Raw genomic sequence first — 224,104 nt, forward strand, 5'->3', positions numbered from 1 at the left:
CTGCTCGACCCGCCCAAATACGGGCGCGGGCCGGATGGCGAGGTGTGGCGGCTGGAAGAACATCTGCCGGGGCTCATCGCCGATTGCCGGCGCTTGCTCGATGCCGAGTCGCGCTATCTGTTCCTGACCGTCTATGCGGTGCGGATGTCGGCGCTGGCGATCGGCGAGATGCTGCGACAGGCGTTCGCGGACCTGCCGGGAACGGTCGAGGCGGGCGAACTCGCGGTACGCGAGGAAGCGCGCGGGCTGGCGCTGCCGACCGCGATCTGGGCGCGCTGGTCGCGGTAGAATTGTTCACGCGGAGACGCGGAGGTGTTTCGTTCGGCGGGACGTCACGCCCGCCAACTTCTTGGTTCGCGCAGAGCACGCCGAGGACGCGGAGAGACGGTGCCCGCGGTGACGGTCCGCGGCAGCAACAACCATCCCTATTGAGGGAAGCGAGAGCCTGCCTGCGGCGCTACCCCTCTGCGCCCTCTGCGTGCTCTGCGCGAACCAATTATTCCAGAGCCCGACCGAAACCTCCGCGCCTCCGCGCGAACCTACTCCACCCCTGCCCGCATCGCCGCGCCCGCGACGACCGGCGCGCCCGCCACCAGCACCAGACTGACCGCCGCCAGCAGCTTCAACCCGCTCGCCCCGCCCTCGATCGCGCCCGCGCCGAAGATCAGCAGCGGCACCGCCAGCGGCAGCATCACCAGCCCCGCGACCGCCCCTGCCCCGCGCAGCCCCGCGACCAGCGCGCCGGTCGCGACCGCCAACGCGGCCAGCCCCGGCGTGCCAAGCAGCAGCCCCGCCTCCACCAGCAACAACCGCTCCCCCGACAAATCGAGCAGGCCCGCCGCGATCACCGCCGCCAGCATCAGCGGCGGCGCGAACGCGCACCAATGCGCCGCGATCTTCACCGCCGCGACCATCGTCGGCGACACGCCGCGCACCATCAACTGGTCGAGCACCCCCGCCTCCAGATCGGGCTGCACCAGCCGCTCGACCGGCAACAGCGCGGCCAGCAACGCCGCCGCCCAGATCACCCCGCCGCCGACCCGCGCCAGCAACGCCGCATCGGGCCCGATCGCGAACGGAAACAACACCGCCACCAACAGGAAGAACGCGATCACCAACGTCGCGCCGCCACCGGCATAGCCACGCCGCACGTCGCGCCAGAACAGGCCCATCATAGCGCCACCGCCACGGCATCGGGCAAGGCCAACGGCTGATGCGTGGTGACCACCACCGCGCCGCCGCCGCCGCGATGCCCCTCGATCAACCCCTCCAGCCGCATCACCGCCGCCACGTCCAGCCCGCTAGCGGGTTCGTCGAGCAACCACAGATCCGCGCCGCTCGCCACCACCCGCGCCAGCGCAGCGCGACGGCGCTGACCGGTCGACAGCATCCGCACCGGCACGTCGGCTAGGTCGCCGAGGTCCACGGCCGCCAGCGCCGCGGCGACGCGCACCCCGGCCGAGGCGCGCCCATCGAGCGCCGCCCAGAACCCGAGCGCGTCGACCAGCCGCCGCTCGGTATCGAGCGCGGCGGCCTCCCCCATCCAGGCGACGCTCCCGTCGCGCGTGACGATGCCCGCGGCGGGGGCGAGCAATCCGGCAAATACCCGAAGCAGGCTCGACTTGCCCGCGCCGTTCGCGCCGGTCACCAGCAACGCCCCGCCGCGTGCGACGTCGATGTCCAGTTCGTCCACCAACACGCGTCCGCCGCGCGCGACGGTCAGCGCGCGCGCGACCAGCAGGCTCAATCCGCCACCGCCGCTTCCAGCGCGTGCATGTCGTCATCGGACAGGCCGAAATGGTGCCCGATTTCGTGGATCGTGACATGCGCGACCAGATCGTCGAGCCGCACCCCCGTCTCGCACCATTCGGCGAGGATCGCCTGTCGGTACAGATGGATGCGATCGGGCAACGCCCCGCTGTCGAACGCGCTTTTCTGACCGATCGGCTGCCCATGGTACAGGCCGGTGAGGTCGAGCGGATGCTCCAGCCCCAAGGCGGCGAGCGTTTCCGCGTCCGCCTCTTCCTCGACCAGCAGCACCACGTCGCCCAGATGCGCTCGGAATTCGGCCGGCAGCCGCGCGATCGCGCGCCGCGCCTGTGTCTCGATCGCCGCCGCGGACGGCGCTTCGCCCATTGCCTCTTGCCGGTCCATGTCCCCCGCCATACCGCTCGCCCGACCATTGCGGAAGGGAGACGGACATGGCGGAAACGATCGAGCCGCTGAGCGAGGCCGAACGGGTCGATGCGCTCGATGCGCTGCCCGATTGGGATTACGACGAGGGGCGCGATGCGATCACGCGTTCGATCGTGTTCACCGACTTCGCCGAAGCATTCGGGTTCATGACGCAAGTCGCGCTGCTCGCCGAGCGCGCCGATCATCATCCCGAATGGAGCAACGTCTGGAACCGGGTGGAAATCCTGCTGACCACGCATGATGCCGGCGGACTTTCCGGGCGCGACATCGAACTGGCGACCGCGATCGACGCGATCCTCGGTGGATGAAGCCGATCCGACACTGATCGTCATCAATATGATTCATCGGAACGCAAGGCGGCGTTTGTCCGTCTACGTTGCCCTATGCCGGCACCCGACACACCGATGTTCCGCTGGACGCATCATGCGCAGGCGGAACTGGAATCCCTCCTGCACGACCATATCGCCGACCGCGCCTTCCCGTGCGTCGGCGCCAAGGCGGCGATGGCGCGCGGCACGCTGAACGTGCTGGCGTGCACCAGTATCGACAGCGCGTGGGACGATCTGCGCATCCACGACGGGCTGGTGAAGTTCGCCGCCGCCTATCGCGAGGATCCGACGCTGTTCCGCAGCTTCGCGGTGGTGTTCGACGGCCCGGACGATCTGGACGAACCCGCGTTCGAGAAAGCGCTGTGGCAGCGCATCCAGTCGCTGTCCGACAAGGACGTCTGGCGCGGTCAGCAATACGATACGCGCGTCAGCCACGATCCGGCCGATTCGCATTTCTCGCTGAGCTTCGGCGGCGAGGCGTTCTTCGTCGTCGGGCTCCACCCACACGCATCGCGCCCCGCGCGCCGCTTCGCGCGCCCGACGCTGGTCTTCAACCTCCACGACCAGTTCGAGACGCTGCGCGCCGATGGCCGCTACGAAACGATGCGCGAGGCGATCATGGTCCGCGACGAGGCGATCGCCGGCTCGCGCAACCCGATGCTCGCGCGTCATGGGGAGGCGAGCGAGGCGCGGCAATATAGCGGGCGCGTCGTCGACGAGGCGTGGCGCTGCCCGTTTCATTATGCCGGCAAGGATGCGGGCGAGACGCACCCATGACCGGCGTCGTCCATGAGATCGCGCCCCGCAGCGGTGCGGGGTTCACGCTGGCGGCCGGGCAGACGTTGACCGTCATCGATCCGCGCGGCGTGCAGGTTGCCGATCTGCTCGCCTACAATGCCGCCGATGTGCGCGAGGTGCTGTCGTCGGGACGGACGCTCGATTATGCCGAGACGATCCGGCTGACGACCGGGCACAGGCTCTACTCGAATCGCTCGAACGTGCTGCTGGAGATCGTCGAGGACACGGTCGGCCGGCACGACTTCCTGCTGACGCCGTGCTCCTACGCGACCTTCGACCATTTCTATCCCGATCTGCCCCGACACCGCGGCTGCTTCGGCAATCTCGCCGAAGCGCTGGCGCCATGGGGCATCACCGAGGACATGATTCCGGTCGCGTTCAACTGCTTCATGAACGTGCCGGTCGACGGCTCGACCGGTCGGCTGGAGGTGTTGCCGCCGGTCAGCAAGGCCGGCGACCGGATCGTGCTGCGCGCGGCGATGGATCTGGTGATCGGCCTGACCGCCTGCTCCGCCCCCGCATCGAACGGGGGCAGCTTCAAGCCGATCCATTATTGCGTCGAATAGCGCAGCTCGCGTTGCTCGGCCTCGGCCGCGCGCTCGGCATAACGCGCGGCGAGATCGAGGTGGAGGCGGCGGATCGCCTCCTCGCACGCGGCGCGTGCACGCTGCCGTTCTTCGACGACGCGTCGATGGAAATAGGCGATATCGCTGGTGGCAGACATGACCGATGCTCCTGACCCGAGGGATGACGGTACGCGCTCAACTGCGCCGATTGTGCGCCCGGGCAGGCGGCATGGCCTTCATCTCGATCAAGTCGGCGCTGGCGGAATCGTACAAAGCCGATGATGTGGGTGAATGACGATCACGCATCCCTTTGACCGCGTCACGCCCGACTCGCAGCGCACGCCCCATGCGCGCGCGGTGATCGCGGAGTCGCCGATCGCGATCGAGGTGAACGGCATCGGCTATGCCGTGATGATGGCGACTCCGCAGGACGTCGCCGACTTCGCGACCGGCTTCGCGCTCGCCGAGCGGATCGTCACGACAGCCGGCGAGATCGAGTCGCTGGACTGCCATCATACGCCGCAAGGCACGATCGTCCGGCTGACGGTGCCTTCCGCGCGCGCCGTCGCGGTGCTGGAGCGGGTGCGGCGACGGACCAGCGATAGTTCGTGCGGGCTGTGCGGCATGGACAATCTCGACGCGGTCCACCGCGCGCTGCCGGTCGTGCCCGCCGCCGATGTCGAGCCGGCGGCGATCTTCGCCGCGCTCACCGCGATGCGCGCGCACCAGCCGCTCAACCGCGCCACCGGTGCCGCGCACGCCGCCATGCTGTGTGCGCCGGACGGCACGATCCGCATCGCACGCGAGGACGTCGGCCGGCACAATGCGTTCGACAAGCTGATCGGCGCGATGGCGCGGCAGCAAATCGGCTGGGACGGCGGCTTTGCCCTGCTGTCGTCGCGCTGCTCCTACGAGCTGGTCGAGAAAGCCGCGCTGGCGGCGTGCCCGATGCTGGTGACGGTATCGGCGGCGACCAGCCTCGCGCTCGACCGCGCCGCCGCCGCCGGGCTGACGCTCGTGTCGCTGGCGCGCGACGATGCGGTGCTTTTCTCCGATCCCGTGCGTTGAGGCGCACATGACCGAGCAGCACGACGATCGCCCCGATTTCACTCCTTATGATGGTCCCTCGGGCGGCTGGGGGTCGGTCCGCTCGCTGGCCGACATCATCCCGCGTGAGAAGAACATCGCGCAGACCTCCGCCGAGCTGCTGCGCCAGAACAAGCACGACGGCTTCGCCTGCGTCAGCTGCGCCTGGTCGAAGCCCTATCCCCCGCACCCCGCCGAATTCTGCGAGAACGGCGCGAAGGCGACCGCGTGGGAGATCACCAGCCAGCGCGTCACCCCGGACTTCTTCCGCCAGCACACGCTGACCGAGTTGCGCGGCTGGAGCGACTATCGGCTGGAAGAGGCCGGGCGGCTGACCCATCCGATGAAATATGATCCGGCCAGCGACAAATATGTCGTCGCGCCATGGGAGGAAGCGTTCAAGGCAATCGGTGCGCGGCTCAAGGTGCTGCCGCCCAAGTCGGTGGTCTTCTACGCCTCCGGCCGCGCCAGCCTCGAAACCTCGTTCATGTGGCAGTTGATGGCGCGGCTCTACGGCAGCCAGAACCTGCCCGACAGTTCGAACATGTGCCACGAATCGACCTCGGTCGGGCTCAAGACCTCGATCGGCGTGCCGGTCGGCACGACCAAGCTGGAGGATTTCGACACCACCGACTGCATCCTGCACTTCGGCCAGAACGTCGCGACCAACAGCCCGCGGATGCTCCACCAACTGCGCGACGTCCACAAGCGCGACGCGGACATCATCGTCTTCAACCCGCTCAAGGAACGCGGGCTGGAGCGCTTCACCGATCCGCAGAACCCGATCGAGATGGCGACCGGCAGGGAGACGCCGATCGCCACCCAATATCATCAGGTGAAGGCCGGCGGCGACATCGCGGTGATGATGGGCATCGCCAAATGGCTGCTCGCCCACGACGCGATCGACCATGACTTCATCGCCGAACACACCCACGATTTCGCGCCCTTCGCCGCCAAGGTGCAGGCAACCGCGTGGGACGAGATCGAGCGCGAGTCGGGCCTGACCCGCGCTGCGATCGAGCGCGCCGCCGCCGCTTACGGCCGCGCCAAGTCCGCGATGGCGATCTACGGCATGGGGCTGACGCAGCATGTGAAGGGCGTCGACAACGTCCGGATGCTCGTCAACCTGATGCTGATGCGCGGCAACATCGGCAAGCCGGGCGCGGGCCTGTGCCCGGTGCGCGGCCACAGCAACGTCCAGGGGCAGCGCACCGTCGGCATCACCGAGAAGACCGAACTCGCGCCCGTCGAGAAGCTGAAGGAACGCTACGGCTTCTCGCCCCCGACCGAAAAGGGGCTCGATACGGTCGAGGCGTGCCGCGGGATCATCGACGGCACGGTCAAGGCGTTCCTCTCGCTCGGCGGCAATTTCGCGCGCGCGGTGCCCGAAACCGAACTGGTCGAGGACGGCTGGGCGCGGATGGACCTGTCGGTGCAGATCGCGACCAAGCTCAACCGCAGCCACCTGATCCCCGCCGCAGGCGACACCTGGCTGCTGCCGTGCCTCGGCCGGATCGAGCGCGACCTGCAGGCGACCGGCCCGCAGCGCGTGACCGTCGAGGATTCGACCAGCGTCATCCACCCGTCGCTCGGCAAGGTCGAGCCGGCCAGCCCGCATCTGCTGTCCGAACCCGCGATCGTCGCCGGGATCGCGCAATCGTTCCTGCCCCCCAATCCCGCGATCGACTGGGACAAATGGGTCGGCGACTACAGCCTGATCCGCGACGAGATCGCCGCGGTCTTCCCGCACTTCTTCGCGCGCTTCAACGAGCGGTTGCAGGAGAAGGGCGGCTTCTGGAAGGGCAACAAGGCCGCCGGGCGCGAATGGGATACCGAGAGCGGCAAGGCCGAGTTCCTCGTCCCCGACGTGCTCAACGCCACCGGCTTCACCGAGGCGGACGGCCGCTTCCGCCTGCTGACGCTGCGTTCGAACGACCAGTTCAACACCACGATCTACGGCTATTCGGACCGCTTCCGCGGCATCAACGGCACGCGGCAGGTGGTGCTGATGAACCGCGCCGACATCGCGCGCGCCGGCCTCACCGCCGGGCAGAAGGTGACGCTGGCGACGGATGCGGAGGACAACCACGATCGCCGCGTGGGTGACCTGATCGTCGTCGAATATGACGTGCCGGACGGCTGCATCGCGGCGTACTATCCGGAGTGCAACCCGCTGATCCCGCTGTCACACCACGCCGAGGAAAGCCACGTTCCGGCGGCGAAGTCGGTGCCGGTGCGGATCGTCATATAGCCCTCTCCCCCTTGGGGAGAGGGTTGGGTGAGGGGCAGGTGCCTCGCAGAGAGGCCAGTCTCGGTGAGACCCCAACCCCTCACCCCAGCCCTCTCCCCGGAGGGGAGAGGGAGCACCGCCAATCACCCGGCATAATTATGCGACAAATCACCGATAGCGCCACGAATGCCGCCGAACGTCACGCGCGGCTGGGGTAACACATGCGTCTCTCGTTCCTTCTGCTGGCCTCCACCGCGTCGCTCCCGGCCTACGCCCAACAGGCCGCCGCGCCGCCGCCGCCCGCGCAGGCCGGTGTGCAGGCCCCGACGACGCCCCCCGCCGACACCGAAAACGAAGAGGAAGGCAGCGAGGACATCGTCGTCACCGGTTCCCGCGCGCAACGCGGCGCGGTGATCGGCGACGTCACGCCCGAGGAGCAATTGTCCCCCGCCGACATCCGCAGCTACGGCGTCAGCTCGGTCACCGAATTGCTCAACGAACTGTCGCCGCAGACCCGCTCCGGGCGCGGCGCGGGCGGCGCGCCGGTGGTGCTGCTCAACGGGCGGCGCATCTCGGGCTTTCAGGAAATCCGCGACTTGCCGACCGAGGCAATCCAGCGCGTCGACATCCTGCCCGAGGAGGTCGCGCTCAAATACGGCTATCGCGCCGATCAGCGCGTCGTGAACTTCGTGCTGCGCCGCCGCTTCAAGGCGGTCACCGCCGAGGTCGAGGACCGGTTCGCGACCGAGGGCGGACGCAACACGCCGGGCGGCGAACTCGATCTGCTCCGCATCCGCAACGACAAGCGCGTCAACCTGCACCTCGAATACAGCCGGCCCGGCGCGCTGACCGAGTCCGAGCGCGACATCATCCAGGCGCCCAACGCCGCGGCGGTCGGCGGCAACGTCTCGTCGCTCAACCGCGGCGCGATCGACCCGCTGTTCGGCAACGCCACGACGCTCGGCATCCCCGCGCGCGCCGCGACACAGGCGCCGCTGCTCGGCGATTTTACCACCACCCGCAACGTCACCGATCAGGCCGCCTATCGCACGCTCCTGCCGCAGCAGCGCACGTTCAGCGCCAACGGCACCTATGCGACGACGATCTTCGGCAACGTCTCGGCGTCGCTGAACGCGACCGTCGACCATAATGTCACGCGCGCGCTGCGCGGGCTGGCCGAGGTCGACCTCGACCTGCCAGTCGGCAGCCCGTACTCGCCGTTCGCGGTGCCGGTGCGCGTGACCCGCGCGTTCGACGACGTCCCCGCGCTGACGCAGCGCGCCGAGACCACCAACCTGCACCTCGGCGGCACGCTCAACGGTGATCGCGGGCAATGGCGCTGGTCGCTGACCGGCAACGTCGACCGAGACGAGAGCAACACGGTGACGACCACCGGACTCGATGCCAGTGCCTTGCAGGCCAGCATCGACGCCTTCGATCCGCTCGCCAACCCCTATGCGCCGCTATCGCTGGGCGCGCTTCCGGCCGATCGCGGCCGCTCGGTCGCGACCAGCGCCGGGCTCGACGCATTGGTCGCCGGGCCGTTGTTCCTGCTCCCCGCCGGTTACGCCAACACCAGCATCCGCGTCGGTGCCTCGACGAGCGACTTCACCAGCGACTCGTTCCGGCGCGGCGTGGCGAGCGCCGCCGACATCGGACGCGACGTCGCCAATGCGCAGATCAACCTCGACTTGCCGATCGCCAACAAGGCGCAGGGCGTGCTCAGCGCGCTCGGGCGGCTGTCGATCAACGGCAATCTCGCGGTCGACCAGCTTTCCGACTTCGGGACCTTGTGGACGCTCGGCTATGGCGCGAACTGGATGCCGATCGACGGCATCCGGCTGCTCGTCTCGGTCACGGATCAGGACGAGGCGCCCTCCGCGCAACAGCTCGGCAACCCGACCGTGACGACGCCGGGCGTGCGCGTCTTCGACTATGTGCGCGGCACCACCGCCACCGTCACCACCGTCACCGGCGGCAACCCGAACCTGATCGCCGACAATCGCCACGCGCTGAAGGCCGGGCTCGACATCAAGCCGTGGAGCAATCAGCAGATCAACTTCCGCGCCGACTACACGCGGCAGACCACCGACGATCCGATCGCCGCCTTCCCCAGCGCGACCGCCGCGATCGAGGCAGCCTTTCCCGACCGCTTCACCCGCGACGCCGGCGGCAACCTGCTGCGGATCGACTCGCGCCCGATCAATTTCGCGCGCAGCGAGACGTCGCAGCTGCGCTACGGCGTCAACCTGTCATTCCGCATCAAGTCCGAGCTGCAGAAGAAGATCGAGGCGTTCCGCGCCGGCACCGGCCCCAATCCCTTCGAAGGGCTGCGCCCGCCCGGCGGTGAACGCCGCCCCGACCGCCCGCCGCAGGATCGCACCCGGCCGGACGGCAGCGCGATGAACGGCGGCCGCCCCGACGCGGGCGGCGGCGCCCCGGGCGGCCCGCCCGGCGGTGGTGGCGGCGGCTTCCGCGGCCGAAGCGGCGGTGGCGGTGGTCAGGCCGGCGGTCGCGTCCAATTCGCGCTCTATCACACCTGGCACCTCACCGAGCGGGTGACGATCGCCGACGGCGGACGCGTGCTCGACCTGCTCAACGGCGATGCGATCGGCGCGGCGGGCGGACAGGCGCGGCATGAGCTGGAGGGGCAGGCCGGCTATACCAACAACGGGCTCGGCGCGCGGCTGTCGGTCAATTACCAGAGCGGCACGCGCGTCAACGGCGGCACCGCCGCCACGCCGGAGACGCTCGAATTCGGTGGGCTCGCCACCGCCAACCTGCGGCTGTTCGCCGATCTCGGCGGCAACATCGACTGGGTGCGCGCGCACCCGTGGATGCGCGGCGCGCGCGTCAGCGTCCAGTTCGACAATCTCTTCAACACCCGCCGCGACGTCCGCGACCAGAACGGCACGGTGCCGATCGGCTTCCAGCCCGATTACCTCGACCCAGTCGGCCGCACGATCCGCGTCTCGTTCCGCAAGCTGTTCTTCTAGGACCGTCGCCCCTGCGCAGGCAGGGGCCCATGTCTGTAGAGTATTACGGTCGGCCGCCCCCAAATCCGACGCCGCGGTGTCCCTCACAACCCGATCCGCCCCGCCAGCCACCGCGCCGCCGCCTCCGGCGTCTGCTTGTCACGATCCCGGTCGACCCGGTAATTCGCCTCGCGCATCGCCGCGACCGGGATGCGCCCGATCAACGGCCGCAGCGCATTGAGGAACCGCGCATCCTCCCTATGCCCGGGCGCGACCAGCACGATCGCGTCATAGCCGGGGATCGCATGGCGCGGATCGCCAAGCACCGTCAGCCGATCCGCCGCGATGCGCCCGTCCGACGAGAAGGCGCTGATGACGTCGGCGCGCCCGCTCTCCAACGCCCGGTACATGAAGGTCGGCGCATAAGGCGTCGCGCTGGCGAAGCGCAGCGGATACGCCCGCCGGATCGCCGCCCATTCCGGCCGGTCGAGGAACTCCAGATCGGCCCCGAACCGCAGCCGCGGCGCGACCCGTACCAGATCGTCGAGCGTCGCGACCCCGCGCCGCTGCGCATCGTCCCCGCGCATCGCGAACGCATAGGCATTCTCGAACCCGAGCGACCCCAGCAGAGTCACGCCGCGCGACTTCTGCGTCCATTCCGCGATCCCGCGCAGCTGTTTCGCGCGCGCAGGCGTGTCCGTACGGTGCATTTCGGCGGTCCACAGCGTCCCCGCATAGTCGACATAGACATCGATCTCGCCCCCCGCGACCGCCGCGAACGCCACCGCCGAGCCCAAGCCGTCACGATAGCTGACCTGATAGCCCGCCTTCGTGAGCCGATCGCCGATCAACCGCGCCAGAATGTACTGCTCGGAGAAATTCTTCGCCCCCACGACGACCCGCCGCTCGCCACCGGAGCGCCACAACGGCGTCGCAGCCGCCACCGTGGCCACCACGAGCAGCACCAAAGCCGCCCCGGCACGTCGCCAACGCCGCGCGCCGGCCGCCCGCTCCGCGACCCCGAGCAGCAGGTCGACCCCTAGCGCCAGCCCCGCCGCACCGACGCACCCCGCGATCACCAGCGTCCACGCCTGCGTCTGCAGCCCCGCAAAGATCAGGTCGCCGAGACTCGGTTGCCCGACGGTGGTCGACAACGTCGCCGCCCCGATCGTCCACACCGCCGCGGTCCGCACCCCCGCCATCGCGATCGGCAGCACCAGCGGCAGCTCGACCAGCCGCAGCTTCTGCGCGCGCGTCATCCCGATCCCGTCCGCCGCCTCCAGCACCGCCGGATCAAGGCCTTGTAATCCGGTGACGATGTTCCGCACGATCGGCAGCAGCGCATACAGCGTTAACGCGAGCAGCGCGGGCAGGAACCCAAGCGCCGGCACGCCATGTCCGATCCACAGCAACGCCGGATAGAAAAGCGCGAGCAACGCAAGGCTCGGGATCGTCTGCACCAGACTCGCGAACCCCAGCACCACCCCCGCCAGCCGCGGCGCCCGCGCGGCGCGGATCGCGACCGGCACGCCGATCAGGAGCGCCAGCGCGAGCGCCGCCATCGCGAGCAGCAGATGCTGCGCGGCGAGCGCCGGCACGCGGGCGAAGGCGTCGCTCATGTCGACAGCGCCGCCAGCCGCGCCGCCTGTTCGCGCGGCACCGCCACCAGCGCCTGCGCCGCCGCGCCGCCCGCCCCGGCGAGCAAGGCGGCGGGCGGCTCGTCCGCGACCACCTGCCCGCGCGCCATGACGATCACGCGCGTCGCGAGCAGCAGCGCCTCGGCCATGTCGTGCGTCACCATGATCGTGGTCAGCGCCAGTTCGTCGTGAAGCCGCCGCACCGCGCCCGCCAGCGACTCGCGCGTCACCGGATCGAGCGCGCCGAACGGCTCGTCCATCAGCAGCAGCCCCGGCCGCGTCACCAGCGCGCGCGCCACCCCGACACGTTGGCGCTGCCCCCCGGACAACTCGGCCGGCATCCGCGTGGCGACGTCGCGCGGCAGCTCGACGAGGTCGAGCATCGCCATGGCGCGCGTGACATCGGGCGTGCCCGCCAGCCGCAGCGGCAGCGCGATATTCTCCGCGACGCTCAGATGCGGGAACAGCCCGACATCCTGAAACACATAGCCGATCCGCCGCCGCAGCGCCGGCGCCGGCGCGTCGGCGACGTCGCGATCGTCGAGCAACACGCGGCCGTTGTCCGGCGTCACCAGCCGGTTGACGGTCTTGAGCAAGGTCGATTTCCCCGACCCCGACGCCCCGACCAGCGCAACGAACGTCCCCGCCGCGATCGTCAGCGACACGCCGTCGATCGCCGCGGCATCGCCGTAGCGCTTGCCGACCTGCTCGAAGGCGACCGCCGGTCCGGACGAAAGTGCTGGCATCGTCGTCGGTGATGCGGGAAGCGTGCGCAGGTAACAAGCATTAAGGCGGGAGAGCGGAATGAAGGCGATGCTGGTCACCGGCGGCGGCTCGGGCATCGGGCGCGCGGTGGCGCAATTGTTCAGCGCGCGCGGCTGGCGCATCGGGCTCGCGGACATCGACGCGCAAGGCCTGCGCGACACCGCCGCGCTGCTCCCCGCCGATCGCACCAGCACGCATGTCATGGACGTGCGCGACCCGTCGGAATGGGAGGAAGTGCTCGCCGATTTCGCGCGGGTCAGCGACGGGCGGCTCGACGTGCTGTTCAACAACGCCGGGATCGCGGCGGGCGGGCCGTTCGCCGAAATCGGCCTCGACGCGATCGACCGCGTGATCGACGTCAACTTCCGCGGCATGACCTATGGCGCGCGTATGGCCTATCCGTATCTGAAGGCGACGCCGGGCGCGTGCCTGCTCAACACCGCCTCGGCCTCGGCGATCTACGGCTCGGCGGGCCTCGCGATCTATTCGGCGACCAAGTTCGCGGTGCGCGGACTGACCGAGGCGCTCGACGGCGAATGGGCGCCGGAGGGCATCCGGGTGCGGTCGCTGATGCCGAGCTTCATCGACACCAACCTGCTGTCCGCCCCGATCCCCGGCACCAAATACACCGCCCGCGATCTGGTCGTGCGCCGCAAGATGGAGTTCACGCCGGTCGAGACCGTCGCCGAAAAGGCATGGGCCGCGGTGCATGGCGACCGCGTGCATACGGTGGTCGGCAAGACCGCAGAGCGGATGGCGTTCGCGGCACGCTGGATGCCCGGCCGGCTGCGCGCGATGATGCGCGGTCGGTAAGCCACTGCCGCCATTCCCTTCCTCCGTCGCCCCGGGCTTGATCCGGGGCCCCGCTTCTTTCCCACGACCGAGTGAGAAGAAGCGGGCTCCCGGGTCAAGCCCGGGATGACGGGTGCAAAAATCAGACGCGCATCGGCATCAGCACGTACAGCGCCGGGCTCTTGTCATTCTCGCGGATCAGCGTCGGCGCGGCGGCGTCGGCGAGGTGGACCTCGACCAGATCGGTCCCGATCTGCCCGAGAATGTCCATCAAATACCGGCTGTTGAAGCCGATCTCGAACGGTGCCGCCGCATATTCGCCCGGCACTTCCTCGGCCGCGGTGCCGTTTTCGGGGCTGGTGACCGACAGTGTGATCTTGTCGCGATCCAGCGCCATCTTCACCGCACGGGTCTTTTCGGTTGCGATCGTCGAGACGCGATCGACGCCCTGCATGAAGCTCTTCGGATCGAGCTTCAGGATCTTGTCGTTGCCGGTCGGGATCACGCGGCTGTAATCGGGGAAGGTGCCGTCGATCAGCTTCGAGGTCAGGATCGCCTGCCCCAGATCGAAGCGGATCTTGGTGCCCGACAGCGACACGCCAACCGAGCCATCGACCTCGTCGAGCAGCTTGCGCAGCTCGGCGATGCACTTCCGCGGCACGATCACGTCCGGCATCCCGGCCGCGCCTTCGGGCTGGTCGACCGTGACGCGCGCGAGGCGGTGGCCATCGGTCGCCGCGGCCTTCAGCACACCCTCCGCGACATGCAGGAAGATGCCGTTGAGATAGTAACGCGTCTCTTCGGTCGAGATCGCGAAGCGCGTCTTGTCGATGATCTGCTTGAGCGTCTCGGCGGGCAGCTCGAACTGGGTCGGCAGCTCACCCTCGGCAATCACCGGGAAGTCATCGCGCGGCAGCGTACCGAGCGAGAAGCGCGCGCGCCCCGCCACGATCGTCATCCGCCCCTCGGCGGCGGTCAGCGACACCTGTGCGCCCTCAGGCAGCTTGCGCGCGATGTCGAACAACGTATGCGCGGAGACGGTGGTCGCGCCGGGCTGGTCGACCGCAGCCGCGACGCTCTCGTTGATCTGCAAATCGAGGTCGGTCGCCATCAACCGCAACTGCCCCTCGGCGGTCGCCTCCAGCAGCACGTTCGACAGGATCGGGATGGTGTTGCGCCGCTCCACCACCGACTGGACGTGGCTCAGCCCCTTCAGCAGCGTCGCGCGTTCGATCGTCGCCTTCATCGTCACTTCCCCCGGCCCGCAGGTCACTCACCAGGGGCAATTGGCCGAGTCTCCCTAGCCAAAAAGAAAGGGCGGGAGCAAGCGCCCCCGCCCCTTCCGGCTCCCTCAGGTGAGAGAAATCAGAAGCGGATGCCGACACCCGCCATCAACTGATGCCGATCGAGATCGATGTCATAGCCATCGATGTCGCCGTAATGCGAATAACGATATTCGGCGGTGACGAACGAAGTCGGGGTCAGCTTGTACTCAAGCCCCGCGCCCAGCCGGAAACCGTCGAGATTGGTCTTGTCGACCAGTTCGTTCTCCGACGTGGTGGTCGCCTGATAGCGGCTTTCGATGCGCGCGTTGGTGTAGCCGGCCTTGCCGTAGATCATCGCCTGCGGCGAAATCACATAGCCCAGCCGTCCGCCGACATACAGGTCGCGCCCCGCCTCGACCGAAAAACGATCGCCCGCGGTCAGCGCATTGTAGCTGCGCGCCTTGGTCGTCGAATCGGTGATCTCGCCGTCGATGCCGTACAGCAGGTTGCCGCGCTGGAAATCATAGCCGATGCGACCGCCGTAGGCGAAACCCTGGCGTCCTTCCGAATCGCCGTCGCCGCCGTCCTGCACATTGTCATAGCCGGCCAGCACCTCGACACGGCCGCCCTCGAACGAGCCGTTCGCCGGGCCATCCTGCGCCATCGCCGGGGTCGCCGCGGCCACCGCCAGAACTGCCATCGCTAGCTTACGCATGTCTCACTCCATCTCACTCACCCCGGAACGTTGGGGCGTGAGGGGACAAATACGCGCATCGCCCTGCGTTGCATGAACCTGACATAAACGACGAAACGCGTTGCCATTTCGCCACAGTGGCGCGACACGGCGAAAGCATGACCTCGCTTCTCGCCCTGTTGGCCGCCGCCGCGCTGCGCGAACCGCTGGGCGTGTGGCAACGCTGGGCGGCGGTGCGTGAGACGCCCGGCCCGCATTGCCTGGCGATCGCGCAGCCGCTGCGCCGCGACGGCAGCACCGACCGTCGCGGCGGGTTCGCGCTGGTCGCCGCGCGGCAAGGCCCGGCGCGCGCGCCCTCGGTGCTGTTCCATTTGACACGGCCACGCGGGGAGGGCGCACCGTTGACGCTCGTGATCGGCGATCGGCGGTTTGCTTTAACTGGTGACCGGCAATCTGCGCGCGCCGCCGATCCGGCAACCGATCGCGCGATCGTCGGCGCGATGCGCGGGGCAAACGCGATGACGCTCAGCACGCTCGATGCCGGCGGACGGACGCTGAGCGACACCTATCCGCTGGCAGGGGCGGCAACCGCGATCGACGCCGCGCAACTGGGATGCGCCGCCCGGTAACGCTGGAAAAATGCGCGGACTTGGCCTATGTGCGCGCGATGCTCACAGCCTCGGCCGCTCCCATGCCCATTCCCGGGCACATCGACCCCGTGACCGTGCCGCGCGCCAGCGCGCCGCGCACCGACGGCCGCATCGACCTGATCGGGCTGCCGCGCGACGAATTGCGCCGCGTGCTGGAGGAGGCGGGGCTGGAGCCGCGACAGGCCAAGCTGCGCGCCAAGCAGATCTGGCACTGGATCTACAATCGCGGCGCGACCGACTTCGCGGTGATGACGGACATCGCCAAGGCGCAGCATCCGTGGCTGAGCGAGCGATTCGTGATCGGCCGCCCGCAGGTGGTCGAGGCGCAGGTGTCGACCGACGGCACGCGCAAATGGCTGCTCCGCTCCGAGGACGGGCAGGATTACGAGGCGGTTTTCATCCCCGATGCCGACCGCGGGACGCTGTGCGTGTCGAGCCAGGTCGGCTGCACGCTCAACTGCCGTTTCTGCCACACCGGCACGATGCGGCTGGTCCGCAACCTGACTGCGGGCGAGATCGTCGGGCAGGTGATGCTCGCGCGCGACGCGCTCGGCGAATGGCCGAGCCAGCCCGAGGGGCGGATGCTCACCAACATCGTGATGATGGGCATGGGCGAGCCGCTCTACAATTTCGACGCGGTGCGCGACGCGCTCAAGCTGGTGATGGACGGCGACGGCCTCGCGCTCAGCAAGCGCCGCATTACGCTGTCGACCAGCGGGGTGGTGCCGATGATGGCGCGCGCGGGCGAGGAGATCGGCGTCAATCTCGCGGTGTCGCTCCACGCGGTGACCAAGGACGTCCGCGACGAGATCGTCCCGCTCAACCGCAAATACGGCATCGAGGAATTGCTGCAGGCGTGCGCCGACTATCCCGGCGCCAACAACGCCCGACGCATCACGTTCGAATATGTGATGCTCAAGGACAAGAACGACTCGGATGCCGAGGCGCACGAGCTGGTCCGACTTCTCAAGCAGTACAAGCTGCCCGCCAAGGTCAATCTGATCCCGTTCAACCCGTGGCCGGGCGCGCCCTACGAAACCTCGACGCCCGAGCGGGTGCGCCGGTTCAGCGAGATCGTCTTCGAGGGCGGCATCTCCGCCCCGGTCCGCACCCCGCGCGGGCGCGACATCGACGCGGCGTGCGGCCAGTTGAAGACCGCGGCGGAAAAGAAAAGCCGCGCCGAACTCGACCGGCTGGCGGCGGAGAAGCAGGCCGCGCTTGGTTGATGCCGCCGGCGTGGCGCTCGCCGGCGGGGCGGGCGTCGTCGGGGGCATGATGAACGCACTGGCGGGCGGCGGCACCTTCGCGACGATGCCGGCGCTGCTCGGGCTCGGCACCCCCGCCAATATCGCCAACGCCACCTCCAATCTCGGGCTGATGCCCGGCGGCGCGACCAGCGCGTGGAGCTTCCGCCACGAATTGCAGCCCGTCGGCGGCGTCCCGGTGCGCGTGCTGGCGGCGATCACCTTCGTCGGCGGGCTGCTCGGCAGCGTCCTGCTGGTGGTGACGCCGGGCGCGGCGTTCGATCTGATCGTGCCGTGGCTGCTGCTCGTCGCGTTCGTCGCGATCGTGTTCGGCGCGCGCGCGGCGGACTGGCTGGCGGCGCGGGTGACGATCAGGCCGCGCACGCTGATGGCGGTGCAGGCGGTGCTCGGCACCTATGGCGGCTATTTCGGCGGCGGGGTCGGGATCATGACCACCGCCACCTACGGCCTGCTCGCGGGCACGACGCCGCGCGCGATGTTCGCGCCGCGCACGCTGATGCTGACCGTCGCCAACTTCGCCGCCGCGATCGTGTTCGTCGCGTGCGGGATGATCCGCTGGGACGCGTGCCTGCCGATGCTGGCGGGCGGCGTGCTCGGCGGCTGGCTGGGCGCGATCGTCGGCAAGCGGCTGCCCGCGCTCGTGGTGCGCTGGTGGACGATCCTCGTCACCGGCGCGACGACCGCCGTGTTCTTCGCGCACGCCTATGGGTGACGGCTCACCCGGGCCGGGTCATCTCGAACTTCTCGCCCAGCTCGAAGTAATCGGCCGGCCCACCGCCGCGCAGGATCGGTCGCGCCCGGGCGGTCTGGTAGACGCCATCCTCCAGCAGTGCGGTGTCGATATGGATCGCCACGGCCTCCCCCAACACCAGCCAGCCCGGCACGGCGCCACCGTGCCGGTCCTGAAGCTGGACGATCTGCGTCACCTTGCACTCGAACTGCACCGGGCTGGCGGCGACGCGCGGTGCGGCGACCCGCGCCGACGGCAACGTATCCAGCCCGGCGCGCACGAACTCGTCCTCGTCGGTCATCGCCGATGTCTCGTTCATCGGCACCGCCAGCTCGCGCGTCGCCAGATTCCAGACGAACTCGCCGGTGGCGCGCACATTCGCCAGCGAGTCCTTCGCCCCGTTCGAGCAGAAACCGATGATCGGCGGCCGATAGGAGAAGAGGTTGAAGAAGCTGTACGGCGCCAGATTTCGCCGCCCGTCTGCCGAAACGGTCGCGATCCATCCGATCGGCCGCGGCCCGATGATCGCGTTCAGGGGATCGTGCGACAGGCCATGCCCCTGCGCGGGCTCGTAGAAATGCCATTCGGTCATGGCGCGGCTTCTGCTAGGAAGCGCTGATGGCTGCAACCGTGATCCGACGCCACTGGCTGGCCACCCGCCTCTGGCACTGGATCAATGCGGTCGCGATCTTCATTCTGATCGGGTCGGGGCTGGGCATCTCCAACGCGCATCCGCGGCTTTACTGGGGCCGCTACGGTGCCAATTTCGACCACGCCTGGGCGCAAGTGCCGCGCTTCCCGGCATGGCTGACGATCCCGGCGAACTACAATCTCGCGATCTCACGGCGCTGGCACCTGTTTTTCGCACTGGTGCTCGGCTTCTCGCTGCTCGCCTTCATGATCGTCAGCCTCGTCAATCGCCATTTCCAGCGCGATCTGCGCGTGCGGCGACGTGACGTGAGCGCCGCGCATCTGCTCGCCGACGTACGCGCGCACCTCGTCTTCCGCTTCCACGATCCAGAGGCGCCGGGCGAATACAATGCCTTGCAGAAGCTGAGCTATGTCGCCGTCATCTTTCTCGCGCTGCCGTTGGTGATCTTCACCGGGCTGGCCTTGTCGCCCGGTATGGATGCGGCCTGGCCGTGGCTGCTCGACCTGTTCGGCGGGCGACAATCGGCGCGCTCGCTGCACTTCATCGCGATGGTCGTGATCGCGACCTTCACGGTCGTGCATCTCGTGCTGGTGATCCTTGCCGGCTGGCGCAACGAGGTTCGCTCGATGCTGACCGGCCGCTGGCGGATACCCGAATGATCCGGCGGCGTACCCTGCTCGGCGGTGGTGCCGGGCTGATGCTCGCCGGGTGCGACCGCGTCATCCAGCAGCCGACCGTTCGCTCGATCGTCTTCAAGGGCGAGGACATGCACCGCGCGCTGCAACGCGCGCTGTCGAACCGCGACGCGCTCGCGCCCGAGTTCACGCCCGAGCAGATGTCGCCGCGCTTCCGCACCAACGGCACCCGCGATCCCGGCACGCCCGCTTACGCCGCGCTGCGCGCCGGCCGCTTTGCCGACTGGCGGCTGAGCGTCGACGGACTGGTCGCGCGCCCCTTGTCACTGTCGCTCGCCGATCTCGGGCGCTTCCCACAGCGCGCGCAGATCACCCGTCACGATTGCGTCGAGGGATGGAGCGCGATCGGCAAATGGCAGGGCCCGCGGCTCGGCGACGTGCTCAAGGCGGCGGGGCTGCGCGACGCGGCGCGCTACATCGTCTTCCGCTGCGCCGATCTGTATGGCGGCGCGCCTTATTACGAATCCCTCGACCTGATCGACGCCTTCCACCCGCAGACGATCCTCGCCTGGGCGATGAACGACCGCTTCCTCGACGTCGGCCACGGCGCCCCGCTACGGCTGCGCGTCGAGCGCCACCTGGGGTACAAGCACGCCAAATATCTGATGCAGGTCACCGCGGTCGCCAGCCTCGCCGGGATCGGCAAAGGACGCGGCGGCTATTGGGAAGACAATGTCGATTACGACTGGTGGGCGGGGATCTGAATCCGACGCGGCGCAGCCGCCCTATTCCATCACTGCTTTCCCCTATTCACCGCAAGAGCCCCGCACGAACCCTCTCTGCGCCTCCGCGTCTCTGCGCGAACCATTCTTCTGATCCGCCAGCGCGGGAGCAGTCGCTCCCCATCAAGCCGATAGGCGAGCGGGAATCCGCGATGATGTTCACGCGGAGGCGCAGAGGCGCAGAGATGCTTCGCGAGCCACCGTCGTCATGACGTCCCCAGAAGGGCCTCATTGTCTTCCGCCACACAGGCCCAGGAAGCAACACCTCCGCGTCTCCGCGTGAACATCACACCTTTGAGCCGTCGCCACCCGCACCGGCCTTTCCGCGCCGCCGCAGCGCAATGACGTAGATCACCCCTGCCACGCCAGCGAACAGGAACCACTGCACTGCATAGGCAAGATGATTGTTCGGGATCGACTCGATCGACGGCGGTGCATTGGCCGACAGCCCCGCAACAGGCGCCGAAGCGACCAGCATCAGCTCGCGTGGCGCGTGCGGTTGCGTCACCTCCGCGATCAGCGGCCGCCCATCGGGCGCGTGCGCGATCCAGCCGCTCACCTTGCCTCCGCGCCACGCGACCTTGCCGACCGGATCGCGCGTCGTGCCGATCTGCACGCGCAACCCCGGTCCCTCCGCGCCGGTCCGGCACAACGCGATCACGCGATACCCCCGCCGCGCCCGCCCCGGCGCGGGTGATCGACACCGGCTCCAGACAGAAGGCGCTGCTACGCCGAAACAGCAACGTCTCGTCCGCAATGCGCGGGAAGGCGACCGGCGGACGCGTCGGATTCGCCGCAAGCTGCGCGAGAAACGCCTCCTTCTGCGGCCGACGATCCAGCAATTGCCACAGCCCGAGCGCGACCATGGCCGCGATCGCCACGCCCACGACGATCGTCGGGATGACCGGAACACGCTTCATGGCACCAGCCGCCCCTCCCGCGCGGCGTGGCGATATTCCGCCGCCAGCAGCCAGCCCTTGGCGACGCGCAGCGACCCGACGATCGCCGCGGTGCTCAATGGCACCCACAGCAGCACATGAAGCCACCACGGCGGCGAAAGGGAGAGTTCGACCACGATCGCCAGCGTGACGACGATCGCGCCCCACGCCAGCACCAGCAGCGCCGCCGGCCCGTCGCCGACGTTGAATCCGGCGATCGACAGCCCGCACGCCGGGCAACGCTCGGCGAAACGAAGGACGCCCGCAAACAAGCTGCGGGCGCCACATTGGGGGCATAACCCCTTCATACCACAGTCGATCGGTCGAGGCGGCGCCCCGACCGTCGACCGACCGGCGTCGCTCATCCGCCGTGAACCGGCGCGCCCCAGCCGCCCCAGACATAGACGGTGACGAACAGGAACAGCCACACGACGTCGACGAAATGCCAGTACCAGGCCGCCGCCTCGAACCCGAAATGCTGCTTCGGCGTGAAGTCGCCCTTATAGGCGCGGATCAGGCAGACGATCAGGAAGATCGTCCCGACGATCACGTGGAAACCGTGGAAGCCGGTCGCCATGAAGAACGCCGCGCCATAGTTGATCCCCTTGAACGGGAACGGCGCGTGCATGTACTCATAGGCCTGGATGCTGCTGAACAGCAGCCCCAGCACCACGGTCAGCCACAGCCCCTTGAGCACGCCGTCGCGGTCGCCCACGCCCAGCAGACCCCAGAAGCCGCGCTTCACGCCGCCACGCTGGTTGTGGATCAGCGCATGGTGCGCCCAGGTGACGGTGGTGCCCGAGCAGAGCAGGATCAGCGTGTTGAGCAGCGGCAGTTCGAAGGCGTTGATGACCTCCAGCCCCTTGGGCGGCCATTGCGCGGCGATCGCGGCGGCTCCCTCGGCGGCGCGCTCGACCTGCCCGTCGACGACCTGCATCGCGGTCGGGAACAGCGAGAAGTCGAAGAACGCCCAGAACCAGCCGACGAAGAACATCACCTCGGAGGCGATGAACAGGATCATCCCATAGCGGAAATGGAGCTGCACCACCGGCGTGTGGTCGCCGGCATGCGCCTCGCGGATCACCTGATGCCACCAGCCGTACATGCAGAACAGCACCGAAGCGAGGCCGATCAGGAACACCCAGCCGCCGCCGGTGCCCTGATGCATGTACATGATGCCGCCGGCCGCCATGATCAGCGCCGCGAAGCTGCTGAGCAGCGGCCACGGGCTGGGGGGCAGGATGTGGTATTCGTGGTTCTTGGCACCCGCCATGCGCGGCTCTCCCCAATTCGCTTATTGCGGTGGTCTTAGCTGTTCGTTTTGGCGGAATCCACCGGGTAAAAGGTGTAGCTGAGCGTGATCGTCTGCACGTCGCGCGTGTCGGGGTCGCTCAGGATCTTGGGATCGACGTAGAAGATCACCGGCATCCGCTGCGTCTCGCCGGGCTTCAATGTCTGCTGCGTGAAGCAGAAGCACTGGATCTTGGTGAAATATTTGCCGGCGATCGCGGGGGTGACGTTATAGGTGGCGGTGCCGGTCACCGCCTGCGCGCCGCGGTTGGTGGCGGTGAAGAACGCCATGTCGCGGGCGCCGATCTCGACCGTCTCCTGCTCCTGTTCGGGCACGAAGCGCCACGGCAGCTTGGGGCTGGTATTGGCGTCGAAGGCGATCTCGATCTGGCGGTGGACACCGCCCGGCGCCGCGACCCCGCGCCCGGTGGTGCCGTTCAGCCCGGTCGCCTGGCAGAACATCCGATAGAGCGGCACGCTGGCGAAGGCGAGCCCGGTCATAAAACAGATCCCCGCCACCGCGAGCAGCGCGGTGCGCAGCGTCCGCGGGCGCGCCTCCGTCCGGCGTGGCGGCGTGCTCAATGCGCCATGCCCTGCTTGATGCGCGCGATGGTGATGAAGAACACCAGCACCACGAACGCGCCGAGCAACAGCGCGACGACGATCGCCCGCGACTTTTGCCGGCGGCGGATCAGATTTTGTTCGTCTTCGGTCATGCCATCCACCGATCGACGACCAGCGCGCCGAACATCACGAAAAGATACAGGATCGAGAAAGCGAACAGCCGCTTCTCGTAGAACATCGGCGTCGCGGCACGCTTGGCCCCTACCGCGACCAGCGCCGCCAGCACCGCGAACGCCGCGGTCATCGCCACCGCCACCACGCCATAGATGCTGCCGGTCAGCCCGAGCGGCCACGGCGCGATCGCCACCGCCGCCATCGGGATCGTGTACAGCCCGATCTGCCGCCGGGTCGCCGCCTCGCCTGCGACCACCGGGAGCATCGGCACCCCGGCGTTGGCGTAATCGGTCTTTACGAACAGCGCGAGCGCCCAGAAATGCGGCGGCGTCCACAGGAAGACCAGCGCGAACAACAGGAACGGCAGCAGCGCGATCTGCCCCGTCGCCGCGGCCCAGCCGATCAGCGGCGGGAACGCCCCCGCCGCGCCGCCGATGACGATGTTCTGCGGCGTCCGACGCTTCAGCCACACCGTATAGATCAGCACGTAGAACAGGATCGATACCGTCAGGATCGCCGCCGCGGCGAGATTGACCGCCAGCCCCATCAGGATCACCGAAAACGCGCCCAGCCCGACACCGAAGTGCAACGCAGACTGCCGTTCCATGCGCCCGGCCGGCAACGGACGCTGCGCGGTGCGCTTCATCACCGCATCCAGATCGGCCTCATACCATTGATTCAGCGCACCGGCCGCTCCCGCACCGAGCGCGATGCACAGAATCGCGGTGAAACCGAGCACCGGATCGATCAGATGGCCGTTCACCGGCGGCGCGGCCAGCATCCCGCACAGCCCGGTGAACACGACCAGCGTCATGACGCGCGGCTTGGTCAGCGCAAGGAAGTCGCGCCAGTCGGCGGGCGGCAGGAGGGGCGTGGCAGGAGTCATGGATGCGGCGACCCTACAAGCGGAGCGGCGACGAGGGAAGCCGCGCCAGCCAGTCGAGCAGCAAGCGATTGACGTCGGCGGGCCGCTCCTCCTGCGTCCAATGTCCGCACCCGTCGAGCATATGTCCTTCGACCAGCGGCACATGCGGGCGCATGACGGTCAGCGGGTCGCTGTACGCCCCGAACCCGAACGCGGCGGGATCGCGCGTGCCGGCGATGAACAGCGCCGGCTGCTCGATCCGCTGGCCCTGCCACGCCTGCGCCCAGGCGAAATCGCGCTCGTGGTTGCGATAGCGGTTGAGCGGCCCGCGAAAGCCGCCGCGCTCGAACTCGGCGACCATATGATCGAGATCGGCGTCGGTCAGCCATGCCGGAAACGGATCGGGGTCGACCAGTCCGTCGAGCAGCGTCGCCCCCGCCGGCTTCTCCGGCCAGCTACCCGGCGGCGCGTCGCCGCTGATCGCGTAATAGAGGCGCCGCAGATAGCCGCGCACATCGCGCTCCGCCTCCTCCTCGGCGGGACCGGGGACAAGAAACCATTCCTGATAGAAGAAGCGACCCCGATCGGTGAAGGCGCGCCGAAAGATCTCGCTGAGCGGACGGGCAGGCACGCCGGTGAACGGTACCGACAACCCTGCGACCGCCGCGACGCGCGCCGGTCGGGTCAGCGCGCTGTACCAGACGATCGGCGCGCCCCAGTCATGCCCGACCAGAATGACCGGCGCGTCGGGCTGCAGCGCGTCGGCGACGCCGATCACGTCCGCCACCATCGCCGCCATGTCATAGGCCGCGATCGCGTCGGGCTGGTCGGATTCGCCATAACCGCGCACGTCGATCGCCGCCGCGGTGAAGCCGGCGGCGACCAGCGGCGCGAACTGATGCCGCCAGCTGTACCAGCCCTCCGGATAGCCGTGGACCATCAGGACCAACGGGCCGCTCCCCTCCACCATCACGCGCAGCCGCGCTGCGCCGGTGTCGATCATGCGGGGATCGGGCACGGCGGGCTCCTGCGATAACGATAGCCGTAAGCGTCGGTGACGAAGCCGGCGCTTTCGTACAGCGCGCGAGCCGCGGCGTTCGTTGCCTCTACCTGAAGCGCGACATACTCCGCTCCCGCGCCCGCCGCCCACTCGATCAGCGCCGCGACGATCGCGCGGGCGTGCCCCTGCCGCCGCGCGGCGGGGTCGGTGCCGATCGCCTCGATCACCGCGATGCCGTCGTGGAGCGCGGCATAGCCGGTCGCACTGTCGCCGCAGCGGGCGTAGCGGGTCGGAAGCCCGATCCGCGCAGCGACGGCGGCGGGGTCCTCGACCGCTGGCGCGAGGCGGCGGCGCGTTGCCAGCCAATACGTATCCGGCGCGTCGCGCATTAGGATTCCGGCATGTCCGCCGGCCTCCGCCGCGGATGGCGGTTGCCCGACGCGGGCGGGACGAACCAACGTGCGCGTCGTCCCCTCCGCGGGCGCGAAACCGGCTGCGTCGAGCAGATCGTCCGATCCGTCCGTGAGATCGGTGAGTCGCAAGATCATCGGCTGGCCCGCCGCCGCGAAGGCGTCGCCCAGCGCGCGCAACGTCGCGCCATCGAGCGTCGCACCCGGCCGCACCGCGCTCGCCGAGTTGCTGCGCCGGCTGCCGCCCCCCGACAGGCCCACCAGCCAGTCGCCGACCGGCTCGCACCGCGCGGGCGGAAAAGCGGCGGCGCAGGCGCGTTCGATACGCCAGCCGAGCGAGTCGCCGATCATCGCCCCTCCCTGAAACGCCAGCGGCGGGGAAGCTGTCGCTCCCCCGCCGCCGGTTGTCCGCTCACGATCGTCAGTCGATCTTGGGCAGCGTCTCGAACTGGTGGAACGGCGGCGGGCTGGACAGCGTCCATTCCAGCGTCGTCGCACCCTCGCCCCACGGATTGTCGGGTGCCTTCTTGCCCGCGACCAGCGACCAGATCAGGTTGACGAAGAAGATCGCCATGCCCGCGGCCATGATCATATAGCCGATCGTCGCGACGTTGTTCCAGTGCGCGAAGCCGTCCGGGTAATCCGGGTAGCGGCGCGGCATCCCCTGCAGCCCGAGGAAGTGCATCGGGAAGAACAGCAGGTTCACGCCGACGAAGAACACCCAGAAGTGCAGCTGGCCGAGCAGCTCCGAATACATCCGCCCCGACATCTTCGGGAACCAGTAATAGAAGCCCGCGAACAGCGAGAACACCGCGCCAAGGCTGAGCACGTAGTGGAAGTGCGCGACGACGTAATAGGTGTCCTGCATGTAATCGTCGACGCCGCCGTTGGCGAGCACGACGCCGGTAACGCCGCCGACCGTGAACATGAAGATGAAGCCGATCGCCCAGACCATCGGCGTCGGGAAGCGCAGCGAGCCGCCCCACATCGTCGTGATCCACGAGAAGATCTTGATGCCGGTCGGAACCGCGATCACCATCGTCGCGGCGGTGAAGTACATCTTCACGTTCACGCTCATGCCGGTCGTGAACATGTGGTGCGCCCAGACGACGAACCCGACCACGCCGATCGCGACCATGGCATAGGCCATGCCGAGATAGCCGAACACCGGCTTGCGGCTGAACGTCGCGACGATGTGGCTGATGATGCCGAAGCCCGGCAGGATCATGATGTACACTTCGGGGTGGCCGAAGAACCAGAACAGATGCTGGTACAGCACCGGATCGCCACCGCCAGCGGGATCGTAGAAGGTGGTGCCGAAGTTACGATCGGTCAGCAGCATCGTGATCGCCGCCGCGAGCACCGGCAGCGCGAGCAGCAGCAGGAAGGCGGTGACCAGCACCGACCAGGCGAACAGCGGCATCTTGTGCAGCGTCATGCCCGGCGCGCGCATGTTGAAGATCGTGGTGATGAAGTTGATCGCCCCCAGGATTGAGCTGGCGCCCGCGAGGTGGAGCGACAGGATCGCCATGTCGACCGACGGCCCCGGCTCGCCATAGGTGGAGAGCGGTGCATAGACCGTCCAGCCGGTTCCGGCACCGCCGAAGAACGGCGAGGCGAGCAGCAGCAGGAACGCCGGCACCAGCAACCAGAAGCTGATGTTGTTCATGCGCGGGAACGCCATGTCCGGCGCGCCGATCATCAGCGGCACGAACCAGTTGCCGAACCCGCCGACCATCGCCGGCATGACCATGAAGAACACCATGATCAGGCCGTGGGCGGTGACGAGCACGTTCCACAGGTGCAGTGCCTGATCGAACGACTGTTCCTCGCCGCCGTGCAGCATCGACGCCCAGTGCGGCAGATACTGGATGCCCGGATGCATCAGCTCGGCGCGCATCAGCCCCGAGATCGCGCCGCCGATGATCCCCGCGACGATCGCGAAGATCAGGTAGAGCGTGCCGATGTCCTTGTGGTTGGTCGACATGAACCAGCGCGCGAAGAACGCCGGCTTGTGGTCGGCATCCGCATGATGGTGATGGTCGTCGTGCGTGACGAATGCGGACGGGTGGAGCACGGTGTCGGTCATGATCTTAGCGTCCGGCTTCGCCGACGCCGCCCGGATTGCCGGTGGCGCCTTGCGGTGAAGTGGGGGGAGTGTCGGTCCCGTTCTCGAGCGGGCCGGTCATCGCATTGGCGACCGCCGCCTCGTCCGCCACGGCGGCGGAATTGTCCGCGCCCGGCTGCGGGATCACCGCGTCGGATGCCTTGCCCGGTGCCGGCATCGTGCCGCCCTTGGCGCGCACCCAGGCCGCGAACTGCGCCGGGGTGACCGCCTCGACCGCGATCGGCATGAACGCATGGCGCGCGCCGCACAATTCGCTGCACTGCCCGAAATAGAGGCCGGGCTTGTCGATCGTGAAGCTGGTCTCGTTCAGCCGGCCCGGGATCGCGTCGAGCTTGATCCAGAACGCCGGCACCGCCCAGCTGTGGATGACGTCGTTGGCGGTGGTGATCAGGCGGATCGGCACGCCGACCGGCAGCACGACGCGATTGTCGGTCGCCAGCAGACGCGGGCCGTCGGCGGCGGTGCGCGCGCGCTCGCCGGGGGCGACCTGATTGCCTTCCTTCAGCATGTTGGCGGTGATCTCGATCCCACCGTGATCCGGGTATTGGTAGCTCCAGAACCACTGGTTGCCGATCGCCTTCAGCGTCACCGCGCCGGCCGGGGCGGGCTTGAACTGCGCCTGCAGCAGCCCGATCGACGGCACCGCGATCGCGACGAGGATCAGCACCGGAACCAGGGTCCACACCACCTCGATGAAGGTGTTGTGGCTGGTCCGCGACGGCACCGGATTGGCGCTGGCGCGGAACTTCACGACCACGACCACCAGCAGCACCAGCACCAGGATCGAGATGATCGTGATCAGCGGGAAGAGGATGCGATCGTGAAACCAGTGCGCGCGCAGGCCATTCTTGGTGACCTGCGGCTGGATGTGGATTACGCCGTCCAGCGGCTGGCCGACGCCGGGCGCCGAGGTGGTGGCGTTGAAGGCCGGCGCGCCGTCCATCGCCAGCGCGGGCGATTGCGGTGCGGCATCGGCCTTTTGCACGGTGCCGCCAGCCTGGCCCTGATTCGAGTCGGCGGGGCGCAGCCCGCTCGGCGCGGCGGTGGCCGCGGTGGCGGGCGAGGTCGCGGCCGGCGCCTGTGCGCCTGCGCTACCCACCCCCGTCAGGGCGGTCAGCGCGAAGCCCGCTGCCAATACCCAACCCTTGATCCCGGTTCTCAGCATCTCTTTATCGTCACCCCTGTCGTGGTGCGCATTCGCGTACCGGGCGTATCGAAGCGCCCCTCCTGCACCTGCCTATAGCATGGCATCCCCTCGCCTCAAGGGGGCGTGCGTCCGCGCTTTTCTCGCCCGAGGCGCGTTGCGCGCGCGCGGGCGGGCTTCTATGGCGCGCGCAGGAGACCAAGCACACGATGACCGACGACGACGTGCTCGCCGAATTCCGCGCCGCCGACGCGCTGCTGGAAGGGCATTTCATCCTTTCCTCCGGGTTGCGCAGCCCGCGCTACCTGCAATGCGCACGCGTGCTGATGAACCCGCGCCGCGCCGCGCGGCTGGCCGAGGCACTCGTGACACGGATCCCCGCCGAGCTGCGCGCGCGGATCACCGCAGTCGTCGCGCCCGCGATGGGCGGGGTGATCGCCGGGCAGGAGATGGCGCGCGCGCTCGACGTCGACGCGATGTTCGTCGAGCGCCCGACCGGCACCTTCGAGTTGCGCCGCGGCTTCCGACTGGCGCCTGGGCAGGAAGTGCTGATGATGGAGGACGTCGTCACCACCGGCCTGTCGAGCCGCGAGGCGATTAAGGCGATCGAGGCCGCCGGTGGCCGCGTGATCGCGGGCGCGGCGCTGGTCGATCGCTCCAACGGCACCGCCGACATCGGCGTGCCGTTCTTCCCGCTGATCCGGCTGGAGGTGCCGACCTACCAGCCCGACGATCTGCCCCCCGACTTGCAGGCGATCCCGGCGATCAAGCCGGGCAGCCGGGCAGCGGCGTGACGATGAGCGGCCCGTTGCGCCTCGGGGTCAATATCGACCATGTCGCGACGGTGCGCAACGCGCGCGGCGGCGGGTTGCCCGATCCGGTACGCGCCGCGCTGCTCGCCGCGCGGGCTGGCGCCGACGGGATCACCGCGCATCTGCGGGAGGATCGCCGCCACATCACCGATGCGGACATCGCGCGGCTCTCCGCCGAACTGGCGATCCCGCTCAATCTGGAGATGGCGGCGACCGACGAGATGCTCGCGATCGCGCTGCGCCATCGGCCGCACGCCGCCTGCATCGTCCCCGAAAAGCGCGAGGAGCGTACCACCGAGGGCGGGATCGACGCCGCCGGGCAGCACAACCGCCTCGTGCCGATGGTCCGCGAACTCGGCGCGGCAAACGTCCGCGTCTCCTTGTTCATCGAGCCCGACCCGCAGCAGATCGCCGCGGCGGTCGCGCTCGGTGCGCCAGTCGTCGAGCTGCACACCGGCCGCTATGCCGAACTGGACGGCGAGGCGCGCACCGCCGAGCTGCGCCGGCTCGCCGATGCCGCGGCGCTGGCGGCGAAGAACGGGATCGAGGTCCACGCCGGGCACGGCCTCACCTTCGACAACGTCACCCCCGTCGCGGCGATCCCGCAGGTCCGCGAACTCAACATCGGCCATTTCCTGATCGGCGAGGCGATCTTCACCGGGCTGGAGGACAGCGTGCGGCGGATGAAGGCGTTGATGGACGAAGCCCGATGAGACCAATCGCGTGATCGTCGGGCTCGGCTCCGACCTGTGCAATATCGAGCGGATCGCGCATTCGCTCGAACGCTTCGGTGAACGCTTCGAGGCGCGCGTCTTCACCGATGTCGAGCGCGCGAAGGCCGATCGCCGCCCGTTCACCAAGGCCGGCACGCTCGCCAAGCGCTTCGCCGCCAAGGAGGCGTTCTCCAAGGCGGTCGGCACCGGGTTCAGCGCCGGGGTGTTCATGAAGGACATCGGCGTCGTCAATGCCCCGTCCGGCGCGCCGACGCTGGCGCTGACCGGCGGCGCGAAGGCGCGGCTCGACGCGATGATCCCCGCCGGGCACAGCGCGCACATCCATCTGACATTGACCGACGACCATCCCTGGGCGCAGGCATTCGTCATCATTGAGGCCATCGCCGACCGACATGCAGGAGCCGAGTGACCGCGTGGCAGAGGATATCGCATTGACCGGCGACGACACGCCCCCGCCCGCCACGGCCGAAACGCCCACGCCGCGTACCGGCTTCGACTGGTGGGGCGAGATCAAGGGGCTGTTCTGGCTGTTGCTGGCGGTGCTCGGCTTCCACAGCTTCATCGCCAAGCCCTTCTATATCCCGAGCGAATCGATGCTGCCCGGATTGCTGGTCGGCGACCGGCTGGTGGTGTCGAAATTCGCTTATGGCTGGTCGTTCGTCTCGCCGACGATCCCCGATCCGGTCGCGATCGTCCGCGGGACCTTGCTCCACCAGCCGGTCGACAGCTGGTCGGTGCAGGTGCCGTTCATCCATGGCCGCATCTGGGGCAGCCTGCCCGAGCGCGGCGACGTGGTGATCGTCACCCCGCCGGGTCAGTCGAGCGATTATATCAAGCGCGTCATCGGCCTGCCGGGCGACACGCTCGCGGTGCGCGGCGGCGTCGTGATCCTCAACGGCAACCCGGTCGCGCGCGGCCCGCTCCATTATCGCGACCTGCCGGTCGACGCGAACGCAACCTGCGATCCGGCGCAATATCCCGGCGCACGGCAGGAGCGCGCCGACGGCAGTGCGGTCTGCCACCTGCCGATCGTCACCGAGACGCTGCCCAACGGCCGCCGCTACGACACCGTGGATCTGGAACCGGACAGTGCCGGCGACAATTACGGCCCGGTGACGATCCCGGCCAACCATGTCTTCCTGATGGGCGACAATCGCGACCGCTCCGCCGACAGCCGCTTCGCGCTCGGCGGGTTCGAGCGCGGGCTGGGCGGCCCGGTGCCCTATGAGAATATCGGCGGCCGCGCCGAGTTCATCACCTTCTCGGTCGACGGCAGCGCCGGCTGGAACCCGCTGAGCTGGCCGCGCGCGCTGCGCGGCGGTCGCGCAGGCACCTCGCTCCACCCGAAGCGCGTCCCATGAGCGACACGCCCGAGGTGCGGATCGACGCCGGGGGCGAGCGGGTCCGCGTCCGCGCCGGCGCGAGCCCCACCGAGGTGCGCGACGAAGCGACCCGCAACGAAATTCGCCGCGCGGCAGTCTGGCTGGGCATGGCGGGCGCGATCGCGCTCGTCGTGCTGCTGATCCAGCCGTTGCTCATCATCTTCGCCGCACTCGTGTTCGCGGCACTGCTTGACGGCGGGGTGCGACTGCTCGGCCGCGTGCTGCCGATCGGGCGGAGCTGGCGGCTGCTGATTGTCTGCCTGCTGACGATCGCCTTCCTGCTCGGCACCTTCTATCTCGCGGGCGTGCAGATCGCCGCACAGGCGCAGCAACTCCGCTCGACCGTCGAGGTGCAGGTGCTGCGTGTCAGCGGCTGGCTGAGCGCACAGGGGCTGATGCCGGGCGCCAGCGATCTGAGCGGGGTCGCCAAACAGGCGATGTCGTCGCTGGGGCGCGTCACGAGCTGGCTCGGCACCGCCGCCGGGGCGCTGACCAGCGGATTCATGATCGTCGTGCTCGGACTGTTCATCGCGATCGACCCGCACGGCTATGAGCGCGGGCTGCAATGGATGGTGCCCGAGCGCAACCGGGTCGAGTTCGCGGTGACGCTCAAGCGCATGGCGCAGACGCTGCGCCGGCTGCTCGCCGGGCGCTTGCTCGGCATGGCGTTCGAGGGCGTACTGACCGCGATCGCCCTGTGGATTGTCGGGGTGCCGATGGCGATGATCCTCGGCATCCTCACCGGCCTGCTCGCCTTCATCCCCAATATCGGCGCGTTCATCTCCGGCGCGCTGATGGTCGCGGTGGGCTTCTCGGCCGGCGCGCATACCGGGGTGCTGGCGATCGTCGTCTATATCGTCGTGCAGACCTTCGATGGCTATGTCGTGATCCCGATGGTCGCCAAGCGCACCGTCGATCTGCCCCCGGCGCTGACGCTCGGTGCGCAGATCCTCGCCAGCGCCTTGTTCGGGATCATGGGGCTGGCGCTCGCCGATCCGATGACCGCGATCCTGAAGACCGCGATGGAGCGCCGGTCCGAGAACGTCGAGGACGGCCAGGCGCGGGACTGAGGCTGCATGCGGCACGTCTGGCGCGCCCCGCCGGACGCTGCTACAGCGCGCCACCCGTCTGCAACGGGCGCAGGAACAACCGATTGCGCGTCGACGAGCACTCCTCAACCCCCTCGACCAGGCCCGCCACCGATGCCGCATCGTTGGTCGCGCTGAAGCCGGTTCAGACGCTCCGGCGCCGTTGGCCCGCGCTGCTGGCGACCATCCTGACCGTCGCGACGCTGATCGGGGTCGGGCATGAGCTGTTCGATCACGGATTGGCCGGTATCAAGCGGGCGGTGCCGGAATCCTGGGGCTTCTACCTGTTCTTCCTCGCCTCCTATTTCGCGCTGCCGATCTGCGACTTCGTGATCTTCCGCCGGTTGTGGAACGTGCCCCCCGCCGCCTTCCCGGCGCTCAACCGCAAGCGGATCGCGAACGACATTCTGATCGGTTACTCGGGCGACGCCTATTTCTATGCCTGGGCGCGCGCGCGGCTCGACATGGTGACCGCGCCGTTCGGGGCGGTGAAGGACGTCAGCATCGTCTCGGGCATCACCGGCAACGTCACCGCGCTGCTGCTCGGCGCGATCGCGCTGCCGCTCGGCTATCAGCTGATCGCGCCCGAGGTGATCGAGGGCATGATCTGGTCGCTGGTGTTCGCCACCGCGCTCTCGCTCGGGCTGATCCTGTTTTCCAAGCGCGTCTTCTCGCTGCCGCGGCGCGATCTGTGGTTCATCTTCTGGATCGACCTGCTGCGCATTGGCGCCACCTGCGTCACGATCGCGCTGGCCTGGGCATGGGCGATGCCCAGCGTGTCGGTCGGCATGTGGCTGTTTCTGGTCGCCGGGCGGCAATTGGTGTCGCGTTTGCCGTTCCTGCCCAACAAAGACCTGCTTTTCGCCAATTTCGCGATCCTGGTGATCGGGCATGACCGGACGTTGTCGGACCTGATGGCGTTCACCGCAGCGTCAACCGTGCTGATGCACGGGCTGCTGCTGCTGCTGTTCGGTGCGGTATATGTGACGGAAAGGACGCGCGCATGGCGCAAGGAACGCTGACGATCGCATGGGCTGGCGCGGGGGCCGCGTTGCTGGCGCTCGCCGCGCCCGCCGCCGGCGCGCAGGTGCTGGGCAGCGATGCGGCGGCCTGCACGACCGCGCAGGGTCCGGCGATCCTCGCCACCGTCACCGGGTTGAAGGATCGCACCGGCACGCTGAAGCTGGAGCTGTATCCGCCCAACGAAAAGGACTTCCTGGCCGGCGACGACGATCTGGCGCGCGAGGGCAAGTTCTTCCGCCGGGTCACGGTCACGCCGCCGCCCAGCGGCGATGCGGCGATCTGCATCCGCGTGCCGCGCCCGGGCCGTTACGCGATGTTCCTGGGCCACGACCGCGACGGCAAGCGCAAGTTCAATTTCTGGAGCGATGGCGCCGGCTTCCCCAGCAACCACAAGATCGGCCGCGCGCGTCCGAAACTGGTCGATGCGCTGATCGACGCCGGCCCCGGCATCACCCGCACCACGATCCGCGCGCAATATCTGCGCGGGCTCGGCGGCTTCGGCTTCATGCGCTGATCGGAAGGCGGGACCATGCGGATCGTCGACGTCAACGAATTCTACTCGCCGACCGGCGGCGGGGTACGCTCGTACCTCGATCGCAAGATGGCACTGCTGTCCGAAATGGGGCACCAGCAGATCGTGATCGCCCCGGGGCGCGAAGATCGCGTCGAGGAGCGGCCCGGTGGCGCGCGCATCCATTACGTGAAGTCGCCCGGCATCCCGTTCGACTCCAATTACGGGCTGTTCTGGGAGGCGGGGCCGATCCACGAATTGCTCGATCACTATCAACCGGATGTGGTCGAGAATTGCGCGCCATGGCGCTCGGCGGCGATCGTCGCCGACTGGCAGGGGGACGCGGTGCGTTCGTGGTTCATGCACAACGACAATGTGGAGACCTATCCCAAGCGGTGGTTCTCGCGGGTCGCGTCGGAGGCGACGATCGAGCGCGCGTTCGGCTGGTACGACCGCTACATGAACCGCTGGCTCGACCGGTTCGATACCGTGGTCACCAACGGTCCGGTGCTGACCGAGCGGCTGCGCGCGCGCGGCGTGCGGATTGACGCCACCATGACGCTCGGCATCGAACGCGAACACTTCTCGCCGGCGCTGCGCAGCCCGTCGCTGCGCGCCGCGATGCTCGATCAATGCGGGTTGCCCGAGGATGCGTTCCTGCTGATCGGGGTCGGGCGGCATCACCCGGAAAAGCGCTGGCCGATGGTGATCGACGCGGTGCGGCGCGCGGGGGCCCGGCTGCCGGTCGGGCTGGTGCTGCTGGGGCTCGGCCCCGATACGCGCACGCTGGAGCGGCATATCGCCGAAAGCCCGCACGTGCGGATGTTCCAGCCGATCTACCATCGCGGGCAGCTCGCCTCGATCATGGCCAGCGCGGATGCCTTCATCCACGGCTGCGATACCGAGACGTTCGGGCTCGTCGCGTCGGAGGCGCTCGCCTCGGGCCTGCCGCTGATCGTGCCCGATCGCGGCGGCGCCTCGGCGGTGGCCCAGCCCGAATTCGGCGAATGGTATGCCAGCGGGAACGCCTACGACTGCGCACGCGCGATCGTGGCACTCGCCTCGCGTGACCAGCCGCTCCTGCGCCGCGCCGCCGCGATCGCCGCGCCGAAGGTGTGGAGCGACCGCGAACATGCGCAGGCGCTGATCGCGCATTATCAGTCGCTGATCGACACGCGCGGGCTGGTCAGCAGGTCGGCATAAGCGGCGGGGCGACGCCCGCCGGTGGTGAAGGCGGCGAACGTACGGTCGATGCTGCGCAACAAGGCCGGCCGGGTCACGTCGCCCGGATGGACCGCGACGCGGACGGTCGGTAGCGGCTGCAGCGCATGTCGCAACACCGACGCGGCCGCCAGCGAGCTGAGCGCCCGCGCGTCGCTGCGGCTCGCCCAGGTCACGACCGGCCCGCGCGCGACCACCGCCCCGCCCGGCACCCAGACGCGGGCGTGATCCTCGGCCAGCGCGAAGCCGGCGTCGGAGAGCGCGGCACGCGCCGCGTCGGAATATAGCCACGCCGGCGCGATGAACCCCGTCGTCGCGCGGCCGATGGTCTGTTCGATCAGCGTCTTGCCGCGCCGCATCCGCGCCAGCGCCTCATCATGGTCGAGCCCCAGGAACTCGCCCTCGCCCGCGGTCATCCGCCGCGCCTTGACCGCCGCGATGCCGCGATGCACGCCGTCGTCGCGGTGGAACCAGCCATGGACGAACATCTCGATCCCGGCATCCGCCCACTGCCGCAGCCGCGCACCGAAAGCCGGTGTCAGCGGGGCGCTCCCCCAATGATCGGGGACGACCAGCATCGCCAGCCGCTGCCCGACGAAGGGCGCGAGTCGATCGAGCAACTGGTCGACCTCGCGCTCGAACCGCGGCGAGACATCGTGGATGGAGGCGAGCAGACGCTTCATCGCGTCAGCAATGGGCACCCGGCCGTGCCGGCGCAAGTCTCAGTCGTTCGCCAGGGCGGTGGCGAGCAGGTCGCGGATCGCGACCAGCGACGGGGTCGCAGCGACCACCGGTGCCGGCTCGAGCGTGCCGGTGGGCTCCCGTGCCAGCAATTGCTGCACGCCCTTGATCGTATAGCCTTCGCGATTGAGCAGCCGGTCGATGCGTTCGACCAGCGCGACATCCTCCGGCCGGTAATAGCGGCGGTTGCCCGCGCGCGTTACCGGCCGGAGCTGCGGGAAACGACTTTCCCAATAACGAAGGATGTGCGGGGCGAGGCCGGTCGCCTGAGCGACCTCGCCGATAGTGCGAAACGCGGCGGCGGATTTGCTGTCCGACGCCAACGCGCTCAGCCCGCGACGATGCGGTCGCGCATCATCTGGCTGGCGCGGAACGTCAGCACGCGGCGCGGTGCGATCGGCACCTCGACGCCGGTCTTCGGATTGCGGCCGATTCGCTCACCCTTGTCGCGCAGCACGAACGTGCCGAAGCCCGAGATCTTGACGTTCTCGCCCTTCTGCAACGCACCGCACATGCGATCCAGGATCTGCTCGACCAGGCGCGAGGAGTCCGCGCGGGAAAGACCCACCTGCTTGTGGAGCGATTCCGCCAGATCAGCGCGCGTCAACGTACCAGCTTCAGTCATCGACTTTACCTCTACCCCCCGGAAAGGTTTTACAATTCGGTCCGCTTATAACGCCGTGGGCGACTTGTCGATGCAGCCGCTTCGCGCGAATCACATGCGAATGATGGCCGCACCCCAGGTGAAGCCCCCGCCCATCGCCTCCAGCACGACGATGTGCCCGGGATGGATTCGGCCATCGCGCACCGCCTGGTCGAGCGCCAGCGGAACGGACGCCGCGGAGGTGTTGGCATGTTGGTCGACGGTGACCACAACCTTCTCTGATGGAAGGGAAAGTTTGCGCGCCGTCGCATCAAGAATGCGTGCGTTGGCCTGGTGCGGGACGACCCAGTCGACCGCATCGGTGGGCAGTCCGGCGGCCTGCAACGCCTCCTCCATGACGGCCGCCAGATTGACGACCGCATGGCGGAAAACCTCGCGCCCCTTCATTCGGAGCTTGCCGACTGTCCCGGTTGAGGACGGTCCGCCGTCGACATAGAGCAACCCATTATGGCGACCGTCGGCATGAAGCCGGGTCGCGAGCACGCCGCGTGCCCCGGGGTCGGTCACGTCGTCGATCGTGTCGCGGGCTTCCAGCACGATCGCCCCCGCCCCGTCGCCGAACAGCACGCAAGTGGCCCGGTCTTCCCAGTCGAGGATGCGGCTGAACGTCTCGGCGCCGATCACCAGCGCGCGGCGGTGCGCGCCGGCGCGGATCATGCTGTCGGCGACCTGCACCGCATAGAGGAAGCCCGAGCAGACCGCAGCCACGTCGAAGGCGACGCAATCGTCGATCCCCAGCATCGCCTGCACCTTGGTGGCGGTGGCGGGAAAGGTGTTGTCGGGGGTGGCGGTGGCCAGCACGATCAGGTCGATGTCGCCCGTGGTCAGCCCCGCCGCCGCGATCGCCGCGGTGGCCGCATCGCGCGCCAGCGTCGCGGTCGTCTCCCCCTCGCCCGCGATATGGCGGAAGCGGATGCCGGTGCGCTCGACGATCCATTCGTCGGACGTGTCGACGCGCTCCGCCAGTTCGGCATTGGAGACGCGACGGGCAGGCAGCGCGCTGCCCGTTCCCGTCAGCACGGCACGGATCATGCAGCCGCCTTCGCTTCGAAATGGCGCAGATCCTCGACGATCCGCCGCGTCAGGTCGGCGCGGACCATCTTGGCGGCGTTGCCGATCGCGGTCGCCACCCCGCGCTCGTTGGCGCTGCCATGGCTTTTGACCACCAGCCCGTTGAGCCCGAGGAAGACCGCGCCATTGTGATTGTTGGGGTCGAGGTGGTCGCGCAACAGCTCGGTGGCCGGACGCGAAATCAGGAAGCCGACCTTCGAGCGTACCGAGCTGCGGAACGCGCGCTTGAGCAGGTCGGCGACGAAGCGCGCGGTGCCCTCGGCGGTCTTGAGCGCGATATTGCCCGAGAAACCGTCGCAGACGATCACGTCATGCTCGCCGCGCGACAGCCGGTCGCCCTCGACGAAGCCGGTGAACTTCATCGGCAAGTGCGGCGCGGCGCGCAGCATCTGCGCGGCGTCGCGGATCTCGCCGGTGCCCTTCTGGTCTTCGCTGCCGATGTTGAGCAGCGCGACCCGCGGCGCTTCCAGCTCCAGCGTGGTGCGCGCATAGGCCGCGCCCATCACCGCGAATTGCACGAGGTTGCGCGCATCGCACTCGGTATTGGCGCCGAGGTCGAGCATCACGCAGTCATTGTCGCCGAGCGTCGGCAGCAACGCCGCCAGCGCCGGGCGGTCGATGCCGCGCATCGTCCGCAGCGACAGCTTGGCCATCGCCATCAGCGCGCCGGTGTTGCCGGCGGACACCGCCGCGGCGGCGCGCCCCTGCTTCACGCAGTCGATCGCGATCCCCATCGAGGTCGTCTTGGCGCGACGGATCGCCTGGCTCGGCTTCTCGTCGCCCGCGATCACATCGGGGGCGTGGACGATCTCGGAATGCTGGGCAAGATTCGGATGCTGCGACAGCCCGTCGCGAATCGCCGCCTCGTCGCCGACCAACAGATAGTTGACGTCGTCGTAGCGGCGGCACGCGCGCGCCACCCCGGCCAGCATCACCGCCAGCCCCTCGTCACCGCCCATCGCATCGACGGCGATCCGGGACCTGTCGGAACTCACTGGACCTCGCTCCCGAAGCTGAGCCGGCACCCGGTCAGGCTCAGGCGTCGACCGCGATGACCTCGCGACCATTGTAGTGACCGCACGCAGTGCACAGGTTGTGCGGACGCTTCAGCTCGCCGCAGTTCGGGCATTCCTGAAACGCCTCGACCGACAGAGCGTCGTGCGCGCGGCGCATGCCACGGCGGGAGGGAGAAGTCTTTCGCTTGGGGACGGCCATCGCGGCACCTTGATTTGTCTAGTAGTTCATATGAGCGACGAGCCGGTGCACGGTGCCGCGCGGACGATGCAAGCACCGGCCGCGGCAGACAGCCGGGCATCGGCTCGCATCGCGAAGCCCCGCGCCTATAGCGAATTCCCCGGCGGTTGCAAGTAAAGCCCGTCACACGACCTCCAGCCCGCCAACGCCCGGGACGCCCCGACGTGTCCGTCTCAGGCGGAAAGCGCGCGGTCGCTGACGAACATATTGTGCGCGCGCTCGTGCGCGAAGGTGCTGGGCTTGCCGTGGCCGGGGATGAACGCCGTGTCGTCGCCCAGCGGCCACAGCTTGGTCACGATCGATTCGATCAGCTGCTTGTGATTGCCCTGCGGCAGATCGGTGCGGCCGATCGAACCCTGGAACAGCACGTCACCCACCTGCGCGAATCGCGACGGGGCGTGGTGGAAGATCACATGGCCCGCGGTGTGGCCGGGGGTATGATAGACGTCGAGCGTCAGGTTGCCGATCGTCACCGTGTCGCCGTCCGCCAGCCAGCGGTCGGGCTCGAACACCACGCCGCGGATGCCCCAATTGCCGCCATCCTCGTCGAGCCGCGCCAGCCAGAAGCGGTCGTCCTCATGCGGCCCCTCGATCGGGACGTTCAATTGCGCGGCCAGCGGCCCGGCCTCCCCGGCATGATCGATATGGCCATGGGTCAGCAGGATTTTCTCGACCGTCACCCCGGCCTGTTCGACCGCCGACAGGATGCGCGGCATGTCGCCGCCGGGATCGACCACCGCCGCCTTCATCGTCTCGGTGCACCAGATCAGCGTGCAATTCTGCTCCAGCGGGGTGACGGGAACGATCGCGGCGCGCAACGGGGTGTCGGTCATCGGAAAACTCCTGGCGGGATGCGGGATCGCCGGTGCCGCGGTGCTAGCTTCGACCTTTGTCGGACGCAACGCGGCTTGCGGGCGTAACGACCTGCGGGCATCAAGGCCGGCGATGCGTCTCGCCGCTCCCTTCGTGCTGCTTCATGATGCCCGGTCGGGGCTGAACCGCGCAAGGCTGTACCACGCGCCGCAACGGGTGCTCACCGCGCACACCCCGGCGCAGGTGCACGAACTGCTCGCGGCGATTCGGGCCTGGCCCGGTGCGGCGGCGGGCTTCCTCTCCTATGGCGCGGGCGCGGCGTTCGAGCCTGCCGCCGGCGGTGAACCCGGCTGCGGGACTCCGCTGGCGTGGTTCGGGCTGTTCGACGGGCATGACGAGGTCGAGGATGTGGCGGCGCTGCTTCCCGATCCGGCCGGTGCCTGGACCGGAGCCCCCGAACCGGAGGCGTCGCGCGCCGACTACCGCGCGATGTTCGACGCGGCGCAGGCGCTGATCCGCGCGGGTGACCTCTACCAGCTCAATCTCACCTTCCGCGCGCGCGTGCCGTTCATTGGCGATCCGCTCGCGCTTTATGCCGGGTTGCGACAGGCGTCGGGCGCGGGGTGGAGCGCCCTGGTCGCGACCGGCACGCAGACGATCCTGTCGCTCTCTCCCGAGCTGTTCTTCACCCGCGACGGCGATGCGCTGGTCAGCCGCCCGATGAAGGGGACCGCGCGTCGCCACGCCGATCCAGCGATCGACCTCGCGGTCGCGCGCTCGCTCGCCGCCGACGCCAAGCAGCGCGCCGAGAATTTGATGATCGTCGATCTGATGCGCAACGACCTGTCCCGCGTCGCGGTCGCGGGCAGCGTCGCGGTGCCGGAACTGTTCGCGGTCGAACGATACCCGACCGTGCACCAGCTGACCTCTAAGGTCACCGCGACGCTGGCCCCCGGGCACGATGCGGTCGACGTGCTCGCCGCGCTATTCCCGTGCGGCTCGATCACCGGCGCGCCGAAGGTCCGCGCGATGCAGGCGATCGCCGCCGTCGAACGCGGCAGCCCGCGTGGCGCCTATACCGGCGCGATCGGCCGGATCGATGCCGATGGCAGCGCCGCGTTCAACGTCGCGATCCGCACGCTGACGATCGACGAGGGCGCGGATCACGCGGTGGTCGGCATCGGCGGCGGGATCGTCGCCGATTCGCGCGTCGAGGACGAATGGGACGAGGCGATGGCCAAGGCGGCGTTCCTGGCCGGCGCGCGCCGCCGCGTCGACCTGCTGGAGACGATGGCCTTCGACCCCGACGAAGGCGTGCTGCGGATCGAACGGCATCTCGAACGGCTGCGCAGCAGCGCGACGGCGCTGGGGTTCACCTTCGACCGTCACGATGCCCGGAACGAGCTGCAGGCCGCGACCTTCCGGCTGCGCGCGGCCGCGCGCGTCCGCTTGATGGTGTCGCAGAGCGGCGCGACCGCGATCGAGGTCGCCGCTGCCCCGCCGCCGCCCGACCGCCCGTTGCGCGTCGCGCTCGCCCCGCTGCCGGTCGGTGAGCGCGACTGGCGGTTGCGCCACAAGACCAGCGACCGGCGCTTCTACGACGCCGCGCGCATGGCGAGCGGGGCCGACGAGGTCCTGTTCTTCACCCCCGACGGGCGGCTGACCGAGGGCAGCTTCACCAATCTGTTCGTGCCGCGCGACGACATGCTGGTCACCCCCCGCGCCGGTCCGTTGCTGGCGGGCGTGCTGCGCGGCGAGCTGCTCGATACCGGCAAGGCGGTCGAGGGGGATCTGACCGCCGACGACCTGCGCGACGGGCTGTTCGTGGGGAATGCGTTGCGCGGACTAATGCGTGCCACGCTCGCGGTTGCACAATGAGGCCGACCGTCGCATAGGCGCAGCGCTTCCTAGTCAAAGGCGCCTATCATGCAGACCTCCGCCGCGCTCGACCGCATCAATCCCTCCCCGACGCTGGCGATCACCAGCCGCGTGCTGGAGCTGAAGCGGGCCGGGGTCGACGTGATCGGGCTGGGCGCGGGCGAGCCCGATTTCGATACGCCGGACTTCGTGAAGGAGGCCGCGATCGAGGCGATCCGCGCCGGCAAGACCAAATATACCAACGTCGACGGCACCGCCGAGCTGAAGGATGCGATCGTCGCCAAGTTCAAGCGCGACAACCGTCTCGACTATACCCCGGCGCAGATCAGCGTGAACGTCGGCGGCAAGCACACGCTCTTCAACGCTTTGGTCGCGACGCTGGATGCGGGCGACGAGGTAATCGTGCCCGCCCCTTACTGGGTCAGCTACCCGGATGTCGTGCAATTCGCGGGCGCGACCCCGGTGATCGTCGCGGCGGGCGCGGATGTCGGCTACAAGCTGACCCCGGCGATGCTGGAGGCGGCGATCACGCCGAAGACCAAGTGGCTGATCCTCAACTCGCCGTCGAACCCGACCGGCGCGGCCTATACCGTCGACGAGCTGAAGGCGCTGGGCGCGGTGTTGGAGCGGCATCCGCACGTCTGGATCTTCGCCGACGATATGTACGAGCATATCGTCTATGACGACTTCCGCTTCGCGACGATCGCCGAGGTCTGCCCGTCGCTCTACGAGCGGACGCTGACCGTCAACGGCTGTTCCAAGGCCTATGCGATGACCGGCTGGCGGATCGGCTTCGCGGCCGGCGCGCCGTGGCTCATCAAGGCGATGGCCAAGCTCCAGTCGCAGTCGACCAGCAACCCCTGCTCGATCGCGCAGGCCGCGGCGACCGCGGCGCTGACCGGCGACCAGTCGTTCCTCAAGGAGCGCGCGCAGGCCTTCCAGGTCCGCCGCGATCTGGTCGTCGACATGCTCAACGCCGCCGAGGGCATTACCTGCCCGAAGCCCGAGGGCGCCTTCTATGTCTATCCCGACGTGTCGGGCGTGATCGGCAAGTCGACACCCGCCGGCAAGCGGATCGAGACCGACAGCGATTTCGTCGGCTATCTGCTCGACGATGCCAAGGTCGCGGCGGTGCAGGGCGTGGCGTTCGGCGTCTCGCCGGCGATGCGGATCAGCTACGCCACCTCGGAAGCGCTGCTGACCGAGGCATGCCAGCGCATCCAGGCGGCGTGTGCCGCGCTGAAATAAGCGCACTTTTCCGAAACGATCGCTTTCGCACTCTGCGATGGAGGGGCAGCGTCGCTGTCCCTATATCGACGCCAGATGAACGGCCGGCCAAGCCGCCGTTCAGGCGTCGAACGTATTGTTGCGGTGGTCGTCACCCACCCCGTGTTGCGTGACGACGATCGAGCGACATGCCGCACCTGCGGCCAAAGAAAAGAGAGCAAACTGATGATCCGCTTCATCAAGTCCAGCTTCGCATGGCAGTTCGCGGGTGGTTTCCTGATCGGCGCCGCCGGGATGCTGGCGATCCATGCCACGCAGCCCGAGCTGCCGACCAACCCCTATGCGGCGACCCACGCCACGCGCTGAGCCGCGGCGGGTCGCTCTGGCGGAGCGACCCTTTCCAACCCATATCAGGCGCATGACGCGCTTTCTCGCCTTCACCGCGGCCTTGCCGCTCCTGCTCGCCGGCTGCGGCACCGCGCAGGCCGAGCGCGCCGTCCCGATCCCCGCCGCGTCACGCGATGTGCCCGCAGCCGCCGGCTTGCAGACCGCGGTGCTGGCGGGCGGCTGCTTCTGGGGCATGGAAGCGGTGTTCCAGCAGGTGAAGGGCGTCCGCGACGTCGTGGCCGGCTATGCCGGCGGCACCCCGCAGACCGCCAATTATCAGGCGGTCAGCAGCGAGACGACCCGCCACGCCGAGGCGATCCGCATCACCTACGACCCGCGCGTCGTCAGCTATGCGACGTTGCTGCGCGTCTATTTCTCGATCGCGCACGACCCGACGCAGCTGAACCGGCAGGGCCCGGACAGCGGCACCAGCTATCGCTCGGCGATCTTCCCGCAGACCCCGGAACAGCGTGCCGTCGCCGCCGCCTATATCGCGCAGATCGGACAGGCCCATGTCTTCGCGCAGCCGATCGTGACCCGGCTTGAGGCAGGACGCTTCTACCCGGCCGAATCCTATCATCAGGATTTCTTTCGCCGGAACCCGACGCATCCCTATATCGTCCGCTGGGACAAGCCGAAGGTCGCCGGCTTCCGAGCCGCCTTCCCGCAATTGGCGATGCGGTAACAGGACTCACCGTCGACCCGACCCTCTTGCCATCACCGCGGCGAAGGCCGGGGTCCAGTTGGGAAGGCCGCTGTAACGAAGCGCCGTCCGTCGTCACCGATGTTCCATAACTGGACCCCGCCCTCCGCCGGGGTGACGCCGTTACGCAGATGATATGCCTTCCAGCCGCCGCGCTTCCTCGACCAGCAGCACCGGCACCCCGTCGCGCACCGGATAGGCCACCCCCGCCGCCTCCGACACCAGCTCGCCCCGCTCGGCATCATACCGCAGCGGCGTGCGCGTCGCCGGGCACACCAGCCGTTCGAGCAACCACGGGTCGATCGTCATTGCAGCGTCACCCGGTCCTCGCCGTCGTGGCGGCCGAAGAATTGCATCAGCTGCACCAGCATCTCGGCGCGCGTCGCCAGATCGGGCGCCTCCAGCAACGCCTGCTTGGCGGCGACGTCGAACGGGGCGATCTGCGCCACGCCATTCACGAGGCTGACATCGTCGAGCCGCCCGACCGAATCCCAGTCGACGCTATAGCCATGCGCCTCCGCGAATCGGCGCGACTCCATCTCCAGCCCGGCGCGCGCGCCCAGCGACAGCGTCTCATCCGCCGCCACCGGCAACAGCTCGGCCTCGACTTGCCGGAACGGCGTCGTCACCACCAGTTCGCGCCGCACCCGGAACAGCGACAATCCCTGCAGGATCAGATTATAGCGCCCGTCGTCCAGCGCCTCGACCTCGGCGATGCGCCCGACGCAGCCGATCTCGAACAGGTCGGGCGTGTCCGCATCCTCGCTGTCGGGACGCGGCTGGATCATCGCGATCCGCCGATCGCGCGCCATCGCATCGGACACCATCGCGCGGTAACGCGGCTCGAAGATATGCAGCGGCAGATGCAGCTGCGGGAACAGCAGCGCTCCCGGCAGCGGAAAGATCGAGAGCCGCGTCGTCTCGGTCATCCGAACAGGATCGCCGACAGCTTGCGGCGCTGCGCCGATACCCATGGGTCTTCCAGCCCCACGACCTCGAACAGCTTGAGCAATTGCTGGCGCGCCGCATCGTCATTCCACGCCCGGTCGGCGGCGACGATCGACAGGAAGCCGCTCGCCGCCGCGTCACGGTCCCCCGCCGCCATTCGCGCATTGGCGAGATCGAAACGCGCCTGCAGATCGTCGGGGTTCGCCGCCACCGCCGCCTCCAGCGGGGCGAGATCGTCGACCGGCGGGGCCGATTTGGCGAGCGCCAGCGCCGCCACCGCGCGCTGCACGTCGGGCAGCTTCGCGACATCCTCGGGCAGCGCGGCGATCGCCGCCTCGGCTTCCTCGACCTGCCCGGCCGCGATCAGCGCGCGGATCCGCCCCGACAGCACCGCATGATGCTCGGGCGCCATCTCTGCCAGCTGGTCGAAGATCGACAACGCGCGCGCCGCATCGCCGTCGGCCAGCACCTGCTCGCCCATCGCGATCAGCGGCTCCAGTTCGGCTTCCTGCGACTGCGCCTCGTTGCTGATCGGCAATTGCCGCAGCAACTGGTCGAGCATCGCCTTGAGCTGCGACTCGGTGCGCGCGCTGGTCAGATCGGCGACCAGCTGCCCCTGGAACATCGCATAGACGGTCGGGATCGAGCGGATCTGGAATTGCGCGGCGATGAACTGGTCCTTGTCGGTATCGACCTTGGCCAGCACCACGCCCTTGTCGGCATAGTCGGCCGCGACCTTTTCCAGCACCGGCGCCAGCGCCTTGCACGGCCCGCACCATTCCGCCCAGAAATCGACGATCACGAGCTGCGTCATCGACGGTTCGACGACGTCGGCGCGGAACCGCTGGACGGCTTCCTTCTCGGCGGGTGACATGCCTAACGTGGCCAAGGGGGCACTCCTGAAATTGCTTGCCCCCTTATGTGGGATGGCGGCGGGGGATACAAACCCCCCGCCCCACCCGCTTTGGTCGGAACGCGATCGGCCGGGTTGCCAGCTGCCGCCCGTCATCCCGGACTTGATCCGGGATCCCGCTTCTCTGCGACGCCGGAAGCCGGGCATCAGAAGAAGGGGTGGTTCACGCGGAGGCGCAGAGGACGCGGAGGTGGACCGCGGGCGGCGCTGTCACCCTGCCCTTTCGAATCGTGAGGGGAGGAGCGTCCGGTATGACGCGCGCAACACCTCTGCGTCCTCCGCGCCTCCGCGCGAACATTCCTTCCCCTATGCCCTCCGATGAGCCTGAGTGTCGCCATTCCTAGGGCCGATCCACATTCGCCGCGCTCCGCCCTCCTTCGTCATCCCGGACTTGATCCGGGATCCCGCTTTTGCTGCGGCTGCCGAAGAAGCGGGGCCCCGGATCAAGTCCGGGGCGACGAATGGAGGGAGGCTGACGATCCATCAGTTGGCCGGTCAGCCATGAGAATACCGGATGTCGATCGGCCCTCAGAACGCCGCCGTCAGCGCAAACACCACCTTGGCGCCCGCGATCGAGCCGGTGCCGTCCTGCCCGCGGCTGAAGCTCGGCTGGAGATACGCCGCCTCGCGGTCGGAGATGTTGGTGTCGACATAGGCAACCCCAACCGTCAGCGGCGTGCTCGGGATCGTATAGTCGACCCCCAGCAGCCAGTCGGCATAGGCACCGGTCGGCGCGACGCTGGTCGCGAACGGCCCGAGGCCCTTGTTGCCGCTCGACGCGCCGACGTGCGCCTTGGCGGTTAGCCCGGTGCCCGGGATGCCCGCTGCGGCATCGCCCCAGACGTAGAGGTTGTCGCCCTTCGCGCCCGGCCGGTCATAGACGCCGTTCGCCGCCGAGGTGCCATTGGCATACCACGCACCCAGCGCCTCCTGCTTGGGCGCATAGGCGACGCCCGCGGTCAGGCTGACCGGCCCGGCGGTGCCCGACAGCTTGACATAGGGTTCGATAAAGTCGGTGTTATCGAAGCCGCCCGGATACATGTACCAGGTCGCGCCCACGTCCAGCGTGCCGCCGTCGCCGATCGGGGTCTTGAACCCGGCGATCAGGTCCAGCTCCATATTGGCGCCGCCGAAGGTGCCCCAGCCCGCGAGGTTCGACCCCCAGGTGCCGATATAGACGCCGCTCTCATGCGCGATCGTGAAGCCGCCCTGCACGGCGAGGTTCTCGTCGGACTGCGACACGCCGCGAAAGCGATAGTCGCTGACCAGACCGACCGAACCCGACACGGTGACCGGCTTGGGCGGGGCTTCTTCCTGCGCGGCGGCAGGGACGGCGGCCAGCGCCAGCATGGCGGTGGGGAGAAGGAATGCGTACTTCATGGAACCTCCTGATGGTAGAGGCTCCTCCTGCTTGCGATCCGCTTCGCTCTCTCCCGTCCGGCGGACCGGAGGGCAATGCTGGCTCACTCCCCGAACCTATGTACGCCGCATTGCAGCAATGTGTCCGTTTCGCATCAAACCATTGCTGAGCACAGCAGTCAGTGGCGATCCTCGTTCAGTGTGGCGATCCGGCCACGCGCGCCGGTGACTTCAACCGCCTGCCCGGAGGCGCGCCGCCGCTGGAACCAGTCACGCAGCATTTCGGCGCTGGTATGATCGACCGCGTTCAGCCGGGTGGCGTCGATCCGCACCGGCGTGCCGGCGGGAACGCGATCCAGCGTCTCGGAGAGCTTGGGCAGCGTCACGAACGTCGCGGTGCCATCCAGCGTGATCGCATGGGTATCGGCCTCCTGCCCCTCATAGACGCGCAGCCGCAGCCGGTGGAGGTTCGGGATCAGCTCCAGCATCGTCAATCCGATCCCGACCAGCACGCCGGTCAGCAGGTCGGTCGACACCACCGTCACCAGCGTCGCCGCCCAGATCAGCACCGGCAACGCGCCATAATCGCGGAACAGGTGCGTGGCGTGCTTGACGCTGACCAGCCGGAAGCCGGTGACGACCAGGATCGCGCCCAGCGCCGCCATCGGGATCAGCTTGAGCACGAACGGCAGCGCCGCGACGAAGCCGAGGATCCAGACGCCGTGCAGCATCGCCGACAGCCGCGTCGCCGCGCCGGCCTGCACGTTGGCGGAGCTGCGCACGATCACCCCGGTCATCGGCAGCGCCCCGGCGAAACCGCACAGCAAATTGCCGACGCCCTGCGCGCGCAATTCCTTGTTGTAATCGGTGCGGACGCCATTGTGCATCTTGTCGACCGCCGCCGCCGACAGCAGCGTCTCGGCCGAGGCGATGAACGCGATCGCGACGGCCGCCGCGATCACTGCGGGGTCGAGCAGCCGCGCGAAGCCGTCGCCGCTCGGCGGGGCGATCGCGGCGACGATCGAATCGGGCACCTGCACCCGCGCGACTTCCAGCCCGAACAGCAGCGATACGATCGTCCCGAACAGCACGCCGACCAGCGCACCCGGCAGCAGCCGTAGCGCGGCGGGGCGGAATTTTTCCCAGCCGATCATCGCGGCGATCGTCGCCAGCCCGATCGCGAAGGCGAATTCGGTCGCCTGCAGGTTGCTCGGCGACAGGCCGAACAGCCGGCAGGGCATCGCGGCGAGATTCTGAAGCCCGCTCGGCAAGGGGCGATGATCGAACAGCACGTGGAACTGCCCGACCACGATCAGCACCCCGATCCCGGCGAGCATTCCGTGGACCACCGCCGGCGAGATCGCCTTGAACCACCCGCCCAGCCGGAACACCCCGGCGGCGACCTGCACGGCGCCGGCCACCACCAGGATCGGTCCCAGCGCCGCCAGTCCCTGGTCGCGCACCAGTTCATAGACGATCACCGCCAGACCCGCGGCCGGCCCGCTGACCTGCAACGGCGAACCGGCGAGCGCGCCGACGATGATCCCCCCGATGATGCCAGTGATGAGCCCCTTCTCGGCGGGGACGCCTGAGGCGATCGCGATTCCCATGCACAACGGCATGGCGACGAGGAAGACGACGATCGACGCGGTCACGTCGCGCCCCAGCAGCGCGATCGACGGCACCGAGACGCCCGGGCGGGTCATCGCTGCATCCGGTGAGGGAATGGCGCTGGCCATCACGCGTCCGCCTGCGACGATCGCACTGCGATCACATGGGTGCGTTCGCCTGCGATAGCCACGTCGACTCTCCTGATGGTAACCGATCAGGTCTTACGGACCGTGCCTTGCTGCCGTGCGGCGGGTGCGTGTCATTTCATTTCCTGCGGCGGCAGCACGATCTCCGCGCACAGCCCGCCGCCCGCGCGGTTCGCCAGCGTCAGCCGCCCGCCTTCCTCCGCGACCGCGAGCTGGACGATCGACAGCCCCAGCCCGAACCCGACCGTGTCGCGCGACCTTGCCGGGTCCAGCCGCACGAACGGCTCCAGCACATGCTCCAGCTCGTCGTCGGGGATCCCCGGTCCGTCATCTTCGATGCGAATCACGGCACCGGGGCTGTCGGTAATGAGCCGGATCGTGACCGTATCGCCATAATGCAGGGCATTTTCGACCAGATTGACCAACGCACGCTTGAATCCGACGCGCCGAAGCCGCCACTCACAATGATCCGGGCCGTCATAAGTGGCCACCCGACCGCGATCCTCGGCATCGTCGGCCAGCGTCGCGCACAGCACCGCCAGGTCGACGACACTGACCGGCTCCGGCTCCGCCGACCCGCCGAGAAAGGCGAGCAGCGACGTGATCATCGCTTCCATTTCAGTGACATCGCGGACGATCGCGTCGCGCGTGTCGATATCCGGCAACGCCTCGGTCCGCAGGTGCAGCCGCGCCAGCGGGGTGCGCAGGTCGTGCCCGACCGCCGCCAGCGCCTGCGTCCGCCCCGCGATCAGCGCCTGGATACGATCCTGCATCCGGTTGAACGCGGTAATGACCCGCCGCACCTCGCCCGGCCCATCCTCTTCAACATGCTCGACAATTCCGTGCCCGACGCGATCCGCCGCGGTCGCCAGCCGCCGCAGCGGCAACAACACGCGCCGCAGCAGCAGCGCGCCGAGCAGCATCAACGCGATCGCCGGCACCATCGCCAACGCGATCCGCTCGAACGACAGGTTGAGGTTCGCGATCGGCTGGCGCGTGCGGAAAAACAGCCAGCTTCCGTCGTCTAGCTGCAATCCTCCGGTCACCACCGAACGCCGCCCCGGCGATTGCAGCCGTAGCCACAGATCGGTCGTCGCCAGCGACGGCTCCCATTCGAGGACCTGCCGGTGCATTTCGTCCAGCGCCGGCGCGATCGGCGGCACCGCCGGCAGCGCCGCACTCCATTGCAGCGCGTAGCGATCGGTGGTCAGCTCCGCCGCCATCGCCGGGCGCTCCGGCTGCGGTCGTTCCGAAATCAGTCGACGGCTGATGACGAGATGTTCGGCAAGCCGGTTCGCCTCGTCATCACGCACCGCGAACCCGCTCGCGCGTTCGTAAAGCAGGGTGCTGGCGCCGAATTCGATCACCAGCGTCAAAAGCAGGATACCCAGCACCTGCCCCAGCAGGCCGACTGCCGGGCGGCGCAGGAAGGTCATTCGCTTAGCTGCGCTCGACGGGGGCGTTGAGCATATAGCCGACCCCGCGCACCGTCACGATCGGCGCCGGCGCGCCCGCGCTGCCCAGCTTGCGGCGCAAGCGGCTGACCAGCACGTCGATCGACCGATCCGAACTGTCGCCCAGCCGCGTCCGGCTCAGCTCGATCAGCCGCTCGCGCGCGATCACGCGCTGCGCATGATCGGCGAGCACCACCAGCAGATCGAATTCCGCCCCGGTCAGGTCGACGATCGCGCCGCTCGGCGAGGCGAGTTCGCGACGCGGCAGGTTCACCGTCCAGCCGTCGAAGGTCAGCATTCCCTGATCGCCCGCGCCCGCGCGGCGGTCGAGCGCCGGCCGCCGCAGCACCGCGCGCACCCGCGCCACCAGCTCGCGCGTCCCGAACGGCTTGGCGATATAATCGTCCGCGCCCAGCTCCAGCCCGACCACGCGATCGGTCTCGCTCGCCCGCGCCGACATGAAGATGATCGGTACGTCGCTCTTCTGCCGCAGCGAGCGGCACAGATCGATCCCGCTTGTCCCGGGCAACATGATGTCGAGCAGCACGAGATCGACCGGCCCCGAATCGAGCGCCAGCCACATTTCCGGCGCCGCAGAGGCGGGACGCACGGCAAAACCGTTCTCCTGGAGCGCGCGGGCGGTGAGCATTCGGAGCGACGGATCGTCCTCGACAAGCAGGATCGTAGGGGCTGTCATGCCCGCAGGACGTAAGGGCCGCACCGGAACCGGTCAATTCGAAGCACGAAAAACGCAATGCTTCGTAAAAAAGCGGTTGCGGGGTCCCGGCACCGCTGCTAGTGGCGCCACCTCACCCGACGGGAGCAGCCAAATGCTTCCGATCACGGCGCCAGAGCGGGCGTAGCTCAGGGGTAGAGCACAACCTTGCCAAGGTTGGGGTCGAGGGTTCGAATCCCTTCGCCCGCTCCAGTTTTTCAGACATTGTCATGCGGTTACGGCGGTCCTTCGGGGCCGTTTTTCTGCTTCCCCGGCTTGGCCCCGATGGCGGGGAAGCATGGGGGGAGCAGCAGATGGTAGATTCCAGCGATGTTTTGGTGGCTTTCGGCGGCCAAGGCAGCACGCAAGCACTTATCGGCTCATACCACGGAGCAGTCTTCAGCGTAACGTCGGTTTGGCCGACCCGATCGGGTTCTCGCAGCAGCGCCGCGAGTCAGTTCGATCCGGTATCTGGCAATCAAAGCAATGAAGGGTTGATGCGGTCGGCGGCGAGGGCGCTTCCTGTGTCTGAGCCATCGACGCAGAGCCGCCAATCGCGACTTCGGCGGCGGATTGGCCGTGATATTAACGTGCCATAGGCGCGCACAGCCAAGCGCTTACAAGATGCAGCACCACCAACCTTTTCCCACACTTACCGGATCGTTTTGGTGACGAGCCACGAGACAAAGAGCCAACCCAACCTGACTTTCAAATCGCATACGGGTGCAGTTCTCTACTACCTACTGGACAAGAAGAAGGTACTGCCGTCCAGATCATTGAAATAGACGTGCGGAAACGGCTTGGTCAACGGCGGCCCCAGGAAGGTTACCCCTCGCGCCGACAGTCGATTATATTCGTATAGCACGTTGTCGCAGCCGAACGATCCGTTGAAGAAGGTGGCCGATCCTCTCCTCATGCCCCTCAGGCGTGAAGAGAAGGATGCCGGTCTGGGCACCGGGAATGGTCAATTCGATCCAGCGCCTTTCCCCGACCGGGCGATCGGTCGCAATGACGAAGCCCATGATTTCCGTCCAGAAGGCAAGCGCGCGGTCCTGATCGCGCGTCGGGATGCCGACGTAATTCAGCTTTCTGATCACGGCTGACCTTCCCGACCGCCGGACAGTTGCGGCGCACCGGCGCGATGCTAATTGCTATAGCAATGAGCGACAAGCAGTACGCGTTGGACGCTTACGTCCTCGACACGCTCATGCGCGATCTGGTGGGTCACGACCGCCGGACCTCGGCTTTTCTGGTCTACCTCTCGCTATTTGCCGCGGCAGAGGGAGGCTTCGCGCGCCTCAGCCACGCCAAGCTCGCCGAACGCACCGGACTTTCCAAGCGTAGCGCACAGGACGCCGTGCTGCACCTGATCGACCGGGGGCTGTTGCGGGCTGCGAAGAGCGGTGCGACCGAGGTGACGCGCTATGAGCTTCTTTCACCGTGGCGCAGGCCGTCCGGCTGACCGACACGCCGGCCATACCTATTTTGGTTGCCACAGCTCGATCTTGGTGCCGTCCGGGTCCTGTATCCAGGCAAACCGGCCGAACGGACCGGCATCGTCCCGCTTGAGGATCGGAACGCCCTTCGTCGTCAGTCGCGCAATCATCGCGTCCATATCGTCTACGGCGAAGTTGATCATGAACTCCCGCACGGACGGTGCCATATGGTCCGTGCCGTCCGGGAACGCCATCCACGACACCTTCGGCGGATGCCCGGGCGCGTCGACGGGCAGCGCTGCCCCGCCCCACGATTCGACGTCGAGCCCCAGCACCTCCTTGTACCAGCGCGCCAGCGCCACGGGATCCTTGCTCTTGACGAAAACGCCACCGATGCCGGTGACATGGCCGGGCTGCTCAGCCATGCCGGGCACCTGCCATGCGAATGTCGCAACAATCGCGACGATCCCGAATTGCCGTCCATGCCGATCTCGCTCCCCATCTCGACGCCGCTTTCATGGGCTGCACGCTAAGCGAGACATGGCATTGCCGCCTATTGGTGCAACGAATGCTATAGCAAGCCGAACGCCCTTGCCTTGCGGGCGGCGATCTACTGGGCGCGCGCTATTGCGAGCGTCTTTTCACGCTACAAGAGGCGCAAGAAATGTGTTCTGTATGAGGAAAACAGGACTGATGCGTCGTGCCGGGCAGAGGGCCAATGACCGTTCCTGATCTTAACCTGCTGGTCACGCTCACTGTTTTGATCGAGGAGGCGAGCGTCACGCGTGCCGCGGAACGGCTCGACATGAGTGCCCCGTCGCTCAGCCGGGCGCTGTCTCGCATCCGGACCACAGTGGGTGATCCGATCCTGGTACGCGCTGGCCGTAATCTGGTGCCGACGCCGCGCGCGCTGGAGCTGCGCGACCGCGTCCGCCAGCTGGTCGAGGAAGCCGGTGCGCTGCTGCGACCGGAGGGCGCGCTGACGATCGGGTCGCTCGACCGGCAATTTACGATCCGGGCGAACGAGTATTTTTCGGGGGCTTTCGGTGCCGACCTGCTCGCGCGCCTGCGTGAGGAAGCGCCGCTGGTGACGCTGCGCTTCGCGCCGGAGGGGGAGGCGGATGACGACGCGCTTCGCGAGGGCCGGATCGATCTCGACATCGGCGCGCTGCGTGCAATGGGGCCTGAGGTCCGGGTGCAGACGATCCTGCGCGATCAGTATCGCGGGGTCGCCTGCCCCGATCACCCCATCTTTTCCGAGACGATCACGGCGGAGCGCTTCGCGCAGTTCGAGCAGATCAGCGCCTCGCGGCGGGGCCGCGCGCGTGGCCCGATCGACGATGCGCTGGCCGCCATGGGGCTGGAACGGCGGGTGCCGCTGATCGTCGCGTCCTTCCACACCATGCTGCTGGCGCTGCCCGGATCGTCCCTGATCGGCCTTGCGCCGGGTCAGGTGCTGCGCGGGATCGAGCGGCTCGGGATGTCACTGCGCACCTTCGATCTGCCCTTGCGGCCGCTGGACACGGTGGTGATCGCGCAGGCGTGGCACCCGCGGCTGGACAACGATACCGCGCACCGCTTTCTGCGCACCGCCGTGCGGGACGTGTGCAGCCGGCGCTGACCGGTTCAGGGCTCGCCTCGTACAACCTCCGTCGAAAGCCTTTCACTAGGAACAAGGACATGTTGCGTCCGGCAGCATTCTAGCCGGGTAGGAGGAAGCCTAGAGCGCGCTCGTTCCTGAGCGAGGCTTCTTGTCATGTTTGGATACCACGGGGCATTTCGGATCGACGCCCTCTCCTTCTCGCCTGCTGCTCCGGCGTTCCACTCGCGGCGCGTTCAGGTTCGGGAGCGAGCAGCGGCGCCGCCTGCGCCGTGCTTCAGCCGGGCGGAGCGCAGCGTGATCGCGTGCTTCTCCGGCGATCCGATCAGCTCCATCGAAGTCCGCTGGTGGCATCGGATCGCGGAGACGGTCTTCGGCTGGCGGCGCTGCAACGCGCTTGCCGATCCCCGCCTCGAAGCATCGCGGAGAGCCGCCGTGCTCGCGCGCCATGGGCGGTTCCTGTCAAGCGCCGAACATGCGGCGTTTATGGCCGCGGGCTTCAGTGAGATGCAGGCACGCACCCTCGATCAGCTTGCGCGTTCCGGAATCGTGGGCTGAGACCATGCGCGCTACCAGTTCCGCCTTCATTGCCGCACCCGGATGCGCATCGGCGAGCTGAAGCTGGTCGATGACGCCGCGATCGGCACCGCTGTCAGCCTGACGATCCTGTTGTCCTTGATCGCCTCTTCGAGTGGTCGCTCGCGCCGCTGTTGTGCGCGTCGGCTTGAACGATCGGGCAGCGGAGCAGCTGTCCAGATAGCCGGCGACGGTCCTGCGGATACGCTGCTCCAGCTGCTCGCTGGTCCCGTCCGGCGACGCAGCCATGCCCCGGACGATCGCAAGGATGTCACCCGCGACTTCGGCCGACCGACAGGCGAGCAGCCGATCGTCTGATATGACGGTCTGGACGAACGACAACGCCGGATCCCGATCTGCCGGTCGCGAATGCCGCAGCCGCCATTCTTCGAAGTCCAGGATTTTAACGAGGCGCGGCCATTGACGGCGATGAGCGATATGCGCGCGGATCAGTCGGGCCAGCCGTCGCTGCGGGTCGGCCTCGGCCTGCACCTCGCACAGGACACCCAGCAGCGTTACGGCTTCGCGGTCGATCAGAGCCTCGGTGATCGCGTCGCGGCAGGCGAAATGACGATAGACCGTCGCTGCGCCGAGATCGGCCGACGCGATGCACGGTGTAGCCGTCCAGCCCTTGCTCTTCGAGAAGCTGCGCCGCCGCATCAAGGATGCGGTCGATCCGCTGCCTTGATCGTGTGACCGGTAGAGCCTTGTCGGAGCAGGACTGGTGGTATTTCGAGACGTTGATCTGTCTGCCTCGCCACGCCGGACGCCGCGTCATGATCGGCCGTCCGGATCAGCCGCGGGCATCCGCGACGCCGACCTTCCAATAGGCCTTGGCGTCGATCGCCCGCTCGGGGATCCCGCGGTCGACGGCGAGGTGGGTGCGCACCGATCGCACCATGAAGGATTCGCCCGCGAGCCAGACCTGACAGTCCTGTGTGGCAAGATCGGCCGCCTGAATTTCGAGTTCCAGGCGGCCGGTGGTCCCCGGCACCTCACAACCCGCATGGAGCCAGACGGTATCGAGCGCCGCCTTCGTGGCGAACGGCTGATGCTCCGCTTCGTCGACGACTTCGACAAAGGCTTGCGCGCGCATCCCGGCGGGCAAATGCTCGAGGATCGAGGCAATCGCCGGCAATGCGGTCGCATCGCCGATCAGGATGTAGTTGCGCGCGTCCGTGTTGATACAGTGACCGCGTCGGGGACCTGCCACTTCGACGATCTCGCCGGGTCGCGCACCCGCTGCCCAGCGCGATGCGGGGCCGTGATCGCCGTGCAGCGCGAACTCGATGTCCATCACCGCGTGCGCCGGGTCCCAGCGCCGGACGGTATAGGCGCGCCCCGCCTTCGCGACGCCCGGCGCGGTGGGGAAGAAGAGCTTCACCCATTGGGCGGGCGAATCGATGGTGAGCTGGCGCAGTGCACCCCCCGCAATCGAGACACGCTGCATGTGCGGCGTGGTCGCTCCGACGTCGATCACCTCGGCCTGACACCGGAAGGTTGGGGTTTTGGGCAGCATGAAAGGCATCCTTTCCCGATCAGGGCCGGGGCGCATGGGGATTGCGCGCGAACCACAGGATCCCGAGCGCGGCAGCGAAGGCGAAAGTGGAGAAGTAGAAGAAGTCGTTGAGCGCGAGCATGTGCGCCTGGATCTCGGTCTGGCGATCGATCAGCCCCCAGGCCTGTTCGCTGCTGAACCCCGCGCTGCGCAGCGTGGCGAGCGGGGTCTGCACGCGGTCGGCGGCGGGGCTGAGCGCATCGACCAGATGGTGCTGGTGGAACCGCGCGCGCTGGTCCCAGAAGGTGCCTGCGAGCGAGGCGATGATCGAGCCGGCCATCATGCGGATCGCGGTCTGAAGGCCAGATGCGGACGCGACCTTCTCCATTGGCAGCCCGGCGAGCGACAGGCTCACGAGCGGAGTCAGGAAGAAGGCGATGCCGACGCCCTGCGCCAGATGGATCAGCGCGATCTCGCCGGCGGTCACCCCCGTAGTCATGCCCGAGCGCCAGAAGGCCACGACCGCCCAGGCCGCGAAGGCGATGCTGGCGAAGATGCGCGCATCGCGCCGCGCCACCCACTTGCCGAGGAACGGTGCCAGCCCGACACCGAACACCCCGACCAGACCCGCCCAGGTCGAGCTGTAGCCCATATTGGTCTGGAGCCAGAGCGGGATCAGGACCAGTGCCGCGAAGTAGAGGCCGAAGCCGATCGCCACGGCAAGCGTGCCGATCGCGAAATTGCGATGCTCGAACAGGCGCAGGTCGATGATCGGGTGCTTCTCGCCCAGCTCCCAGATCACCAGCAGCGCAAAGCCGACGACTGACAGCACAGCCAGCGTGACGATGAAGGGCGAGGAGAACCAGTCGAGCGTGCGGCCACGGTCGCACAGCACCTGAAGGCTCCCGATCGATATCGCCAACAGCGCGAGGCCCTCGAGGTCGACCGGCACCTTCATCGACGGCGCGTCATTCCCGCGCAGCACGAAGAGGATGGTGACGACCACGAAGACGCCGACCGGCGCGTTGACGAGGAAGATCCACGGCCAGCTGTAATTATCGGTGATCCAGCCGCCGAGCACCGGCCCGGCGACCGGGCCCATCATATTGGTCATCGCCCACATCGCGACCGCGAAGGTCCGCTTTTGCGGCGGGAAGATCGCGACCAGCAGCGCCTGGCTGAGCGGCACGATCGGCCCCGCCACCGCGCCTTGCAGCACGCGGAACGCCAGCAGCGAGCCGAAGCTCGGCGCGAGGCCGCACAGGATCGAGGCGAGGGTGAACAGCGTCACCGAACCGAGGAACAGCCGCACCTGCCCCAGCCGGCGTCCGAGGAAGCCGGTGAGCGGGATGCAGATGGCGTTGGTGACCGCGAAGAAGGTGATGGTCCACTCACCCTCCTCCGAACTGACGCCGAGATTGCCGGAGATCGTCGGCACCGAGACGTTGGCGATGGTGATGTCCACCACCGCCATGAACGAGGCGAGCCCGAGCGCGACGCCGGCCGGAGATCGAGGTGGTCGACGTGGCGTTAGCCGGCGATGCGCTGCGCCGGGCGCTTGTCGCTACCCGAGCATCGCGCGTGGTGGTCGCATCAGGCGCCAATCTCGATCGGATCGTCGGCGTCGTCGCCCGCGCCGACATCTTCTCGCGGCTTGCGCGGGATGAGACGGTCGACCTCGCGATACTCGCCGTGACGCCAGCCTATGTCGCGGAGAATACGAGCGTCCTCAGCCTGCTTCAGACGCTGAAGACGGTGCGCCTGCACATGGCGATGGTGGTGGACGAGTTCGGCGCCATTACCGGGCTGGTGACGCTCGCCGACATCATGAGCGCCGTGGCGGGCGACTTCGTCAGCAGCGGCGGCGCGCGCGGCAAGGCCCAGCTCGACACGCTGACCGCAGAGCCGGACGGCAGCTATCTGGTCGCGGCGCGCGAACCGATCCACGATTATGAGAATCTGCTTCCGCTCAGCGAACCCGCGGGACGCCAATACCAGACGCTCGCCGGGCTGGTGCTCGATCGCCTCCGCCGCATCCCGGCGCCCGGCGACGCGGTCGAACTGCCGGGTTTGCGGATCCAAGTCGTCAGCGTCGACCAAGGGGTGATCGGACAGCTGCGGCTGACGCGACTTTGATGAACAATCCCGGCGTATCGGGTTTGCCCGCCTGACGAGAAGCATGTTACGCTGACCGCCTTGATATGTTCGGCAGTCGGATCAGCGATACGGAGGAGGGGGACCTTCACCGCCGGTTGAACATCGATGCAGTGTATTGGTGCGAAACAGCAGCATGTCCGCGCCGCATGGTTCAAGGGGCCGAGCCGCTCTCGCCCCCCTCGTTGATGATGCGATCGTATTCGGCAGAACTTTCCGGTTGTGACATTTGCCCACGAACGACGCAGGCCGTCATGCCGGCCGTAGCGGTCCGAACTTGAACGATGCAGTCGCACCACCATCCACGAGGAAGTCGCTGCCGGTTATAAAAGCGCCTTCTGCCCCCATGATGAACGCCGCCAGTGCGCCGATCTCATCGGGGGTGCCGGCGCGGCCCGCGGGGCTCAGCTCCAGCATGCGCCGATACCCTTCGCCCCGCGGCCCGGTCAGCTCGTCACGCGCGAGCGGGGTGATGACGATGCCGGGGCTGAGGCAGTTGATCCGTGCGCCCCGTTCTCCCCAACGCACCGCCTCGGCCGCGACGCGCAGCGCGTTCGCACGCTTGGAAAGCTGGTAGGCGTGAAGCGTGTCCCGCACGCGATCCACTGCGAGAAAGGGCAGGGAAAGAAGATCGTCCGCGGGAGTCGTGGCGAGCGCCCGGTCTTCTTCCTCGGTCAGCGCCGGCAAGCGATGCCCCGATTGCGATGCGATGACGACGCCTGAGCCGCCGCGAGCGATGACATCGCCAAACAGCTCCAGAATAACGGCAGTGCCATGAAGGTCGACCTTCAACACCGCTTCGACCGGTGCCTGTGACGGCGACACGCCCGCCGCATGGATCAGCCGCTCGACCGGTCCGATCCGGGTCGCGTGTGCGACAAGCCCGGCGATCGAGGCGCGTTCCGCTATGTCTACTTCAGCGATGCTGACAGTGAAGCCTGCATCCGCCAGCGTCTCGGCTGCACGCTTGGCGTTCTCTTCCCGCAGATCGGCCAGCAACACATGCCGATCCGCGCTGACACGGCGGGCGATGGCCTGGCCTAACGAACCGGCACCGATGACGACTGTGACTCCCGTCATTGCACACCTCCCTGAGCGGTATCGCCCTTATATTGGGCGTCGGTGACCTTCTCCAGCCAGGTCACCGCCGCGCCGTCCAGCTTCTCCGCAATGGCGGGATGCGTCATTCCCGTGTTGGGCGCGGCGGCGTGCCGATGCCTTTCGTCCGATTCATAGAAGACGGTATCGCCGGAACGGACTTCCTCGACGACGCCGCCTTCCCGCTGAACCCGACCGGCCCAAGAGTGATCATGATCGCCTGCCCGAGCGGGTGGGGGTGCCAGGCGGTCCGCGCCCCCGGCTCGAAGGTGACGTTGGCACTGGGTAGCGCACCGCAGCCGGCGAATGGTGCGTCGATCCGCACCCGCGCTGTGAAATAGACGCTTGGACCGGCGGCTGACGGCTGCGAGCGGCGACGAGTGATCTTCAAAAGCGCGTTTTCCCTTGGCGGACCTCGCGCGTTGCCGTGCGTGCAGTTCCTCGCTCCGACGGTGACGACGCGGCGGCACTGCGCTACGGGCGCGCGCATGACGCCGTTCTTCTCGCTCCTGCTCGCCGGCGCGCATTGGCCGGCCCGGTTGCTGGCCTGTCTCGGCGCGGCGCTGTCCCTCGCGTTGACGTTCCTCGTCTGCGCGCGGATGCCGCTGAGCCACGCCGATCTGCCGATCATCGTCGCGCCGCTCGGCGCCTCGGCGGTGCTGGTGTTCGCGGTGCCCGCCAGCCCGCTGGCACAGCCGTGGTCGGTGATCGGCGGCAACGTCCTTTCTGCGCTGGTCGGGGTCGCGGCCTATCACCTGATCCCGCAGACCGCGCTGGCAGCGGGCGTCGCGGTGGGCGGCGCGATCCTCGCCATGTCGCTGTTGCGCTGCCTCCATCCGCCGGGCGGCGCGGCGGCGCTGACCGCGGTGATCGGCAGCCCCGGCATCCATGCCGCGGGCTGGACCTTCGCCTTCGCGCCGGTCGGGATCAACTCGGTCGCACTGGTCGCGCTCGGCATCCTCTATCATCGCATGACCCGCCACAGCTATCCGCACCGCGCCGCCGCACCGGTCGCCGCGCCCACCCCGGGGCTGCACGCCGCCGACATCGACGCGGCGCTCGCCGATCTGCACGAGACGTTCGACATCGCGCCCGAAGATCTCGACGCTTTGCTGACCCGCGCCGAAGTCCATGCCGCCGCGCGCCGCGCCGGCTCGACAAAAGTGCGGCAACCCGGCACGCCGGTGCGATGACGGCTTCTTCGATTCGCGTCGGCATCGGCGGCTGGACCTACGAGCCATGGCGCGGGAGCTTCTATCCCGACAAATGGCCGCAGAAGCGCGAGCTGGAATATGCCAGCCGCCACGTCACCGCGATCGAGGTCAACGGCACCTTCTATTCGTCGTTCAAGCCCGCGACCTTCGCCGGCTGGCGCGAGACCGCGCCCGAGGGGTTCGTCTTCGCGCTCAAGGCGTCGCGCTATTGCGTGACGCGCAAGGTGCTGGCCGAGGCCGGCGAGTCGATCGCGCGCTTCGTCGGTCAGGGCATCGTCGAGCTGGGCGACATGCTCGGCCCAATCCTGTGGCAATTGCCCGCGACGCGGAAGTTCGATGCCGAGGACATCGCCGCCTTCCTCAAGCTGCTCCCCGCCAGCGAGGCGGGCGTGCCGCTGCGCCATGCGATCCAGGTGCGGCACGAGAGTTTCGCCACCCCCGAGTTCGTCGCTCTGTGCCGCGCCGCCGGGGTGGCGATCGTCCATGGCGATTCGGCGGACTATCCGGCGCTGGCGGACGTGTCGGGCGACTTCGTCTATGCGCGGCTCGAGGATGCGCGCGAGGAGGAGTCGACCGGCTATGCTCCGGCGGCGCTCGACCGCTGGCGCGACGTCGCACGGACATGGGCGGCGGGCGGGAGCCCCGACGGCCTGCCCTATGTCGCCGAACCGGCGCCGGTGCGCCCTCGCGACACGTTCATCTTCATGATCAACGGCGCGAAAGTGCGCGCGCCCCATGCCGCGATGGCGTTGATCGAGCGGCTCGGCTGACGCCGCGAATGTTGCGAATGTTGAGACGCTGGCGGCTTTTCTCAACATTGGCGCAGGAGCGATCATACACCTGCCATGCCGCGCATTGGCGCGTGTAGGACAGCCTCAATCCGCGCCGTCGAGCGCCGCCACGATCGCGGCGATCGCCGGGTCGGTATAGGTCGCGACCGGATCGTCGGAGCCATCGGCACGCGCGTGATAGGCACCGGCCTCGAACGCGTCATGGACCTGCTGGAACATCGTCGGCCAGCGATGCGCGACGCCGTCGAGCCACAGGCCCTGCAAGAGCCCCCACAGGTCGCCCGCGATGCTGTCGCACACCGCATAGGACAGCTCGCCGCGATGATAGGCACGCGCGAGCCGGGCCGCGAAGCGGTCGAGGAAGGCGGCGATGTCCTCGCCCTCCCCGATCGCGCCGTCGCGAAACAGTCGCTCCGCCGCGGCCAGCGCGGTCGTGGCCGGCGGCCCGTCATCCATTTGCGCATCCTCGCGACAGGCTGCCACGGAAGCGGGCAGACGCGTCAGGTGGATGGTTCTAGGCTATTTCCCGCGGCGAGGCGACCGCAGGAGGGCGAGATGAGAGACATGATGCGCGCGGCAGGCGCCGCGACGCTGGCGCTGGCCGGCGCCGGGGCGGCACAGGCCACGCCGGGCGACACCGGCATGATGGTGCGGATCGCCGAAGTGTCGGTCGATCCGGCGCAACTCGACGCCTACAAGACGATCCTCGCGACCGAGCAGGAAGCGTCGGTCCGCAGCGAGGCGGGTGTGCTGATGCTCCACTCGGTCCAGATCGCGGACGATCCGACGCAGATCAGGCTGCTCGAGGTCTACGCCAGCCGCTCCGCCTATGAAGCGCATATCCGCGCGCCGCATTTCCTGACCTACAAGACCGCGACCGCGACGATGGTGCGCGCGCTGCGGCTGGTCGACACGCAGCCGATCCTGCTGTGCGCCAAGTCGAAGGGCAAGGCCGGCGGGCCGGTGACGTGCATGTGAGCACGCCCGTCTCACCATATTCGGTCGGCGCGGGACTGCCGCCGCGCTCGCGCAACCCTTAAAGCCGCGCCCATCGTCATGCCACGCCGCGAGCAACGATGACCGACCACGAAGCACGCTATCTCCGCGAGGTGCAGTATCGCTTTCCCGACCGGCTGGCGGCACGCGCGATCCTTCATCGCCGATACGGACGCGGCGACTGGTTCACGTGGCTGGCCGAAGCGATCGCCTTCACGCCGGGCAGCGTGGTGGCGGATGTGGGATGTGGCGCCGGGGCGTTCTGGCAACAGGCACCGGCCAGCGTCCCGGACGATCTGGCGTTGCGGCTGATCGACAATTCGGCGGGGATGGTGGCGGCGGCGGAAGCGGCGGTGCACGCCGCCGGGCGGTGGCGCGATGTCGCGGCGATCGTCGGCGATGCGGCGGTGTTGCCGTTGGCGGACCGCAGCGTCGACACCACGCTGGCGATCCACATGCTGTACCACCTTCGCGATCCTGTCGCCGGACTGGCCGAGCTGGCGCGCGTGACGCGGCCGGGCGGGACGGTGGCGGTGGTGCTCAACCGGTCGGGCACGATGGCGGAGCTGAGCGGACTGGTGGAAGCGGCCCTCGGCCGCAGAGCGGCACGACCGGCCCCCTTGTCGTCGGAGGAGGGCCTTGCGCTGATGCAGGCGCGGTTCGGAACGGTCGAGGTGCGACGCTATGACGACACGCTGCGCGTCACCGATCCGGTCGATCTGCTCGGCTACCTGACCAGCCTGCCAGAGGCCGATGCGCCGGGCGCGGCGGCGAAGCTGGCGGCGACGGTCGACGCGGCGTTCCGGACGACCGACGTGTTCACGGTTACGAAGACGTCGGAGCTGTTGCTCGGCCGCGACTGATGTTCGTCACTCGGGCTCGATCCGGGGTCCCGCTATTGCCGGCTGCTGCTGAAGAAGCGGGATCCCGGGTCAGGCCCGGGATGACGGAGTCAGCCGAGCCGTTCTTTGAGGTCGAGCATCGCCAGCGCCGCCTTGGCGGCAGCGCCGCCCTTGTCGAGCTGCGCCGGGTCGGCGCGGGCGATCGCCTGCGCCTCGTTCTCGGTGGTCAGGATGCCGTTGCCGATCGGTACGCCGTCCATGGTCAGCGCCATGATCCCGCGCGCGCTTTCGTTGGCAACGATCTCGAAATGATAGGTCTCGCCGCGGATCACCACGCCGAGCGCGACGAAGGCGTCATAGCGCCCGCTCTCCGCCGCCAGCGCGATCGCGCCGGGCACCTCGAGCGCGCCGGGTACGGTCAGCACCTCGGCGCGATGCCCGGCCGCCTTGACCGCCGCGGTGGCGCCGGCGACCAGCATGTCGTTGAGATGATCGTAGAAGCGCGCTTCGACGATGAGGACGTTGGCCATCAATCCACCTTCCGTTCGCCGACGATCGACAGCCCATAGCCGTCGAGCCCGACCAATGTGTGATGCGTGTTGGTGAGCAGCACCATGTCGTGCACGCCCAGTTCGGCGAGGATCATCGCGCCGACGCCGTAATCGCGCAGCTCCTCCATATCGACCGTCGCCTGCTCGCCGGCCTTCAGCCGCACCGCGGTGGTGAAGGAATCGGCGCGCTGGCGGTTGATGACGACGATCACGCCCGCGCCTTCCGCGGCAATCAGCTCCATCGAGCGCGACAGCATCCGACTGCGCTCGCCCTCCTCGCCGAACAGGTCGGCGAACGGCGAGAGCGCGTGCATCCGCACCAAAGTCGGGCGGGTCGGGTCGACGCGGCCCTTCACTAGCGCGATCTGCTCGGTGCCGGTCGCCTTGTTGCGATAGGCGCGCACCGTCCAGTCGCCGCCCCAGCGGCTGGTGAACGGCGCCTCGCTGACCAGCTCAACCAGATGATCGTGGCGGCGGCGATAGGCGATCAGGTCGCGGATCGTGCCGATCTTGAGATTGTGGAGCTGCGCGAAGGACACGAGATCGTCGAGGCGCGCCATCGTGCCGTCCTCGTTCATGATCTCGCAGATCACGCCCGACGGGTTGAGGCCGGCGAGCCGCGAGACGTCGACCGCCGCCTCGGTATGTCCCGCGCGCACCAGCACGCCGCCGTCGCGCGCGACCAGCGGGAAGACGTGCCCCGGCGTGACGATGTCGGTGCGGTCCTTGGTCGAATCGATCGCCACCGCGATCGTGCAGGCACGGTCGGCGGCGGAGATGCCGGTCGTCACGCCCTCGCGCGCCTCGATCGAGACGGTGAAGGCGGTTTCGTGGCGCGTGCCGTTGTTGCGGCTCATCAGGTCGAGCCCGAGGTCCTCGACGCGGGACTTGGTCATCGCCAGGCAGATCAGCCCACGGCCGTGGCGGGCCATGAAGTTGATCTTCTCGGGCGTCGCCATCTGCGCGGGGATGACGAGATCGCCCTCGTTCTCGCGATCCTCGTCGTCGACCAGGATGAACATCCGGCCGTTGCGCGCCTCGTCGATGATCTCTTCGGGGGTCGACAGATAGCCGTGGCGCAGACGCGCGAGTTCGGCGGACTTAGCGGCCACGATAATGCTCCATGCGTTGCAGATAGCGGGCGAGGACGTCGATCTCGACGTTGACGGCCTGACCCGCCGCCAGCGCGCCGAGCGTGGTGACCGCCTGCGTGTGCGGGATCAGGTTGATCGCGAAGTGGGTGCCGTCGGCTTCGTCACGCACCTCGTTGACGGTCAGCGATACGCCGTCGATCGTCACCGACCCCTTGGTGGCGAGGAACGGCGCGAGCGCGGCGTCGACGCGAAAGCCGATGCGCTTCGAATCGCCGTCCGCGCATATGCCGATCACCTCGGCGATGCCGTCCACATGCCCGGTGACGATATGGCCGCCGAGTTCGTCGCCGAGCTTCATCGCGCGTTCGAGGTTGAGGCGACGTCCAGCCTGCCATTGATCGCGGGCGGTGCGCGCGACCGTCTCGCCGGACACGTCGACGACGAACTGGCCCGGGCGGGTGTCTACGACCGTCAGGCACACGCCCGAACAGGCGATCGACGCGCCGAGGTCGATCGTGGCGGTGTCATAGCCGGTGGCGATCGTGACGCGCCGGTCGCCGCGCTCCTCCACGCTGTCGATGGTGCCGATGTCGGTGACGATGCCGGTGAACATGGGATAGGCCTTTCAGGCGCGCTCGTAGACTTCGAGCCGGTCGCTGCCAAGCTGGCGCTGATCGACGATCGTCCAGCGGCCGTGTGTGTTGGCGAGATCGGCGAGCCCGATGTCGGGAAGCGTCCGCCCGCCGCCGATCAGGATCGGGGCGCGGTAGAGGAGCAGGCGGTCGACGAGATCGGCGCGGAGGAAGGCGGCGGCGGTCTGCGCGCCGCCCTCGACGAAGAGGTGGTCGGCGGGGAGGGTGGCAATCGCTTCGAGCGCGGTGATCCGAACCGGTGCCGTCATCGCGAGCGAAGCGACGCGATCCAGCGCGTCCGGGGTGTGGCCTTGAAGTGCTTCGCTACGCTCGCAATGACGCGCCTTTGTGGAAAGCACCACGCGGAGTGGGGAGCGATCCTCCAGCCCCGGCAGCCGCACGTCGAGGCGAGGGCAATCCGCTTCCCACGTCCCGCGGCCGACGAGGATCGCGTCGTGGCGGCTGCGTTCGAGATGCGTGTGGGCGCGCGCCGCCGCGCCGGTGATCCACTGGCTTCGCCCGTCCGCCATCGCCGCTGCGCCGTCAAGCGACAGCGCGAGTTTGAGCGTCACATGCGGACGGCCCAGCGCGCGACGGGTGAGGAACCCCGCCATCGACCGCCGCGCAGATTGGGCCAGCACGCCCGTATCGACTGCGATGCCCGCCGCCCGCAGCCGCGCGAAGCCCCCGCCGTCGGTGCGCGGGTCGGGGTCGCCGATCGCCGCCACCACGCGCGCGATCCCGGCGGCAACGAGCAGGTCCGCGCAGGCGGGACCACGGGTGCTGACATGCGCGCAAGGTTCGAGCGTGACATAGGCGGTCGCGCCGCGCGCCGCCTCGCCCGCCTCGCCGAGCGCCATCGCCTCGGCATGCGGTCGCCCGCCCGGCTGCGTCCAGCCGCGCCCGACGACGCGATCGTCGCGGACGATCACGCAGCCGACATTGGGATTGGGCGTCGTCCGCCCGCGCGTCCGCCCCGCCAGCGCGAGCGCGGCGGCCATCCAGCGCGCGTCGTCACGCAACGGATCAGATGCCCATGTCGTTCAGCTTGTCGTCGAGCCGCTTGAACCCGGCACGCAGCTTTTCCTCGCGCGCCTTCTGCGCAGCGATCTCGGCATCGCGAATCGGCTTGTCGATCTTCTGCTGTGCGACGATCTCGGCGTCGGTGCGGTCGAGCTTCCATTGCTGGAAGTAGACGATGTTGGGGCGATATTCCTTCTCGGCATAGGAATCGTAGAAGAACGCCCAGATCACCACGCCCGTGACGGCGATCGACAGCGCGAAGAAGCTCCACTCGTAACGCTCACGCGTGTGGAGGAAATACCGCAGATCGCGCGTGGCGCGCACCGGCGAGATACGGGCGAGGAACTGTCGCATGACCCGGATATAGGACGTCAGCCGCGGCTGTTCGAGTCCAGTCGCGCGATCGCCCGCTCCCGCCCGATCAGCGGGAGCAGCGCGGCCATGTCCGGCCCGTGGTCGCGTCCCGTGAGCGCGCGACGCAGCGGCAGGAACAGCGGCTTGCCCTTGCGCCCGGTCGCCTCCTTCAGCGCCGCGGTCAACGCGTGCCACGGATCGCCGGCCCAATCGATCGTGCGCGCAATCTCGGCGGCCTGCGCGACATAGCCGGCGTCCTCGCCCGCCGCGGGGGCATCGACCGGCCCCTCGATCACCTGCCACCAGTCGGCGGCACCCGCGACCGTCTCCAGATTGGGGCGGATCGCCTCCCATACCGCCGCGTCGATTCCGGCCGGGAGGCGATCGGCCACCGCTGCGAACGGCAGTTGGTGGACGATCCGCGCGTTGACCTGCGCCAGTTCACGCTCGTCGAACTTCGCGGGCGCGCGGCCGAAATGCGCGAAGTCGAACGCCTCCAGCAGCGGCGCGGGGTCGAGATGCGGTTCGACCGGCTGGCTGGTGCCGAGCCGCGCCAGCAGCGAGACGATCGCGGCAGGCTCGATCCCCTCGTCCCGCAGCGCGTCGACCCCGAGGCTGCCGAGCCGCTTCGACAATTTGCCCTCTGCGCCGGTCAGCAACGCCTCGTGCGCGAAGGCGGGCGGGGTTGCGCCCATCGCGGCGAACATCTGCAATTGCAGCGCGGTGTTGGTGACATGATCCTCGCCGCGCACGACATGCGTCACGCCCATGTCGCGGTCGTCGATCGCGGAGGGCAGCATATAGAGCCACGAACCATCGGCGCGGCGGATCACCGGATCGCTCATCGTCGCCGCGTCGAAATGCTGCGGCCCGCGGATCAGGTCGGTCCACTCGATCGGCGTCGCGTGGTCGAGCCGGAAGCGCCAGTGCGGGCGCACGCCATCCGCCTCCAGCGCCGCGCGCTCGGCATCGGTGAGCGCGAGCGCGGCGCGGTCGTAGACCGGCGGCAGCCCGCGCCCGCGCAGGATCTTGCGCTTGAGGTCCAGCTCCTGCGCCGTCTCATAGGCCGGGTAGATGTGGCCGACGGCGCGCAGTTCCTCGAACACTTCCTCGTAGCGCGCGGTGCGCGCCGACTGCCGCTCCTCGGCATCGGGGTGGAGCCCCAGCCACGCGAGGTCGGCGCGGATCGCGTCGACGAACCGTTCCTCGCTGCGCTCGGCATCGGTATCGTCGATGCGCAGCAGGAAGCGACCGCCATGCGCGCGCGCCCACATCCAGTTGTGGAGCGCAGTTCGGATGTTGCCGACGTGCAGCGTGCCGGTCGGCGAGGGAGCGAAGCGGGTGATGACGGTCATGGGTCAGTCGCTTACGCGCGCCCCCTTCCCCTCGCCAGCCCCCGCGCCTAAACGGGCCCGCACGAAAGGGTGTTCGTCCATGAAATTGATGACCGGCAATTCCAACCTGCCGCTGGCGCGTGCAATCTCCGACTATCTGGAGGTGCCGCTGACCGAGGCGCTGGTGCGCCGCTTCGCCGATGAGGAAATCTTCGTCGAGATCATGGAGAACGTCCGCGGCGAGGACGTGTTCGTCGTCCAGTCGACCAGCTATCCGGTCAACGACAATCTCATGGAATTGCTGATCATGGTCGACGCGCTGAAGCGCGCCTCGGCCAAGCGCATCACCGCCGTGCTGCCCTATTTCGGCTATGCGCGGCAGGACCGGAAGCCGGGTCCGCGCACGCCGATCTCCGCCAAGCTGGTCGCCAATCTGGTGACGACCGCGGGTGCCGACCGCGTGCTGTCGGTCGATCTGCACGCCGGGCAGATCCAGGGCTTCTTCGACATTCCAACCGACAATCTGTTCGCCGCGCCGGTGATGAGCGCCGACATCCGCTCGCGCTTCGGCGAGAAGAATCTGATGGTCGTCTCGCCCGACGTCGGCGGCGTGGTGCGTGCGCGGGCGCTGTCGAAGCGGCTCGACAACGCCCCGCTCGCGATCGTCGACAAGCGTCGCGAGCGCGCGGGCGAGTCGGAGGTGATGAACATCATCGGCGACGTCGAGGGCCGGTTCTGCATCCTGATCGACGATATCGTCGATTCGGCGGGGACGTTGTGCAATGCCGCCGCCGCGCTCAAGGAAGCGGGGGCGGAGGATGTCGTCGCGTACGTGACGCACGGCGTGCTGTCGGGCGGCGCGGTGGCGCGGGTCGAGGGCTCGGCGCTGCACGAGCTGGTCATTACCGATTCGATCGGCAACCACGACACGATCAAGAATGCCGGCAAGATCCGCCACCTGACGATCGCGCCGCTGCTCGCCGAGGCGATGCGGCGGATTTCGGACGAGGCGAGCGTGTCGTCGCTGTTTGATTGAGGCGGGGCGCAGGCGCGGCCACGCCCGCGCCGCTGCGCCAGCAGCGCCCCGCCCGGCCGGCGGGCCACGCCCGACCGACGACGCGGCTCTGCCGCGGCGGGCCTCGCTTCCGTCATCCCGGACTTGATCCGGGAGCCCGCTTCTTCTTCTGCGACGCGGGCTAAAAGCGGGATCCCGGATCAAGTCCGGGATGACGGTGTGGGTAAGATCGCGGTCGCGCGTGATCTGCCGTCATTGCGACCCCGGCGAAGGCCGGGGGAAGCAATCCAGGGCAGCGCGCGGAACACTGGATTGCTTCGCTGCGCTCGCAATGACGTTTACACCTCTTCCTTCAACGGCCGTGACAGCAGGTCGTCGATCACTCCCCGCACCGCCTCGCCCGAAAGCAACCGGCACACGGCGGCGGTGATCGGCATCTCGACCCCGGCCGCCTGCGCGGCCTCCAGCAGCACCGGCGCGGTATAGGCGCCCTCGGCGACGGTGCGCCGGTTCGTCAGCAGGTCCGCCGCCGCCTCGCCGCGCCCGATCCCGACCCCCAGCGAGAAATTGCGCGACGCGGTCGACGAACAGGTCAGCACCAGATCGCCGAGCCCCGACAGCCCCGCGAGCGTCTCCGCCCGCGCGCCTTTCGCCGCACCGAAGCGCGTCATCTCCGCAAAGCCGCGCGCGATCAGCGCCGCGCGCGCATTCTGCCCCAGCCCCGCGCCGTCGACCACGCCGCAGGCGATCGCGAGCACGTTCTTGACCGCGCCGCCGATCTCCGCGCCGATCACGTCGCTCGACGCATAGGGCCGGAAATGCGGCGCGGCGATCGCGGTGGCGAGCAAGGCACGCGTCGCCGGGTCGTGCCCGGCGAGCGTCACCGCGGTCGGCAGCCCGCGCGCCACCTCATGCGCGAAGGTCGGCCCCGACAGCACCAGCACCGGCGAGGCGGGATGCTGCTCCTGCGCGACCTCGCTCATCAGCAGGTGCGTCCCGGCCTCGATCCCTTTCGAGCAGACGACCAAAGCCTGCGCATTGGCGGGAAGCTGCGCCAGTACGGTGCGCATCGCCTGCGCGGGTGTGACGATCAGATTGGCCGCGGCCTCCGCCACCCACGCCAGATCACCCGTCGCCCGGATCAGCGGCGACAGTGGGATGCCGGGCAGATAGGCGGCATTCTCGTGATCCGCGTTGATCGCGTCGACCAGCGCCGGGTCGCGCGCCCATAGCCGCACCTCATGCCCGTTGGTGGCGGCGACCTGCGCGAGCGCGGTGCCCCACGCGCCCGCGCCGATGACGCCGATCGGGCCGCTCACGCCTTCACCCCCGCGCCGCGCACCTTCTCCGCATCGGGGTCGAGCGGCCAGCGCGCGCGCGCCGCGGTGTCGAGCGGGTCGGTCAGCCCGGCGGCGAAGCGCTCCGCCCCCGCCCAGGCGATCATCGCGGCATTGTCGGTGCACAGCCAGCCCGGCGGCGCGACGAAGCGCAGGCCATGCTCGGCGGCCAGCGCCTGCAATGCGGCGCGCACCGCGCCGTTCGCCGCCACCCCGCCCGCGACGACCAAGGCAGTCGCGCCATCCGCCTTGTCGAGCGCACGCCGCGTGCGATCGATGAGGCAGTCGACCACCGCCTGCTGGAAGCTCGCCGCGACATCGGCGGCGGCATGGCCGGGCGCCATCCGCGCCACCGCCGCCTTGAGCCCAGCGAACGAGAAGTGCGGCTCGGGCGAGCCCTTGAGCGGGCGCGGCAGCGGCACCGCGCGTGCGTCGCCCTCCGCGGCGGCGCGCTCGACCGCCGGGCCGCCGGGGAAGCCGAGCCCGAGGATCTTGGCGGTCTTGTCGAACGCCTCGCCCGCGGCGTCGTCGATCGTCGTCGCGAGCCGGCGATAGCGCGCGACGCCCTCGACCAGCAGCAGCTGGCAATGCCCGCCCGAGACGAGCAGCAGCAGATAGGGAAAGGCGAGATCGGGATCGGCGAGCCGCGGGCTGAGCGCATGGCCTTCGAGATGGTTGACCGCGATCAGCGGCTTGCCCGCCGCGTGCGCCAGCGCCTTGCCGGTCACCAGCCCGACCAGTACCCCGCCGATCAGCCCCGGCCCGGCCGTGGCAGCGATCGCATCGACATCGGCGAGCGTCTTGCCGGCATCGGCCAGCGCCGCCTCGACGAGCGGTTGCAACACCTCGACATGCGCGCGCGCGGCGATCTCCGGGACGACGCCGCCATAGGGGCGATGCGCCGCCTCCTGCCCGGCGAGGCGGTGCGCCAGCACCTGCCGGTCGCCGGTGACGAGAGCGGCGGCGGTTTCGTCGCAGGAGGATTCGAGCCCGAGGATCAGCATCGCGGCTATCTAGGCCGGGCTGACCGTCATTGCGAGCGTGCCGACACGTCGGCGCGTGAATGCGGCCTCCATACCGTCATCCGGCGAAGGTTCGGCCGCTGGTCCGCCACTCTCCCGTCGCCCCTGCGCAGGCAGGGGCCCATGTCTGTACCGTCTCGCGACCAACCTGACACACGCCCGGTGGTGTCTGTGTCAAACGAAGCACCAGAACGACACAGACATAGGCCCCTGCCTGCGCAGGGGCGACGGAGCTTGTGGCGTCGAGCCACTTCATTGCCCCAGCCCATTCATTCACGCCGTCCGCGCGCGCCTATCGCGGCATGGGCGACGACCAAGGCGCTGCAACGCTTGCAGGCTGCGAACCGAGCCGCCAAGAGAAGCGCCATGTTCCGGCTCGGTACCCGTGGTTCGCCGCTCGCGCTCACCCAGGCAGGCATGGTGCGCGATGCGCTGATGGCCGCGCATGGCTGGGGGGATGTCGAGATCGTCACGATCCGCACCACCGGCGACCGCGTGCAGGATCGCGCGCTCGCCGAGATCGGCGGCAAGGCGCTCTGGACCAAGGAATTGGATCGCGCGCTGCTCGCCGGCGAGGTCGATGCCTGCGTCCATTCGATGAAGGATGTCGAGACGCTGCGCCCCGATGCAATCGCAATCGCCGCGACCTTGCCGCGCGCCGACGTGCGCGACCGGCTGATCGGCGCGGCCTCGATCGCGGCGCTGCCCGACAAGGCGGTGATCGGCACCAGCAGCCCGCGCCGCGCCGCGCAGTTGCGCCGGCTGCGCCCCGACGTGTCGGCGGTGCTGTTCCGTGGCAATGTCGACACGCGACTGGGCAAGCTGGCGACGGGCGAGGTCGATGCGACCCTGCTCGCGGCGGCGGGGCTGGAGCGGCTCGGGCGGCATGACACCGGGGTCGCCATCCCGCTCGACGTGATGCTCCCCGCCCCGGCGCAGGGCGCGGTGGGTATCGAGACGCTGACGGAGGGCCCGGCGCGCGAACTGGTCGCGGTGATCGATCACGCGCCGACCCACCGGGCGGTGATGGCCGAGCGCGCCTTGCTCGCGGGGCTGCGCGCCGACTGCCACTCGCCGGTCGCGGCGCTGGCGGTGGTCGGCGGCGAGACGCTGGTGCTGCGCGCACAATTGCTGACCCCCGATGGCAGCGAGGCGGTCGAGGGTACGGCCGAGGGGACCGATCCGGTGTCGCTGGGCGCGCGGCTCGCCGAGGAGTTGCTGGAGCGCGCGCCGCCCGCGATCCGTGCGCTGTTCGGATGACCCGCGCGCTGGTGCTGCGGCCCGAGCCGGGCAATGCACGCACCTGCGCGGCGCTGGCGGCGGCGGGGATCGAGCCGGTCGCGCTGCCGCTGTTCGCGGCGGTGCCGGTCGCCTGGTCGCCACCCGATCCCGCCGACTACGACGCCATGCTGCTGACGAGCGCGCAGGCGGTGCGGCTGGCGGGCGACGGGCTGGCGAGGCTCGCGGGGCTGCCCGTGGTCGCGGTCGGCGGCGCCACCGCCGCGACGGCGCGCGCGGCGGGACTGGATGTCGCCGTCGTCGGCGAAGGCGATGCCGCTGCGGCGGTCGCACGTGCCGGAGCCTTCCCGCGCCTGCTCCATCTCGCCGGACGCGAGCATGTCGCACAGGCCGGCGTCGCCACCCTCACCGTCTATGCCAGCGGAGCAATGCCGGTCGCGCCGCGCGCGCTGACGGCGGCGTTGGATGCGGTGGTGCTGCTGCACTCCGCCCGCGCCGCGCAGCGATTCGCGCTGCTCGCCGAACACCTGGCGCGGCATCGCATTCGGCTCGCGGCGCTCAGCCCCGCGATCGCCGTGGCGGCGGGGGCCGGGTGGGCAGGCGTCATCGTCGCCGACCGGCCCGACGATCGCGCGCTGATCGAGGCGCTTGTCGCACCTGATTGACCGGCGCGCCGGGCGCGAGGATAAGTGGCGGATGAGCGATCCTCTTGGCACGACGCGAACCCCTGCGCGATCGCGGATCGGCCCGGCACTGGCGATCGCGATCCTCGCCTTTCTGATCGGGCTGGGGCTGATGGCCTATGCGGTGCGGAACACGCCCGGCTTCTTCGCGCGCGGCGGATCGGCCAGCCCGGCCGCGCGCCCGACCGCCGCACCCGCGCCGGCCGCGCCCGCCGCTGATGCCGCGACCCTGGCGCTGCGCGAGGCGACGCTGGCGGCGCAACTCGCCAATCTCGAGGCACGCGCCGCGCGCACCGATGCCGATACCGCCGAGGCGGCGGTGAATGCGGGTAAGGCCGAGGCGATCTTCGTGACCTTCGCCGCGCGGCGCGCGCTCGATCGCGGCGCAGGGCTCGGCTATCTGGAGAACGAACTGCGGCGACGGTTCGGCGCGACGTTGCCGGCGCAAGTCGGAACGGTGATCCGCGCCGCGCGCCAGCCGGTGACGCTGGAGGATCTGCGCGAAAGCCTGACCATCGCCACGCCGATGCTGCTCGCGCGGCCGAGCGACTGGTGGAGCGGGATCGGCAGCGAGTTGCGCAATCTGATCGTCATCCACCGCGCCGACACGCCGTCACCGCTGCCGTCCGACCGGCTGGCGCGCGCCCGGCGGCAGCTCGACAACGGCAACGTCGAAACCGCGCTGGCGGAGGTCGAGCGGCTACCGGGGGCGGCGGATGCGGCGAACTGGACCGCGGCGGCGCGGCGCTGGATCGACGCACGCGCGGCGCTCGATACGCTAGAGACTGCGGCGATTACCGGTGCCTTCGCACCGCCTCCGGCGCGCCCGGCCGAGCCGCAACCGGCACCGTCGCCGTCCGCATCGGCGGACGGCAGCTTGTTTTAGGCCGACTTTGGTTCGTCATTGCGAGCGTAGCGAAGCCATCCAGGGCGCCCTGGTCCGGCTCTGGATTGCTTCGCTACGCTCGCAATGACGAGCGGCGGAAGCGAGGCCCCGGATCAAGTCCGGGGCGACGGCCACATCGGAGAGGGGATTACTTCTTCCCCAGCGCTTCGGCGATCAGCGTCCGGGTGTTCTGGACGCCGTAGAGGCGGATGAAGCTGCCCATTCGCGGCCCCTGACTCGACCCGAGCAGCGTCTCGTAGAGCGCCTTGAACCAGTCGCGCAGCTCGGCGAAGCCGCCGGTCTTGCCGATCTCATACACGATGTTCTGGATGTCCTCGGCGCTGGCGTCCTCGGGTAGCCCCGCCAGTTCGGCGTCAAGCCGTTCCAGCGCCGCGACCTCGACACCTTCAGGCGCACGGCGCTGCAGCGTCGGGGCGACATGGTCGCGGTGATAGGCCAGCGCGTGGCCGATCAACCGGTCCAGTTCCGGGTAAGCCGCCGGCGTCGCATCGGCGACGTAATTGGCGAGATACGCCCAGACCTGCTCGCGCGTCGCCCCCTCGCCCATCACCCCAACGAGGTTGAGCAGCAACCCGAACGTCACCGGCAATGTGCCGTCGGGCAGCTTGCCGTCATGAACGTGGTGGACGGGGTTGCCGAGCCGCTCCTTGATCGCCTGCCCGGCGTAATTGCCGCGGAACTGCCAGTAATCGTCCACCGCGCGCGGGATCACGCCCATGTGGAGCTGCTTGGCCTTCTTGGGCTCGCGATAGATGTAGAAGGCGAGGCTCTCTTCGGGGCCGTAGGTCAGCCATTGCTCGATCGACAGGCCGTTGCCCTTCGACTTGGAGATTTTCTCGCCCTTGTCGTCGAGGAACATCTCGTAGTTGAAGCCCTCGGGCGGGCGACCGCCGAGCACGCGCGCGATCTTCGAGGATTGCACGACCGAGTCGATCAGGTCCTTGCCCGCCATCTCGTAATCGACGCCGAGTGCGACCCAGCGCATCGCCCAGTCGACCTTCCATTGCAGCTTCGACAGCCCGCCCAGTGCGGATTGCTCGATCCGCTCGCCCTCGTCCTCGAACGCGATCAGCCCGCGCTCGGCGTCGATCACCTCGACCGGCACCTGCAGGACGATGCCGCTCTTCGGGCTGACTGGCAGCACCGGCGAATAGGTCGCGCGGCGCTCGGCGCGCAGCGTCGGCAGCATCACGTCCATGACGCCTTGCCAGTGGCGCAGCACGCCCTTGATCGCCTCGTCGAAGCGGCCCGAGGTATAATATTTGGTCGAGGACGCGAATTCGTAGTCGAAGCCGTAGCGATCGAGGAAGTCGCGCAGCATCGCATTATTGTGCGCGGCGAAGCTGTCGAACTTGCCGAAGGGATCGGGGATGCGCGTCAATGGCTTGCCGAGATGCTCGCGCAGCATGTCGCCGTTGGGGACGTTGTCGGGCACCTTGCGCAGCCCGTCCATGTCGTCGCTGAACGCGATCAGCCGCGTCGGCAGGTCGCTGAGCGCGTGGAAGGCGTTGCGGACCATCGTGGTGCGCAGCACTTCGTTGAAGGTGCCGATGTGCGGCAGCCCCGACGGACCGTAGCCGGTCTCGAACAGCACCGGCTGACCGTCGGGTTTCCCGTCCGGATAGCGCTTGAGGAGCTTGCGCGCCTCCTCATACGGCCAGGCCTTGGAGTCGAGGGCGGCGGTTCGGAGGCTTTCCGGGCGCAGATCGTCGGTCATGATGCGCGCCGACGTAGCGAGCCGCGCGCGCGATGGCTATATGCACGCGCGATGTCGTTCTGGCCCGCCCTGCTGCTGTTCCTCGCCACCGTCGCGCTGATGGAGGGGTTCGCCTATGTCATGCACCGTTGGGTGATGCATGGGCCGGGCTGGTTCCTCCACGAGAGCCACCATCGCGCGCGTCATGGCAATTGGGAGCTGAACGACCTGTACGCCGCGATCTTCGCGATGCCGTCGTTCGTGATGATCCTCGGCGGGGTGCAGCTCGGCTGGTGGCCGGGGTTCACGTGGATCGGCGCGGGGATCGCGGCCTATGGCGCGATCTACTTCGGTTTCCACGACGTGATCGTCCACAAAAGGCTGCCGACGCGGTATCTGCCGAAGTCCGCTTATATGAAGCGGATCATCCAGGCACACCGGCTGCACCATGTCGTCGAGACGAAGGAAGGCAACGTCAGCTTCGGCTTCCTGATCGCGCCCAAGCCTGAGGATTTGAAGGCGGAGCTGAAACGTCGTGGGCGCGCCGGGGTGCGGGCGGCGGTCGGAACGGAACGCGAGCGGGCCTGATTATTCCGTCATCCCGGACTTGATCCGGGATCCCGCTTCTTCTTGCACGGTTGGTAGACAGCGGGGCCCCGGATCAAGTCCGGGGCGACGAGTTAAGGGTTCGCCGACTTCCGAGAGGGCGCGCGTCTTCTCAACCGTTCGCCCTGAGCTTGTCGAAGGGCGTGTCCCGGGGCACGTGCTTCGACAAGCTCAGCACGAACGGGTGGGGTAACGGTCCGCTTAAAAATCGACCGCGACGCCCTTCAACTCCCAATCCCCGAATCGCACCGGATCGCGCCCCAGCGGGTCCTCCTGCGGACGCTCCAGCGGCCCCGGCGCGGGAACCGGCGTGTTGGGGCTGAGATAGGCGGGCGGCTTCACATGGTCGGGGCGCTTGCCCATCGCGACGGTCCTTCCGATTGATCCGGCGTGCGCCCCGGCACATATGCAGCGCCATGATCGCCTTCAAGCCGAGCCCGATGCAGCAGATTGCGCGTGGCTGACGCCCGCCCGCCCCGCCGCCCCGCACGACCGCGCCCCAGCCGCGCCGATCGAACCCCGGGCGGTCCCGAACCGCTGGGCACCGCGCCGCGCCGGGCGGCACTGCGGCTGCTCGATGCGGTATTGCGGCGAGGCGAGCCGCTCGAATCGGCACTCGCCCATGCGACACGCGCGCTGGCGGGAGGGCCGGATCGGGGGCTGGCGCACGCCATTGCCGCCGAAACGCTGCGCTGGCTGCCCGACCTCGACGCCCTGATCGACTCGGCGACCCGTCAGCGCCTGCCGGACGATGCCAAGGCACGCAGCGCGCTCAGGATCGCGCTGGCGCAGGCGCTCGGCCTCGGCACCCCCGCCGCACGCCGCGATCGCCACCGTGCTGCCGCTGGTCGACGGTGGTCCGCGCAAGCTGGTGCATGGTGTGTTCGGCACGCTGATGCGCGGCGAGGCGAAACTGCCCGACGTGCCGACGCTGCCCGCGGCGGTCGCGGAACGCTGGCGCACCAATTGGGGCGACGCCGCCGCCGCGGCCGCCGCGCGCGCGATCGCCGCGCCGCCGCCGATCGATCTCAGCTATGCCGACGCCGCCAAGGTGCTGCCAGACGCCACCTCACTCGCCCCGGCGCACGCGCGCGTGCCGGCTGGCAGCGACGTCACCGCGCTGCCCGGCTACGATGCGGGCGAATGGTGGGTACAGGACCTCGCCGCCTCGATCCCGGCGCGGCTGATCGGGCGCGGCACCGGCATTGCGCTCGACCTGTGCGCCGCACCGGGCGGCAAGACGCTCCAGCTCGCCGCCGCCGGGTGGCAGGTGACCGCGGTCGAACTGTCCGAAAGTCGCGCGGCGCGACTTCGCGAGAACCGCGAGCGGACCGGGCTCGCGTTCGAGATCGCGATCGCCGACGTGCTGAAATGGTCGCCCGACGCCCCGGCGCAGGCGGTGCTGGTCGATGCGCCGTGCAGCGCGACCGGCATCTTCCGCCGCCACCCCGACGTGCTCCACCGCGCGCACGGCGGGATCGTCGCGGAGATGGCCGATCTGCAGGCACGCATCCTGAAGCGCGCCGCAACGTGGGTCGCGCCCGGCGGGACGCTGGTCTACGCCACCTGCTCGCTCGAGCCCGAGGAGGGCGAGGCGCAGATTGAGCGCTTCCTGCACGAGCACCCGGATTTCACGATTCGCGCGCCCGGCACCGGCGAGCTGCCGGACGGTGTCGCGCCGGAACCCGAAGGCTGGGTCCGCACGCTGCCCGGGACGCTCGAAGCGGCCGGCGGATGCGATGGGTTCTTTATCGCACGGGTTGAGCGCGCTTCCGCCTAGGCGTTGCGTCCGCTAACGGGGGCGGCATCATGACCAAGCCCGTTCGCATTGCGCCTTCGATCCTGTCCGCCGACTTCGCCAGACTTGGGGAGGAGGTGCGCGCGATCGATGCCGCGGGTGCCGACTGGATTCATATCGACGTGATGGACGGGCATTTCGTCCCCAACATCACGATCGGCCCGGCGGTGGTGAAGGCGCTGCGCCCGCATACGACCAAGCCGTTCGACGTGCATCTGATGATCTCGCCGGTCGACGTGTATCTCGACGCCTTCGCCGAGGCGGGCGCGGACACAATCACCGTCCATCCCGAGGCCGGGCCGCACATTCACCGCACGATCCAGCACATCAAGGGGCTGGGCAAGCGCGCCGGCGTGGTGCTCAACCCCGCCACTCCGGCCAAGATGCTGGATTACCTGATCGACATGGTCGACCTCGTGCTGGTGATGAGCGTCAACCCCGGCTTCGGCGGGCAGCATTTCATCGATAGCCAGCTCAGGAAGATCAGCGCGATCCGCAAGATGATCGAGCAATCCGGTCGCGACATCGATCTGGAGGTCGATGGCGGGATCGATGCCGACACCGCGCGTCGCGCGATCGAGGCCGGTGCCGACGCGCTGGTCGCGGGCACCGCCACCTTCCGCGGCGGGCCGGAGCGTTATGCCGAGAACATCAAGGGTCTGCGCGGCGGATGACCGACGACCGCACCGGCATCGATACCGAAAAGCACGTCATTTCCGCCGGGACCGGCGAATCGCTTGGTGACCGCATGGCGGCGTGGGTCGAACGGCTGACGTGGCGCACCCCGCTCCACGATCGGCGGCTCGACGGGCAGCATCCGGCCAAACTGGTCGCCGTGCCCGTCGACCCGATCCCTGGCGAAAGCGACCTCGGTGAGGCGATGCTCGAAGGCTGGATGTTCGCCGGCGGCGAGCATCATGCGATCGAGACGATCGACATCGCCGCACCCGCGGCGGGGCCGGCGTTCGTCGATTATCTGCATTCCTTCGCCTGGCTGCGCGACGTCGCCGCGCTCGACGACCGCACGCGCGCCGTGCCGTTGGCCGAGGCGCTGGCGGGTGGCTGGCTGGCGGCGCATGGCGATCGCGTGACGGATCCGGCATGGCGTCCGGCGACCACCGCGCGGCGGCTCGCGATGTGGGCTTTCCATTCGCCGCTGCTGCTCGCCTCGTCCGATCTGGTCTTCCGCTCGCGCGTGCTCAACGGCATTGCGCGCGCCGCGCGGCATCTTGATCGCACCGCCGACAAGGCCCCGCCCGGTGCCGAGCGCATCGCCGCCTGGGCGGGCGTGGTGATCGCCGGGCTGCTGCTCCCCGCGGGCGAGACGCGGCTGGCGATCGGCGAGGCCGGGCTCGCACGCGCGCTCGGCACCGGGTTGAGCGCGGATGGCGGTGTCGTCAGCCGCTCGCCCGCCGCGTTGCTGGACGTGCTCACGACGATCGGGCTGCTGCGTGCTGCCTACGAGGCGCGCGGGCTGTCGCTGCCCGAGCCGGTCGGGCAAGCGCTGTCGCTCGCCACCCCGGCGTTGCTCGGCACGACGATGGGCGATGGCGGTCTGTCGAGCTGGCAAGGCGGGCTGCCGGTCGATGCCGAGGCGGTCAATGACGTGCTGTTCGCCAGTGGCGCGCACGGCCGTCCGCTGCGTCAATCGCGCGACTGGGGCTATCAGCGGCTCGCCAACGGTGCGGCGGTGCTGATCGTCGACGCCGCCCCGCCGCCGATGGCACGCGTCGCGGAGGGCGGCTGCGCCTCGACGCTCGCATTCGAGTTCAGCGACGGCGCGGAGCGGCTGATCGTCAACTGTGGCGGCGCGGGCGTCACCGGCGCGCGGATGTCGCCGGCGATGATGACCGGGCTGCGCAGCACCGCGGCGCATTCGACGCTGACGATCGGCGACACCAACTCGACCGCGATCCTGCCCGACGGCACGCTCGGCAAGGGCGTGCGCGAGGTCGAGCTGACGCGGCAGGAGTCCGAGCTGGGCAGCCGGATGGAGGCGCGCCACGATGGCTATGTCCGCCGCCACGGCTTCCACCACCAGCGCACCTTGCTGCTGCTCAGCGACGGGCGCGAGCTGCGCGGCGAGGATGCGTTGCTCGCCGCACCGGGCGCGCGACCGCGTCGCGCCGATGCGATGACGCCGTTCCTGCTGCGCTTCCACCTCGCCGCCGGGGTCGAGGCGGTCGCCACCGCGGACAATCAGGCGGCGATGCTGCGTACCGCGGCGGGCAATTTCTGGCATTTCCGCAGCCGGGGCGAGCGGCTGACGATCGAGGACAGCGTGTGGGTCGACGGCTGGGGGCGGCTGTTCACGACGCAGCAGATCGTGATCCACGGCCTCGCCCCGCCGACGGGAGTGAGCGTCAACTGGGTGCTGAAGCGCGCGCGGTGACCGCAACCAGTTCAAGGCCGAATTACTAAAACCGTTCGTGCTGAGCTTGTCGAAGCACGTGCCGCTGGGGACACGCCCTTCGACAAGCTCAGGGCGAACGGTGTTCTGTATTGCTCCTGCCCTCTTCCAAAACGGCTATCCGCTAGGCAATGGCGGTCCGCGGGACAGGATGCCGCCGCTTCGCCCTTGAGCCCCGCCCTTCCCGCGCGTAAGCGCGCGCGCATGACCAGCATCCCGATCCGCCGCGCGCTCCTTTCCGTCTCCGACAAGACCGGGATCGTCGATCTCGCCACCGCGCTCGCCGCCAAGCAGGTCGAACTCGTCTCAACCGGCGGCACGGCCAAGGCGCTGCGCGACGCCGGGCTGACCGTGCGCGACATCAGCGAGCTGACCGGCTTCCCCGAGATGATGGACGGCCGCGTCAAGACGCTCCACCCCAAGGTCCACGGCGGGCTGCTCGCGGTGCGCGACGACGCCGCGCACGCCGCGTCGATGGAAGAGCATCAGATCGGCGCGATCGACCTCGTCGTCGTCAACCTCTATCCGTTCGAGGCGACCGTCGCGAAGGGCGCCGACCGTGACGAGGTGGTCGAGAATATCGACATCGGCGGGCCGTCGATGGTCCGCTCGGCGGCCAAGAACCACGCCTATGTCGCGATCGTCACCGATCCCGCCGATTACGCGCTGGTCGCGGAGGGCTCGACGACGCTGGAAGATCGCAAGCGGCTCGCCGCCAAGGCGTTCGCCACCACCGCCGCCTATGACGGCGCGATCGCGCGCTGGTTCGGCAACGTCGATCAGGGCGAGCGTTTCCCGGCGGTCCTGCCGCTGACGCTGCGCCGCGCGGGCGAGGAGCTGCGCTACGGCGAGAACCCGCACCAGCACGCCGCTTTCTATGCCGCGACCGGCGACACCACGCCCGGGATTGGGCAGGCACGGCAGGTGCAGGGCAAGGCGCTGAGCTACAACAATTACAACGATGCCGATGCCGCGCTGGAGCTGGTGTCAGAATTCCGCGACGCGGAGCCGACCTGCGTGATCGTCAAGCACGCCAATCCGTGCGGGGTCGCGACCGCCGCGACGCTCGCCGAGGCGTATGAGGCGGCGTTCGCGTGCGACACGGTCAGCGCGTTCGGCGGGATCATCGCGGTCAACCGCCCGCTCGACGGCGTCACCGCCAAGGCGATTACCGGCATCTTCACCGAGGTCGTCGTCGCGCCCGACGCCGATGAGGAAGCGCTGGCGCTGTTCGCGGCGAAGAAGAACCTGCGGCTGCTGCTGACCGGTACGCTCCCCGATCCGGCGCGTGACGGGCTGTTCGCCAAGTCCATCGCGGGCGGCTGGCTGGTGCAGTCGCGCGACGCCGGGCGCGTGCTGCCGGGCGACCTCAAGGTGGTGACCAAGCGCCAGCCGACCGAGCAGGAACTCGCCGACTGCCTGTTCGCCTGGACGGTCGCCAAGCACGTCAAGTCGAACGCGATCGTCTACGCCAAGGGGGGCAGCACCGCCGGCGTCGGCGCGGGGCAGATGAACCGGCTGGAATCGGCGCGGATCGCGGCGTGGAAGGCGAAAGATGCCGCCGACAAGGCCGGCTGGGGCGAGACGCGCACGATCGGCTCGGCGGTGGCGTCGGACGCGTTCTTCCCGTTCGCCGACGGCTTGCTGGCGGCGGTCGAGGCCGGCGCGACCGCGGTGATCCAGCCGGGCGGCTCGATCCGCGACGACGAGGTGATCGCCGCCGCCGACGACGCCGGGCTGGCGATGGTGTTCACCGGGATGCGCCACTTCCGGCACTGATTCGCGAAACGCCGTCGCCCCTGCGCAGGCAGGGGCCTATGTCTGTCGAGTTTGTGGGCGACGCTTCCTCGGCCACGTCGGCTCATGTGTCAGCGGCCCGGCACACGACAAAGACATGGGCCCCTGCCTGCGCAGGGGCGACGGCGCCTACCGGATGAACCCGCCCTCGTTCGGCAGCGTCGCCTCTTCCGCGCTCGGCATCTTGCTGAACAGCGCGCGATCCTCGGGTCCGAAGGCGTAGCGCCAGATCACGAACAGATACGCCGCCAGCGTCGCGGCGACCCCGATCGACACCTGCGCCCAGCGCCACCCCGGCGGCAGCAGCGCGAATGCCCCGCCGACCGCCGCCCCCGCGCACGCCGCCCAGACGAGCGGCCAGCGCATCGGCGAGACGCTCGCGCCGAGTAGCCGCCCGAGCACCCCGGCCTTGATGAACGAGGTGAGCAGCACGACCAGCATCAGCGCGATCGGCGCGCCCGCCGCCTGCGTCGTCACGCCATACCCTGCGGCGCGCAAGGCGAGGATCAGCGCGAACGACAGCGCGATCTGCAACGCGATCATCGTCATCGAGATCAGCAGGTTGCGATGCCGCGCCATATAGACCAGCGCCGATTCGGACACCGCGCCCGTCGAGGCGAACACCTCCGCGAACAGCAGGAACACCATCGGCGCCGCGCCCCCGACGAACTGCGGCCCGATCGTCGCCATCACGCCCTCGCGCGGGATCGAGGCGGTGATCGCCAGCGCGAGCTGCGCGGCGATGATCCAGAACGCCACCTGCCGCACCTGCCGCGCGATCGCCGCCAGATCGCCGCGCGCGAGGCTCTGCGTCACCACCGGCCCGAGGATCGGGTCGAAGCTGGTCTTGAGCTTCTGCGGCAGGCTCGCGACCTGCTGCGCCATATAATAGATGCCGACCACGCTCGGCGCGAACAATGTGCCGAGGATCAGGCGGTCGACGTTGCGGCTGCCCCATTCCAGCGCATCGGCGCCCGCGAGCGGGGTGTTGGCGCGCGTCATCTGCCACAATTGCCCGACGTGCGGCGACCAGCCGTGCGGGACGCCATAGCTGCGGATCAATGGCACGATGCTCGCGGTCAGCGCCGCGACCATGCTCGCGACATAGGCGAGCACCAGCCCGTCCTTGTGGGTGAAGAACGAGAACAGGAACGCGAAGATCGACAGCGTCCACGGCTCGATCACCGCGCGCGCGGTGACACTCGCCTTGACGTTGTGGCGATAGGCGAGCGCGGCGAGGCTGACGTCGGACAGCGCCGGCGCGAGGATGATGAGCGGGAACAGCCGGTCGAGCCCGCCGATCGCGGAATTGGGGTACATCGCCTGCGGAAAGGCGAACAGCAGGACGCTGGCGATCAGGCTGGCGATCAGCGCGAGCGCCAGCGCGTCGAAGACGACGTGATTGTGCGGGCGCTCGGTCGAGGACAGCGCCTGCGCCAGCCCGCGCTTGAGCCCCAGCGTCGCGATCAATGCGGCGAACTCGACGACGACCACCGCGATCGCGAACCGCCCGACCAGCGCCGCGCCGTACATATGGCCGGCGATGAACAGGAACGGGATGCGCGCGCCGAGCCGCAGCACGAAGCCGGCGACGTTGGTGCGGCCGCCCTTCGCGAGCGCGGCGATGTCCTCGGGTTGGTCGGTGGCGGTCATGCGGAGGCACGGCCTCCGGATGCCGTCATTGCGAGCGTAGCGAAGCAGTCCAGAGTGTCACGCGCTGGGCTCTGGATTGCGTCGCTGCGCTCGCAATGACGGAGGCGCAAGAGGCGCGCCGCGGCAAAGCCGCCCTTCGACTGCCTGCAAGGCAGGCGCTCAGGACAGGCTTGTCGGACAGGCTGTGCCCGCCGGCCGCGCTTGCTTGAGTCAGCCGGGCGTGGCCGGCTGCCAAGCTGCGCGGTCAATGCGCCGCTCCCCAGCTCGCTCCCACGCCGATCTCCACCCCCAACGGCACGTCGAGCACCACCGACGGTTCCGCCGCCCCCGCCATCACGCGCTCGATCACCGGGCGCGCGCGCTCGACGTCGCCCTCGGACAGCTCGAACACCAGTTCGTCGTGGACCTGCAGCAGCATCCGCACGTCGGGCAGCCCCGCCTCCAGCAGCGCCGGCTCCATCCGCGCCATCGCGCGCTTGATGATATCGGCGCTGGTCCCCTGGATCGGCGCGTTGATCGCGGCGCGCTCGGCCCCCTGCCGCTCGTGCTGCACCTTGCTGCGGATGCGCGGGAAGTGCGTCTTGCGCCCGAACAAGGTCTCGGTGAAGCCGTGCTCGCGGACCTGCGTCAGCGTCTCGGCGATATAGCGGTTGATGCCGGGGAAGCGCTCGAAATAGCGGTCGATCATCGACTGCGCCTCGTCGGCGGAGATGTCGAGCCGCCCCGCCAACCCCCAGCGCGAGATGCCGTAGAGGATCGCGAAGTTGATCGTCTTGGCGCTGGCACGCGTGTCGCGCGTCACCTCGCCGAACAATTCCTGCGCGGTCAGGCTGTGGATGTCGTCGCCGCGCGCGAACGCCTCCTTGAGCTGCGGCACGTCGGCCATATGCGCCGCCAGCCGCAACTCGATCTGCGAGTAATCGGCGGCGAGGATGACGTTGCCCGGCTCTGCGACGAACGCGTCGCGGATCTGCCGCCCGGTCTCGGTGCGGATCGGGATGTTCTGGAGGTTGGGATCGGTCGACGACAGCCGCCCGGTCTGCGCGCCGGTCAGCGAATAGCTGGTGTGGACGCGGCCGGTTTCGGGGTGAATCTGCTCCTGCAACGTATCCGTATAGGTGTTCTTCAGCTTGGTGAGCTGGCGCCATTCCAGCACCTTGGTCGCGATCTCCGCCCCCGCCGAGCCCTTGTCGGCCGCCAACCGCTCCAGCTCGGTGACGTCGGTCGAATAGACCCCGCTCTTGCCCTTGCGACCGCCCTTCAGCCCCAGCCGCTCGAACAGCACGTCGCCGAGCTGCTTGGGGCTGCCGATCGTGAACGGCCCGCCGGCCATTTCGTGGACGACGCCCTCCAGCTGCGCGATCTGCGTCGAGAATTCGCCCGACAGCTGCGCGAGCTTCTCGCGATCGACCTTGATCCCGCGCCGCTCCATCCGCGCGATCACCGACACCAGCGGGCGGTCGACCATCTGGTAGACGCGTGTCCCGCCCTCGCGCGGCAGCCGCGCGGTGAAGCGGCGCCACAGCCGCAGCGTGACGTCGGCGTCCTCGGCGGCGTAGCGCGTCGCCGCCTTCAGATCGACCTCGTGGAAGCCGAGCGCCTTCTTGCCGGTCCCGACCACGTCCTTGTACGCGATACAGGTGTGCGAGAGATGCGTCGCGGCCAGCTCGTCCATGCCATGCCCGTGCAGCCCGGCGTCGAGCGCGAAGCTCATCACGATCGTGTCGTCATAGGGCGCGACGTCGATCCCGAGCCGCGACAGCACGATCAGGTCGTATTTGAGATTGTGCCCGATCTTGAGAACGCCGGGGTCCTCCAGCAGCGGCTTGAGCTTGGCTAGCGCGGCGTCGCGGTCGAGCTGCGGCGGGCGCTCGGCGAACATGTCGCTCCCGCCATGCGCGAGCGGCACGTAGCAGGCGAGATTCGGGTGCAGCGCCATCGAGACGCCGACCAGCTCGGCGAGCATCGGGTCCTTGGCGGTTGTCTCGGTATCGATCGCCACCCAGCCCTGATGCCGCGCGACCGTGATCCAGCGGTCGAGCGCGTCGTCGTCGACCACCGTTTCATAGCCGTCGTGGTTGCACGCCTCCTCTTCGTCGGCGTCGAAGGCGGCGTCAGTTGAGGCCTCGGCCACCGGGGCGTCGGCGACCTCGCCCAGCCGCGTCAGCAGCGAGCGGAAGCCGTGGTGGTCGAGAAAGGCGCGCAGCGGCGCGTCGGGGATGCCGTCCGCCAGCGACAATTCCTCGAGCGGCTGCGGCAGCGGCACGTCGCACGCCAGCTCGACCAGCTTGCGGCTCATCCGCGCCGCCTCGGCATGTTCGATCAGATTGTCGCGCAGCTTGCCCTTCTTCATCGCGTCGGCGGCAGCGAGCACGCCCTCGACATCGCCATGTTCGAGGATCAGTTTCGCGGCGGTCTTCGGCCCGACACCCGGCACGCCGGGAACGTTGTCGACGCTGTCGCCCATCAGCGCCAGCACCTCGCCGAGCTTGTCCGGCCCGACCCCGAATTTCGCCTCGACGTCGGCGGGGCCGAGCGTGCGGTTGTTCATCGTGTCGAGCATGTCGACCGACGGATCGGTCATCAGCTGCATCAAATCCTTGTCGGAGCTGACGATCGTTACCTGCCAGCCCTGCGCCAGCGCCGCCTTGGTATAGCTGGCGATCAGGTCGTCGGCTTCCCAGCCCTGTTCCTCGATACACGGCAGCGAGAAGGCGCGTGTCGCGTCGCGGATCATCGGGAATTGCGGGACGAGGTCCTCGGGCGGCGGCGGGCGGTGCGCCTTGTACTGGTCGTACAGCTCGTTGCGGAACGTGCTGCTCGACTTGTCGAGGATCACCGCCATATGCGTCGGCCCGTCGGCCTTGTGGAGCGCGTCGGCGAGCTTCCACAGCATCGTCGTATAGCCATAGACCGCACCGACCGGCTCGCCATGCTTGTTGGTGAGCGGCGGGAGACGGTGATAGGCCCGGAAAATATAGCCCGATCCGTCGACGAGATAGAGGTGCGGCATGGCGGCTGCCCTATAACGGATTGGGGTCAGGGGGAACCGGGTTGTGCCGGGTGAGCGAGGGGGCGTGGAATGGTGCGACCTGACAACTCCCTCTCCCCTCCGGGGAGAGGGTCGGGGTGAGGGGTTGGGGTCTCACCGAGACCGGACTTCTCTGCGAGGCACCTGCCCCTCACCCAACCCTCTCCCCGGAGGGGAGAGGGCTATTCGGTTTCGTCCGCCCCACCCGCCCTTGGCTGCGCCCCCGTTAGCGCGGCGGCGACCTGCTGGATCAGTACCTGCCGCACGCGCATCGGCGCGGTGGTGTCGCCGATCTGCACCGCGATCGCGTAGCGCCGGCCATCCGGCGCGGTCAGGATGCCGATGTCGTTGAAGCCGGCATTGCGGCTGCCCAGTTCCTGCCCGGTGCCGGTCTTGTGCGCGAGCGTCCACCCCACCGGAGTCGCCGCCTTCAGCCGCGCGCGTCCGGTGTGCGACGCCGCCATCGTCTCGAGCAGCACGCGCGTTGACGTTTCGCTCAGCAGCTCGCCGCGCGCCAGCCGCGCCAGCGCCTCAACGATCGCTGCCGGCTGCGCGCCGTCGGGGGGATTGTCGATATAGCGTTGCAGCGCGGCGCGGCGCAGCTCGGGATCGAGCTTCGCGCGCGCCGCCTCGAACCCGCGCCCCATCGCCATCGACTGGTTCCACGTCACCCCCGCGGTGCCGCTCTGGAGCAACCGCTCGCCGGGGCCGAAGCGGATACCGGAAATATGCTTTTCCGCCAGGAAGCGCCGCACTGCCGCCGGGCCACCGACATAGGTCAGCAGCCGGTCGTTGGCGGTGTTGTCGCTCTGCGTCAGCGCGCGCGTCAGCAACCCGCCGACCGTGGTGCGATAGCCCTCGCCCGTCACCAGCGACGCGACCGGCTGGTGGAACAGCGTCAGATCGTCGCGCGTGACCAGCACCGGATCGTCGAGCTTCAGCCGCCCGGCGTCGCGCTGCGCCAGCACGGTCATCGCGACCCACAATTTGCTGACGCTCTGTTGCGGCAGAGAAAGCGCGCCGCCCTCCTGGACGATCCAGTCCTCGTCGACCGCCTGGATCGCCGCGCCTGCCTTGCCGGGAAAGCTGCGGATCAGTTGCGTCACGCGCTGCTGCAGCGCGCGCGGTGCCGACTTGGGGCGCGGCGGCGCGGGCGGCGGGACCGCGACCGAGACGATCGGCGGCGGCGGCGCGGCCGGGATCAGCGTCGAACCCGCCCCCGCCCCGCACCCGGCGATCAGCAGCGACCAGCCGATCACCGACGCCCGGTGCGCGAATGTCGTCTTTCCCATGTCCGCCGCCGTCACCCCTGCCTGACCCGTGGGTGTGCCGGGCGCGCCCGCCGACGCATACCCCCGCGACTCGGGCTTGCGACGACCGCCAGCCAGCGCGCGACGAGTCGAGTCGGGGTTACTCAACCGCCTGATTCCCGATGACCAATCACTGCTCGCCGATGGCCTTGTTCCTCCGTCATCCCGGACTTGATCCGGGATCCCGCTTTCTGCCGCCGTCGCTGAAAGCGGGCCCCCGGATCAAGTCCGGGGCGACGTACAAGAGGGTGTTCGGGTCGATCAGACCTGAGGCTCACGGCACCAGCACCGTATCAACCGGCGGGTCGCTCAACTCCGGAAAATCGAGCGTGTAATGCAGCCCGCGGCTCTCGTGCCGGTGCAGCGCCGAGCGGACGATCAGGTCGGCGGTCTGGAGCAGGTTGCGCAGTTCGATCAGGTCCGGCGTGACGCGGAAATGTCCATAATAATCCTCGATCTCGCTGCGGAGCAGGTCGATGCGGTGGCGCGCACGCTCCAGCCGCTTGGTGGTGCGGACGATCCCGACATAGTTCCACATGAAACGGCGGATCTCGGTCCAGTTCTGCTTGATGACCACTTCCTCGTCGGAATCGGTCACGCGGCTTTCGTCCCACGCCCGAATCGCGGGCACGTCGGGCAAATTGTCCCAGCGTGCCGCGATGTCGCGCGCCGCCGCCTCGCCGAACACGAAACATTCGAGCAAGGAGTTCGACGCCAGCCGGTTCGCGCCGTGCAGCCCCGATTGCGTGCACTCGCCCGCGGCATAGAGGCCGGGCAGATCGGTGCGCCCGTCGCGGTCGACCACGATCCCGCCGCACGTATAATGCTGCGCCGGCACCACCGGGATCGGCGCGACGGTCATGTCGATCCCCAGCCCCTTCAGCTTCTCGTAAATGTTCGGGAAATGCCCGCGCACGAAATCGGCGGGCATGTGGCTGATGTCGAGATGGACGAAATCGAGCCCGTAGCGCTTGATCTCGGCGTCGATCGCGCGCGCCACCACGTCGCGCGGCGCCAGCTCCAGCCGCTCCGCATCGTAATAGGGCATGAAGCGCTTGCCGGTAGTCGGGTTGATGAGCCGCCCGCCCTCGCCGCGCACCGCTTCGGTGATGAGGAAGTTCTTGACCTCCAGATGATAGAGGCAGGTCGGGTGGAATTGCATGAATTCCATGTTGGCCACGCGGGCTCCTGCCCGCCACGCCATCGCGATCCCGTCGCCGGTCGCGCCACGCGGCGCGGTCGAGAACAGATAGGTCCGCCCAGCCCCGCCGGTGGCGAGGATCGTCGCGCGCGCGGTGTGAAGCGCGACCGCACCGGTCCGACGGTCGATCGCATAGACCCCCCAGACGTTGCCCGCCCCCGAATAGCGCTCCTCGTGCCGGCTGGTGGCGAGGTCGATCGCGACCTGATCGGGGACGAGCGTAATATTGGGGTGCGCCTCGGCGGCGCGTTGCAGCGCCTCCTGCACCGCCCAGCCGGTCGCGTCGGCGACATGGACGATCCGGCGGTGCGAATGCCCGCCCTCGCGCGTCAGGTGCAGCGCGCCTTTTTCCTCCGCGAACGGTACGCCCAGCGCGCGCAGCCGTTCGATCGCGGCGGGCGCACGCTCGACGACGAACTCGACGATCGCGCGGTCGTTGAGCCCGGCGCCGGCGACCATCGTGTCCTCGACATGGTTCTCGAACGTGTCGCCGGGTTCGAGCACCGCGGCGATCCCGCCCTGCGCCCAGGCGGTCGACCCGTCGTTGAGTGCGCCCTTGGCGAGCACCGTCACCTTGAAACGATCGGCGAGGTTGAGCGCGGCGGTGAGCCCGGCCGCGCCCGAGCCGACGATCAGCACGTCGCTGTTCGTCATGCCGCGCGCCCGCGAATGTTGCGAATGTTGAGACGCTGGCGGGTTCTTGCGGCGGGCACGGGGTACATGCCGATCATGTGGCATAGATCGGGGCGTGAGGGACAGGATTTTGCGTGTTCGACTATGCCGATCGCCTGCGTCTCCCCGTCGCCCCGGACTTGATCCGGGGCCCCGCTGCCTTTCTGCGAGCGAGGCAGAAGCGGGATCCCGGATCAAGTCCGGGATGACAGGATGGGGTAGGCGAGCCGAAAACGTCGGTCGGCTTCAGGAGGTTTACCGCGCCACCACCGTCGGCAGCCGGTCGATCGGCTCGACCGTCACGCTGCGGAACCACGTCTCCGCGCCCTCCGACTGCAACTGGATATGCCCGTGCGTCAGCGGGGTGCGCACGCCGCCGGCACCGACCGTCGCCAGCCCCTCGACCAGCATCACCGGTACGCCATTGACGACATGCACCGCGCGATCGCCGAGTACGTAGAGGTCAAGCACGTTCCACTGCCCCGCCGGCCGTTCGGCATCGCGGGCATTTTCGACATTCCAGATCAGCGAGCCGTTGACGATCTCGACCGGCTTGCCGCCCATCCGGTAACGCACCGGCGGCGAGATCAACGTCGGGTCGAGCGCGGCGGTGGTGCGGATACGCACGTCGCGCCCGACCGCGACCGCCATGCCGGTCGAGCCCTGCATGATCTCGAACTCGACCGAGGGCTGCCATGTCCCGAACACCGCGCCGGGGGTGCCATGCGTATGGTAGAGCAAGCCGTTGTTGGGCGGCTGGTCGGCGCGCGGCGCCCAGCGCTGGTCGCCCCAGCGATATTCGAGCCGCAGGTGATAGTCGCGCAGGTCGGCGTCATGGACCAAAGCGCCCCATGTCTCGCCCTTGACCCACAGCGCCGGCTTGCCGTCGATCGGCCGGACCGCGAAGTCGCCCGCGGTCGCGCGCGAACGGCCGATCGGGGTCGCGCCGGGCTTGTCGCGGTAGGTGACCGAGGGGTCGGGATAGCCGAGCCACGGCTGCCAGCCCGACAGGTCGCGGCCGTTGAACAAGGCGCGTGCCGGGCCGGTCGCCTTGGGGACATCGGTGAGGACCAGCGTCTGCGGCGCGGCCGGCGCGTCGCCGACGATCGCACGCGCCTGCTCGACCGGTGACGGCGCGGGTGCCGCGGCCTGCGCGATCGCTGCCGCCAACAGGATGATGTTCACCGGTCGCCCCTCCTACAATACCGCGGCGGTATCGCAGGACAGGCAAGCCGCAACAACGGCTTACGACGAAGGTCGCAGTCTACTGCTCGTCGCCCCGGACTTGATCCGGGGCCCCGCTTTGTACCAGCCGTCGGAGAAGAAGCGGGATCCCGGATCAAGTCCGGGATGACGCGTAGGTCAACCCGCGTTCGCCGCCCGCGTCAGGTTGAGGAACACGTCCTCCAGATCGGCTTCCTTGGTGCTCACGTCGACGATCCCATAGCCATCGCGCTGTATCGCGCCCAGCACCTCGCCCGCGTTGACGCGATCCTTGGCATAGGTGATCTCGAGCGTCCGCGTGCCCTTGAGCGCGACCTTCCCGAAACAATCGTTGTCGGGCAGCGCCGCGACATCGCGGTCGACCGTCACCGCGACGATCTTCTCCTGCGCCTTCCCCAGCAGTTCGGCGGTCGGCGAGTTGGCGATGACGCGGCCATGATTGATGATCGCGATCCGGTCGCACAATTCCTCGGCCTCTTCGAGATAATGCGTGGTCAGCACCACCGTCACCCCGGCGTCGTTGAGGCTGCGGACATAGGTCCACAATTGCTGGCGCAGCTCGATGTCGACGCCCGCGGTCGGCTCGTCGAGCACCAGCACCGGCGGCGTGTGGACCATCGCCTTCGCCACCATCAGCCGCCGCTTCATCCCGCCCGACAGCGTGCGCGCATAAGCGTTGGCCTTGTCCTCCAGATGCACCGCGCGGAGCAGCTCCATGCTGCGGCGCTCCTTCTTCGGCACGCCGTACAGCCCGGCCTGAATCTCCAGCGTCTCGACCGGCGTGAAGAACGGATCGAACAGGATCTCCTGATTGACGATCCCGATCGACGCCTTGGCGTTGCGCGGGTGTTCGTCGATGTCGAAGCCCCAGATCGACGCCGCGCCGCTGGTCTTGTTGACCAGCCCGGCGAGGATGTTGATGAGCGTCGACTTGCCCGCGCCGTTCGGGCCGAGCAAGCCGAAGATGCTCCCGCGCGGCACGTCGAAGGTGACGCCGTCCAGCGCGCGCTTGGGCGCGCCGCCCTTCACCCCGGCGTAGGTCTTGCACAGGTCGCGGATCGAGATCGCTGCTTCGGTCATGGCGCGGCGATAGGCGCACGGGGCGCGGAAGCCAATAACGTGAGGATTGTTTCGCCGCCCCCGCCTTGCTAATCGCCTGCCCATGCGCCCGCCGTCCGAACTCGTCCGCACCTCCTCCGCCCGCGTCGCCTGCGATGGCGCGACCGATATTCCGGGCGGCGCGGCGCTCGGCCATCCGCGCGTGTGGTTGCAGATCGACGAGCATGGCTATGTCGATTGCGGCTATTGCGATCGCCGCTTCGTGCTGATCGGCGGGCCGGCGGATGGTGTCGATCACAGCAAGCTGCCCGATATTTCAGAGGGCGCGAGCCCGCAGTAACGTCGCTCTCCGTTTTGGAGAGCAGAGTGACGGCACGCGGAGGCGCGGAGTGCGCGGAGGTGTCGCGCCCGCGATAACGGCATCCTCGCGAACGCCTTCGCGGATCTGGATTTACCGCCCACCAACAGGGTCTGTCATCCCGGACTTGATCCGGGATCCCGCTTCTTCCTGCCCGGTCGCCGAGAAGAAGCGGGCCCCGGATCAAGTCCGGGGCGACGAAGGTAGGATGATGCGGATCGGAAACGACGGCGATCCGACGTCAACTTTGAATGTCCGGATCAATGGAAGCGGCTGCCGCCAGCGCGCCATCCTCCGCGGGCTCCGCGCCTCCGCGTGAACCTCAATCGCTGGCATCCACACCCGCCCGCGCCTATCTTGGCACGATGACCGATCCCCGCTCCTTCCTGTACCGCGACACGCTCGATCCCGCGACCGCGCAGCGCGTCACCGCCGATGTGCTGGCGCGCGCCGATGACGGCGAGCTGTTCCTGCAATATCGCAAGGCGGAGGCGTTCGGGTTCGACGACGGGCGGCTGAAGACCGCCAGCTACGACACCACCGCCGGCTTCGGGCTGCGCGCGGTGTCGGGCGAGATGACCGCCTTCGCGCACGCCAACGAGCTGAGCGAGGCCGCGATCCGCCGCGCCGGCGAGACGATGGCGCTGATCGATCCGTCGACCGCGACGAAGGCCGCCGCGCCGGCGCGCACCAACAGCCGGCTCTATACCGACGCCGATCCGCTCGACCTGGTGCCGTTCGCCGACAAGGTGAACCTATGCCAGACGATCGACGCCGCCGCGCGCGCGCGCGATCCGCGTGTCGCGCAGGTGTCGGTAGGGTTGTCGGGGACGTGGAGCGTGGTCGAGATCGTCCGCGCCGACGGCTTCGTCGCCACCGACGTCCGCCCGCTGGTCCAGCTCAATGTCTCGATCGTCGCCGAGGCGAACGGGCGGCGCGAGACCGGGTCGTTCGGAGTCGGCGGGCGCTATCTCTACGACCGCGTCATGGCACCCGACATGTGGAACCGCGCGATCGACGAGGCGCTGGCGCAGGCGCTGGTCAACCTCGAGGCGGTCGATGCGCCCGCGGGCGAGATGACGGTGCTGCTCGGCAATGGCTGGCCCGGCGTGCTGCTCCACGAGGCGATCGGGCACGGGCTGGAGGGAGATTTCAACCGCAAGGGCACCTCGGCGTTTTCGGGACGAATCGGCGAGCGCGTCGCGGCGCCGGGCGTGACGATCGTCGACGACGGCAGCATCGCGGACCGGCGCGGCTCGCTGACGATCGACGACGAGGGCACGCCGACATCGGAAACGATCCTGATCGAGGACGGCATCCTCAAGGGCTATATGCAGGACCGGCTCAACGCGCGGCTGATGGGGGTCGCGCCGACCGGCAACGGGCGGCGCGAGAGCTTCGCGCACGCGCCGATGCCGCGGATGACCAACACCTTCATGAAGGCCGGCCGCGACGATCCCGCCGAGCTGCTGAGCCGCGTGAAGAAAGGCATCTTCGCCAAGTCGTTCGGCGGCGGACAGGTCGATATCGTCTCGGGCAAGTTCACCTTCTCGTGCACCGAGGCGTACCGGATCGAGGACGGCAAGCTCGGCGCGCCGATCAAGGGCGCGACGCTGATCGGCGACGGGCCGAGCGTGCTGACCAAGGTGCTGGGCGTCGGCCACGACTTCGCATTGGACGAAGGGATCGGCGTGTGCGGCAAGGGCGGGCAGAGCGTGCCCGCCGGGGTCGGGCAGCCGTCGCTGCTGATCGACGGGCTGACGGTGGGCGGCACGGCCTGATCGCGTTCCCGTCGCCCCGGATCGACGCCGGGGCGAGGAACCATTATTCCGCGGGCACCGCCGCAGGCGCGCGCGCCCGGCCTCGCCCGTAGCGCTGCGCCAGACGGTGCGTGGGCGCTTCGATCGCCAGCCAGAACAAGATCGCGCCGCCGATGCACAAGGCGAGATACGCCAGCACCTTGCCGCTGTCGGCGATCACGCCGTCGCCGAACACGCGCCGCACGATGCTGCCGCTCAGCACCAGGATCGGGAAGTGGACGAGATACAGCGAATAGGAGATCGCGCCCAAACCGATCAGCCACCGTTGCCGGCCGCCCGCCCCCAGCCAGCCGGCGCGTGACGCACCGTACAGGCCGATCGCGGTCAGCATCGCGGGGGTGTTGAACACCTCCTGCGTCTGCGGGGCACGCCACAAAGCGATCGCGGCAATCACCGCCAGCGCAACCGCCGGCACCGCCCCGGTCCGCCGCCAGCCGGCGGCATAGGCCAGCGCGCCCGCCGCGAAGGCGAACCAGAAATTCAGGAAGATGCCGCGCGGCACCCAATGCTGGTCGCCGAGGCTGGAGGCGATCGCGGCGAGGATGAAGGCGGCGGGCAACAGCCAGGCCGCGCGCCGCACGGCCGGCCCGCCCGCCTGCGCACGGCACCACGCCCATGCGCCCAGCAGCGTCAAGATGTAGAATTGCACCTCATAGGTCAGCGTCCAATAGACGATCTGGATCTGCGGCAGCCCGAGCAATTCCTGAAGATAGAACAGATGCCCGATCACCGTGCCGGGCGTCGGCAACGGCAAGGGTTCGCGATGCACCATCGCCACCGCCGCCGCCGCCGCCACCGCGACCGGGATCGACAGCCAATAAGCCGGATCGAGGCGCAGGCTGCGGCGGATCGCGAACGTGCCCGCATAGCGGCCGTCGACCTGCTTTCCCCACAGGCTGTGCGCGATCACGAACCCGCTGAGCACGAAGAACACCGCCACGCCGCCGCGCCCGTCATCGAACAAGATCTCGCGCACCGGCGCCGGCAGCGCGGCATACAAGGTGCGGATGCTCTGCAGGGTCCAGGCATGGAAGAGCACGACCCACAGCGCGGCGAGCCCCCGCAGCACCTGTAGCAGGTCGAAGCGCGTCACCTGCCCGGACGCAGCGGGAGCGCCGGCCTGCTGCACACCCGCATCGAAGGGGGGCGCCATTCCTGCTTGCTTGCCCAAGGATCGTCCACGTTGCAGCTTGATTCTTAACCCGCCCGCTATACCGACGATTCCTTGACGCGGTAATAAATCGACAGCGGCCCGGACGGTGACGCGCACCAGCCTGCCCCGGTCGTGGAGACACTTGCCTTGAAATGGGTTTTGCTCGCCCTTCTGCTGGGTCTTTGTCCGCTCTTCGTCCAATATGCGCGACAGCCGCGCTACCGGCCGATCTTCGGCTTCGGGTTCGGCGCGCTGCCGTTCCTGCTGGCGTTCCTGCACGTATATGTCGCGCCGGTGTCGTTCGCTTTCTGGCCGGGGCACACCAAAGGCATCGAGGTATCGCTGATCGATTCCATGGCGGTGGCGATCCTGATCGCCACGCCGCGGCGACGCAAGCGCGCGCCCTATCTCTGGGCGTTCGTGATCTACATCCTGTTGACGACGATCACCGTCACCTGGGCGGTCGATAAGCTCGCCGCGCTTGGTTACGTGGTGCAGCTCGTGCGGATGCTGCTGGTGTACCTTGCGGCGCTGCGGCTCTCGACGACGCCGCGCATCGTGCCGGCGGTGGTGGCCGGCGGGGTGGCTGCTCTCTTTCTCCAGCTCTTCTACTCGGTACAGCAGCATTTCGACGGGGTCCTCCAGGCCGTGGGGACGTTCGGCGCGCAGAACCTGCTCGGCCTGATGACCAATCTGGTCGCCGTGCCGGCGCTGGCGATCCTGCTTGCCGGGGGGCGACGCTGGTATGCCAAGGCAGGGCCGGTGGTGGCGCTGCTGATCGACCTGCTCACCGCCTCGCGCGCCACGATCGGCTTCGGCGCGATCGGCATGGGCGGGGTGCTGGCGGTGGCGAGCCTGTGGCGATGGACGCCGCGCAAGCGGACGATGATGGGGCTGGCGGCGGTCGCGATGCTCTGCGTCACCCCGTTCGCGATACGGCTGATCGGCGAGCGGACGAGCCGCAACAATGTCGAGAGCAGCGATCACGAGCGAGAGGCGTTCAAGCGCGCCGCCTGGGCGATGATCAAGGATCATCCGGCCGGCGTCGGTGCGAACAGCTATGTCATCGTCAGCAACATCGGTGGCTATTCGGCGCGCGCGGGCGTGGCGGCGTCGCAGGGAAGCCGCTCCACCAACGTCCACAACAGCTACCTGATGGTCATGGCCGAAACCGGGGTGGCGAGCATTTTCTTTGTCGTCGTGCTGATCGGCGGCGGCCTGCTGATGATGTTGCGCACCGCCTTCCGGCATCGCGGCGACCGCCGCGGCGACCTGCTGATCGGCCTCGGCATGACGTTGCTCACCGCCGGGCTGCACCTGAATTTCGAATGGGCGTTCGTCATCTTCCCGGTGCAATATGTGATGTTCCTGTACCTCGGCCTCGGCGTCGGCATCGCCGAGCAGGTCGAGGCCGACGCCGCCCGCGCGCGTCGCGAGGCCCGGGCGGCGCGCCGCGCGGTCCAGGACGATGCCGGCGACGATCCCGCCGCCGCGCCGCTGCCCGCCGGCGTCTGACGACTCACCATCGACCGGGCTGCCCGGCGCGGCGGGTCGCCGGGTCGACGCTTGTCGGACGGCGCCGGATCGTGCTTCATCGCGCGAACGCCCCTGCGCCTCTAAGCGGAGCCGACCGATGGCCAAGTTCTACCCCGCGCTCACTCCCGAACATCGCGCGTTCGTCGCGAAGCAACCGGTGTTCTTCGTCGCCACCGCGGCGGCGGACGCGCGCGTCAACCTCAGCCCCAAGGGCATGGACAGCTTCCGCATCCTCGACGACACCACGGTCGCCTATCTGGACGTCGCGGGTTCGGGCAACGAGACCAACGCGCATCTGCTCGCCGACGGGCGGATCACGATCATGTTCTGCGCCTTCGACAATCCCGCGCTGATCTTCCGCATCTACGGCCATGGTCGCCCGGTGCTGCCGCAGGATAACGAATGGGCGGACCTCGCGCGCCATTTCACGCTGCTGCCCGGCACGCGGCAGATCTTCGTGATCGCGGTCGACGAGGCGCAGACGTCGTGCGGCTGGGGCGTGCCGTACATGGCGTTCGAGCGCGAGCGCGACACGCTCAACAAATATCACGCCAGCACCGACGATGCGACGCGCTTCGGCAAATATGCCGTCCGCACCCACAGCATCGACGGGCTGCCGGTGCGCAGCCCCACGCGCGTCCCCGCCTGATGGCGCTCGTCGAACTCGGCCGCTACGACCGCAACCTCGCCAACATCCTCGTCGCCCGGCTCGACTCCGACGGCATCCCCGCGCTCGCCTTCGACGCGGGCGCGAGCATCGCCGACGGCAGCTGGCTGCTGATCCCGGTGCGCGTCATGGTCGACGAGGACGACCTGTCCGCCGCGCAGGCGATCGCCAACTCTGCCTGATTTTTGGGCAGCACTGACGCGCTGCACAATTATTAACGATCGTTAGCACTCCCCGCGCCGGCCCCGCGCTCTACGCGCAACTGGCACGCGCCTTGCGATGCTCCTTCACGGACAAACGCAAAGGGGGCGCGATGAAGCTGGTCATAGCCATCATCAAACCGTTCAAGCTCGACGAGGTGCGCGAGGCGCTCACCACCGTCGGCGTGGCAGGGATGACGGTTTCCGAGGTGAAGGGGTTCGGTCGCCAGAAGGGCCAGACCGAAATCTACCGCGGCGCCGAATACAGCACCAACATGGTGCCCAAGATCAAGATCGAGGTCGTGTGCGCCAGCGACATCGCCGACCGCGTGGTCGAGGCGATCCAGGCCGCCGCCAACACCGGCGCGATCGGCGACGGCAAGATCTTCGTGCTCGATGTCGGACAGGCGGTGCGGATCCGCACCGGCGAAACCGACGATACGGCCTTGTGATGGGGGGGGACCGATGACGCTTTCCAGAAAGATTGCGGGCGGCGCGGGGGCGCTGGCCGCCACGTTGCTGACCGCCGTGCCGGCGCTGGCGCAGGGCGCCGCCGGCCCGGTGCGCGCGCCGGGCGCCGAAGCCGCCGTCGCGATGGTCAACAAGGGCGATACGTCGTGGATGCTGATCTCGGCGGCGCTGGTGCTGATGATGTCGATCCCCGGCCTCGCGCTGTTCTACGGCGGGCTGGTGCGCACCAAGAACATGCTCAGCGTGCTGATGCAGGTGTTCATGATCGTCTCGGTCGCCAGCCTCGTCTGGGTGTGCTGGGGCTACAGCCTCGCCTTCACCAGCGGTAACGCGTTCGTCGGCGGGCTGTCGAAGGCGTTCCTCGCCGGGGTCGGGCCGACCTCGGTCGCGGCGACCTTCTCGAACAACGTCTATGTCCCCGAATATGCGTTCATCGCCTTCCAGATGACCTTCGCGTGCATCACGCCCGCGCTGATCGTCGGCGCCTTCGCGGAGCGGGTGAAGTTTACCCCGCTGCTGGTGTTCGTCGTGCTGTGGCTGACGATCGTCTATTTTCCGATGGCGCACATGGTCTGGTACTGGGCCGGCCCGGACTTCCTCGCCGACGCGCCGTCCGACGCCGGGCTGCTGTACGGCTGGGGCGCGCTCGATTTCGCGGGCGGCACGGTGGTGCACATCAACGCGGGCATCGCAGGGCTGGTCGGCTGCCTCATCATCGGCAAGCGCCATGGTTACAAGTCGGAGCCGATGCCGCCGCACTCGCTGACGATGACGATGATCGGCGCTTCCTTGCTGTGGGTCGGTTGGTTCGGCTTCAACGCCGGCTCCAACCTCGAAGCCAATGGCGGCGCGGCGCTCGCCTTCGTCAACACCTTCGTCGCCACCGCCGCCGCGGCGGTCGCCTGGGCGGTGATCGAGCAGATCGTCCACAAGAAGCCGTCGCTGCTGGGCGGGGTGTCGGGGGCGGTCGCCGGCCTCGTCGCGATCACCCCGGCCGCCGGCTTCGCCGCGCCGATGACCTCGATCATCCTCGGCTTCGTCGCCAGCGCGGTGTGCTTCTTCTTCGTCACCACGGTGAAGAACAAGCTCGGCTATGACGATACGCTCGACGTGTTCGGCGTGCACTGCGTCGGCGGGATCATCGGCGCGATCGCGACCGGAATCGTCGCCGACCCGTCGCTCGGCGGTCAGGGCTTCATCGACTACACCAGCTTCCCGTCGGTCGCCGGCAAGTATGACATGGCCGCGCAGGTCTTCACGCAGATCAAGGCGGTGGTGCTGACGCTGGTGCTGTCGGGTGGCGTCTCGGCGGTGCTGTTCTACGGCATCAAGGCGACGATGGGCTTGCGTCCCTCGCTCGAGGTCGAGGTCGAGGGTCTCGACATCAACGAGCATGGCGAACGCGCCTACAATTACTGACGAATTCGCGGGGCGGCGACGGTCGCCGCCCCGCCACCGATGTTCCTCCTGCGGACGACACCTGAAGGCCCGGCGCGGAAACGCGACCGGGCCCTTTTTTGCGTGCTGCGCTGCAAGATGACGCGAACCTCGCGATGCGCTATATAAGTATCCGGCGTCGGGCGATCAGGTACGAACGAGACCCCGGCTCCGAGAAGGAGAGGATGGGTCATGTTGAGGATCAGGAACGCCGGCCATCACGGCATGGTCGCCGCCGGCCTGGCGGCGATGTTCACCGCCGCGGTACTTGGCGCACAGCTGGCCGCGGATGCGGTCGTCTATGTCGGCGAGCTGCTGATACGCTGACCAACGCAACTCTCGTCACCCCGGACTTGATCCGGGGTCCCGCTTTTAGACGTCTCCCGCAAAAGAAGCGGGGCCCCGGATCAAGTCCGGGGCGACGATAGAATGAGATTTCGGCGGGACCGCTACTTCGGCAGCCGGATCTCGAACAGCGTCGGCCAGCGTTTGCCGGTGACGAACAGCCGCCGCGCCTTCGCGTCCCAGGCGATGCCGTTCGCCACCGCCTCGGGATCGCGCGCGCCGACCTCGGCGACGATCGCACGCAGGTCGATCACCCGCGTCACCACGCCGCTGCGCGGGTCGATCGCAACGATGAACGGCTGGTGCCAGACGTTGGCGAGGATCTGCCCGTCGACCATCTCCAGCTCGTTGATCTGATCGAGCGCGCGCCCCGCGAACGTGACCGTGACGGTGCGCCGCACCTTCATCGTCGCCGGATCGTGGAAGGTCAGCGTCGCGCTCCCGTCCGAGCGGATCAGCGACGTCGCATCCGACGTCAGCCCCCAGCCCTCACCGGTGTACCGCATCGTCCCCAGCGGCTTGAGCGTCGCGGCGGTCCAGCGATGCGCGACGCCGTCGTGCCAGGTCAGGCTGATCGCCTCGCCCTTCCACAGCGCCAGCCCCTCGCCGAACTGCGCCGCCGGGATCGTGCGCCGCAGCGTGACCTTGCCGCTGACCGGATCGACGCGCCGCACGTCGGACCGCCCCTCCAGCCCGACGCTCTCGATCAGCGCGCCGCCATGCCACACCAGCCCCTCGGTAAAGGCGGCGCGATCGTGCGGAAGCCGGCGGACCACGACGGGCGTGACCAGCACCGGCTGGCGAGCCATGACCGCCGACGCGGCCTGTGGCGGGGTCGCCCCGGCCGGACCGGCAAGGGCGAGGAGCGAAAGGAACAGCCAGCGCGACATGCGCCAGCGGTACGATGCCGCGCCGCGCGGAGCAATCGCGTTGCGCGTCGGCGGCGTCAGCCCGCCTTGGGGGCGCTGCCCTGCACCGCGCTGACGGTCGCGACGCCCTTGTCGTTGATCGACACCACCCACGGCGTGCCGTCCTCGCAGGTCGCGACCCAGCTCGGATTGCCCTGAAGCGCCGGCCCCGCGATCGAGCGCGTGACACCCTGACAGGCGCGCCCGGCATCGCTGATGGCGCGGAACAGCACGCCGTTGCGCTCCTTCTCGTTCAGCTGGCCAATCTGGGCCAGATAATTGCCGCTACTGTTGCTCGTCGCCGCCGCGGCATTGTCCGCCTCGGGCGAAGACCCACAGGCGGCGAGCGACAGCGGCAGGACGGCAGCGATCATGGCGTGGCGAATCATGGATGGCCCCTCGACGGCGAACGATGCGTCAGTCTAACATTTTTAAGAAGCTTCGGGTTGCACCTTCCCCGCTACGGTCGCGGGGAAGCGAATCGTGAGGGTCTTGTGATGCGTGGACGGCGGTCGATCGGGCTGGTGGCGGGGCTGGCGATGCTGGCCTCATGTGGCGGGGGCGATGGCGGCGGCAACAGCGCCGGCTCCAGCGGCACCACTGCCGGCGGCGGCTCGACGGGCGGCATCACCACGCCGACCGGCTGCGCGCTGCGTGCGCGGCAGAATTGGGTGCTGGCGGAGATGAACGAATGGTATCTCTTCCCGGATACGCTGCCGACCAGCATCGATCCGGCCAACTACACGGATGTCGACAGCTTCCTCGACGCGCTCACCGCCACCGCGCGGGCGCAGCGCAAGGACCGCTATTTCACCTATCTGACCTCGCTGGCGCAGGAGAATGCCTATTATTCGTCGGGCGCGACCGCGGGCCTCGGCGTGCGACTGGCGTTCGATGCGACCAACCGGCTGTTCGTGACCGAAGCCTATGAGAACGCGCCCGCGTTGAACGCCGGGATCGATCGCGGCGCGCAGATCGTCGGCATCGGCAACACGGCGACGACGATCCGATCGGTCGCCGACATCCTGGCGAGCGGCAACGACGCGCTCGACAGCGCGCTCGACACGTCCAAGCCCGGCACCGTCCGTTTCCTGCGCATCAGCGACGCCAACGGCACGCGCGACATATCGGTGGCGAGCGCCGATTACGCGATCTCACCGGTATCGCCGCGCTACGGCAGCAAGGTGATCGACGATAACGGACGCAAGGTCGGCTACGTCAACCTGCGCACCTTCATCGACACCGCCGACGACCAGTTGCGCAGCGCCTTCGGCACCTTCCGCGCGCAGGGCGTGACGCAGGTGATCGTCGACCTGCGCTACAACGGCGGCGGGCTGCTCGACACCGCGGAGACGTTCACCGACCTGCTCGGCGGTGCGCGCTCGACCGGCGACGTGCAGGCCTACACCACCTTCCGCTCCTCCAAGTCGAGCCAGAACCAGATCCGCCGCTTCGCCAGCGAGATGAACGCGATCGCCCCGACGCGGATCGCCTTCATCGGCACCGGCCAGACCGCCTCCGCCAGCGAATATGTCATCAACGCGCTGATCCCCTACCTGCACGGCGACCTCGCGCTGGTGGGCAGCAACACCTATGGCAAGCCGGTCGGGCAGATCGCGCGCGACAATCCGTCGTGCAGCGACGACCGGCTGCGCGTGATCGCGTTCGCGCTTCAGAATGCGGCGCGGCAGGGCGATTATTATGACGGCCTCGCCACCAAGGTGGAATCGAGCTGCCAGGCCAGCGACGATTACACGCGCCAGTTGGGCGATGCGAACGAGACGTCGGTACGCACCGCACTCGACTGGATCGCAGGCCGGGGCTGCACGCGGATCGGCGCGAGTGCCTCGGCGGCGCGGACGACCGGACTGTTCGCAGGTTCGCAGCGCCCGGTGCTGGCGACCCACCCGACCGCCGCACAGCGCGAGACGCCGGGACTGTATTGAGCGGCATCCTTCCGTCGCCCCGGACCGCGTCCGGGGCGATCGGAAAACGCTAGTCCTTCCAGCCCCAATAGAGCTGCGCCGGGGGCACGTTCCACCATTCCATGTCATGGTCGATGCGGTGGAAATGCGGCGCGATGAAGTCGCGGACCTTGGGGCTGAACTGATAGACGAGGAACGCTCCGCCGGTGCGCAGCACCCGCTGCGTCGCGGCGGCGATCGCCGGGCCGACGCCGTCGGGCAGCGTCGAGAACGGCAGCCCGGACAGCACGTAATCGGCCGCCTCATGCCCGTGTTCGGCGACGATCCGCTCGACATCCGCCGCCGAGCCATGCACCGCGACAAAGCGGGAATCGGTAATCGTATGATCGAGATAGCGGATGAAGTCCGCATTGGTGTCGATCGCGATCAGCATCGCATCGGGCGCCATCCGCTCGAGAATCGGGCGGCAGAAGGTGCCGACGCCGGGACCATATTCGACGAACAGCTTGCAGTTCGCCCAGTCGACCGGCCCCAGCATCTTCGCGATCAGCCGGTCGGAGGACGGGATGATCGAGCCGACCATCACCGGATGCTTCAGGAAGCCGGTGAAGAACATCTGCCACGGTCCGGGCACGCCGGCGGCTTTGCTGCGGTCGCGCCGCACGGCGTCGGTGGAACTGGTCATGTGGAAAAAACGGCTCCCGAACCTGATGTGATGACGATTTCGCGTCATCCGCATGACGAACGCCCTGCAGGCGAAGCGGTTGCCATAGCCGGGTTGCGCGCGGCCCCCAAGCGCCTAATCGACGTTGCGACGGAACGGGGCGGGAGCGAACGGCGGTGAGACAGGCGCGCGACGGCACTTTCGCCTTGATGTTCATGGTGATGCTGACGATCGCCGCCGGTAATACCGCGCTGCAATCGGTGCTGCCCGCGCTCGGCCGGTCGCTGGGCGTGCGCGATGCGGAGGTGGCGCTCGCCTTTTCGATCTCGGCCTTGTTCTGGGTGCTGGCCGCGCCGTTCTGGGCGCATCGCTCGCACCGCCACGGCCGACGCGCGATGATCTTGCTCGGGCTTGGCGGCTATGCGACCAGCCTTGTGCTGTGCGGCGTGTTCCTCCTCGCCGGGATCAATGGGTGGATCGGCGGTACGGCGGCGTTCCTCCTCTTTATCGTCGGGCGCGTGATCTACGGCGCGACCGGCGCTGCCGCCCCGCCCGCGGTGCAGGCCTTGGTCGCGGGCAGCACCACGCGCGAGGAACGGACCCGCGCGCTGACGCTGCTCGCCTCCGCCTTCGGGCTGGGGACGATCCTCGGCCCCGCGCTCGCGCCCTACCTGATCCTCGGCCATCTCGGCCCGGTCGCGGTCGGGCTGGCCGGGCCGGCGTTCGTCTTCGCGCTGTTCGGCGTGGCGATGCTGGTCGCGGTGTGGCGGCGGCTACCCGACGACCGATCCGACGATTCCAGCCACGGGGCGGTCAACGCCTACCCGTCGATCGGCGGGCAGTCCTCGGGCGCGAGCGTCACCGCGGCGATCGCGCCCGAGAACGGCGCGCGGATCGGCGCGCTCGACCCGCGCATTCGCTGGTGGCTGTTCGTCGGGCTGGTGATGGGGCACGCGCAGGCGATGACGGGGCAAGTGATCGGCTTCCTCGTCATCGACCGGCTCGGCGTGTCGCCGGTCGACGCGCTGGGGGCGACCGGGCTGGTGCTGATGACCGGCGCGGGCGCGTCGCTGCTCGCGCAATGGGGCATGATCCCGCTGCTCGACCTGCGCCCACGCGCGCTGGTGCTGGTCGGGCTCGCGCTCGCCGCCGCCGGCTGCTGGGCGACCGGTCATGCCACCACGCTGCCGTCGATCGCGAGCGGCTATGCGCTCGCCAGCCTCGGCTTCGGCTTCGTCCGGCCGGGGTTCACCGCGGGATCGAGCCTGGCGGTCGACGCATCCTTGCAGGCGTCGGTCGCGGGCAAGGTGACGAGCATCAGCGGGGCGAGCTTCGTGCTGGGGCCGTCGATCGGTGTCGCGCTGTACGGCATCGGACATGCATTGCCCTATGACGCCGCCGCCATCGCCTGTGCGCTGCTGCTGCCGCTCGGCTGGCGGGCGCTCAGGGAGTAGGTTTTCTCGCGCAGAGACGCAAAGGGCGAGCGCCGCAGGCAAGCTACCCGTCCATCACCAAGGATGTTCGTCAGCCTGCGGCGCAACACCTCTGCGTCTCTGCGTCTCTGCGCGAACCTAAACCTCCTTGCCGCCCGGCCGCGCCGTCAATTGCCCCGGCGCGATGAAGCCGATCGGCTGGATCGCGTTCGCCTCCTGCTTCAGCCGCGCCGCCATCTGCTCGTAATCGCGCTCCACTTCCGGCGTGACGCTTGCGCGGCTCTCCTCCAGCGCCCGCTCGAAATGCGCGCGGCGCACCTCGCGCGTGTCGAGCGACTCGCGCAGCGCGATCAGCCCGGCGCGGCGCACGACATCCTCCAGATCGGCGCCGGTGAAGCGCTCGGTCCGCGCCGCCACCGCGTCGAGGTCAACATCGGGCGCGAGCGGCATCTTCTGCGTCTGGATGTCGAGGATCCGCCGCCGTCCCGCGGCATTGGGCACCCCGACATAGACCAGTTCGTCGAATCGTCCCGGCCGCAACAGCGCCGGGTCGACCAGATTCGGCCGGTTGGTCGCGCCGATCACCACCACCGACTGAAGCTCCTCCAGCCCGTCCATCTCGGCGAGGATCGTGTTGACCACGCGCTCGGTCACCTGCGGCTCGCCTAGCCCGCCGCCGCGCGCCGGCACCAGCGAGTCGAGCTCGTCGATGAAGATCACCGTCGGCGCGACCTGCCGCGCGCGCTGGAACAGCCGCGCGATCTGCTGCTCGCTCTCGCCATACCATTTGCTGAGCAGGTCGCTCGACTTGGTCGCGATGAAGTTCGCCTGCGCCTCGCGCGCGACCGCCTTGGCGAGCAAGGTCTTGCCCGTCCCCGGTGGCCCGTAGAGCAGGAAGCCCTTCGCCGGGCGTATCCCCAGACGCCGGAACGCATCCGGGTCCTTGAGCGGCAGCTCGACGCCTTCCTTGAGCCGCATCTGCGCGTCATCAAGGCCACCGACGTCCGACCATTTGACGGTCGGCGCCTGCACCATCACCTCGCGCATCGCGCTCGGCTGGACGCGCTTGAGCGCCTCGGTGAAATCCTCGCGCGTCACCGCGAGCATGTCGAGCACCTCGGCGGGGATCGTGCGATCCTCAAGGTTGAGCCGCGGCATGATCCGCCGCACCGCCTCGATCGCCGCCTCGCGGGTCAGTGCCGCCAGATCGGCGCCGACGAACCCGAAGGTCTGGCGCGCCAGATCGTTCAGCTCGACGCCCTCGCCCAGCGGCATCCCGCGGGTGTGGATACCGAGGATCTCGCGCCGTCCGCGCTCGTCCGGCACGCCGACGATGATCTCGCGGTCGAAGCGGCCCGGCCGGCGCAGCGCCTCGTCGATCGCTTCGGGCCGGTTGGTCGCCGCGATCACCACCAGATTGGCGCGCGCCTCCAGCCCGTCCATCAGCGTCAGCAATTGCGCGACGACGCGCTTCTCCGCCTCGCCCGACACCTGCCCGCGCTTCGGCGCGATCGAGTCGATCTCGTCGATGAACACGATCGACGGCGCGGCCTTGCTGGCCTCCTCGAACACCTGCCGCAGCCGCTGTTCGGATTCGCCATAGGCGGAGCCCATGATCTCGGGGCCGTTGATGAGAAAGAACTGCGCGTCCGATTCGTTTGCCACCGCGCGCGCCAGCCGCGTCTTGCCGGTGCCGGGCGGCCCATGCAGCAGCACGCCCTTGGGCGGATCGACGCCCAGCCGCTGGAAGAGTTCGGGGTAGCGCAGCGGCAATTCGACCATCTCGCGCAGCTGGTCGATCGTCTGCCCCATGCCGCCGATATCGTCATAGGTGACGTCGGCGCGGCGCGCGGCCTGCGGCTCCTCATATTCGGGGCGCAGTTCGATCTCGGTGCTCTCGTCGATATGGACGACGCCCTTGGGGCTCGCCGAGACGACCAGCAGCCGGATCTCCTGCAAGGCATAGGCCGGCGCGTTGACGTAGCGCTCCATGCCCGGCGGCATGTTCTGGACGCGCTGGTGCCCAGCAGTCGCGACGATGTCGCCCGCGCACAGCGGCCGGCCGAAGAAGGTGCGCTTCAGCGCGTTGGTCGAGCCCTGCAACCGCAGGTTCTGCTGCGCCGGCGCGAAGACGACGCGCGTCGCCGCCTTCGATTCGGCGCGCCGCACCTCGACGAAATCACCCGAGCCGACCCCGGCATTGGCGCGCTGGAGCCCGTCGATGCGGACCAGTTCCAGCCCCTCGTCCTCGGCATAGGGGCCGATCGCACGCGCCGGGGTGGTCTTCTTGCCAATGATCTCGACGACGTCGCCGTCGGTGATCCCCAGCGCCGCGAACACCGCGCGCGGCAGATGCGCGACGCCGCGCCCGCTGTCCTCGGGCCGCGCGTTTGCGACCTGCAACTTCACCACTGTCTCGTCGGCATCCGCCATGTCGTTCCTTTCGCGCGGCCAGTGGCCGAGCGCAGAAGATAGGGCGCCGGTTCCGCATTGCGACCCGACGCATCCCGGAACGCGGACGAAAAAAAGGCCAGCCCCAAGGGGCCGGCCGTTTGAGGTTTTTAGGAGAGGATGCCTGAAAGGCCCGCCCTATGTGCGCCGCGGCATGGTCCTTCGCAAGTGCGAAAAGGTAGCGCTATGCTTGCATTTTCTGCAACTGACGCGGCGATTGTTGTTGCGTCCGTGACCGGATGTTGCATGATGCAGCGCAACAGCCATTTCGGACCAGCTCCCGAACCTGCCATGCGTCGGCTTCCGCCCCTCACTGCGATCGAGGCCTTCGTGGCCGTTGCCCGCCTTGGCTCGATCAAGGCGGCGGCGCAGGAGCTTGCACTCTCGCCGCCGGCGCTCAGCCGCCGCATCCAGACACTCGAGCGGTTCATCTCGCGCCCGCTGTTCGATCGCCGCCATCAGGCGATGGTCCCCAATGCCGATGGCGAGCGGTTGCTCGCGGCGATCGCCCCCGCGCTCGACGGCATGTCGGACGCGATCGAGGGGATGACCAGCGGCAACGAAGTGCTGCGGCTGCGGCTCGGCGTGCTGCCCCTTTACGCCTCGCAGCGGCTGTTCCCGCGGCTGGGCGAGCTGCGCGCCGCGCATCCCGAGCTGCACCTCGACATCGACACCGGCGGCAACGCGCTGGCGCGACTCGGCGAGGGGCTCGATGCGGTGATCGTCGTCGCGCGCGATATCGATCCGATGCTCTATTCGGAGCGGCTCGACCGCAACATGGTATACCCGATCGGTGCGCGGGCGTTGCTCGACGGCCCACATCCGCTGCGCTCACCCGAACAGATGCGCCAACATAGCGTGCTGCTGCATCGCGACATGCCCGATACGTTTGCGGCGTGGAGCCAGGCGGCGGGCTATCCGGGGATGGAGCCGGTCGCGATCGATTATTTCGACACCGGCGTGCTGATTCTGGAGGCGGCGGCGCAGGGGCTCGGCGTCGCTTTCATGCACGAGAACCATTTTCAGGACGCCAACGATCCGCGGCTGGTGCGCTTGTTCGATATCGATGTCACCAGCCCGTACAGTTACTGGTTCGCGTGCCGCCCGCGCGCGCTCCAGACCAAGCCGGTCAAGATCTTCCGCGACTGGCTGATCCGGACGTTGCGCGAGAACTGACCTCTTCCGTCATGCCTGCGCAGGCGAAAATCCAGACGCGCAGGTTCTCGCAAGGTCGCTAGCGTCCGAGATTCGTCGGCCAATCGACGGTTAACGGACACCCGCTTTCGTTCGTCATCCCGGACTTGATCCGGAATCCCGCTTTCCCCGAGGTTACCCAGGAAGCGGGGCCCCGGATCAAGTCCGGTGCGACGAACGAGGGAGGCGATTCGCTCAATAAAGTCAGGCGGCCTTCATCGACACGATCTTGCCGGGGTTCGCGGGCGGCTCGCCCTTGGGCAGCGCGTCGATCAGCTCCATGCCCTCGGTCACCTGACCCCAGACGGTGTACTGGCCGTCGAGGAAGCGCGCGTCGTCGAAGCAGATGAAGAACTGCGAATTCGCCGAGTTGGGGTCCATCGTCCGCGCCATCGAGCAGGTCCCGCGCACGTGCGGCTCCTTCGAGAATTCCTGCTTGAGGTTCGGCTTGTCCGACCCGTGCATCCCGGTGCCGGTCGGATCGCCGCCCTGCGCCATGAAGCCCGGGATCACGCGGTGGAACACCACGCCGTCGTAAAAGCCCTCGTTCGCCAGCTCGGCGATGCGCGCGACATGCTCGGGCGCCAGATCGGGGCGCAGCTGGATCGTCACGTCGCCGCCGTCCAGCGTCAGGGTCAGCGTGGAATAGGTCTCGGTCACAGGCAGTTCCTTTCTTGCCGTATGCGCGCGCCCCTATCGGTCCCGCGCCCGGCTGGCAAATGCGCGACGCCCGCGCTAGGTGCCCTTCGGTCCGACGCGAACCAGGGAGCCGGCAGATGAGCGAGACCGAGCTGCGCGACGCGTATGAGGAGCAGGACGACCGCGAGGAGCGTCTGGACGAGGACGACCGGCTCAAGCCCGAGTTCGTCCGCGCGGTGCTCGACGCGGTCGAGGCCGGCGACGTCGCCGAGGCGCATGCGCTGGTCGAGCCGCTCCACCCCGCCGACATCGCCGATCTCTTCGAGCTGACGCCCGAGGATTGCCGCCGCGATCTCGCCGCGGCGGTCAGCGACCTGCTCGACGCCGACGTGTTCGCGGAGATGAACGACTATGTCCGCGAGGCGCTGATCGACGCGCTCGACGCGCGGCAGGTCGCGGACATCGCGAGCGAACTCGATACCGACGACGCGGTCGCGATCATCGAGGACATGGAGCCGGAGGATCAGCGCGAGGTCCTGCGCGCGATGGAGCCCGACGATCGCGCCGCGATCGAGGAGGCGCTGTCCTACCCGGAAGAATCGGCTGGCCGCCTCATGCAGCGCGATCTGGTCGCGGTGCCCGAACATTGGACGGTTGGCGACGTGCTCGACTATCTGCGCGCCGACGAGACGCTGACCACCGATTTCTGGGAAATCTTCGTCGTCGACCCGACGCACGAGCCGGTCGGCACCTGTTCGCTGAGCTGGATCCTGCGCACCCCGCGCAGCATCGCGATCGCCGACGTCATGCAGCGCGAACAGACGCTGATCCCGGTCGACATGGACCAGGAAGAGGTCGCGCTGCGCTTTCAGAAATATGCGCTGATCTCCGCCGCGGTGGTCGACGGCTCGGGTCGGCTGGTCGGAATGATCACGGTCGATGACGTCGTCCATATCATCCAGCAGGAGGCCGGCGAGGACGCGCTGCGGTTGTCGGGCGCCGGCGAAGGCGACATCAACGAGCCGATCCGGCTGACGGTACGGACGCGGCTGACATGGCTGCTCATCAACCTGCCGACCGCGATGATCGCCGCGACGGTGGTGGGGCTGTTCGACGAACGGATCGCGCGCTTCGCGGTGCTTGCGCAATTGATGGGGATCGTCAGCGGGATGGGCGGCAATGCCGGCACGCAGACGCTCGCCGTCGTCGTCCGTGCGCTCGCGACGAACCAGCTGACCGGATCGAATACCTTGCGGATGATCACCCGCGAGCTGCGGATCGCGGGGAGCAACGGCATCGGGCTCGGGCTGCTGGTCGGTGCGGGCTCCTATCTGTGGTTCGGCAATCCGGCGCTGTCGCTGGTGTTCGGACTGGCGTTGTTCCTCAACAACATCGTCGCCGGGCTGGCGGGGGTGCTGGTGCCGGTGACGCTCGACCGTTTCGACGTCGATCCGGCGGTGGCGTCATCGGTGTTCGTGACGACCTGCACCGATTCGCTGGGGTTCTTCACCTTCCTCGGGCTGGCGGCGCTGTGGGGGCTGGGCGGGTAAGCCTCAACTCCGTCCGTCATTCCCGCGGAGGCGGAAATCCAGACGCGCAGGTCGTCGTGAGAGTCACCGACGTCGCAGGTTCTGGATTCCTGCTTCGCGAGGCCTCTGCGACACCCGTTTTCTGTTCCCCGGCGGAGGCCGGGGCCCAGTTGGATGAGGCTTGTAACTAACTGAAACACCTTCCCAGCTGGACCCCGGCCTCCGCCGGGGAACGGCTTACGAAGGATATGGTCCGCACTTTTGCAGAGGTCTCGCCTTCGCGGGAATAACGGCAGAAAGACTTACCGCTCGCGCGTCGCGGCGAACTTCACCTTTGGATAGCGGTCCTGCACATAGCCGACCTCCCACGCGCTCTTGGCGAGAAACACGGGATTGCCGTCGCGATCCTTGGCCATCGCCGCGCGGTTGAGGTCGGTGAAGTTCTTCAGCTCGGCCGGATCGTCCGCCGAAATCCAGCGCGCGGTGTCGAACGGCGCCGGCTCCAGCCCGGCGGCAACCTTATATTCCGCGTCGAGACGGCTGAGCAGCACGTCGAGCTGGAGCTGCCCGACGACGCCGATGATCCAGTTGCTGCCGATCTCGGGATAGAAGACCTGCGTCACCCCCTCCTCGGCCATGTCGTCGAGCGCCTTGCGCAGCTGCTTGGTCTTAGTCGGATCCTTGAGCGCGACGCGGCGCAGGATTTCGGGCGCGAAATTGGGCAGCCCGGTGAAGCGCACGTCGGCCTTTTCGCTCAGCGTGTCGCCGACGCGCAGCGTGCCGTGGTTGGGGATGCCGATGATATCGCCCGGATACGCCTCGTCCGCCACTTCGCGATTCTGCGCGAAGAACAGGATCGGCGAGTGGACCGCGATCGGCTTGCCGTGCCCGGTCGGGGTCAGTTTCATGCCCCTCTTGAACGTGCCCGAGCACAGCCGCATGAACGCGATCCGGTCGCGATGCTGCGGATCCATGTTCGCCTGCACCTTGAAAACGAAGCCGGTGACTTCCTTCACGTCCGGCGCGACCGGCGCTGGTTCGGCGGGCTGCGGACGCGGCGGCGGAGCATAGGCGCTCAGCGCGGCGATCAGGTCGGCGGGGCCGAAATCCTTGAGTGCCGAGCCGAAATAGACCGGGGTCAGATCGCCGTTGCGATACGCCTCGGCGTCGAACGCCGCATAGCCGGCCTGCGCCAGCTCGATCTCTTCCGCGACTTCGTCGGGCAGCGTCGGCGCATCGTCGGTCTTGCCCTGGAAGGTACGGCTGTCGCCCTCGGGGCGCGCGATCTGGTTGGTCGACAGGTTGAGGATGCCCTCGAACGTGCCGCCCATCCCGACCGGCCACGTCATCGGGCACACGTCGAGCGCGAGCATGTCGGCGATCTCGTCGAGCAGTTCGAAGGTCGGCCGCCCCTCGCGATCGACCTTGTTGACGAAGGTGATGATCGGCACCGAGCGCAGCCGGCAGACCTCGAACAGCTTGCGCGTCTGCGCCTCGATGCCGCGCGCCGCGTCGATGACCATGATCGCCGAGTCGACCGCGGTCAGCGTGCGATAGGTGTCTTCGCTGAAATCCTCGTGCCCCGGCGTGTCGAGCAGGTTGAAGGTGACGCCGCCGCTCTCGAAGGTCATCACGCTGGAGGTAACCGAAATGCCGCGCTGCTGCTCGATCTTCATCCAGTCCGAGCGGGCGCGGCGGTTCTGCCCGCGCGCCTTGACCTCGCCGGCGAGATGGATCGCGCCGCCGAAATACAGCAGCTTCTCGGTCAGCGTCGTCTTGCCCGCGTCGGGGTGAGAGATGATCGCAAAGGTGCGGCGGGGAGACGTCATGCGGGTTCCAGCGGTTCGGGCAAGCGCCGCGTCCGCGCGGCGATGTGGAGCGCGCGGATAGCAGGATGGCGGGCATAGGGACAGAGGCGGGTGTGAGGACCGCGTGCCGTCTCCCTTCTCACGTCATCCCGGGCTTGACCCGGGATCCCGCCTTTTCCCGCGGCGCGTTGGGTAAGCGGGGCTCCGAATCAGATCCGGGGCGACGAAGAAGCTACCGCTCCAAACGACAACGGCCCGCCCGACATAAGTCGGACGGGCCGCCGTTCGTTCGCAAGAACCGGTCTGCTTAGCTGCCCGACTCGAGGTTCACGGCCGCATATTTGCCACGACGATCGACTTCGATCTCGAAGCTCAGGCGGTCGCCCTCGTTAAGCGTCGGCATCCCGGCGCGCTCGACCGCCGAGATGTGCACGAACGCATCCGGCTGGCCATCGTCGCGCTGGATGAAGCCGAAGCCCTTCATCGCGTTGAAGAACTTGACGGTACCCGTCGCCTTCTCCCCGGTCAGCTGACGCTGCGGGCCACCGGCGCCGCCGGCGCGCGGACCACGATCGCCGAAGCCGCCTTCGCGCGGAGCCGAACGCTCCTGCACCGGCATCGGCTCGCCGTCGATCTTCAGATCGGTCGCCGAGACACGGCCGCCACGATCGACGAGCGTGAAGCCGAGCGGCTGGCCCTCGGCGAGGCCCGACAGGCCCGCCTGCTCGACCGCCGAGATGTGCACGAACACGTCTTCGCCGCCATCATCACGGACGATGAAGCCGAAGCCCTTCTGACCGTTGAAGAACTTGACCACGCCGGTGCCTTCGCCAACGACCTGCGGGGGCATGCCGCCACCGCCGCCGAAGCCGCGACCACCGCCGCCGCCACCGAAACCGCCGCCACCGCCGCCGCGGAAGCCGCCACCACCGCCGCCGCCGAAGCCGCCGCCACCACCGCCGAAGCCGCGACCGCCGCCGAAGCCGCCGCCGCGATCCTCGAAGCCGCCGCCGAAGCCGCCACCGCCGAAGCCGCCGCCGAAATCGTCACCGCCGCCGAAACTGTCGCGCTTGTCGCGCCCACGCCCGCCGCGCTGACCGCGGCCGCCCTTGTCGTAACCCATAACCCTGTTCGTCTTCCCGGTCCGCCCGAACACTCTCATCAGGGCCACGCGCAGGACGGCGAACGCGGCTCCCCTCGACGCAGGACCTACTGCGCCTCATCGCCTCCATAGACCATCTTGCGCCGCCCTGCGAATCGTTTTGCGCATCTTTTCAAGGAATGACCGCCAAGTGCCGCGGATCGGTCGCATTGTTGCCACGTTCCGTCGTGCCGGCGCTCACGAGTCACGAAGCGATTGAGCCCGGCGATCCGCGCGGTTACAGGCCGCATATGGCTGTATATCTGCACGAAGAAGACCTGCCCGGCGACGTGTTCGCCGCAGGCGCCCCGATCGCGGTCGATACCGAGACGATGGGACTGATCACCCCGCGCGACCGTCTGTGCCTGGTGCAACTGTCGGACGGTGGCGGCGACGAGCATCTGGTGCGCTTCTCACCCGGCAGCGACTATGCCGCACCGGTGCTGCGACAGGTGCTGGCCGATCCGGCGCGGCTGAAGCTCTATCATTTCGGCCGCTTCGACATTGCGGCGATCCGTCACTATCTCGGCGTCGTGGCCGCGCCGGTCTACTGCACCAAGACCGCGTCGCGGCTGGTGCGGACCTACACCGACCGGCACGGATTGAAGGAGCTGGTTCGCGAATTGCTGGGGCAGGACATCTCGAAGCAGCAGCAATCGTCGGACTGGGGCGGCCCGGTGCTGAGCGATGCGCAGCGCGATTATGCCGCCTCCGACGTCCGCTATCTGCACCGCCTGAAGGAGGAACTCGACCGCCGGCTGGCGCGCGAGGGCCGCACCGAACTGGCGCAGGCGTGTTTCGACTTCCTGCCGGCGCGTGCCGAGCTGGACCTGGCGGGCTGGCCGGAGGTGGACATCTTCGCGCATGTCTGACGTCGCGCTTCGCGTCCGATCGGAACGGCAACGCTGGGCGCAGCCCGGCGGACGGCACGACCGCGTCATCGCGATCGCCAACCGCGCGCTGCCGGCGTCGATCGGCGTGCTGTTCGCGTTCCTGGTCATGGCGCCGCTGACGATGGGCGGCGATGCGTCGTTCGTCCTCGACAAGAATCGCGTCGACGTCGCCAAGGAACGCATGAAGCTGCGCGAGGCGCGATACCGCGGCACCGATACCAAGGGGCAGCCGTTCGAGCTGGACGCGGGCTCGGCGGTGCAGAAAAGCTCCGCCGAGCCGATCGTGCGCATCGCGGGTATGGCGGCTGCGATCCGATTGTCGGACGGCCCGGCGACGCTGACCGCGCCGACCGGCCGTTACGACATGGATAGCGAGCAGGTGAACGTCGACGGGCCGATCAAGGTGCGCGGACCGAACAATTATACGCTCGACACCGACAATGCGGTCGTCGACCTGAAATCGCGTCGGCTCCGCTCCACCGGTGCGGCGACCGGCACCGTGCGCCAGGGCACGTTCCGCGGCGACTCGATGAGCGCCGACCTGGAGGCGCGCACCGTCACGCTCGACGGCAATGCCCGCTTGCGGTTCACCCCGAGAAAATAGAGAAGTCTCCGCATGTTGCGCCTTGCCGCCGCCCCTGCCCTGCTGACATTGCTCGCCGTTCCCGCGGCGGCGCAGGCCCGGCACGATACCGCCGCGCCGATCGACTTCGGCGCGGATCATATCGAATTGCAGGATCGCGCCAATCGCGCGGTGCTGTCGGGCAACGTCAAGGTTCGGCAGGCGGAGATGACGCTGACCGCGCAGCGCATGACCGTCGCCTATACGGGGCAAGTGATCGACGGCAATCCGCAGGTTTCGCGGCTGGATGCCAGTGGCGGGGTGACGGTGGTCCGCCCCGACCAGACGGCGCGCAGCCAGTTCGGCGTCTACGACCTCAACCGCCGCGTCATCACGATGCTGGGATCGGTGAAGCTGACGCAGGGCGGCAATACCGTCAACGGCGGACGGCTGACGATCAACCTCGACACCGGGCGTGCGGTGATCGACGGTTCGTCGGTGAGCGGCGGCGCGGCGGCGGGCACCGGTGGCGTGACGCAGGCGCCGAACGGGCGCGTGACCGGCACCTTCTCGGTGCCCAAGCGCAACTGATCGGACGGGAAGGCCACATCGGGGGTTCACGCCCGCGCCCGCTTCCTGCATGAATCCTGCCAGTCGGGGCATTGACGAAGCGGTAACCCTGTTCTGAGAGAGCGACAGACGATGGACGGCATCACGACAGCGCTGGATCGCGAAGGTCTCGACCGGGTGGAGCCGATCCACGAGGCCGAGCTGGGCCGCGGGCTGCAGGTCGTGTCAATCGCGAAGAGCTACGACAAGCGCGTCGTGCTGACCGACGTGTCGGTGACGGTCGGGCGCGGCGAGGTGATCGGGCTGCTCGGGCCGAACGGCGCGGGCAAGACGACCTGCTTCTATTCGGTGATGGGGCTGGTGAAGCCCGACTCGGGCCGGATCATGCTCGACGGCGACGATATCACCGGCCTGCCGATGTACCGTCGCGCGATTCTCGGGCTCGGCTATCTGCCGCAGGAGACGTCGATCTTCCGCGGGCTGACGATCGAGAAGAACATCCTGACCGTGCTCGAACTCGCCGAGCCCGATGCGGCGGCGCGGACCGAGAAGCTCGAAAAGCTGCTCGGCGAATTCGGGCTGACGCGGCTGCGCGACGCGCCGGCGATGGCGCTGTCGGGCGGCGAACGCCGTCGCGCCGAGATCGCACGTGCGCTGGCCGCCGATCCGTCGATCATGCTGCTCGACGAACCGTTCGCGGGGATCGACCCGATCTCGATCGCCGACATTCGCGATCTGGTGTGCCAGCTCAAGGAGCGCGGGATCGGGGTGCTGATCACCGACCATAATGTGCGCGAGACGCTCGACATCGTCGATCGTGCGTACATCATCTACGACGGCAAGGTGCTGTTCACCGGCAGCCCGGAGGAACTGGTGCGCGACGAGAACGTCCGCCGGCTCTATCTGGGCGAGGATTTCGCGCTGTAGGGGATGGAGAGCGGGATGTGCGCTTCCTCGCTCCCGTCGTCCCTGCGCAGGCAGGGGCCCATGTCTGCCGACTGCTGCCGGGCGGACTGACACATGTGCCGTCAGTCCTGTGTCAAGGTCGCCCCTCCACTCCACAGACATAGGCCCCTGCCTTCGCAGGGGCGACGTGGCGTAAGCGCATGAGCCTCGCCCCGCGCCTCGATCTGCGCCAGTCGCAATCTCTGGTGATGACGCCGCAGCTTCAGCAGGCGATCAAGCTGCTGGCGCTGAGCAATCTCGAGATCGAGGGCGTGATCGCCGAGGAACTCGAACGCAACCCGCTGCTGGAGGCGACACCCGGCGGCGACGATGCGCCGGAGGCGGTGCCGGTGGACGCCCCGACCCGCGGCGAGCCGGCGGGCGCCGACGAACTCGTCGTCGCGGGCGAGGCAGCCGGCGAAGCGCTCGACGTCGACATCGCTGCCGAACGCTTCGACGACTCGCCGTCCGATCACGCCGGCCTGTCGTCGAGCGCGGCGCCCACCAGCGGCTCGGGCGAGGCACCCGATCTCGACGCCTTTGCCGACACCAGCGAAAGTCTCGCCGACATCCTGCTCGCGCAGGCGGGCGCGGCGTTCGACGAAGCGGAAATGTTCATCGCGCGCGCGCTGATCGACCAGATCGACGAGGCCGGCTATCTGCGCGCCGATGTCGCCGAGATCGCGCAGCGGCTCGGGGTGCCGGTCGCGCGCGTCGCCGCGGTGCTGACGGTGATCCAGCGCTTCGAGCCGACCGGCGTCGGCGCGCGCGACCTCGCCGAATGTCTCGCGATCCAGGCGCGCGAGGCCGACCGCTACGATCCGTGCATGGCGCGGTTGCTCGATCATCTCGACCTGCTCGCGCGCGGCGACCTGTCCCGGCTCAAGCGGCTGTGTCAGGTCGACGACGAGGACATGGCGGACATGATCCGCGAGTTGCGCGCCTATGATCCCAAGCCCGGCTGCCGCTACGGCGGCGAGCCGCCCGCGCCGGTGATCCCCGATCTGTCCGTCACGCGCACCAAGACCGGCTGGGCGATCGAACTGAATGCCGCGACGCTGCCGCGGGTGCTGGTCAACAAGGGCTATTACAGCGAGCTGGCGGGAGGCAAGCAGGACAAGGCGGGCAAGGCATGGCTCGCCGACAAGCTCGCCAGCGCCAATTGGCTGGTCAAGGCGCTCGACCAACGGCAGCGGACGATCATCCGCGTCGCGACCGAGATCGTGAAGCAGCAGGAAGCGTTCTTCCTGCGCGGGGTCGCGCATCTCCGCCCGCTGACGCTGCGCCAGATCGCCGAGGCGATCGACTTGCACGAATCCACCGTCAGCCGCGTCACCAGCAACAAATATCTGAGCTGCGCGCGCGGCGTGTTCGAGCTGAAATATTTCTTCACCTCGGCGATCGCGGCCGCCGACGGCGGCGATGCGGTATCGGCGGAGGCGGTGAAGAGCGCGATCCGCGCGCTGATCGCGGGCGAAGGCGATACGATCCTGTCCGACGACACGCTGGTCGAGCAGCTCAACGCCAAGGGCTTCGACATCGCGCGCCGGACGGTCGCCAAATATCGCGAGGCGATGGGGATCGGCAGCTCGGTGCAGCGCCGCCGCGCGCGCGCGCTGCAACGCGCCTGATCAGCCGACCGGCCCCCGGCTTCAGCCGACCGGCATCGTCTTCGCAGCGGGTTCGCACTCGGCCATCGCCTGTTCCTCGCCCTCGTGCGGCGCGGCGGGCAGCTTGCTGCGTCGCCAGCCGCCGTGGCGGTAGAAAGCGATCATCATCAGCATCGAGCCGATCGATCCCGCCGGGAAGCTCCACCAGATCGCATCCGCACCCCATGACGGCTCCAGCCCGGCGGCCATGCCGAGCCGCAGCGGGAACATCGCCAGCGCCAGGATCACCAGCGGCCCGATCACCGCGCCATTGGCGCGCACCGTCGCCGACAGCACCATCGACACGCCGAACAGCACGAAGCTCCACGCCGCGATCAGGTTGATCCGCACCGCGATGTCCACCGCGCCGCTGTCCTGCCCGAGGAACAGCCACAGCACGTGCCGGTCAAGCAGCGTCAGCACCACGACCAGCCCGCCGGTCAGCGCGAGATTGGTGATGATGCCGACGCGCGTGATCCGGTCGACCCGCGACCACGCCCCCGCGCCGATGTTCTGCGCCGCCATCGCGCTGACCGCCGCGCCGACCGCCATCGCGGGCATCTGGATATAGGTCCACAGCTGGTTCGCCGCGCCATATGCCGCCGTCGTGGCGGTGCCGTGGCGATTGACCAGCCCGATCATCGCCAGCGCCGAGGTCGAGACGACCAGCATCTGCAACCCCATCGGTACGCCCTTGGCGACGATCGTCCGCAGCAAGGCCGGGTCGGGCAGGATGTAGCGCAACTCCGCACCGCGCAGCCGGATCGGCAGATCGCGCCGGTAGATGTAGACGAGCAGCGCGATCAACGAGCCGGTGTTGGCGATCAGCGTCGCCATCGCCGATCCCTCGATCCCCAACGCGGGGATCGGCCCGAAACCGCGGATCAGCAGCGGATTGAGCGCGACGTCGATCGCCGAGCCGAGCGCCATGAACTTGAGCGGCGTGATCGAATCACCGGTACCGCGCAGCGCCATGGTCAGCAGCACGGCAACGAACCCCGGCACCATCGCGACGAAGATGACGCGCAGATAGGCGAGCGCGAGCGGATAGACCTCGGCGGGGGTCGCCAGCACGCGCAGGATCGCGGGCGCGGCGAGCAGCCCGACGACGACGGTAACGATCGACAGGAGCGTGAACAGCCCGACCGACGTGCCGAGCACGCGGCGTACCGCGTCGAGGTCGCGACGGCCCATGTTCTGGCCGATCAGGATCGTCGCGGCCATGCCAAAGCCGAACACCGCCGCGATCAACAGGAACATGATGATATTGGCGTTGGTGGTCGCCGCCAGCGCGCGCTCGCCGAGAAACTGCCCGATCCAGATCGCGTTGATCGAGCCGTTGAGCGATTGCAGGACGCTGGACCCGAGCGTCGGCAGCGCGAACACCAGCAACGTCCGCCCGATCGGACCGGTCGTCAAATCCTGTTGCGATCCGCGCGCCATCGTTTTCCCCTTGTCCCGCCGCCTTAGCGTGCGCGCAGCAGCGACGACAGGGGGCGGATCAGCGCCCCTCGCGATCGTCGTTGTCCCGGTCGCGCAACTCGGCCCCGGCGTTTTCGAGCGCGGCGCCGGCGCGATCCCGCGTCCGGTCGCCGTGGCGGCGGACTTCATCCTCCAGCCGATCGGACGCCTCGGAGATGCGATCCGCGGCGCGATCGATCTGGTCGGCGGCAAGGCCGTCGACGCGGTTGGTGACGTGGTCCGCCAGGCGATCGGTCAGCGAATCAACGCTCTGCACCACATTGTCGGAGGCGCGTTCGATGTCGGACGCGATCGCATTGCCGGTCCGCTCGGCATGATCCTCGGCGCGGTCCGAGCAGGCGGCGAGCGCCAGCGCGGCAAGCGGAACGAACAGGGCGAGCGGCTTCATCGTCTTTCTCCGTAGCTTGGCGTGGTCAATCGCCGGAGCCGCGGCTTTGTTGCGTCATCCGCCGCGCAGCGAGCGGCCGATCAGCGCGAAAAAAGCGTGGCTGCTCGCGCTGCTCTCCACGTCCCATTCGGGATGCCATTGAACGGCCAGCACATCCGCGCCGTTCGGCCGCGCCGCGATGGCCTCGATCACGCCATCGTCGCTCGACCACGCCTCCACCGTCAGCCCATCGCCAAGCCGCTCGACCGCCTGCTCGTGGACCGAATGGACCGACAGCCGCTGCTCGCCGGTCAGCGCCGCCAGCGCGCCATCGGCGGCGAGCTGGACCTCGTGCCGGTGGTCGAAAAGGGTTGCATAATCGGCGTGATCCCACCCGCCGCGCAAATGCCGGCCACAGCAGCGCTCGGTCGACAGGGTGCCGCCGAACAGCACGTTGATCTCCTGCATTCCCCGACAGATGCCGAACACCGGCTTGCCCGCCGAGATCATCGCATCGGCCATCGTCAGCGCCACGTCGTCGCGCTCGGGATCGAGCACGCCACCGTGCTCGTCACTGGGCGCGCCGTAACGGGTCGGCGCGACGTTCGAGCGCGATCCGGTCAGTAAAATGCCGTCGAGATAATCGGTTAGCGAGGCGACATCGCACAGTTCGGCGATCGCCGGGACCAGCACCACGCACGCCTCCGACACGCGCGCGAGCGGCGCGACGAAGCGGCTCGCCACCACCTGCACCGGGCGCTGCACCGTTTCGTTGCAACACAGCACCCCGATGACGGGCTTGCGCGCCTCAGCCATCGCTGGCGCGCCAATCGGTCGCATTGTCATGCGCTTGCGCCTCCGGCTGCACCACGACCCGCCCGGCGGGCACGTCCTCCAGCAACCAGACGTTGCCGCCGATCATCGCGCCAGCGCCGATCGTGACCCGCCCCAGGATCGTCGTTCCGGCGTAGATCACCACATCATCCTCCACGATCGGGTGCCGTGCGTAACGCGTACGGGGCCGATCGGGATCATCGCCACGCGGCGTTCGTGCCCCCAAAGTGACGTGCTGGTACAGCCTGACACGCGAACCGATGATCGCCGTCTCACCAATGACGACGCCGGTGCCGTGATCGATGAAGAACGACGGGCCGATCGTCGCGCCGGGATGGATGTCGATCCCGGTCCGCTCGTTGGCCAGTTCGGAGATCAGCCGCGCGACGATCGGCGCGCCCAGTTCGTAGAGCAGATGCGCCAGCCGGTGATGCAGGCTGGCGATCGCGCCGGGATAGCAGACGAGGATCTCGTCGGCGCTGCGCGCGGCGGGGTCGCCGAGGAACGCCGCCTCGACATCGGTATCGATCAGCCGCCGGATCTCACCCAGCCCGGCGACGAACAGCCGCACGATCGTCGCCGGCTGGTCGCGGTCGAAGGTGCCGCTGCTCGCCTCCGCCTGCCAATAGCCCAGCTCGGCCGCGATCTCGCGCTCCAGCTCGGTCGCGGCCGCCAGCAGCTTGGCAGCGACGAACCCGTCCTCCTCGGCCGGCGCACCACGAAACTGCCCGAGCCGGCGCGGGTAGAGCGCGGCTGACAGCAGCTCGATCACCCGCTCCAGCGCGCCACGCGACGGAAAGCTGGTCGTGTCGCGTCCGTCGTCATGCCGCGCCCGCCACGCCCCCCGGGCGGCGCGCAACTCGGCTACCGCCTCCGCCACCGGGACTGAACTGCGTTGATCGGTCATGCGCGCTCCTCACTCGGCACGCATCATATCCCATCATCTTTCCGGGTGTTGAAAGAAGCAGACCGGGTGCCCCCAAGCTGGGCTGCTCAAGGTTCGTCGAACGGACCGATCACGGTGCCGACGAAGCCGCCCGCGCGCGCGGTGCTGAGGAAGCCCGCGTCGACGCCGTCACGCAATGTCTTGCGCTCACCGCCGATCGCATAGTCGAACCCCATCGTCCCGCCGTCGGCGCGCAGCGTCAGCGTCACCGGCCGTGCAGCGTCGACCGGCGCACTGGCGACGAGTGTGTCGGCGTCCGCCCCCGCGCGGGTCCAGAGCGCCACCATCGGCTTGCCCTGGATACGCGTCACGCCGAACAGCAGCAGCGAGCGGTCGTTCTGCACCGCCGCCAGCCCGGCGCGCGCGCCGTCCTTGCCGGGCTGGTAGCGCATCGTCACCGAGACGGTCGCGACATGATGCTGCTGCCGTCGCCCGACGAACGACGGCACGCCGTTCAGGTCGCCGAAGCGCGCGCCGGGTCGAAGTTCGAGCGTCCCGCCCGCGACGCGGTGGAAGGGTTGCTTGGGCGTGCGGATGCCAATCCACTGCATCGCCAGCCGGTCGCCGCTGAAATCGTCCGCATAGCCGAAGTCACCACTCGTCGGCAGCACCGGCTTCGCGCCGGCGGGCAGCTTCGGACGCGGCGCGGCAAACGGGATCGGCACGCCGCGTTCGAGGATATGCGGCCAGCCATCCTTCCACGTCACCGGCAGCAGAAAGGTCTCGCGCCCGATGTTGTAGAGGCCGTCGGCATAAGGACGCGTGGCGAGGAAGGTCGCCCACCAGTCGCCGTTCTGGGTCTGGACGAACTTGGCGTGCCCCGCCGAGGTGATCGGATGCGCACGACCGGGCGGCAGGTCGCGCTGGGTCAGGATCGGGTTGCCGGCATAGGGCACGAACGGACCGCGGAGGCTGCGCGAGCGGAACACGACCTGCGAGTGATTGTCGCTCGTCCCGCCTTCCGCGGCGCTGAGATAATACCAGCCATCTTTCCTCAGCAGGTGCGACCCCTCGATCCACACCGGCTTCTTCGACAGATCGACCCCGCCGTTGACGAGCATGGTGCTCTCGCCGACCATCTTGCCGGCGCGCCAGTCATATTCCTGCACCCAGATCGCGCGGTGCCCGTCATAGCGCGGCGGCTCGGCGGGCGCGCGATTGTTGACGATATAGGCGCGATCACCCTCCCAGTAGATCGAAGGATCGATGCCCTCGAACGGTAGCCAGATCGGCTGCGACCACGGGCCGGCGGGGTTCTTCGCGGTGATGACGAAATTGCCGCCGCATTCGACGCAGGTGTTGACGATGTAGAAGGTGCCGTCGTGGAACGAGATGTCGGGCGCGAACACCGCCTGCGACACGCGCCGCCCGGTGAAATCGAGCTGGCCGGGCCGGTCGATCGCGTTGCCGATCTGGGTCCAGTTCACCAGATCCTTCGACCGGAACACCGGCAGCCCGGGAAAGTGCGCGAACGACGAGTTTACGAGGTAATAATCGTCGCCGACCCGCGTCACCGACGGGTCGGGGAAATAGCCGGACAGGATCGGGTTCCGATACGCGCCTGGCCGAGCGGAAACGCGCTCCTGCGCTTTGCCGTCGTAGCGGAAATGCTCGAACCGGGCGACCTGCGCGGTGGCGGCGCTCGCCGCCGCCATGAGGCCGAGCGCGACGCCGCAAAACAGCGCCTTGTTCCGATACTTGATGCCCACGATCCTCTCCCGCTGTTTCGCGGCAGACTAACCGTTAGCGCTATCATCGCAAGCGCGATCAGCGACTTGGCGATCAAGAACGATGCTGTGGGGAGGAAGAAGCTGGATGCCCGACAAGGATTCGAACCTTGATTGACGGAGTCAGAGTCCGCTCTCTTACCATTAGAGGATCGGGCAACAGCGAGGGGGGCATCTAGAAGCGCCGACGCGACGTGTCAACGCCCGCCTTGCCCGACGTATCCCGACTGTGTAGCCTTAAGGCCAAGCACCGGGGGATCGCAGGGGCGGTCCCGGTCCGGCAGATGTAAGAAAGTTGACGGCAATGGTGGATTTTCCCGCCCAATTGCCGCGCCGGCAGGCCCCGCGCCCTGCCCGTTCGGCACGACCCCAGCCGCGCCACACGCGCGGTGCGCCGCGGCATTATGCCGCGCTCGACCTTGGCACCAACAATTGTCGCCTGCTGATCGCGCGCCCGCAGGGCGACGGCTTTGCGGTGGTCGACGCCTTTTCGCGAATCGTCCGGCTCGGCGAGGGGCTTGCGCATAGCGGCGCGCTGTCCGACGCCGCGATTGAACGCACGATCGCCGCGCTGCGCGTCTGCGCGGACAAATTGAAGCGGCGCAACGTCACGCTGGCGCGCTCGGTCGCGACCGAGGCGTGCCGCCGCGCGAGCAACGGCGCGGCGTTCATCGCGCGCGTGCTGGAGGAAACCGGCATCCATCTCGACATCATCTCCGCCGAGGAAGAGGCGCGGCTGGCGGTGCTCGGCTGCCATGCCTTGCTCGAACCCGGCAGCGGGCCGGCGCTGGTGTTCGACATCGGCGGCGGCTCGACCGAACTGGTGCTGGTCGATGCCGACACCACCGTGCCGCGCGTCCGCGACTGGCATAGCGCGCCATGGGGCGTCGTCTCGCTGACCGAGAGCGCGGGCGGCGGCAACACCGCCGAGGAACGCGCGCGCGCGTATAAAAGGATGCGGACGCTCGTCGCCGAGAGTTTCGCGCCGTTCGCGGCACGGCTGCCGCGACCGAGTGGCGTGCCGCGGCTGCTCGGCACGTCGGGGACGGTGACGACGCTTGCCAGCGTCCACCTCGGGCTCGAACGCTACGACCGTTCACAGGTCGACGGGCTGATCGCGCCCGCCGCAGCGATGCGTTCGATCAGTCAGGAACTGGCCGGCATGTCGCTCGCCGAACGCGCCAAATTGCCGTGCATCGGGCGCGAGCGCGCCGATCTGGTCGTCGCGGGGTGCGCGATCCTTGAGGGCATATTGGACCTGTGGCCCGCCGAGCGGCTCGGGGTCGCGGATCGCGGGATTCGCGAAGGGATCCTGCGCCGGCTGATGGAGACGGGAGCATGAGGGGCGCCGGAGTCGGAAGGCAGCGGGTCAAGACCGCCAAGCGCCGCACCGCGCAATCGACGCGTTGGCTGGAGCGGCAGCTCAACGATCCCTACGTGCGTCGCGCCAAGGCGGAGGGCTATCGCAGCCGCGCGGCGTACAAGTTGATCGAACTCGACGAACGGTTCGGGTTGCTGAAGGGCGTGAAGCGCGTCGTCGATCTCGGAATCGCGCCGGGGGGGTGGAGCCAGGTGGTGCGGCGCGTCTCGCCGAACGCGGCGATCGTCGGGATCGACCTGTTGCCGGTCGATCCGATCGACGGCGTGACGATCTTCGAGATGGACTTCATGCATGACGATGCGCCGGGCAAGCTGATGGAGGCGCTGGGCGGCGCGCCCGATCTGGTTATGTCGGACATGGCGGCGAACACGGTCGGGCATCCGCAGACCGACGCGCTGCGGACGATGGCGCTGGTCGAGACCGCGCTGGCGTTTGCGGTCGACGTGCTACGACCGGGCGGCACGTTCGTGTCGAAGGTTTTCGCGGGCGGAGCCGATTCGTCGCTGGTCGCGGAGATGAAGCGCAACTTCACGACCGTGAAGCACGCCAAGCCGCCGTCGAGCCGCAAGGGCTCGGTCGAGTGGTTCGTGGTGGCGCAAGGGTTCAAGGGACGGGTGGCGACTTCCGAGGAGTAGCGCCGGCTGTTCCGTTGCTACCGTCACCCCGGCGGAGGCCGGGGTCCAATGGCGGGCGCTCCGTTGAAATGCGGTGGCGTCTCTCAACTGGATCCCGGCCTTCGCCGGGGTGACGGATTGGGGTCGTGCGACGTCAGGCCTTCTTCGCCGCAATATACGCGTCGACCTGCTCCTCGAGCACGTCGAGCGGCAGCGCGCCTTGCCCCAGCACCGCTTCGTGGAAGCTGCGGATGTCGAACTTCGGCCCCAGCTCGCGTTCGGCCTTGGCACGCAGTTCGGCGATCTTGAGCTGGCCGACCATGTAGCTGGTCGCCTGCCCCGGCCAGTTGAAATAGCGGTCGACCTCGCGCGAAATGTCGGTGTCGCTGACCGAGCTGTTGGCGCGGAAATAGGCGACCGCCTGCTCGCGGGTCCACTTCTTGGAATGCACGCCGGTATCGACCACCAGCCGGATCGCGCGCCACACCTGGTTCGAGAGCATCCCGAACTCGGCATAGGGATCCTTGTACGCCCCCATCTCCTTGGCGAGCCGCTCGCTGTAGAGCCCCCAGCCCTCGACATAGGCGCCATAGCCGCCGAACGCGCGGAACTTCGGGAGGCCCTCCAGCTCCATCGCGCGCGCGATCTGGAAATGGTGCCCCGGCGCCGCCTCGTGCGCGGCGATCGCGTCGAGCTGGATCTTCTGCGTCTGGTTCATGTCGACGAGGTTGACGTAGAAGATTCCCGGCCGCGAGCCGTCCGGCGCGGGCCGGTTGTAGAAGGCGGTCGAGGCGGTGCCCTCGCGCCATTTCTCGACCGCACGCACCTCCAGCTTCGCCTTGGGCAGCCGCTCGAACCATTGCGGCGCGGCCGCCATCATCTGCGCGACGAAGCTGCGCGCATCGCCCAGATACGCCTCGCGCCCGGCCTCGGTATTGGGATATTTGAAGCGCGGATCGGTGCGGACCACCTCGAAGAATTGCTCGAGCGTGCCGTTGAAGCCGACGCGCGTCTTCACCGCCTCCATCTCCTTGCGGATCGCGGCGACCTGCCGCAGACCGAGGTCGTGAATCTGGTCGGCAGTGAGGTTGGTGGTCGTCGAGTCGCGCAGCCGGACCGCGTAATAGGCCGCGCCCTGCGGCAGCTTCCACGCGCCCCAATTGCCGGTCGATTGCGGCTCCAGCGCGTCGAGCGTCGTGAACATCAGCTCGTAGCCGCGCTTCATCGGCCCGGTCATCGCCGCCGCCGCCGCCGCGAGCAGCCGCTGCTTCTCCGCGTCGGACGCCTTGAGCGCGGTCACCTTCTTGCGGAAATCGGCCATCAGCGCCGAATCCGCGCCGGCGGTGAACGGCGCGCCGGTCAGCACCTTGCGCGCGTCGGCCCGCACCGGGGCATAGGTCATCTTGAGGGGCAAGATCCCCATCTTCGCCTGCTCGCGCATCAGCGCGGCGGTTTCGCGCATCACCCGTTCCGAATCGCGGATGCGCGCGACATAGGCGTCGGCGTCCGCGACGCTGTCGATACGATGGTTGTTGATGAGGAACGCCGGCACCTCCCCCATCGGGCTGCCGTTGGTCGACACCGGATAGCGCCACTTGCGGAAGCGGAAGCTGTCGCGCGCGCGCTCGACCTGATCCTCGAACAGGCGGTAGCTGAGCTTGCCGCTGGGTCCCAGCTTCGCGGGCGAGAAGCTGGCGCGCATCTCGCGCAGCTGGCGTTCGGACAGGTCGCGCTCGCGGATCGCGGCGGCGTCGGTATTGTCGTCGAGCTTGTCGTAATTGGTCTTGAGCCCAAGGCTGGTCTGCGCCTCCGGGCTGAGCGCGACGCGCGCGTCGAACGCGCGGTCGAGGAAGGCGGTGAGCCGCGCATCCTCCGCCGCGGTCGAGGCAGCGGGAGCCTGCGCGGCAATCGCGGCGGGGGCGGCGAGTGCGAGAAGCAGCGCGCGCATCAGTTCGGCCCCTGCCCGGTCGCGGCGGCGGTCGTCGGCGGGACCGGCGGTGTCGCAGATTGCGCAACCGAGAGCGCGCGGTCGTACCACGCCGACAGGTCGCGCTTCATCGCCACGAGCGCGTCGGGATTGAGATAGGTCATGTGCCCCGCCGGATAATAAGTGAAGGAGAGATTCCGCTGCTGCGCGGGTTCGAGCATCATGTGCCCGAGGTCGTTCTCGGTGCCGAAGAACGGCGTCGCCATATCGTACCAGCCGTTCATCGACAGCACCTGCAGATACGGATTGCCGCGCATCGCCGCTGCCAGATCGACCGCGGTGTTGGGATTGTTCTGCTGCCCGCCCCCGCGCAGCGGCGAGTCGTGCTTCCAGTTCCACGTCCAGCCCTTCGCATCGCGCGCCGACAGCCGGTACGGCATGTCGGTCTTGTAGCCGAGCGTGTGAGTCGCATAATCGTTGAAGGTCGCGATGAACGCGCCCGAGATCGCGTCGGAGGACACGTCGCTCTCGGGCCGCTCGCCCGCCGCATCGCTGTCGACCCCGACATAGCGCGAGTCGAATCGGCCGACCGTCTGGCGTGAGCCGCGCAGCAGCTCCTTCTGGAAGCGCGGCAGGTCGACACGCAGGTTGCTGCGGATCAGGAAGTCGGGCGACAGGCCGGTCAGCTCGCTCATCCGCCGCGCGACGGTGTCGCGTTCCGCCGCGCTGATGTTCTGCCCCTTGGCGAGCGCCGACATATACGGACCGACCGCGAAGTCGCGCGCCTGCTGCACCACCGTCGCGACATCCGCGGGGCGGTTGGGGAGCCGGTTGTGGTACCAGGCGGTCGCGGCGTAGCTGGGCAGGTAATTGAGATAGACCTGATCGAGCCCCGGCTGGCGATAGCCGTAGTTCATGATCGAACTGAGCAGCACCACGCCGTTCAGCGCCATGCCGCGATCCTGCAACTGGTACGCCAGCGCGCCCGAGCGCAACGTGCCGTAGCTTTCGCCGAAGATGAACTTGGGCGAATTCCAGCGGCCGAACTTGGTCGAATAGCGCAGGATCGCCTTGGCGAAGGCGTCGGCATCCTCGTCGGTGCCGTAGAAGTCGGACGGCTTGGCGTCGCCGAGCGGACGCGAATAGCCCGCGCCGATCGCGTCGAGGAACACCATGTCGGTCTTGTCGAGCAACGTGTAGGGATTCGGGCCGAAATCGTAGGGCGCGGGGCGGATGAACTCGGGGCTGCCGGTCTGGAGCCGCACCGGCGCGAACGAGCCCATGTGCAGCCAGAAGGTCGGGCTGCCCGGCCCGCCGTTGTAGAAATAGGTGATCGGGCGCTTCGTGCCGGGTTTGGTGCCGTCGAGCGTATAGGCGGTGTAGAACATCGACGCGGTCGGCTTGCCCTCGATGTCGCGGATCGTCAGCGTGCCGGCGGTGGCGGTATAGCCGAGCCGCTTGCCCGCGACCGTCACCGCGCCCTTGGAACGCTCCTCGCGTTCCTCGACCGGGGCGTTGGCGGTGGCGGCGTCCGCCTCCTCCTTCTGCACCTCGGCGTTGCTCTTGGCCGGCCGCTTGTCCTTGTCCTGCGCCAGCGCCGGCATCGTCGCGGCGGCGAGCAGGAGGGCGGCGTATCCGAAGCGCATCAGGCGATCCCCTTTATGTCAGGAATGCTGGTGTAATCGTCGCAACGGAAACGATGCAAGCCGTTGAACCACTTATTGCCGTTCGTGCTGAGGAGGCATTGAGCTTGTCGAAATGCTGTCTCGAAGCACCGCCCCGCGCGTGCCCTTCGAGACAAGGCTTCGACAGGCTCAGCCTTTCCTCAGGGCGAACGGAGGAGAGCCAAGCGAGGGGCGACCCTCAAAGCCTTTTCAGTCGTCCTCGTCCTCGAACCCGACCAATGCCAGCGCGCGCGCCTTGATCTGGCGGGTCATGCACCAATGGACCAGCGCCTCCTCGCGGCCATGCGTCACCCACACCTCGCGCGGCGAGATTTCACTCAACGTCTCCGTGAGTTCGTCCCAGTCGGCATGGTCAGACAGGATCAGCGGCAGCTCGACGTTCTTCTGCCGAGCGCGCTGCCGCACGCGCATCCAGCCGCTCGCCATTGCGGTGATCGGATCGGGCAGCCGCCGCGACCATCGGTCGTTGAGCGCCGAGGGCGGGCACATCACGATATGCCCCGCCATCTCCGCCTTCGGCACCCCGGTTGCGGCGCGCAGCTCACCGAGCGGGACTCCGTGCGCCGCATACAGGTCGCAGAGCCGCTGGAGCGCGCCGTGAATGTAGATCGGCGCGGTGTGCCCGCGGACGCGCAGCTCGGCGATCACGCGCTGCGCCTTGCCGAGCGCATAGGCGCCGACGACGATACAACGCTCGGGATTGGCGTGGAGCCGCGCGATCAGTTTGTCGATCTCATCCCCGGTATCCGGGTGGCGGAACACCGGCAGCCCGAACGTCGCCTCGGTGATGAAGACGTCGCATTTGACCGGCTCGAACGGGGTACAGGTCGGGTCGGCGCGGCGCTTGTAGTCGCCCGAGGCGACCACCCGCTCGCCGCGATGATCGAGCACGATCTGCGCCGAGCCGAGCACATGCCCGGCGGGGACGAAGCCGATCTCGACGTCGCCGAGCCGGATGCTCTCGCCATAAGCGACCGGGCGGCCGACCTGCTCGCCGTAGCGCGCGTCCATGATGGCGAGCGTCTCGGGGGTCGCCCATACCTCGCCATGCCCGCCGCGCGCGTGATCGGCGTGACCGTGGGTGACGAGCGCACGCGCGACCGGGATCGAGGGGTCGACCCACGCATCGGCGGGGCGCACGTAGAGCCCGTGCGGATGCGGTTCGAGCCAGTCGCCGAGCGTTGCCATGCCGCAACAACCGCGCGAACGGATCGAAGTTCATCGGCGCGTCGTTGACCACCCGAGATACGGGAGAGAGCCGATGGCTGGCGACGGTTTGTGGAGCTTCGTGGTGATCGCCGGGCCGATCATTCTGGTGGCGGCATTGTTGTTCGCGATGCTGCGCAATCGCCGCAAGCCGCATGAGGAAGCGCGGACCGAACAGGCAACGCGCGAGTTGTACAAGCAGCAATCGGCCGAGGATCGGACGCGGACGCCGTAAGCGTTCGTCATTGCGAGCGTAGCGAAGCAATCCAGGGCGTCCTGGTCCGACTCTGGATTGCTTCGCTACGCTTGCAACGACGAGGGCTCGCTTGCCCCGTCGACTCCACCACCTACATCACTGACATGCCCGCCCGGACGCCCGATTGACCGCCCTCCCCGCCGTCCTCACCGACTGGTTCGCGCGGCGTGGCTGGCAGCCGCGCCGGCATCAACTGGCGATGCTGGACGAGGCGCGCGCCGGGCATCACGCGCTGCTGATCGCCGCCACCGGCGCGGGCAAGACGCTCGCCGGGTTCCTGCCGACGCTGGCAGAACTCATCGACGCGCCCGTCGACGGGCTCCACACGCTCTACGTCTCGCCGCTCAAGGCGCTGGCGGTGGACATCCAGCGCAACCTGCTCGCGCCGATCGAGGAGATGGGGCTCGACCTGCGCGTCGAGACGCGCACCGGCGATACGCCGTCCGATCGCAAGGCACGGCAGCGGGTCAAGCCGCCGCAGATCCTGCTGACCACCCCCGAATCGCTGTCGCTGCTGCTCAGCTATCCCGACAGTTTCACGATGTTCGCCGGGCTGCGGACGATCGTTGTTGACGAAGTTCACGCATTCGCCACCGGAAAACGCGGCGACCTGCTCAACCTTTGCATGGCACGGCTCCAGACAATCGCGCCCGCGCTGCGCCGCGTCGCGCTGTCGGCGACGGTCGCCGATCCGGATGGCTATCGCGCGTGGCTGGCGCCCGATGGCGACATCGATCGCGTCGCGCTGGTGCATGGCGACGCCGGCGTCGATCCCGACATCGCAATCCTGCTGCCCGAAGGGCGCGTGCCGTGGGCGGGCCATTCGGGGCGCTATGCCGCCGAACAGGTGATGGCCGAGATCGAGACCCACAAGACCTCGATCGTCTTCTGCAACACACGCAGCCTTGCCGAGCTGATCTTCCAGGATCTGTGGAAGGCCAATGCGATGCAGCTTCCGATCGGCATCCACCACGGCAGTCTCGAAAAGGAAGCGCGACGCAAGGTCGAAAGCGCGATGGCCGACGGCCGGTTGCGCGCCTTGGTGGCGACCGCCAGCCTCGACCTCGGGGTCGACTGGGGCGACGTCGATTGCGTGATCCAGATGGGGGCGCCCAAGGGGTCATCGCGGCTGCTCCAGCGAATCGGGCGCTCGAACCACCGGCTCGATCAGGCGAGCGAGGCGATCCTCGTCCCCGGCAACCGCTTCGAATATCTGGAGGCACGCGCCGCGCTCGACGCCGTCGAGGCGGGCGAGCTGGACGCCGACGTGTTCCGGATGGGGGCGCTCGACGTGCTCGCGCAGCATGTCATGGCGTGCGCCTGCGCCGCGCCGTTCGAGCAGGCGGCGATGTTGGCGGAGGTGCGCTCCGCCCTCCCCTATTCGGCGCTGACCGACGAATTGTTCGACCGCGTGCTCGGCTTCATCCGCGACGGCGGCTATTCGCTGCGCGCCTATGACCGATTCAAGCGGCTGACGCAGGATGCCGACGGACGCTGGCGGGTGAGTCATCCGAAGTTCGTCGCGCAGCACCGCCTCAATGCCGGGATCATCGTCGAGGCGACGATGCTCAAGGTGCGGTTCCGCAACGGCCGCGCGCTCGGCAAGGTCGAGGAAGGCTTCGCGGCGACGCTCAGCCATGGCGACACCTTCTTCTTCGCCGGGCTGAGCCTCGAGGTCGAGAAGATCGACACTGAGGATCTGATCGTCCGCGCCACCAGCCGCCCGGCGCGCATCCCGACCTATGGCGGCAGCCGGATGCCGCTATCGACCAACCTCGCCAATCGCGTGCGGCGCTTCCTCGACACGCCCGCCGAATGGCATCGCTTTCCCGACGACGTCCGCGAATGGCTGGAGATCCAGCAGCGCCGCTCGACCTTGCCGCACCCCGAGCAATTGCTGGTCGAGACGTTCCCGCGCGAGGGACGGCATTACATGGTCGCCTACAGCTTCGAGGGGTGGAACGCGCACCAGTCGCTGGGGATGCTGGTGACGAAGCGGATGGAGACGCTGGGGCTCAAGCCGCTCGGCTTCGTCGCCAACGATTATGCGATCGCCTGTTACGGGCTGGAGAAGGTCACCGATCCCGCCGCTTTGTTCAGCGCCGACATCCTCGAACATGAGTTCGTCGAATGGGTCGAGCGCTCGCACCTGCTCAAGCGCGCGTTCCGTGAGGTGGCGGTAATCGGCGGGCTGGTCGAGCGCCAGCATCCCGGCAAGCGCAAGACCGGGCGACAGGTGACCTTCTCGACCGACCTGATCTACGACGTGCTGCGCCAGTACGAGCCCGGGCATGTGCTGCTCCAGGCCGCCTGGGCGGATGCGCGCGCGCGGATGACCGATGTCGGGCGGCTCGCCGACCTGCTCGACCGTGCCGCGGACACGATGGTCCATGTCGACCTGCCGCGCGTCACCCCGCTGGCGGTGCCGGTGCTGACGCTGATCGGGCGCGAGAAGGTCGCCACCGGCAGCGCCGACGACGCGCTGCTGATCGAGGCCGAGGCGCTGGCCGCGGAGGCGATGCGCGTGGATTGATCGGCCTTGCGGCGGGGCGTAGTCTCCGGCGATGGAGAAGATGCTCGCGCTGTTGCTCGCTTGCGCCGCGCTGCCGGCGACCGCGCAGCAAGCGCCGCCGCCGGTACCACCGACGGCCCCGGTCGGTGATGATCTCGCCTTTCTCAATCAGGAAGATCGCATGACCGTGCCGGTGCGGATCGACGACGCGGGTCCCTTTCCGTTCATCGTCGACTCGGGCGCGCAACGCAGCGTCATCTCGCGCCAGCTCGCGGCGCGTCTTGCCTTGCCCCCCGGTCCGACGGTGCGGATGACGACGATCACCGGCACCAGCGCGGTCGATACGGTCGTCATCCCGTCGCTGTCGGTCAGCACGCTGGGCGCGCGGCGCGTCGAGGCCCCGGCGCTCGACGCGCATGACATGGGGGCATATGGCATCCTCGGCATCGACGCGATGCAGGATCATGCGCTGACGATCGACTTCGATCGGCAACGGATGACCGTGACCCCTGCGGTCGGGCAGAAGCCGCCGCGCCCCGAACCCGGCGAAATCGTCGTTCGCGCAAAGAGCCTGTTCGGGCAATTGGTCGTCACCAACGCCACGGTCGCCGGGCGACGCGTGCGCGTGGTGCTGGATACCGGGACGAGCGTCAGCATTGGCAATCTGGCGCTGCGTCGCCTGCTTGCGCGGCGCGGCGGGGGGATGCCGGTGGTGTTCACCAGCGTGACCGGCGACAGCATCACCACCGACTATGCCGCGGTGCCGATGCTGACGCTGGGCAGCACCACGATCCGCTCGCTGCCGGTCGGCTTCGCGGACGCGCGCCCCTTTGCGGCATTCGGCCTCGAGGGCAAACCGGCGCTGCTGCTCGGCATGGATGCCCTGCGGCTGTTCCGGCGGGTGCATATCGATTTTGCCCGGCGCGAGTTGCGGCTGCTGCTGCCGCGCGACGCGGCGCGTGCCGGCGTGTCGTAACATATTGCACCACTACCCCTTCGCTGCGACGATGACGGCAACGGACAAGGGGAAGGTGAATGCGTAACGTAGCGATCGCGGCGGTCGTCATGGCGATGCTGGCGCCGGCGGCTCATGCGCAGAACCGCCCCGATCAGAAGGCCTTCTTCGATCTCTACAAAGAGATGGTCGAAACCAACACCGTCGTGAACGTCGGCAGTTGCACGCAAGCGGCGGCGCAAGTCGACGCGCGGTTGAAAGCGGCGGGTTTCGCCGATGCCGACATCACCCGCTTCTCGGTCCCCGAGCATCCGGACGACGGCGGGATCGTCGCGATATTGAAGGGCCGCGATGCCGCCGCCAAGCCGATCCTGTTGCTCGGCCATCTCGACGTCGTCGCGGCCAAACGCGAGGATTGGCAGCGCGATCCGTTCAAGCTGGTCGAGGAAGACGGCTATTATTATGCGCGCGGCGCGGTCGACGACAAGGCGATGGCGGCGATCTGGGCCGATGCGATGATCCGCTTCCGCCAGCAAGGCTATCGGCCGAAGCGGACGATCAAGCTGGCGCTGACCTGCGGCGAGGAGACGACCTTCGCGTTCAACGGCGCGGAATGGCTGGCGAAGAACCGCCCCGAGTTGATCGCGGCCGAGTTTGCGCTGAACGAAGGGGGCGGCGGACGGCTCGACGGCGCAGGCAAGCGTCAGTTGCTGGCGGTACAGGTCGGCGAGAAGGCCGCGCAGAACTATACGTTCGTCACCACCAACCCCGGCGGGCACAGCTCCGCCCCCACCTCCGACAATGCGATCTACGAGCTGGCCGACGCGATCAAGGCGGTGCAGGGCTATGAATTCCCGGTCCATTTCACCGACACGACCCGCGCCTATTTCACCGCCACCGCGCAACGCGCCGACAGCGAACAGGCGGGCGCAATCCGCCGGCTGCTCGCCGATCCGACCGACAAGGCCGCCGACGCGATCGTCAGCCGCGACAAGGTGCTCCATTCGACCTTGCGCACGACCTGCGTCGCGACGCTGCTCAACGCCGGCCATGCCGAGAATGCGCTGCCGCAACGCGCAACGGCGAACGTGAATTGTCGAATCTTCCCCGGCGAAACCGTCGACGGCACGCTCACGACGCTCAAGCGGCTCGCCGGAGACAAGGTGACCGTCACCGCCAATCAGCCGGTGCGCCCCACCGCGATCCCGCCGACCCTCGATCCCAAGGTGATCGAGCCGATGAAGCGTGTCGCGGCAAAGCACTTCCCCGGACTGCCGCTGTTGCCGATGATGTCGACTGGCGCGACCGACGGCGTGTTCCTGGAAGCGATCGGCATCCCGGTCTATGGAGTCCCCGGCACGTTCGTCGATCCGCGGACCAGTGGCGTCCACGGCCTCAACGAGCGGATCCGCGTCGACTCGCTCTATGATGCGCGGGACTATATGTTCGATCTGGTGAAGGTCTATGCCGGCTAAGCGGTTGATCGGCATCGCCGGCTAAGGCATGGCGGACGGCATGGTTCCCGTTCCGTTCGCCGAACTCCGCTTTGCCGGGCACCTCTGGCAGGTGCTGCCCGAAGGCGCGCTGTTCTGGCCGACGCGGCGGGCGTTGCTGGTCGCCGACCTGCACCTTGAGAAAGCGAGCTGGTTTGCACGCGGCGGGCAGATGCTGCCGCCATATGACTCGATCGCTACGCTGGCCGCACTTGCGGAGACGGTCGCTGCGACGGCTGCCGAAGAGGTCTGGTGTCTGGGGGACAGCTTCCATGACATCGCCGGCTGTGATCGGCTGCCGGACGACGCGCGCGCACGATTGTCGGCACTTACGGCAACGACCCGCTGGACATGGATCACGGGCAATCACGACCGCGTGTTCGTCGATCGCTGCGGCGGTGTCGTTCGCAATGAGGCGGTAGTCGACGGAATAATGCTGCGCCACGAGGCTGATCCACGTGAAACATTACCTGAGTTATCAGGTCACTATCATCCCAAGCTGCGCGTGAAGGTGCGCGGCAAGCTCGTCGCGCGGCGTTGCTTCGTGGCGACCGCGACCAAGCTGATCTTCCCGGCCTTCGGGGCTCTGACCGGCGGGCTTGACGTCACGCATCCCGAGATCGCTCGCGCGACGGGTGGCAACGCGGAGGCTCTGGTGGCGCTGCCCGACCGGTTGTTGCGGTTCCCGGTCGCGGCCTGACCGTCAGGCCATCGTGCCCATCAGCAGCTTGGGCAGATCACCGCTCTCGCCGCGCGCTTCTGCCATGAAGCGATGCTTGAGCGGCGGAAGGCGATCGACCGCCGAGATGCCGAAGCGCCGGACCGCGCTCGCGGCCTTGCCCGGCACACCGAACAGCCGCGTCAGCGTGTCGGTGGCGGCGGCGACCATGAAGGTGTCGAGGCTCCGCCATCGCTCATAACGCTTGAGCAATTGCGCATCGCCCGCCTCCAGCCCGAGCCGCCGCCCCTCGACCAGTACTTCGACCAACGCGGCGACATCCCGATAGCCGAGGTTGACCCCCTGCCCCGCGATCGGATGGATGCCGTGCGCCGCATCGCCGACCAGCACCAGCCGCGTATCGGTCAGCCGCGCCGCATGATGGAAGCCGAGCGGATAGCTGGCGCGCGGTGAGGCATGGGACAAGGCGCCGAGGAACCCGCCCATGCGCTTCTCGGCCTCGGCGAGAAAGCCGCGATCGCCGAGCTTGAGCATCCCGGCGGCATGATCCCCGGCCACCGTCCAGACGATCGCGGAGCGATGCCCGATCTCGTCATCGGGAAGGGGCAGCAACGCGAACGGCCCCGCCGAATAGAAGATCTCATAGGCCACATTCTCGTGGCTGCGTTCATGGTGGAACGCACCGATGATCGCCGCATGATCATATTGCCAGCGCGCGACGTTGATCCCCGCCGCCTCGCGCGTCGGCGATTGCCGGCCCTCGGCGGCCACGAGCAGGTCGGCGGTCACGGTCGCCCCCGACGACAGAGAGGCACGCACCCCGTCTGCGTCGCGCGTGACGTGAGTCGCCCGAGTCTGCATCCGCAGATCGACCCGCTCCGCCGCGACCGCCGCATCGTAGAGCGAGCGGCGCAGCAGGCGGTTCTCGTACATCGTGCCCAGCGCGGCATCGTCGACCGCCGGGATGAAATCGAGCTTGCCCGGCGCCAGCCCGTCGCTGACTCTGATCTGGCGGATCTCGCAGCCTTTGCCGCGTAGCGCATCGCCCACGCCGATCGCATCGAGCATCTTGTGGCTGGCGCTCGCCACTGCTGAGGCGCGGCCGTCGAACCGCGCGGTCAGCGTCACCGCGGGATCGGCAGGATCGACGACGATCGTGGACAGGCCATGGCGATCGAGCGCGACCGCAAGCGCGCTGCCGACCAGCCCGCCGCCAAGGATGAGCACATCTGCCCGGGCATCTGCATTGTCCATGGTCCTGCCCTATCCTTCCTCGCGCGCGATGCCAACGCCCGCCGCCATCTTGACGTGCAACGCGCGGACGCGGAGAATATGGCGGTATTTTCTGACATCGTTGGGGGTTCGGGATGGCAAGCCGTGTCGACGCGCCGTTGTGGCGTGAGACGGTCAAGGCCGGGGCGTTGCGCAGCGGGGCGTTGATCGTCGCCACCGCCTTGTTCGTGCTGACGGTGGCGATGGCGGTGGCGCTCGTCACCTATCGCCCCGGCGACGCCTCGCTCAACACCGCCGCGGGCGGCGTGACCGGCAATCTGCTCGGCAGCCCCGGTGCGTGGTTCGCCGATCTCGCGCTGACGCTGTTCGGCCCGGCGGTGGCGTTGCTGCTGCCGGTCGCGCCGATCGTCGCGTTGCGGCTGTGGCGGGCGCAGCCGGCGGGGGACGGCTGGCGGATGCTGCGCAACGCCGCGATCGGTGTCGCGCTTATGGCTGTGACGCTGACCTGCGTCGCGCCGGGCGCGGTGCCGGCGTTGCCCTTCGGCTGGGGTGGTGCGGTCGGCTCGGGTATCGTCGGCGCGATCCGCTCGGGCGTCGCGCTGATCGGCAATCCGCAAGTGACATGGTGGAGCGTGCTCGCGCTCGGGCTCGTCACCGGCATCGCCGGCGCGATCCTGTGGGGGCGCAGTCTCGAGATCGATCTGGCGCGGTTCACCCCCTCCCCGCGCCTGCTGCGCCGCCGCGCTCGCGACGACGCGGATGGCATCGACGAGGCGGCGTTCGATGACGTGCAGGAAGATGACGACGCCCCCTTCGCGCTCGCGCGCAGCCCTGCGCCGCGCGCGGTGGCGCAACCGGACAACCGCCCCGCTCCGGTCATCAGCGATCGCACGACCTCGCCGTCGCTCGCGCCGCCCAAGCCGCAGCAGCGGCTCGACCTACGCGATACGTTCGTGTTGCCATCGCTCGACCTGCTCACCCCCCGCGCCGGCGAATCAAAGCAGCCCGATCGACAAGGCGGGGCTCGAGCGTAATGCGCGGCTGCTCGAAACCGTGCTCGATGACTTCAAGGTGCAGGGTGCGATCACCGAGGTTCGCCCTGGCCCGGTCGTGACGATGTACGAGCTGGAGCCCGCGCCGGGCACCAAGGCGAACCGGGTCATCGCGCTCGCCGACGACATCGCGCGCAACATGTCCGCGATCTCCGCGCGCGTCGCGACGATCCCCGGCCGATCGGTGATCGGCATCGAGCTGCCCAACACCAAGCGTGAGACCGTCTCGCTCCACGAACTCGTCGCCAGCCAGGCGTTCGAGGACCAGACCGCGCAGCTTCCGGTGATCCTGGGGAAGAACATCGCCGGCGATCCGGTCATCGCCGATCTCGCGCCGATGCCGCACCTGCTGGTCGCGGGTACGACCGGCTCGGGCAAGTCGGTCGGTCTGAACGGGATGATCCTGTCGCTGCTCTACCGGCTGACCCCGGACCAGTGCCGGATGATCATGATCGATCCCAAGATGCTCGAACTGAGCATGTACGACGACATCCCGCACCTTCTGTCGCCGGTCGTCACCGATCCTGCCAAGGCGGTGCGCGCCCTGAAATGGGCGGTCGAGACGATGGAGGATCGCTACCGCCAAATGTCGTCGGTCGGCGTGCGCAGCCTTGCCAGCTTCAACGACAAGGTCCGCGCGGCACGCGCCAAGGGTACCCCGCTCGGCCGCCGCGTGCAGACCGGCTACGGCGAGAACGGCCAGCCGATCTACGAGGAGGAGCAGCTCGATTATGACGTGCTGCCGCAGATCGTCGTCATTGTCGACGAGCTTGCCGACCTGATGATGACCGCCGGCAAGGAGGTCGAATTCCTGATCCAGCGGCTGGCGCAAAAGGCGCGCGCGGCGGGCATCCACCTCATCATGGCGACGCAGCGGCCGTCGGTCGACGTCATCACCGGCGTTATCAAGGCCAACCTGCCGACGCGCATCAGCTTCCACGTCACCAGCAAGATCGATTCGCGCACCATTCTCGGCGAACAGGGCGCGGAGCAGCTCCTCGGGCGCGGCGACATGCTCTACATGCCCGGCGGCAAGGGCATCGTTCGCGTCCACGGTCCCTTCGTCAGCGATGACGAAGTGCGCGCGGTCACCGATCACTGGCGGTCGCAGGGCCAGCCGGACTACATCGGGTCGGTCACCGAGGAACCCGCCGAGAGCTTCGCGCTGGAAGGCGCCCCGACCGGTGAGGATTCGGCCGAGGACCAGCAATATCGCGCGGCCGTCGCGATCGTCTGCGGCAGCCAGAAGGCGTCGACCTCGTGGCTGCAGCGACAATTGCGGATCGGCTACAATTCCGCCGCACGGTTGATCGAGCGGATGGAGAAGGAAGGCGTCGTCAGCCGCCCCGACCATGTCGGCCGCCGCGAGGTGCTGCGCGATACCGACGGCAATCCGGCGTGATCCGATCACCCTCTCCCTTACGTCGCCCCGAAGCTGATCCGGGGCGACGTGGAGGGTCGGGGTAGCCGGCGGACCGACCTATCCCAGATGCTCGGCGAAGAACGCCGCCGTCCGCTCATCGGCGAGCCTGGCCGCTGCATCGGAACGACGCTTGCCGAACTCGGTCGCAAAGCCGTGATCCTCGCCGGGATAATCGTAGAGCGTCACCCGCGCATGATCGTCGAGCCCGGCGTGCATCGCCGCCTGCGTGTCCTTGTCGACGAACCCGTCCTCGCCCGCGATATGGAGCAGCAGCGGCTTGGCGATCGCGTGCTTTTCACCGAGCAGCCCGTCGATCCCGACCGCATAATAGCCGACGCTCGCATCGACGTCGGTCCGCGCCGCGGTCATATAGGCCAGTCGCCCGCCGAGGCAGTAACCGACCGCGCCGACCTTCGTGACGCCCTCGCTCCTCGCAAAGCGGATCGCCGCTTCGAGATCGCGGATGCTCTGGTCCTGATCGAACTGCCCCATCAGCGATAAAGCGCGCTGCATCTCCGGCGCGATGTCGGGATCGAGCGAGATGCCGGGTTCGATCCGCCAGAACAGATCGGGCGAGATCGCCAGATACCCCGCTTCTGCCAGCGTATCGCACTTGCGACGGATCCCGGCGTTGATCCCGAAAATCTCCTGAATCACGATGATCGCCGCCCGTGGCGTGCCCGCTGGTACGGCGCGATAGGCCGGCATCGCGCCGCCATCCAGCGCGGTGATCGAGATCGTATCGGTCATCTGGTGCATCTCCCTATCGGATCACGCCCATAAACCACGGCCGCTCGCAAAGTGCCACGGCTGGGCCGTTGCGGCGGACCGGCGATCGCGGGCATAGATCGGGGGTCGCCACCGCGCCCGGCGGCGCGAGCGAGGAATGCAGCCATGAAGGTCACGATCGAGGTTGATTGCACGCCGGAGGAAGCGCGGCGGATGATGGGCTTGCCCGATCTCACTCCGCTCCACGACCATTTTCTGACCCGGATGCGCGAGACGATGGACGGCCAGGCCGCATCGCCCGAGCTGGTCAGCGCGATGTTCCGCAGTTGGGCTCCGGTCGGCGATGCCGGCATGGACTTCTGGCGACAGCTTTTTTCGAGCGGCACCAAGCCCGGCGCATGACCGACACGATCTTCGCCTTGTCGAGCGGCCGCCCGCCGGCGGCGATCGCCGTCGTGCGGGTCAGCGGCCCACAGGCACGAGCAGCCGGCATCGCTATCGCGGGCACGTTGCCCCCGCCCCGGACCGCGGCGATGCGGCGGTTGCGCGATGCAGCCGGCGAGACGCTCGATCAGGCGCTGGTGCTCTTCTTTCCCGGACCCGCGACGGCGACGGGTGAGGATCTGCTCGAACTTCATCTGCATGGTGGCCGCGCGGTGGTCGCCGCGATCGAAGCCGAACTCGCGCATCATTCCGGGTTGCGGCTTGCGGAACCCGGTGAGTTCACGCGTCGCGCGCTGGGCAACGGAAGGCTCGACCTCGCGCAGGCCGAGGGGCTCGCCGACTTGCTGGAAGCGGAAACCGATCTGCAGCGCCGCGCCGCTCTGGCGATGGCGGAAGGGGCGCTAAGCCGGGTGGTCACCGGTTGGCTCGACCGCCTGAGCATGGTGGCGGCACGGGTCGAGGCCGAGCTTGATTTCGGCGACGAGGACGAAATCACCCGCGCGTCGGCCTTCGACCTCCCTGCCCTCGTGGCGCCAGTGCGCATCGAGATGGAGCAGATGCTCAGCCGACCTCCCGTCGAGCGGCTAAGGGACGGCGTGGTGGTGGTGCTGGCGGGGCCGCGCAATGCGGGCAAGTCCTCGTTGTTCAACGCGCTGTTGGGGCGAGATGCGGCGATCGTCACCGACATCGCGGGTACGACCCGCGATGTGCTCGAGGCTGCCGTCGTGCGCGGCGGCCTGCCGTTCCGACTGGTCGATACCGCGGGACTGGTCGGGGAAACGGCCGATCCGATCGAGGCGATCGGCATCGCTCGGGCTCAGGCGCTGCTTGGTACGGCCGACTTGATCCTATGGCTCGGAGAGCCCGCCGAAGCGCCTGAGGGATCGCTGCGGGTTGGCGCTCGATGCGATGAGACGCATCACGACCCTGCCTCATTTCACCATCTCGTCTCGATCCACGACCCCGCTTCAATCGACGCATTATGGGAGACGGTGTCGAAACGGGCTCGGGCGATGCTTGGCGATGGCGGGTCAATCATGCCCCATGATCGCCATCGCCGCCTGATCGCGGAGGCGATTGTCGAACTCGAGGCGATCAACGGCAACGACATTCTTCTCGATGCAGAGCGTCTTCGGGTTGTGAACAGCAGGCTCGGGACGCTACTGGGGCGCGATGCGACCGAGATGATGCTGGATGCGCTGTTCGGTCGCTTCTGCCTTGGGAAATGAGTGTTCCACGTGAAACGTTATGATGTGATCGTCGTGGGCGGCGGCCATGCCGGTACGGAGGCCGCCGCAGCCGCCGCGCGCCGTGGCGCGAAGGTGGCGCTGCTGTCGCAGTCGCTCGCGCAGGTCGGGACCATGTCGTGCAATCCCTCGATCGGCGGTCTTGGCAAGGGACATCTTGTTCGTGAGGTCGACGCCCTTGACGGCCTGATGGCCCGTGCCGCTGATGACGCGGGCATCCATTATCGGATGCTCAATCGGTCCAAAGGGCTCGCGGTGCAGGGGCCGCGGCTTCAGGCCGACCGTCGGCGCTATCACGCGTCCATCCAGCGCCAACTTGCCGCCTATGAGAACCTCGATTGTCTCGAGGGCGAAGCGACGTCGCTTCGCATAGTGAATGGGCAGGTCGCCGGGATTGGCCTCCCCGACGGCACTACCATCGCCGCCCGCGCTGTCGTGCTCGCCACTGGTACCTTCCTGGGCGGCCGGATCTTTCGCGGACTCGACCGCGCTCCCGGCGGCCGCATCGATGAGCGGCCCGCCAACCAGCTTGGGACGCAGCTACGCGAGCTGCGATTGCCGATGGGCCGGTTGAAGACCGGTACGCCACCGCGAATCGATGGCCGAACGATCGACTGGGCGCGACTTGAGCCGCAGCCGTCCGATCAAGAGCCATGGCGCATGTCGCCGATGTCCAGGGGGGCACGCCTCCCCCAACTCGCCTGCGCGATCACGCGGACCTCCTCGGCGACGCACGACATCATCCGCGTCGGATTGGAAACGTCGCCGCTCTTCACGGGTGCGATCGAGAGCGGCGGGCCGCGATACTGCCCGTCGATCGAAGACAAGGTGCATCGCTTCGGCGATCGCGACGGGCATCAGATCTTCCTCGAACCGGAGGGGCTCGATGACCACCTCGTCTATCCCAACGGCATCTCCACCTCGTTATCCGTCGAGGTTCAGGATCAGATGGTCGCATCGGTGGCTGGGTTGGAGCGCGCCCGGATCGCGCAATATGGCTATGCGGTGGAATATGACTATATCGATCCCCGCGCGCTCGACCACCGGCTGGAGATGGCCACCCTTCCCGGCTTATTCTGCGCCGGGCAGTTGAATGGCACGACCGGCTATGAAGAAGCCGCCGCGCAAGGCGTGATCGCCGGTGCAAACGCTGCCGCTGCCGCGTGCGACCTGCCCCCGGTCATCATCGATCGTGCACGCGGCTATATCGGTGTCATGATCGATGATCTGGTCCTTCAGGGGGTCAGCGAACCCTATCGTATGCTCACCGCGCGCGCCGAATATCGTCTGGCGCTTCGGGCGGACAATGCCGAGGCAAGGCTGTCCGAATGGGCCGGGTCACTCGGTCTCCTGACCGCCGAGCGAAGCGACCATCTCATCCGTCGTATGGCAATGCGTCACGCCGCTGCGCAAGGCGACGTCGAGCACGTGGATCCCGAGCTTGTCCGCGAGCTGGAAGAGGATCGCCGCTATGCCCCCTATATCCAGCGTCAAAGCGACGAAATCGCGCGGATGCGCCGTGACGGCGGTGTCGCGATCCAATCCGATCACGCCACGCTGACCGCTATCCCCGGCCTATCGACCGAGATGATCGAGCGCCTCGAGCGTGCGTCACCCAGGACGCTGGATGAAGCATCACGGGTGCGCGGCGTTACACCGGCAGCGCTTGCCGCATTATGGCTCCATTCAAGGCGACGGGCATGACCGAGGAAGACGCAATTGGCTGGTGCCGCGCGCGGTTCGGCACGCCGGTGACAGAAAAGCTCGATGCCTTTCGCGCCTTGGTGCTTGAGGAAAACGACCGCCAGAACCTGATCTCCCCGGCATCCAAGGAGGTGATCTGGAGCAGGCACATCGTCGACTCAGCGCAGTTGATCGATCATTCTCCAAGCGACGCTGCCACATGGTTCGACATCGGCTCCGGCCCCGGCTTTCCCGGCATGGTGATCGCCATCGCCACTGCCCTCTCCGTCACGCTGGTCGAACCACGCGGGCGGAGAACGGACTTCCTCCATTCGGTAGCCCAGATGATTGGTGTCCCGAATGTCGTGGTGAGCAAGGCGAAGGCGGGGGCAGTCACCGGCGCGGCGGACGTTATTAGCGCGCGAGCCGTGGCGAGCATTCCAAACCTTGTCGCCATGACGACCCATTTGCGTCACGACCGGACACGAATGATCCTTCCGCGTGGTCAGAATGGTGGTAGTGAGATAGCGACGCTACCGGCAAAGTGGCGCAATATGTTTCACGTGGAACAAAGCATCACGGACGCCGGATCGGTGATCGTGATCGCCGATGGAGTGAGAACCTGATGTTCTGCATCGCGGTGGCCAATCAAAAGGGTGGCGTCGGCAAGACGACCAGCGCCATCAACCTCGCGACCGCGCTGGCAGCTTCCGGCCACCGCGTCCTGCTGGTCGATCTGGACCCGCAAGGTAACGCCTCTACCGGGCTCGGGATCAGCCAGGCGCAGCGTCAGCGTTCCAGCTACGACGTTCTGATCGACAGTGACGGCGTCGCCGATGCGGTGGTGGCCACCGAAATCCCGCTGCTCGACGTGCTTCCCGCGACGGTCGATCTCTCCGGTGCGGAAATCGAGCTTGTCGAATTCGAGCAACGCACCCATCGGCTCCGTCGCGCTTTCGAGGTGGCGACCCGTTCATGGGACATCGTCCTGATCGATTGCCCCCCCTCGCTCGGCCTGTTGACGATCAACGCAATGGTCGCCGCCGATGCGCTGTTCGTGCCCTTGCAGTGCGAGTTCTTCGCGCTGGAGGGGCTCAGCCAGCTTCTCAATACCGTCGAGCGCATTCGATCGCGCTTCAATCCTTCCCTCGCCATCCTCGGGGTCGCGCTGACGATGTTCGATCGTCGCAACCGCCTCACCGAACAGGTGTCGAACGATGTGCGTGCGGTGCTGGGCAATGTCGTGTTCGACACCGTCATACCGCGCAACGTCCGTCTTTCGGAAGCGCCGAGCCACGGATTGCCCGCATTGATCTACGATCACAAATGTAGTGGCTCGGAGGCCTATATCGCCTTGGCGCGGGAGTTGATCCGCCGCCTGCCGCAAATGGAGAATGAAGCAGCGTGAACGACTTCGTTTCCCGTCGTGCCAAGGGTGGTCTGGGCCGCGGCCTCAATGCGCTGCTCGGTGACGTCGCTCAGGACGAGCGTGACACCGGCGAGAAGGGTCCGGCCCGCGGCGCGGTGCGGATGATCCCGGTATCGGCGATCGCCCCGCACCCGGAACAGCCGCGTCGGCATTTCGACGAAGCCGCGCTCGACGAACTCGCCGCTTCGATCGCGCAGCGCGGCGTCATCCAGCCGATCATCGTCCGGCCGCATGGTCATGACTTCCAGATCGTCGCCGGCGAACGTCGCTGGCGGGCCGCACAGCGGGCGCGACTGCACGAGGTTCCGGTCGTCGTCCGCGACTATTCTGACAGCGAGACGCTACAGATCGCGCTGCTCGAAAACATCCAGCGCCAGGATCTCAACGCGATCGAAGAAGCGCGCGCCTATCAGCGGCTGCTCGACGAATTCGGACACACGCAGGATGAACTGGCGCGCGCCGTCCACAAGTCGCGCAGCCATGTCGCCAATCTGTTGCGATTGCTCGATCTGCCAGCGGAAGTGCAGGCGCAGGTCGTCGAAGGCAAGCTGGCGATGGGACACGCCCGCGCGTTGGTCGGCGCCGCCGATCCCATTGCCTTAGCCGATCAGGTGCTCACCCAGGGTCTATCGGTTCGTCAGACCGAGAAGCTCGCCAGTCAGGACAAGCACGGCGCCCCTACCTCGCGCGGCACCGCGCCGCGCGGGGGCCAACGTCGCCTCGACCGGTGGCGGAAGCGCGGACATCGAGGCGCTGGAGCGCCAACTCGCCGATCTGCTCGGCTTGCGGGTCACGATCGCGTTCAACGATGATGGCCGTGGCTCGATAACGCTCGACTACAGCTCGCTCGAGCAGCTCGACATGGTGTGCCAGCGGCTCAGCGGCGAGCGGATCTAGCGCGCCGATCGCGCCAGCCGCAGCAGGAACGTGTCGGCGATCACCCGCCCGGCCGGGCCGGCCGCGATCACGTCGCGCTCCGCACGCCGCGCGGCCTGTTGCGCGGCGGCCAGCATGGGCAGGGTCCAGCGACGAAGCGCCGCGTTGGTCGCGGCCTCCTCACGCCAGAACACACGGTGGCGCTTCAGCACCTGATCCGCCCCCTCGCCTGCATCCACCGCCGATCGCATCTCCGCCAGCATCACCAGCCGGCGGCCCAGGGCGCGCAGGATCGGGATCGGCGAGGCATCGGGTCCGCTCATCCGGCGCAACCCGTCGACGAGCACGTCGACCTGTCCCGCGGTGATCGCAAGCACCACTTCGCCGATCTCGCCCTCGGCGATCTCCGCCCCGATCGCCTCCAGCGCGGCGTCGTCCGCATCAACCGGGCGATCGGGCGCCGCGTCCAGATAGAGCGCCAGCTTCTCCACCTCGCGCATCATCACCGCACGATCGCCATCGCTGCCACGGATGATGCGCTGAACGGCGCTGCCCGACAGCCGCAGGCCCGCACCACGCGCGAGATCCGCGACGATCGCCGCCGCATCGCGCGCGCCGGGCGGGTAGCAGGCAAACGCCAGCGCCCGATCCGAATCGATCGCTGCCTTCACCAGCTTGCCGGTTGCCTTCACCGAGGGCGCGAGCACGATCGCCGGATTGCCGGCACGCTCGGCCACCAGCAGCGCGGTCACTGCCTCCAGCACCTCCTCGCCCGCGCCGGTGACCCGCACATATCGCGCCCCCCCGAACAGCGACAGCGCCGCCGCCTCGTCGGCCAGACGCGCCGGATCGCCACGCAGCGTCGCGCCATCCAGATCGACGCGCTCGGCGCCCTCTCCCATGCCCCTCGCCAATCGCGCGACGAACGCTTGCGCAACCGCCTCGTCGGGGCCGTGGAGCAGATAAACGCGAATATCGGCAGGTGGTCGGTCGAGCGCCGCCGTCAGCCGCGCCTCGGTCGCCTTCATGACTTCGGCGGCTGGGTCCGCCGCGCATAGAGCGCCAGTCGCGCGACGATCTGGTCGGCGATCGTCTCCGACAGCCGCTCCAGCGCGGTGCTCTCCGCCGCGATCGTCGCATATTCGGAGCCGACGACGTCGATGCCCGCATCGGACCCCGCCGTCGCGTCGAGAACCACCGAGCCAGTGGCGGCATCGATCAACTGATAACGCGCGCGCAGCGTCCGCCGCTCGCGCGCCACCGAATCGTCACTGCGCGCGCCAAGACCGACGATCTTGTCGTCCAGCCGCACGTTGAGCCGGTAGCGTGCGGCTCCGCCGCCGATCGCCTTCAGCCGCTCGTTCAATGCGCCGCCGACCAGCCAGCCGGCCTTGCCATCGATCGGCGCGACCTCGACCTCGCCCAGCGTCGCCGCGATCGGTCCCGACCCGCCGCCGGTATAAAGCGGGGTCAGCCCGCATCCGCCGAGCGGCACCCGCCGCCAGCAGCGCCAAGATCAGAGCCGCGCGCCCGGTCACGCGACGAGATTCACGAGTCGATCGGGCACCACGATCACCTTGCGCGGCGTCTTGCCTTCCAGCGCCCGGATGACCTTCTCGGACGCCAGCGCCGCCGCCTCGGCGTCCTCCTTCGCCAGCCCCTTGGGGAGCGTCAGCGTGTCGCGCAGCTTGCCGTTGATCTGCACCGCGATCGTCACTTCATCTTCGACGAGCAGCGCCGCATCGACCGCCGGCCAGGCAGCGTCGGCGATCAGGCCGCCGTCACCATGCGCCGCCCACGCCTCTTCGGCGATATGCGGCGCCATCGGCGCGACCAGCCGCATCAGCGTCGCGATCGCGGCGTCGCGCGAGGCCGACGGCGCGGCCTTCTCGATCGCGGCGACCAGTTCGTACAGCTTGGCGACGGCCTTGTTGAACGACAGCGCCTCGATCGCGGCGGCGACATCGGCGATCGTGCGGTGCAGCTTGCGGTCGAGCGCGACATCGCTGCCTTCGCCGGCCTTCTCGCTCTCGAACAACCGCCACAGCCGCTGGACGAGGCGCCACGCACCCTCGATGCCGTTCTCGCTCCACTCGAGATCGCGCTCGGGCGGGGAGTCGGAAAGCATGAACCAGCGCACCGCGTCCGCGCCATATTGATCGACGATCGGTTCGGGATCGATCGTGTTCTTCTTGGACTTGGACATCTTCTCGACGCGACCGCGGATGATCGGGATCGCCCCGCCTTCCTCGGTCTGGAAGAACAATGCCCCGCCCTCGCCGACGCTGAGGTCGGCGGGCGACACCCAGAGCGCACCCGGTGGGCCGTCGTGATCCGGGATGTCGAGCTTGTACGTCTCGTGCGTCACCATCCCCTGCGTGAACAGGCCGGTGAACGGCTCGGCGAGATCGATCAGCCCGACATGCCGCAGCGCGCGCGTCCAGAAGCGCGCATAGAGCAGGTGGAGGATCGCATGTTCGACCCCGCCGATATACTGCCCGACCGGCAGCCAGCTCTCCGCCACCGCCCGGTCGAACGGCCGGTCTTCGGGCTGGCTGGCGAAGCGAATGAAATACCACGACGAATCCGCGAAGGTGTCGAGCGTATCGGTATCGCGCAGCGCATCGGCCCCGCACGTCGGACAGACGACGTGCTTCCACGTCGGGTGGCGATCGAGCGGGTTGCCCGGCACGTCGAAGGTCACGTCCTCCGGCAGCTTCACCGGCAATTGCGCGCGCGGCACCGGCACTTCGCCGCACGTCGCGCAATGGATCACCGGGATCGGCGTGCCCCAGTACCGCTGGCGGCTGACCCCCCAGTCACGCAGGCGATAGACGGTCGAGCCCTGCCCCCAGCCACCCGCCTCGGCGCGCGCGATCACCTCGCGCTTGGCGGCGTCGATGTCGAGGCCGTCGAGGAACTGCGAATTCACCAGCCGTCCCGGGCCGCTATAGGCGGCATCCTCGTCGAACGCCGGGTCAGTCTTGTCGCCATCGGCCACGACACGGCGGATCGGCAGCTTGTACTTGGTCGCGAAGTCGAAGTCGCGCTGGTCGTGCGCCGGCACGCCGAACACCGCGCCGGTGCCATAGTCCATCAGCACGAAGTTCGCGATATAGACCGGCAATTCGCCCGCCCCGAACGGATGCGCGGCGGTCAGCCCGGTGTCGTAGCCGAGCTTCTCCTGCGTCTCCAGCTCGGCGGCGGTGGTGCCGCCCTGCTTGCAGCGCTCGATGAACGCCGCGGCGTCCGGGTCACGCGCGGCGAGCGCCTGCGCGATCGGGTGATCCGCCGCCACCGCGACGAAGCTGGCGCCGAACATCGTGTCCGGCCGCGTCGTGAACACCTCGACCGACCCGCCGTCCGACAGCGCGAAGCGGAACTGCAGTCCCTGGCTCTTGCCGATCCAGTTTTCCTGCATCAGCCGGACCTTGTCGGGCCATTGGTCGAGCGACCCCAGCCCCTCGATCAGCTCGTCGGCGAACTGCGTGATCTTGAGGAACCACTGGCTCAGCTTGCGCTTCTCGACCAGCGCGCCCGAGCGCCAGCCGCGCCCGTCGATCACCTGCTCGTTGGCGAGCACGGTCATGTCGACCGGGTCCCAATTGACCGCCGACTCCTTGCGATAGACCAGCCCGGCCTTGTAGAAATCGAGGAACAGCGCCTGTTCGTGGCCGTAATAGTCGGGCTCGCACGTCGCCAGCTCGCGCGTCCAGTCAAGCGCGAAACCCAGCCGCTTCAGCTGCGCCTTCATCGACGCGATGTTGGCGCGGGTCCAGTTGCCCGGATGCACGCCCTTCTCCATCGCCGCATTCTCGGCGGGCATCCCGAACGCGTCCCACCCCATCGGGTGGAGCACCTCATGCCCGGTCATCCGCCGATAGCGCGCGAGCACGTCGCCCATCGTATAGTTGCGGACATGCCCCATGTGGATCTTCCCCGACGGATAGGGGAACATCTCCAGCACGTAGCTCTTCGGCTTGGGGCTGTCGTCGCGCGCGGCGAAGGTGGTGCGCTCGTCCCAGACGCGCTGCCAGTGCGCATCGGCCTTCAGGGCATTGAAGCGGGTGGTCATTTGGGTCGTCGCCGCCTCAGCCGGTCACCGCACCGCGGCGCAGGTCGCGCGCGCGCGTCAGGATGATGTCTTCCAGCTTCTGCGTCGTCGCCGCCTCGACCGGCGACGCCACCCACTGCCCGCCGCGATTCACCTCGCGCAGCGCGGCAACACGCACCGCGTCGGCGCGGAGGTCCTGGTCGAGGATCGAGACGGTCACCTTCATCCGCTCGGTCGGGGTCTGCGGGTTGACGTACCAGTCGGTGACGATCACGCCGCCATTAGAATCGGTCTGAAGCAGCGGCATGAAGCTGAGCGTGTCGAGCGTCGCACGCCACAGATAGCTGTTGACGCCGATCGTCGTCACCTTCGACGCGGCGAGATCGCCGGCCGGCTTGCCGCCGCGCCCGCCGCAGGCCGACAGGCTCAACGACAAGGCAACAGCGGCCGACAGGCCAGCCGCGAGGCGCAAGGGGCGGAACATCGGCATCGTCCTTACAGGCAATTCGGGTAATCTTGCCCGCTCTACCCGCACCCTGTGCCCCCGGCAAGCGCGCCACAATGTGGACATGATGCAACAGGTCGCCGATAAAGAGTCGGGGCGGTAATAGACACGGAACGGATTCCTGCTAGGCCCGCTCCATTGGTCGGACAGATTCGTCCGGCACAAAGGGGATGGATCAGATCGTGGCCGCAACGCGCCGCATCGCTGCTTTGATCGGGGGGGGCCTGCTGGCCGCCGCCGTTGCAGCCGTGCCTGCGCTCGGCGCGGCGGATTCGGCGCAACGGCCGGCGCGCAAGCTGGTCGCGGCACCACGGATCGCCGGTTCGTTCACCCCTTCGGCCGCCGATCCGAAGCTGGCGGCGCTCTTCGCACGCGGCGGGCTCGACGCCAGTGGCTTCCGCTTCACGCCGTCCGAGTCGCGGATCGGCAACCGTGCGGTTACCGTCGCAGTGCGCGCACGCTCGAGCCTCGCCGCCCGTGACAATGCCCGCTATGCCGCGGCATCGACTCCAGCGACCGTCGGACTCGCGCCGATCGCCTACAACCTCGGCGTGTCGGTCGGGTGGAAGCGGTTCGCGATCTCGGGCGACGTCGCCAAGGTCGATCTGGCTGGCCTGCCCGGCAGCCGCGAAGCCGCGGATGTCGCGGTCAGCTATTCGGGGTCAAAGTGGAGCGGCCGGGTCGGTGCCAGTGCCGATCGTCCGCTGCCGGGTACGGCGCGCGCGCTCACCGAGCCGAACAGCTATTCGATCGATGTCGGCGGCAGCTATTCGATCACGCGCAACCTCGATCTGACCGCCGGGATGCGGCTGAAGACCGATCGCGAGCGCCTGACCCGCGCCGACGACGATCGCCGCGACAGCCAGGCGATCTACGTGGGCACCGCGTTCCGCTTCTGACGTCCTGCGCCGTCGCGCTTCCTTCGCCGTCCCGGACTTGATCCGGGACCCTGCTTCTTCTTCCCGCCATCGATGCGCAGCGCGCCCCCGATCACGTCCGCGAAGACGGCCCGGAAGAACGCGACCATGCGTCGATCGCGGCATATCCGTCGAACCCCAGAGCCGCCACCCGCGGCCAGCGCCGCTCGTCCATTCCCCCCAGCGCGATCACCGTGACCGGCAACCCCCGCGCGACCGCCGCCGCCCGCCATAACCCCAGCGCCCGCGCCCCTGGATGCGACCGCGTCGCGAACACCGGCGATACCAGCACCACATCGGCCCCCGCGCGAACCGCCGCCAGCGCCTCCCGCCGGTCATGCGCCGGCCACGTCACGAGACCACGCCCGCGCCGCGCATGAACCCCCGCGGCGCCGCGCAACGACGCGTCACCAGCCAGCACCAGCACCAGCCCACGCCGCCGCGCGATATGCCGCACCCGCGCGAACAGCACCCGTCGCTCCGCGGGCGGTGTGCGATAATGGCGAAAGATCACCCCCGCCCCGCGCGGCAGCCGATCCAGCGCCCGCCACAGCCGCTCGCCCTGGCGTTCGTCGGTCATCAGCCAGCGGACGGGGTGGCGGGCGGGCATGGCGCTCCCTATAGCGCGATCGATGACCCCCGACGATCGTCTCGCCGCGCTCCACGCCCGCATCGCCGCCGCCGCCCGGATCGCGCGGCGCGATCCTGCCGACATCACGTTGGTGGCAGTATCGAAGACCCACCCGGTCGAGACGATCCGCCCGTTGCTCGACGCCGGGCAGCGTGACTTTGGCGAGAACCGCGTCCAGGAAGCCGCCGCGAAATGGCCGGCGCTACGCGAGGAATTTCCCGATGCGCGGCTGCATCTGGTCGGACAATTGCAATCGAACAAGGCGGCCGAGGCCGTCGCGCTCGCCGATGCGATTCACAGCATCGACCGCCCGTCGCTGGTCGCGGCGGTGGCGCGCGCGATCGACGCGACCGGGCGGCAGCCGCAATGCTTCGTGCAGGTCAATATCGGCGACGAGCCGCAGAAGGGCGGCTGTGCGGTCGCGGAATTGCCAGCCCTGCTGACCGAGGCACGAACCGCCGGGCTGCCGGTGGCCGGGCTGATGTGCGTGCCTCCTGCCGCCGTCGAACCCGCGCCCTATTTCGCGCTGCTTGCCAAGATCGCGCGTGATGCGGGGCTCACCGGGCTCAGCATGGGCATGTCGGACGATGTCGAACAGGCGGTGTCGCTCGGCGCCACCCACGTCCGCGTCGGCTCGGCGCTGTTCGGAGCCCGCGCATGAGCCGCTTCGACGCCCTGCTCTTCGACTTCGACGGCGTGCTGATCGAAAGCGAGGAAAGCGGCAATCGCCATCTCGCCGATTACCTGACCGGCGTCGGCTACCCGACCACGCCCGAACAATCGATGGCGCAATTCATGGGCCTGTCCGGCCGGGACTTCCTCGCCGCGATCGAGGCGCATATCGGCGCGCCGATCCCGCCCGACTTCCAGCAAGCCCGCCGCGCCGAGGACGAGCGCTGCCTGCTCGAAGGGATCGCCGAAGTGGCGGGCGCGACCGCCTTCGTCCGCGCGCTGCCTGCCGCGCTGCCGCGCGCGGTGGTGTCGTCGAGCCGCGTGCGCTGGATCGCCACCCATCTCGAGCACCTCGGCCTGCGCGATGCGTTCGGCGAGCATCTCTATTCGGGTGCCGAGCATGTCGCCAACGGCAAACCTGCCCCTGATCTCTATCTGTATGCGGCCGACAAGCTGGGCGTCGCGATCGAGCGTTGCGCGATCATCGAGGACTCGCCGGTCGGCGCGACCGGCGCGGTGGCGAGCGGCGCGTTCGTGATCGGACTGGTCGCCGGCGGCCATTGCGCGCCCGACCATGGCGACCGGCTCCGCGCGATCGGCGTGAATGCGATCGCAAGGGACTTCGACGAGGTCGCGGCGCTCCTAGACCTATAACGCTTACCTTTGCCTGTCATTGCGACCCCGGCCTTGAGCCGGGGGAAGCAATCCAGAGCCGGACCAGGACATCCTGGATTGCTTCGCTTCGCTCGCAATGACGAGCCGTAAGACGGTACGTCAGAGCTGATGCCCGGTCCGGTCGCGCTTGGTGGCGAGATAATGTTCGTTGTGCGGGTTCGCCGGCAAGGCGTGCGGCACGCGCTCGACCACCTGCACCCCCGCCGCCTCCAGCCCCGCGACCTTGGCCGGATTGTTGGTCAGCAACCGCACGCGGTCCTGCCCCAATAGCTGCAACATCCGCGCGGCGACTCCGAAATCACGCGCGTCGATCGCGAAGCCGAGCCGGACATTGGCGTCGACCGTGTCGAACCCCTGATCCTGCAGCGCATAGGCGCGCAATTTGTTGACCAGCCCGATCCCACGCCCCTCCTGCCGCAGATACAGCAGCACGCCCCACCCCGCCGCCGCGATCGCGTGGATCGCGGCATGAAGCTGCGGCCCGCAATCGCATTTCAGGCTGCCGAGCACGTCCCCGGTCAGACATTCGCTGTGCAGCCGTACCAGCGGCGGCGCGCCCGTCGCGGTGCCGATCACCAGCGCGATATGCTCGTCGGCGCTTTCGGGCGAGCGGAAGGCGACGATCTCCGCCTGCTCGGCGCCCGCGACCGGGAGGCGCGCGCGCACCGCGATCTGCAACGCCTGCGCATCTTCATGCGCGGCGATCGCGCACGCGTCGACGGTCTGCGCCGCCTCCCCGCCTGCGATCACGAACGCCGGCAGCAATCCGGCGATCCGCGCCAGTTGCAACGCCGCACCCGCTGCGGTCGGCGCGGCGGCCGGGATCGTGCGGAACGGCCCCTTGAGCGGGGTCGCCAGATCGAGCTGCGGATCGGCCAGCGCACTCGCCAGCGCCATGTCGAACCACGGTGCGTGTTCGATCACGACCGGCCGATCCGGCACCGCCGCGTCGAACTGGTTCGTCAGCTTCAGCGTCGCGGCGCGTCCGTTCGACAGCAGCACGTCGAAGCGGCCATCAAGGGCGAAGCGCGCCAGCCGCTCGGCATCGGCGGTCTCGATCGCCAGCACCGTCAGCGGCGGCTCGCCATCGGCGGTCACCGTGATCGGCCAGCCCCGCCGCATCGCGTCGATCGCGCGCGCCGCATCGCGCCCGGACGTCACCACGCGAACTCGGTCATGATCGGCACATGGTCGGACGGCTTGAGCCAGCTACGGCACGACTCGAAAACGGTATGCGCCGTCGCGGTCTTCGCGACATCGCCGGTTGCCCACATATGGTCGAGGCGGCGTCCGCGGTCGTTCTTGGTCCAGTCGGGCGAGCGATAGCTCCACCAGGTGTGCAGCCGCGCCGGTGCCGGGTGGAAATGCCGCCCGAGATCGACCCAGTCGTTCGACGCCTTCAGCCGGTCCAGCGCCTCCACCTCGATCGGCGTATGGCTGACCACCTTTAGCAGCGCCTTGTGGCTCCACACATCGCTGGGCAGCGGCGCGATGTTGAAGTCGCCGGTCAGGATCGTCGGCTCGGTCAGCGTTTCCGACCAGCGCGTCATCCGCTCGACGAAGTCCAGCTTCTGCCCGAACTTGGCGTTCACGTCGCGATCGGGAACGTCACCGCCGGCCGGAACATAGACATTCTCCAGCCGCACGCCGTTGGGCAGTCGCACGCCCAGATGCCGCGCCTCGCGATTGGCCTGCCAGTCGAGCCGGTCGTCCGCGGTGACCGGCACGCGCGCGATGATCGCGACGCCGTGGTGCATCCGCTGCCCGTGCAACAGGATGTGATCGTAGCCGAGCGCGCGGAAGGCATCGGTCGGGAAGTCGGTATCGACCACCTTGGTTTCCTGAAGACACAGCACGTCGGGCTGCGCCTCGCGAAGGAATTGCTCGACGATCTCGATGCGGAACCGGACCGAGTTGATGTTCCAGGAGACGATTTTCACGCCGGCTAGGTAGCCTTGCGCCCGAACGTCGACAAGGCGGGCCGCATCGCCGCGCCGAACAAGAAAGGCCCCCGCTCCGGGGGCATGGAGCGAGGGCCGACTCAGCGTTCGTCACGCAAGCGGAAGGCAGGAGACCGGGCAACAGGGGGAAAATCCCGGTGGCCCACCGACCGTGCTTCTGTCTCTAAAGGCTCCAGCCTTTCGCGAACATGAACGAATTGGACAAAAATGCCGTGATTTAGCTCGATCGGCCCTGTCGACGTGGATCGGTCCAGCGGAACGTCGAATCGGCGACCGGTACGTTGAACTTCTGCTCGGTCAGTCGAATCGTCGTGCGGTTGCCCTGGCTGTCGAGCGCCGCCCAGCCCTGCAGCATCAACCCGCCCGGCGCGGCGGCGCTGCGCGCGAACACCAGGGTGATCCGGCCATATTCGGGATGTTTGGGGTCATAGGCTTCGACCGACAGCACGCCCGAATTGGTCGACGGCACGACCTTGGCATAGCGCGAAATATCGCGCGTCGGGTCGAGCAGCACGCCCAGCGGCGAGTTGCCGATCGGCCAGCGCTGCACCTGCTTCACCGAATAGTCGATGAAGGTCAGCGCCTTGCCGTCGCCGACGATCAGCAACGGCACGCCCTTCTGATATTGGAAGCGGATCTTGCCGGGCCGCTTGAGCGTCAGCGTGCCGGTCAGCACCTGCCCGTTGCGATCGGTCTGGCTGAACGCGGCGGTCATCGAATCGAGCCCGGCGATCGAGCGTTGCACCGCCGCCAGATCGGTGCCGGTCTGCGCCGTCGCCGGAATGGCCACCGCGACCAGCGCGGCGAGCGGCAGAAGATATTGCGACATGACGTCTCCACTCAGCGATATGGCGGCGGGACCTGCCCGCCGGCCATTGAACCCGCGCTGAACTCAGGCGAACAGCGTCGCCAGCCCCGGCGTCGTCTCGCTGCCGATCCACCCTTCGTAGATCATCCGCACCGCGACGAACAGGATCACCGCCAGCCCGACATAGGCGATCCAGCGATAGCGATCGATGATCCGCGCGATGAAATTGGCGGCCAGCCCCATCAGCGCCACCGACAGCAGCAGCCCGATGACGAGGATGCCGGGATGCTCGCGCGCCGCGCCGGCCACCGCCAGCACGTTGTCGAGGCTCATCGACACGTCGGCGACCGCCACCGCCCACGCCGCTGCGGCGAAGCTCTTCACCGGTTTGACGGTGGCCGCCTCGTCGGCGGCGTCGATCTCCGAATGCCCGCCGCTGCGGATCTCGCGCCAGAACTTCCAGCTGACCCACAGCAGCAGCAACCCGCCCGCGAAGATCAGCCCGACGATCCCCATCAGCCAGGTGACGATCAGCGCGAAGAAGATCCGCAGCACCAGCGCCGCGCCGATTCCGATCAGGATCACCTTCTTGCGCTGTTCCGACGGCAATCCGGCGGCGAGCGCCCCGACCACGATCGCATTGTCGCCCGCCAGCACGAGGTCGATCATCAGCACCGACCCAAACGCCGCCAGCGCGGCGGGATCGGACAGGTTCGAGAAATCGGCGACGATATGCTGCCAGATGTCCCCCAGCGAGCCGGGTCCCTGGATCGCCGCTCCGGCGGAGGCCGCGGCGGCAAGCGTGGCGATAAGGCTCAAATTAGGTCACTCCCCGTCTGACCGCATCAATGATGCTGCCGGGCATAACGTTCCGGGCGGGGAATGCCATGGGTTTGGCGGGCGCGCTGCCTCATCCATCCTCGTCGTCCCGGACTTGATCCGGGACCCCGCTTCTTTCGGACGTGCGGAGTAGAAGCGGGACCCCGGATCAAGTCCGGGGTGACGGCTGAAGTGAGGTCGAGCACTTTCGACGCCGCTGCGGGCAGAGCCCGCGTCGTCGGTCGGGTGCGTAGCCGCACCCGCCGGCCGAACCGGCGTGAGTCCTACCGCGACACGCGGCAGGCCACGCTCGGTTACTGATTCATCGAGTCGAAGAAGTCGTCGTTGGTCTTGGAATCCTTCATCTTGCCCAGCAGGAACTCCATCGCATCGACGGTGCCCATCTGCATGAGGATCCGGCGCAGCACCCACATCTTCGACAGCTGGCCCTTCTCGACCAGCAGCTCTTCCTTGCGCGTGCCGCTCTTGCCGACGTCGATCGCCGGGAAGATGCGCTTGTCGGCCACCTTGCGGTCGAGGACGATCTCGGCGTTGCCGGTGCCCTTGAATTCCTCGAAGATCACTTCGTCCATGCGGCTGCCGGTGTCGATCAGCGAGGTCGAGATGATCGTCAGCGACCCGCCTTCCTCGATGTTGCGCGCCGCGCCGAAGAAGCGCTTCGGCCGCTGCAGCGCATTGGCGTCGACACCGCCGGTCAGCACCTTGCCCGACGACGGCACGACGGTGTTGTAGGCGCGGCCCAGACGCGTGATGTTGTCGAGCAGGATCACGACGTCCTTCTTGTGCTCGACCAGCCGCTTGGCCTTCTCGATCACCATTTCGGCGACCTGGACGTGGCGCGTGGCGGGTTCGTCGAAGGTCGAGCTGACCACCTCGCCGTTTACCGTGCGCTGCATGTCGGTGACTTCCTCGGGCCGCTCGTCGATCAGCAGCACCAGCAGGAAGACTTCCGGGTGATTATGCGAGATCGCGCGCGCGATATTCTGCATCATGATCGTCTTGCCGACGCGCGGCGGCGCGACGATCAGGCAGCGCTGGCCCTTGCCGATCGGCGCGACGACGTCGAGCACGCGGCCCGACTTGTCCTTGATCGTCGGATCCTCGATTTCCATCTTCAGCCGCTCGTCCGGATAGAGCGGCGTGAGGTTGTCGAAGTTCACGCGCTGACGGACGCGCTCGGGCTCCTCGAAATTGACCTGCGTGATCTTCACCAGCGCGAAATAGCGCTCGCCGTCCTTCGGCCCGCGGATCTCGCCCTCGACCGTATCGCCGGTGCGCAGCCCGTGCTTGCGGACCTGATTCGGGCTGACATAGATGTCGTCCGGGCCGGCGAGATAATTGGCCTGTGCCGAGCGCAGGAAGCCGAACCCGTCGGGCAGCACCTCGATCGTGCCCTCACCCATGATCTGCTCGCCGTTTTCGGCCTGCACCTTCAGGATCGCGAACATCAGGTCCTGCTTGCGCAGCGTGGAGGCGCCCTCGACGCCCAGCTCCTCGGCAAGCTGCACCAGCTCGGCGGGGGCCTTCTTCTTCAAATCCTTGAGATGCATGTATCTGTCCGATGTGATCGGGGGTCGGGGAAAGCTCGGCCGGCGATGGAGAACGCTCGAGAAACGAAGCTGTAGAGGATGCGGCGCGCACCGAGGACCGGCGACGTCACGGGCGCGAGGTATGAGCCGTACGGGGGATAGTCAAGCGCCGTGCGTTCTGACGCAGCGCGACTCTCCCCATCGTCGCCCCGGACCTGATCCGGGGCCCCGCTTCTTCTTGGCAACCGGCTGAAGAAGAAGCTGACGGACGTGGCGTCAGAACGGCTTCACGATCACCAGGATCACGATCAGCGCGGTCGCCAGCGCCGGGATTTCGTTCATCATCCGCAGCGCCTTGTTCGACACCCCCGCCTGCCCGCGCGCCAGCTTCTTCGCATAGCCGACCGCCCAGCCATGATAGCCCGACAGCAGCAACACGATCGCCAGCTTGGCGTGGAGCCACCCCAGCCCCGGCACGCCGTCGGCGATCCCGGCATTCAGCGCCAGCGCGAGCCCCAGCACCCAGACGACGATCATCGCCGGCGTCAGGATGATCGCGCGCAGCTTGTTCTCGCGCTCGACCCAGCGGGCGGCATCCGCGGGGTCGGCCAACCCCTCCTGATGATAGACCAGATAGCGCGGCAACATGAACAGCCCCGCCATCCAGAAGATCACGAAGATCACATGCGCGGCCTTCACCCAGTCATAGGTCGCGCCAAGAAACCCCGCCATCATTCGCCCCTCACCCGTTGCACCAGCCGCTCGACATGCGCGATCGGCGTATGTTGCCCGATACCGTGGCCGAGATTGAAGACATGCGGCCGCTCCGGGAACGCCGCCAGCACGCGGTCGATCCCCGCCTCCAGCGCCGCGCCGCCGGTCAACAACGCAAGCGGATCGAGGTTGCCCTGCACCGGCAACCCCGCCGGCAGCACCGAGTCCGCCCACGCCGGATCGACCGTCTCGTCGAGCCCGATCGCGTCGACCGCCGTGCCCGCGGCATAAGCGGCCAGCTTACCGCCCGCGCCCTTCGGAAAGCCGATGATCGGCACGCCGGGACAGCGCGCGCGGACGCCATCGACGATCGCCCGGTTCGGTGCGATCACCCAGCGCTCGAACTGCTCGGGCGACAGGCTGCCCGCCCAGCTGTCGAAGATCTGCACCGCCTCGACGCCGCTCTCGATCTGCGTCGCCAGATAATCGATCGTCATCGCCACGATCGCGTCGATGATCGTGCCGAACGCCGCCGGATCGGCATAAGCGAAACGGCGCGTCACTTCCTGATCGCGGCTGCCCTGCCCCGCCACCATATAGGTCGCGACCGTCCACGGCGATCCGGCGAACCCGAGGAAGGTCGTCTCGGCCGGCAAGGTTTCGGCCACCCGCCGCACCGTCGCATAGACCGGATCGAGCCGCGCCGGTTCGGGAGTCAGCGCCGCCAGCGCCGCGTCGACCAGCGCCGGGGCCAGCCGCGGCCCTTCGCCCGCGCCGAAGGTCAGCTCCTGTCCCAGCGCCCACGGCACCATCAGGATGTCGGAGAACAGGATCGCGCCATCGAATCCGAAGCGGCGGATCGGCTGTAGCGTCACCTCGGCGGCCGCGACCGGATCGGTGGCGAGCGCGAGGAACCCGCCCTTCTCCGCGCGCAACGCCCGATATTCAGGGAGATAGCGTCCGGCCTGCCGCATCAGCCACATCGGTGGTCGCTCGGCACGGTCACCGCGCAGGACTCGCAACAGGGGTTTGTTAACCATCGTGTGCGATCCTTCTACCCTTCTAGGAAGATTCAGAGAGTCTGGTTGTTGATGTGGTAGGCGCGTGGATCGCGGGGGCTTATGCGTCACCACCGGAATTGCCAACAGCTTGACTCATGTGACTCCATCGGACGCGACCGGATTCGCACCGATCGCTCCACGTTTTTCACAGCCTGTGGATAAATTTGCCGCCTGGGGACGGCGCTGTGGACAGAATCCGGGTTTTCCACCGATCGGGGTCGCGCTTGGCGGGTCGATGAAGTTACGCTAGCGGCTGTCCACGACTTATCCACAGATCGGTCCACCCACCCGATGTCCGGCTCCTGATGCTCCGCCTCCACCTCCACCTGCTGTCGGATTCGACGGGCGAGACGCTGGAGAACATCGCCAAGGCCGCGCTCGCGCAATATGACGACGTCGAAACCGTCCGGCACTTCTGGCCGATGGTGCGCACCGAAACGCATCTCGACCGCATCCTTCAGGAAATCGCCCAGAATCCGGGGCTGGTGATCTTCACGCTCGTCAATCCGGTGACGCGCGCCGCGCTGGAGACGCGCTGCAAGGCGCTCGGCCTGCCGACGGTCGCCCCGCTCGATCCGGTCAACGACGCTTTGTCGATGCTGCTCGGGCAACAGGCCAAGGCGCGCCCGGGTCGGCAGCACGTCCTCGACGCCGCCTATTTCGCACGCGTCGACGCGATCCAGTTCACGATCGCGCATGACGACGGGATCGCGCACGAGGAATGGGAAGAGGCCGACATCCTGCTCGCCGGGGTCAGCCGTTCGTCGAAGACCCCGACCTCGATCTATCTCGCCAATCGCGGGTTCAAGACCGCCAATATCCCGATCGTCGTCGAAAGCCCGCCGCCGCGCGCGCTGTTCACGCTCAAGAACCCGCTGGTCGTCGGGCTGACCACCAGCACCGACCGATTGATCCAGATCCGCCGCAACCGGCTGCTGTCGCTCAACCAGGCGACCGAGACCAATTATGTCGATCAGGACGCGGTCGCGCGCGAGATCGCCTATGCGCGGCGAATGTTCGCCGATAACGGCTGGCCGGTGATCGACGTCACGCGGCGCTCGATCGAGGAAACCGCCGCCGCGATCATCGCGCTCGTCAACGAACGCCGCGGGCTGGCGGCACGGAACACCGATTGATGCTGATCCTCGCTTCGCAAAGCGCCTCGCGCACCACGATGCTCGCCGCCGCCGGCGTGCCCTTCACCGCCGAGCCGGCCTATGCCGACGAAGCCGCGCTGAAAGCGGCGATGGCCGGCCGGCACCCGCGCGACGTGGCCGATGCGCTCGCCGAGCTGAAGGCGCTGAAGGTCAGCGCGCGCCACCCGGGGCATCTGGTGCTCGGGTCGGACAGCCTCGCGGTGCTCGACGACGGCACGATCCTCGACAAGCCGACCAGCCGCGAGGAGGCGCGCGATCACCTCACGCGCATGTCGGGCAAGCGCCACGATCTGGTCAGCGCGGCGGTGATCGCGGAGAACGGTCAGGCGGTGTGGCGGATCGTCGACAAGGCCAAGATGTTCGTCCGGCCGCTCTCGCCTGCGTTCATCGAAATCTATCTCGATGCCGAATGGCCGGCGATTTCGGGCTGCGTCGGTTGCTACCGGATCGAGGGGCCGGGCGCGCAACTGTTTTCGCGGATCGACGGCAGCCAGTTCACCGTGCTGGGGATGCCGTTGCTCCCAGTGCTTGATTATCTGCGCATCCGACAGGTGCTGCCGGCGTGAGCGTCGACCCCTCCGTCACCCCTCAACACGCCGTCACCCCGGCGAAGGCCGGGGTCCACCGAGCCGCAAAATCAAAGGCCTGCACTCTCGCGGAACAGTGGGTGCCGGGACGAGCCCGGCATGACGGAACGGGCTTTCACAATCGCGACGATCTCTTCGGCTCGGCCAAGGTAGCATCATGACCAACACCCCCTATGCCGAGGTGATCGGCGACCCGATCGCACATTCCAAATCGCCGCTGATCCACGGCTTCTGGCTCGAAAAGCTCGGGCTGGCCGGCGACTATCGCGCGACCCGGGTCGAAGGTGACGACCTCGCCGACTATTTCGCGCGTCGCGCCGCGGACGCCGACTGGTGTGGCTGCAACATCACCGTCCCGCACAAGGTGGCGGCGCTCGATCATGTTCCCGATCCCGGCAATGTGCGCGGCATGATCGGCGCGGCCAACACCGTCTTCCGTGGCGAGGATGGCGCGCTGGTTGCGACCAACACCGATGCGGCGGGCTTCCTGTCGCCGATCGCCGATCTCGATCTCGGCGGCCAGCCGGTGGTGGTGGTCGGTGCTGGCGGTGCGGCGCGCGCGGTGCTGTTCGCGCTCGCGCGCAGCAAGGTCGGTCGCGTGACCCTGCTCAATCGCACGCCCTTGAAGGGCGCGGCGTTGCTGGCGCAGTTCGGGCTGAAGGGTGATGCGCTGCCGCTCACCGCGCGGCTCCCGGCGGCGGCGTTGCTGGTCAACACCAGCGTGCTCGGCATGACCGGGCAAGAGCCGCTCGACCTCGATCTGTCGCCGCTGCCCGCGGACGCGGTCGTCTACGACATCGTCTACGCCCCGCTCGAAACTCCGCTTTTGAAAGCGGCACGCGCGCGCGATCTGGAAACGGTCGACGGGTTGGAGATGCTGATCGGGCAAGCGGCGGTCGCGTTCGAACTTTTCTTCGGCGCTGCCCCGCCGCGCGAGCATGACGAGGAATTGCGCGCGCGCCTGCTCGCATGATCGTCCTCGGGCTCACCGGCTCGATCGGCATGGGCAAGTCGACCGTCGCGGCGATGTTCGCCGAGGCGGGGGTTCCGGTGTTTGACGCCGATGCGGCGGTGCACCGCCTGCAAGGGCCCGGCGGCGCACTGGTGGCGACGATCGAGGCGCACTTCCCCGGCACCACCGACGCGCAGGGCGTCGACCGCGCCAAGCTTGGCGCTGCCGTGCTGAACGACGATGCGGCGTTGCGCGCGCTGGAGGCGATCGTCCACCCGGCGGTCCGCACCGAGCGCGAAGCCTTTCTCGCGCGGCACCATGATGCGCCGCTCGTGGTTCTGGACATCCCCCTGCTGTTCGAAACCGGCGGAGATCGTGACGTGGACCGCGTCGCGGTCGTCTCCGCCGCGGCCCCGGTGCAGCGCGCACGCGTGCTTTTGCGGCCCGGCATGACACCGGCGAAGTTCGAAGCGATCCTCTCCCGGCAAATTCCCGACACCGAGAAGCGCGCTCGTGCGGATCTCGTGATCCCGACCGACACCTCACTCGACGAAACCCGCGCCGCAGTGCTGCGCGTCATCGCTTGCGTGCGGGACGGACAGGGCCGATAACGAAGCGATCATGCGTGAGATCGTCTTCGATACCGAAACCACTGGCCTCAGCTTCGCCGGCGGCGACCGTATGGTGGAGATCGGCTGCGTCGAACTGGTCAACCGCGTCGAAACCGGCCGCACCTTCCACGCCTATTTCCACCCGGAGCGCGACATGCCCGCCGAGGCCGAGCGCGTTCACGGCCTGTCCGCGACCTTTCTCGCTAAACATCCGGTATTTGCGGCAGGGGTCGCGGCGCTGCTGGAGTTCATCGGCGACGCGCCGCTGGTCGCGCACAATGCCGGGTTCGACTTTTCGTTCCTGAACGGCGAGCTGGAGCGCTGCGGCCAGATCGCGGTGTGCCGGTCGCGGATGGTCGATACGCTCGCGATCGCGCGTACCCGCCATCCCGGTGCCAAGCACACGCTCGACGCCCTGTGCAGCCGCTACGGAATCGACCGCTCGCACCGCGTGCTGCACGGCGCACTGCTCGACGCGCAATTGCTCGCGCAGGTCTATGTCGAACTGATGGGCGGGCGGCAGATCGGGCTCGGGCTGGTCAGCGAAGCCGCGCCGATCGTCGTCGAACAGGTTGCCGCCATACCGGCCCGGGCCCGCCCGCTGCGGGTCTTTTCGCCGAGTGATGCGGAACTGGCCGCGCATGCTGCGTTTCTAAAGAAGGTCAAAGAGCCTTTGTGGGGGGTCGCCGCGTCCGAATGACGCGAATGGACGGCCGGATCGCAGGGGGGCGAGCCGGCAGAGATGGAGGAAGTGTATGGATATCCGGATTTCAGGTCACCAGGTGGCGATCGGCGATGCGCTGAAGGCCCATGTGCAAGACCGGCTCCAGGGTATCGCCGACAAATATTTCGCGCGCGCCATTTCGGCGGAGGTCACCTTCGGCAAGGGCCCGCACGACAACGGCTTCACGTGCGACATCGTCGCGCACGTCACGCGCGGGTTGATCCTGAAGGGGCGGCACGACGCGCATGACGCGCATCTCGTCTTTGACGGCGCTGCCGAGAAGATCGAAAAGCAGCTCCGCCGCTACGTTCGTCGTCTGAAGGATCGTCACGCCGCGCACGCCGCGACGGAAGAGACGCAAGACCGCACCGGCTATGACAATGCCGGCTACACCTTGTTCGCCGAGCAGATCGGCGACGACGATGCCGGGGACGCGCCGCTGGTGATCGCCGAGACCCGCGTCGACGTGCCCGATGCCAGCGTTTCGGACGCGGTCATGATGCTCGACCTGCGCAATACGCAGGCATTGCTGTTCAAGAACGCCGGGACCGGCTCGTACAACATGGTCTATCGCCGCGGCGACGGAACGATCGGCTGGGTGGAGCCGCAGCGTGGCGGTTGACCGGACCTGATGGCGAGCGATCTCAGCGACCTGCTCGCCCCCGAACTGATCGTCCTCGGTTTGCAGGCTGCCTCGAAAAAGGCGTTGTTTTCCCAGTTGGGGGCGCTCGTCGCCCCCACTTTGGGCGTCGACGCGCGTGTGGTGGTCGATGGACTGACCGCGCGGGAGAAGGAAGGCTCGACCGGTTTCGGTCATGGAGTCGCGATCCCGCATGCACGCATTCCCGGGCTTCCGCGGACTGTGCTGGCGGTCGTGCGGCTGGCGCATCCGCTCGATTTCGGCGCGCTTGACGATGCGCCGGTCGACGTCGTCGCGGCGATGTTCTCACCGCCGCAGGCCGGTGCCCAGCATCTGAAGGCGCTGGCACGCGTCGCGCGGCGACTGCGCGACCGGGCATTGGTCGCAAAGCTGCGCGGCGCCGGCTCGCCCGATGCGATTTATGCGCTCCTCTGTGACCATGGGGTGCGTGATGCCGCCTGAAGGCGCTGCGGCGCATTATCGCGCGCTCGAGTCGCTCTATGCGGCTGCACCGATCAACCACTTCTTCGAATCGCGGCTCGAGCTGACCGAGCCGGGTCGCTCGCGCATCTACTTTTCGGTCGACGAGCGCCACTTCCACGCCGCCGGCGCGGCGCACGGCACCAGCTATTTCAAGATGCTGGACGACGCTGCCTTTTACGCCTGCAACAGCCTGGTTACCGATCGCTTCCTGCTGACGACGCAGTTCAGCCTGTTGCTGACCCGCCCGCTGGGCGTGGGGCCGGTCATCGCCGAAGGACGCTGGATCAGCGGGCAGCGGCGGGTGTTCGTCGCCGAGGCGCGGCTGGTCACCGCCGGGGGCGAGGAGGTCGCGCGCGGCACCGGCACGTTCATGCGCTCGCGGATCGCGCTCGCTTCGCTCCCCGGATATGCCGGTCTGTGAACGCGCGCCTCCCGACGCACCTGGCGATCGGCGCGCTGCTGCGCCGCGTCAACGATTCGGGTGGGTTCGCCGTCGTCCGCGCCCGCGGTGAGGCGCAGGGCGGCGCAGTGCTGATCCTGATCGCGGAGGGCCGCGGCGTGCGCGCCGTGGAACGGATGCGCGGACTAGACGATCGCGACACGTTGATCCCGGCGGGTCCACCGGACGCCGATCCGGTGGCGGTCGAGGATTACTGGCAGAATCGCTGCCGGCGCGATCCCGATCTGTGGGTTGTCGAACTGGACATCCCACACGCCGAACGGTTCGTCGCTGAAACGATACTGTAGCATTGACCCTGTTAACCTGTTGGCCCTAGCCGAACGCCATCGACAACGTGCGTTGTGCCGATGCGGGGTGCGATCCCGACGGTGACGCAGTCGGGGGGGACCCGGGCGATATTGAACGGCTAACGCTGGTTCAGCGATCGTTTCCGCGCACCCACCGCATAAAAATGATGTGGAATGCCGTTCAGCTCGCGCCTCGCGACCTTCGCGACGCTTACTTTTTCGGTCCTTGCTCTGGTAGCGCAGAGCGCTCCCGGACTGGCTGCTGAACTTCCGGCGATGCCCGCCGCGTCTACCGCGATTCAACTCGCTCTCCCCGCCCAGGTTCCCACGATCGCCCCGGCCGAACCGGCTGCCCAGGAAGCGACCGTCACCCCGGCGCAGGTCGAAGAGCAGATCGCCTATCCCACCCTCGCCGCTGCCGTCGCCGATCAGTCGATCCGCTCTGACGCCGACGAGGATCTGCGCTGCCTGGCCGGCGCGATCTATTTCGAGGCCCGCGGCGAACCGCTCAGCGGGCAGCTCGCCGTCGCCGAAGTGATCCTCAACCGCACCCGCTCGCACCGCTTCGGCGGCAGCGCCTGCGACGTCGTGACGCAGAAGGGTCAGTTCTCGTTCGTGCGCGGCGGCCGGATGCCGGAAGCGCCGACCAACGACGACTGGCGCACCGCCATGGCCGTCGCCAAGGTCGCGCTCAAAGATGCGTGGGAGAGCGACGCCTCCAACGCATTGTATTTCAACCATCGCCGCGCGGGCCACGCCAATGGCGTTCGCGTCGCGTCGATCGGCAACCACGTTTTCTATCGCTGATTGCGATCTGACATCGCGAACGAAGGCGTGGCTTTCGTTCGCATGATGTTCTAATTGGGTGGTCATGCTGACGCCGCCCGACACCTGCCATCACGATGAAACCGCCGCGCTATGTGCGCTGGATGTCGCGCGCGGCGTGACGCGGATGCTGTTGCGGCACGATCTTACCGCCATCCCCGAAGTGCCGCTGGACGGTGGACGTCGTGCCGACCTGATGGCGGTCGATCCACGCGGGCAGCTGGTCATCGTCGAAATCAAGGTTTCGCGCGCCGACCTGCTCGGTGACGGAAAGTGGCAGGACTATCTGGCGCATTGCGACCGGTTTTACTGGGCGGTGCCCGCCGGCTTCGACACCTCGCCCATTGCGGGCGAAGCATTCCTGCCCGAGCGTACCGGCCTGATCGTCGCCGACCGCTACGATGCCGCGATCATCCGTGAGGCGCGGACCGATCCGCTGCCTGCCGCCACCCGCAAGCGCTGCACCCTCGCCTTCGCCCGCCGCGCGGCACGGCGCGTCATCGCCGCACACGATCCCGAGGCAGCCAGCGGATTTTAGGCGCGCGATCGAAACCGTCGCGCGCCATGGACCGGATCAGAACTTCGGCCCCGCCACCGCGCGCTGTGGCTTGGCCGGCGTTTCCTCCAAAACCTTCAGGATCGCGGTCGAGCGTGTGTCCCGCCGGGCATAATCGCGTGCCGACATGCCCGCGATATGATCGGTCTGGTCGGGATTGCCTCCCGCTGCCAGTACGGCGCGGACCAGCCCGAGGTCGCGACGCTGCACCGCGCGGATGATCGGCGTCTCGCCACCGTTGTTGCCGAGGTTCGCATTGGCCTTCGACGCGGCGAGAATCTGGATCAGGTCGGGCTGGTTGGCCTGCACCGCGAGCATCATCGCCGTCTCCCCCTGCCCGTCGCGCAGGTTCGGGTCGGCGCCCTTGGCAAGCAGGTAGCGCAGATAGGCCGCGTCGCCGCGCTTCACGACGATATGGATCGCGCCTTCGCCAGTGGTGATGTCACGCGCGTTGATGATCGTCTGGCCGGGCTGATCGAGCATCCCGATCACGGCATTACCGTCGCCTTTCCGCACCGCCTCCAGGAACTTGTAGCTTTGCGACTGTTGCTGTGCGGCGGCAGGCGTGGGCGCGGCGATCGGTGGTGCGGCGAGCAGCGCGATAATCAGGAGCGGGCGACGAAGCATCGGATCGGTTCTCGCGAGGGCTGAGGGTTGCGCCGCCGCCTATAACCCATCACATCTGCCATCGCCATGAACATGCGCCGTTTCGCTGCCACGCTCGCGCTGATGATCGCCGGGCCTCTTTCGGGTTGTGCCAGGGAGCCGGCGGGTGAGCCGCCTCTGGCGGGGGCGCGGATCGGTGGCGCCTTCACGCTGACCGACCAGGACGGCCGCACCGTCACCGACCGGGACTTCGCAGGGCGCTACCGCATCGTCTATTTCGGTTACACTTTCTGCCCGGATGTCTGCCCGACCGACGTGCAGAATGTCGCCGCCGCGCTCAAGACGATCGAGCGCGACGATCACGCGCTCGGCAAGCGTATCGTGCCGATCTTCATTACCATCGATCCTGCGCGGGACACGCCCGCGGTACTGAAGCGCTTCGTCACCGCCTTCCATCCGCGGCTCGTCGGACTGACCGGCACGCCCGAGCAGATCGCGAAGGTGGCGAAGGAATATGGGATCTATTTCGCGCGTGGCGCCGGCAGCGGGGACGGCTATCTGATGGATCATGGACGGCAGATCTATCTGTTCGATCCTGACGGAAAGCCGCTGGCCTTGCTCCCGGAAGGGCCGCCGGCCGCGATCGCTACGGAGGTGAGGAAGTGGGCGCGATGACCGGGCGCTTCTGGGAGACGACCCCGCTCGACAAGCTCGACCGCGCGCAATGGGAGGCGTTGTGTGACGGCTGCGGCAAATGCTGCCTCCACAAGCTGGAGGATGAGGAAACCGGCGAGTTGGTCCCGACCAACGTCGCCTGTCGGCTGCTCGACCGGCGCAGCGGGCAATGCTCGAACTACCGCCACCGCCGCGCCTATGTCAGCGAATGCGTGCGGCTGACGATGGGCAACGTCCATGCGATCGACTGGCTGCCGACGACCTGCGCTTATCGTTTGCGGGCTGCGGGCGAGCCGCTGCCCGATTGGCATTACCTCGTCTCGGGCGATCGCGAGGCAGTCCATCGTGCCGGGCAGTCGGTGCGCGGCTGGACGATCAGCGAGGACGATGCTGGCGATCTCGAACTGCACATCGTCGACCGCGAATTGTGAGTGAGGAGATAGCGGTGGTGCGCAACCCGCGCGCCCGCCGCACGCGGCTGTCGTTCGACCCGGTCAGCGGGCAGGCGCGGCTGACGCTGCCGCCGCGCGCCTCGCTCGCCAAGGCGCTGGCATGGGCGCGCGCGCAGGATGCGTGGATCGCGCACCAGCGCGATCGGCTGCCCCAGGCGCGTCCCTTCGTTCCCGGCGCGACGATCCCCGTCGACGGACAGAGTCTGACGATCGACTGGCGCAGCGATGCGCCGCGCCAGCCTGTGGCGAGCGACGAGCGGCTGGTGCTCGGCGGTCCGCTGGAGAGCGTGCCGCGGCGTGTCGAGGCATGGCTGCGCCGCCGCGCGCTTGTCCTGCTGGAGCAGGATACCGCCCTTTACGCCGCGCGGGCCGGGGTGACGGTCAGCGGCGTGGCGGTCGGCGATCCGCGCGGTCGATGGGGCAGTTGCGCGCATCATGGCGCGATCCGTTATAGCTGGCGGCTGGTGCTTGCCCCGCCCGAGGTGCGCCGCGCAACCGCCGCGCATGAGGTAGCGCATCGCGTCCACATGAACCATGCGCCGGCCTTCCACGCGCTGGTGGCGGAGCTTTTCGGCCGCGATCCCGCACCAGAGCGTCAGTGGCTACGCACCAACGGCGCCGCGCTTCACTGGTTCGGGCGCTCGCCGCCCGGCTGAGCCGGGGCCGGGGTGCGAGGCGTCGGCGGCGGAGCATTGCGCGTCGGCGGTGGCGTGCGCACCGCATCACGCCGCGGTTGACCGGTTACGCGATCCAGCCATTCCTGATCGAGCCGCTCGTCGGGGCGCTGCTGCGTCGGGCGCGGCTGCTGCGGATCGTCGCCCTGTGGCGGCAGCGGCTGGACGACCGGCCGCTCCGGGCCGAACACCGTGGCCTGTTCTGGGGCGGGCGCGGCATCGGGGCCATAGCCGGCGTCGTCGCCGTAGGTGGCGTTGTCGGGCGCACCGTAATAGCTCTCGGCATCGGGCTCGAGCTGCGCCTCGGGCAGCGTCACCGCGGTTTCGAACTGTTCGATCGGGCGCTTGGCGACCGCCTTGACCATGAATTCGCGGAAGGCGCGCGCCGGCGCCGTGCCGCCGTGCAGCCCGGCGATCGGGCGCGCATCGTCGCGACCCATCCACACCCCGGTGGTCAGCCCCGACGAGAAGCCGAGGAACCAGCCGTCCTTGCTGCTGGTGGTCGTACCGGTCTTGCCCGCAACCGGCCGCCCGATCTGCGCCGCGCGGCCGGTGCCGGTGTTGACCGCGGTCTGCAACAGGTCGGTCATCTCGGCGGCGACGTTGGGCGCGACCAGCACCTGGCTGCGGTCGACCTCGTGGCGGTAGATTTCCTCGCCATCGGCGGTGACGCGCGTGATCCCGAACGGGGTGATCGCGACGCCCTTGTTGCCGACGCTGGCGAAGGCGCGCGTCATGTCGATCAGCCGCACGTCCGAGGTGCCGAGCACCATCGACGGATGCGTGTTGACCGGCGTGCTGATCCCGAAGCGTCGCGCCATGTCGGCGACGGTCTGGAACCCGACCGCCTGCCCCAGCTTTGCCGCGATCGTGTTGAGCGAATAGGCGAAGGCGGTGCGCAACGTGACGCTGCCCGAGAAACGCCGCGAATCGTTGCGCGGGCTCCAGCCGTCGATCGTCACCGGCTCGTCGACCTCGCGGTCCTCGGGCGTGCGGCCCGCCTCCAGCGCGGCAAGGTAGACGAACAATTTGAACGACGAGCCCGGCTGGCGCTGCGCCTGCGTCGCGCGGTTGTAGATCGAGCTGACGTAATCGGTCCCGCCGACCATCGCGCGCACCGAGCCGTCGCGGTCGATCGAGACCAGAGCACCCTGCGCCCCCTTGGGGACGTTGGCGCGAACCGCCGCATCGGCGTCGCGCTGCATCGCCGGGTCAAGCGTCGTCCACACCTCCAGGGGCTTTTCGGTTTCGTCGATCAGCAGGTCGAGCTGCGGCAGCGCCCAGTCAGTGAAATAGCGCACGCTGTTCTGGCGCGGCGCGGGGGCGAGCCGCACCCCGACGTCGTTCGCCTCACGCGCCTGATCGACCGAGATGAAGCCGTTGCGCACCATCTGCTGGATCACCACCCCGGCGCGCCCAACCGCGGCCTGCGCATCGGCGGTCGGGGAATAGTTCGACGGTGCCTTGACCAGCCCGGCGATCACCGCCGCTTCGGGCAGGCTCAGATGGTCCGCGCCGTGGCCGAAGAACTTGCGGCTCGCCGCGTCGATTCCGTAGGCGCCGCCACCGTAATAAACCTTGTTGAGATACAGCTCGAGGATCTGCTCCTTCGAGAACTTCCGCTCCAGCGCGAGCGCGAGAATGCCCTCGCGGAACTTGCGCCCGAACTTCTTCTGATTGTTCAGGAAGATGTTGCGCGCAAGCTGTTGCGTAATCGTCGACGCACCCTGCACGCGCCGCCCGCGCTCGTAATTGACGTACAGCGAGCGCGCGATGCCGACCGGGTCGACGCCGACATGGCTGTCGAAGCGCCGGTCCTCGACCGCGATCGTCGCCTCGCGCATGACGGCTGGAATCCGATCATAGGCCAGCCACTCGCCATAGCTCGGCCCGAGCGACACCAGCACCGACCCATCGGCGGCATGGACGCGGATCATCTGCCCGTTGGGCGACGACTTCAGCGATTCAAAGCTGGGGAGCTGCGAGCGCGCGATATAGACCGCGGTGAGCAATGCGGCGAAAGCCAGCACGACCGCGCCGAGCGCAAGTTTGACGGCAAGCCCTAACCGGCGCCGCCACGGCGAGCGGGCTTTAGATGAAGCGGAGCGGGAGGTGCGGGCACGGGCCATGGTCAGCCCCGTGGCGGATAGCGGCTTGAGCGGGGGTGAACAAGATATTTGGACGGCAGCTAACGCGGAGCACGGCCACCCAACGTCATCCCCGCCCGGCTGCTTTTACTCAAAGGCAGGATGCCGATGTTCAGCCCCGAGCGTCGCGCATCGCCTCCAGTTCGGCAAGGCGCAACGGATCGTCGGCGGCGAGTGTCTCTTCCAGATAAAAGCCGTAGGGAATATCGCGCACCAACTCCCGAGCTTCACCGTCATATCGCTCGGCGACCACCGGGAAAGCGTCGACAAGGTGGCGAAGAAAGCCCTTGTCCAATTCGTCCAATTCTGCGCCAAGAAATTCCATCATTTTTACGGCAACATCTGGATTTAGACTCTCTTCATCGGCTCCTTCAAGGAAACATACGTAGTTCGCTATGATGCCGGCGACCTGTCTTGCAATCAGTATTTCGCGATCGAGGTTCATGGCACGACCATCCTGACCTTTATGTTGCGGATGCCCAGTTTCTTGAGAAAGTGTAGAGCCCTGTTCTTCTGTTGCTGACTCGGGACTTCCCATGTCGCGAACAGACGATGCTCCTGAAGAACCGCTGATTGGCGTAAGGCCTGTGCCCGTCCGCGGGCGCCGTCCACGATCATCCATTTTCGATCGACGACATAGTCTCCCTCGATGCCATCGAACCGTACTTCTTGCTGCGATCCATCTGGCAAGGTGAGCTGACAGGGTCAGCGCGTAGCCTGGCTGAGCACCGGGTGCAGTGTCGTTGTACTGCTTCCAAGGTGGCATCTCTCAGCCCTCGCGGCGCAAAGTGGTCGCTGGGACAATAAGCGCAGGCGGTCAGAACCGGGCAGACTCAGTGACCCGCCTTGGGCGTCGCAAGATGCGTGGACGCCTTCCCTTAAGAAAATCGATCAAAGTCGAAGTCGTCCTGAGCGTTCGTGGAGAGTCGCTCGGTGATCCGCGGCGTCGACGACAATCGCGTTACCTGCCACGACGCAGGTGGCTGGCCATCATCGCCGTTCGGTTGAATTCTCAGAGAAACTGGTGCGGTCGAGAAGACTCGAACTTCCACGTCCTTTCGGACACAACGACCTCAACGTTGCGCGTCTACCAATTCCGCCACGACCCGCACGTGTTGTCCACCGGGCAGCCCCGGGCGTCCTGGTAGGCGAGCGCCCCTAGCAAAGCCGATCGGGGCTGGCAACGCCCTTTATCGCATTGATCTCAGCTCGCCTCGCCGACGAAGCTGAGATCGAGCCGCTTGGAGCTGGCCGGCACGTCCACCTGCGCCGAATTGAAGTCGATCGCGCCACCGGGCAGCAACGTCCGCTGCTGCGGGGTGATCGTCCAGCTGAAAACGATGCGGTTTCTGCGAATCGCGCAGGTCGGCGCGGATGTCGGGCACCCCGCTGACGCGTCGAGGACGGGTTGGTGATCCGCCCGCTGACCGCGAACAGCTCCGATCCGTTCGCCATCTTGCGGCGCTCGATCGGATTGTCGGCGATGCGCAACGGCAATTCCCTCCGGCCCGATCGACAGCCCGACCTGCTGCGCAAGGGCCCGGCGCCGTCGTCCACAGGATCACCGCCACCGCCGCCAGCATCAGCAGCCCCGCGGCGATGCTGGCGATCGTGCGCACGCGGCCGCTGCCGCGCACCGGCGCGCGGAACGGTGGACGGTGCGCGAAGGCGTCGTAGCGGGCCGGCTCCGGCGTCGGCTCGTCCACGACGGGCGGCGCTGACTGAAGCGGAAGGCCGGGCGGGGGGCGGGGCAACCTCCGTCACCGCCGGTTCGGGCGGCGGTGGCGGGCGTGACCTCCTCGGGTGGCGGTGCCGGCTCTTCGGCCGGCGCGTCGGCGTAGCTGACATCCTGATACCAGCTATGCCCGCAATTGGCGCAGCGCACCGTGCGCCCCGGCGGGGCGAATCGCGTCGTCCGGCACCAGGTAGCGGGCGCGGCATTCTGGACAGTCGAGGATCATAGGCGCGGCACCGGCAGGACGAACGAGCTGAATCTAAGCACGCGGGCGACCCGCAAGGCAAGCGTGAGTCGCCATGCTTGAAGCCGCCGGGCGTGGCGTGCAAAGGCTGTGGCCGATGGCGGCGATCGTGCAGTTCGAGAACGTGGGCCTTCGCTATGGCCATGGCGAAGAGGTGCTGCGCGACGTCAGCTTCTCGTTCGTGCCGGGCGCCTTCTATTTCCTGACCGGCGCCAGCGGCGCGGGAAAGACGTCGTTGCTGCGGCTGCTGCACCTGGCGCATCGTCCCAGTCGCGGGGTGATCCGGCTGTTCGGCGCCGATGTCGTGACGATGCCGCGCGCGCGAATGCCGATGCTCCGCCGTCGGATCGGGATGGTCTATCAGGACTTCCGATTGATCCCGCACCTGTCGGTCGCGGACAATATCGCGCTGCCGCTGCGCATAGCCGATGCGCCTGCGGACGAGATCCGCGAAGCCGTCGGCGAGATGCTGGCCTGGGTGGGGCTCGCGCATCGTGCCGAGGCGAAGCCGGCGACGCTGTCGGGTGGCGAGCAGCAGCGGGTCGCGATCGCGCGCGCGGTGGCGGCGCGGCCCGACATCCTGCTCGCGGACGAGCCGACCGGGAATGTCGACGATGCGATGGCCGACCGGCTGATCCAGCTATTCGCCTCGCTCAATCAGCTCGGCACGACCGTGGTGGTGGCCACCCACGATCTGCAATTGCTGTCGCGTGTTCCGACGGCACAGATGATGCGCATCGTTGGCGGGCGGCTGACCGATGCGGCCGGCGGCCTGCGCGTGCCCGCGCGACGGGAACGCGCATGACCGCCGCCACCGCCCGCCTGCTCGATACCGCGCGTGACGGCTGGACCATGGCCGGCGTGCTGGCGGTGATGATTTTCCTGGCGGTGCTGGCCGTCGCCGGTGGGGTGGGTACGGCGACCGCCAGCCGGACGCTCAGCGCGGCGCTGACCGGGCAGGTGACGGTGCAGATCGTCGCCGCCGAGGCCGAAACCCGTGAGCGTCTCGCCGCGCAGGTCGCCGATGCGCTGCGCCGTTCGCCCTCGGTCGTGCGGGTGTCGCGGGTATCGCGTGCGGATCTGGCGCGGTTGCTCGGGCCGTGGCTCGGGGCTGCCGCGCAAGAGGACGATCTTCCCGTGCCGGCGTTGATCGACGTGACTTTGGCACCGGGCGGCGATGGCGCGGCCCGGTTGCGTCGGATCGTGGCACCCTTCGGTCCCGAAGTGCAGATCGATGCGCACGCGGCGGCATTGGCCGGTACCGACCGGCTGCTTCGGACGATGACGCTGCTCGCCGCTGCGATCGTCGTGCTGATGATCGGCGCGGGGATGGCGATGGTGCTCCTGTCGATCCGCGCCGGATTGACCGCGCATCAGACCACGATCGAGGTCATGCACCGCCTCGGTGCCACCGAGTCACAGGTCGCGACCTTGTTCTGTCGCCGCATGGCGCGTGATGCCGCGCTTGCCGCTGTGATCGGGGCACCGCTGGGCTGGGGGGTGATCGTGCTGGTCGGCCGGATCGGCACCGACGCCGGCTCGCAACTGCTCGGCGGCATGACGCTGGGGCGCGCGGGCTGGGGCGCGGCGATCGCGCTGCCGGTCGCCTTCGTCCTGTTGGCGGCGTTGGTCGCCTATGTCGCGGTGCGCCGTGCGCTGGGACGGCTGGTATGATCCGGCGCGTCGTCGCTTTGGCGCTGCTGCTGTGGATGCTGGGTTTCGCCGTGTTCATGCTGGCCCTGCCGCAGCCCGCCGATCCCGACCAGCGGACCGACGGGATCGTCGTCCCGACCGGCGCGGCGGGGCGGATCGCGCGCGGGCTCGACCTGCTCGAACATGGTCGTGCGCGGCGGATGCTGGTGACGGGCACCGCGCCGGGGGTCACACGTGCCGATCTGGCGCGGGTCGCCGGTCACGCCGCGACGATCGCATGTTGCGTCGATCTCGGCGCGGAGGCGGTCGACACGCGCAGCAATGCCGAGGAAACCGCCGCCTGGGTGCGTGCGCGCGGCTATCGTTCGATCCGGCTGGTGACGTCCAACTGGCATGCGCGCCGCGCCGCGCTGGAATTGGGGCCGGCGCTCGGCGATCAGGTGTCCGTGCTGGTCGACGGGGTGGAGGCGCAGCCGACGCTGACGCAGGCGTTCAACGAATACAACAAGCTGTTGCTGCGCCGGCTGGTGCTGTGGGGGGAGCGTCTGAGGTGAACTGGCTGCGCACGATCATCTTCCGCGCGATCTTCTACGCGGCCTCGGTGCCGATCGTGGCGACCACGCCGGTCGCGGCGCTGTTCGGGCAGCGCGTGGTGATCGCCCACGCCGATCGGTGGTCGCGGCTGCACCGGTTGTTGATGCGCTGGATCCTCGGCATCCGCTCGCAGGTGGAGGGGGAGGTGCCCGTCGGGCAATATCTCTACGTCGCCAAGCACGAGGCGATGTATGAGACGCTGGAGTTGCAGCTCATCCTCGGCTCGCCCGCGATGGTGCTCAAGCGCGAGTTGATGAAAATCCCGCTATGGGGCTGGTCGGCGGTCAAATATGGCGCGCTGGTCGTGGATCGTGAGGCATCGTCGAAGGCGCTGCGCACGCTGATGCGCGAGGGGGCGGCGGTACGCGCGACCGGCCGATCGGTGGTCGTCTATGCCGAGGGAACCCGCGTCCCCCATGGCGAAGCGCCGCCGCTGCGCTCCGGCTTTGCGGGGCTCTACAAGGCATTGGCGCTGCCGGTGGTGCCGATCGCGCTCGACAGCGGGCGATTGCTGCCGAAGAAGGGGGCCAAGCGCCCCGGCATCGTCACGATCCGCATCGGCGAGCCGATCCCGCCCGGATTGCCGCGCGCCGAGGCGGAAGCGCGCGTTCATGCCGCGATCAACGCGCTCAACCACTGAGCTGGTCAGGCTTTTCCTTCCAGCTTCGCCTTCAGTTCCGCCAGCGCGCCGAACGCGCCAGCCTCTTCCTCGCTCAGCACCCCGGCCTGCTTCAGTACTGCCGCCGCGTCCGGGCTGCGCGGGAACGGATCGAGCGCGAGCGCCATCGTCTCCGCCGCCGTCTCGCCGAGGTCGATGCCGCCGCCCTCGATCTCGATGGTGTCGAGCGCTTCGCCGGACAGTTCGACTTCCTCCTCCCCATCGGTGGCGGTGATCGCTTCGACGAAGCGCAGGGCGACATCCTCCTCGACGCGGGCGGGCAACGGATTGCCGGTCACCGTGCAGCTCTGCACCACCGCCGCGCTGACATGCCCGCGCGCGATCACCGCACCGGCGTCACGGCGGATCGCGAACGTCGCGGTCAGCCGGTCGAGCGCGACCAGCCCGAAGCGGCGGGCGAGAGCAAGGCGCTCGGCCTCGTCGGCCTCGATCGTCACTTGGCGATCCTCGCCGCCGATCGTGTCCAGCCGCTCGACCCGCGAGAATTCCGTCGTCATGCCCATCGTCCTTCCATCAACTGCGGTAACGGCACCGCCGCCAGCCCCTCGCGCACGGCGATCAGCTCCTGGCGCACATGCGCTACCGCCGCAGCATCCGGTGCCTGTCCGCGATACAGGTTGCGGACCAGTGCGGCATCGAAGTCGCCCCCGGCCAATCCATCGCGATAGGCGCCCAGCCGACCGCCGAGCATCCCCATCATCCGACCGACATGCTTGCCGACCACCATGTCCCCGAACCCGATCTGCCGCACCTGCGCATCCATGTCGTCGACGAACCGCTCGGTGAGCTGCGCGATCGGCGCCGCGCCATGTGGATCGTCCTCCAGCCGCAGCAACACCATCGCCAGCACCGCCGCCACCATGTCAAACCGCCCGTCGAGCGTATCGGGCACCGCGCCGTTCAGATACCAGTGCGGCGCCCGCGCCCGGGCGACGACCGCATCGTACAGCGGCAAGGCGGCATCCCGTTCATGCCGCCCCAGTACCTTCGTCAACCAACCCACCTTCTTGTCCCTTCGCCGTTCCGCGCGATCCGCTGCCGGCGCGTGCTTGTTTCGCCGCGCCGGTGAGCATATTGAGGCGGACGGCCGCAAAGTCCACGCGCGCCTGTGACCGGAGTATCGATGCGCCCGCTGATCTTCTTCGCCCTGGCCGGCGTTCTTGCCGCGGGCTGTGCTCCGCTCCGCTCGCATCAGGGCTATATCGTCGACGCCGATCTGGTGAATGCGATCCAGCCGGGGGTGGACAACCGCCAGTCGGTGCTCGCCACGCTGGGCACGCCGAGCTTCGCCAGCCAGTTCAATCAGGGCGACTGGTATTATATCGCGCGCGACAGCCGCAATTATGCGTTCAACGCGCCGCGGCCGAAGGATCAACTCACGCTGCAGATCAGCTTCGACCAGGCCGGAAACGTCAGTGCGATCCGCAAGTCGGGCGTGGAGCAGGTCGTCGGCCTGAAGCCTTACGGCAAGACCACGCCGACGCTGGGGCGCGAGCGCGGCTTCTTCCAGGATCTGTTCGGTAATATCGGCGCGGTCGGCGCTGCAGGTGCGCCGGGCGGGGCCGGGCCGACCGGACGTAACGGTCAGTAACGATCCTTTCGGATCGCTGACGCCCGTGTTCGTGGGCGGTTCAGCGCCAACACGGCACATGTTCTTCATCGGCGGTGCGGCACGGGTCGTACCGTCATCATGGAGGATCAGTGATGCGTAATCTTGTCACCGCCGCCTTGCTTGCCGCGACCGCGCTGTCCGGGGTCGTCACGGCTGCGCCGGCTGCCGCACAGTCGCGCGAGGAATTGCGCCGCGACCGGCAGGACATTCGGCACGAGGCGCGGCAGCTCGACCGTGCCCGCGCTCGGGGCGACTGGCGCGACGTGCGTGAGCAGCGCCGTGACCTGCGGGAAGCGCGTCAGGAATATCGTGAGGACCGCCGCGACCTGCGCCAGCAACGCCAGTGGCAGCGTGACCGGCGCGAGTGGCGCGCCGATATGCAGCGCTGGCGGGCCGGGCACCGCGATCTGTACGCGCGGGGTGGCTGGCAGGCACCGTTCCGCTACCAATCGTTCCGTCCCGGTGCGCGGATTGGCGCGAATTATTACGGCACGCGCTACGTAATTGCCGATCCGTGGCGCTATCGTCTGCCCGCGGCACCGCTTCGGGCACGCTGGGTGCGTCATTATGACGACGCGATGCTCGTCGATTACCGTCGTGGGATCGTTCTGGACGTCGTGCGCGGCTTCTACTTCTGACGCTGGCGATTCGGCCGCGCCGCCAATAACGCGGCGGCGCGGCCGGTACCGGCTTGGGTCGGCACCGGTCCCGAAAGGGGGAAAGGGGACCGCACCGGCAACGTTCGGTCGCTGATTCGGTTCGTGGGTCAGAACGCTTCTTCGGCGTCGTTGCTTTTCTGCCACAGTCCCGCCATCGATGTGGCGGTCGGGAGGGGGCAGGCAACATGGGTCGCGAGGCGCAATGATGATCGGGCCGGGCGCGCTGCTGGTCGCGTTCGACCGCGCCGTGGCGGAGCTGGCGCTGTTCGCGGCGGTCGTCATCCTGCTGGGCGGGGTGGACGATGTCCTGATGGATCTGGTGTGGTGGCGCGTCCGGCGGCGCGAGCCGAACCGCGCCGACCTTCCCGCCGCGCCGCCGCTGCCGTTGGCGGTCTTCGTGCCGGCCTGGGACGAGCAGCACGTGATTGGCGCGATGCTGCGCGCGACGCTGACGCGCTACGATCATCCGGATTACCGGCTGTACGTCGGCTGCTATCCCAACGACCCCGGCACCTTGGCTGCGGTTGCCGAGGTGGCGTCCCACGATGCGCGGGTGCGCCGCGTGGTGGTCACGCACGATGGCCCGACCACCAAGGCCGATTGCCTGAACCAGCTATGGCGTGCGCTGGTGTCGGACGATGTCGACAGCGGACGGGTGACCGCGGCGATCGTGCTCCACGATGCGGAGGATGTCGTCGATCCGGCCGAGTTGCGGGTGTTCGACGACCATCTGCGCGACGCGGCGCTGGTGCAATTGCCGGTGGTGCCGCTGATCGATGCGCGGCGGCGGCTGGTCTCGGGTCATTATGCCGACGAGTTTGCCGAATCGCATCGGCGCGATCTGGCGGTCCGTTCCGCGCTGGAGGCGGCGGTGCCGCTGGCGGGGGTCGGGTGCGCGATCCGGCGCGATGCGCTGGAGCGGCTCGAGGCCGGCAGTGGCGCGCCGTTCGAGCCGCACAGCCTGACCGAGGATTATGAGTTATGTCGGTCCCAAGATAAAACATCTTATGCCAAGTCCGGGATTAAGCGGACCGTCCTCGCGAAATCGCTCAAAGCCGCGCCTCTGCCCACCCGATCGCTTGGCATAACAATGCCATTCGTCGGCACCTAGAGGAGGTCCCTGGAAGGGTCCGTGCCCCCGTGGGGTAGGTGTGATTTCATGCTGAAAGCGGACCTCCTGCACCGCCTCTTTAGGTCCGCACGCAGTCATCCCCACCTGGAGTGGGCGCGGCCCTCGTGCTTTCATTCCCAATAGTGGTGCAACGTTCCGTTCTGGAGGCGGACGACAAGGGTGGAGCGCGGGTTATACTCCCACACGCTGCCCTGACGCTGGCCGCGATTCCCATTCCGGTCGAGGCGTGTTGCGGCGATTATGAAGCAGCGGACATCGTGAGCATCAAGTCGCAACTAGCCCTTGAGAGCGACTCGTCGCCGCCGAGTAGGCGCACGCCGTGAAGGCGGCGCACATCGTCATAGCGGCGACGCACGAGAACTGGTCCCGCGTAAGCGCGCTGATCGTCAGGAACACAAGGCCTGCCAAGGCGTGCTTCCATTGTGAGCCTGGTTGAGCGACGATGTGGCCGCCGTCCTTCCGGCTCGCCGGGTCCGTGCCAGCCTGAGGGTGAGCCGGGGAGCTCAGCAGACCTTGTACTCGTCGTTCTTCGACGTCCGCCCGCCAGACAAGCAGCCGGTCGGCGAGAAAGGCCGAGAACGCGTCCGCCTCTTGCGCCACCTCGACGATGAAGCGGACCTGCGGCATCGCCCGCTCCACCGCCGTTACTGCGCGGGCGAAGGCGTCGTGCCGTCCTTCCGCCCTCGCCAACTCCACCCAGGTCAGTAGCGCCTCCAGGTCCGCGAAGGTGCTCGCTGCGGCGCTCGGTTGCACAGGATCGAAAGTGTTCAGCCCGAGTCGTGCACGAAGGACGGACACCTCGGGCGGCAGCCCTTTCAGGATCGCCCACACAAGGTTTCGGAACAAGGCGGCGATGCCCGGCACCACCTGATCCATTTGGTCGATGACGCCGCCCGGAATATCACGCGGGATATGGTCGCCTGCTTCGTACTTCTTGAGAAGCCGGAACCGGAGTGGTCGACCGGTCGGCCCAAGACCCGTTCTCCAAGCGCCCGACACCGAGTGCAAGAGCCTCGCCACCGCCCTGATCTTCATCTCATCAACAGGATGCTTCCGCCGGCGGTCGACCATGACGCTCTCCACAAAACAATAAATGTATGTTGCCTGTGTATTGTCGTGCCCGAGTAGCGCAACGGCTTGTGATCACGGCTTGAAAAGGTGCGCTGGTGACCGACGTTGTAGATGCCGAAGGGATTACGCCGGAGCGGGCGGAGGTGCGCAGCACGATGCTCGCCGCCTTCGGTCCCGTGCTGAGAGGCAAGGAGCTCGTCCGCGCGCTGGGCTTCGACAGCATGGAGGCGCTTCGCCAGGCCAAGCGCCAGAAGCGCGTCGGCGTGCCCGTGTTCGTGGCGCCCGCGCGCAAGGGCCACTTCGCATACACCTGCGACGTAGCCGACTGGCTGCATGATCTTCGCACCCAGGCGAAAGGAGGCGAGCCATGACCTAACGACCAACCTTCACTCGCCTGAAATGCAGCGAGCCCCGAAGCGCTCTAACGCCCGGGGCTCGTGAAGATAGGCTCTCAGCTAAAGACTTATCTCCGGCATTTCGATCCTTTTGTCAATCGCGGACGGCGCACGCGCGCCGCCCGGTGATGCGCCATGCCGAGAATATGCCATGTCCATCGATCATTCTAATCAGATCAACAGAAGAGGTTTCGAGTCGGTCGTCCGGCTCATGAAGCGTTACGCCGCAATCGAACCTTCGACACGCCCGCAACTTCCAATCACGTCTGGGTTCTTCCTCCGCTCGTTCGCTGACGCGAGTGGATGTTGGCGATCCCTCCCGTATGTCAGGCCGGCCGTAAACCACTTTGCCCGGTGGCTTGGCGACGAACCTGCGGCTGTGCTCGCGGCGGACGCGGACATGCTGGAACGCTTCCGCGCTCACTTCGTCAGCCTGTTCACCCGTTCCGCTCACCCGAACAAATATCGTGCGCGGAGTATGGTCCACCTCGCCCGCCTGCTCCTCTACCTTCAATATCAGGGTTTCAGCCCTTCCCATGGCTGGAGCGGCGAGGACGCCGATCTGTGCATCCGTTTTCGAGATGCGCTAGTCGCAGCCGGTCTGCACCTGAACTACGCCAACTCGCAAGCGCTGCATGGAGCGCACCTTATCGTCTGGGCGCGTCTTCATGGCCTGGATCGGACGGCCATCGACCCCTCCGCGATCGCACGCTTCGCCGAGCACCGCTGTTGCTGCGGTCTCGTCAACGACGACGGTCACATGTACCGGGTGCACGTTCAATCACGCAGGCGGGCAGCCGTCCGCCTCCTCAGGTTCGCAGAGGGCGGAAGTGCCCTCCTGGTGAATGGCGTCTCGGTCCGGGTCACCGGGCACGCGAAGCGAAAGCTATCGGCGGGCGCAGCCGCGTACCGCGATTGGCTGATCCGGCATCGCGGCTTGGCGTTGTCGACGATTACCTCGTACATGAACGAACTCGTGAAGTGGCAAGCGGAACTCGGCGACGACGCCGGAACCTATACGGCAGCACGGATCCGCTCGCTTGCGCGCAAGCATCTTGAAGGACGTTCGCCCGCGGGTCAGAGCCGTCTCATCACGGTCGTCAGGAGCTACCTGCGTTTCAGAGCGGGTCGCGGCGAGTGCTCGCCGGCGGTGGCCGACGCGCTGATTTCCCGCCCGACCTACAGCCTCGGCACCGTGCCGCGTAGCCTGCCGTTCGAGACGCTGAGGATGGTGGCTGCGTGCTGCGACCAGAATAAGCCGGCTGGCATCCGCGACCGCGCGATCATGACCTTGTTGCTCGAGACCGGCATGCGGAGCATCGAGGTGGCCCGGCTCCAACTTGGCGACATCGACTGGGATCGGGCCGAGATCGTCGTACGTGGCAAGGGCGGCCGAGCGTCGGCGATGCCGCTGCCTCAGGCGAGCGGCGATGCTATCCTGGATTGGCTCGAGCGGGCGCGGCCCGCCACTGACGACGACTCCGTGTTCGTGGGGCTGCGCGTGCCGCATATCAGCCTGGCGCATCATGGTTCTGTAACCAATGTCGTGCGCAGTGCGCTCGCGAGGGCGGGTCTGGTCGGCGCCGGCGGCGCCCACCTGTTCCGGCACGGCCTCGCGAGGAAACTTCTGAAGGAAGGCAGCGGTCTTCCGGCGATCTCCGGCGTGCTCCGTCACGAGTCGCTCGACACCACCATGCTCTACGCAAAAGTGGACGAGACAGGTCTCAAGGGCATCGCCTGCCCCTGGCCGGGAGCGGGGCTATGATCGCCGCCGTGGAGGGCTATCTCGAGCTGCGCAAGCAGCTCGGGTACCAGGACGCCGACCTCCGGGTCAGGCTCCGCAAGTTCGCCGCCTTCGCCGCCGCGCGGGGTGCGAGCCATCTCCGCAACCATGACGTCCTCGCCTGGACGGAATCTTTGGGCAGTGCCAACTCCCGGCGTACACACCTCGACTGGCTGGCGAATCTAGGCGTGTTCCTGCGCGCCGAGGACGACAGGCACGAGATCCTGCCGCCGGACTATAAGTCGCGGCTGGGACGCCGCAACCGGCTCACCCCCTTTGTGTACTGCGAGGAGGAAATCCTGCGCATCATGGACGGGTTCGGGTCGTTGGGACTAAGACATCCATACGATGCGTCCACCTATCGTGCGATCATCGGGCTGATCGCGGCGACGGGCATGAGGCTGAGCGAGGCGTTGAACCTCAGGCTCGCGGACATGAACGGCGCCGAACTCTTCGTGCGCCAGTCAAAGTTCAAAAAGGATCGGCTCGTCTTCGTGGACGACAGCACCGTGCGTGCGCTGAGTGACTATCTGGCGCTCAGACCCCCCAAACTCGACGCCCCCCAAACTGTTCGTGATCTGGACGAACCGCACACCCAGCATAGTCCAGATGGACCAGGTATTCCGTCGATGCACAAACCTCCTCGGTATGAAGGGCCGGGATGGGAGCGGGCTGCCCCGCATCCACGATCTGCGGCATACCTTCGCCATCAACTCGCTCGCCGCGTGCGCGCACGATGAGGAGCTCGTCGCCAACCACATCGTGGCGCTCAGCACCTACCTCGGTCATGTCGGCGTGAGGAGCACCTACTGGTACCTGCGCCTCCTGCCCAAAACCAAGCTCGCCATCGCCAGAGCCATAGAGGATATGCGTCATGCGCAATCGCATGCCTAACGACGTACCGACCCTTGTGTCGGGCTACCTCGACCAACACCTCGGTCGCGTGCGAGGCCTCAGCCCGAGAACGCAGGAGGTCTATGCGGATTCCCTGCTGCTCTTCTTGCAGTACGCCTCCAGGGAGAAGGGCACGGCTCCGGATCGCCTGCTCTTCAGCGATCTGGACCCCGACACGGTGCTCACGTTTCTTAACTACCTGGAGGAGGAACGCGGCAACACGGCGCGCTCGCGCAACCTGCGTCTGTCCGCCCTGAAATCGTTCTTCGGCTATGCGGCTTTCAAGAACCCGGCGCTCCTCGACCAAGTTTCCAGGGTCAAGGCGATCGCGGGCAAGCGGTACAGCAAGGGAGTCGTCGCCTACCTGACCCCTGAGGAGGTCACGGCGGTCCTCAATGCTCCCGATCCCAACTCGCGCTTTGGGCTCAGAGATAGGGCCATGCTCCTCATCACCTACGCCAACGGCTTGCGCGTGTCGGAAGCGTTGCGGCTTGGAATTGGCGACTTATGGCTCGGCCGCAATCCCAACATGACGATCCTGGGCAAGGGCGGCACGAAGGACGTGATGGAGCTCCTGCCTGAGCATGTGGACGTGCTCAGGGCATGGCTCGACGCCAGGCCACAGACGGCGTCCCAGCTCGTCTTCGTCAACCGGGGCGGCGAGCCGTTGACCCGCGACGGCTTCGCCTACCTGCTCACCAGGTACGCCGGCATCGCGGCGCGCGTCATGCCTTCCATCGCGAGAAAGCGCGTCACCCCGCACGTCCTTCGCCACTCCTGCGCGATGGCCGTCCTGAAAGCGACCAAGGATCCACGAAAAGCGGCACGCCACCTCCGCCACGTAGGCTATAAGAGCATCGAGACGTATCTGCACGCCAACCCGGAAGAGCAACTCGCGACACTGACGGCCCACGCCGAGCTGGGCATCAAGCCGGGCAAGTTCCGGGAGCGGGCGCCAGGGGTCCTGGAGACTCTGCGCTTGGTGCGGAAACGTACGCTATATTGAGAGGTCGGCCGAGACCGACGATCATGACTAGACGTCGTGACCGTCCGTCTCGGACAAGATGTTCGTAACTCAGTCGAAATCCTTCCGAAGCTTGGCTTGGTACTTGATCACGTCCAGCTCGTCCTTCAGGTGGTCCTGCCAGATGAAAGTTTCTTCACCATGCGCCGGGTGGGCATGATGTCGAGCGCCTCGATCGCTGTTCTTCGCTCATCGAGGAAATGGGTCGGCTTGCCCATGCTGTACGGCGTCACGTAGAGCGTCGTGCTGGTTAGCCCGTCTATGCCGCTGGCCGACATGCTCTCGAAGAATGCCGCGAGCCTGCTCGCTATGTCGGGCAGCGGCCACATGCCCTTGGCGCTGACCTTCACCGCCGAACTCCATCGACTTGCGCCACAGTAGCAGGGTCCGAGCCGCGGTCGATCTCGCGTCCAAGCAGAGCATCTGTCAAGCCAGGGACGAGCATGGTCGCCGAGGCCGGGTGCGCTGTGTCTTTCGTCCGCATGTCTCCGCTCCGGACTAACGGTTTGCCGCCAGCGCCCGATGCACCTGGCCTCCTGGGCCGTGACCGAGTCGGGTGGACACGCGCGAGGTGCCGCTCTCCCTGCGCTGCCTTCTGCGCTCCTGCCCCGAGTGGTGGCCGCTCATCATGTTCTGGGACGCTGCGGCCCAGGAGAACGACGTCGGCCGGGCACATGGCACGACCGCCGCGTTCAACGGCATCGTCCGGCAACTGCGCAAAGCTAGGCGGCTGGATGAAGCGGGGTAGCGCTTCTTCGCCGCAGGAAGCATGATGGCCGACACAGGAAACGAAGATAGAAGTGGAGCGCTTACAATCGATGATAGCCAACCCAGAGTTCGAAGACATGCTGGACGACTGGCTACAGGTTATTGATCGCAATCTCGCTCTGGACGGCACGGCCCTGACGACCCGGCCGCTCGATGCAGCGTGCCAATTCGTGCGCTTCGCCATCAAGCAAATCCGCATCGGCGACGTCGAGTCCAAGCCAGGTAAGTTCCTCGACTATTTCGCGAGCGAGTGGTTCAAGTTCATCTTTGCACGAACCTCGGCCTGGTATCGCGGGCGCTACGGAGAGGCGCTGGACGGGAACTCGGAGCGTGAGGTCGCCGGCTGCGTGTTGATTTTGGACACTCCCTTCGTGCTCCAAATTCCTGTGGTCACCCACCGTCCCGGCAAGCCGGGTGACACGATGTGGATCCACTTTCCCAAAGAGGTCGAGGGGGACGAAGACGCGCTCACCTGGCTTAAGAAGGGACCTAACGTTGCATCATTGAACCGCGCGGAAGGTATGAAGGCGCGGCGGCTGGCCAACGAGGTCGCCGGCGCGATCCGCGCGATCTACACGTCGCTCGCCACCATCGAGAGAACGTCCGATCGCGTCGGTGAGTTCGGCGGTGCCATCCTGCCGCACCTAGATCGTGCGGCGGTTCAGATCGCTCGCGCGCGTCCTGAGGACTTAAAGCATGCTCATTGGGATATGCAGATGGCGTGCGAGCTTTCGCTGAAGCTGGTGGCCGAGCAGCGGGCAGGTTCGTTCGAGGTCACGCACGATCTCTACCACCTCTACGACCGGATACCTGGTCCTCCGCCCTTCAAGCGCCCGTTCCTGTCGAACATTCCCAATTGGCAGAAGATGGCGGAGTGGCGCTACGGCGGAGGGCAGCACATCTCGATCGCTGACGGTTTTTCCCGATACCGCAGCACCCTGAAGATTGTTGCAGCTGCAGCTCGGGTGGCTAAGCGGGAGCTGTACATCGGGGGTGCTAGCATCGAGCTGAAAAAGCCGCCCTTCCTTCATGACAATTCGGAGTTGTTCGTGCCCCGCAAGCTGACCGAACGGAATCAGCGGGATATGTGAACCTCGGCAAACGAAGCGCTCCGTCGAAACTGAAGGGTTGCCGAGCGGCTTGCTCGTTCCGATTTGTGGGCCTGTCATGAACGATGAAGAGCTCCCGCTTCCCACCTCAGCGCACGTAATGAAGCAGTACCGGCAGATGCGGCCACTTCTGAAGGTGGCCGGTCTATTTAGCCGCGAACTTGCGCATCAGGCCAAGGCGTTGAATGAGCAGTTCGAAAATGTCCAGCGTATGCACCGCGAGCGCGAAGCGTTTGCCGCCCGGTTCGGGCCGCTTGGCTGGACCAACTATGACCGGCTTTCGGTTGATACCGTCGCGCGCGCGGTTGCCGAAACAAACGATGACGCGGCTGAGCACTTGCTCGCCGCCCATCATCTTGATCCCGACACGCTGCAGTTCCTGAGTTATCGCTTTCACGTCACCCGCTTTGAAGCCTGGCAGGCGCTCTACGAACGCGCGGTCGAGCGGGCACTGGCCGAAGATTATCTCTCGGCCGTGCCGCTGGTACTGATCGTCATCGACGGCATCTGCACCACCAAGACGGGAAAACATCCCTTCTCCGGCGGTGCCGACGCGCCGGTGTTCGACAGTCAAACCTCCGGCCCGGCCGGAATAGCCGAGGGGCTGGCCATACTTGGCGCAACCCGCCGCAAGCTCGATCCGGAGCCGATCCGCAGTCCCTACCGGCACGGCATCCTTCACGGCCTGAACCCAAATTTCGGCAATGCGCTTGTTGCAGCGAAGGCGTTCAACCTTCTCCAGGCGAGTGTCGACTACTTTGATCGTTGTGAGGACGAAGAAGCACGCATCGCTAAGGCGACAGCCGAGCAGCGCCCCGCCTCTTGGTCGGAACTCGCCACCAAGACGGCTAACACGCGCGAAATGGGTCGTCGGATCGATGCTTGGCAGGCACGGCCGGAGCGTGCGGGCGAGACGCTCGCCACGTCCGAAGGCGTGCACCACCTCGTTCCAGATAGCCCGGAGGGCATTGCGGCGTCCTATCTAGCGGCGATCATGGCCCGCAACTTCGGAGAAACTGCAAAAGCGACGATCGATTATCCGTGCCGGTCTATAGGCTTCCGCGCCGGAAGGCATCGCGAAGAACTGGGTGATCTTAAGCTCACCTCCTGGCAGATCACCGGGGTGCGTGACGAGGCCGCAGCGATCAGCGTTGTGACGACGCTCGTCAGCGGCATGCATGGCGAAACAGCCTGGTCGGGCGAGCAGATGATGCGGCTTATTTACGGCGACGCCAAATACAATTTGATGATGCGCGGCGCCGAGGGCGGGCGCTGGTCGGTAATGCCCAACTACCTCAACGCGCTTTGGGGCACGGCGGCGCGATCAATGCGGGCACAGGTAGGGCTCGAAGAGACGTCCAAGGACGATGACTAGCGCGGGTGGTACTTTGGACAAACCGGTTGGCTGGATCCGGACAGGCAGGAGCTCACCACTCGTCCCATAACTTGCGCGCGACTCTGAGATAAGAATCGAGTTGTTCGGCGCTCCACGTGACCGATGAAGTCGGACGTGGTTCCCGCGAAATTCCACTCCGGGATACCGGCCGGGTCGAGCGGCGCCACCCGCGACGGGCGGATCGTCCTTCGCCGCGATATGTCGTGGAAGGGCCAGAGCGTCATGTCTGGGTCTCGCCTAACGGGCCCGATCCTGCCGGAGCGCAGCGCGGCACATAGAGCCGCGAACGGTTGTTCCGGGCGGGAAGGCCTCTAAGCTGGCGTGGTATGCCGACCTTTGCGAACTTAAAATCCCTACTGGAAGCGCAGGAGCAGCGTCTCTATGCGGTCGTCGCGCGCAAGGGCGAGTTCCGCACGCCGGTCGCGGAACCCTCGAAGGACCGGGTCGCCGGCCACATGGTGGTCGCGGAGCATGCCGCCCACCAATCCGCCCTATTGCGCGTCGACCAAGCGAGCGGGGCTCTCGGCCAAGCTGGACGCTCGCTCGAGGCGTTCAAGCGCTTACCAATGTGGACGCGTCTCTGGCGGAGGAGCGAAGCCAAGGCGCTTGAGGAAGGCGTCCGGAAGAGGGCGGCCGCCTTGCGATGCGCCGAGGAGGACGTGACCGCGACCAAACAGGTTTACGTCGCTCGCCTAGAAAATCTCTTGCAAGGAGCCGGCGTCTCCGACTTGCACGCCAATCATGCGCGCCAATGCGCCGAGGCCCGCGCCGCAGAAGCGCGTCGGATCGAGGAATTCGACGCGGTGCTCGCGGCCGAGCCTGTCCTGCGGCGACTGTCGATCCTGCTCGCGAACCTGCGAGGCAGGACGTGGCTGTCCGACGCGGACGCGCTTCATCCGCAAACCCTGATCGGGCTCGACAAGCTGCGTAGTCTGGCCGACGCAACGAATGACGACACGTTCCGGGCCGAGGTCGCCTGCTGGCCGATCAGACGGCTTCCGGACGACGCGGCCCTGTCTGGCTTCCAGGGCCGCGCGACGGCGGTGGTCGACCGCTGGCGTAGTGCCGGACTCGGCCTGTTCCAGGCCTCGCCCGATCGAGAACCGCTGGTCGCCGCCAACGTCGCCGTGCTGCGGGGCGAGCTGGGCGGGACCGTCACGTCCGGCGGGGCCGACCCGCACGCCGAGTACCTTGCCCGGCTGGTAAGGCCGGCCGAGGAGGACCCTGCACTCGGCTTTCTACTTCACTGGGCGGCGCTGGCGGCCGAGGCGGACAACATCGAGAGCCGGCCCGCTCATAGGCCGGAAGAGAAAGACAGCGAGCTCCTCACCCAGGCGTTGGGCCAGCAACTAAGGTCGCTCGGGCGCGAGTTGTTCATCGACCTCGGCTATGGTCCAGAGGCGGCATGCTGGGTCGGGACCTTCGACGTCGACAAGTACGTCGTCGAGCCGGAGGTCGGCGCCGACATCGGCATCGTCCTCGACCACAGGGCGGAGGACGGCACACGGACGGTTCGGGCGGCGCTGCTACAGGCCAAGCGCCAGGGTCGCGGCTTGGCCTCCGTCCATACGCCGGCCAAGACCAAGGGCGGTTCGGTCACGCGCTCGCGCAACGACCAGCTCCGTGCGCTGCTGAGCATCCCGGATCTGGGCTACTATCTGTTCCACAACGAGGACCCGGAGACCGGTTTACCGGTCACGGTCGTTGCGGCGAAAGCCATCTGGCGGCGGCTTTCTCGGGCCGCTCAGACGGTAAGTCCGGACGAACTGGACCCTGGCCACTGCCGGGTGCGGGTGGTGGACGACGCGACCGACTTCCCGACCTTTATGGGATTCGTGCTGCCGCAGCGCGGCGTATCTTACGCCTCGTCCGCCGACGCCATCATGGCGCTGGGTGCGCCACGCCGTGTCGGCGGTGCCGAACACACCGAGCGGCTCGCCCGCTCGCTCGTAATCTGCCGGATCGGCGTACCGGGCCTCGAGCGGCGGGAGCGAGAGCTGCTGGAGGGATTGGGCTACCGGCAGAGCGCCTTGGACCGCGAGCGCGAAGAACACGAGCGACAAGCCGCACTGGCGGCGGCACACGCCCGTTCCCGCGGCTCGAGCCGGTAGCCGGAGCGATACGGGGAGCATGCGCCGTCCTGCCGACGGCGAGAGCCGGTCGGAAATTGCGGGGTACATCGGCCGCCGCGCCACAAGGGCGGCGATTTGTGGTGAGACCGCGTCGGCGGTGTTAGCGTTCCGAAATGGGCGACCTCCTGGACAGTTTCGACCGGAGCCTCGAAGGGCTGCCGCTGCTCTCGATGAGGCGGCTGGTCGACGAAAAGTTGAAGGCGATCGGGACCGTTGACGACGCGGTCGCCGATCGTCTCGCGAACGCCCTCATGGCGCAAGAGGACAGCGACATCGACTTGCACGAGCTCGGCATCGGAGCCGACCTCGAGTTCACGTCTGCCGACGTCGAGTGCATCGAAAAGGCGACCGCCGCGCTGTTCGAAAGCATGCCCGAGCTGCTGCAGGAACTCGCCGTCGAAGCCGGCGACGCGATCGCGGGTGACCTGGGCGAGCTGGAGAACGTGCTCGCCGGCCGCGATCGCTTCGACAACGGCGAGAACAGCGCGGCGGGGTTCCATTTGCGCTAGTCGGGACGCGCTCCTCTGCGGCCCGACAGCACTGGCGTGCGTCGATCCGGCTTCACGGGCGGAGATGCTGGTCGAGCTGTGCGGAGCAATCCCCGATCAATCGTCTTCGAACATCGCGACCGCATGGGCCTGCCGCACCCGCGCGAGCACGTCGTCGAAGCTCTCGACAGAATCGCCGACGCCGATAAGATGCTCGACCTCCTCGAAAGCCGCGCGCGCGGCGGGACGCGAATGATCCTTCAGGTGCACGGCGTTCGCGAGGAGCTCCGGACTGGCGCAGCCTTTCCGAACGACTCCGCTGAGCGTCTGCACCAGGGTCGGGATTACGGGATCGGTGCCGTCGGCCACGGCTTTGGCGGCCATGATGCGCGCGGGAAGGCCGGCGACGAACGCGATGTCGGGCACCAGCCGGACGGCGAAGTGCCGCGCGGTCTCGCAAGTCTTTATCAAGTGTTCCTTGGTGCCGATGGCGCGCTCGAGTTCGCACAGCGGCTTGGCCGCCATCCACGCTGCGAGTAGCGGCCGCATCTGGGGCAGCGCGACCTTCGCCTTCTCGACGCTGCCGTCGAGCGCGCGATAGTCCTTCCCAAACAGGCCCTCGATGTCGCTCGGCCGGATCAGGTACATCAGCCAGGCGGGATGCGCTTCGATCCAGTCGAAGATTACGTCCATGCATTCGGTGCTGGAGCCGCCGAAGGCTCCTGTCTCGACGAGCGCCGCGAGGCTCTCCGCCACCGCGTACGGAATGCCTGCCGCGGCCGCGACGCGCTCGAGCCAGGTCCGCTCCTCTTCCGGTGCCAGCTCCTCGCGACGCGCGAGCGCGGCGTCAATCCGACTCTCGATCCACGCCTCCTGACCCGCTTGGCGCTTGCGGTAAGCGACGAACGACCGGCGAAGCATGGTTGAGGCCAGAGCATCGGGCTCCTCGTCGTCGCCGACCGGCAGCCGGGCCAGGAGGTAGTCCTCGTTGTCCCCGGCCGTGCCCATGTGGATGCGGTCGAGCAGGTCGGTGAGCGGATCGTCGATCGTAAGACACTGGTCGGACTGTGCGAAGATGCCCTGAAGCGACATCCAGTGGCTCGCGATCGTGTTCTCGTCGTCGTCAATGTTGATGATCTTGCTCGGCACGACCAGCACGAAGCCTTGCCCACCTTCGCCCGCTCGGCCGGCGCGCCCGGCGGCGTTGAGGAGTTCATGCGCGTCAAGCTGCTTGAACTTGTCGTCGGACACGTCCCAGCGACTATCGCCGGCGATCAGCACGATGTCGCTCGGTAGGTTCATGCCTTGGGCAAGCGTGGACGTGGCGAACAAAGCGTCGAGACCGTCGCGACGCTTGAACAGCGATTCGTGGAGCGCGCGCTCGGGCTTGAGCAATTGCGCGTGGTGGCTTGTCGCGCTCCCATCCACCTGGCCGTCGGCGTCGAGCTGAAGGTAGCAATATTGCGGTCCGCCCAGCTCCTCCTCGACGAGCTTGCGCCACGCCTTTTCGTCCTCGGTGAGCGCGACACGGCGATCGGGAAGCAGCTTTCGGAAGTGCCGGACGGTGGACTCGGCCGCCGTCGTGCTCTGGACGAACGTCAACGTTTTCAGCCCGTCTTGCGCCGCTGCGGCCGCGATCGTACCCGCGACGACGTTGCCGTTCGGCGTGAGATACCATTCGCCCGTAAATTTCGCCTTGCTCGACGCGAAAGGCACGTCGTCGTCGAGGAGCGCCATCAGCGCATAGTCCTCGCGGTTTCGGGTCGCCCAAGTCTGACGAAGGCAGAAAAAGGCGAGCGGCCGAGCGTGAAGGCGGCTGGCCAGAGCCTTCGGCACGCCGCTGGTGGTCGCGGTGAGTTGCTCGGCCCTCAACAGGTCCTCCAACTCGGTGATGCGCTCGGCACCGTAAGCGACGCAACCGCGCGCTTGGCGAGTCGGCTTCCAGGCCAGATCGAGCGGGAGGCATGGGCGGCCGGTCAGCTCCGCGATCCAGCCGGCCACCTCGTCTGCGTTCTGCATCATTGCGGAGATCAGCAGGAGATCCGCGTCGGGGGCCGACTGGGTGAGGTTCAGCACGCACAGCATCGCGTCGACGGCCCGGCGGCTGCGGTCGGTTTCGCGGGGATGCAGGAGGTGGCATTCGTCGAACACGACGAGTGAGACCGCCGCAAATGCCTCCGGCTGGAGCGATTGCAGCACAAGACAGCGCTCAGGCGTGGTGACGATGATCTCGGGCAGCACCAGCAGGTCGGCGAAGGTGATCTCGTCGTCGAGGTCGCCTACGACGTTGAAGTCGGCGAACGCCCTGTCGAGCGTGAATGCGGTCTGATCGACCAGCGCGAGCGTCGGCGCGAGTACCACCACCGTCCCTCCGCTGAGCAAGGCCGCGGCGATCTTGAGTTCGGCGAGCGTGGACTTGCCGCCGCCGGTCGGGAAACTGACCGTCGCGGAAACGCCCTTCGCGAGGTAGCCTTGCTCCAAGGCTTCGCGGTGGTTGCGCCACAGATAGGGGCGTTTATAGGCCGCGCGGCGGACGATCCGCCACCAATCGTCGGCATCGACGCCGCTAGGCGCGCGTACCTGGCACAGGCTCGCGTCTGCCAGATCACGCGACACCGCGAGCAGCAACTTGGCAACATGCAATGGGCCGGGAAAGACGCTGACCACGCTCGGCCCGCCCTCGTCGAACACGTCCTCGATCGGCGCGATGCACAGCTCGCACACTTGCGCGAAGATGCGTTGAGCCTCTGAGTCCGCCACGGCTTCGGGATCATCAGGCGGTCGTTGGAGCAGCTCGCGGGCGAGCTGAATCACGCCGGCGTGGAGTTGGCGGAACAAGGCATCCACCGCGAGCGCTGCGCCGCCACCGTCGGCTGGTACGTCGTAGCCCTCGGACCTGTCGGGATTGACCTGGCCGGCGATCACTGCACGCAACCGGCCTGCGGCGAGGTCCCCTATCGCGCGGATCAGCCGAGCTTCGGCGCCGAGGTCGTCTCTGCCGCGATCGAGCCGCTTAGCCATTTCGGCTGCGTCGCTCTGCGAGTCCGCGATCAGGAACAGCAAGGTCGCGCAGACCTCGGGAGCGGCGTGGACAGCATCAATGAAGGGAATCCGCTCCCCGTCGTCCGTGACCACCATCTCGGCCATCAGGCATAGCTGCTGGGCGGTACCGGCGACGAAGGCGGCCGCCGCGCGGTCGGCGCGCTCGGGCGCGGTGGCGACGAGTAGCTCCTGCGTGGCCGCCAGCCGGCGCATCTCGGCCAAGAGCGTGTTCAGTGCCTCGCTGCGCTGCTCGGCGCCCGCGGCCCCGCGCAAGCGCACCCGTGCCGCGACGATCTCGGCGAACGCGTTGGTGAACCGCCGCGGAAGCTCTTCAAGGTTCAGGTTCTGCAGAGGAGGCGCATCGGCGATAAGCCCGATCGTGACGGGATCAAACATCGTCGCGCCATTTTTCGATCAAGGCCACCGCCTTGGCCGAGAACGCCGTCATCCAGTCCCGCATCTCTGGAATAGCCATCGTCTCGGCCTGTCGCCGCAGCGTGCTACCCGGCGCGACTTGGTCGAAACCCTTGAACAGAGCCTGCCGTTCGTCGTCGTCGTCATGGCTGTCGTCGGCAGTGACGGCGACGCGGTAATGCCGCGCCTCCTCCCAGGCGATACGCTCGACCGCTTCGTCGATGTCGAGTTCGGGGAAGCGCTGCTGGTGCGCTTCGAGCAGCCCTCCGGTTTCGGGGATCAGTTCGTTCATGCGGCCGCCCCTCTCGAGATCCCTGATGCCGTCCCACACGTCCCCGGTGATCATCTTGCGCGGGTTCTCGGTTGCCTTGTCCTCAAAGATCACGACCGCGGTGACCTCCTCGCCGGCTGCATCGAGCTTGAGCTGAAAACCGTCGAAGCCCTTGTGAGCGTGGATCATGTGTGGCGCTCGGACGACTGCACCAGCCTCCGTGCGGTGCGCGGCAATCCAGGAGATTGCTTGGAAGACCCATCCGTCGCGATGGTAGACTTGCTTGCCGGCCTCTACCGCGAGCAGCTTGATCGCGCCCGCCGCGGCATCGGCGCGAGTCGCCGGCGGTGCCTTGTCGATGTTCGACAGGACGGCAGCGACGTGACGCGCCTGACCGAGCGCAAGCCGGGCGACGCGGGCGGCGAGGTCGTCCTCGTCCGCGATTACCCACCGAGAGCCGTGACACAGTTCGCCATGGGATACCGGAGTGAGCGTCAGCGGCATGGTCGATTGAGCCCATTCTGCATACGCCTACGCACGTGCTCCCCGCCTTACGTCCTTGAACTGTGTCCGTTGCCCCATCTGAGCACGTCACCGCCGGACTATATAGGATGTTGCTCTCCAGTCGAACAGCAACGGACCAGGTAGCTGGATCTGCATTCACAGCGTGGGCGGAGAGGTGTCCGGCTGCTCGGGCGAGCACTACGGACCGCCGAAGAGGGTCGACCGGCTTACGCTGTTCCGACGTGGATCAAGCAAGCCAGGAGCATAGCCTACTATGGCGCGATCTCGGCGGACCCGTTCAGTGATCAGCCAAGCATCGTCCAGCGGAGTTATTTTAAGCCCTGACCAGACAGATTGCGAGCTGCCCGACAATAGTTGGGTAAGGCTCCGCATGACCAATTACTTCAGATAATATGAGCAGGCGGAAGCGATCATCGGCACCGGCGACGCTGACATGATCGCGCTCGCCCGCACGATCCTCTATGATCCGCGCTGGCCATGGCACGCGGCCGCGTATCTCGGTACCCAGGTAAAGGCCCCGCCCCAGTATCTACGCTCGCAGCCACGTCGCTTCCGCAACCTATTCGGCTCATCATGACTAAATCGATTTCGTTGAGACGACCCACTTGCAGACATTCGGGATCCCAATCCCGCATCGCAACTTCGGACATTCGTTCATGTTCGGTCGGCGTCTCGAGCGGCAACCGTGGAATGACGACATCTGGGACGTTGCTGCCGTTGCAGAGAGATAAGTCGGACGTTAGCTCTTGCCAGGAGCCGCAATTCACCGCTCGCCTGAGGGACATCACAGAATGACGGGAAGGGAGTCGAATTCTGCCAGTCCGCTCACAGATGCCAAGCTTAAAGACCGGACGGTCGGAGCCGGCGCAGTTCTTGGTCAGGCGGGCAGCGCCCGCCCAGCCGGCATGACGCTCCGGGACGCGCTACAGGTCAACAGCCTGGTCTGGATCCGCTCGCTCGCCGACCGCGACCTTGGGCCCTCGAGACGTATGACCGAGGATCTGGCGATGATTGCGACCGCCGACGAGAAGGACTTCCGCGAACTGGTTGTCACCGACCGTGCCTCGCTTCTCTCGTCGCTCGCCGGCGTCGCCGCCGACGCGCGGCAGGGGCTTAGGCCGATCCTGCACTTCGACTGCCACGGCTCGCGGGACCAAGGGCTGCTTCTCGAGCCGAGCGGCGAGTTCCTTAGCTGGGGCGACCTCGCCGACGCGCTGCGCCGCGTGAACGTCGCCACCCGCAACAACCTGTGCTGCGTCTTCGGCGTCTGCTTCGGCCTGCGGATGTCGCTCGAGCTGAGCCTGAACAAGCCCACCCCATACTACCTGACCATCGCCCCCGAGAACGAGATTGCCGTTGGCGTCCTCGAAGACCGGGTCGCCCGGTTCTACAGCGACACGCTGACGGGCGGGAACATCACCGCCGCCTACCAGCGCGTGCTCGCTCCCGATCTCAAGCTGTTCCACTGCAAGGAGATCATGGCGCGCGCACTTGCTACCTACATCGCGAAGAACTGCGTGGGCCGCGGGCGGCGAGAACGCCGCGAGCGCATGGTGACGCGAACGATGGACGCGAAGGGCATCGTCGAACCGACGCCCGAGCAGCTGAGCCAGGCGCGCGCCGGGATCAGGACCGCGCTCGAGCCATCGCAGGCGCTCATCGACAGATACGCTCCTCGGTTCCTGATCGGCCGCGATCCGGGATTCGGCTATGCCGAGCTCAAGCGGCTGTCGGACGGCTACGTTGCGCTGTTTCGCAAGCGGCTGGAGCTGGAAACCAGAAAGGCTGGGAGGTAATAGGCGACAACGGGTCTAACGGTTTGACTGGCTGCGCGGCCCGACACACTCTTACGCAATGACCGCCCATTCCGACCGACCGACGTTCGAACCACCCGAGCGCGCCCTGATGGTGCGCGAGCCCTACGTCTCGCTGATCCTCACTCACCGCAAGACGTGGGAGCTGCGCGCAAGCGCCACGAAGCTGCGCGGGCGGATCGGCCTCATCCGGTCCGGCAGCGGCCTGATTGTCGGCGAATGCGAGATCGTCGATGTCCTCGGGCCGCTCACACTCCGCCAGCTGCGCGACACGTCGTTCATCTCCGCCGCCGAGCGCGACGAGATCGCAAGGGAGGACAAGCCGCCCTACGTCGCGCGCGACGGCCAGTCGAAGACCTTCGCCTGGGTCGTCGACAACCCGATCATCTACGATGAACCCATTCCCTACCGGCACCCCTCGGGAGCCATCATCTTCGTCGACCTCACCAGACCGGGAGTCCTATGCTCAGAAGCGTCGCCGTCCGCTCAGGAACGCCAGCCGCGGCTTTTCTGAGGTCCCTCCAGCGCGACCTTGTGCGGTTCGGCCGCGAGGACGTCCGCCTGCTTTCGACAAACGACGTAATGTCGTTCGTGTGGGATCCGGACTTCACCACGTCCGCGTCGAAGGCGCTGCGCGACGAGTCGCTCGCCGCGCGCCTGGCCGGCCGGAAGGCCGCCCTCGAGGCGCTCGAGCGCGGCCTGCCCGCCGATCACTTCTCTCCCTTCGACATCGACTTCGGAAACCTGGGGATCGAGGTCGTTGCCTGCCCGCGCGGCAGCGCGGAGAACCGTCTGTTCGACTACGTCGCCGAGAGCCAGTCGGTCGCCGCCGAAACCCGCACGATGCGCACCGGGCGCTTCCTCATCTACGACCGCACCGCCGGTCCCGCCCGGGTCGCGGGCGTGCTGGCGCTGCGCTCGCCCATGTATTTCGACGGCGCCCGCGACGTCCATCTGAACTGGCCGCCGCTGTTCAAGGTCCGACCGGACGGCATTCGGGCCAAGAGCCCGCCGGCGATCGCGCTCCGAAACGCCGCGCTGAAGTCCATCTTCAACGTCAGCATCTGCATGGCCGCCCCTCCCTACGACGTGCGCGGGTTCGGACGTCTCGTCGCGGCGCTCGCCTTCTCCGAGCCCGTCATCTCGCATCTCGAGATGACCTATGGGGATCCGGTGCTTGGGCTGACGACCACGGGCGGTTGGGGCGGCAGCGCCGGACAATACGAGCGGATACGGATCGGCCGCGACGTGAACGATGGCCAGCGGGGAAAGCTATTCGAGAGGATCTACGGCGCGACGCGCTCCCTCAACTTTCCGATCGACCACTTCTCGGCAGGCACGTTCGACGCCGCGTTCGCGTCGCTGGCCGCGAGCAACGTTAGCGCCCGGCAGTTCCGCGGCCACGCCGCGAACAAACCTTTACGCAAACAGATGCTACTCGCAGCGGCCCGCCTCGTCGGCATCCCGCGGCGTGCGCTCGCCGCCAACGTCGTCGCGCATTACTTCGGCGCCATCTCCCGCGAGTGTCGTCAAGCGCTCGGCACGATCGCCACGCTCGAAACCCCGCCCGCCGCAAGAAGCCTTCCCGTGGCCGAGATCCTCGCGGAGTGGACCGCCAGCCATCCGCTGCCCCCGGCGGCCGGCGTCAGCGCCAGGCGACTCTCGATGTCCGCGACCTAAGCCGTCTCAAGTCCGGCGTGCCTTGTCGAGGGCCACGTCGTCCGTCCAGAGATAGTAGGCGTAGAGGCTCAGCAGCACGCCCAAGGCCGCGAACGCGCCCCGCCAGGCGAGTGGGACGATGATACCGTCCGTCGCCGGCGCCGTGGCGAAGCTGGTCGCGAACGCCGCCCAGGCAAACAGCACGCTGGCGGCGACCACGCTAAGGATCGCGAGCAGGCTGCGCACCGGCGCCTTGCGGTATCGCACCTCGATCGCGGGCTGCGGTCCGTAGGGATAGTCCTTAACGTCGTCATTCTCGTGCAGCTGCGTAGCGAACTGCACGCGCACTGTCTGGGCGGAGAGGCTCGACGTCGCCGGTATCGAGATCGCGACGGCCTCCTGACCGAAGGAGCGCGCCGAGAAGGAATTGCGTATCAGGTCCGACGCGGCCTTGGGCGATCCCTCGACCGTCACTCGGCGCAGGCGGTAGTCGGAGCCGTGCTCCTCGCCGCGCAGGAACTGGACGTGGAAGTAGATCGTCGACTGGTCGACCAGTTCGAGGACGCTGACGCTTCGGCCACCCTCGACTATCGTCCGCGGCTCAAGCGGCTTGACCTTGGTCAGCGCGAGCGGAAGCAGCGAGCGCGTCCTGTGCGAAATCCCCGTGATGCGCCAGAACGTGTCTCGCCGAAACTGGCTGTCCGGGCGCGACAGCACGCTCACGATGTTGGAGAAGGCCGGATCGTCCGCCTTCTGACCGAACAGCGCCTCCGACACGGTCGACGGGAACACGGCGACGTAGGTCTTCATCGGCATTTCGCCGGCAGCCCGGAGCTGCTCGACCATCTGGCCGGCGATCGTAGCGTTCGCGTCGTAGGGATAGCCGCCCAGCTCGAGGTCGAAGTAAAAGCGGACCTTCTCTCCGTTGCTCACCTCGCGGACCGCGACCACCTCCGCCAGCCGCGTGAGCGTCTGCATCGTCGGCTCGGGCAGGACGGTCTTCACGTCGGTGCCCGCGCCTTTCACGTAGCCGATCGGCTGGACGTAGGCGAGCACGGCGCGGGGCCGCTCGCCGTCCTTGACCCTGCGCAGAACGGCCTGCGCCTCCGGCGATACGTTGTACGCGCCGTAGTCGTAGGTCAGGACGTGGCCTGCCGGCAGTGCCAGGACCGTGTGAACGTCGTTGTAGTATTCCGGAAGGGTGCAGGTGTCGAACACCACCAGATTGCTCGCGGACACCGATTCCCCCTTCCCTCGGCCGGGACTCGCCGGCCCAGCACGAATAGCACGTCGGGCCGCCGTGGCCACGCCGAACCTCCCGCTCAGCCATCGTCGATCAGTGCCGCACTAGCTGATTAGCGATGAGCGAGACGGCAGCTTTTGGGCGGTCTACTCAACCGCTAAGTGGCAGAAATTGGGGCGCAAAGCCGACCGGCCGGTTTGCGTGGAACCGAATGGCGAGTTTCAGCGTAAGCCGACGCTCAGATCGAAGACGCTGAATGTCTTGGGTTGGTCGTGTGCCGCCGGCGTTCGTGGGACAATCCCGTCATTTCATTAACGACGGCTTCGGTTAGGATCGGTCATTCGCCGCTCAGTCATACCGACGGCAAGTTATGAGCAAGGCTGGCCGATTAAAGGCAGACCGCTTTCCGGAGGCCAATGTGGCGGGTGGAGGATGCGACTGGCGAGCGGTTCTGAGAGGCTCAGTCAGCTCGGCCACAATCCCTGCCGCAAACCCCACGTCCAGCTCACGCGCCGCGTGGCCTAGCGGGCGCCCCTCTGTCTACCGGCGTCGCGTTCGCGCTTGCGCGATCAAGCCTGCGCCGTAAGGCAACCTCGTGCCAGAGATCGTGGCTCGCGAAGGAGACGTGCCGCAGCATCTTAAGAGCTGCCGAGACACCGGCTTTCAGCCGAACGACGGCGTCGAGCTGCGCCATGTCGAGCCATTGATAGGCCATCAATGCCACTCGCACGTCACGGTACTGGCCAGGCCCTTGCCCAACGAACCTCTCCAAGCTCCGGCCAACGGAGGTCACGTCCTTCGCAAGATCGGCGAGTATCTTGGCGTCCCTGTCGTTCGGGACAGAGGTGCCGAGTTTACCCCGGAAGAGCGCAAGGAGAATGCTCTGGCTCAGATGCACATCCGACAGTGGTCCGTAGGTCAGCGGGCTCACGGCCACTTTGGATATCCGGCTTGCCGCGTCGATGGATGGCAACTCTGGATTCCCGCCGCGAAGGTGGGTTTCGTGTCTCACCAACTGCTTCAGCATAGCGAGGTAACTGGTGTCATAGTCTAGCAGGTATTGTGCCATGTCACCTGATAGGGCCGTTTTGGTTAGCGACTTAGACTTAACTTCGATAAGAGTGATTTCTTCATCCTCTGTCGCGAGCACGTCGACCTGAAAACGCTGCTTGGCGACGTGGTAGACGAGATCCGTCGCAACATTGACGCCTGGGAACATAGCGCAGATCGAAGCGACCACGCGCTCGCAGATGGCCCCCACCGCCTTCTTCGCGGCTTCCTCTTCGAGGCACTGCCAGATTCGCGTCACCAGCATCGTGGCGGCCTGCGCAGCTACAACAGTCTCCGGAAGAATCAGGTATTTGTCACCCATTTCAAACAGAATCACGCCGTCTGACGTCCTTGCTTCGGCTTGGAAGGGGTCAACAAACCCCTTGTTCACGCCACCTTGGCGGGCCGATGCTAGACGCAGTAGGTTTGGCAGGCCCCGCTCGGCCTCCCCCCGCTGAATCGTCGTCGGAGCCTTGGCGCTCGCCACCTCGAACAGCGTCCTCAGTTCCGACGCGAGTGTCATAGGCTGGACACCGAACGCCCTCCACTGGGCCTCGTCGAGTACCTCGCGCATGGCTTGCACAAACTGAAGGACCACCGCGCTTCGGTAGCGAGGAAAGGTGAAGAGCTGATGCCAGCCGAGGGCCTCGACTAACGTCGGGATCAATTCACCAGGATAGACATCAATCCGTTGTAGATTGTCGTAGCGCTCCACGTCTACGAGCGCGCCATAGTCTCGGGACAGCTTCACGAGATTGTCCCATGCAACTTCGGGCTTCCTCAATTTCGCAACGGGTCTCACGTGCTTAAGGGCCAGGGTAAAAAGCCAGCCATAAGGGATCGTGGGATCCTTCCGCTGGCCCACCGGCGGAACGACATCCCCGAGCAGCCACATGCCGTCCTCGAAACGTTCCTGCTCTTCCAGAATGCGGAAGAGTTGCAGGAGGACCTCGACGCCACCCAGTTGACGGACCAAGCCATCGATCCGCTGAAGCAATTCACGGCGGCGCCCCTCGGCGATACGGCAACCGTCGGTCCCGACTGCGACGGGGTATCCCGCCTCGCGGAGGCGGACGGCCGCTGCGCCGACCTCATGAGCGCGGGATGTCGAACCGGGAGCGGGGCCGAACCAGGTGTTAGACGCGAGGTCGTCGATTGCCCATCTCAGGGCGGCGGCCCAGAGGTCCGCTTCCCCGAAATCGACAAACCGGTCCTGACGCGCCTTCATTGCCAACCTTTCGGTGGCGCGTGCGACCTCGTCCGCCATGTCGCCCATCACCGCAGCGATCCTCGCCACTTTCGCAAGGCGCCGGACGTCACCCGACGGCCACGCACCTTCGGTTGCCGACAAAATCGCGTCCGGCGCCGTACCGGAGCCGAGGGGCATCCGAGCCGCCTGTTCGTATACCCGATCGAGCGTCTCAAGGATGCCTGGCTTCATCGACATCGAGCGACGATGGCCGCAGAAGAGCGGGTCGACCAGTCAAATCCGATCGAGCCCGGTCGGATGACTCAGAAGGCGACATTCACGGCACTCCTGCGGCTTCCTGTCCGGCAGTTGCCATAGTTGTGAATGGCCGGTCCCTGCAAAGTCAGACATCTCCGGCGGATCATCGGAATGGCGTATGTTGGTCGACACTTGCCGAAGGCAGGACCCAAAGCCGGCCGTCCAGCGGGATATTGCCGCTTCCCAGAGCCGAACGTTCATTCAGTAGGGCCGAATTGCGTGGTTGCGTCCAAACCTGACGTTCGCGCAGAGCGGCCTCATGTTACGAAGCGGACATTCTCGCGTGTGAGTCGCAGGTTCAACTTGTCGCCCCATTGCCGCGTCCTGCCGACGTGTCCCCCATTGACGCTCGTCATTGCGCGCTTTTCGGTCCCCGAAACCTCATAGAATAGAGGGGCTTTCGCGCCTCCGACTGCACGGGGACGGTCTGCAGAACTCGCCTCTCCACCTGCACCGAACCATTGATGAGCGCGCGCCGTTCGATCGCGCAGCTATTTCTTGCGTCCTCGGGCGCGCCGCTTTCTCCGGGAGACATGTTTGGGCGGCGTATCTGTGGGGACGGACGCCTTAGGAAACCTCGTTCTCAATCTCTGCGCCATTGCCGCGATCGCGTCACTCTTGCCGATGGCTGAGTCCACCACCACGGCGGCCGCGTGCCGATGGCTCGCATCCATTCTGAAACAGGCCGCTAGGCTGCGCTCGACGGCATCGACATCGAGCGCGGAGAGAACCTTTCGCCAAACCTCCGGCGCTTTATCGATCAAAAGGCGGAAGAGAAAATGCGCGTCCCCTGCATGATTCCGATCATAACTTGAGAGGCTGTTGGCGATCTCCCCAACGAACGGCTTTACTGCCGGCGCTATCAAGTCCGGCCTTGCTTCGCCGATAAGATAAAGCGCGACCGCGCCCATCTCCCACTCAACGTGACCGTGTTTCGCGAGAGTTAGTCTTTTCCCAGCTGCGACGTGGGCGATCCCGACTTCCGGCGCGAGCAGAACAAACCGGGGCGGCATTTCTACAATCTGATCCGCCCGGGAAGCTATAAATTCCGAAACCATCGATCGAGCGGCTTCGCGCATGGAGAGCAATCCAAGCAGTACTTCCGTCTCATGCGACGGACTGGCCCACTCGTCGCCGATCTGCGCGTCCAGCTTCGACCAATCGAGCTGGCGCACGACCGCGTCGTATTTCTGCGGGGCGCACCGGAAGAGAAAATCCAAGAGTCCTGCCGCTGACTGGAACTGTCGCATTCGAGCGTCGGAGAGCTGCTGCGCCACAAGCGCAGGATCGAGTGGCCGACACATTCGCCTGGCAATCGACCACTGGCGGGCGGTCGGCTTCAACATCCCGACATAGACACCCAGCGGGTCGAACACCCGCAGCACATGCATGATGAAATCGTGGCCGAGTTCGTGAAACGCTTCAACCGGGTCGTGAGCGAGAGCCGCTTGAGCTGTCGGTACGAACCGCTCCGCCATGTCCATCGCTAAATCTTTGTCCCACCAGAGGACCGAAGTGCAAAATGGGCCGAAGACATACGGCTTGTCCTGCAGCCTTTGGTCGCCTGCAAATGCGAGCAGCTTGCTCTTGTCGACCGCCGCTCTCATCTTCTCCTTCCAAGACTCTTCGCTGACGGCGCACAGGGTGCGCATGAGGTCGGCAAGCCCATAGGCGGTGTCCACGGCGACGTTCGAATAAGCGGCAGCGATTGGGGCGGGCTCGACACCCGCCGCAATCGCTGCCGCTGTGCGCTTCGCCTCATTGTGCAGTCCATTCAGCAGATGAGCGAATGCGTAGGCCCCGTCGTCGGGATTCGAAATCCAGCGCGAGAAGCTTTCTATATGCGGATCGATGACGGCCACTGCACCGTCGTCGAGAAATCTCCATAGCTCGGCCAAGGCGAGAGCCGCGTGACCGCGCTCCTCGCCTTCGGCCTGCCAACATCGCGCGGCAAGGGTTTCGATGGCGGTGGGCTGTGGCAGACGCCACCAGCGATAGTCGCCGATGCCGAACCAAACGGCATGCAAGAGCGAGCGCAAGCCCAGCAAAGGGAAATCAGGATCGACCAAAACCGTATCGATCAATTGGCCAATGCGCTGCCGCCCATTTTTGTCTTGGCCCACGAGGATCTGGTTGAGGACGACGGATGCGAAGCGCTGATGGGGCGTTCGACAATCCGCCGAACTCAAGATCAATCGTTCGGCTTCTAGCCATTTTAGGTGACACTCGACCGCCTCGCGTCGGATCCCGACCGTCTCACAAACTTCGGCGATGTCCTCAGGGGCGGCGATCGCATCGCGTGAAGCCAGTTGCCGCATCGCGATAGCGGCGAGGACAAAATCAGCGCCGACGCCGTGGGCCGCTTCGGCCGCTTGCTTTGACCTGCGCCACCCGCCTCCGAGGATGAAGCAGAACTGCCACGGCCGATCGGCCGACGCCTCAGCATGGTCGATGCGCTGGTTCAGGTCTTCGTCCATCATCCGCTCGCCGACCTGGTCGTCCGCCATACGAACAGCGTTTAGGGTTCGCGGGAGATCGGCCCGGAGCGCCGCGGCGATCGTTCGGACGGCGCGCCCTGCGTTGACCGTCACCGAGCCGCGCTCGAGGTCTGATTTTTCAATCGCGTTGTGGGTCGAAAGAACCAGAAGGTCTGCGCTGGCCAACTCTTCCAAGCGGCGAAGCTTAGCCGGAGCCATAAGGTGCGCGTTGTCGATGAAGAGGAGGCGCCTGCTGCGGCCGGCAGCGGGCGGATCGACAATCGTAGTCTCCGGATCGCTAAGGCGCAGCACCTCATAGCCAGCGGCCGAGAAATCCCGCGCCACTTGGTACGAGCAAATCGATTTGCCCGCTCCCGGCTCCCCGCCCAACCGAGCCGAGAATGCGATCCTCAGTTGAGCGGCGAGAGCGTCGGCTTCGACCAGTCGCGGACAGGCGCTCGCGTCCGAGGGGCCGAGCGGGCGTCCGAAGAGCGCGGGGCCGAGGCCGCGATCCGTCTTAAAAGTGATCGCCTCCCATGCGGCGGTTTCGGGGCGGGTGGCGACCAATCGTGTGTCCAAATCGCCGACCAAGCGGGTAAGTTTGGTTTCCAGAGAAGGCAGAGCCTTGAGTGCTTCGATCACCTGAGGAATATGGTTGGCGTGCTCGGGATAGAACTCTTGGATGAGCTCGGGATGCTCGGCGATCAGGGCCTGTATCTCTTCCCAACCAAGCACATCGATGGAGAACAGCCCGATCGGTTTGCGTTCGGCTGAAAGCTCCCGGGCAGCCTTTTGCAGAGCCCCATCGACCGGAGCGGTCGTTGCGAAAATCCAATGCTCTAGGGTTGGAGTAAAATTCTCGGCTTTGCCGACCTCCGCGAGTATCTCGGGCAGCTTTGCCTCGCTGCCATAGTTGGCGTCCTTCCCTTTGCATTGAACGCCACGGTAGGATTTTCGGTCACCGTTCACCGAGCCGAACACGTCAACGCCGTGCTGGGCTTGCCCGCGCCTCCCGTTTTTCTGGGCCAACGGGTCGTTCCATACCTTTTTGAACAGGGCATGGCAGAGGTCCTCGAACGTAGCCCAGTCTTTCGGTGGGGCGATCTGCTTGGCGCGGAACTGCATATGGCCAGTGTAATGCTCTTTCCGCTTCATGATAGACCGGGGCAGGGGCGAAGAATCCCTCGGGCCGACCTCCTTGATAGCCGTTCAGCGGTACTCGAATGCTTTGCGCCCTTCCCGACATTCTGAAAGTGAAGTCCGATTTTTTGTGGGCTTGGACGCCTAACGGATAGCTGGCTTGGGGCCACTTCGCGCGAGCGAAGGCGGCAATTCCAGCCCCGAAATCTCTTCGCTATTGCCGAGGCAAGATACGCTAGGATGCGGGCGTGAAGAACCAACGCGACGATTTTTCTGCACCTGTCCGGCGCACAATCGAGCGGCGTGCGGGACATGCCTGCTCGATTTGCCAAATCAGCACAACCGGCGCAAATGCCGATGGCTCCGGCGAGATAACCATCGGAACCGCGGCACATATCTGTGCCGCGTCCCCGAACGGTCCCCGATATGACCCCATTATGAGCAGCGCCGAGCGCAGCGCCGCCAGCAATGGAATCTGGTTGTGCCGCAACCACGGCGATGAAGTCGACGACGATGCTAAGCGCTATACCGTCAAAGCCCTGCGCCGGCTGAAGCGCGAGGCGGAGCAGGCATCCTGGCGGCGCGTGAGCGGCCGCATGCCGATTACTTCGATAGGATCGTCCTCCGGAGATGGCGAGTTGCGCGAGGCTGCTCGGGTCGATCTCGCAACAATACGCCTTACCGCACGGTGGCCGCAAAGCGCGGTGGCATTATCAGTCGCAATTCAAGGACTGGAGGAGCCGCTGACAAGCTTCGGGCTTGCAAACGCCGCCCGGGAGCTCGACGACCTGATCCTCGTGGCCGCGCCGGGCATGGGCAAGACGACCACGCTACTCCAGATCGCCGAAGGCGTTCTGGCGAGCGAGCATGGCGTTCCGATCTATGTCGCGCTCGCCGACTGGGCAACCGGCAACCAAACGTTGCTCGGATCGATCCTAGAGCGTGCGGCGTGGCACCTCGAGGCCGAGGCTGACCTGCGCGCGGCAGCGACGCGCGGCGAACTCGTGCTGCTGCTCGATGGCTGGAACGAGCTTGCCCCCGACGCCCGGGAGCGTGCCCGCACCGAGCTCGAAAGGCTGAAAGCCGAGATGCCCGAGCTGGCGCTCATAATCTCGACGCGGCCGCAAGCGCTCGATATTCCATTCACGGGCACGAAGATCGACCTCTCTCTGCTCGACGAAGACAAGCAGCTGATGATCGCGCAGGCCCTGCGCGGCGAAGAGGGCGCCGCGCTGCTCGATCGCGCCTGGCGCACGCCGCATGTGAGGGACCTGGTCGCGATACCGCTATATCTGAACGCGCTCATGCGCTTGCCGCCGGGATCGCCCTTTCCGGAAACGCGCGAAGCAGTCCTCAGGAGCTTTGTCGACGCGCATGAGGCCAAGCCCCACCATCTCGCCAAGCTGCACGCGCTGCTCGGTCCGTTCCAGCGTGACTATCTCGAAGGCCTAGCGCTCGCGGCGAGCGCCGCGGCGACCCCCAGCTTAGACGATGCAGGCGCACGGCGGTCGATCGCCGCCACTGCTTCGGCGCTTCTCGACGATGGACAGATTGCCACGCGGCCGGACTTCACGGCGGCGGTCGCGGCGCTGGTCGACCACCACGTGCTCGTCCGGGCCGGAAACGGCCTCGCCTTCCAGCACCAGCAGTTCCAGGAGTGGTTCGCCTCGCACGCCGTCGAGCGGCAGATCGTAGCCGCAGCGAATGACGAGTCGGACCGCAAAACTCTTCAGCGGTCGATGCTCGATCGACCGGCCTGGGAAGAAGCGATTATGTTCGCGATCGAGCGCATGGCAAGGGGTGACACGAGAGCACAGGATGCCGCCGCCGCCGCGATCCTCTCCGCCTTCGCTGTTGACCCGCTGCTCGCGGCCGAGATGATTTACCGTGCGAGCGACCCGGTTTGGACGAAAATCGCTGACACGATCGTCGGGTGGGTCCGGCTCTGGCACCGTCCTGGTACCTCGGACCGGGCCCTGCGCTTCATGCTCGACACCGGGCGCAGCGAATTCCTCGACTTCGTGTGGCCGATGATCACTGACTCGAAGGACCAAGTCAGTCTCAAGGCGCTCCGCAGTTGCCGGCGGTTCGACGTCCGTCTGCTTGGCCCTTACGGATCTGCGCGCGTCCGCGGGCTTGAACCGGGGCCGCGCCAAGTTTTGCTGCACGAGATTGCGAGCCATGGCGACTTCGACGCGATGGTGTTTGCCGTCGAGATCGCGCGAACCGATCCGGAATCCGAGGTGCAAAGATCGGTTGCCGACGCGCTGATCTTTCGGCGGGCCGATCGCCACCTGAACCGACTTTTGGAAGCTGCCGCCGACTCCGTGTTGGATCACGTCGCCCGGCCGGCCTATCCGCATTTTGTCGCGGAACCTGCCGTAAGCCGGAAGCTCGAAGCGGCGCGCGCGCGCCTCGAAGCCGCTGAACGAACGACCCGAGACCGCCTCCTCGCGATTTTGACCGAGCCCGCCGACCTACAGTTGGAGCAGCAGGTCAGCGATCTCGTTGCCATGTTTGAGCCCGGCGCCGGCGACGATGATGGCTGGCGCCTCTACCAACTCAACGACGAATATAGCCGTGCGATCGCGGACGGACTCCTGCGCCGGCTGCGCGCCGGCAAGCCGCTCGGCTATGGCACGGACGATCTTCTCGCCGGTGCCGGCTATGCGGTCGAGGACGAGGGACTGGTCGCGGTAGCGCTCACCGTGGGCGAGCGCGACTCGAACGCAGCCGCGGCCGCCTCTGTGCTCGGGCCGACGGCGGTTGGTCGGCTGGTCGACGCGCTGCTGCCGATCGCGGCTCGCCTGAGGGATCGGTCGCTGCCCTATGACAAGGACAATTCGGACCGCTATCATGTCTTGGTTGACCGGATCACTAAAGCGCCCGTCGCAAGCCTCGTTGACGCGGCACGTGCGCGGTCGGCCAATGCCGATGCCTCGCTCCTCGTGCTCCTGGCGGACCTGCTGACGCGGAACCGCGACCCTGGGCCCCGCTCCCGTCCGATTGTCGGGGCATTGCGCGACGAGGTTCGCATTCTTGCCGAGGAATGGGCCAAGCGGCTGCTCGCCGATGGCAGCGCGTCCCGGCACGACGTTGCCGAGATCGCCGAGCTGATGGCGATCGTGCCACATGTGAGCCTGCTGCCTGTCCTCCAGCAGATGCTCAATGCCAACCTGGCCCACTATGGCGCCGCACGGGCCGAAGCGCAGGCGTCGGGATGGCGCGAAGGCCGCGCCCGCCATGAGGCGCAGAACCCGCAGACCCATCAATATGCACGCGCCTTCACCGCGATCAATGCGCCCGAAACGCGCACGCTGTTACGCGGCTACCTCGATCATCCGCATTTCGGACGAGAGGCGGCCGAGGTCATCTGCAGGCACTGGATTGAGGCTAACGAGCCGCAACGCGGTCAAATTTTCCCCGCTAATCCTGATTATGCCCATGTTCGCACGCGACGGGCGCTACGCCTAGCCGATCCGCACCGCACGGACCCCGACGCCGAGGCGATCTTCGCCGTCGTCGAGCGGCTGGTCGGAGAATCGTCGAGCGACGAGCAGCATGCCCACGCGCTCGCCCTGGCCTGTGTAGCGGCACGGCTTCCACATGGCCGGCGCCCAACGACCATCGATCGACTGCTCGCCCTCGCGCATCGCCGCGTCGCGCCGCGGCTGATCGCCTCGCTGATCCAATCCGGCGAGGTCATCCGAACCGAAGTTGTCCGACGTGGCATCGACGCCGTGTTCGAGGAAGCGAAGACCAAAACCTGGATGCTCCACGGTTCGGACTCCTATGAGCTCAATGACTGGCTGCGCCTACTACCCTTCACCGACGATTTATCGGCAGCGGTCGAGGTGCTGTGTGGGATACCGCCCGAGCATCGCTCGGTCGACCGGATCGCGCCGCTCGTCTCCAACTTGGCCTACTCGGCAAGCTCGGGAGTCGAAGAAGCGCTTTTCGCAATTGCCGACCTCGAGCCCAAAATCCTTCGTGAATATAGCTGGTACACGACCGCGGCCGCTCTGGGCTCTGAAAGCGCGGGGTTGCGGCTCGTCGCGCTAACGGCGGCGGAGCAGGCCAAGGGTTCCAAATCATCGGTCGGCAGCTGGCGGTGGTCGCAGGATCTCGGCGAGCTCATAAAGACCTTTCCCCGCGTGAGAAGCGATATCTATGCGCGTCTCGCCAACGCCGAACCGACGGCCGGGGCGCGGCAACTGGCCGCGGCCGTGTCCAACGCGCTCGATGCGGACGGGCTGTTCCTGATCATCGAGCTCGAGCGCCGCTGGAATCTCCGGCTGCTGAGCTATCACGACATCCGCAACGTCGTCACCGAGCAGGTGCCCGCGCCGGGCTGGAGCAACGCCTTTTCGATTGTTCCCGTTGCGGTTGCCGGTCTGCGCCGGCGCCTTTTGGCGGATACAATTGACGGGAGCACAAAGGACTTGGCGGCGCGCGCGCTCAACGCCATCGACGAGATACGGGACGAATATGGCCGCGCGGTGGACGAGCCCCGCCACCCGGACCTTTTCTCGGGGCGGCCATGGCCGATCTTAACACCAGACCCCGACGCGACAGCCATCTAGACCATTTGAGGTCGGTCGGACCTCCTAGACGTCTCAGCGCTATTCTTTCGGAGCGAGCGTCCGGTCACTGGTTACTCCGTGATTCTTTGAACTACCGTAGTGGGCGCATTGCCGCCTCCTGATTTCGCTGAACGAACGTCCGCTTCAGCCACCCGAAGCCTGAAAGCAGACCAGCCGCTTCCCACCACTAAAAGGCGTTCGAAGCCCCCGCTCGACAACATGGAAAAAAACAGTCGAGGCCAGCGGTTCCCACAAGTGACCAAATCGGCTTCCACTAAAACTTGAAGTAGAGCTTAGAATCACCTGTCAGCCGTCTGGATCTGAAATTTGTAAAGGATCGAATGTAAAAATATCCGGAAACTGTGTTCTCAACGTATTGCTAATTATCATCTTAGAGGCGTGCTTCGTTTCCCATCGCCGCTGCTGTCTACTTTTTGGAGCAGTAGATTTATGATCCATGATAATAGCTGAGGATACTTTCTCCATGGCAATAATAGCGTCAAAACCACCCTCATGGCTAGCTGCTGCCATTATTATAGAAATGGCTGCATCAATGCTAAGGCCATTTGATTGGCTAAATGATCTAAGCAATGTGACGGCATCGCTGAGCTGCGTCTTAAAAATATCATTTGAAACATCAATGTTCATCGACGTCACGCCTCCGGCAGTTCAGAGGCGGCCCGGCGTAAGCCGGGCGTTGGAAACCCTGCGCTAGGACAAGGCGCTGCCGCCTTTGGGCAAGCCTTGGACATGCGCGACAGCCGCCCGGCCGAAATGCTCGACCGGACCTAGCGATTGTCGGGGTTTCCACGCCCCGCGGACGGGATATACCGTCCGCATGTGCTGCGTTACAAAGCTTCCGTAATAGTGCAAGACCGTTCTGAGCTCGTGAACGGCGGATGGCTACGTTTGCGAAAACATCAATGAAACCGCTGGGCCGAAGTTCGGCGATGAAATTGGCGTAGGCGCAAGTATGGCCGTATACGTAAGCCGTCGGGTCTGACGTGATCTTAGTATATTCCTCGCATTGAACAAGTAGCGGCTTGCTAAAGAATTGGCCGATTATAAATAAGCAATTGCGTGACGGCATTTTGATATTCCGATTTGGGAGAGGCTACACCAGCTGCCCAGCAGCGCTATCGGTTCGGCTATCAAACGTTGCGCATCTTGCCTTATCCGACTGTGTGAGAACAAACCGTAATAAGACGCAGCAAGCTTAAGGCCCCAAAGGTCTGCCGGTGCGCTGTTGGAAGGTACAGATGTGCGCCACCGGCCGGCAGACCCTTGCACGGGCTAGTGGTACCTTCCCGACCACTTGGAAGGCGACTTAACGCCGTCGAGACGCTTAGAACAGTAAGCCAACAGTTTAACGAGCATAAATTATCTGGGGTGAAACGTGCCTAAGCGACGAATTCTTCGTGATAATCTGAACGCTGACTGCATAATTTTGGTATCAAGATAATATGAACTCGGCTTGCGGGTCGCCTCGCTGGGTTTGCCCGCGCGGTTCGTGCGCTGGCGCGATAGCGGCGGGCGGCGGTTGATCGCGACACGGGCGTATTTTCCCGACACGATCGACACCGCCGTGCGCCAGAAGGCGCGCTGGGTAACGGGAATCGCGCTGTCGGGCTGGGACCGTACCGGCTGGGGCCCCCGCGCACATGCTGCCGAATATTGGATGCGAATGCGCGACCGGCGCGGATTGCTGGCCGTGGCGGCGCTGGTCGCCGCCTATCTGGCGCTCGTCGGCTGGGGCATATCGTCGCTGGCCCATGCCGTTACCCGCAGCGAGGCGGCGGCGGTCGGCCCGGGGCTGCGCGTGCTGCTGATGCTCAACACCGGTTTGTTGTGCTGGCGGCTGAGCGCGCGGGCGCTGCACACCGCCGCCGAACATGGCTGGCGCGAGGGGTGCTGGTCGCTACCGCGCGCACTCGTCGCCAACTATATCGCGATGCTGGCGGCGCGACGCGCCCTGGTGCGCTATGTCGCGATCCTGTTCGGTGCCGCACCGCTCTGGGACAAGACCGCGCACCGCTTCCCCGAACAGCTGCCGGACGTGTCGTGAGAAGGGGCGGGCGACCGCTGCGCTTTCTGGTGCTGGTGTTCGGCGCGTGGATCGGGCTTCGGATCTGGCAGCTCTGGCCCGACCCGCCGGTGCCGGAGATGTTCCGGCAGGTCGTGCGGCGGAGCGCGACGTTGCGCGATCCACCGCGAACGGTGATCGTGTCGCGAACCACGAGCGACGTCGCTCCGGCACCTTCGGCACCGCCGAACCAACAAGCGATCGCAGCGCCGCGGTTCGCGGCGGGAAGTGCGGCGGCGGACGTCGTTGCATCGGCGGCGCAGGTCGACCCTGCGGAAAAGGAACGAGCTTCATCGGCCTATACCCTCGGGCTGCTCGGGATGGTCCGCTACGGAACCCCTGCGCCCCCGGCATCCGGTGCGCGGCGCTGGTCGGCGAGCGGCTGGGCAATGCTGCGCGGAAGCGGCGCAGGGGGCGGGGTGGCGACGCCACAATTGGGCGGTTCGCAAGCGGGGATCAGGCTCGCCCGGACACTCGACCAAGCGAGCCGTCTTGCCATCGTCGCGCGGGTCGCAGCGGCGCTCGATACCCGCCAGCAGGAAGCAGCGCTCGGTCTCGACTGGCAACCGACCGCCTTGCCGGTACGCATCGTGGCGGAACGGCGGATCGGGCTTGCCAACCAACGTGGTGGCACGGCCATCGGGCTGGTCGGTGGGGCGACCGATCGGCCGCTGCCGGGCGGCTTTCGGCTCGACGGCTATGCACAGGCCGGGGCGCTGCTCCGCGATCGCGTCGAAGGTTATGCCGATGGCGCGCTTCACCTCACCCGGCAGGTCGTGAGCAGGGGCGGCAGGACGACCATCGCGCTGGGGCTCGGCCTGTGGGGCGGGGCGCAGCGCGACGCGGGACGGCTGGATATCGGACCCGCAGCGACGCTCGACATACCCGTCGGAAGCGCGTCGCACCTGCGACTCGCGGTCGAGTGGCGGCAGCGTGTCGTCGGCGACGCGCGCCCGGCGTCCGGGCCGGCGCTGTCGATCGGCACCGACTATTGATGGCATCGCGCCCGCGAAACGGCTAGCGCTTCGAGCCGTCATGGACATCTATCTGCCGATCGCGAACCTGTCGGTGAACGCGCTGGTGATGATCGCGCTGGGCGCGGGCGTCGGCCTGCTGTCGGGGATGTTCGGGGTCGGCGGCGGGTTCCTGACCACGCCGCTGTTGATCGTTTACGGCATCCCGCCGACCGTCGCCGCCGCCTCGGCCGCCAGCCAGGTGACCGGCGCGAGCGTGTCGGGGGTGTTTGCGCATTTCCGGCGCGGCGGGGTCGATACGCGAATGGGGACGGTGCTGGTGATCGGCGGCGTCATCGGCTCGCTGTTCGGCGCGTGGTTGTTCCGATTGCTCCAGCAATGGGGACAAATCGATACGACGATCGCGATCACCTATGTGCTGCTGCTCGGTTCGATCGGCTTCATGATGCTGAAGGAAGCGGTCGACGCGATTCTTGTCGCCAAGGGGCGGCGGAGCGCACCGGCGCGGCGGCGGCGGCACCATCCGCTCGTCGCCAGCCTGCCGTTCCGCACGCGCTTCTATGCCTCGGGGCTGTACATCTCGCCGCTTGCGCCGCTGCTGCTCGGCTTCTTCACCGGCATCCTGACGATCCTGCTCGGGGTCGGCGGCGGGTTCGTGCTGGTGCCGGCGATGATCTATCTGCTCGGCATGTCGACCGCGGTGGTGGTGGGGACCAGCCTGTTCCAGATCCTGTTCGTCACCGCCGCCGCCACGCTGGTGCACGCCACCACCACCAAGGCGGTCGATATCGTGCTGGCGGGATTGCTGCTGATCGGATCGGTGGTCGGCGCGCAGGTCGGCGCGCGCTTCGCAGCCAAGGCGCGACCGGAATATCTGCGGCTCGCGCTCGCGCTGATGGTGCTGTTGGTGGCGGGGCGGATCGCGCTGGGGCTCGGCTGGCGACCCGACGAAATCTATACGGTCGAGCTGTCGTGAGGGCCGCGCTGCTGCTCGTCGCCGCGCCGCTGCTGATGGCGCAGGCCAAGCCGGTGCTGGTGCCCGACGTCTCGCAGCGCGAGATCGACATCGCCTATAGCTTCGCCGGAGCCGAGCTGCTGTTGTTCGGCGCGATCATCTACGCCGGCGGACGGACGCCGACCGACACCAAGGGCGCGGACGTCGTGGTGGTGGTGAAGGGCCCGACCCAGTCGATCGTGATTCGCGAGAAGGAGAAGGTCGCCGGTATCTGGGTGAATGCCGGGCGGCTGCGTTACCGTTCCGCGCCGTCCTTCTATGCGGTCGCCTCGTCGCGGCCGCTGAACGAGCTGGTCGATGCGCGCACCCGCGCGATCTACGAGCTGGGGCTCGACAGCCTGCAATTGTCGCCCGCTTCCGCGGCGCCGTCCGACGTGCAGGATCGCTTCACGCGCGGGCTGGTCGAGCAACGTGTGCGTACCGGGCTGTTCTACGAAGCGCCGCGCGCGGTCGAGATCAGCGACGGCGTGCTGTACCGCGCGCGCGTGTCGATCCCGGCGCGTGTGCCGGTCGGACGCTTCACTGCCGAGACCTTCCTGGTGCGCGACGGGCGCGTGCTGGCGGTGGCGGTCCGCGATATCGACATCCGCAAGAAGGGCTTCGAGCGGTTCGTCGCGCAGGCGGCCGATCGGCACGAATGGCTGTACGGCGGCGCGGCGGTGTTGCTGTCGGTCGCGCTCGGCTGGGGCGCGGGGCGGCTGGCGCGGCGCTGAGCGCGTCCACCCGATCTTTACGGAACGGGCGGTAAGGCAGGCACTTCCTTGGCCTTGGACGTGCTTTCGCCCATGAACGACATTCCCGGCTCGCACGCCTTCGACGCCGCGATCGCCGCTGCCTTTTCGGGCGCGGGACCGGCGGAGGACGACGCCACGGCGATCGGCTTCGTGTGCCAGATCGCGGGGGGCCGCGGCGAGCTGTTGCTCGATCGCGCCGCGCTCGACGGCTTGCGCGCGCATCGCGATCCGGTGCTGGCGATGGCCGGGCAGGTCGGCGGCCAGGTGAAGGTGCGGGTCGGGGCGACGTGGTTGATCGCGACGACGCGCGCGCTGCGGCTGGCCGACGATCGCGGCGAGGCGGTGATCGCCGAGGTCGATTTCCTCGGTGAGGGCGATGAGGAACGGCTGACCGGGCGGATGCAGCGCTTTCGCCGCGGGGTGACCAGCTATCCGATCCCCGGTGCGCGGGCGTTTGCGGTCGACGGGCATGAACTGCGCGAGATCTATGCCGCGCGCGGGCGGGCGGCGATCGAGATCGGCACGGTGCATCCGAGCCGCGACGTGCGCGCCGCGCTGTATGTCGATGCGATGCTCGGCAAGCATTTTGCGCTGCTCGGCTCGACCGGTACCGGCAAGTCGACCGCCGCCGCGCTGATCCTCCACCGCATCTGCACGCTCGCGCCGCAGGGGCATGTCGTGATGATCGACCCGCACGGCGAATATGGTGCGGCGTTCGGCGAGGCCGGCGCGCTGTTCGACGTCTCGAATCTCCAGATGCCGTACTGGCTGATGAACTTCGACGAACATTGCGAAGTGTTCGTCACCTCGACCGGCGCCACACGGCAGGTGGATGCCGATATCCTCGCCAAATGCCTGCTCGCCGCCAAGGCCAAGAGCCGGGCGGGGCAGGAGATCGCCAGGCTGACCGTCGATGCACCGATCCCGTATCTGCTGAGCGACCTGATGCAGATCCTGCAGCAGGAGATGGGCAAGATGGACCGGGCGGGGGATACGTCGCCCTACCTGCGGCTGAAGAACAAGATCGACGAGGTGCGCGCCGATCCGCGTTACGGCTTCATGTTCTCCGGCATGTTGGTCGGCGATACGATGGCGGCGTTCGTGCAGCGGATCTTCCGTCTGCCCGGCGACGGGCGGCCGATCTCGATCATCGACGTGTCGGGGGTGCCGAACGAGATCACCTCGGTGGTGGTCGCGGTGCTGGCGCGGATGGTGTTCGATTTCGCGATCTGGTCGCGCGGGGAGGCGCAGCGGCCGATCCTGCTCGTCTGCGAGGAGGCGCACCGCTACGTCCCTGCCGATCCGGCGGCGCGCGGGTCGGTGGCGCAGATTCTCGGGCGGATCGCCAAGGAGGGGCGCAAGTACGGCGTCGCGCTGGGGCTGGTGACGCAGCGGCCGTCCGATCTGTCGGAGGGGGTGCTGTCGCAATGCGGGACGATCATCTCGATGCGGCTCAACAACGATCGCGATCAGGCGTTCGTGCGCGCCGCGATGCCCGAAGGCGCGCGCGGCTTCCTCGACGCGCTGCCCGCACTGCGCAACCGCGAGGCGATCGTCTGCGGGGAGGGCGTGGCGATCCCGATCCGCGTCGCGTTCGACACGCTGGAGGAGGGGCGGCGTCCGGCGTCGGACGATCCGGTCTTCTCCGCTTTGTGGCGCGAAACGGGTGGCGAGGAGGCGATGATCGCGCGTACCGTCCAGCGCTGGCGCGCGCAGGGGCGTTAGTCGCGCAGCAGGCGCAGCGTCGCGTCGTCGGGGCCGTCGAAGAAGGCGTGCAGCGTGTCACGCACCGCGACGGGCGCGCCGGCGCGGTCGAACAGCGTGAGCGACGAGCGCAGTTTGATGGCGTCGATCCCGCCCATGATCGCTTCCGCCGAGCGGCCGCGATGGCGGTCGAGCGCGGCGACGCAGGTCAGATAACGCGGGCCGAGCAGCGGGTGCGCCAGATAGGCGCGCGCTTCGGCAAGGTCGCGGATCGCATAATGGCGGGCGGTGGCGCTGTGGCCGAGTCCGGCGATCTGCGGGAAGACGAACCACATCCAGTGGCTCTGCTTCGTGCCGCGCGTCAGTTCGGCGAGCGCGATGTCATAGTGGGTCGCCTGGGCGGAGACGAAGCGGTCGAGGTCCATACCGCCTGCAACGCGCAGTGGCGGCGGGGGTGCCGCGCCGCGGTCAGACGACCGCGGACGTAACGGCGTCGACGTAGAGCAGGAGAGCGGTGGTGGCGAAGCTGGCGGCGCTGAGCAGCAGCGAGCGGGCAAGCGTGGGATAGTTGTTCATCGACGGGGGCTCCGGTCAGGCGATCGGGGTGACGGGGACGGCGGCGCTGACCATCACGGCGGCGACGGCGAAGGCGGCAGCGACCGAAAACAGCGACTGGCGCAGGGCGGTGAAACGGATCGTCATGAGAGGTGCTCCTTGGTCAGCGGCCGGTCCATCCGGCCCATGCCAAGGTGATTGCACGACCCGTGCCAAATGCCCCTCAAGAGGGACGGCGGACATTTTGCGACGCGGGTTGGCGCGATCCGCCAGCCTGATCGGGCAAGATGCGCCAGATTACGGCGTGCTATCCGATGTGATCGTCCGCGCACGCCCCTGATCCTTGGCGCGATAAAGCGCGGCGTCGGCGCGTGCCATCAATGCGGCGCGGCCCTCGCCGACCCGCCCCTCGGCCACGCCCGCCGAGAAGGACACGACGCCGATCGATTCGCCCGTCTCGCGCACGCGCGGGCGGCGTTCCGAGATCGTGCGGCGAACGCGCTCGATGATCTGTGCCGCCGCGTCGAGCGGCACGTTCTCGAACAGCAGCGCGAACTCCTCGCCGCCGTAGCGCGCAACCATCATGCCCTTTTCGGATGCCAGCGTCTGCGCGACCATGCGGATGACGCGGTCGCCGACCGCATGGCCGAAGTTGTCGTTCACGCGCTTGAAGTGATCGATGTCGCAAATCGCCACCGTTACCGGGGTGTCGCGATGGAGCGAGGCGAACGTCTCGTCGAAGGCGCGGCGATTCGGCAGGTCGGTAAGCGGATCGGTGCGTGCCGAGCCGCGCGCCTCGTCCAGCGCGGTGCGCAATTCGTCGGTTTCGCGCAGCGCGGTATCGAGCCGCGCCTCGGCGAGCTGGACGCGGCCGATCATGTCGGCCGTAAGCTGCGTGATCGCCTCGATCCCGGCCTCCGCACCCATGTCGCGCATCGTATCGGCGGAGCGTTGCAGGTCGCGTCCGAAGTCATTGGCCTCGGCATGGACGACGCGCATCGCATCGCCAAAGCCTTCGAGCTGGAACATCATCCGTTCGAGCAGCGCCTGTTGCGCATCGACGTCGCCGGTCATCGTCGCATCGTCGTCCGCGGCGTCGATCGGCGCGCCACTGGCGGTGGTGCCGCCCAGGCTTTCAATGTCCTGGCTGGTCAGCCGCACGCCGCCATCGGTGAGTTCGGCGACGCGCCGCGCGATCAGCCCGGTCGCGTTGGCGACCACTTCATAGGCGAAGGCATAATGCGCCGGATCGGGGCTGAGGCGGTGCGCGGCAAGGAATGCGCCGATCCGGGCGAACAGGCGATCTCCCCCGTTCGCCTGCCCGATATCGACCGCCCTGCTCGCCATCATCCGCCCCACATCGCCCCCAATTCCGGGATCGAAGCAGTAAGCGGCAACTCCTAAGATATAATAACTGCGTGGTTTCAGCGACCTGTCAGGCGGCGCACGGCATCCAGCGAGCGCGTGACATGTTCGGCCGGGTTCATGTCCGACCAGACCGACGCGATTCGGCCGTCGCGACCGATGACATAGCTGGTGCGGCTGGTGACCTGCCGCCCCTTGATCTGCTTGCCGAGTGCGACGTCATAGCCGGCGACGACCTTCGGCCCGGCGCTGGCGACCGCGAACTTGCCCGCGCATTCGGTCGAGGAGAAACGCTGAAGGTCGGGGACGTTGTCGGCCGACATGCCGATCACGGTCGCGCCCGCGGCGCGGAACGCATCGACCTTCTCGGCGAAGGCGCGCGCCTCGGCATTGCAGCCGCCGGTGAAGGCGGCGGGGAAGAAGTACAGCACCACCGGCCCGCGCTTGAGCTGTTCGGACAGCCGCACCGGCACCACCTTGCCCGCGATCGCGCCGCGCGTGGAGAAGTCGGGCGCCTTCGCCCCGGGCGCGAGCGTCGCGGCGGCGGGTGCGGCGAGGGTCAGGGCAGTGACGGCAGCAAGCAGACGGCGCATCGGGACGACTCCGGCAGGAGGAAGTTGATCGACAAGCCATATCATCGCCCACCGGTTCCGCCACCCTGCGGCGGGCTTCCGCAACGCACGGCTTTAGGATAGCGCAGACCGTATGCCAGCCACCCACAAATGCGACCTTGCGATCGTCGGCGGCGGGCTGTCCGGCGCGCTGATCGCGCTGGCGGTGCAGGCGCGGCATCCGGGTATCGACGTGCGGCTGGTCGAGGCCGGCGAGGCGATCGGCGGCAATCACTTCTGGTCGTTCTTCGGCGCGGACCTGCGCGGCGCCGAGCAGGCGCTGGTCGCCCCGGTCGTCGCGCATGGCTGGCCCGACTATGACGTGCGCTTTCCCGGCCATGCCCGCACGCTGGCGCAACCCTATTACACGGTGCGGTCCGCCGCGCTGGACGCGCACGTCCGCAAGATGTTGCCGCGGCGCGCGCTGATGACCGGGCGCGCGGTGCTGGCGTGCAGCGCGACCGCGGTGGTGCTGGCCGACGGCGATCGGTTGAGCGCCACCGGCGTGATCGATGCGCGGGGCGTCGGCGATCTGTCGCTGCTGACCGGCGGGTGGCAGAAGTTCGTCGGGCACGAGCTGCGCGTCGCGGGCGGGCATGGCTTGACGCGCCCGGTGGTGATGGACGCGACGGTGCCGCAGCTCGACGGCTATCGCTTCGTCTATCTGCTGCCGTTCACGCCCGACACGTTGCTGGTCGAGGATACCTATTACAGCGACTCGCCGGTGCTGGACGAGGCGACGATCGCCGCGCGCGTCACCGATTATGCCGCGGCGCGCAGCTGGCGGGCCGAGGTGATCCACCGCGAGCACGGCGTGCTGCCGGTGGTCAGTGGTGGCGACTTCGCGGCCTATTGGCAGTCGACCGGCGCGAAGGTCGCCAAGGCCGGGGTGCGCGCCGGGTTGTTCCACCCGACCACCGGCTATTCGCTGCCCGATGCCGCGCGAATGGCGGTGTTGATCGCCAATCAGCGCGATCTTTCGGGCAAGGCGCTCCACGATCTGACTTTTCGCCATGCCGCGCGTTCGTGGCGGCAACGAGGTTTCTACCGGATGCTCGATCTGATGCTGTTCAAGGCTGCCGACCCCGACCAGCGCTATCGCGTGCTGGAGCGTTTCTATCGCCTGTCGCCCGATCTGGTGGCGCGCTTCTATGCCGCGCGCTCGACCGGGCTCGACAAGCTGCGGGTGCTGTCAGGCAAGCCGCCGGTGCCGGTCGGCCGCGCGATCGCGGCGCTGGGAGGCCGCGCATGACCCGGCGCGCGGTGGTGGTCGGCGCGGGGTTCGGCGGGCTGGCGCTCGCGATCCGGCTGCAATCGGCGGGTGTGGCGACGACGATCGTCGAGTCGCGCGACAAGCCCGGCGGGCGCGCCTATTATTGGCAGCAGGAGGGGTTCACCTTCGATGCCGGACCGACCGTCATCACCGATCCGGCCTGTCTGGAGGAATTGTGGGCGCTGTCGGGGCAGAAGCTGGCCGACGACGTCACGCTCGACGCGGTGCAGCCCTTCTACCGGCTCAACTGGCCCGACGGCAGCAACTTCGACTATACCAACGACGATGTCGTGCTGCGCGCCGAGATCGCCAAGCTGAACCCCGCCGATGTCGCGGGCTATGGCCAGTTCCTCGACTATGCCGCGGGGGTATACCACGAGGGTTACGAGAAGCTGGGCACCGTCGCCTTCCTCGACTTCGCGTCGATGGTGAAGGCGGCGCCGGCGCTGGCCAAATATCAGGCGTGGCGCTCGGTCTATTCGATCGTGTCGAAGTTCGTGTCGGATGAGCGGCTGCGGCAGGCGCTGTCGTTCCATACGCTGCTGGTCGGCGGCAATCCGATGACGACCAGCGCGATCTATGCGCTGATCCACAAGTTGGAGCGCGACGGCGGGGTGTGGTTCGCGCGCGGCGGGACCAACCGGCTGGTCGCGGGAATGGTCGCGTTGTTCGAGCGGCTGGGCGGCACGCTGCGGCTGTCGGACCCGGTGACGAAGATCGAGACGCTGGGCGACCGGGTGACCGCGGTGGAGACCGCCAGTGGCTGGCGCGAGCCGGTCGACATGGTCGCGGCAAATGCCGACATCATGCACGTCTATCGCGACCTGCTGCCTGACTCGGGCGCGGCGCGGCGGACCGCGGCGCGGCTGGAGCGCAAGCGTTACTCGCCGTCGCTGTTCGTGGTGCATTTCGGGGTGAAGGGGACGTGGCCGGGCATCCCGCACCACA

Annotated in this window: 217 protein-coding genes, 3 tRNA genes and 5 pseudogenes (2 of these 225 cut by a window edge); 119 read left to right on the forward strand and 106 right to left on the reverse strand. The window is 67.6% G+C overall.

Annotated elements, in window-relative coordinates; all coding sequences use genetic code 11:
• Window positions 1-288, forward strand: the end of a protein-coding gene (locus PGN16_RS11625) for a class I SAM-dependent methyltransferase (RefSeq protein WP_335309576.1). Its footprint begins 594 nt before the window's first position; the window shows 288 of its 882 coding nt (coding positions 595-882); its start codon lies off the left edge, out of view; the stop codon is at window positions 286-288.
• Between the two features lie 251 nt (window positions 289-539).
• Here PGN16_RS11625 and PGN16_RS11630 read toward each other — a convergent pair whose 3' ends face one another.
• Genes PGN16_RS11630 through PGN16_RS11640 form a run of 3 tightly spaced genes read right to left on the reverse strand, consistent with a single transcriptional unit; the run spans window position 540 to window position 2,154 of the window.
• Entirely contained in the window at window positions 540-1,175 is a 636-nt protein-coding gene (locus PGN16_RS11630; protein ID WP_335309577.1) for a heme exporter protein CcmB, read from the reverse strand.
• A complete protein-coding gene (ccmA, locus tag PGN16_RS11635) occupies window positions 1,172-1,747 on the reverse strand; it encodes a heme ABC exporter ATP-binding protein CcmA (protein WP_335309578.1) in 576 nt (191 codons plus the stop codon). The genes PGN16_RS11630 and ccmA overlap by 4 nt, the downstream gene beginning before the upstream one ends.
• Window positions 1,744-2,154 (reverse strand): metallopeptidase family protein, encoded by a 411-nt coding sequence (locus PGN16_RS11640; protein ID WP_335309579.1) that lies wholly within the window; start codon window positions 2,152-2,154, stop codon window positions 1,744-1,746. The genes ccmA and PGN16_RS11640 overlap by 4 nt, the downstream gene beginning before the upstream one ends.
• A gap of 47 nt (window positions 2,155-2,201) precedes the next feature.
• Here PGN16_RS11640 and PGN16_RS11645 point away from each other — a divergent pair, with 47 nt between their 5' ends.
• The 3 genes from PGN16_RS11645 to PGN16_RS11655 all read left to right on the forward strand — a co-directional run bounded on the left by PGN16_RS11645 (window position 2,202) and on the right by PGN16_RS11655 (window position 3,889).
• Entirely contained in the window at window positions 2,202-2,504 is a 303-nt protein-coding gene (locus tag PGN16_RS11645) for a 4a-hydroxytetrahydrobiopterin dehydratase (RefSeq protein ID WP_028967278.1), read from the forward strand.
• 75 nt (window positions 2,505-2,579) lie between these two features.
• Window positions 2,580-3,302 carry a guanitoxin biosynthesis heme-dependent pre-guanitoxin N-hydroxylase GntA gene (gene gntA, locus PGN16_RS11650; protein WP_335309580.1) on the forward strand — a complete coding sequence of 241 codons (723 nt, stop codon included), beginning with the start codon at window positions 2,580-2,582 and terminating at the stop codon, window positions 3,300-3,302.
• Window positions 3,299-3,889, forward strand: coding sequence for an urea carboxylase-associated family protein (locus PGN16_RS11655; RefSeq protein ID WP_335309581.1), 591 nt, complete (start codon window positions 3,299-3,301; stop codon window positions 3,887-3,889). Before gntA ends, PGN16_RS11655 begins: the two co-directional genes overlap by 4 nt.
• On the opposite strand, the gene PGN16_RS11660 is transcribed toward PGN16_RS11655, so the two are convergent.
• Window positions 3,874-4,047: a hypothetical protein gene (locus PGN16_RS11660; RefSeq protein WP_335309582.1), complete on the reverse strand. Its 174-nt coding sequence runs from the start codon at window positions 4,045-4,047 to the stop codon at window positions 3,874-3,876. The two genes, PGN16_RS11655 and PGN16_RS11660, sit on opposite strands and share 16 nt — an antisense overlap.
• A 5-nt stretch (window positions 4,048-4,052) precedes the next feature.
• Between PGN16_RS11660 and PGN16_RS11665 the strand changes: the two genes are divergently transcribed.
• The 4 genes from PGN16_RS11665 to PGN16_RS11680 all read left to right on the forward strand — a co-directional run bounded on the left by PGN16_RS11665 (window position 4,053) and on the right by PGN16_RS11680 (window position 10,201).
• Window positions 4,053-4,184 (forward strand): hypothetical protein, encoded by a 132-nt coding sequence (locus PGN16_RS11665; RefSeq protein WP_335309583.1) that lies wholly within the window; start codon window positions 4,053-4,055, stop codon window positions 4,182-4,184.
• On the forward strand, window positions 4,181-4,957 hold the full coding sequence (fdhD, locus tag PGN16_RS11670) for a formate dehydrogenase accessory sulfurtransferase FdhD (RefSeq protein ID WP_335309584.1): 777 nt from the start codon (window positions 4,181-4,183) through the stop codon (window positions 4,955-4,957). The genes PGN16_RS11665 and fdhD overlap by 4 nt, the downstream gene beginning before the upstream one ends.
• Before the next feature lie 7 nt (window positions 4,958-4,964).
• Window positions 4,965-7,226, forward strand: coding sequence for an FdhF/YdeP family oxidoreductase (locus tag PGN16_RS11675; RefSeq protein WP_335309585.1), 2,262 nt, complete (start codon window positions 4,965-4,967; stop codon window positions 7,224-7,226).
• A gap of 200 nt (window positions 7,227-7,426) precedes the next feature.
• Entirely contained in the window at window positions 7,427-10,201 is a 2,775-nt protein-coding gene (locus PGN16_RS11680) for a TonB-dependent receptor (RefSeq protein ID WP_335309586.1), read from the forward strand.
• Window positions 10,202-10,284: 83 nt separating this feature from the next.
• On the opposite strand, the gene PGN16_RS11685 is transcribed toward PGN16_RS11680, so the two are convergent.
• Window positions 10,285-11,799 carry an ABC transporter permease/substrate-binding protein gene (locus tag PGN16_RS11685; RefSeq protein WP_335309587.1) on the reverse strand — a complete coding sequence of 505 codons (1,515 nt, stop codon included), beginning with the start codon at window positions 11,797-11,799 and terminating at the stop codon, window positions 10,285-10,287.
• Window positions 11,796-12,563 (reverse strand): ATP-binding cassette domain-containing protein, encoded by a 768-nt coding sequence (locus PGN16_RS11690; protein WP_335309588.1) that lies wholly within the window; start codon window positions 12,561-12,563, stop codon window positions 11,796-11,798. Before PGN16_RS11690 ends, PGN16_RS11685 begins: the two co-directional genes overlap by 4 nt.
• A gap of 58 nt (window positions 12,564-12,621) precedes the next feature.
• Between PGN16_RS11690 and PGN16_RS11695 the strand changes: the two genes are divergently transcribed.
• On the forward strand, window positions 12,622-13,395 hold the full coding sequence (locus PGN16_RS11695; protein WP_335309589.1) for an SDR family oxidoreductase: 774 nt from the start codon (window positions 12,622-12,624) through the stop codon (window positions 13,393-13,395).
• Between the two features lie 121 nt (window positions 13,396-13,516).
• On the opposite strand, the gene dnaN is transcribed toward PGN16_RS11695, so the two are convergent.
• Together dnaN and PGN16_RS11705 are read right to left on the reverse strand one after the other, a co-directional pair.
• The gene (gene dnaN / locus PGN16_RS11700; RefSeq protein ID WP_335309590.1) at window positions 13,517-14,620 is read right to left on the reverse strand and encodes a DNA polymerase III subunit beta; all 1,104 of its coding nucleotides are present in this window, start codon (window positions 14,618-14,620) and stop codon (window positions 13,517-13,519) included.
• A 119-nt stretch (window positions 14,621-14,739) separates the two neighbouring features.
• Entirely contained in the window at window positions 14,740-15,354 is a 615-nt protein-coding gene (locus PGN16_RS11705) for an outer membrane protein (protein ID WP_335309591.1), read from the reverse strand.
• 137 nt (window positions 15,355-15,491) lie between these two features.
• On the opposite strand from PGN16_RS11705, the gene PGN16_RS11710 reads away from it, so the two are divergent.
• Genes PGN16_RS11710 through PGN16_RS11720 form a run of 3 tightly spaced genes read left to right on the forward strand, consistent with a single transcriptional unit; the run spans window position 15,492 to window position 17,960 of the window.
• On the forward strand, window positions 15,492-15,962 hold the full coding sequence (locus tag PGN16_RS11710) for an invasion associated locus B family protein (protein ID WP_335309592.1): 471 nt from the start codon (window positions 15,492-15,494) through the stop codon (window positions 15,960-15,962).
• A gap of 38 nt (window positions 15,963-16,000) precedes the next feature.
• The gene (gene rlmN, locus PGN16_RS11715; RefSeq protein WP_335309593.1) at window positions 16,001-17,209 is read left to right on the forward strand and encodes a 23S rRNA (adenine(2503)-C(2))-methyltransferase RlmN; all 1,209 of its coding nucleotides are present in this window, start codon (window positions 16,001-16,003) and stop codon (window positions 17,207-17,209) included.
• Window positions 17,202-17,960, forward strand: coding sequence for a sulfite exporter TauE/SafE family protein (locus PGN16_RS11720; RefSeq protein ID WP_335309594.1), 759 nt, complete (start codon window positions 17,202-17,204; stop codon window positions 17,958-17,960). The genes rlmN and PGN16_RS11720 overlap by 8 nt, the downstream gene beginning before the upstream one ends.
• Before the next feature lie 4 nt (window positions 17,961-17,964).
• Here PGN16_RS11720 and PGN16_RS11725 read toward each other — a convergent pair whose 3' ends face one another.
• The gene (locus PGN16_RS11725) at window positions 17,965-18,570 is read right to left on the reverse strand and encodes a flavin reductase family protein (protein ID WP_335309595.1); all 606 of its coding nucleotides are present in this window, start codon (window positions 18,568-18,570) and stop codon (window positions 17,965-17,967) included.
• Window positions 18,571-18,596: 26 nt separating this feature from the next.
• Here PGN16_RS11725 and PGN16_RS11730 point away from each other — a divergent pair, with 26 nt between their 5' ends.
• Together PGN16_RS11730 and PGN16_RS11735 are read left to right on the forward strand one after the other, a co-directional pair.
• Window positions 18,597-19,289: a cytochrome b/b6 domain-containing protein gene (locus PGN16_RS11730; RefSeq protein ID WP_335309596.1), complete on the forward strand. Its 693-nt coding sequence runs from the start codon at window positions 18,597-18,599 to the stop codon at window positions 19,287-19,289.
• On the forward strand, window positions 19,286-20,029 hold the full coding sequence (locus PGN16_RS11735; RefSeq protein ID WP_335309597.1) for a molybdopterin-dependent oxidoreductase: 744 nt from the start codon (window positions 19,286-19,288) through the stop codon (window positions 20,027-20,029). Before PGN16_RS11730 ends, PGN16_RS11735 begins: the two co-directional genes overlap by 4 nt.
• A gap of 304 nt (window positions 20,030-20,333) precedes the next feature.
• Here the strand turns inward: PGN16_RS11735 and PGN16_RS20245 are convergent, their stop codons facing one another.
• The 10 genes from PGN16_RS20245 to coxB all read right to left on the reverse strand — a co-directional run bounded on the left by PGN16_RS20245 (window position 20,334) and on the right by coxB (window position 28,581).
• Window positions 20,334-20,708 (reverse strand): SURF1 family cytochrome oxidase biogenesis protein, encoded by a 375-nt coding sequence (locus PGN16_RS20245; RefSeq protein ID WP_443019626.1) that lies wholly within the window; start codon window positions 20,706-20,708, stop codon window positions 20,334-20,336.
• Between the two features lie 255 nt (window positions 20,709-20,963).
• Window positions 20,964-21,257 (reverse strand): DUF983 domain-containing protein, encoded by a 294-nt coding sequence (locus PGN16_RS11745; protein WP_335309598.1) that lies wholly within the window; start codon window positions 21,255-21,257, stop codon window positions 20,964-20,966.
• Window positions 21,258-21,346: 89 nt separating this feature from the next.
• Window positions 21,347-22,258, reverse strand: coding sequence for a cytochrome c oxidase subunit 3 (locus tag PGN16_RS11750; protein ID WP_335309599.1), 912 nt, complete (start codon window positions 22,256-22,258; stop codon window positions 21,347-21,349).
• Window positions 22,259-22,293: 35 nt separating this feature from the next.
• Entirely contained in the window at window positions 22,294-22,857 is a 564-nt protein-coding gene (locus PGN16_RS11755) for a cytochrome c oxidase assembly protein (protein ID WP_335309600.1), read from the reverse strand.
• Window positions 22,854-22,991 carry a hypothetical protein gene (locus tag PGN16_RS11760; RefSeq protein WP_335309601.1) on the reverse strand — a complete coding sequence of 46 codons (138 nt, stop codon included), beginning with the start codon at window positions 22,989-22,991 and terminating at the stop codon, window positions 22,854-22,856. Before PGN16_RS11760 ends, PGN16_RS11755 begins: the two co-directional genes overlap by 4 nt.
• On the reverse strand, window positions 22,988-23,899 hold the full coding sequence (locus PGN16_RS11765; protein WP_335309602.1) for a heme o synthase: 912 nt from the start codon (window positions 23,897-23,899) through the stop codon (window positions 22,988-22,990). Before PGN16_RS11765 ends, PGN16_RS11760 begins: the two co-directional genes overlap by 4 nt.
• Before the next feature lie 13 nt (window positions 23,900-23,912).
• On the reverse strand, window positions 23,913-24,896 hold the full coding sequence (locus PGN16_RS11770) for an alpha/beta fold hydrolase (protein WP_335309603.1): 984 nt from the start codon (window positions 24,894-24,896) through the stop codon (window positions 23,913-23,915).
• Window positions 24,878-25,639, reverse strand: a complete 762-nt coding sequence (locus tag PGN16_RS11775; RefSeq protein ID WP_335309604.1) for a GNAT family N-acetyltransferase — start codon at window positions 25,637-25,639, stop codon at window positions 24,878-24,880. The genes PGN16_RS11770 and PGN16_RS11775 overlap by 19 nt, the downstream gene beginning before the upstream one ends.
• 70 nt (window positions 25,640-25,709) lie before the next feature.
• A complete protein-coding gene (gene ctaD, locus PGN16_RS11780; protein WP_335309605.1) occupies window positions 25,710-27,377 on the reverse strand; it encodes a cytochrome c oxidase subunit I in 1,668 nt (555 codons plus the stop codon).
• Between the two features lie 4 nt (window positions 27,378-27,381).
• Window positions 27,382-28,581 (reverse strand): cytochrome c oxidase subunit II, encoded by a 1,200-nt coding sequence (coxB, locus tag PGN16_RS11785; protein WP_335309606.1) that lies wholly within the window; start codon window positions 28,579-28,581, stop codon window positions 27,382-27,384.
• A gap of 188 nt (window positions 28,582-28,769) precedes the next feature.
• Between coxB and pyrE the strand changes: the two genes are divergently transcribed.
• From pyrE to PGN16_RS11825, 8 genes are all read left to right on the forward strand, one after another.
• Window positions 28,770-29,354, forward strand: coding sequence for an orotate phosphoribosyltransferase (gene pyrE, locus PGN16_RS11790; RefSeq protein WP_335309607.1), 585 nt, complete (start codon window positions 28,770-28,772; stop codon window positions 29,352-29,354).
• Between the two features lie 2 nt (window positions 29,355-29,356).
• Complete coding sequence (locus tag PGN16_RS11795) at window positions 29,357-30,085, forward strand: pyridoxine 5'-phosphate synthase (protein WP_335309608.1); 729 nt, start codon at window positions 29,357-29,359, stop codon at window positions 30,083-30,085.
• A gap of 10 nt (window positions 30,086-30,095) precedes the next feature.
• A complete protein-coding gene (gene acpS / locus PGN16_RS11800) occupies window positions 30,096-30,515 on the forward strand; it encodes a holo-ACP synthase (RefSeq protein ID WP_335309609.1) in 420 nt (139 codons plus the stop codon).
• 4 nt (window positions 30,516-30,519) lie between these two features.
• A complete protein-coding gene (lepB, locus tag PGN16_RS11805; protein ID WP_335309610.1) occupies window positions 30,520-31,467 on the forward strand; it encodes a signal peptidase I in 948 nt (315 codons plus the stop codon).
• The gene (locus PGN16_RS11810; RefSeq protein ID WP_335309611.1) at window positions 31,464-32,558 is read left to right on the forward strand and encodes an AI-2E family transporter; all 1,095 of its coding nucleotides are present in this window, start codon (window positions 31,464-31,466) and stop codon (window positions 32,556-32,558) included. Before lepB ends, PGN16_RS11810 begins: the two co-directional genes overlap by 4 nt.
• An 83-nt stretch (window positions 32,559-32,641) precedes the next feature.
• Window positions 32,642-33,598, forward strand: coding sequence for a hypothetical protein (locus PGN16_RS11815; protein ID WP_335309612.1), 957 nt, complete (start codon window positions 32,642-32,644; stop codon window positions 33,596-33,598).
• The gene (locus tag PGN16_RS11820; RefSeq protein WP_335309613.1) at window positions 33,580-34,113 is read left to right on the forward strand and encodes a DUF2141 domain-containing protein; all 534 of its coding nucleotides are present in this window, start codon (window positions 33,580-33,582) and stop codon (window positions 34,111-34,113) included. The genes PGN16_RS11815 and PGN16_RS11820 overlap by 19 nt, the downstream gene beginning before the upstream one ends.
• Before the next feature lie 15 nt (window positions 34,114-34,128).
• Window positions 34,129-35,313, forward strand: a complete 1,185-nt coding sequence (locus PGN16_RS11825; protein WP_335309614.1) for a glycosyltransferase — start codon at window positions 34,129-34,131, stop codon at window positions 35,311-35,313.
• Here the strand turns inward: PGN16_RS11825 and PGN16_RS11830 are convergent.
• The 7 genes from PGN16_RS11830 to PGN16_RS11860 form a co-directional block, all read right to left on the reverse strand.
• Window positions 35,268-36,014 (reverse strand): polysaccharide deacetylase family protein, encoded by a 747-nt coding sequence (locus PGN16_RS11830; protein WP_335309615.1) that lies wholly within the window; start codon window positions 36,012-36,014, stop codon window positions 35,268-35,270. The two genes, PGN16_RS11825 and PGN16_RS11830, sit on opposite strands and share 46 nt — an antisense overlap.
• Window positions 36,015-36,053: 39 nt before the next feature.
• Complete coding sequence (locus tag PGN16_RS11835; RefSeq protein WP_443019627.1) at window positions 36,054-36,395, reverse strand: MerR family transcriptional regulator; 342 nt, start codon at window positions 36,393-36,395, stop codon at window positions 36,054-36,056.
• 5 nt (window positions 36,396-36,400) lie between these two features.
• A complete protein-coding gene (locus tag PGN16_RS11840; protein ID WP_335309616.1) occupies window positions 36,401-36,697 on the reverse strand; it encodes an integration host factor subunit alpha in 297 nt (98 codons plus the stop codon).
• A gap of 90 nt (window positions 36,698-36,787) precedes the next feature.
• Window positions 36,788-37,768, reverse strand: coding sequence for a beta-ketoacyl-ACP synthase III (locus PGN16_RS11845; RefSeq protein WP_335309617.1), 981 nt, complete (start codon window positions 37,766-37,768; stop codon window positions 36,788-36,790).
• Complete coding sequence (gene plsX / locus PGN16_RS11850) at window positions 37,765-38,802, reverse strand: phosphate acyltransferase PlsX (protein WP_335309618.1); 1,038 nt, start codon at window positions 38,800-38,802, stop codon at window positions 37,765-37,767. The genes PGN16_RS11845 and plsX overlap by 4 nt, the downstream gene beginning before the upstream one ends.
• 40 nt (window positions 38,803-38,842) lie before the next feature.
• Window positions 38,843-39,022: a 50S ribosomal protein L32 gene (gene rpmF / locus PGN16_RS11855; RefSeq protein ID WP_028967316.1), complete on the reverse strand. Its 180-nt coding sequence runs from the start codon at window positions 39,020-39,022 to the stop codon at window positions 38,843-38,845.
• 212 nt (window positions 39,023-39,234) lie between these two features.
• A complete protein-coding gene (locus PGN16_RS11860; RefSeq protein WP_335309619.1) occupies window positions 39,235-39,894 on the reverse strand; it encodes an MBL fold metallo-hydrolase in 660 nt (219 codons plus the stop codon).
• A 112-nt stretch (window positions 39,895-40,006) separates the two neighbouring features.
• Here PGN16_RS11860 and pabB point away from each other — a divergent pair, with 112 nt between their 5' ends.
• The 4 genes from pabB (at window position 40,007) to msrA (ending at window position 44,051) form a co-directional block, all read left to right on the forward strand.
• Window positions 40,007-41,752, forward strand: coding sequence for an aminodeoxychorismate synthase component I (gene pabB / locus PGN16_RS11865; protein ID WP_335309620.1), 1,746 nt, complete (start codon window positions 40,007-40,009; stop codon window positions 41,750-41,752).
• A gap of 48 nt (window positions 41,753-41,800) precedes the next feature.
• Window positions 41,801-43,000, forward strand: coding sequence for a pyridoxal phosphate-dependent aminotransferase (locus tag PGN16_RS11870; protein WP_335309621.1), 1,200 nt, complete (start codon window positions 41,801-41,803; stop codon window positions 42,998-43,000).
• Window positions 43,001-43,204: 204 nt separating this feature from the next.
• A complete protein-coding gene (locus PGN16_RS11875) occupies window positions 43,205-43,345 on the forward strand; it encodes a hypothetical protein (RefSeq protein ID WP_184036540.1) in 141 nt (46 codons plus the stop codon).
• 52 nt (window positions 43,346-43,397) lie between these two features.
• Window positions 43,398-44,051: a peptide-methionine (S)-S-oxide reductase MsrA gene (gene msrA, locus PGN16_RS11880; RefSeq protein ID WP_335309622.1), complete on the forward strand. Its 654-nt coding sequence runs from the start codon at window positions 43,398-43,400 to the stop codon at window positions 44,049-44,051.
• 141 nt (window positions 44,052-44,192) lie between these two features.
• On the opposite strand, the gene PGN16_RS11885 is transcribed toward msrA, so the two are convergent.
• The 7 genes from PGN16_RS11885 to PGN16_RS11915 all read right to left on the reverse strand — a co-directional run bounded on the left by PGN16_RS11885 (window position 44,193) and on the right by PGN16_RS11915 (window position 51,197).
• Entirely contained in the window at window positions 44,193-44,378 is a 186-nt protein-coding gene (locus PGN16_RS11885; protein ID WP_335309623.1) for a Trm112 family protein, read from the reverse strand.
• Entirely contained in the window at window positions 44,375-44,998 is a 624-nt protein-coding gene (locus tag PGN16_RS11890; protein ID WP_335309624.1) for an LON peptidase substrate-binding domain-containing protein, read from the reverse strand. The genes PGN16_RS11885 and PGN16_RS11890 overlap by 4 nt, the downstream gene beginning before the upstream one ends.
• The gene (locus tag PGN16_RS11895) at window positions 44,995-45,891 is read right to left on the reverse strand and encodes a tetratricopeptide repeat protein (RefSeq protein WP_335310329.1); all 897 of its coding nucleotides are present in this window, start codon (window positions 45,889-45,891) and stop codon (window positions 44,995-44,997) included. Before PGN16_RS11895 ends, PGN16_RS11890 begins: the two co-directional genes overlap by 4 nt.
• A gap of 567 nt (window positions 45,892-46,458) precedes the next feature.
• Window positions 46,459-47,310, reverse strand: coding sequence for a TorF family putative porin (locus PGN16_RS11900; protein WP_335309625.1), 852 nt, complete (start codon window positions 47,308-47,310; stop codon window positions 46,459-46,461).
• Between the two features lie 158 nt (window positions 47,311-47,468).
• On the reverse strand, window positions 47,469-48,995 hold the full coding sequence (locus tag PGN16_RS11905; RefSeq protein WP_335310330.1) for a SulP family inorganic anion transporter: 1,527 nt from the start codon (window positions 48,993-48,995) through the stop codon (window positions 47,469-47,471).
• 164 nt (window positions 48,996-49,159) lie between these two features.
• Window positions 49,160-50,482, reverse strand: a complete 1,323-nt coding sequence (locus PGN16_RS11910; protein ID WP_335309626.1) for an ATP-binding protein — start codon at window positions 50,480-50,482, stop codon at window positions 49,160-49,162.
• Between the two features lie 4 nt (window positions 50,483-50,486).
• Window positions 50,487-51,197, reverse strand: a complete 711-nt coding sequence (locus PGN16_RS11915) for a response regulator transcription factor (RefSeq protein WP_028967327.1) — start codon at window positions 51,195-51,197, stop codon at window positions 50,487-50,489.
• A 156-nt stretch (window positions 51,198-51,353) separates the two neighbouring features.
• Between PGN16_RS11915 and PGN16_RS11920 the strand changes: the two genes are divergently transcribed.
• Window positions 51,354-51,428 (forward strand) — tRNA-Gly (locus PGN16_RS11920).
• 635 nt (window positions 51,429-52,063) lie between these two features.
• Here PGN16_RS11920 and PGN16_RS20250 read toward each other — a convergent pair.
• Window positions 52,064-52,312 (reverse strand): VOC family protein, encoded by a 249-nt coding sequence (locus PGN16_RS20250; protein ID WP_443019628.1) that lies wholly within the window; start codon window positions 52,310-52,312, stop codon window positions 52,064-52,066.
• Window positions 52,313-52,374: 62 nt separating this feature from the next.
• Here PGN16_RS20250 and PGN16_RS11930 point away from each other — a divergent pair, with 62 nt between their 5' ends.
• Entirely contained in the window at window positions 52,375-52,677 is a 303-nt protein-coding gene (locus tag PGN16_RS11930; RefSeq protein ID WP_335309628.1) for a helix-turn-helix domain-containing protein, read from the forward strand.
• A gap of 18 nt (window positions 52,678-52,695) precedes the next feature.
• On the opposite strand, the gene PGN16_RS11935 is transcribed toward PGN16_RS11930, so the two are convergent.
• Window positions 52,696-53,076 (reverse strand): VOC family protein, encoded by a 381-nt coding sequence (locus PGN16_RS11935; RefSeq protein ID WP_335309629.1) that lies wholly within the window; start codon window positions 53,074-53,076, stop codon window positions 52,696-52,698.
• A gap of 293 nt (window positions 53,077-53,369) precedes the next feature.
• Here PGN16_RS11935 and PGN16_RS11940 point away from each other — a divergent pair, with 293 nt between their 5' ends.
• Complete coding sequence (locus tag PGN16_RS11940; RefSeq protein WP_335309630.1) at window positions 53,370-54,272, forward strand: LysR family transcriptional regulator; 903 nt, start codon at window positions 53,370-53,372, stop codon at window positions 54,270-54,272.
• 441 nt (window positions 54,273-54,713) lie between these two features.
• Here PGN16_RS11940 and PGN16_RS11945 read toward each other — a convergent pair whose 3' ends face one another.
• From PGN16_RS11945 to PGN16_RS11955, 3 genes and pseudogenes are all read right to left on the reverse strand, one after another.
• On the reverse strand, window positions 54,714-55,487 hold the full coding sequence (locus PGN16_RS11945; RefSeq protein WP_335309631.1) for a TetR/AcrR family transcriptional regulator: 774 nt from the start codon (window positions 55,485-55,487) through the stop codon (window positions 54,714-54,716).
• Window positions 55,488-55,620: 133 nt separating this feature from the next.
• Entirely contained in the window at window positions 55,621-56,355 is a 735-nt protein-coding gene (locus tag PGN16_RS11950) for a siderophore-interacting protein (RefSeq protein WP_335309632.1), read from the reverse strand.
• Between the two features lie 10 nt (window positions 56,356-56,365).
• Window positions 56,366-57,811: pseudogene (locus tag PGN16_RS11955) on the reverse strand (DHA2 family efflux MFS transporter permease subunit); the annotation flags it as partial.
• A 95-nt stretch (window positions 57,812-57,906) separates the two neighbouring features.
• Here PGN16_RS11955 and PGN16_RS11960 point away from each other — a divergent pair.
• Window positions 57,907-58,461 carry a transporter associated domain-containing protein gene (locus PGN16_RS11960; protein WP_335309633.1) on the forward strand — a complete coding sequence of 185 codons (555 nt, stop codon included), beginning with the start codon at window positions 57,907-57,909 and terminating at the stop codon, window positions 58,459-58,461.
• A 270-nt stretch (window positions 58,462-58,731) separates the two neighbouring features.
• Here the strand turns inward: PGN16_RS11960 and PGN16_RS11965 are convergent, their stop codons facing one another.
• Window positions 58,732-59,559, reverse strand: coding sequence for an SDR family oxidoreductase (locus PGN16_RS11965; RefSeq protein ID WP_335309634.1), 828 nt, complete (start codon window positions 59,557-59,559; stop codon window positions 58,732-58,734).
• A 506-nt stretch (window positions 59,560-60,065) separates the two neighbouring features.
• Here PGN16_RS11965 and PGN16_RS11970 point away from each other — a divergent pair.
• Together PGN16_RS11970 and PGN16_RS11975 are read left to right on the forward strand one after the other, a co-directional pair.
• Window positions 60,066-60,770, forward strand: coding sequence for an HPP family protein (locus PGN16_RS11970; protein ID WP_335309635.1), 705 nt, complete (start codon window positions 60,066-60,068; stop codon window positions 60,768-60,770).
• The gene (locus PGN16_RS11975; RefSeq protein WP_335309636.1) at window positions 60,767-61,561 is read left to right on the forward strand and encodes a DUF72 domain-containing protein; all 795 of its coding nucleotides are present in this window, start codon (window positions 60,767-60,769) and stop codon (window positions 61,559-61,561) included. Before PGN16_RS11970 ends, PGN16_RS11975 begins: the two co-directional genes overlap by 4 nt.
• 105 nt (window positions 61,562-61,666) lie before the next feature.
• Here PGN16_RS11975 and PGN16_RS11980 read toward each other — a convergent pair whose 3' ends face one another.
• A complete protein-coding gene (locus PGN16_RS11980; RefSeq protein WP_335309637.1) occupies window positions 61,667-62,038 on the reverse strand; it encodes a hypothetical protein in 372 nt (123 codons plus the stop codon).
• A 99-nt stretch (window positions 62,039-62,137) separates the two neighbouring features.
• Here PGN16_RS11980 and PGN16_RS11985 point away from each other — a divergent pair, with 99 nt between their 5' ends.
• Entirely contained in the window at window positions 62,138-62,560 is a 423-nt protein-coding gene (locus PGN16_RS11985; protein ID WP_335309638.1) for a putative quinol monooxygenase, read from the forward strand.
• Window positions 62,561-62,658: 98 nt separating this feature from the next.
• Window positions 62,659-63,441: a class I SAM-dependent methyltransferase gene (locus PGN16_RS11990; protein ID WP_335309639.1), complete on the forward strand. Its 783-nt coding sequence runs from the start codon at window positions 62,659-62,661 to the stop codon at window positions 63,439-63,441.
• Between the two features lie 89 nt (window positions 63,442-63,530).
• Here the strand turns inward: PGN16_RS11990 and ribH are convergent, their stop codons facing one another.
• Genes ribH through PGN16_RS12020 form a run of 6 tightly spaced genes read right to left on the reverse strand, consistent with a single transcriptional unit; the run spans window position 63,531 to window position 68,429 of the window.
• Window positions 63,531-63,950, reverse strand: coding sequence for a 6,7-dimethyl-8-ribityllumazine synthase (gene ribH / locus PGN16_RS11995; protein ID WP_335309640.1), 420 nt, complete (start codon window positions 63,948-63,950; stop codon window positions 63,531-63,533).
• Complete coding sequence (gene ribB, locus PGN16_RS12000; RefSeq protein ID WP_335309641.1) at window positions 63,950-65,083, reverse strand: 3,4-dihydroxy-2-butanone-4-phosphate synthase; 1,134 nt, start codon at window positions 65,081-65,083, stop codon at window positions 63,950-63,952. The genes ribH and ribB overlap by 1 nt, the downstream gene beginning before the upstream one ends.
• Window positions 65,073-65,678, reverse strand: a complete 606-nt coding sequence (locus PGN16_RS12005) for a riboflavin synthase (RefSeq protein ID WP_335309642.1) — start codon at window positions 65,676-65,678, stop codon at window positions 65,073-65,075. Before PGN16_RS12005 ends, ribB begins: the two co-directional genes overlap by 11 nt.
• Window positions 65,679-65,690: 12 nt before the next feature.
• A complete protein-coding gene (gene ribD / locus PGN16_RS12010; protein ID WP_443019660.1) occupies window positions 65,691-66,698 on the reverse strand; it encodes a bifunctional diaminohydroxyphosphoribosylaminopyrimidine deaminase/5-amino-6-(5-phosphoribosylamino)uracil reductase RibD in 1,008 nt (335 codons plus the stop codon).
• A 25-nt stretch (window positions 66,699-66,723) separates the two neighbouring features.
• The gene (locus PGN16_RS12015) at window positions 66,724-67,074 is read right to left on the reverse strand and encodes a hypothetical protein (RefSeq protein WP_335309644.1); all 351 of its coding nucleotides are present in this window, start codon (window positions 67,072-67,074) and stop codon (window positions 66,724-66,726) included.
• 17 nt (window positions 67,075-67,091) lie between these two features.
• Complete coding sequence (locus PGN16_RS12020; RefSeq protein ID WP_335309645.1) at window positions 67,092-68,429, reverse strand: glutamate--tRNA ligase; 1,338 nt, start codon at window positions 68,427-68,429, stop codon at window positions 67,092-67,094.
• A 79-nt stretch (window positions 68,430-68,508) separates the two neighbouring features.
• Here PGN16_RS12020 and PGN16_RS12025 point away from each other — a divergent pair, with 79 nt between their 5' ends.
• On the forward strand, window positions 68,509-69,444 hold the full coding sequence (locus tag PGN16_RS12025) for a ribose-phosphate pyrophosphokinase (protein WP_335309646.1): 936 nt from the start codon (window positions 68,509-68,511) through the stop codon (window positions 69,442-69,444).
• A 317-nt stretch (window positions 69,445-69,761) separates the two neighbouring features.
• Here the strand turns inward: PGN16_RS12025 and PGN16_RS12030 are convergent, their stop codons facing one another.
• Entirely contained in the window at window positions 69,762-70,742 is a 981-nt protein-coding gene (locus PGN16_RS12030; RefSeq protein ID WP_335309647.1) for an NAD(P)H-dependent glycerol-3-phosphate dehydrogenase, read from the reverse strand.
• On the reverse strand, window positions 70,739-71,764 hold the full coding sequence (tsaD, locus tag PGN16_RS12035) for a tRNA (adenosine(37)-N6)-threonylcarbamoyltransferase complex transferase subunit TsaD (RefSeq protein ID WP_335309648.1): 1,026 nt from the start codon (window positions 71,762-71,764) through the stop codon (window positions 70,739-70,741). Before tsaD ends, PGN16_RS12030 begins: the two co-directional genes overlap by 4 nt.
• A gap of 384 nt (window positions 71,765-72,148) precedes the next feature.
• Here tsaD and hemC point away from each other — a divergent pair, with 384 nt between their 5' ends.
• From hemC to PGN16_RS12050, 3 genes are read left to right on the forward strand one after another with little or no spacing between them, the layout of a single operon-like run.
• Window positions 72,149-73,042, forward strand: coding sequence for a hydroxymethylbilane synthase (hemC, locus tag PGN16_RS12040; RefSeq protein ID WP_335309649.1), 894 nt, complete (start codon window positions 72,149-72,151; stop codon window positions 73,040-73,042).
• Window positions 73,039-73,686: a uroporphyrinogen-III synthase gene (locus tag PGN16_RS12045; RefSeq protein WP_335309650.1), complete on the forward strand. Its 648-nt coding sequence runs from the start codon at window positions 73,039-73,041 to the stop codon at window positions 73,684-73,686. The genes hemC and PGN16_RS12045 overlap by 4 nt, the downstream gene beginning before the upstream one ends.
• Window positions 73,687-73,717: 31 nt before the next feature.
• Window positions 73,718-74,590, forward strand: coding sequence for a hypothetical protein (locus PGN16_RS12050; protein WP_335309651.1), 873 nt, complete (start codon window positions 73,718-73,720; stop codon window positions 74,588-74,590).
• Window positions 74,591-74,738: 148 nt separating this feature from the next.
• Here PGN16_RS12050 and PGN16_RS12055 read toward each other — a convergent pair whose 3' ends face one another.
• On the reverse strand, window positions 74,739-76,328 hold the full coding sequence (locus PGN16_RS12055) for a lysine--tRNA ligase (protein ID WP_335309652.1): 1,590 nt from the start codon (window positions 76,326-76,328) through the stop codon (window positions 74,739-74,741).
• Window positions 76,329-76,379: 51 nt separating this feature from the next.
• Here PGN16_RS12055 and PGN16_RS12060 point away from each other — a divergent pair, with 51 nt between their 5' ends.
• Window positions 76,380-76,895 carry a beta-carotene hydroxylase gene (locus PGN16_RS12060; RefSeq protein WP_335309653.1) on the forward strand — a complete coding sequence of 172 codons (516 nt, stop codon included), beginning with the start codon at window positions 76,380-76,382 and terminating at the stop codon, window positions 76,893-76,895.
• Between the two features lie 219 nt (window positions 76,896-77,114).
• Here the strand turns inward: PGN16_RS12060 and PGN16_RS12065 are convergent, their stop codons facing one another.
• Window positions 77,115-77,276, reverse strand: coding sequence for a DUF1674 domain-containing protein (locus tag PGN16_RS12065; protein ID WP_335309654.1), 162 nt, complete (start codon window positions 77,274-77,276; stop codon window positions 77,115-77,117).
• A 93-nt stretch (window positions 77,277-77,369) separates the two neighbouring features.
• Here PGN16_RS12065 and PGN16_RS12070 point away from each other — a divergent pair.
• The 4 genes and pseudogenes from PGN16_RS12070 to purH all read left to right on the forward strand — a co-directional run bounded on the left by PGN16_RS12070 (window position 77,370) and on the right by purH (window position 82,900).
• Window positions 77,370-78,693, forward strand: a pseudogene (locus tag PGN16_RS12070) (RsmB/NOP family class I SAM-dependent RNA methyltransferase).
• Between the two features lie 29 nt (window positions 78,694-78,722).
• Complete coding sequence (rpe, locus tag PGN16_RS12075) at window positions 78,723-79,385, forward strand: ribulose-phosphate 3-epimerase (RefSeq protein ID WP_335309655.1); 663 nt, start codon at window positions 78,723-78,725, stop codon at window positions 79,383-79,385.
• Complete coding sequence (locus PGN16_RS12080) at window positions 79,382-81,103, forward strand: heparinase II/III family protein (protein WP_335309656.1); 1,722 nt, start codon at window positions 79,382-79,384, stop codon at window positions 81,101-81,103. Before rpe ends, PGN16_RS12080 begins: the two co-directional genes overlap by 4 nt.
• A 222-nt stretch (window positions 81,104-81,325) precedes the next feature.
• Window positions 81,326-82,900, forward strand: a complete 1,575-nt coding sequence (gene purH, locus PGN16_RS12085) for a bifunctional phosphoribosylaminoimidazolecarboxamide formyltransferase/IMP cyclohydrolase (protein WP_335309657.1) — start codon at window positions 81,326-81,328, stop codon at window positions 82,898-82,900.
• A 147-nt stretch (window positions 82,901-83,047) separates the two neighbouring features.
• Here the strand turns inward: purH and PGN16_RS12090 are convergent, their stop codons facing one another.
• From PGN16_RS12090 to PGN16_RS12115, 6 genes are all read right to left on the reverse strand, one after another.
• A complete protein-coding gene (locus tag PGN16_RS12090; protein ID WP_335309658.1) occupies window positions 83,048-84,571 on the reverse strand; it encodes a lipopolysaccharide biosynthesis protein in 1,524 nt (507 codons plus the stop codon).
• 244 nt (window positions 84,572-84,815) lie between these two features.
• Window positions 84,816-87,584, reverse strand: a complete 2,769-nt coding sequence (gene polA / locus PGN16_RS12095) for a DNA polymerase I (RefSeq protein WP_335309659.1) — start codon at window positions 87,582-87,584, stop codon at window positions 84,816-84,818.
• Between the two features lie 200 nt (window positions 87,585-87,784).
• Window positions 87,785-88,894 carry a serine hydrolase gene (locus tag PGN16_RS12100; protein ID WP_335309660.1) on the reverse strand — a complete coding sequence of 370 codons (1,110 nt, stop codon included), beginning with the start codon at window positions 88,892-88,894 and terminating at the stop codon, window positions 87,785-87,787.
• 292 nt (window positions 88,895-89,186) lie between these two features.
• A complete protein-coding gene (nadB, locus tag PGN16_RS12105; protein WP_335309661.1) occupies window positions 89,187-90,767 on the reverse strand; it encodes an L-aspartate oxidase in 1,581 nt (526 codons plus the stop codon).
• 273 nt (window positions 90,768-91,040) lie between these two features.
• Window positions 91,041-91,970, reverse strand: coding sequence for a 3-keto-disaccharide hydrolase (locus tag PGN16_RS12110; RefSeq protein ID WP_335309662.1), 930 nt, complete (start codon window positions 91,968-91,970; stop codon window positions 91,041-91,043).
• Window positions 91,971-92,147: 177 nt separating this feature from the next.
• A complete protein-coding gene (locus PGN16_RS12115; RefSeq protein ID WP_333917027.1) occupies window positions 92,148-93,089 on the reverse strand; it encodes an ABC transporter ATP-binding protein in 942 nt (313 codons plus the stop codon).
• A gap of 82 nt (window positions 93,090-93,171) precedes the next feature.
• Between PGN16_RS12115 and PGN16_RS12120 the strand changes: the two genes are divergently transcribed.
• Window positions 93,172-93,408 (forward strand): zinc-finger domain-containing protein, encoded by a 237-nt coding sequence (locus tag PGN16_RS12120; RefSeq protein ID WP_028967353.1) that lies wholly within the window; start codon window positions 93,172-93,174, stop codon window positions 93,406-93,408.
• A 383-nt stretch (window positions 93,409-93,791) separates the two neighbouring features.
• The gene (tldD, locus tag PGN16_RS12125) at window positions 93,792-95,207 is read left to right on the forward strand and encodes a metalloprotease TldD (protein ID WP_335309663.1); all 1,416 of its coding nucleotides are present in this window, start codon (window positions 93,792-93,794) and stop codon (window positions 95,205-95,207) included.
• 43 nt (window positions 95,208-95,250) lie between these two features.
• Here the strand turns inward: tldD and PGN16_RS12130 are convergent, their stop codons facing one another.
• Window positions 95,251-96,399, reverse strand: coding sequence for an acyltransferase family protein (locus PGN16_RS12130; protein WP_335309664.1), 1,149 nt, complete (start codon window positions 96,397-96,399; stop codon window positions 95,251-95,253).
• Window positions 96,400-96,546: 147 nt separating this feature from the next.
• On the opposite strand from PGN16_RS12130, the gene PGN16_RS12135 reads away from it, so the two are divergent.
• The 6 genes from PGN16_RS12135 (at window position 96,547) to PGN16_RS12160 (ending at window position 101,037) form a co-directional block, all read left to right on the forward strand.
• Complete coding sequence (locus PGN16_RS12135; protein ID WP_335309665.1) at window positions 96,547-97,914, forward strand: O-antigen ligase family protein; 1,368 nt, start codon at window positions 96,547-96,549, stop codon at window positions 97,912-97,914.
• A gap of 118 nt (window positions 97,915-98,032) precedes the next feature.
• On the forward strand, window positions 98,033-98,584 hold the full coding sequence (locus PGN16_RS12140) for a pyridoxamine 5'-phosphate oxidase family protein (protein ID WP_335309666.1): 552 nt from the start codon (window positions 98,033-98,035) through the stop codon (window positions 98,582-98,584).
• Window positions 98,584-98,784: a putative signal transducing protein gene (locus tag PGN16_RS12145; protein WP_335309667.1), complete on the forward strand. Its 201-nt coding sequence runs from the start codon at window positions 98,584-98,586 to the stop codon at window positions 98,782-98,784. The genes PGN16_RS12140 and PGN16_RS12145 overlap by 1 nt, the downstream gene beginning before the upstream one ends.
• 131 nt (window positions 98,785-98,915) lie before the next feature.
• Window positions 98,916-99,254 carry a P-II family nitrogen regulator gene (locus PGN16_RS12150; RefSeq protein ID WP_028967359.1) on the forward strand — a complete coding sequence of 113 codons (339 nt, stop codon included), beginning with the start codon at window positions 98,916-98,918 and terminating at the stop codon, window positions 99,252-99,254.
• Window positions 99,255-99,267: 13 nt separating this feature from the next.
• The gene (locus tag PGN16_RS12155) at window positions 99,268-100,692 is read left to right on the forward strand and encodes an ammonium transporter (RefSeq protein WP_335309668.1); all 1,425 of its coding nucleotides are present in this window, start codon (window positions 99,268-99,270) and stop codon (window positions 100,690-100,692) included.
• 210 nt (window positions 100,693-100,902) lie between these two features.
• Window positions 100,903-101,037, forward strand: a complete 135-nt coding sequence (locus tag PGN16_RS12160; protein ID WP_260396546.1) for a hypothetical protein — start codon at window positions 100,903-100,905, stop codon at window positions 101,035-101,037.
• 122 nt (window positions 101,038-101,159) lie between these two features.
• On the opposite strand, the gene PGN16_RS12165 is transcribed toward PGN16_RS12160, so the two are convergent.
• Entirely contained in the window at window positions 101,160-101,945 is a 786-nt protein-coding gene (locus PGN16_RS12165; RefSeq protein WP_335309669.1) for a glutaminyl-peptide cyclotransferase, read from the reverse strand.
• 56 nt (window positions 101,946-102,001) lie between these two features.
• A complete protein-coding gene (locus tag PGN16_RS12170; RefSeq protein ID WP_335309670.1) occupies window positions 102,002-102,337 on the reverse strand; it encodes a hypothetical protein in 336 nt (111 codons plus the stop codon).
• A 123-nt stretch (window positions 102,338-102,460) separates the two neighbouring features.
• Between PGN16_RS12170 and PGN16_RS12175 the strand changes: the two genes are divergently transcribed.
• Complete coding sequence (locus tag PGN16_RS12175; protein ID WP_335309671.1) at window positions 102,461-103,909, forward strand: S41 family peptidase; 1,449 nt, start codon at window positions 102,461-102,463, stop codon at window positions 103,907-103,909.
• A 49-nt stretch (window positions 103,910-103,958) separates the two neighbouring features.
• Here the strand turns inward: PGN16_RS12175 and PGN16_RS12180 are convergent, their stop codons facing one another.
• A complete protein-coding gene (locus tag PGN16_RS12180; RefSeq protein WP_335309672.1) occupies window positions 103,959-104,573 on the reverse strand; it encodes a class I SAM-dependent methyltransferase in 615 nt (204 codons plus the stop codon).
• 155 nt (window positions 104,574-104,728) lie between these two features.
• Here PGN16_RS12180 and PGN16_RS12185 point away from each other — a divergent pair, with 155 nt between their 5' ends.
• Window positions 104,729-106,006 carry an MFS transporter gene (locus tag PGN16_RS12185; protein ID WP_335309673.1) on the forward strand — a complete coding sequence of 426 codons (1,278 nt, stop codon included), beginning with the start codon at window positions 104,729-104,731 and terminating at the stop codon, window positions 106,004-106,006.
• Window positions 106,007-106,123: 117 nt separating this feature from the next.
• Here PGN16_RS12185 and PGN16_RS12190 read toward each other — a convergent pair whose 3' ends face one another.
• On the reverse strand, window positions 106,124-108,418 hold the full coding sequence (locus PGN16_RS12190) for a CDC48 family AAA ATPase (protein ID WP_335309674.1): 2,295 nt from the start codon (window positions 108,416-108,418) through the stop codon (window positions 106,124-106,126).
• A gap of 309 nt (window positions 108,419-108,727) precedes the next feature.
• Here PGN16_RS12190 and PGN16_RS12195 point away from each other — a divergent pair, with 309 nt between their 5' ends.
• Window positions 108,728-109,612, forward strand: coding sequence for a LysR substrate-binding domain-containing protein (locus tag PGN16_RS12195; RefSeq protein WP_335309675.1), 885 nt, complete (start codon window positions 108,728-108,730; stop codon window positions 109,610-109,612).
• Window positions 109,613-109,834: 222 nt separating this feature from the next.
• Here the strand turns inward: PGN16_RS12195 and PGN16_RS12200 are convergent, their stop codons facing one another.
• On the reverse strand, window positions 109,835-110,290 hold the full coding sequence (locus tag PGN16_RS12200) for a peptidylprolyl isomerase (protein WP_335309676.1): 456 nt from the start codon (window positions 110,288-110,290) through the stop codon (window positions 109,835-109,837).
• 116 nt (window positions 110,291-110,406) lie between these two features.
• Here PGN16_RS12200 and mgtE point away from each other — a divergent pair, with 116 nt between their 5' ends.
• Window positions 110,407-111,819 carry a magnesium transporter gene (gene mgtE / locus PGN16_RS12205; RefSeq protein ID WP_335309677.1) on the forward strand — a complete coding sequence of 471 codons (1,413 nt, stop codon included), beginning with the start codon at window positions 110,407-110,409 and terminating at the stop codon, window positions 111,817-111,819.
• 281 nt (window positions 111,820-112,100) lie between these two features.
• Here the strand turns inward: mgtE and PGN16_RS12210 are convergent, their stop codons facing one another.
• On the reverse strand, window positions 112,101-113,627 hold the full coding sequence (locus PGN16_RS12210) for a peptide chain release factor 3 (RefSeq protein ID WP_335309678.1): 1,527 nt from the start codon (window positions 113,625-113,627) through the stop codon (window positions 112,101-112,103).
• Window positions 113,628-113,913: 286 nt separating this feature from the next.
• Window positions 113,914-114,729 carry a cold-shock protein gene (locus PGN16_RS12215; RefSeq protein ID WP_335309679.1) on the reverse strand — a complete coding sequence of 272 codons (816 nt, stop codon included), beginning with the start codon at window positions 114,727-114,729 and terminating at the stop codon, window positions 113,914-113,916.
• Window positions 114,730-114,998: 269 nt separating this feature from the next.
• Here PGN16_RS12215 and PGN16_RS12220 point away from each other — a divergent pair, with 269 nt between their 5' ends.
• The 5 genes from PGN16_RS12220 to rpoN all read left to right on the forward strand — a co-directional run bounded on the left by PGN16_RS12220 (window position 114,999) and on the right by rpoN (window position 119,348).
• Window positions 114,999-115,619: a ribonuclease D gene (locus PGN16_RS12220; RefSeq protein WP_335309680.1), complete on the forward strand. Its 621-nt coding sequence runs from the start codon at window positions 114,999-115,001 to the stop codon at window positions 115,617-115,619.
• Window positions 115,612-116,244: an LPS export ABC transporter periplasmic protein LptC gene (lptC, locus tag PGN16_RS12225; RefSeq protein WP_335309681.1), complete on the forward strand. Its 633-nt coding sequence runs from the start codon at window positions 115,612-115,614 to the stop codon at window positions 116,242-116,244. Before PGN16_RS12220 ends, lptC begins: the two co-directional genes overlap by 8 nt.
• A gap of 12 nt (window positions 116,245-116,256) precedes the next feature.
• A complete protein-coding gene (locus PGN16_RS12230) occupies window positions 116,257-116,793 on the forward strand; it encodes an LptA/OstA family protein (RefSeq protein ID WP_335309682.1) in 537 nt (178 codons plus the stop codon).
• Between the two features lie 111 nt (window positions 116,794-116,904).
• On the forward strand, window positions 116,905-117,699 hold the full coding sequence (gene lptB / locus PGN16_RS12235; RefSeq protein WP_443019629.1) for an LPS export ABC transporter ATP-binding protein: 795 nt from the start codon (window positions 116,905-116,907) through the stop codon (window positions 117,697-117,699).
• Between the two features lie 179 nt (window positions 117,700-117,878).
• On the forward strand, window positions 117,879-119,348 hold the full coding sequence (gene rpoN / locus PGN16_RS12240; protein WP_335309683.1) for an RNA polymerase factor sigma-54: 1,470 nt from the start codon (window positions 117,879-117,881) through the stop codon (window positions 119,346-119,348).
• A gap of 21 nt (window positions 119,349-119,369) precedes the next feature.
• On the opposite strand, the gene PGN16_RS12245 is transcribed toward rpoN, so the two are convergent.
• From PGN16_RS12245 to PGN16_RS12270, 6 genes are all read right to left on the reverse strand, one after another.
• Complete coding sequence (locus PGN16_RS12245) at window positions 119,370-120,809, reverse strand: MATE family efflux transporter (RefSeq protein ID WP_335309684.1); 1,440 nt, start codon at window positions 120,807-120,809, stop codon at window positions 119,370-119,372.
• Between the two features lie 58 nt (window positions 120,810-120,867).
• On the reverse strand, window positions 120,868-121,236 hold the full coding sequence (locus PGN16_RS12250; RefSeq protein ID WP_335309685.1) for a hypothetical protein: 369 nt from the start codon (window positions 121,234-121,236) through the stop codon (window positions 120,868-120,870).
• A gap of 54 nt (window positions 121,237-121,290) precedes the next feature.
• Complete coding sequence (locus PGN16_RS12255; protein WP_335309686.1) at window positions 121,291-122,031, reverse strand: gamma-glutamyl-gamma-aminobutyrate hydrolase family protein; 741 nt, start codon at window positions 122,029-122,031, stop codon at window positions 121,291-121,293.
• Window positions 122,024-122,956, reverse strand: a complete 933-nt coding sequence (gene epsC / locus PGN16_RS12260) for a serine O-acetyltransferase EpsC (RefSeq protein ID WP_335309687.1) — start codon at window positions 122,954-122,956, stop codon at window positions 122,024-122,026. The genes PGN16_RS12255 and epsC overlap by 8 nt, the downstream gene beginning before the upstream one ends.
• Before the next feature lie 86 nt (window positions 122,957-123,042).
• Window positions 123,043-124,650, reverse strand: a complete 1,608-nt coding sequence (locus tag PGN16_RS12265; protein ID WP_335310332.1) for a glycoside hydrolase family 43 protein — start codon at window positions 124,648-124,650, stop codon at window positions 123,043-123,045.
• Window positions 124,651-124,807: 157 nt separating this feature from the next.
• Window positions 124,808-124,881: transfer RNA gene (locus PGN16_RS12270), tRNA-Gln, on the reverse strand.
• Window positions 124,882-125,026: 145 nt separating this feature from the next.
• On the opposite strand from PGN16_RS12270, the gene PGN16_RS12275 reads away from it, so the two are divergent.
• Window positions 125,027-126,064 (forward strand): Ppx/GppA phosphatase family protein, encoded by a 1,038-nt coding sequence (locus tag PGN16_RS12275; RefSeq protein ID WP_335310333.1) that lies wholly within the window; start codon window positions 125,027-125,029, stop codon window positions 126,062-126,064.
• Window positions 126,061-126,738, forward strand: coding sequence for an RlmE family RNA methyltransferase (locus tag PGN16_RS12280; RefSeq protein WP_335309688.1), 678 nt, complete (start codon window positions 126,061-126,063; stop codon window positions 126,736-126,738). The genes PGN16_RS12275 and PGN16_RS12280 overlap by 4 nt, the downstream gene beginning before the upstream one ends.
• Window positions 126,739-126,871: 133 nt before the next feature.
• Here the strand turns inward: PGN16_RS12280 and PGN16_RS12285 are convergent, their stop codons facing one another.
• The 3 genes from PGN16_RS12285 to PGN16_RS12295 form a co-directional block, all read right to left on the reverse strand.
• The gene (locus PGN16_RS12285; protein WP_335309689.1) at window positions 126,872-128,665 is read right to left on the reverse strand and encodes a DUF885 domain-containing protein; all 1,794 of its coding nucleotides are present in this window, start codon (window positions 128,663-128,665) and stop codon (window positions 126,872-126,874) included.
• Window positions 128,665-130,290, reverse strand: coding sequence for a S10 family peptidase (locus PGN16_RS12290; RefSeq protein WP_335309690.1), 1,626 nt, complete (start codon window positions 130,288-130,290; stop codon window positions 128,665-128,667). The genes PGN16_RS12285 and PGN16_RS12290 overlap by 1 nt, the downstream gene beginning before the upstream one ends.
• Window positions 130,291-130,518: 228 nt before the next feature.
• A complete protein-coding gene (locus tag PGN16_RS12295) occupies window positions 130,519-131,517 on the reverse strand; it encodes a ligase-associated DNA damage response exonuclease (RefSeq protein WP_335309691.1) in 999 nt (332 codons plus the stop codon).
• Between the two features lie 73 nt (window positions 131,518-131,590).
• Here PGN16_RS12295 and PGN16_RS12300 point away from each other — a divergent pair, with 73 nt between their 5' ends.
• The 5 genes from PGN16_RS12300 to pdeM all read left to right on the forward strand — a co-directional run bounded on the left by PGN16_RS12300 (window position 131,591) and on the right by pdeM (window position 137,451).
• The gene (locus PGN16_RS12300) at window positions 131,591-131,770 is read left to right on the forward strand and encodes a hypothetical protein (protein ID WP_335309692.1); all 180 of its coding nucleotides are present in this window, start codon (window positions 131,591-131,593) and stop codon (window positions 131,768-131,770) included.
• A gap of 145 nt (window positions 131,771-131,915) precedes the next feature.
• Window positions 131,916-134,324, forward strand: coding sequence for a ligase-associated DNA damage response DEXH box helicase (locus PGN16_RS12305; protein WP_335309693.1), 2,409 nt, complete (start codon window positions 131,916-131,918; stop codon window positions 134,322-134,324).
• A 31-nt stretch (window positions 134,325-134,355) separates the two neighbouring features.
• On the forward strand, window positions 134,356-135,279 hold the full coding sequence (locus PGN16_RS12310; RefSeq protein WP_335309694.1) for an aspartyl protease family protein: 924 nt from the start codon (window positions 134,356-134,358) through the stop codon (window positions 135,277-135,279).
• 59 nt (window positions 135,280-135,338) lie between these two features.
• Window positions 135,339-136,733 carry a M20/M25/M40 family metallo-hydrolase gene (locus PGN16_RS12315; protein ID WP_335309695.1) on the forward strand — a complete coding sequence of 465 codons (1,395 nt, stop codon included), beginning with the start codon at window positions 135,339-135,341 and terminating at the stop codon, window positions 136,731-136,733.
• 40 nt (window positions 136,734-136,773) lie between these two features.
• Entirely contained in the window at window positions 136,774-137,451 is a 678-nt protein-coding gene (gene pdeM / locus PGN16_RS12320) for a ligase-associated DNA damage response endonuclease PdeM (protein WP_335309696.1), read from the forward strand.
• A 3-nt stretch (window positions 137,452-137,454) separates the two neighbouring features.
• On the opposite strand, the gene PGN16_RS12325 is transcribed toward pdeM, so the two are convergent.
• On the reverse strand, window positions 137,455-138,684 hold the full coding sequence (locus PGN16_RS12325) for a UbiH/UbiF/VisC/COQ6 family ubiquinone biosynthesis hydroxylase (protein ID WP_335309697.1): 1,230 nt from the start codon (window positions 138,682-138,684) through the stop codon (window positions 137,455-137,457).
• A 113-nt stretch (window positions 138,685-138,797) separates the two neighbouring features.
• Between PGN16_RS12325 and PGN16_RS12330 the strand changes: the two are divergent.
• Window positions 138,798-141,117: pseudogene (locus tag PGN16_RS12330) on the forward strand (DNA translocase FtsK).
• Between the two features lie 78 nt (window positions 141,118-141,195).
• On the opposite strand, the gene PGN16_RS12335 reads toward PGN16_RS12330, so the two are convergent.
• Window positions 141,196-141,888, reverse strand: a complete 693-nt coding sequence (locus PGN16_RS12335) for a dienelactone hydrolase family protein (RefSeq protein WP_335309698.1) — start codon at window positions 141,886-141,888, stop codon at window positions 141,196-141,198.
• A 144-nt stretch (window positions 141,889-142,032) separates the two neighbouring features.
• Here PGN16_RS12335 and PGN16_RS12340 point away from each other — a divergent pair, with 144 nt between their 5' ends.
• The 6 genes and pseudogenes from PGN16_RS12340 (at window position 142,033) to PGN16_RS12365 (ending at window position 147,567) form a co-directional block, all read left to right on the forward strand.
• Window positions 142,033-142,269: a DUF6489 family protein gene (locus tag PGN16_RS12340; RefSeq protein WP_335309699.1), complete on the forward strand. Its 237-nt coding sequence runs from the start codon at window positions 142,033-142,035 to the stop codon at window positions 142,267-142,269.
• Window positions 142,266-143,540 carry a tRNA uridine-5-carboxymethylaminomethyl(34) synthesis GTPase MnmE gene (gene mnmE / locus PGN16_RS12345; RefSeq protein ID WP_335309700.1) on the forward strand — a complete coding sequence of 425 codons (1,275 nt, stop codon included), beginning with the start codon at window positions 142,266-142,268 and terminating at the stop codon, window positions 143,538-143,540. The genes PGN16_RS12340 and mnmE overlap by 4 nt, the downstream gene beginning before the upstream one ends.
• Before the next feature lie 9 nt (window positions 143,541-143,549).
• Complete coding sequence (mnmG, locus tag PGN16_RS12350; protein ID WP_335309701.1) at window positions 143,550-145,262, forward strand: tRNA uridine-5-carboxymethylaminomethyl(34) synthesis enzyme MnmG; 1,713 nt, start codon at window positions 143,550-143,552, stop codon at window positions 145,260-145,262.
• Window positions 145,259-145,867, forward strand: coding sequence for a 16S rRNA (guanine(527)-N(7))-methyltransferase RsmG (gene rsmG / locus PGN16_RS12355; protein ID WP_335309702.1), 609 nt, complete (start codon window positions 145,259-145,261; stop codon window positions 145,865-145,867). The genes mnmG and rsmG overlap by 4 nt, the downstream gene beginning before the upstream one ends.
• A complete protein-coding gene (locus tag PGN16_RS12360) occupies window positions 145,867-146,649 on the forward strand; it encodes a ParA family protein (protein ID WP_335309703.1) in 783 nt (260 codons plus the stop codon). Before rsmG ends, PGN16_RS12360 begins: the two co-directional genes overlap by 1 nt.
• Window positions 146,646-147,567 (forward strand): annotated as a pseudogene (locus PGN16_RS12365) (ParB/RepB/Spo0J family partition protein). The gene PGN16_RS12360 and the pseudogene PGN16_RS12365 overlap by 4 nt, the downstream one beginning before the upstream one ends.
• Here PGN16_RS12365 and holA read toward each other — a convergent pair.
• The 4 genes from holA to PGN16_RS12385 are packed head-to-tail and all read right to left on the reverse strand — an operon-like array spanning window position 147,564 to window position 152,084.
• A complete protein-coding gene (gene holA, locus PGN16_RS12370; RefSeq protein ID WP_335309704.1) occupies window positions 147,564-148,574 on the reverse strand; it encodes a DNA polymerase III subunit delta in 1,011 nt (336 codons plus the stop codon). The pseudogene PGN16_RS12365 and the gene holA overlap by 4 nt on opposite strands.
• Window positions 148,571-149,041, reverse strand: a complete 471-nt coding sequence (lptE, locus tag PGN16_RS12375) for an LPS assembly lipoprotein LptE (protein WP_335309705.1) — start codon at window positions 149,039-149,041, stop codon at window positions 148,571-148,573. The genes holA and lptE overlap by 4 nt, the downstream gene beginning before the upstream one ends.
• A gap of 39 nt (window positions 149,042-149,080) precedes the next feature.
• Window positions 149,081-151,621 carry a leucine--tRNA ligase gene (gene leuS, locus PGN16_RS12380; RefSeq protein ID WP_335309706.1) on the reverse strand — a complete coding sequence of 847 codons (2,541 nt, stop codon included), beginning with the start codon at window positions 151,619-151,621 and terminating at the stop codon, window positions 149,081-149,083.
• Window positions 151,622-151,637: 16 nt separating this feature from the next.
• Window positions 151,638-152,084: a DUF3576 domain-containing protein gene (locus PGN16_RS12385; RefSeq protein WP_028967403.1), complete on the reverse strand. Its 447-nt coding sequence runs from the start codon at window positions 152,082-152,084 to the stop codon at window positions 151,638-151,640.
• Between the two features lie 203 nt (window positions 152,085-152,287).
• Here PGN16_RS12385 and PGN16_RS12390 point away from each other — a divergent pair, with 203 nt between their 5' ends.
• A complete protein-coding gene (locus PGN16_RS12390) occupies window positions 152,288-153,004 on the forward strand; it encodes a hypothetical protein (protein ID WP_335309707.1) in 717 nt (238 codons plus the stop codon).
• A gap of 91 nt (window positions 153,005-153,095) precedes the next feature.
• Here PGN16_RS12390 and PGN16_RS12395 read toward each other — a convergent pair whose 3' ends face one another.
• Window positions 153,096-153,632, reverse strand: coding sequence for a thiamine phosphate synthase (locus PGN16_RS12395; RefSeq protein WP_335309708.1), 537 nt, complete (start codon window positions 153,630-153,632; stop codon window positions 153,096-153,098).
• A gap of 22 nt (window positions 153,633-153,654) precedes the next feature.
• On the opposite strand from PGN16_RS12395, the gene PGN16_RS12400 reads away from it, so the two are divergent.
• Complete coding sequence (locus PGN16_RS12400) at window positions 153,655-154,314, forward strand: YggS family pyridoxal phosphate-dependent enzyme (RefSeq protein ID WP_335309709.1); 660 nt, start codon at window positions 153,655-153,657, stop codon at window positions 154,312-154,314.
• Window positions 154,311-154,979, forward strand: coding sequence for an HAD family hydrolase (locus tag PGN16_RS12405; protein ID WP_335309710.1), 669 nt, complete (start codon window positions 154,311-154,313; stop codon window positions 154,977-154,979). Before PGN16_RS12400 ends, PGN16_RS12405 begins: the two co-directional genes overlap by 4 nt.
• 120 nt (window positions 154,980-155,099) lie before the next feature.
• On the opposite strand, the gene ribA is transcribed toward PGN16_RS12405, so the two are convergent.
• The 7 genes from ribA to hemE all read right to left on the reverse strand — a co-directional run bounded on the left by ribA (window position 155,100) and on the right by hemE (window position 161,892).
• On the reverse strand, window positions 155,100-156,161 hold the full coding sequence (gene ribA / locus PGN16_RS12410) for a GTP cyclohydrolase II (protein ID WP_335309711.1): 1,062 nt from the start codon (window positions 156,159-156,161) through the stop codon (window positions 155,100-155,102).
• Window positions 156,158-156,940, reverse strand: a complete 783-nt coding sequence (locus tag PGN16_RS12415; RefSeq protein WP_335309712.1) for an exodeoxyribonuclease III — start codon at window positions 156,938-156,940, stop codon at window positions 156,158-156,160. The genes ribA and PGN16_RS12415 overlap by 4 nt, the downstream gene beginning before the upstream one ends.
• Window positions 156,941-157,178: 238 nt before the next feature.
• On the reverse strand, window positions 157,179-157,790 hold the full coding sequence (locus PGN16_RS12420) for a LolA family protein (RefSeq protein WP_335309713.1): 612 nt from the start codon (window positions 157,788-157,790) through the stop codon (window positions 157,179-157,181).
• Window positions 157,791-157,853: 63 nt separating this feature from the next.
• On the reverse strand, window positions 157,854-158,588 hold the full coding sequence (locus tag PGN16_RS12425; protein ID WP_335309714.1) for a TerC family protein: 735 nt from the start codon (window positions 158,586-158,588) through the stop codon (window positions 157,854-157,856).
• A gap of 314 nt (window positions 158,589-158,902) precedes the next feature.
• Window positions 158,903-160,159 carry a transcription termination factor Rho gene (rho, locus tag PGN16_RS12430; RefSeq protein ID WP_058754510.1) on the reverse strand — a complete coding sequence of 419 codons (1,257 nt, stop codon included), beginning with the start codon at window positions 160,157-160,159 and terminating at the stop codon, window positions 158,903-158,905.
• A gap of 255 nt (window positions 160,160-160,414) precedes the next feature.
• Window positions 160,415-160,870, reverse strand: a complete 456-nt coding sequence (locus tag PGN16_RS12435) for a CopD family protein (RefSeq protein WP_335309715.1) — start codon at window positions 160,868-160,870, stop codon at window positions 160,415-160,417.
• Window positions 160,870-161,892: a uroporphyrinogen decarboxylase gene (hemE, locus tag PGN16_RS12440; RefSeq protein WP_335309716.1), complete on the reverse strand. Its 1,023-nt coding sequence runs from the start codon at window positions 161,890-161,892 to the stop codon at window positions 160,870-160,872. Before hemE ends, PGN16_RS12435 begins: the two co-directional genes overlap by 1 nt.
• 326 nt (window positions 161,893-162,218) lie before the next feature.
• Here hemE and PGN16_RS12445 point away from each other — a divergent pair, with 326 nt between their 5' ends.
• The 11 genes from PGN16_RS12445 to PGN16_RS12495 all read left to right on the forward strand — a co-directional run bounded on the left by PGN16_RS12445 (window position 162,219) and on the right by PGN16_RS12495 (window position 169,177).
• Window positions 162,219-163,049, forward strand: a complete 831-nt coding sequence (locus PGN16_RS12445; RefSeq protein WP_028967415.1) for a pyruvate, water dikinase regulatory protein — start codon at window positions 162,219-162,221, stop codon at window positions 163,047-163,049.
• Window positions 163,049-163,636, forward strand: a complete 588-nt coding sequence (locus PGN16_RS12450) for a Maf family protein (protein ID WP_335309717.1) — start codon at window positions 163,049-163,051, stop codon at window positions 163,634-163,636. The genes PGN16_RS12445 and PGN16_RS12450 overlap by 1 nt, the downstream gene beginning before the upstream one ends.
• Window positions 163,637-163,814: 178 nt before the next feature.
• Window positions 163,815-164,630 (forward strand): shikimate dehydrogenase family protein, encoded by an 816-nt coding sequence (locus tag PGN16_RS12455; protein ID WP_335309718.1) that lies wholly within the window; start codon window positions 163,815-163,817, stop codon window positions 164,628-164,630.
• On the forward strand, window positions 164,627-165,220 hold the full coding sequence (gene coaE, locus PGN16_RS12460) for a dephospho-CoA kinase (RefSeq protein ID WP_335309719.1): 594 nt from the start codon (window positions 164,627-164,629) through the stop codon (window positions 165,218-165,220). Before PGN16_RS12455 ends, coaE begins: the two co-directional genes overlap by 4 nt.
• Before the next feature lie 10 nt (window positions 165,221-165,230).
• Window positions 165,231-165,920 (forward strand): DNA polymerase III subunit epsilon, encoded by a 690-nt coding sequence (gene dnaQ, locus PGN16_RS12465; protein ID WP_335309720.1) that lies wholly within the window; start codon window positions 165,231-165,233, stop codon window positions 165,918-165,920.
• Window positions 165,921-165,975: 55 nt separating this feature from the next.
• Window positions 165,976-166,566: a ribosome hibernation-promoting factor, HPF/YfiA family gene (hpf, locus tag PGN16_RS12470; RefSeq protein ID WP_335309721.1), complete on the forward strand. Its 591-nt coding sequence runs from the start codon at window positions 165,976-165,978 to the stop codon at window positions 166,564-166,566.
• A 9-nt stretch (window positions 166,567-166,575) separates the two neighbouring features.
• The gene (locus tag PGN16_RS12475) at window positions 166,576-167,046 is read left to right on the forward strand and encodes a PTS sugar transporter subunit IIA (RefSeq protein WP_335309722.1); all 471 of its coding nucleotides are present in this window, start codon (window positions 166,576-166,578) and stop codon (window positions 167,044-167,046) included.
• The gene (locus PGN16_RS12480) at window positions 167,036-167,488 is read left to right on the forward strand and encodes a PaaI family thioesterase (RefSeq protein WP_335309723.1); all 453 of its coding nucleotides are present in this window, start codon (window positions 167,036-167,038) and stop codon (window positions 167,486-167,488) included. Before PGN16_RS12475 ends, PGN16_RS12480 begins: the two co-directional genes overlap by 11 nt.
• On the forward strand, window positions 167,485-167,814 hold the full coding sequence (locus tag PGN16_RS12485; protein ID WP_335309724.1) for a DUF1491 family protein: 330 nt from the start codon (window positions 167,485-167,487) through the stop codon (window positions 167,812-167,814). The genes PGN16_RS12480 and PGN16_RS12485 overlap by 4 nt, the downstream gene beginning before the upstream one ends.
• Window positions 167,815-168,090: 276 nt before the next feature.
• Complete coding sequence (locus PGN16_RS12490) at window positions 168,091-168,621, forward strand: cell wall hydrolase (RefSeq protein WP_335309725.1); 531 nt, start codon at window positions 168,091-168,093, stop codon at window positions 168,619-168,621.
• A gap of 64 nt (window positions 168,622-168,685) precedes the next feature.
• Window positions 168,686-169,177, forward strand: a complete 492-nt coding sequence (locus tag PGN16_RS12495) for an MmcB family DNA repair protein (RefSeq protein ID WP_335309726.1) — start codon at window positions 168,686-168,688, stop codon at window positions 169,175-169,177.
• Window positions 169,178-169,213: 36 nt separating this feature from the next.
• On the opposite strand, the gene PGN16_RS12500 is transcribed toward PGN16_RS12495, so the two are convergent.
• Window positions 169,214-169,822, reverse strand: a complete 609-nt coding sequence (locus tag PGN16_RS12500) for an ankyrin repeat domain-containing protein (protein ID WP_335309727.1) — start codon at window positions 169,820-169,822, stop codon at window positions 169,214-169,216.
• A gap of 66 nt (window positions 169,823-169,888) precedes the next feature.
• Between PGN16_RS12500 and PGN16_RS12505 the strand changes: the two genes are divergently transcribed.
• The 3 genes from PGN16_RS12505 to PGN16_RS12515 are packed head-to-tail and all read left to right on the forward strand — an operon-like array spanning window position 169,889 to window position 171,584.
• Window positions 169,889-170,476 carry an SCO family protein gene (locus PGN16_RS12505; RefSeq protein WP_443019632.1) on the forward strand — a complete coding sequence of 196 codons (588 nt, stop codon included), beginning with the start codon at window positions 169,889-169,891 and terminating at the stop codon, window positions 170,474-170,476.
• Complete coding sequence (locus tag PGN16_RS12510; protein ID WP_335309729.1) at window positions 170,473-170,907, forward strand: YcgN family cysteine cluster protein; 435 nt, start codon at window positions 170,473-170,475, stop codon at window positions 170,905-170,907. Before PGN16_RS12505 ends, PGN16_RS12510 begins: the two co-directional genes overlap by 4 nt.
• Entirely contained in the window at window positions 170,904-171,584 is a 681-nt protein-coding gene (locus PGN16_RS12515) for a M48 family metallopeptidase (protein WP_335309730.1), read from the forward strand. Before PGN16_RS12510 ends, PGN16_RS12515 begins: the two co-directional genes overlap by 4 nt.
• Here PGN16_RS12515 and PGN16_RS12520 read toward each other — a convergent pair.
• The 5 genes from PGN16_RS12520 to PGN16_RS20260 form a co-directional block, all read right to left on the reverse strand.
• A complete protein-coding gene (locus PGN16_RS12520; protein WP_335309731.1) occupies window positions 171,554-173,731 on the reverse strand; it encodes a PBP1A family penicillin-binding protein in 2,178 nt (725 codons plus the stop codon). The two genes, PGN16_RS12515 and PGN16_RS12520, sit on opposite strands and share 31 nt — an antisense overlap.
• Window positions 173,732-173,861: 130 nt before the next feature.
• Window positions 173,862-174,194 (reverse strand): hypothetical protein, encoded by a 333-nt coding sequence (locus tag PGN16_RS12525; protein WP_335309732.1) that lies wholly within the window; start codon window positions 174,192-174,194, stop codon window positions 173,862-173,864.
• Window positions 174,195-174,771: 577 nt separating this feature from the next.
• A tRNA-Leu gene (locus PGN16_RS12530) sits at window positions 174,772-174,859 on the reverse strand.
• Between the two features lie 472 nt (window positions 174,860-175,331).
• Window positions 175,332-175,634, reverse strand: coding sequence for a hypothetical protein (locus PGN16_RS20255; RefSeq protein WP_443019633.1), 303 nt, complete (start codon window positions 175,632-175,634; stop codon window positions 175,332-175,334).
• On the reverse strand, window positions 175,609-175,710 hold the full coding sequence (locus PGN16_RS20260; protein WP_443019634.1) for an MJ0042-type zinc finger domain-containing protein: 102 nt from the start codon (window positions 175,708-175,710) through the stop codon (window positions 175,609-175,611). The genes PGN16_RS20255 and PGN16_RS20260 overlap by 26 nt, the downstream gene beginning before the upstream one ends.
• Window positions 175,711-175,825: 115 nt before the next feature.
• Between PGN16_RS20260 and ftsE the strand changes: the two genes are divergently transcribed.
• From ftsE to PGN16_RS12550, 4 genes are read left to right on the forward strand one after another with little or no spacing between them, the layout of a single operon-like run.
• Window positions 175,826-176,533: a cell division ATP-binding protein FtsE gene (gene ftsE / locus PGN16_RS12535; protein WP_335309733.1), complete on the forward strand. Its 708-nt coding sequence runs from the start codon at window positions 175,826-175,828 to the stop codon at window positions 176,531-176,533.
• Window positions 176,530-177,402: a cell division protein FtsX gene (locus tag PGN16_RS12540; RefSeq protein ID WP_335309734.1), complete on the forward strand. Its 873-nt coding sequence runs from the start codon at window positions 176,530-176,532 to the stop codon at window positions 177,400-177,402. The genes ftsE and PGN16_RS12540 overlap by 4 nt, the downstream gene beginning before the upstream one ends.
• Window positions 177,399-177,935: a YdcF family protein gene (locus PGN16_RS12545; protein WP_335309735.1), complete on the forward strand. Its 537-nt coding sequence runs from the start codon at window positions 177,399-177,401 to the stop codon at window positions 177,933-177,935. Before PGN16_RS12540 ends, PGN16_RS12545 begins: the two co-directional genes overlap by 4 nt.
• Window positions 177,932-178,615, forward strand: coding sequence for a lysophospholipid acyltransferase family protein (locus PGN16_RS12550; protein ID WP_335309736.1), 684 nt, complete (start codon window positions 177,932-177,934; stop codon window positions 178,613-178,615). The genes PGN16_RS12545 and PGN16_RS12550 overlap by 4 nt, the downstream gene beginning before the upstream one ends.
• Before the next feature lie 5 nt (window positions 178,616-178,620).
• Here PGN16_RS12550 and PGN16_RS12555 read toward each other — a convergent pair whose 3' ends face one another.
• A complete protein-coding gene (locus tag PGN16_RS12555; RefSeq protein WP_335309737.1) occupies window positions 178,621-179,151 on the reverse strand; it encodes a YceD family protein in 531 nt (176 codons plus the stop codon).
• The gene (locus tag PGN16_RS12560) at window positions 179,148-179,657 is read right to left on the reverse strand and encodes a ubiquinol-cytochrome C chaperone family protein (protein WP_335309738.1); all 510 of its coding nucleotides are present in this window, start codon (window positions 179,655-179,657) and stop codon (window positions 179,148-179,150) included. Before PGN16_RS12560 ends, PGN16_RS12555 begins: the two co-directional genes overlap by 4 nt.
• A gap of 120 nt (window positions 179,658-179,777) precedes the next feature.
• Here PGN16_RS12560 and PGN16_RS12565 point away from each other — a divergent pair, with 120 nt between their 5' ends.
• The 3 genes from PGN16_RS12565 to PGN16_RS12575 all read left to right on the forward strand — a co-directional run bounded on the left by PGN16_RS12565 (window position 179,778) and on the right by PGN16_RS12575 (window position 182,036).
• Complete coding sequence (locus PGN16_RS12565) at window positions 179,778-180,245, forward strand: outer membrane protein assembly factor BamE (protein WP_335309739.1); 468 nt, start codon at window positions 179,778-179,780, stop codon at window positions 180,243-180,245.
• Between the two features lie 113 nt (window positions 180,246-180,358).
• The gene (locus tag PGN16_RS12570) at window positions 180,359-180,904 is read left to right on the forward strand and encodes an RcnB family protein (RefSeq protein ID WP_335309740.1); all 546 of its coding nucleotides are present in this window, start codon (window positions 180,359-180,361) and stop codon (window positions 180,902-180,904) included.
• A 226-nt stretch (window positions 180,905-181,130) separates the two neighbouring features.
• A complete protein-coding gene (locus tag PGN16_RS12575; protein ID WP_335309741.1) occupies window positions 181,131-182,036 on the forward strand; it encodes a glycosyltransferase in 906 nt (301 codons plus the stop codon).
• 285 nt (window positions 182,037-182,321) lie between these two features.
• Here the strand turns inward: PGN16_RS12575 and PGN16_RS12580 are convergent, their stop codons facing one another.
• Entirely contained in the window at window positions 182,322-183,128 is an 807-nt protein-coding gene (locus PGN16_RS12580; protein WP_335309742.1) for a hypothetical protein, read from the reverse strand.
• Window positions 183,129-183,223: 95 nt separating this feature from the next.
• Here PGN16_RS12580 and PGN16_RS12585 point away from each other — a divergent pair, with 95 nt between their 5' ends.
• The 4 genes from PGN16_RS12585 to PGN16_RS12600 all read left to right on the forward strand — a co-directional run bounded on the left by PGN16_RS12585 (window position 183,224) and on the right by PGN16_RS12600 (window position 187,206).
• The gene (locus PGN16_RS12585) at window positions 183,224-183,499 is read left to right on the forward strand and encodes a hypothetical protein (RefSeq protein WP_298089387.1); all 276 of its coding nucleotides are present in this window, start codon (window positions 183,224-183,226) and stop codon (window positions 183,497-183,499) included.
• Between the two features lie 403 nt (window positions 183,500-183,902).
• Window positions 183,903-185,288 (forward strand): tyrosine-type recombinase/integrase, encoded by a 1,386-nt coding sequence (locus tag PGN16_RS12590; RefSeq protein WP_335309743.1) that lies wholly within the window; start codon window positions 183,903-183,905, stop codon window positions 185,286-185,288.
• Window positions 185,285-186,046, forward strand: coding sequence for a tyrosine-type recombinase/integrase (locus tag PGN16_RS12595; protein ID WP_335309744.1), 762 nt, complete (start codon window positions 185,285-185,287; stop codon window positions 186,044-186,046). The genes PGN16_RS12590 and PGN16_RS12595 overlap by 4 nt, the downstream gene beginning before the upstream one ends.
• Before the next feature lie 134 nt (window positions 186,047-186,180).
• Window positions 186,181-187,206, forward strand: a complete 1,026-nt coding sequence (locus PGN16_RS12600; protein WP_298089391.1) for a tyrosine-type recombinase/integrase — start codon at window positions 186,181-186,183, stop codon at window positions 187,204-187,206.
• 125 nt (window positions 187,207-187,331) lie between these two features.
• On the opposite strand, the gene PGN16_RS12605 is transcribed toward PGN16_RS12600, so the two are convergent.
• Complete coding sequence (locus tag PGN16_RS12605; RefSeq protein ID WP_335309745.1) at window positions 187,332-187,574, reverse strand: hypothetical protein; 243 nt, start codon at window positions 187,572-187,574, stop codon at window positions 187,332-187,334.
• 206 nt (window positions 187,575-187,780) lie between these two features.
• Between PGN16_RS12605 and PGN16_RS12610 the strand changes: the two genes are divergently transcribed.
• The 5 genes from PGN16_RS12610 (at window position 187,781) to PGN16_RS12630 (ending at window position 193,138) form a co-directional block, all read left to right on the forward strand.
• Window positions 187,781-187,972 carry a hypothetical protein gene (locus PGN16_RS12610; RefSeq protein ID WP_335309746.1) on the forward strand — a complete coding sequence of 64 codons (192 nt, stop codon included), beginning with the start codon at window positions 187,781-187,783 and terminating at the stop codon, window positions 187,970-187,972.
• 97 nt (window positions 187,973-188,069) lie between these two features.
• Entirely contained in the window at window positions 188,070-189,083 is a 1,014-nt protein-coding gene (locus tag PGN16_RS12615; protein ID WP_335309747.1) for a hypothetical protein, read from the forward strand.
• A 118-nt stretch (window positions 189,084-189,201) separates the two neighbouring features.
• Window positions 189,202-190,476, forward strand: coding sequence for a hypothetical protein (locus tag PGN16_RS12620; RefSeq protein WP_335309748.1), 1,275 nt, complete (start codon window positions 189,202-189,204; stop codon window positions 190,474-190,476).
• Between the two features lie 347 nt (window positions 190,477-190,823).
• The gene (locus PGN16_RS12625) at window positions 190,824-192,608 is read left to right on the forward strand and encodes a hypothetical protein (RefSeq protein WP_335309749.1); all 1,785 of its coding nucleotides are present in this window, start codon (window positions 190,824-190,826) and stop codon (window positions 192,606-192,608) included.
• Between the two features lie 134 nt (window positions 192,609-192,742).
• Entirely contained in the window at window positions 192,743-193,138 is a 396-nt protein-coding gene (locus tag PGN16_RS12630; protein WP_298089398.1) for a hypothetical protein, read from the forward strand.
• A 96-nt stretch (window positions 193,139-193,234) separates the two neighbouring features.
• Here the strand turns inward: PGN16_RS12630 and PGN16_RS12635 are convergent, their stop codons facing one another.
• Together PGN16_RS12635 and PGN16_RS12640 are read right to left on the reverse strand one after the other, a co-directional pair.
• Entirely contained in the window at window positions 193,235-196,555 is a 3,321-nt protein-coding gene (locus PGN16_RS12635; protein ID WP_335309750.1) for a DEAD/DEAH box helicase, read from the reverse strand.
• Window positions 196,548-197,348 (reverse strand): hypothetical protein, encoded by an 801-nt coding sequence (locus PGN16_RS12640; protein WP_335309751.1) that lies wholly within the window; start codon window positions 197,346-197,348, stop codon window positions 196,548-196,550. The genes PGN16_RS12635 and PGN16_RS12640 overlap by 8 nt, the downstream gene beginning before the upstream one ends.
• A 412-nt stretch (window positions 197,349-197,760) precedes the next feature.
• Between PGN16_RS12640 and PGN16_RS12645 the strand changes: the two are divergent.
• From PGN16_RS12645 to PGN16_RS12660, 4 genes and pseudogenes are all read left to right on the forward strand, one after another.
• Window positions 197,761-197,946: pseudogene (locus tag PGN16_RS12645) on the forward strand (oxidoreductase); the annotation flags it as partial.
• A 412-nt stretch (window positions 197,947-198,358) separates the two neighbouring features.
• Window positions 198,359-199,165, forward strand: a complete 807-nt coding sequence (locus PGN16_RS12650; RefSeq protein ID WP_335309752.1) for a hypothetical protein — start codon at window positions 198,359-198,361, stop codon at window positions 199,163-199,165.
• Window positions 199,166-199,223: 58 nt separating this feature from the next.
• Complete coding sequence (locus PGN16_RS12655) at window positions 199,224-199,697, forward strand: ASCH domain-containing protein (protein ID WP_335309753.1); 474 nt, start codon at window positions 199,224-199,226, stop codon at window positions 199,695-199,697.
• A gap of 68 nt (window positions 199,698-199,765) precedes the next feature.
• Window positions 199,766-200,863: a hypothetical protein gene (locus tag PGN16_RS12660; protein WP_335309754.1), complete on the forward strand. Its 1,098-nt coding sequence runs from the start codon at window positions 199,766-199,768 to the stop codon at window positions 200,861-200,863.
• Between the two features lie 6 nt (window positions 200,864-200,869).
• Here PGN16_RS12660 and PGN16_RS12665 read toward each other — a convergent pair whose 3' ends face one another.
• From PGN16_RS12665 to PGN16_RS12675, 3 genes are all read right to left on the reverse strand, one after another.
• Window positions 200,870-202,081 carry a hypothetical protein gene (locus tag PGN16_RS12665; RefSeq protein ID WP_335309755.1) on the reverse strand — a complete coding sequence of 404 codons (1,212 nt, stop codon included), beginning with the start codon at window positions 202,079-202,081 and terminating at the stop codon, window positions 200,870-200,872.
• Between the two features lie 509 nt (window positions 202,082-202,590).
• A complete protein-coding gene (locus PGN16_RS12670; RefSeq protein WP_335309756.1) occupies window positions 202,591-204,582 on the reverse strand; it encodes a hypothetical protein in 1,992 nt (663 codons plus the stop codon).
• 551 nt (window positions 204,583-205,133) lie between these two features.
• Complete coding sequence (locus PGN16_RS12675; RefSeq protein WP_335309757.1) at window positions 205,134-208,274, reverse strand: hypothetical protein; 3,141 nt, start codon at window positions 208,272-208,274, stop codon at window positions 205,134-205,136.
• A gap of 233 nt (window positions 208,275-208,507) precedes the next feature.
• On the opposite strand from PGN16_RS12675, the gene PGN16_RS12680 reads away from it, so the two are divergent.
• Complete coding sequence (locus tag PGN16_RS12680; RefSeq protein WP_335309758.1) at window positions 208,508-212,842, forward strand: NACHT domain-containing protein; 4,335 nt, start codon at window positions 208,508-208,510, stop codon at window positions 212,840-212,842.
• Window positions 212,843-213,148: 306 nt separating this feature from the next.
• Here the strand turns inward: PGN16_RS12680 and PGN16_RS12685 are convergent, their stop codons facing one another.
• A complete protein-coding gene (locus tag PGN16_RS12685; protein ID WP_335309759.1) occupies window positions 213,149-213,490 on the reverse strand; it encodes a hypothetical protein in 342 nt (113 codons plus the stop codon).
• 862 nt (window positions 213,491-214,352) lie between these two features.
• On the opposite strand from PGN16_RS12685, the gene PGN16_RS12690 reads away from it, so the two are divergent.
• The 5 genes from PGN16_RS12690 (at window position 214,353) to PGN16_RS12710 (ending at window position 219,373) form a co-directional block, all read left to right on the forward strand.
• Complete coding sequence (locus PGN16_RS12690; RefSeq protein ID WP_335309760.1) at window positions 214,353-214,907, forward strand: hypothetical protein; 555 nt, start codon at window positions 214,353-214,355, stop codon at window positions 214,905-214,907.
• A 29-nt stretch (window positions 214,908-214,936) separates the two neighbouring features.
• On the forward strand, window positions 214,937-215,920 hold the full coding sequence (locus PGN16_RS12695; protein WP_335309761.1) for a hypothetical protein: 984 nt from the start codon (window positions 214,937-214,939) through the stop codon (window positions 215,918-215,920).
• 40 nt (window positions 215,921-215,960) lie between these two features.
• A complete protein-coding gene (locus PGN16_RS12700) occupies window positions 215,961-216,875 on the forward strand; it encodes a sulfite exporter TauE/SafE family protein (protein ID WP_335309762.1) in 915 nt (304 codons plus the stop codon).
• Between the two features lie 35 nt (window positions 216,876-216,910).
• A complete protein-coding gene (locus PGN16_RS12705) occupies window positions 216,911-217,627 on the forward strand; it encodes a TIGR02186 family protein (protein WP_335310334.1) in 717 nt (238 codons plus the stop codon).
• Window positions 217,628-217,699: 72 nt separating this feature from the next.
• Window positions 217,700-219,373: an ATP-binding protein gene (locus tag PGN16_RS12710; protein ID WP_335309763.1), complete on the forward strand. Its 1,674-nt coding sequence runs from the start codon at window positions 217,700-217,702 to the stop codon at window positions 219,371-219,373.
• Here PGN16_RS12710 and PGN16_RS12715 read toward each other — a convergent pair.
• The 3 genes from PGN16_RS12715 to PGN16_RS12725 form a co-directional block, all read right to left on the reverse strand.
• Window positions 219,370-219,777, reverse strand: a complete 408-nt coding sequence (locus PGN16_RS12715; protein WP_335309764.1) for a DUF1810 domain-containing protein — start codon at window positions 219,775-219,777, stop codon at window positions 219,370-219,372. The two genes, PGN16_RS12710 and PGN16_RS12715, sit on opposite strands and share 4 nt — an antisense overlap.
• Before the next feature lie 427 nt (window positions 219,778-220,204).
• Complete coding sequence (locus PGN16_RS12720; RefSeq protein WP_335309765.1) at window positions 220,205-221,254, reverse strand: GGDEF domain-containing protein; 1,050 nt, start codon at window positions 221,252-221,254, stop codon at window positions 220,205-220,207.
• A gap of 77 nt (window positions 221,255-221,331) precedes the next feature.
• The gene (locus tag PGN16_RS12725) at window positions 221,332-221,865 is read right to left on the reverse strand and encodes a peroxiredoxin (RefSeq protein WP_335309766.1); all 534 of its coding nucleotides are present in this window, start codon (window positions 221,863-221,865) and stop codon (window positions 221,332-221,334) included.
• Between the two features lie 112 nt (window positions 221,866-221,977).
• On the opposite strand from PGN16_RS12725, the gene crtY reads away from it, so the two are divergent.
• Both crtY and PGN16_RS12735 read left to right on the forward strand, forming a co-directional pair.
• Window positions 221,978-223,135, forward strand: a complete 1,158-nt coding sequence (gene crtY, locus PGN16_RS12730; RefSeq protein ID WP_335309767.1) for a lycopene beta-cyclase CrtY — start codon at window positions 221,978-221,980, stop codon at window positions 223,133-223,135.
• Window positions 223,132-224,104: the 5' portion of a phytoene desaturase gene (locus PGN16_RS12735; protein WP_335309768.1), read on the forward strand. Its footprint extends 500 nt past the window's final position; the window shows 973 of its 1,473 coding nt (coding positions 1-973); its start codon is at window positions 223,132-223,134; its stop codon lies beyond the right edge, outside the window. Before crtY ends, PGN16_RS12735 begins: the two co-directional genes overlap by 4 nt.

The sequence above is a fragment of the Sphingomonas phyllosphaerae genome (genome assembly GCF_036946485.1).
Lineage (GTDB): Bacteria > Pseudomonadota > Alphaproteobacteria > Sphingomonadales > Sphingomonadaceae > Sphingomonas > Sphingomonas phyllosphaerae_E.

Bases quoted from the DNA above. Each gene is read 5' to 3' on its own strand.
- PGN16_RS11840 (WP_335309616.1), bottom strand. From the start codon at position 36,697: ATGACTGAAGCTGGTACGTTGACGCGCGCTGATCTGGCGGAATCGCTC.
- PGN16_RS12120 (WP_028967353.1), top strand. From the start codon at position 93,172: ATGCGCCCGCCGTCCGAACTCGTCCGCACCTCCTCCGCCCGCGTCGCC.
- PGN16_RS12445 (WP_028967415.1), top strand. From the start codon at position 162,219: ATGCTCCGCCTCCACCTCCACCTGCTGTCGGATTCGACGGGCGAGACG.
- ribH (WP_335309640.1), bottom strand. From the start codon at position 63,950: ATGGCCAACGTCCTCATCGTCGAAGCGCGCTTCTACGATCATCTCAAC.
- PGN16_RS12140 (WP_335309666.1), top strand. From the start codon at position 98,033: ATGGCCAAGTTCTACCCCGCGCTCACTCCCGAACATCGCGCGTTCGTC.
- PGN16_RS11810 (WP_335309611.1), top strand. From the start codon at position 31,464: ATGAGCGACACGCCCGAGGTGCGGATCGACGCCGGGGGCGAGCGGGTC.
- PGN16_RS12725 (WP_335309766.1), bottom strand. From the start codon at position 221,865: ATGCGCCGTCTGCTTGCTGCCGTCACTGCCCTGACCCTCGCCGCACCC.
- PGN16_RS11730 (WP_335309596.1), top strand. From the start codon at position 18,597: ATGGCTGCAACCGTGATCCGACGCCACTGGCTGGCCACCCGCCTCTGG.
- PGN16_RS11655 (WP_335309581.1), top strand. From the start codon at position 3,299: ATGACCGGCGTCGTCCATGAGATCGCGCCCCGCAGCGGTGCGGGGTTC.
- hemC (WP_335309649.1), top strand. From the start codon at position 72,149: ATGTTCCGGCTCGGTACCCGTGGTTCGCCGCTCGCGCTCACCCAGGCA.
- PGN16_RS12420 (WP_335309713.1), bottom strand. From the start codon at position 157,790: ATGTCGCAATATCTTCTGCCGCTCGCCGCGCTGGTCGCGGTGGCCATT.
- PGN16_RS11845 (WP_335309617.1), bottom strand. From the start codon at position 37,768: ATGATCCGTGCCGTGCTGACGGGAACGGGCAGCGCGCTGCCTGCCCGT.
- PGN16_RS12005 (WP_335309642.1), bottom strand. From the start codon at position 65,678: ATGTTCACCGGCATCGTCACCGACATCGGCACCATCGACAGCGTGGAG.
- PGN16_RS12620 (WP_335309748.1), top strand. From the start codon at position 189,202: ATGAAGCAGTACCGGCAGATGCGGCCACTTCTGAAGGTGGCCGGTCTA.
- PGN16_RS11760 (WP_335309601.1), bottom strand. From the start codon at position 22,991: ATGACCGAAGACGAACAAAATCTGATCCGCCGCCGGCAAAAGTCGCGG.
- PGN16_RS12165 (WP_335309669.1), bottom strand. From the start codon at position 101,945: ATGTCGCGCTGGCTGTTCCTTTCGCTCCTCGCCCTTGCCGGTCCGGCC.
- PGN16_RS11970 (WP_335309635.1), top strand. From the start codon at position 60,066: ATGACGCCGTTCTTCTCGCTCCTGCTCGCCGGCGCGCATTGGCCGGCC.
- ctaD (WP_335309605.1), bottom strand. From the start codon at position 27,377: ATGACCGACACCGTGCTCCACCCGTCCGCATTCGTCACGCACGACGAC.
- PGN16_RS11630 (WP_335309577.1), bottom strand. From the start codon at position 1,175: ATGATGGGCCTGTTCTGGCGCGACGTGCGGCGTGGCTATGCCGGTGGC.
- purH (WP_335309657.1), top strand. From the start codon at position 81,326: ATGACCAGCATCCCGATCCGCCGCGCGCTCCTTTCCGTCTCCGACAAG.
- PGN16_RS11660 (WP_335309582.1), bottom strand. From the start codon at position 4,047: ATGTCTGCCACCAGCGATATCGCCTATTTCCATCGACGCGTCGTCGAA.
- PGN16_RS12650 (WP_335309752.1), top strand. From the start codon at position 198,359: ATGACCGAGGATCTGGCGATGATTGCGACCGCCGACGAGAAGGACTTC.
- PGN16_RS12250 (WP_335309685.1), bottom strand. From the start codon at position 121,236: ATGAAGCCGCTCGCCCTGTTCGTTCCGCTTGCCGCGCTGGCGCTCGCC.
- PGN16_RS12215 (WP_335309679.1), bottom strand. From the start codon at position 114,729: ATGGGTTACGACAAGGGCGGCCGCGGTCAGCGCGGCGGGCGTGGGCGC.
- PGN16_RS11665 (WP_335309583.1), top strand. From the start codon at position 4,053: ATGCTCCTGACCCGAGGGATGACGGTACGCGCTCAACTGCGCCGATTG.
- PGN16_RS12625 (WP_335309749.1), top strand. From the start codon at position 190,824: ATGCCGACCTTTGCGAACTTAAAATCCCTACTGGAAGCGCAGGAGCAG.
- PGN16_RS11940 (WP_335309630.1), top strand. From the start codon at position 53,370: ATGACCGTTCCTGATCTTAACCTGCTGGTCACGCTCACTGTTTTGATC.
- PGN16_RS11725 (WP_335309595.1), bottom strand. From the start codon at position 18,570: ATGACCGAATGGCATTTCTACGAGCCCGCGCAGGGGCATGGCCTGTCG.
- tsaD (WP_335309648.1), bottom strand. From the start codon at position 71,764: ATGCTGATCCTCGGGCTCGAATCCTCCTGCGACGAAACCGCCGCCGCT.
- PGN16_RS11825 (WP_335309614.1), top strand. From the start codon at position 34,129: ATGCGGATCGTCGACGTCAACGAATTCTACTCGCCGACCGGCGGCGGG.
- PGN16_RS20260 (WP_443019634.1), bottom strand. From the start codon at position 175,710: ATGATCCTCGACTGTCCAGAATGCCGCGCCCGCTACCTGGTGCCGGAC.
- msrA (WP_335309622.1), top strand. From the start codon at position 43,398: ATGACGCGCTTTCTCGCCTTCACCGCGGCCTTGCCGCTCCTGCTCGCC.
- PGN16_RS11795 (WP_335309608.1), top strand. From the start codon at position 29,357: ATGAGCGGCCCGTTGCGCCTCGGGGTCAATATCGACCATGTCGCGACG.
- PGN16_RS11710 (WP_335309592.1), top strand. From the start codon at position 15,492: ATGACCTCGCTTCTCGCCCTGTTGGCCGCCGCCGCGCTGCGCGAACCG.
- PGN16_RS11870 (WP_335309621.1), top strand. From the start codon at position 41,801: ATGCAGACCTCCGCCGCGCTCGACCGCATCAATCCCTCCCCGACGCTG.
- PGN16_RS12090 (WP_335309658.1), bottom strand. From the start codon at position 84,571: ATGACCGCCACCGACCAACCCGAGGACATCGCCGCGCTCGCGAAGGGC.
- coxB (WP_335309606.1), bottom strand. From the start codon at position 28,581: ATGCTGAGAACCGGGATCAAGGGTTGGGTATTGGCAGCGGGCTTCGCG.
- PGN16_RS12255 (WP_335309686.1), bottom strand. From the start codon at position 122,031: ATGGCTGAGGCGCGCAAGCCCGTCATCGGGGTGCTGTGTTGCAACGAA.
- PGN16_RS12220 (WP_335309680.1), top strand. From the start codon at position 114,999: ATGGCTGTATATCTGCACGAAGAAGACCTGCCCGGCGACGTGTTCGCC.
- PGN16_RS11830 (WP_335309615.1), bottom strand. From the start codon at position 36,014: ATGAAGCGTCTGCTCGCCTCCATCCACGATGTCTCGCCGCGGTTCGAG.
- PGN16_RS12315 (WP_335309695.1), top strand. From the start codon at position 135,339: ATGCGTAACGTAGCGATCGCGGCGGTCGTCATGGCGATGCTGGCGCCG.
- PGN16_RS12500 (WP_335309727.1), bottom strand. From the start codon at position 169,822: ATGCTTCGTCGCCCGCTCCTGATTATCGCGCTGCTCGCCGCACCACCG.
- PGN16_RS12245 (WP_335309684.1), bottom strand. From the start codon at position 120,809: ATGGCGCGCGGATCGCAACAGGATTTGACGACCGGTCCGATCGGGCGG.
- PGN16_RS12230 (WP_335309682.1), top strand. From the start codon at position 116,257: ATGTTGCGCCTTGCCGCCGCCCCTGCCCTGCTGACATTGCTCGCCGTT.
- fdhD (WP_335309584.1), top strand. From the start codon at position 4,181: ATGACGATCACGCATCCCTTTGACCGCGTCACGCCCGACTCGCAGCGC.
- PGN16_RS12265 (WP_335310332.1), bottom strand. From the start codon at position 124,650: ATGGCGGCGGCGAGCGCCGCCACCGCGCAGGTCGCCCGGTTCGAGCAT.
- PGN16_RS12020 (WP_335309645.1), bottom strand. From the start codon at position 68,429: ATGACCGTCATCACCCGCTTCGCTCCCTCGCCGACCGGCACGCTGCAC.
- PGN16_RS11895 (WP_335310329.1), bottom strand. From the start codon at position 45,891: ATGTCACCCGCCGAGAAGGAAGCCGTCCAGCGGTTCCGCGCCGACGTC.
- holA (WP_335309704.1), bottom strand. From the start codon at position 148,574: ATGAAGGCGACCGAGGCGCGGCTGACGGCGGCGCTCGACCGACCACCT.
- pdeM (WP_335309696.1), top strand. From the start codon at position 136,774: ATGGTTCCCGTTCCGTTCGCCGAACTCCGCTTTGCCGGGCACCTCTGG.
- PGN16_RS11930 (WP_335309628.1), top strand. From the start codon at position 52,375: ATGAGCGACAAGCAGTACGCGTTGGACGCTTACGTCCTCGACACGCTC.
- PGN16_RS12635 (WP_335309750.1), bottom strand. From the start codon at position 196,555: ATGTTTGATCCCGTCACGATCGGGCTTATCGCCGATGCGCCTCCTCTG.
- crtY (WP_335309767.1), top strand. From the start codon at position 221,978: ATGCCAGCCACCCACAAATGCGACCTTGCGATCGTCGGCGGCGGGCTG.
- PGN16_RS12175 (WP_335309671.1), top strand. From the start codon at position 102,461: ATGCGTGGACGGCGGTCGATCGGGCTGGTGGCGGGGCTGGCGATGCTG.
- rlmN (WP_335309593.1), top strand. From the start codon at position 16,001: ATGCTCACAGCCTCGGCCGCTCCCATGCCCATTCCCGGGCACATCGAC.
- PGN16_RS12565 (WP_335309739.1), top strand. From the start codon at position 179,778: ATGCGCCCGCTGATCTTCTTCGCCCTGGCCGGCGTTCTTGCCGCGGGC.
- lptB (WP_443019629.1), top strand. From the start codon at position 116,905: ATGGACGGCATCACGACAGCGCTGGATCGCGAAGGTCTCGACCGGGTG.
- mnmE (WP_335309700.1), top strand. From the start codon at position 142,266: ATGACCGACACGATCTTCGCCTTGTCGAGCGGCCGCCCGCCGGCGGCG.
- PGN16_RS12170 (WP_335309670.1), bottom strand. From the start codon at position 102,337: ATGATCGCTGCCGTCCTGCCGCTGTCGCTCGCCGCCTGTGGGTCTTCG.
- PGN16_RS12325 (WP_335309697.1), bottom strand. From the start codon at position 138,684: ATGGACAATGCAGATGCCCGGGCAGATGTGCTCATCCTTGGCGGCGGG.
- PGN16_RS12295 (WP_335309691.1), bottom strand. From the start codon at position 131,517: ATGGCAACGCTCGGCGACTGGCTCGAACCGCATCCGCACGGGCTCTAC.
- PGN16_RS11945 (WP_335309631.1), bottom strand. From the start codon at position 55,487: ATGCGGCGGCGCAGCTTCTCGAAGAGCAAGGGCTGGACGGCTACACCG.
- PGN16_RS12275 (WP_335310333.1), top strand. From the start codon at position 125,027: ATGGTGGATTTTCCCGCCCAATTGCCGCGCCGGCAGGCCCCGCGCCCT.
- nadB (WP_335309661.1), bottom strand. From the start codon at position 90,767: ATGACGAACAGCGACGTGCTGATCGTCGGCTCGGGCGCGGCCGGGCTC.
- coaE (WP_335309719.1), top strand. From the start codon at position 164,627: ATGATCGTCCTCGGGCTCACCGGCTCGATCGGCATGGGCAAGTCGACC.
- PGN16_RS11950 (WP_335309632.1), bottom strand. From the start codon at position 56,355: ATGCCTTTCATGCTGCCCAAAACCCCAACCTTCCGGTGTCAGGCCGAG.
- PGN16_RS12180 (WP_335309672.1), bottom strand. From the start codon at position 104,573: ATGACCAGTTCCACCGACGCCGTGCGGCGCGACCGCAGCAAAGCCGCC.
- PGN16_RS12705 (WP_335310334.1), top strand. From the start codon at position 216,911: ATGGCGCAGGCCAAGCCGGTGCTGGTGCCCGACGTCTCGCAGCGCGAG.
- epsC (WP_335309687.1), bottom strand. From the start codon at position 122,956: ATGACCGATCAACGCAGTTCAGTCCCGGTGGCGGAGGCGGTAGCCGAG.
- polA (WP_335309659.1), bottom strand. From the start codon at position 87,584: ATGCCGCACCTCTATCTCGTCGACGGATCGGGCTATATTTTCCGGGCC.
- dnaQ (WP_335309720.1), top strand. From the start codon at position 165,231: ATGCGTGAGATCGTCTTCGATACCGAAACCACTGGCCTCAGCTTCGCC.
- PGN16_RS11965 (WP_335309634.1), bottom strand. From the start codon at position 59,559: ATGACGGGAGTCACAGTCGTCATCGGTGCCGGTTCGTTAGGCCAGGCC.
- PGN16_RS12435 (WP_335309715.1), bottom strand. From the start codon at position 160,870: ATGGCGGGGTTTCTTGGCGCGACCTATGACTGGGTGAAGGCCGCGCAT.
- tldD (WP_335309663.1), top strand. From the start codon at position 93,792: ATGACCGATCCCCGCTCCTTCCTGTACCGCGACACGCTCGATCCCGCG.
- PGN16_RS11985 (WP_335309638.1), top strand. From the start codon at position 62,138: ATGAGAGACATGATGCGCGCGGCAGGCGCCGCGACGCTGGCGCTGGCC.
- PGN16_RS12065 (WP_335309654.1), bottom strand. From the start codon at position 77,276: ATGGGCAAGCGCCCCGACCATGTGAAGCCGCCCGCCTATCTCAGCCCC.
- PGN16_RS12600 (WP_298089391.1), top strand. From the start codon at position 186,181: ATGCGCAATCGCATGCCTAACGACGTACCGACCCTTGTGTCGGGCTAC.
- PGN16_RS12080 (WP_335309656.1), top strand. From the start codon at position 79,382: ATGACCGACGACCGCACCGGCATCGATACCGAAAAGCACGTCATTTCC.
- PGN16_RS11890 (WP_335309624.1), bottom strand. From the start codon at position 44,998: ATGACCGAGACGACGCGGCTCTCGATCTTTCCGCTGCCGGGAGCGCTG.
- PGN16_RS12700 (WP_335309762.1), top strand. From the start codon at position 215,961: ATGGACATCTATCTGCCGATCGCGAACCTGTCGGTGAACGCGCTGGTG.
- PGN16_RS11990 (WP_335309639.1), top strand. From the start codon at position 62,659: ATGACCGACCACGAAGCACGCTATCTCCGCGAGGTGCAGTATCGCTTT.
- PGN16_RS12210 (WP_335309678.1), bottom strand. From the start codon at position 113,627: ATGACGTCTCCCCGCCGCACCTTTGCGATCATCTCTCACCCCGACGCG.
- PGN16_RS12720 (WP_335309765.1), bottom strand. From the start codon at position 221,254: ATGGCGAGCAGGGCGGTCGATATCGGGCAGGCGAACGGGGGAGATCGC.
- PGN16_RS11690 (WP_335309588.1), bottom strand. From the start codon at position 12,563: ATGCCAGCACTTTCGTCCGGACCGGCGGTCGCCTTCGAGCAGGTCGGC.
- PGN16_RS12615 (WP_335309747.1), top strand. From the start codon at position 188,070: ATGCTGGACGACTGGCTACAGGTTATTGATCGCAATCTCGCTCTGGAC.
- PGN16_RS11980 (WP_335309637.1), bottom strand. From the start codon at position 62,038: ATGGATGACGGGCCGCCGGCCACGACCGCGCTGGCCGCGGCGGAGCGA.
- PGN16_RS12545 (WP_335309735.1), top strand. From the start codon at position 177,399: ATGATCCGGCGCGTCGTCGCTTTGGCGCTGCTGCTGTGGATGCTGGGT.
- PGN16_RS12300 (WP_335309692.1), top strand. From the start codon at position 131,591: ATGGCTGGCGACGGTTTGTGGAGCTTCGTGGTGATCGCCGGGCCGATC.
- PGN16_RS11820 (WP_335309613.1), top strand. From the start codon at position 33,580: ATGGCGCAAGGAACGCTGACGATCGCATGGGCTGGCGCGGGGGCCGCG.
- PGN16_RS11975 (WP_335309636.1), top strand. From the start codon at position 60,767: ATGACGGCTTCTTCGATTCGCGTCGGCATCGGCGGCTGGACCTACGAG.
- PGN16_RS12160 (WP_260396546.1), top strand. From the start codon at position 100,903: ATGTTGAGGATCAGGAACGCCGGCCATCACGGCATGGTCGCCGCCGGC.
- PGN16_RS12150 (WP_028967359.1), top strand. From the start codon at position 98,916: ATGAAGCTGGTCATAGCCATCATCAAACCGTTCAAGCTCGACGAGGTG.
- PGN16_RS12310 (WP_335309694.1), top strand. From the start codon at position 134,356: ATGGAGAAGATGCTCGCGCTGTTGCTCGCTTGCGCCGCGCTGCCGGCG.
- PGN16_RS12055 (WP_335309652.1), bottom strand. From the start codon at position 76,328: ATGACCGACGATCTGCGCCCGGAAAGCCTCCGAACCGCCGCCCTCGAC.
- PGN16_RS12045 (WP_335309650.1), top strand. From the start codon at position 73,039: ATGACCCGCGCGCTGGTGCTGCGGCCCGAGCCGGGCAATGCACGCACC.
- PGN16_RS12575 (WP_335309741.1), top strand. From the start codon at position 181,131: ATGATCGGGCCGGGCGCGCTGCTGGTCGCGTTCGACCGCGCCGTGGCG.
- PGN16_RS12145 (WP_335309667.1), top strand. From the start codon at position 98,584: ATGGCGCTCGTCGAACTCGGCCGCTACGACCGCAACCTCGCCAACATC.
- dnaN (WP_335309590.1), bottom strand. From the start codon at position 14,620: ATGAAGGCGACGATCGAACGCGCGACGCTGCTGAAGGGGCTGAGCCAC.
- rho (WP_058754510.1), bottom strand. From the start codon at position 160,159: ATGCATCTCAAGGATTTGAAGAAGAAGGCCCCCGCCGAGCTGGTGCAG.
- PGN16_RS11640 (WP_335309579.1), bottom strand. From the start codon at position 2,154: ATGGACCGGCAAGAGGCAATGGGCGAAGCGCCGTCCGCGGCGGCGATC.
- pyrE (WP_335309607.1), top strand. From the start codon at position 28,770: ATGACCGACGACGACGTGCTCGCCGAATTCCGCGCCGCCGACGCGCTG.
- PGN16_RS12155 (WP_335309668.1), top strand. From the start codon at position 99,268: ATGACGCTTTCCAGAAAGATTGCGGGCGGCGCGGGGGCGCTGGCCGCC.
- PGN16_RS12060 (WP_335309653.1), top strand. From the start codon at position 76,380: ATGTCGTTCTGGCCCGCCCTGCTGCTGTTCCTCGCCACCGTCGCGCTG.
- rpoN (WP_335309683.1), top strand. From the start codon at position 117,879: ATGAGCCTCGCCCCGCGCCTCGATCTGCGCCAGTCGCAATCTCTGGTG.
- PGN16_RS12400 (WP_335309709.1), top strand. From the start codon at position 153,655: ATGACCCCCGACGATCGTCTCGCCGCGCTCCACGCCCGCATCGCCGCC.
- PGN16_RS12395 (WP_335309708.1), bottom strand. From the start codon at position 153,632: ATGCCCGCCCGCCACCCCGTCCGCTGGCTGATGACCGACGAACGCCAG.
- PGN16_RS12100 (WP_335309660.1), bottom strand. From the start codon at position 88,894: ATGGGAAAGACGACATTCGCGCACCGGGCGTCGGTGATCGGCTGGTCG.
- PGN16_RS12015 (WP_335309644.1), bottom strand. From the start codon at position 67,074: ATGCGACAGTTCCTCGCCCGTATCTCGCCGGTGCGCGCCACGCGCGAT.
- PGN16_RS12715 (WP_335309764.1), bottom strand. From the start codon at position 219,777: ATGGACCTCGACCGCTTCGTCTCCGCCCAGGCGACCCACTATGACATC.
- PGN16_RS12195 (WP_335309675.1), top strand. From the start codon at position 108,728: ATGCGTCGGCTTCCGCCCCTCACTGCGATCGAGGCCTTCGTGGCCGTT.
- PGN16_RS12555 (WP_335309737.1), bottom strand. From the start codon at position 179,151: ATGACGACGGAATTCTCGCGGGTCGAGCGGCTGGACACGATCGGCGGC.
- PGN16_RS11875 (WP_184036540.1), top strand. From the start codon at position 43,205: ATGATCCGCTTCATCAAGTCCAGCTTCGCATGGCAGTTCGCGGGTGGT.
- rsmG (WP_335309702.1), top strand. From the start codon at position 145,259: ATGACCGAGGAAGACGCAATTGGCTGGTGCCGCGCGCGGTTCGGCACG.
- pabB (WP_335309620.1), top strand. From the start codon at position 40,007: ATGCGTCTCGCCGCTCCCTTCGTGCTGCTTCATGATGCCCGGTCGGGG.
- PGN16_RS12335 (WP_335309698.1), bottom strand. From the start codon at position 141,888: ATGACCGATACGATCTCGATCACCGCGCTGGATGGCGGCGCGATGCCG.
- PGN16_RS12290 (WP_335309690.1), bottom strand. From the start codon at position 130,290: ATGCGCTTCGGATACGCCGCCCTCCTGCTCGCCGCCGCGACGATGCCG.
- rpe (WP_335309655.1), top strand. From the start codon at position 78,723: ATGACCAAGCCCGTTCGCATTGCGCCTTCGATCCTGTCCGCCGACTTC.
- PGN16_RS11910 (WP_335309626.1), bottom strand. From the start codon at position 50,482: ATGACCTTCCTGCGCCGCCCGGCAGTCGGCCTGCTGGGGCAGGTGCTG.
- PGN16_RS11775 (WP_335309604.1), bottom strand. From the start codon at position 25,639: ATGATCGGCGACTCGCTCGGCTGGCGTATCGAACGCGCCTGCGCCGCC.
- PGN16_RS12520 (WP_335309731.1), bottom strand. From the start codon at position 173,731: ATGGCCCGTGCCCGCACCTCCCGCTCCGCTTCATCTAAAGCCCGCTCG.
- PGN16_RS12385 (WP_028967403.1), bottom strand. From the start codon at position 152,084: ATGTTCCGCCCCTTGCGCCTCGCGGCTGGCCTGTCGGCCGCTGTTGCC.
- PGN16_RS12280 (WP_335309688.1), top strand. From the start codon at position 126,061: ATGAGGGGCGCCGGAGTCGGAAGGCAGCGGGTCAAGACCGCCAAGCGC.
- PGN16_RS11680 (WP_335309586.1), top strand. From the start codon at position 7,427: ATGCGTCTCTCGTTCCTTCTGCTGGCCTCCACCGCGTCGCTCCCGGCC.
- PGN16_RS12660 (WP_335309754.1), top strand. From the start codon at position 199,766: ATGTCGTTCGTGTGGGATCCGGACTTCACCACGTCCGCGTCGAAGGCG.
- PGN16_RS11915 (WP_028967327.1), bottom strand. From the start codon at position 51,197: ATGACAGCCCCTACGATCCTGCTTGTCGAGGACGATCCGTCGCTCCGA.
- PGN16_RS12540 (WP_335309734.1), top strand. From the start codon at position 176,530: ATGACCGCCGCCACCGCCCGCCTGCTCGATACCGCGCGTGACGGCTGG.
- hpf (WP_335309721.1), top strand. From the start codon at position 165,976: ATGGATATCCGGATTTCAGGTCACCAGGTGGCGATCGGCGATGCGCTG.
- PGN16_RS12570 (WP_335309740.1), top strand. From the start codon at position 180,359: ATGCGTAATCTTGTCACCGCCGCCTTGCTTGCCGCGACCGCGCTGTCC.
- PGN16_RS11860 (WP_335309619.1), bottom strand. From the start codon at position 39,894: ATGACCGACACCCCGTTGCGCGCCGCGATCGTTCCCGTCACCCCGCTG.
- ftsE (WP_335309733.1), top strand. From the start codon at position 175,826: ATGGCGGCGATCGTGCAGTTCGAGAACGTGGGCCTTCGCTATGGCCAT.
- PGN16_RS11675 (WP_335309585.1), top strand. From the start codon at position 4,965: ATGACCGAGCAGCACGACGATCGCCCCGATTTCACTCCTTATGATGGT.
- PGN16_RS12580 (WP_335309742.1), bottom strand. From the start codon at position 183,128: ATGGTCGACCGCCGGCGGAAGCATCCTGTTGATGAGATGAAGATCAGG.
- PGN16_RS12525 (WP_335309732.1), bottom strand. From the start codon at position 174,194: ATGAACCTCGATCGCGAAATACTGATTGCAAGACAGGTCGCCGGCATC.
- PGN16_RS11935 (WP_335309629.1), bottom strand. From the start codon at position 53,076: ATGGCTGAGCAGCCCGGCCATGTCACCGGCATCGGTGGCGTTTTCGTC.
- PGN16_RS12710 (WP_335309763.1), top strand. From the start codon at position 217,700: ATGAACGACATTCCCGGCTCGCACGCCTTCGACGCCGCGATCGCCGCT.
- mgtE (WP_335309677.1), top strand. From the start codon at position 110,407: ATGAGCGAGACCGAGCTGCGCGACGCGTATGAGGAGCAGGACGACCGC.
- PGN16_RS12480 (WP_335309723.1), top strand. From the start codon at position 167,036: ATGCCGCCTGAAGGCGCTGCGGCGCATTATCGCGCGCTCGAGTCGCTC.
- rpmF (WP_028967316.1), bottom strand. From the start codon at position 39,022: ATGGCCGTCCCCAAGCGAAAGACTTCTCCCTCCCGCCGTGGCATGCGC.
- PGN16_RS12675 (WP_335309757.1), bottom strand. From the start codon at position 208,274: ATGAAGCGGAAAGAGCATTACACTGGCCATATGCAGTTCCGCGCCAAG.
- PGN16_RS12285 (WP_335309689.1), bottom strand. From the start codon at position 128,665: ATGCGCGCGCTGCTTCTCGCACTCGCCGCCCCCGCCGCGATTGCCGCG.
- PGN16_RS12340 (WP_335309699.1), top strand. From the start codon at position 142,033: ATGAAGGTCACGATCGAGGTTGATTGCACGCCGGAGGAAGCGCGGCGG.
- gntA (WP_335309580.1), top strand. From the start codon at position 2,580: ATGCCGGCACCCGACACACCGATGTTCCGCTGGACGCATCATGCGCAG.
- PGN16_RS11765 (WP_335309602.1), bottom strand. From the start codon at position 23,899: ATGACTCCTGCCACGCCCCTCCTGCCGCCCGCCGACTGGCGCGACTTC.
- PGN16_RS11695 (WP_335309589.1), top strand. From the start codon at position 12,622: ATGAAGGCGATGCTGGTCACCGGCGGCGGCTCGGGCATCGGGCGCGCG.
- PGN16_RS11905 (WP_335310330.1), bottom strand. From the start codon at position 48,995: ATGACCCGCCCGGGCGTCTCGGTGCCGTCGATCGCGCTGCTGGGGCGC.
- PGN16_RS12130 (WP_335309664.1), bottom strand. From the start codon at position 96,399: ATGGCGCCCCCCTTCGATGCGGGTGTGCAGCAGGCCGGCGCTCCCGCT.
- PGN16_RS12360 (WP_335309703.1), top strand. From the start codon at position 145,867: ATGTTCTGCATCGCGGTGGCCAATCAAAAGGGTGGCGTCGGCAAGACG.
- PGN16_RS11735 (WP_335309597.1), top strand. From the start codon at position 19,286: ATGATCCGGCGGCGTACCCTGCTCGGCGGTGGTGCCGGGCTGATGCTC.
- lptC (WP_335309681.1), top strand. From the start codon at position 115,612: ATGTCTGACGTCGCGCTTCGCGTCCGATCGGAACGGCAACGCTGGGCG.
- PGN16_RS12495 (WP_335309726.1), top strand. From the start codon at position 168,686: ATGCTGACGCCGCCCGACACCTGCCATCACGATGAAACCGCCGCGCTA.
- PGN16_RS12630 (WP_298089398.1), top strand. From the start codon at position 192,743: ATGGGCGACCTCCTGGACAGTTTCGACCGGAGCCTCGAAGGGCTGCCG.
- PGN16_RS11645 (WP_028967278.1), top strand. From the start codon at position 2,202: ATGGCGGAAACGATCGAGCCGCTGAGCGAGGCCGAACGGGTCGATGCG.
- PGN16_RS12670 (WP_335309756.1), bottom strand. From the start codon at position 204,582: ATGTCGATGAAGCCAGGCATCCTTGAGACGCTCGATCGGGTATACGAA.
- PGN16_RS12115 (WP_333917027.1), bottom strand. From the start codon at position 93,089: ATGACCGAAGCAGCGATCTCGATCCGCGACCTGTGCAAGACCTACGCC.
- PGN16_RS12450 (WP_335309717.1), top strand. From the start codon at position 163,049: ATGCTGATCCTCGCTTCGCAAAGCGCCTCGCGCACCACGATGCTCGCC.
- hemE (WP_335309716.1), bottom strand. From the start codon at position 161,892: ATGGTTAACAAACCCCTGTTGCGAGTCCTGCGCGGTGACCGTGCCGAG.
- PGN16_RS12405 (WP_335309710.1), top strand. From the start codon at position 154,311: ATGAGCCGCTTCGACGCCCTGCTCTTCGACTTCGACGGCGTGCTGATC.
- PGN16_RS12490 (WP_335309725.1), top strand. From the start codon at position 168,091: ATGCCCGCCGCGTCTACCGCGATTCAACTCGCTCTCCCCGCCCAGGTT.
- PGN16_RS11685 (WP_335309587.1), bottom strand. From the start codon at position 11,799: ATGAGCGACGCCTTCGCCCGCGTGCCGGCGCTCGCCGCGCAGCATCTG.
- PGN16_RS12640 (WP_335309751.1), bottom strand. From the start codon at position 197,348: ATGCCGCTGACGCTCACTCCGGTATCCCATGGCGAACTGTGTCACGGC.
- leuS (WP_335309706.1), bottom strand. From the start codon at position 151,621: ATGACCACCCGCTTCAATGCCCTGAAGGCCGATGCGCACTGGCAGCGC.
- PGN16_RS11750 (WP_335309599.1), bottom strand. From the start codon at position 22,258: ATGGCGGGTGCCAAGAACCACGAATACCACATCCTGCCCCCCAGCCCG.
- PGN16_RS11705 (WP_335309591.1), bottom strand. From the start codon at position 15,354: ATGCGTAAGCTAGCGATGGCAGTTCTGGCGGTGGCCGCGGCGACCCCG.
- ribD (WP_443019660.1), bottom strand. From the start codon at position 66,698: ATGGCCGCCGCGCTCGCGCTGGCGGGGCGGACGCGCGGGCGGACGACG.
- PGN16_RS12685 (WP_335309759.1), bottom strand. From the start codon at position 213,490: ATGAACATTGATGTTTCAAATGATATTTTTAAGACGCAGCTCAGCGAT.
- PGN16_RS12025 (WP_335309646.1), top strand. From the start codon at position 68,509: ATGAAATTGATGACCGGCAATTCCAACCTGCCGCTGGCGCGTGCAATC.
- PGN16_RS12505 (WP_443019632.1), top strand. From the start codon at position 169,889: ATGAACATGCGCCGTTTCGCTGCCACGCTCGCGCTGATGATCGCCGGG.
- PGN16_RS12190 (WP_335309674.1), bottom strand. From the start codon at position 108,418: ATGGCGGATGCCGACGAGACAGTGGTGAAGTTGCAGGTCGCAAACGCG.
- PGN16_RS12655 (WP_335309753.1), top strand. From the start codon at position 199,224: ATGACCGCCCATTCCGACCGACCGACGTTCGAACCACCCGAGCGCGCC.
- PGN16_RS11885 (WP_335309623.1), bottom strand. From the start codon at position 44,378: ATGACGATCGACCCGTGGTTGCTCGAACGGCTGGTGTGCCCGGCGACG.
- PGN16_RS12510 (WP_335309729.1), top strand. From the start codon at position 170,473: ATGACCGGGCGCTTCTGGGAGACGACCCCGCTCGACAAGCTCGACCGC.
- PGN16_RS12455 (WP_335309718.1), top strand. From the start codon at position 163,815: ATGACCAACACCCCCTATGCCGAGGTGATCGGCGACCCGATCGCACAT.
- PGN16_RS12475 (WP_335309722.1), top strand. From the start codon at position 166,576: ATGGCGAGCGATCTCAGCGACCTGCTCGCCCCCGAACTGATCGTCCTC.
- PGN16_RS12050 (WP_335309651.1), top strand. From the start codon at position 73,718: ATGAGCGATCCTCTTGGCACGACGCGAACCCCTGCGCGATCGCGGATC.
- PGN16_RS12595 (WP_335309744.1), top strand. From the start codon at position 185,285: ATGATCGCCGCCGTGGAGGGCTATCTCGAGCTGCGCAAGCAGCTCGGG.
- PGN16_RS11900 (WP_335309625.1), bottom strand. From the start codon at position 47,310: ATGAAGTACGCATTCCTTCTCCCCACCGCCATGCTGGCGCTGGCCGCC.